General features: G+C 47.5%; 257 protein-coding genes, 8 tRNA genes, 2 pseudogenes and 1 other annotated feature (1 of these 268 cut by a window edge). Of the genes and pseudogenes, 173 read left to right on the forward strand and 94 right to left on the reverse strand.

What is annotated here, in order from left to right; all coding sequences use genetic code 11:
- The 35 genes from rpmC to rpmG all read left to right on the forward strand — a co-directional run.
- Positions 1-11 carry the final stretch of a 50S ribosomal protein L29 gene (rpmC, locus tag H6797_02850; GenBank protein USN95998.1) on the forward strand. Its footprint begins 226 nt before the window's first position, so 11 of the gene's 237 nt are visible here — the last part of the coding sequence; its start codon lies beyond the left edge, outside the window; the stop codon is at positions 9-11.
- A gap of 1 nt (position 12) precedes the next feature.
- Positions 13-339 (forward strand): 30S ribosomal protein S17, encoded by a 327-nt coding sequence (gene rpsQ / locus H6797_02855; GenBank protein ID USN95999.1) that lies wholly within the window; start codon positions 13-15, stop codon positions 337-339.
- Complete coding sequence (gene rplN / locus H6797_02860) at positions 336-704, forward strand: 50S ribosomal protein L14 (GenBank protein ID USN96000.1); 369 nt, start codon at positions 336-338, stop codon at positions 702-704. Before rpsQ ends, rplN begins: the two co-directional genes overlap by 4 nt.
- Position 705: 1 nt before the next feature.
- A complete protein-coding gene (rplX, locus tag H6797_02865) occupies positions 706-1,029 on the forward strand; it encodes a 50S ribosomal protein L24 (GenBank protein USN96001.1) in 324 nt (107 codons plus the stop codon).
- Entirely contained in the window at positions 1,029-1,613 is a 585-nt protein-coding gene (gene rplE, locus H6797_02870; GenBank protein ID USN96002.1) for a 50S ribosomal protein L5, read from the forward strand. The genes rplX and rplE overlap by 1 nt, the downstream gene beginning before the upstream one ends.
- Positions 1,613-1,882: a 30S ribosomal protein S14 gene (gene rpsN, locus H6797_02875; GenBank protein ID USN96003.1), complete on the forward strand. Its 270-nt coding sequence runs from the start codon at positions 1,613-1,615 to the stop codon at positions 1,880-1,882. The genes rplE and rpsN overlap by 1 nt, the downstream gene beginning before the upstream one ends.
- 20 nt (positions 1,883-1,902) lie before the next feature.
- On the forward strand, positions 1,903-2,304 hold the full coding sequence (gene rpsH, locus H6797_02880) for a 30S ribosomal protein S8 (GenBank protein USN96004.1): 402 nt from the start codon (positions 1,903-1,905) through the stop codon (positions 2,302-2,304).
- 15 nt (positions 2,305-2,319) lie between these two features.
- Complete coding sequence (rplF, locus tag H6797_02885; GenBank protein ID USN96005.1) at positions 2,320-2,853, forward strand: 50S ribosomal protein L6; 534 nt, start codon at positions 2,320-2,322, stop codon at positions 2,851-2,853.
- A 2-nt stretch (positions 2,854-2,855) separates the two neighbouring features.
- Positions 2,856-3,209: a 50S ribosomal protein L18 gene (locus H6797_02890; GenBank protein ID USN96006.1), complete on the forward strand. Its 354-nt coding sequence runs from the start codon at positions 2,856-2,858 to the stop codon at positions 3,207-3,209.
- Between the two features lies 1 nt (position 3,210).
- On the forward strand, positions 3,211-3,816 hold the full coding sequence (gene rpsE / locus H6797_02895) for a 30S ribosomal protein S5 (protein USN96007.1): 606 nt from the start codon (positions 3,211-3,213) through the stop codon (positions 3,814-3,816).
- Positions 3,816-4,298, forward strand: coding sequence for a 50S ribosomal protein L15 (gene rplO / locus H6797_02900; protein USN96008.1), 483 nt, complete (start codon positions 3,816-3,818; stop codon positions 4,296-4,298). The genes rpsE and rplO overlap by 1 nt, the downstream gene beginning before the upstream one ends.
- 103 nt (positions 4,299-4,401) lie before the next feature.
- The gene (locus H6797_02905) at positions 4,402-4,662 is read left to right on the forward strand and encodes a hypothetical protein (GenBank protein USN96009.1); all 261 of its coding nucleotides are present in this window, start codon (positions 4,402-4,404) and stop codon (positions 4,660-4,662) included.
- Between the two features lie 228 nt (positions 4,663-4,890).
- Positions 4,891-6,303, forward strand: a complete 1,413-nt coding sequence (gene secY, locus H6797_02910; GenBank protein ID USN96010.1) for a preprotein translocase subunit SecY — start codon at positions 4,891-4,893, stop codon at positions 6,301-6,303.
- Positions 6,304-6,379: 76 nt separating this feature from the next.
- Positions 6,380-7,069, forward strand: a complete 690-nt coding sequence (locus tag H6797_02915; GenBank protein ID USN96011.1) for a class F sortase — start codon at positions 6,380-6,382, stop codon at positions 7,067-7,069.
- 116 nt (positions 7,070-7,185) lie between these two features.
- Positions 7,186-7,644, forward strand: a complete 459-nt coding sequence (locus tag H6797_02920; protein USN96012.1) for a hypothetical protein — start codon at positions 7,186-7,188, stop codon at positions 7,642-7,644.
- 170 nt (positions 7,645-7,814) lie between these two features.
- Positions 7,815-8,063 carry a translation initiation factor IF-1 gene (gene infA / locus H6797_02925; protein USN96013.1) on the forward strand — a complete coding sequence of 83 codons (249 nt, stop codon included), beginning with the start codon at positions 7,815-7,817 and terminating at the stop codon, positions 8,061-8,063.
- A gap of 46 nt (positions 8,064-8,109) precedes the next feature.
- Positions 8,110-8,226 (forward strand): 50S ribosomal protein L36, encoded by a 117-nt coding sequence (gene rpmJ / locus H6797_02930; GenBank protein USN96014.1) that lies wholly within the window; start codon positions 8,110-8,112, stop codon positions 8,224-8,226.
- Positions 8,227-8,228: 2 nt separating this feature from the next.
- On the forward strand, positions 8,229-8,615 hold the full coding sequence (gene rpsM / locus H6797_02935) for a 30S ribosomal protein S13 (protein USN96015.1): 387 nt from the start codon (positions 8,229-8,231) through the stop codon (positions 8,613-8,615).
- A gap of 12 nt (positions 8,616-8,627) precedes the next feature.
- Positions 8,628-9,041 carry a 30S ribosomal protein S11 gene (gene rpsK / locus H6797_02940; protein ID USN96016.1) on the forward strand — a complete coding sequence of 138 codons (414 nt, stop codon included), beginning with the start codon at positions 8,628-8,630 and terminating at the stop codon, positions 9,039-9,041.
- Positions 9,041-9,658, forward strand: coding sequence for a 30S ribosomal protein S4 (gene rpsD / locus H6797_02945; GenBank protein ID USN96017.1), 618 nt, complete (start codon positions 9,041-9,043; stop codon positions 9,656-9,658). Before rpsK ends, rpsD begins: the two co-directional genes overlap by 1 nt.
- Before the next feature lie 14 nt (positions 9,659-9,672).
- Positions 9,673-10,596, forward strand: coding sequence for a DNA-directed RNA polymerase subunit alpha (locus tag H6797_02950; protein ID USN96018.1), 924 nt, complete (start codon positions 9,673-9,675; stop codon positions 10,594-10,596).
- A gap of 3 nt (positions 10,597-10,599) precedes the next feature.
- On the forward strand, positions 10,600-11,049 hold the full coding sequence (gene rplQ / locus H6797_02955) for a 50S ribosomal protein L17 (protein ID USN96019.1): 450 nt from the start codon (positions 10,600-10,602) through the stop codon (positions 11,047-11,049).
- Positions 11,046-11,495 carry a 50S ribosomal protein L13 gene (rplM, locus tag H6797_02960; protein USN96020.1) on the forward strand — a complete coding sequence of 150 codons (450 nt, stop codon included), beginning with the start codon at positions 11,046-11,048 and terminating at the stop codon, positions 11,493-11,495. Before rplQ ends, rplM begins: the two co-directional genes overlap by 4 nt.
- Before the next feature lies 1 nt (position 11,496).
- Positions 11,497-11,904: a 30S ribosomal protein S9 gene (rpsI, locus tag H6797_02965; GenBank protein USN96021.1), complete on the forward strand. Its 408-nt coding sequence runs from the start codon at positions 11,497-11,499 to the stop codon at positions 11,902-11,904.
- Positions 11,905-11,987: 83 nt separating this feature from the next.
- On the forward strand, positions 11,988-12,254 hold the full coding sequence (locus tag H6797_02970) for a chorismate mutase (GenBank protein ID USN96022.1): 267 nt from the start codon (positions 11,988-11,990) through the stop codon (positions 12,252-12,254).
- Between the two features lie 186 nt (positions 12,255-12,440).
- Positions 12,441-12,728 carry a hypothetical protein gene (locus H6797_02975; GenBank protein USN96023.1) on the forward strand — a complete coding sequence of 96 codons (288 nt, stop codon included), beginning with the start codon at positions 12,441-12,443 and terminating at the stop codon, positions 12,726-12,728.
- Positions 12,729-12,775: 47 nt separating this feature from the next.
- On the forward strand, positions 12,776-13,870 hold the full coding sequence (trpS, locus tag H6797_02980) for a tryptophan--tRNA ligase (protein ID USN96024.1): 1,095 nt from the start codon (positions 12,776-12,778) through the stop codon (positions 13,868-13,870).
- A gap of 2 nt (positions 13,871-13,872) precedes the next feature.
- On the forward strand, positions 13,873-14,697 hold the full coding sequence (locus H6797_02985; protein ID USN96025.1) for an RluA family pseudouridine synthase: 825 nt from the start codon (positions 13,873-13,875) through the stop codon (positions 14,695-14,697).
- Positions 14,697-15,545 carry an AAA family ATPase gene (locus H6797_02990; GenBank protein USN96026.1) on the forward strand — a complete coding sequence of 283 codons (849 nt, stop codon included), beginning with the start codon at positions 14,697-14,699 and terminating at the stop codon, positions 15,543-15,545. Before H6797_02985 ends, H6797_02990 begins: the two co-directional genes overlap by 1 nt.
- A gap of 92 nt (positions 15,546-15,637) precedes the next feature.
- Positions 15,638-16,291 (forward strand): tetratricopeptide repeat protein, encoded by a 654-nt coding sequence (locus H6797_02995; protein USN96027.1) that lies wholly within the window; start codon positions 15,638-15,640, stop codon positions 16,289-16,291.
- 214 nt (positions 16,292-16,505) lie between these two features.
- Positions 16,506-16,582: transfer RNA gene (locus tag H6797_03000), tRNA-Thr, on the forward strand.
- 164 nt (positions 16,583-16,746) lie between these two features.
- Positions 16,747-16,831, forward strand: a tRNA-Tyr gene (locus H6797_03005).
- Positions 16,832-17,560: 729 nt separating this feature from the next.
- Positions 17,561-17,636, forward strand: a tRNA-Thr gene (locus H6797_03010).
- Positions 17,637-17,673: 37 nt separating this feature from the next.
- On the forward strand, positions 17,674-18,618 hold the full coding sequence (locus H6797_03015) for an acyl-ACP desaturase (GenBank protein USN96028.1): 945 nt from the start codon (positions 17,674-17,676) through the stop codon (positions 18,616-18,618).
- Between the two features lie 49 nt (positions 18,619-18,667).
- Positions 18,668-18,874, forward strand: a complete 207-nt coding sequence (rpmG, locus tag H6797_03020) for a 50S ribosomal protein L33 (GenBank protein USN96029.1) — start codon at positions 18,668-18,670, stop codon at positions 18,872-18,874.
- Positions 18,875-18,905: 31 nt separating this feature from the next.
- Here rpmG and H6797_03025 read toward each other — a convergent pair whose 3' ends face one another.
- The 3 genes from H6797_03025 to H6797_03035 are packed head-to-tail and all read right to left on the reverse strand — an operon-like array spanning position 18,906 to position 23,362.
- Entirely contained in the window at positions 18,906-20,864 is a 1,959-nt protein-coding gene (locus H6797_03025; protein ID USN96030.1) for a glycoside hydrolase family 15 protein, read from the reverse strand.
- Positions 20,865-20,894: 30 nt separating this feature from the next.
- On the reverse strand, positions 20,895-22,145 hold the full coding sequence (locus tag H6797_03030) for a polysaccharide deacetylase family protein (GenBank protein USN96031.1): 1,251 nt from the start codon (positions 22,143-22,145) through the stop codon (positions 20,895-20,897).
- Positions 22,142-23,362 carry a glycosyltransferase family 4 protein gene (locus H6797_03035; protein ID USN96032.1) on the reverse strand — a complete coding sequence of 407 codons (1,221 nt, stop codon included), beginning with the start codon at positions 23,360-23,362 and terminating at the stop codon, positions 22,142-22,144. Before H6797_03035 ends, H6797_03030 begins: the two co-directional genes overlap by 4 nt.
- Before the next feature lie 156 nt (positions 23,363-23,518).
- Between H6797_03035 and H6797_03040 the strand changes: the two genes are divergently transcribed.
- Positions 23,519-24,472: a mechanosensitive ion channel gene (locus H6797_03040; protein ID USN96033.1), complete on the forward strand. Its 954-nt coding sequence runs from the start codon at positions 23,519-23,521 to the stop codon at positions 24,470-24,472.
- 31 nt (positions 24,473-24,503) lie between these two features.
- A tRNA-Trp gene (locus H6797_03045) sits at positions 24,504-24,578 on the forward strand.
- A 1,107-nt stretch (positions 24,579-25,685) separates the two neighbouring features.
- On the opposite strand, the pseudogene H6797_03050 reads toward H6797_03045, so the two are convergent.
- The 3 genes and pseudogenes from H6797_03050 to H6797_03060 form a co-directional block, all read right to left on the reverse strand.
- Positions 25,686-26,156 (reverse strand): annotated as a pseudogene (locus H6797_03050) (recombinase family protein).
- Positions 26,149-26,382 carry a hypothetical protein gene (locus H6797_03055; protein USN96034.1) on the reverse strand — a complete coding sequence of 78 codons (234 nt, stop codon included), beginning with the start codon at positions 26,380-26,382 and terminating at the stop codon, positions 26,149-26,151. Before H6797_03055 ends, H6797_03050 begins: the two are co-directional and overlap by 8 nt.
- 69 nt (positions 26,383-26,451) lie before the next feature.
- Positions 26,452-26,655, reverse strand: a complete 204-nt coding sequence (locus tag H6797_03060) for a hypothetical protein (protein USN96035.1) — start codon at positions 26,653-26,655, stop codon at positions 26,452-26,454.
- Positions 26,656-26,894: 239 nt separating this feature from the next.
- Between H6797_03060 and H6797_03065 the strand changes: the two genes are divergently transcribed.
- Positions 26,895-27,683, forward strand: coding sequence for a MarR family transcriptional regulator (locus H6797_03065; GenBank protein USN96036.1), 789 nt, complete (start codon positions 26,895-26,897; stop codon positions 27,681-27,683).
- A gap of 414 nt (positions 27,684-28,097) precedes the next feature.
- Here the strand turns inward: H6797_03065 and H6797_03070 are convergent, their stop codons facing one another.
- Positions 28,098-28,403, reverse strand: a complete 306-nt coding sequence (locus H6797_03070) for a hypothetical protein (GenBank protein ID USN96037.1) — start codon at positions 28,401-28,403, stop codon at positions 28,098-28,100.
- Positions 28,404-28,496: 93 nt separating this feature from the next.
- The gene (locus H6797_03075) at positions 28,497-28,757 is read right to left on the reverse strand and encodes a DUF3768 domain-containing protein (GenBank protein USN97102.1); all 261 of its coding nucleotides are present in this window, start codon (positions 28,755-28,757) and stop codon (positions 28,497-28,499) included.
- Between the two features lie 292 nt (positions 28,758-29,049).
- Here H6797_03075 and H6797_03080 point away from each other — a divergent pair, with 292 nt between their 5' ends.
- Positions 29,050-29,718 carry a WYL domain-containing protein gene (locus tag H6797_03080; GenBank protein USN96038.1) on the forward strand — a complete coding sequence of 223 codons (669 nt, stop codon included), beginning with the start codon at positions 29,050-29,052 and terminating at the stop codon, positions 29,716-29,718.
- A 62-nt stretch (positions 29,719-29,780) separates the two neighbouring features.
- Here the strand turns inward: H6797_03080 and H6797_03085 are convergent, their stop codons facing one another.
- A complete protein-coding gene (locus H6797_03085; protein USN96039.1) occupies positions 29,781-30,062 on the reverse strand; it encodes a hypothetical protein in 282 nt (93 codons plus the stop codon).
- A gap of 271 nt (positions 30,063-30,333) precedes the next feature.
- Here H6797_03085 and H6797_03090 point away from each other — a divergent pair, with 271 nt between their 5' ends.
- On the forward strand, positions 30,334-30,525 hold the full coding sequence (locus tag H6797_03090; GenBank protein ID USN96040.1) for a hypothetical protein: 192 nt from the start codon (positions 30,334-30,336) through the stop codon (positions 30,523-30,525).
- Positions 30,526-30,535: 10 nt separating this feature from the next.
- On the opposite strand, the gene H6797_03095 is transcribed toward H6797_03090, so the two are convergent.
- Positions 30,536-30,805, reverse strand: a complete 270-nt coding sequence (locus H6797_03095) for a hypothetical protein (GenBank protein ID USN96041.1) — start codon at positions 30,803-30,805, stop codon at positions 30,536-30,538.
- 131 nt (positions 30,806-30,936) lie between these two features.
- The gene (locus H6797_03100) at positions 30,937-31,692 is read right to left on the reverse strand and encodes a CBS domain-containing protein (protein USN96042.1); all 756 of its coding nucleotides are present in this window, start codon (positions 31,690-31,692) and stop codon (positions 30,937-30,939) included.
- A gap of 144 nt (positions 31,693-31,836) precedes the next feature.
- On the opposite strand from H6797_03100, the gene H6797_03105 reads away from it, so the two are divergent.
- The 8 genes from H6797_03105 to H6797_03140 all read left to right on the forward strand — a co-directional run bounded on the left by H6797_03105 (position 31,837) and on the right by H6797_03140 (position 47,306).
- Positions 31,837-32,460 (forward strand): DUF1819 family protein, encoded by a 624-nt coding sequence (locus H6797_03105; protein ID USN96043.1) that lies wholly within the window; start codon positions 31,837-31,839, stop codon positions 32,458-32,460.
- Complete coding sequence (locus H6797_03110; protein USN96044.1) at positions 32,457-33,029, forward strand: DUF1788 domain-containing protein; 573 nt, start codon at positions 32,457-32,459, stop codon at positions 33,027-33,029. The genes H6797_03105 and H6797_03110 overlap by 4 nt, the downstream gene beginning before the upstream one ends.
- Before the next feature lie 18 nt (positions 33,030-33,047).
- Positions 33,048-36,356, forward strand: coding sequence for a BREX system P-loop protein BrxC (gene brxC / locus H6797_03115; GenBank protein USN96045.1), 3,309 nt, complete (start codon positions 33,048-33,050; stop codon positions 36,354-36,356).
- Between the two features lie 10 nt (positions 36,357-36,366).
- Positions 36,367-39,843: a BREX-1 system adenine-specific DNA-methyltransferase PglX gene (pglX, locus tag H6797_03120; protein ID USN96046.1), complete on the forward strand. Its 3,477-nt coding sequence runs from the start codon at positions 36,367-36,369 to the stop codon at positions 39,841-39,843.
- A complete protein-coding gene (gene pglZ / locus H6797_03125) occupies positions 39,840-42,344 on the forward strand; it encodes a BREX-1 system phosphatase PglZ type A (protein USN96047.1) in 2,505 nt (834 codons plus the stop codon). Before pglX ends, pglZ begins: the two co-directional genes overlap by 4 nt.
- Positions 42,345-42,354: 10 nt before the next feature.
- Positions 42,355-44,385, forward strand: coding sequence for a protease Lon-related BREX system protein BrxL (gene brxL, locus H6797_03130; protein ID USN97103.1), 2,031 nt, complete (start codon positions 42,355-42,357; stop codon positions 44,383-44,385).
- A gap of 9 nt (positions 44,386-44,394) precedes the next feature.
- A complete protein-coding gene (locus tag H6797_03135) occupies positions 44,395-46,731 on the forward strand; it encodes an AAA family ATPase (GenBank protein ID USN96048.1) in 2,337 nt (778 codons plus the stop codon).
- A gap of 224 nt (positions 46,732-46,955) precedes the next feature.
- Entirely contained in the window at positions 46,956-47,306 is a 351-nt protein-coding gene (locus tag H6797_03140) for a helix-turn-helix transcriptional regulator (protein USN96049.1), read from the forward strand.
- Positions 47,307-47,385: 79 nt separating this feature from the next.
- Here the strand turns inward: H6797_03140 and H6797_03145 are convergent, their stop codons facing one another.
- Positions 47,386-47,697, reverse strand: coding sequence for a hypothetical protein (locus H6797_03145; protein ID USN96050.1), 312 nt, complete (start codon positions 47,695-47,697; stop codon positions 47,386-47,388).
- A 250-nt stretch (positions 47,698-47,947) separates the two neighbouring features.
- On the opposite strand from H6797_03145, the gene H6797_03150 reads away from it, so the two are divergent.
- The 8 genes from H6797_03150 to H6797_03185 all read left to right on the forward strand — a co-directional run bounded on the left by H6797_03150 (position 47,948) and on the right by H6797_03185 (position 56,767).
- On the forward strand, positions 47,948-48,292 hold the full coding sequence (locus H6797_03150) for a TrbC/VirB2 family protein (protein USN96051.1): 345 nt from the start codon (positions 47,948-47,950) through the stop codon (positions 48,290-48,292).
- Between the two features lie 9 nt (positions 48,293-48,301).
- Positions 48,302-49,807, forward strand: a complete 1,506-nt coding sequence (locus H6797_03155) for a hypothetical protein (protein USN96052.1) — start codon at positions 48,302-48,304, stop codon at positions 49,805-49,807.
- Entirely contained in the window at positions 49,804-50,316 is a 513-nt protein-coding gene (locus H6797_03160; GenBank protein ID USN96053.1) for a PrgI family protein, read from the forward strand. The genes H6797_03155 and H6797_03160 overlap by 4 nt, the downstream gene beginning before the upstream one ends.
- The gene (locus H6797_03165) at positions 50,288-50,917 is read left to right on the forward strand and encodes a hypothetical protein (protein ID USN96054.1); all 630 of its coding nucleotides are present in this window, start codon (positions 50,288-50,290) and stop codon (positions 50,915-50,917) included. The genes H6797_03160 and H6797_03165 overlap by 29 nt, the downstream gene beginning before the upstream one ends.
- Positions 50,917-52,686, forward strand: coding sequence for an ATP-binding protein (locus H6797_03170; protein USN96055.1), 1,770 nt, complete (start codon positions 50,917-50,919; stop codon positions 52,684-52,686). The genes H6797_03165 and H6797_03170 overlap by 1 nt, the downstream gene beginning before the upstream one ends.
- Positions 52,687-52,754: 68 nt before the next feature.
- Complete coding sequence (locus tag H6797_03175) at positions 52,755-53,282, forward strand: CHAP domain-containing protein (protein USN97104.1); 528 nt, start codon at positions 52,755-52,757, stop codon at positions 53,280-53,282.
- A complete protein-coding gene (locus tag H6797_03180; GenBank protein USN96056.1) occupies positions 53,231-55,852 on the forward strand; it encodes an ATP-binding protein in 2,622 nt (873 codons plus the stop codon). Before H6797_03175 ends, H6797_03180 begins: the two co-directional genes overlap by 52 nt.
- 201 nt (positions 55,853-56,053) lie before the next feature.
- A complete protein-coding gene (locus tag H6797_03185) occupies positions 56,054-56,767 on the forward strand; it encodes a hypothetical protein (protein ID USN96057.1) in 714 nt (237 codons plus the stop codon).
- Positions 56,768-57,247: 480 nt separating this feature from the next.
- Here H6797_03185 and H6797_03190 read toward each other — a convergent pair whose 3' ends face one another.
- Positions 57,248-57,598 carry a four helix bundle protein gene (locus H6797_03190; protein USN97105.1) on the reverse strand — a complete coding sequence of 117 codons (351 nt, stop codon included), beginning with the start codon at positions 57,596-57,598 and terminating at the stop codon, positions 57,248-57,250.
- Between H6797_03190 and H6797_03195 the strand changes: the two genes are divergently transcribed.
- Entirely contained in the window at positions 57,582-58,682 is a 1,101-nt protein-coding gene (locus H6797_03195; protein ID USN96058.1) for a group II intron reverse transcriptase domain-containing protein, read from the forward strand. The genes H6797_03190 and H6797_03195 overlap by 17 nt on opposite strands.
- Positions 58,683-58,708: 26 nt before the next feature.
- Entirely contained in the window at positions 58,709-59,107 is a 399-nt protein-coding gene (locus H6797_03200; protein ID USN96059.1) for a hypothetical protein, read from the forward strand.
- Here H6797_03200 and H6797_03205 read toward each other — a convergent pair.
- The 4 genes from H6797_03205 to H6797_03220 all read right to left on the reverse strand — a co-directional run bounded on the left by H6797_03205 (position 59,100) and on the right by H6797_03220 (position 61,720).
- On the reverse strand, positions 59,100-59,597 hold the full coding sequence (locus tag H6797_03205; protein ID USN96060.1) for a hypothetical protein: 498 nt from the start codon (positions 59,595-59,597) through the stop codon (positions 59,100-59,102). The genes H6797_03200 and H6797_03205 overlap by 8 nt on opposite strands.
- A 13-nt stretch (positions 59,598-59,610) precedes the next feature.
- Entirely contained in the window at positions 59,611-60,057 is a 447-nt protein-coding gene (locus H6797_03210; protein USN96061.1) for a hypothetical protein, read from the reverse strand.
- A 362-nt stretch (positions 60,058-60,419) separates the two neighbouring features.
- Positions 60,420-60,620, reverse strand: a complete 201-nt coding sequence (locus H6797_03215; protein ID USN96062.1) for a hypothetical protein — start codon at positions 60,618-60,620, stop codon at positions 60,420-60,422.
- Between the two features lie 365 nt (positions 60,621-60,985).
- A complete protein-coding gene (locus H6797_03220; protein USN96063.1) occupies positions 60,986-61,720 on the reverse strand; it encodes a hypothetical protein in 735 nt (244 codons plus the stop codon).
- A gap of 46 nt (positions 61,721-61,766) precedes the next feature.
- Between H6797_03220 and H6797_03225 the strand changes: the two genes are divergently transcribed.
- On the forward strand, positions 61,767-62,039 hold the full coding sequence (locus H6797_03225) for a hypothetical protein (protein USN96064.1): 273 nt from the start codon (positions 61,767-61,769) through the stop codon (positions 62,037-62,039).
- Here H6797_03225 and H6797_03230 read toward each other — a convergent pair.
- The 5 genes from H6797_03230 to H6797_03250 form a co-directional block, all read right to left on the reverse strand.
- Positions 62,036-62,689, reverse strand: a complete 654-nt coding sequence (locus H6797_03230) for a hypothetical protein (GenBank protein USN96065.1) — start codon at positions 62,687-62,689, stop codon at positions 62,036-62,038. The genes H6797_03225 and H6797_03230 overlap by 4 nt on opposite strands.
- Positions 62,686-63,402, reverse strand: coding sequence for a ferric reductase-like transmembrane domain-containing protein (locus H6797_03235; GenBank protein USN96066.1), 717 nt, complete (start codon positions 63,400-63,402; stop codon positions 62,686-62,688). Before H6797_03235 ends, H6797_03230 begins: the two co-directional genes overlap by 4 nt.
- A complete protein-coding gene (locus tag H6797_03240; GenBank protein USN96067.1) occupies positions 63,395-64,360 on the reverse strand; it encodes an FAD:protein FMN transferase in 966 nt (321 codons plus the stop codon). Before H6797_03240 ends, H6797_03235 begins: the two co-directional genes overlap by 8 nt.
- Positions 64,354-65,535, reverse strand: coding sequence for a hypothetical protein (locus H6797_03245; GenBank protein ID USN96068.1), 1,182 nt, complete (start codon positions 65,533-65,535; stop codon positions 64,354-64,356). Before H6797_03245 ends, H6797_03240 begins: the two co-directional genes overlap by 7 nt.
- A gap of 69 nt (positions 65,536-65,604) precedes the next feature.
- Entirely contained in the window at positions 65,605-66,102 is a 498-nt protein-coding gene (locus tag H6797_03250; protein ID USN96069.1) for a hypothetical protein, read from the reverse strand.
- Positions 66,103-66,363: 261 nt separating this feature from the next.
- Here H6797_03250 and H6797_03255 point away from each other — a divergent pair, with 261 nt between their 5' ends.
- Positions 66,364-67,005 carry a hypothetical protein gene (locus H6797_03255; protein USN96070.1) on the forward strand — a complete coding sequence of 214 codons (642 nt, stop codon included), beginning with the start codon at positions 66,364-66,366 and terminating at the stop codon, positions 67,003-67,005.
- A gap of 75 nt (positions 67,006-67,080) precedes the next feature.
- On the opposite strand, the gene H6797_03260 is transcribed toward H6797_03255, so the two are convergent.
- Positions 67,081-68,775 carry a PAS domain S-box protein gene (locus H6797_03260; GenBank protein ID USN96071.1) on the reverse strand — a complete coding sequence of 565 codons (1,695 nt, stop codon included), beginning with the start codon at positions 68,773-68,775 and terminating at the stop codon, positions 67,081-67,083.
- A 120-nt stretch (positions 68,776-68,895) separates the two neighbouring features.
- Between H6797_03260 and H6797_03265 the strand changes: the two genes are divergently transcribed.
- Positions 68,896-69,468 (forward strand): hypothetical protein, encoded by a 573-nt coding sequence (locus H6797_03265; GenBank protein USN96072.1) that lies wholly within the window; start codon positions 68,896-68,898, stop codon positions 69,466-69,468.
- Positions 69,469-69,475: 7 nt separating this feature from the next.
- A complete protein-coding gene (locus H6797_03270) occupies positions 69,476-70,165 on the forward strand; it encodes a M48 family metallopeptidase (GenBank protein USN96073.1) in 690 nt (229 codons plus the stop codon).
- A gap of 45 nt (positions 70,166-70,210) precedes the next feature.
- On the opposite strand, the gene H6797_03275 is transcribed toward H6797_03270, so the two are convergent.
- Positions 70,211-71,293, reverse strand: a complete 1,083-nt coding sequence (locus H6797_03275; protein ID USN96074.1) for a glycosyltransferase — start codon at positions 71,291-71,293, stop codon at positions 70,211-70,213.
- A 144-nt stretch (positions 71,294-71,437) separates the two neighbouring features.
- Between H6797_03275 and secE the strand changes: the two genes are divergently transcribed.
- From secE to H6797_03305, 6 genes are all read left to right on the forward strand, one after another.
- A complete protein-coding gene (secE, locus tag H6797_03280; GenBank protein ID USN96075.1) occupies positions 71,438-71,827 on the forward strand; it encodes a preprotein translocase subunit SecE in 390 nt (129 codons plus the stop codon).
- A gap of 14 nt (positions 71,828-71,841) precedes the next feature.
- A complete protein-coding gene (nusG, locus tag H6797_03285; protein ID USN96076.1) occupies positions 71,842-72,384 on the forward strand; it encodes a transcription termination/antitermination protein NusG in 543 nt (180 codons plus the stop codon).
- Positions 72,385-72,621: 237 nt separating this feature from the next.
- The gene (locus H6797_03290; protein USN96077.1) at positions 72,622-72,858 is read left to right on the forward strand and encodes a hypothetical protein; all 237 of its coding nucleotides are present in this window, start codon (positions 72,622-72,624) and stop codon (positions 72,856-72,858) included.
- Between the two features lie 179 nt (positions 72,859-73,037).
- Positions 73,038-73,463, forward strand: a complete 426-nt coding sequence (gene rplK / locus H6797_03295) for a 50S ribosomal protein L11 (GenBank protein ID USN96078.1) — start codon at positions 73,038-73,040, stop codon at positions 73,461-73,463.
- 57 nt (positions 73,464-73,520) lie between these two features.
- Complete coding sequence (locus H6797_03300) at positions 73,521-74,081, forward strand: hypothetical protein (GenBank protein ID USN96079.1); 561 nt, start codon at positions 73,521-73,523, stop codon at positions 74,079-74,081.
- Positions 74,082-74,150: 69 nt separating this feature from the next.
- Complete coding sequence (locus tag H6797_03305; GenBank protein ID USN96080.1) at positions 74,151-74,630, forward strand: hypothetical protein; 480 nt, start codon at positions 74,151-74,153, stop codon at positions 74,628-74,630.
- Between the two features lie 42 nt (positions 74,631-74,672).
- On the opposite strand, the gene H6797_03310 is transcribed toward H6797_03305, so the two are convergent.
- The 4 genes from H6797_03310 to H6797_03325 form a co-directional block, all read right to left on the reverse strand.
- The gene (locus H6797_03310) at positions 74,673-76,331 is read right to left on the reverse strand and encodes an FAD-binding oxidoreductase (GenBank protein USN96081.1); all 1,659 of its coding nucleotides are present in this window, start codon (positions 76,329-76,331) and stop codon (positions 74,673-74,675) included.
- A gap of 167 nt (positions 76,332-76,498) precedes the next feature.
- A complete protein-coding gene (locus tag H6797_03315) occupies positions 76,499-76,726 on the reverse strand; it encodes a hypothetical protein (protein ID USN96082.1) in 228 nt (75 codons plus the stop codon).
- A 237-nt stretch (positions 76,727-76,963) separates the two neighbouring features.
- Complete coding sequence (locus tag H6797_03320) at positions 76,964-77,113, reverse strand: hypothetical protein (GenBank protein ID USN96083.1); 150 nt, start codon at positions 77,111-77,113, stop codon at positions 76,964-76,966.
- 311 nt (positions 77,114-77,424) lie between these two features.
- The gene (locus H6797_03325; GenBank protein ID USN96084.1) at positions 77,425-79,011 is read right to left on the reverse strand and encodes an MFS transporter; all 1,587 of its coding nucleotides are present in this window, start codon (positions 79,009-79,011) and stop codon (positions 77,425-77,427) included.
- 234 nt (positions 79,012-79,245) lie between these two features.
- Between H6797_03325 and rplA the strand changes: the two genes are divergently transcribed.
- The 4 genes from rplA (at position 79,246) to tmk (ending at position 83,061) form a co-directional block, all read left to right on the forward strand.
- The gene (gene rplA, locus H6797_03330) at positions 79,246-80,256 is read left to right on the forward strand and encodes a 50S ribosomal protein L1 (GenBank protein USN96085.1); all 1,011 of its coding nucleotides are present in this window, start codon (positions 79,246-79,248) and stop codon (positions 80,254-80,256) included.
- Between the two features lie 159 nt (positions 80,257-80,415).
- A complete protein-coding gene (locus tag H6797_03335; protein USN96086.1) occupies positions 80,416-81,486 on the forward strand; it encodes a hypothetical protein in 1,071 nt (356 codons plus the stop codon).
- Between the two features lie 93 nt (positions 81,487-81,579).
- The gene (locus tag H6797_03340; GenBank protein USN97106.1) at positions 81,580-82,389 is read left to right on the forward strand and encodes a deoxycytidine triphosphate deaminase; all 810 of its coding nucleotides are present in this window, start codon (positions 81,580-81,582) and stop codon (positions 82,387-82,389) included.
- A 3-nt stretch (positions 82,390-82,392) separates the two neighbouring features.
- Entirely contained in the window at positions 82,393-83,061 is a 669-nt protein-coding gene (tmk, locus tag H6797_03345; GenBank protein USN96087.1) for a dTMP kinase, read from the forward strand.
- A gap of 21 nt (positions 83,062-83,082) precedes the next feature.
- Here tmk and H6797_03350 read toward each other — a convergent pair whose 3' ends face one another.
- Entirely contained in the window at positions 83,083-84,147 is a 1,065-nt protein-coding gene (locus H6797_03350; protein USN96088.1) for a DUF2236 domain-containing protein, read from the reverse strand.
- Between the two features lie 140 nt (positions 84,148-84,287).
- Here H6797_03350 and H6797_03355 point away from each other — a divergent pair, with 140 nt between their 5' ends.
- From H6797_03355 to H6797_03365, 3 genes are read left to right on the forward strand one after another with little or no spacing between them, the layout of a single operon-like run.
- Positions 84,288-86,612, forward strand: a complete 2,325-nt coding sequence (locus H6797_03355; GenBank protein USN96089.1) for a HAMP domain-containing protein — start codon at positions 84,288-84,290, stop codon at positions 86,610-86,612.
- On the forward strand, positions 86,575-86,964 hold the full coding sequence (locus tag H6797_03360) for a response regulator (GenBank protein ID USN96090.1): 390 nt from the start codon (positions 86,575-86,577) through the stop codon (positions 86,962-86,964). The genes H6797_03355 and H6797_03360 overlap by 38 nt, the downstream gene beginning before the upstream one ends.
- Before the next feature lie 37 nt (positions 86,965-87,001).
- A complete protein-coding gene (locus H6797_03365) occupies positions 87,002-88,702 on the forward strand; it encodes a hypothetical protein (GenBank protein USN96091.1) in 1,701 nt (566 codons plus the stop codon).
- Between the two features lie 116 nt (positions 88,703-88,818).
- Here the strand turns inward: H6797_03365 and H6797_03370 are convergent, their stop codons facing one another.
- Positions 88,819-90,012 (reverse strand): DEAD/DEAH box helicase, encoded by a 1,194-nt coding sequence (locus H6797_03370; protein USN96092.1) that lies wholly within the window; start codon positions 90,010-90,012, stop codon positions 88,819-88,821.
- 566 nt (positions 90,013-90,578) lie between these two features.
- Between H6797_03370 and H6797_03375 the strand changes: the two genes are divergently transcribed.
- From H6797_03375 to H6797_03390, 4 genes are all read left to right on the forward strand, one after another.
- The gene (locus H6797_03375) at positions 90,579-91,019 is read left to right on the forward strand and encodes a hypothetical protein (protein USN96093.1); all 441 of its coding nucleotides are present in this window, start codon (positions 90,579-90,581) and stop codon (positions 91,017-91,019) included.
- Positions 91,020-91,090: 71 nt separating this feature from the next.
- Positions 91,091-92,431: a cytochrome ubiquinol oxidase subunit I gene (locus H6797_03380; protein ID USN96094.1), complete on the forward strand. Its 1,341-nt coding sequence runs from the start codon at positions 91,091-91,093 to the stop codon at positions 92,429-92,431.
- On the forward strand, positions 92,432-92,950 hold the full coding sequence (locus tag H6797_03385; protein ID USN96095.1) for a hypothetical protein: 519 nt from the start codon (positions 92,432-92,434) through the stop codon (positions 92,948-92,950).
- Positions 92,951-93,029: 79 nt separating this feature from the next.
- The gene (locus tag H6797_03390) at positions 93,030-94,031 is read left to right on the forward strand and encodes a diiron oxygenase (GenBank protein USN96096.1); all 1,002 of its coding nucleotides are present in this window, start codon (positions 93,030-93,032) and stop codon (positions 94,029-94,031) included.
- Between the two features lie 21 nt (positions 94,032-94,052).
- Here the strand turns inward: H6797_03390 and H6797_03395 are convergent, their stop codons facing one another.
- Positions 94,053-94,613 carry a hypothetical protein gene (locus H6797_03395; protein USN96097.1) on the reverse strand — a complete coding sequence of 187 codons (561 nt, stop codon included), beginning with the start codon at positions 94,611-94,613 and terminating at the stop codon, positions 94,053-94,055.
- A gap of 166 nt (positions 94,614-94,779) precedes the next feature.
- Between H6797_03395 and H6797_03400 the strand changes: the two genes are divergently transcribed.
- From H6797_03400 to H6797_03435, 8 genes are all read left to right on the forward strand, one after another.
- Positions 94,780-94,929 carry a hypothetical protein gene (locus H6797_03400; GenBank protein ID USN96098.1) on the forward strand — a complete coding sequence of 50 codons (150 nt, stop codon included), beginning with the start codon at positions 94,780-94,782 and terminating at the stop codon, positions 94,927-94,929.
- A 109-nt stretch (positions 94,930-95,038) separates the two neighbouring features.
- Positions 95,039-95,479 (forward strand): hypothetical protein, encoded by a 441-nt coding sequence (locus H6797_03405; GenBank protein USN96099.1) that lies wholly within the window; start codon positions 95,039-95,041, stop codon positions 95,477-95,479.
- Between the two features lie 75 nt (positions 95,480-95,554).
- Positions 95,555-96,406 carry a DUF348 domain-containing protein gene (locus tag H6797_03410; GenBank protein USN96100.1) on the forward strand — a complete coding sequence of 284 codons (852 nt, stop codon included), beginning with the start codon at positions 95,555-95,557 and terminating at the stop codon, positions 96,404-96,406.
- Between the two features lie 210 nt (positions 96,407-96,616).
- The gene (locus H6797_03415; GenBank protein USN97116.1) at positions 96,617-96,919 is read left to right on the forward strand and encodes a hypothetical protein; all 303 of its coding nucleotides are present in this window, start codon (positions 96,617-96,619) and stop codon (positions 96,917-96,919) included.
- Between the two features lie 233 nt (positions 96,920-97,152).
- The gene (locus H6797_03420) at positions 97,153-97,530 is read left to right on the forward strand and encodes a hypothetical protein (protein USN96101.1); all 378 of its coding nucleotides are present in this window, start codon (positions 97,153-97,155) and stop codon (positions 97,528-97,530) included.
- 150 nt (positions 97,531-97,680) lie between these two features.
- Positions 97,681-98,373, forward strand: coding sequence for a hypothetical protein (locus H6797_03425; GenBank protein USN96102.1), 693 nt, complete (start codon positions 97,681-97,683; stop codon positions 98,371-98,373).
- 45 nt (positions 98,374-98,418) lie between these two features.
- Complete coding sequence (locus H6797_03430; protein ID USN96103.1) at positions 98,419-98,892, forward strand: hypothetical protein; 474 nt, start codon at positions 98,419-98,421, stop codon at positions 98,890-98,892.
- A 93-nt stretch (positions 98,893-98,985) separates the two neighbouring features.
- Entirely contained in the window at positions 98,986-99,369 is a 384-nt protein-coding gene (locus tag H6797_03435; protein USN96104.1) for a hypothetical protein, read from the forward strand.
- A 112-nt stretch (positions 99,370-99,481) separates the two neighbouring features.
- Here H6797_03435 and H6797_03440 read toward each other — a convergent pair whose 3' ends face one another.
- Positions 99,482-100,081: a hypothetical protein gene (locus H6797_03440; GenBank protein USN96105.1), complete on the reverse strand. Its 600-nt coding sequence runs from the start codon at positions 100,079-100,081 to the stop codon at positions 99,482-99,484.
- A 179-nt stretch (positions 100,082-100,260) separates the two neighbouring features.
- On the opposite strand from H6797_03440, the gene H6797_03445 reads away from it, so the two are divergent.
- From H6797_03445 to H6797_03460, 4 genes are all read left to right on the forward strand, one after another.
- A complete protein-coding gene (locus tag H6797_03445; protein USN96106.1) occupies positions 100,261-100,569 on the forward strand; it encodes a hypothetical protein in 309 nt (102 codons plus the stop codon).
- A 123-nt stretch (positions 100,570-100,692) separates the two neighbouring features.
- Complete coding sequence (locus tag H6797_03450; protein ID USN96107.1) at positions 100,693-101,358, forward strand: polysaccharide deacetylase family protein; 666 nt, start codon at positions 100,693-100,695, stop codon at positions 101,356-101,358.
- A 79-nt stretch (positions 101,359-101,437) separates the two neighbouring features.
- Positions 101,438-101,596 carry a hypothetical protein gene (locus H6797_03455; protein USN96108.1) on the forward strand — a complete coding sequence of 53 codons (159 nt, stop codon included), beginning with the start codon at positions 101,438-101,440 and terminating at the stop codon, positions 101,594-101,596.
- A 78-nt stretch (positions 101,597-101,674) separates the two neighbouring features.
- On the forward strand, positions 101,675-102,517 hold the full coding sequence (locus H6797_03460) for a hypothetical protein (GenBank protein ID USN96109.1): 843 nt from the start codon (positions 101,675-101,677) through the stop codon (positions 102,515-102,517).
- Between the two features lie 64 nt (positions 102,518-102,581).
- Here the strand turns inward: H6797_03460 and H6797_03465 are convergent, their stop codons facing one another.
- On the reverse strand, positions 102,582-102,968 hold the full coding sequence (locus tag H6797_03465; protein USN96110.1) for a PH domain-containing protein: 387 nt from the start codon (positions 102,966-102,968) through the stop codon (positions 102,582-102,584).
- Between the two features lie 271 nt (positions 102,969-103,239).
- Positions 103,240-103,791, reverse strand: coding sequence for a hypothetical protein (locus H6797_03470; protein USN96111.1), 552 nt, complete (start codon positions 103,789-103,791; stop codon positions 103,240-103,242).
- Positions 103,792-103,961: 170 nt separating this feature from the next.
- On the opposite strand from H6797_03470, the gene H6797_03475 reads away from it, so the two are divergent.
- Positions 103,962-104,186 carry a hypothetical protein gene (locus tag H6797_03475; protein ID USN96112.1) on the forward strand — a complete coding sequence of 75 codons (225 nt, stop codon included), beginning with the start codon at positions 103,962-103,964 and terminating at the stop codon, positions 104,184-104,186.
- Between the two features lie 35 nt (positions 104,187-104,221).
- Here H6797_03475 and H6797_03480 read toward each other — a convergent pair whose 3' ends face one another.
- Complete coding sequence (locus tag H6797_03480) at positions 104,222-105,040, reverse strand: peptidoglycan DD-metalloendopeptidase family protein (GenBank protein ID USN96113.1); 819 nt, start codon at positions 105,038-105,040, stop codon at positions 104,222-104,224.
- A gap of 175 nt (positions 105,041-105,215) precedes the next feature.
- Here H6797_03480 and H6797_03485 point away from each other — a divergent pair, with 175 nt between their 5' ends.
- Positions 105,216-105,359: a hypothetical protein gene (locus H6797_03485; protein USN96114.1), complete on the forward strand. Its 144-nt coding sequence runs from the start codon at positions 105,216-105,218 to the stop codon at positions 105,357-105,359.
- A gap of 79 nt (positions 105,360-105,438) precedes the next feature.
- Here the strand turns inward: H6797_03485 and trxA are convergent, their stop codons facing one another.
- The 5 genes from trxA to H6797_03510 all read right to left on the reverse strand — a co-directional run bounded on the left by trxA (position 105,439) and on the right by H6797_03510 (position 108,182).
- Entirely contained in the window at positions 105,439-105,777 is a 339-nt protein-coding gene (gene trxA, locus H6797_03490) for a thioredoxin (protein ID USN96115.1), read from the reverse strand.
- A gap of 284 nt (positions 105,778-106,061) precedes the next feature.
- Positions 106,062-106,676 carry a transposase gene (locus H6797_03495; GenBank protein USN96116.1) on the reverse strand — a complete coding sequence of 205 codons (615 nt, stop codon included), beginning with the start codon at positions 106,674-106,676 and terminating at the stop codon, positions 106,062-106,064.
- A 176-nt stretch (positions 106,677-106,852) separates the two neighbouring features.
- Positions 106,853-107,377, reverse strand: a complete 525-nt coding sequence (locus tag H6797_03500) for a hypothetical protein (protein ID USN96117.1) — start codon at positions 107,375-107,377, stop codon at positions 106,853-106,855.
- A 156-nt stretch (positions 107,378-107,533) separates the two neighbouring features.
- Positions 107,534-107,773: a hypothetical protein gene (locus tag H6797_03505; GenBank protein USN96118.1), complete on the reverse strand. Its 240-nt coding sequence runs from the start codon at positions 107,771-107,773 to the stop codon at positions 107,534-107,536.
- A 217-nt stretch (positions 107,774-107,990) separates the two neighbouring features.
- Complete coding sequence (locus H6797_03510; GenBank protein USN96119.1) at positions 107,991-108,182, reverse strand: hypothetical protein; 192 nt, start codon at positions 108,180-108,182, stop codon at positions 107,991-107,993.
- Positions 108,183-108,200: 18 nt separating this feature from the next.
- Positions 108,201-108,343, forward strand: a sequence feature (ribosomal protein L10 leader region).
- 74 nt (positions 108,344-108,417) lie between these two features.
- On the opposite strand from H6797_03510, the gene H6797_03515 reads away from it, so the two are divergent.
- The 4 genes from H6797_03515 to ilvN all read left to right on the forward strand — a co-directional run bounded on the left by H6797_03515 (position 108,418) and on the right by ilvN (position 111,577).
- Positions 108,418-108,942: a 50S ribosomal protein L10 gene (locus H6797_03515; protein ID USN96120.1), complete on the forward strand. Its 525-nt coding sequence runs from the start codon at positions 108,418-108,420 to the stop codon at positions 108,940-108,942.
- A 45-nt stretch (positions 108,943-108,987) separates the two neighbouring features.
- Complete coding sequence (gene rplL, locus H6797_03520) at positions 108,988-109,365, forward strand: 50S ribosomal protein L7/L12 (protein USN96121.1); 378 nt, start codon at positions 108,988-108,990, stop codon at positions 109,363-109,365.
- 249 nt (positions 109,366-109,614) lie between these two features.
- Positions 109,615-111,318 carry a biosynthetic-type acetolactate synthase large subunit gene (gene ilvB / locus H6797_03525; GenBank protein USN96122.1) on the forward strand — a complete coding sequence of 568 codons (1,704 nt, stop codon included), beginning with the start codon at positions 109,615-109,617 and terminating at the stop codon, positions 111,316-111,318.
- 1 nt (position 111,319) lies between these two features.
- Positions 111,320-111,577 (forward strand): acetolactate synthase small subunit, encoded by a 258-nt coding sequence (gene ilvN / locus H6797_03530; protein USN96123.1) that lies wholly within the window; start codon positions 111,320-111,322, stop codon positions 111,575-111,577.
- Between the two features lie 66 nt (positions 111,578-111,643).
- Here the strand turns inward: ilvN and H6797_03535 are convergent, their stop codons facing one another.
- The gene (locus H6797_03535) at positions 111,644-112,141 is read right to left on the reverse strand and encodes a hypothetical protein (protein ID USN96124.1); all 498 of its coding nucleotides are present in this window, start codon (positions 112,139-112,141) and stop codon (positions 111,644-111,646) included.
- 151 nt (positions 112,142-112,292) lie between these two features.
- On the opposite strand from H6797_03535, the gene H6797_03540 reads away from it, so the two are divergent.
- Positions 112,293-112,922 carry an NAD(P)H-binding protein gene (locus H6797_03540; GenBank protein ID USN96125.1) on the forward strand — a complete coding sequence of 210 codons (630 nt, stop codon included), beginning with the start codon at positions 112,293-112,295 and terminating at the stop codon, positions 112,920-112,922.
- A gap of 28 nt (positions 112,923-112,950) precedes the next feature.
- On the opposite strand, the gene H6797_03545 is transcribed toward H6797_03540, so the two are convergent.
- A complete protein-coding gene (locus H6797_03545; protein ID USN96126.1) occupies positions 112,951-113,412 on the reverse strand; it encodes a DUF805 domain-containing protein in 462 nt (153 codons plus the stop codon).
- A 109-nt stretch (positions 113,413-113,521) separates the two neighbouring features.
- Here H6797_03545 and H6797_03550 point away from each other — a divergent pair, with 109 nt between their 5' ends.
- The 9 genes from H6797_03550 (at position 113,522) to recR (ending at position 124,009) form a co-directional block, all read left to right on the forward strand.
- On the forward strand, positions 113,522-114,070 hold the full coding sequence (locus H6797_03550) for a hypothetical protein (GenBank protein ID USN96127.1): 549 nt from the start codon (positions 113,522-113,524) through the stop codon (positions 114,068-114,070).
- Positions 114,071-114,281: 211 nt separating this feature from the next.
- Positions 114,282-114,788, forward strand: coding sequence for a hypothetical protein (locus tag H6797_03555; protein ID USN96128.1), 507 nt, complete (start codon positions 114,282-114,284; stop codon positions 114,786-114,788).
- A 229-nt stretch (positions 114,789-115,017) separates the two neighbouring features.
- Positions 115,018-115,533, forward strand: a complete 516-nt coding sequence (locus tag H6797_03560) for a hypothetical protein (protein ID USN96129.1) — start codon at positions 115,018-115,020, stop codon at positions 115,531-115,533.
- Between the two features lie 494 nt (positions 115,534-116,027).
- Positions 116,028-117,509 (forward strand): DNA polymerase III subunit gamma/tau, encoded by a 1,482-nt coding sequence (gene dnaX, locus H6797_03565; GenBank protein ID USN96130.1) that lies wholly within the window; start codon positions 116,028-116,030, stop codon positions 117,507-117,509.
- Positions 117,499-118,848 carry a replicative DNA helicase gene (gene dnaB / locus H6797_03570; protein ID USN96131.1) on the forward strand — a complete coding sequence of 450 codons (1,350 nt, stop codon included), beginning with the start codon at positions 117,499-117,501 and terminating at the stop codon, positions 118,846-118,848. The genes dnaX and dnaB overlap by 11 nt, the downstream gene beginning before the upstream one ends.
- A gap of 186 nt (positions 118,849-119,034) precedes the next feature.
- Complete coding sequence (locus H6797_03575) at positions 119,035-121,509, forward strand: hypothetical protein (protein USN96132.1); 2,475 nt, start codon at positions 119,035-119,037, stop codon at positions 121,507-121,509.
- A gap of 89 nt (positions 121,510-121,598) precedes the next feature.
- Entirely contained in the window at positions 121,599-123,044 is a 1,446-nt protein-coding gene (locus H6797_03580) for a glycosyltransferase family 39 protein (GenBank protein ID USN96133.1), read from the forward strand.
- A 44-nt stretch (positions 123,045-123,088) separates the two neighbouring features.
- Positions 123,089-123,391, forward strand: a complete 303-nt coding sequence (locus H6797_03585; GenBank protein USN96134.1) for a YbaB/EbfC family nucleoid-associated protein — start codon at positions 123,089-123,091, stop codon at positions 123,389-123,391.
- 3 nt (positions 123,392-123,394) lie between these two features.
- Positions 123,395-124,009 (forward strand): recombination protein RecR, encoded by a 615-nt coding sequence (gene recR, locus H6797_03590; protein USN96135.1) that lies wholly within the window; start codon positions 123,395-123,397, stop codon positions 124,007-124,009.
- Between the two features lie 53 nt (positions 124,010-124,062).
- Here recR and H6797_03595 read toward each other — a convergent pair whose 3' ends face one another.
- Together H6797_03595 and H6797_03600 are read right to left on the reverse strand one after the other, a co-directional pair.
- Positions 124,063-124,416, reverse strand: a complete 354-nt coding sequence (locus tag H6797_03595; protein ID USN96136.1) for a hypothetical protein — start codon at positions 124,414-124,416, stop codon at positions 124,063-124,065.
- A 135-nt stretch (positions 124,417-124,551) separates the two neighbouring features.
- Positions 124,552-124,848 carry a hypothetical protein gene (locus tag H6797_03600; GenBank protein USN96137.1) on the reverse strand — a complete coding sequence of 99 codons (297 nt, stop codon included), beginning with the start codon at positions 124,846-124,848 and terminating at the stop codon, positions 124,552-124,554.
- A 128-nt stretch (positions 124,849-124,976) separates the two neighbouring features.
- Between H6797_03600 and H6797_03605 the strand changes: the two genes are divergently transcribed.
- From H6797_03605 to H6797_03620, 4 genes are all read left to right on the forward strand, one after another.
- Positions 124,977-125,969: a DHH family phosphoesterase gene (locus tag H6797_03605; protein USN96138.1), complete on the forward strand. Its 993-nt coding sequence runs from the start codon at positions 124,977-124,979 to the stop codon at positions 125,967-125,969.
- On the forward strand, positions 125,950-127,374 hold the full coding sequence (locus H6797_03610; GenBank protein USN96139.1) for a cysteine--tRNA ligase: 1,425 nt from the start codon (positions 125,950-125,952) through the stop codon (positions 127,372-127,374). The genes H6797_03605 and H6797_03610 overlap by 20 nt, the downstream gene beginning before the upstream one ends.
- An 80-nt stretch (positions 127,375-127,454) precedes the next feature.
- Positions 127,455-127,607, forward strand: a complete 153-nt coding sequence (locus H6797_03615; GenBank protein USN96140.1) for a hypothetical protein — start codon at positions 127,455-127,457, stop codon at positions 127,605-127,607.
- 128 nt (positions 127,608-127,735) lie between these two features.
- Positions 127,736-128,050, forward strand: a complete 315-nt coding sequence (locus H6797_03620; protein ID USN96141.1) for a hypothetical protein — start codon at positions 127,736-127,738, stop codon at positions 128,048-128,050.
- 94 nt (positions 128,051-128,144) lie between these two features.
- On the opposite strand, the gene H6797_03625 is transcribed toward H6797_03620, so the two are convergent.
- Positions 128,145-129,275 carry an AI-2E family transporter gene (locus H6797_03625; GenBank protein USN96142.1) on the reverse strand — a complete coding sequence of 377 codons (1,131 nt, stop codon included), beginning with the start codon at positions 129,273-129,275 and terminating at the stop codon, positions 128,145-128,147.
- A gap of 119 nt (positions 129,276-129,394) precedes the next feature.
- Between H6797_03625 and H6797_03630 the strand changes: the two genes are divergently transcribed.
- On the forward strand, positions 129,395-129,775 hold the full coding sequence (locus tag H6797_03630; GenBank protein USN96143.1) for a hypothetical protein: 381 nt from the start codon (positions 129,395-129,397) through the stop codon (positions 129,773-129,775).
- 52 nt (positions 129,776-129,827) lie between these two features.
- On the opposite strand, the gene tgt is transcribed toward H6797_03630, so the two are convergent.
- Positions 129,828-131,033 (reverse strand): tRNA guanosine(34) transglycosylase Tgt, encoded by a 1,206-nt coding sequence (tgt, locus tag H6797_03635; protein USN96144.1) that lies wholly within the window; start codon positions 131,031-131,033, stop codon positions 129,828-129,830.
- Positions 131,034-131,359: 326 nt separating this feature from the next.
- Here tgt and H6797_03640 point away from each other — a divergent pair, with 326 nt between their 5' ends.
- From H6797_03640 to H6797_03655, 4 genes are all read left to right on the forward strand, one after another.
- Positions 131,360-131,605: a hypothetical protein gene (locus tag H6797_03640; protein USN96145.1), complete on the forward strand. Its 246-nt coding sequence runs from the start codon at positions 131,360-131,362 to the stop codon at positions 131,603-131,605.
- A 161-nt stretch (positions 131,606-131,766) separates the two neighbouring features.
- A complete protein-coding gene (locus tag H6797_03645; GenBank protein USN96146.1) occupies positions 131,767-132,093 on the forward strand; it encodes a helix-turn-helix transcriptional regulator in 327 nt (108 codons plus the stop codon).
- 40 nt (positions 132,094-132,133) lie between these two features.
- Positions 132,134-132,805: a response regulator transcription factor gene (locus tag H6797_03650; protein ID USN96147.1), complete on the forward strand. Its 672-nt coding sequence runs from the start codon at positions 132,134-132,136 to the stop codon at positions 132,803-132,805.
- Between the two features lie 134 nt (positions 132,806-132,939).
- Positions 132,940-133,896, forward strand: a complete 957-nt coding sequence (locus H6797_03655; GenBank protein ID USN96148.1) for a HAMP domain-containing histidine kinase — start codon at positions 132,940-132,942, stop codon at positions 133,894-133,896.
- Positions 133,897-133,957: 61 nt separating this feature from the next.
- Here H6797_03655 and H6797_03660 read toward each other — a convergent pair whose 3' ends face one another.
- Entirely contained in the window at positions 133,958-134,155 is a 198-nt protein-coding gene (locus tag H6797_03660; protein ID USN96149.1) for a hypothetical protein, read from the reverse strand.
- A 154-nt stretch (positions 134,156-134,309) separates the two neighbouring features.
- On the opposite strand from H6797_03660, the gene H6797_03665 reads away from it, so the two are divergent.
- From H6797_03665 to H6797_03685, 5 genes are all read left to right on the forward strand, one after another.
- Positions 134,310-134,771: a GreA/GreB family elongation factor gene (locus tag H6797_03665; protein ID USN96150.1), complete on the forward strand. Its 462-nt coding sequence runs from the start codon at positions 134,310-134,312 to the stop codon at positions 134,769-134,771.
- Between the two features lie 121 nt (positions 134,772-134,892).
- The gene (locus tag H6797_03670) at positions 134,893-135,720 is read left to right on the forward strand and encodes a hypothetical protein (protein ID USN96151.1); all 828 of its coding nucleotides are present in this window, start codon (positions 134,893-134,895) and stop codon (positions 135,718-135,720) included.
- Positions 135,721-135,765: 45 nt separating this feature from the next.
- Positions 135,766-136,257, forward strand: a complete 492-nt coding sequence (locus tag H6797_03675) for a prepilin-type N-terminal cleavage/methylation domain-containing protein (protein USN96152.1) — start codon at positions 135,766-135,768, stop codon at positions 136,255-136,257.
- An 86-nt stretch (positions 136,258-136,343) separates the two neighbouring features.
- Positions 136,344-136,418 (forward strand) — tRNA-Gln (locus H6797_03680).
- 222 nt (positions 136,419-136,640) lie between these two features.
- Positions 136,641-136,982 (forward strand): hypothetical protein, encoded by a 342-nt coding sequence (locus H6797_03685; protein USN96153.1) that lies wholly within the window; start codon positions 136,641-136,643, stop codon positions 136,980-136,982.
- A gap of 100 nt (positions 136,983-137,082) precedes the next feature.
- Here the strand turns inward: H6797_03685 and H6797_03690 are convergent, their stop codons facing one another.
- Positions 137,083-138,861 (reverse strand): ABC transporter ATP-binding protein, encoded by a 1,779-nt coding sequence (locus H6797_03690; protein USN96154.1) that lies wholly within the window; start codon positions 138,859-138,861, stop codon positions 137,083-137,085.
- A gap of 285 nt (positions 138,862-139,146) precedes the next feature.
- Here H6797_03690 and H6797_03695 point away from each other — a divergent pair, with 285 nt between their 5' ends.
- From H6797_03695 to H6797_03720, 6 genes are all read left to right on the forward strand, one after another.
- Positions 139,147-141,270 carry a KUP/HAK/KT family potassium transporter gene (locus H6797_03695; GenBank protein ID USN96155.1) on the forward strand — a complete coding sequence of 708 codons (2,124 nt, stop codon included), beginning with the start codon at positions 139,147-139,149 and terminating at the stop codon, positions 141,268-141,270.
- Positions 141,271-141,358: 88 nt separating this feature from the next.
- Positions 141,359-142,063, forward strand: coding sequence for a hypothetical protein (locus H6797_03700; GenBank protein ID USN96156.1), 705 nt, complete (start codon positions 141,359-141,361; stop codon positions 142,061-142,063).
- A gap of 64 nt (positions 142,064-142,127) precedes the next feature.
- Positions 142,128-143,621 carry a hypothetical protein gene (locus tag H6797_03705; GenBank protein ID USN96157.1) on the forward strand — a complete coding sequence of 498 codons (1,494 nt, stop codon included), beginning with the start codon at positions 142,128-142,130 and terminating at the stop codon, positions 143,619-143,621.
- Between the two features lie 328 nt (positions 143,622-143,949).
- Complete coding sequence (locus H6797_03710; GenBank protein ID USN96158.1) at positions 143,950-144,882, forward strand: NADP-dependent oxidoreductase; 933 nt, start codon at positions 143,950-143,952, stop codon at positions 144,880-144,882.
- A 148-nt stretch (positions 144,883-145,030) separates the two neighbouring features.
- Entirely contained in the window at positions 145,031-147,364 is a 2,334-nt protein-coding gene (locus tag H6797_03715) for a glycosyltransferase (protein ID USN96159.1), read from the forward strand.
- 84 nt (positions 147,365-147,448) lie between these two features.
- Positions 147,449-148,381 (forward strand): hypothetical protein, encoded by a 933-nt coding sequence (locus H6797_03720; protein ID USN96160.1) that lies wholly within the window; start codon positions 147,449-147,451, stop codon positions 148,379-148,381.
- Here H6797_03720 and gnd read toward each other — a convergent pair.
- The 6 genes from gnd to H6797_03750 all read right to left on the reverse strand — a co-directional run bounded on the left by gnd (position 148,365) and on the right by H6797_03750 (position 157,490).
- A complete protein-coding gene (gene gnd / locus H6797_03725) occupies positions 148,365-149,273 on the reverse strand; it encodes a decarboxylating 6-phosphogluconate dehydrogenase (protein ID USN96161.1) in 909 nt (302 codons plus the stop codon). The genes H6797_03720 and gnd overlap by 17 nt on opposite strands.
- Positions 149,274-149,286: 13 nt before the next feature.
- Positions 149,287-151,260, reverse strand: coding sequence for an alpha amylase C-terminal domain-containing protein (locus H6797_03730; protein USN96162.1), 1,974 nt, complete (start codon positions 151,258-151,260; stop codon positions 149,287-149,289).
- 82 nt (positions 151,261-151,342) lie between these two features.
- Positions 151,343-152,167, reverse strand: a complete 825-nt coding sequence (locus H6797_03735; protein ID USN96163.1) for a PE-PPE domain-containing protein — start codon at positions 152,165-152,167, stop codon at positions 151,343-151,345.
- 361 nt (positions 152,168-152,528) lie between these two features.
- Positions 152,529-153,638 carry a hypothetical protein gene (locus tag H6797_03740; GenBank protein USN96164.1) on the reverse strand — a complete coding sequence of 370 codons (1,110 nt, stop codon included), beginning with the start codon at positions 153,636-153,638 and terminating at the stop codon, positions 152,529-152,531.
- Between the two features lie 492 nt (positions 153,639-154,130).
- A complete protein-coding gene (locus H6797_03745) occupies positions 154,131-155,210 on the reverse strand; it encodes a PE-PPE domain-containing protein (GenBank protein USN96165.1) in 1,080 nt (359 codons plus the stop codon).
- Between the two features lie 321 nt (positions 155,211-155,531).
- Complete coding sequence (locus H6797_03750) at positions 155,532-157,490, reverse strand: PE-PPE domain-containing protein (protein ID USN96166.1); 1,959 nt, start codon at positions 157,488-157,490, stop codon at positions 155,532-155,534.
- Between the two features lie 85 nt (positions 157,491-157,575).
- On the opposite strand from H6797_03750, the gene H6797_03755 reads away from it, so the two are divergent.
- The 3 genes from H6797_03755 to H6797_03765 all read left to right on the forward strand — a co-directional run bounded on the left by H6797_03755 (position 157,576) and on the right by H6797_03765 (position 159,953).
- Positions 157,576-158,889 carry a class I SAM-dependent RNA methyltransferase gene (locus tag H6797_03755; protein ID USN96167.1) on the forward strand — a complete coding sequence of 438 codons (1,314 nt, stop codon included), beginning with the start codon at positions 157,576-157,578 and terminating at the stop codon, positions 158,887-158,889.
- An 88-nt stretch (positions 158,890-158,977) separates the two neighbouring features.
- Entirely contained in the window at positions 158,978-159,682 is a 705-nt protein-coding gene (locus H6797_03760) for a hypothetical protein (protein ID USN96168.1), read from the forward strand.
- Entirely contained in the window at positions 159,672-159,953 is a 282-nt protein-coding gene (locus H6797_03765) for a hypothetical protein (GenBank protein ID USN96169.1), read from the forward strand. The genes H6797_03760 and H6797_03765 overlap by 11 nt, the downstream gene beginning before the upstream one ends.
- Here the strand turns inward: H6797_03765 and H6797_03770 are convergent.
- Complete coding sequence (locus tag H6797_03770; protein ID USN96170.1) at positions 159,940-160,425, reverse strand: hypothetical protein; 486 nt, start codon at positions 160,423-160,425, stop codon at positions 159,940-159,942. The two genes, H6797_03765 and H6797_03770, sit on opposite strands and share 14 nt — an antisense overlap.
- Before the next feature lie 140 nt (positions 160,426-160,565).
- Here H6797_03770 and H6797_03775 point away from each other — a divergent pair, with 140 nt between their 5' ends.
- Both H6797_03775 and H6797_03780 read left to right on the forward strand, forming a co-directional pair.
- Entirely contained in the window at positions 160,566-161,609 is a 1,044-nt protein-coding gene (locus tag H6797_03775) for a hypothetical protein (GenBank protein USN96171.1), read from the forward strand.
- A 124-nt stretch (positions 161,610-161,733) separates the two neighbouring features.
- Positions 161,734-165,021, forward strand: a complete 3,288-nt coding sequence (locus tag H6797_03780; GenBank protein USN96172.1) for an ATP-dependent helicase — start codon at positions 161,734-161,736, stop codon at positions 165,019-165,021.
- Positions 165,022-165,032: 11 nt separating this feature from the next.
- Here the strand turns inward: H6797_03780 and H6797_03785 are convergent, their stop codons facing one another.
- A complete protein-coding gene (locus H6797_03785) occupies positions 165,033-169,301 on the reverse strand; it encodes a hypothetical protein (GenBank protein ID USN96173.1) in 4,269 nt (1,422 codons plus the stop codon).
- A gap of 225 nt (positions 169,302-169,526) precedes the next feature.
- Here H6797_03785 and H6797_03790 point away from each other — a divergent pair.
- Positions 169,527-169,599 (forward strand) — tRNA-Gly (locus H6797_03790).
- Between the two features lie 129 nt (positions 169,600-169,728).
- Here H6797_03790 and H6797_03795 read toward each other — a convergent pair.
- Positions 169,729-169,875, reverse strand: a complete 147-nt coding sequence (locus tag H6797_03795) for a hypothetical protein (protein ID USN96174.1) — start codon at positions 169,873-169,875, stop codon at positions 169,729-169,731.
- 174 nt (positions 169,876-170,049) lie between these two features.
- Between H6797_03795 and H6797_03800 the strand changes: the two genes are divergently transcribed.
- Complete coding sequence (locus H6797_03800; GenBank protein USN96175.1) at positions 170,050-171,021, forward strand: tRNA-dihydrouridine synthase; 972 nt, start codon at positions 170,050-170,052, stop codon at positions 171,019-171,021.
- Here H6797_03800 and H6797_03805 read toward each other — a convergent pair.
- From H6797_03805 to H6797_03870, 14 genes are all read right to left on the reverse strand, one after another.
- On the reverse strand, positions 171,011-172,114 hold the full coding sequence (locus H6797_03805; protein ID USN96176.1) for a hypothetical protein: 1,104 nt from the start codon (positions 172,112-172,114) through the stop codon (positions 171,011-171,013). The genes H6797_03800 and H6797_03805 overlap by 11 nt on opposite strands.
- Positions 172,115-172,156: 42 nt before the next feature.
- A complete protein-coding gene (locus tag H6797_03810) occupies positions 172,157-172,456 on the reverse strand; it encodes a hypothetical protein (GenBank protein ID USN96177.1) in 300 nt (99 codons plus the stop codon).
- Between the two features lie 157 nt (positions 172,457-172,613).
- Positions 172,614-173,717, reverse strand: coding sequence for a hypothetical protein (locus H6797_03815; protein USN96178.1), 1,104 nt, complete (start codon positions 173,715-173,717; stop codon positions 172,614-172,616).
- 74 nt (positions 173,718-173,791) lie between these two features.
- Positions 173,792-174,214 carry an ATP synthase F1 subunit epsilon gene (gene atpC / locus H6797_03820; protein ID USN96179.1) on the reverse strand — a complete coding sequence of 141 codons (423 nt, stop codon included), beginning with the start codon at positions 174,212-174,214 and terminating at the stop codon, positions 173,792-173,794.
- A 347-nt stretch (positions 174,215-174,561) separates the two neighbouring features.
- Positions 174,562-175,998 carry a F0F1 ATP synthase subunit beta gene (atpD, locus tag H6797_03825; GenBank protein ID USN96180.1) on the reverse strand — a complete coding sequence of 479 codons (1,437 nt, stop codon included), beginning with the start codon at positions 175,996-175,998 and terminating at the stop codon, positions 174,562-174,564.
- On the reverse strand, positions 175,995-176,219 hold the full coding sequence (locus H6797_03830) for a hypothetical protein (GenBank protein ID USN96181.1): 225 nt from the start codon (positions 176,217-176,219) through the stop codon (positions 175,995-175,997). Before H6797_03830 ends, atpD begins: the two co-directional genes overlap by 4 nt.
- Positions 176,216-177,085, reverse strand: coding sequence for an ATP synthase F1 subunit gamma (gene atpG, locus H6797_03835; protein USN96182.1), 870 nt, complete (start codon positions 177,083-177,085; stop codon positions 176,216-176,218). Before atpG ends, H6797_03830 begins: the two co-directional genes overlap by 4 nt.
- Positions 177,085-177,351: a hypothetical protein gene (locus H6797_03840; protein USN96183.1), complete on the reverse strand. Its 267-nt coding sequence runs from the start codon at positions 177,349-177,351 to the stop codon at positions 177,085-177,087. The genes atpG and H6797_03840 overlap by 1 nt, the downstream gene beginning before the upstream one ends.
- A gap of 3 nt (positions 177,352-177,354) precedes the next feature.
- Complete coding sequence (locus H6797_03845) at positions 177,355-178,890, reverse strand: F0F1 ATP synthase subunit alpha (GenBank protein ID USN96184.1); 1,536 nt, start codon at positions 178,888-178,890, stop codon at positions 177,355-177,357.
- A gap of 10 nt (positions 178,891-178,900) precedes the next feature.
- Positions 178,901-179,290 carry a F0F1 ATP synthase subunit delta gene (locus tag H6797_03850; GenBank protein ID USN96185.1) on the reverse strand — a complete coding sequence of 130 codons (390 nt, stop codon included), beginning with the start codon at positions 179,288-179,290 and terminating at the stop codon, positions 178,901-178,903.
- Positions 179,290-179,823: a F0F1 ATP synthase subunit B gene (atpF, locus tag H6797_03855; GenBank protein USN96186.1), complete on the reverse strand. Its 534-nt coding sequence runs from the start codon at positions 179,821-179,823 to the stop codon at positions 179,290-179,292. Before atpF ends, H6797_03850 begins: the two co-directional genes overlap by 1 nt.
- A 19-nt stretch (positions 179,824-179,842) precedes the next feature.
- On the reverse strand, positions 179,843-180,058 hold the full coding sequence (locus H6797_03860) for a H(+)-transporting ATPase (protein ID USN96187.1): 216 nt from the start codon (positions 180,056-180,058) through the stop codon (positions 179,843-179,845).
- A gap of 38 nt (positions 180,059-180,096) precedes the next feature.
- A complete protein-coding gene (locus tag H6797_03865; GenBank protein USN96188.1) occupies positions 180,097-180,915 on the reverse strand; it encodes a F0F1 ATP synthase subunit A in 819 nt (272 codons plus the stop codon).
- Positions 180,908-181,168, reverse strand: a complete 261-nt coding sequence (locus H6797_03870) for an AtpZ/AtpI family protein (protein USN96189.1) — start codon at positions 181,166-181,168, stop codon at positions 180,908-180,910. Before H6797_03870 ends, H6797_03865 begins: the two co-directional genes overlap by 8 nt.
- Before the next feature lie 40 nt (positions 181,169-181,208).
- Here H6797_03870 and H6797_03875 point away from each other — a divergent pair, with 40 nt between their 5' ends.
- The 9 genes from H6797_03875 (at position 181,209) to H6797_03915 (ending at position 189,675) form a co-directional block, all read left to right on the forward strand.
- A complete protein-coding gene (locus H6797_03875; GenBank protein ID USN96190.1) occupies positions 181,209-181,409 on the forward strand; it encodes a hypothetical protein in 201 nt (66 codons plus the stop codon).
- 204 nt (positions 181,410-181,613) lie between these two features.
- A complete protein-coding gene (locus tag H6797_03880) occupies positions 181,614-182,018 on the forward strand; it encodes a hypothetical protein (protein ID USN96191.1) in 405 nt (134 codons plus the stop codon).
- A gap of 425 nt (positions 182,019-182,443) precedes the next feature.
- A complete protein-coding gene (locus tag H6797_03885; GenBank protein ID USN97107.1) occupies positions 182,444-183,679 on the forward strand; it encodes an acyl-CoA dehydrogenase family protein in 1,236 nt (411 codons plus the stop codon).
- Positions 183,680-183,839: 160 nt separating this feature from the next.
- Positions 183,840-184,919, forward strand: a complete 1,080-nt coding sequence (locus tag H6797_03890; protein ID USN96192.1) for a hypothetical protein — start codon at positions 183,840-183,842, stop codon at positions 184,917-184,919.
- Between the two features lie 90 nt (positions 184,920-185,009).
- Positions 185,010-185,285 (forward strand): NrdH-redoxin, encoded by a 276-nt coding sequence (locus tag H6797_03895; protein USN96193.1) that lies wholly within the window; start codon positions 185,010-185,012, stop codon positions 185,283-185,285.
- Positions 185,286-185,363: 78 nt separating this feature from the next.
- A complete protein-coding gene (locus H6797_03900; protein ID USN96194.1) occupies positions 185,364-186,812 on the forward strand; it encodes a proteasome accessory factor PafA2 family protein in 1,449 nt (482 codons plus the stop codon).
- Between the two features lie 120 nt (positions 186,813-186,932).
- Entirely contained in the window at positions 186,933-188,372 is a 1,440-nt protein-coding gene (gene purF, locus H6797_03905; GenBank protein USN96195.1) for an amidophosphoribosyltransferase, read from the forward strand.
- 95 nt (positions 188,373-188,467) lie between these two features.
- The gene (locus H6797_03910; protein ID USN96196.1) at positions 188,468-188,755 is read left to right on the forward strand and encodes a hypothetical protein; all 288 of its coding nucleotides are present in this window, start codon (positions 188,468-188,470) and stop codon (positions 188,753-188,755) included.
- Positions 188,756-188,832: 77 nt separating this feature from the next.
- Positions 188,833-189,675 carry an alpha/beta hydrolase gene (locus H6797_03915; GenBank protein ID USN96197.1) on the forward strand — a complete coding sequence of 281 codons (843 nt, stop codon included), beginning with the start codon at positions 188,833-188,835 and terminating at the stop codon, positions 189,673-189,675.
- Here H6797_03915 and H6797_03920 read toward each other — a convergent pair.
- A complete protein-coding gene (locus H6797_03920; GenBank protein USN96198.1) occupies positions 189,653-190,828 on the reverse strand; it encodes a glycosyltransferase in 1,176 nt (391 codons plus the stop codon). The genes H6797_03915 and H6797_03920 overlap by 23 nt on opposite strands.
- A 69-nt stretch (positions 190,829-190,897) precedes the next feature.
- On the opposite strand from H6797_03920, the gene H6797_03925 reads away from it, so the two are divergent.
- Together H6797_03925 and H6797_03930 are read left to right on the forward strand one after the other, a co-directional pair.
- Positions 190,898-191,197: a hypothetical protein gene (locus tag H6797_03925; protein ID USN96199.1), complete on the forward strand. Its 300-nt coding sequence runs from the start codon at positions 190,898-190,900 to the stop codon at positions 191,195-191,197.
- Positions 191,194-192,270: a glycosyltransferase family 4 protein gene (locus tag H6797_03930; GenBank protein USN96200.1), complete on the forward strand. Its 1,077-nt coding sequence runs from the start codon at positions 191,194-191,196 to the stop codon at positions 192,268-192,270. Before H6797_03925 ends, H6797_03930 begins: the two co-directional genes overlap by 4 nt.
- Positions 192,271-192,316: 46 nt before the next feature.
- Here H6797_03930 and H6797_03935 read toward each other — a convergent pair whose 3' ends face one another.
- Both H6797_03935 and H6797_03940 read right to left on the reverse strand, forming a co-directional pair.
- Positions 192,317-193,252: a hypothetical protein gene (locus H6797_03935; protein ID USN96201.1), complete on the reverse strand. Its 936-nt coding sequence runs from the start codon at positions 193,250-193,252 to the stop codon at positions 192,317-192,319.
- Between the two features lie 130 nt (positions 193,253-193,382).
- On the reverse strand, positions 193,383-194,090 hold the full coding sequence (locus tag H6797_03940; protein USN96202.1) for a UMP kinase: 708 nt from the start codon (positions 194,088-194,090) through the stop codon (positions 193,383-193,385).
- Positions 194,091-194,115: 25 nt separating this feature from the next.
- On the opposite strand from H6797_03940, the gene smpB reads away from it, so the two are divergent.
- The 6 genes from smpB to H6797_03970 all read left to right on the forward strand — a co-directional run bounded on the left by smpB (position 194,116) and on the right by H6797_03970 (position 198,191).
- On the forward strand, positions 194,116-194,592 hold the full coding sequence (smpB, locus tag H6797_03945; protein ID USN96203.1) for an SsrA-binding protein SmpB: 477 nt from the start codon (positions 194,116-194,118) through the stop codon (positions 194,590-194,592).
- Between the two features lie 254 nt (positions 194,593-194,846).
- Positions 194,847-195,644 carry an exodeoxyribonuclease III gene (gene xth / locus H6797_03950; protein USN96204.1) on the forward strand — a complete coding sequence of 266 codons (798 nt, stop codon included), beginning with the start codon at positions 194,847-194,849 and terminating at the stop codon, positions 195,642-195,644.
- Between the two features lie 71 nt (positions 195,645-195,715).
- Positions 195,716-195,925 carry a hypothetical protein gene (locus tag H6797_03955; protein USN96205.1) on the forward strand — a complete coding sequence of 70 codons (210 nt, stop codon included), beginning with the start codon at positions 195,716-195,718 and terminating at the stop codon, positions 195,923-195,925.
- A gap of 204 nt (positions 195,926-196,129) precedes the next feature.
- Positions 196,130-196,516 (forward strand): hypothetical protein, encoded by a 387-nt coding sequence (locus tag H6797_03960; protein USN96206.1) that lies wholly within the window; start codon positions 196,130-196,132, stop codon positions 196,514-196,516.
- Between the two features lie 68 nt (positions 196,517-196,584).
- Positions 196,585-197,379, forward strand: coding sequence for a hypothetical protein (locus tag H6797_03965; GenBank protein ID USN96207.1), 795 nt, complete (start codon positions 196,585-196,587; stop codon positions 197,377-197,379).
- A 23-nt stretch (positions 197,380-197,402) separates the two neighbouring features.
- Entirely contained in the window at positions 197,403-198,191 is a 789-nt protein-coding gene (locus tag H6797_03970) for a hypothetical protein (GenBank protein USN96208.1), read from the forward strand.
- A gap of 57 nt (positions 198,192-198,248) precedes the next feature.
- Here the strand turns inward: H6797_03970 and H6797_03975 are convergent, their stop codons facing one another.
- The 3 genes from H6797_03975 to H6797_03985 form a co-directional block, all read right to left on the reverse strand.
- Positions 198,249-198,542: a hypothetical protein gene (locus tag H6797_03975; protein USN96209.1), complete on the reverse strand. Its 294-nt coding sequence runs from the start codon at positions 198,540-198,542 to the stop codon at positions 198,249-198,251.
- A 174-nt stretch (positions 198,543-198,716) separates the two neighbouring features.
- Positions 198,717-199,097 (reverse strand): hypothetical protein, encoded by a 381-nt coding sequence (locus tag H6797_03980; protein ID USN96210.1) that lies wholly within the window; start codon positions 199,095-199,097, stop codon positions 198,717-198,719.
- Positions 199,098-199,317: 220 nt separating this feature from the next.
- A tRNA-Leu gene (locus H6797_03985) sits at positions 199,318-199,404 on the reverse strand.
- A gap of 135 nt (positions 199,405-199,539) precedes the next feature.
- Here H6797_03985 and H6797_03990 point away from each other — a divergent pair.
- A complete protein-coding gene (locus H6797_03990; protein USN96211.1) occupies positions 199,540-200,619 on the forward strand; it encodes a sortase in 1,080 nt (359 codons plus the stop codon).
- A gap of 7 nt (positions 200,620-200,626) precedes the next feature.
- On the opposite strand, the gene H6797_03995 is transcribed toward H6797_03990, so the two are convergent.
- Positions 200,627-202,084: a PEGA domain-containing protein gene (locus H6797_03995; protein USN96212.1), complete on the reverse strand. Its 1,458-nt coding sequence runs from the start codon at positions 202,082-202,084 to the stop codon at positions 200,627-200,629.
- 111 nt (positions 202,085-202,195) lie between these two features.
- Here H6797_03995 and H6797_04000 point away from each other — a divergent pair, with 111 nt between their 5' ends.
- The 5 genes from H6797_04000 to H6797_04020 all read left to right on the forward strand — a co-directional run bounded on the left by H6797_04000 (position 202,196) and on the right by H6797_04020 (position 207,804).
- Complete coding sequence (locus tag H6797_04000; protein USN96213.1) at positions 202,196-203,164, forward strand: hypothetical protein; 969 nt, start codon at positions 202,196-202,198, stop codon at positions 203,162-203,164.
- A gap of 28 nt (positions 203,165-203,192) precedes the next feature.
- Positions 203,193-204,617, forward strand: coding sequence for a glutamate--tRNA ligase (locus tag H6797_04005; protein ID USN96214.1), 1,425 nt, complete (start codon positions 203,193-203,195; stop codon positions 204,615-204,617).
- Positions 204,618-204,748: 131 nt separating this feature from the next.
- Positions 204,749-205,852, forward strand: a complete 1,104-nt coding sequence (locus H6797_04010) for a DUF3048 domain-containing protein (GenBank protein ID USN96215.1) — start codon at positions 204,749-204,751, stop codon at positions 205,850-205,852.
- Positions 205,834-207,381, forward strand: coding sequence for a HAMP domain-containing histidine kinase (locus H6797_04015; protein ID USN96216.1), 1,548 nt, complete (start codon positions 205,834-205,836; stop codon positions 207,379-207,381). The genes H6797_04010 and H6797_04015 overlap by 19 nt, the downstream gene beginning before the upstream one ends.
- Positions 207,382-207,429: 48 nt before the next feature.
- Entirely contained in the window at positions 207,430-207,804 is a 375-nt protein-coding gene (locus H6797_04020; protein USN96217.1) for a response regulator, read from the forward strand.
- A gap of 34 nt (positions 207,805-207,838) precedes the next feature.
- Here the strand turns inward: H6797_04020 and H6797_04025 are convergent, their stop codons facing one another.
- On the reverse strand, positions 207,839-208,507 hold the full coding sequence (locus H6797_04025; GenBank protein USN96218.1) for a hypothetical protein: 669 nt from the start codon (positions 208,505-208,507) through the stop codon (positions 207,839-207,841).
- 109 nt (positions 208,508-208,616) lie between these two features.
- On the reverse strand, positions 208,617-209,252 hold the full coding sequence (locus H6797_04030) for a hypothetical protein (protein ID USN96219.1): 636 nt from the start codon (positions 209,250-209,252) through the stop codon (positions 208,617-208,619).
- A gap of 364 nt (positions 209,253-209,616) precedes the next feature.
- On the opposite strand from H6797_04030, the gene H6797_04035 reads away from it, so the two are divergent.
- A tRNA-Glu gene (locus tag H6797_04035) sits at positions 209,617-209,691 on the forward strand.
- Here the strand turns inward: H6797_04035 and H6797_04040 are convergent.
- The 3 genes and pseudogenes from H6797_04040 to H6797_04050 all read right to left on the reverse strand — a co-directional run bounded on the left by H6797_04040 (position 209,651) and on the right by H6797_04050 (position 211,958).
- Positions 209,651-210,370: a hypothetical protein gene (locus H6797_04040; GenBank protein USN97108.1), complete on the reverse strand. Its 720-nt coding sequence runs from the start codon at positions 210,368-210,370 to the stop codon at positions 209,651-209,653. The two genes, H6797_04035 and H6797_04040, sit on opposite strands and share 41 nt — an antisense overlap.
- Positions 210,371-210,793: 423 nt before the next feature.
- Positions 210,794-211,264, reverse strand: a pseudogene (locus tag H6797_04045) (recombinase family protein).
- A 544-nt stretch (positions 211,265-211,808) separates the two neighbouring features.
- A complete protein-coding gene (locus H6797_04050; GenBank protein ID USN96220.1) occupies positions 211,809-211,958 on the reverse strand; it encodes a hypothetical protein in 150 nt (49 codons plus the stop codon).
- 32 nt (positions 211,959-211,990) lie between these two features.
- On the opposite strand from H6797_04050, the gene H6797_04055 reads away from it, so the two are divergent.
- Genes H6797_04055 through H6797_04080 form a run of 6 tightly spaced genes read left to right on the forward strand, consistent with a single transcriptional unit; the run spans position 211,991 to position 215,044 of the window.
- A complete protein-coding gene (locus H6797_04055; GenBank protein ID USN96221.1) occupies positions 211,991-212,536 on the forward strand; it encodes a DUF4190 domain-containing protein in 546 nt (181 codons plus the stop codon).
- Between the two features lie 6 nt (positions 212,537-212,542).
- Positions 212,543-213,217, forward strand: a complete 675-nt coding sequence (locus H6797_04060) for a hypothetical protein (GenBank protein USN96222.1) — start codon at positions 212,543-212,545, stop codon at positions 213,215-213,217.
- Positions 213,217-214,035, forward strand: coding sequence for a DUF2569 family protein (locus H6797_04065; GenBank protein USN96223.1), 819 nt, complete (start codon positions 213,217-213,219; stop codon positions 214,033-214,035). The genes H6797_04060 and H6797_04065 overlap by 1 nt, the downstream gene beginning before the upstream one ends.
- Positions 214,032-214,409 (forward strand): KTSC domain-containing protein, encoded by a 378-nt coding sequence (locus H6797_04070; protein ID USN96224.1) that lies wholly within the window; start codon positions 214,032-214,034, stop codon positions 214,407-214,409. Before H6797_04065 ends, H6797_04070 begins: the two co-directional genes overlap by 4 nt.
- On the forward strand, positions 214,409-214,723 hold the full coding sequence (locus H6797_04075) for a hypothetical protein (GenBank protein ID USN96225.1): 315 nt from the start codon (positions 214,409-214,411) through the stop codon (positions 214,721-214,723). The genes H6797_04070 and H6797_04075 overlap by 1 nt, the downstream gene beginning before the upstream one ends.
- A gap of 9 nt (positions 214,724-214,732) precedes the next feature.
- Positions 214,733-215,044: a hypothetical protein gene (locus H6797_04080; GenBank protein USN96226.1), complete on the forward strand. Its 312-nt coding sequence runs from the start codon at positions 214,733-214,735 to the stop codon at positions 215,042-215,044.
- Between the two features lie 631 nt (positions 215,045-215,675).
- Here H6797_04080 and H6797_04085 read toward each other — a convergent pair.
- Together H6797_04085 and H6797_04090 are read right to left on the reverse strand one after the other, a co-directional pair.
- The gene (locus tag H6797_04085) at positions 215,676-216,014 is read right to left on the reverse strand and encodes a hypothetical protein (GenBank protein ID USN96227.1); all 339 of its coding nucleotides are present in this window, start codon (positions 216,012-216,014) and stop codon (positions 215,676-215,678) included.
- Positions 216,015-216,147: 133 nt separating this feature from the next.
- A complete protein-coding gene (locus tag H6797_04090; GenBank protein ID USN96228.1) occupies positions 216,148-216,390 on the reverse strand; it encodes a hypothetical protein in 243 nt (80 codons plus the stop codon).
- A 168-nt stretch (positions 216,391-216,558) separates the two neighbouring features.
- On the opposite strand from H6797_04090, the gene H6797_04095 reads away from it, so the two are divergent.
- From H6797_04095 to H6797_04105, 3 genes are all read left to right on the forward strand, one after another.
- Positions 216,559-216,831 (forward strand): rhodanese-like domain-containing protein, encoded by a 273-nt coding sequence (locus tag H6797_04095; GenBank protein USN96229.1) that lies wholly within the window; start codon positions 216,559-216,561, stop codon positions 216,829-216,831.
- Between the two features lie 187 nt (positions 216,832-217,018).
- Positions 217,019-218,305, forward strand: a complete 1,287-nt coding sequence (locus H6797_04100) for a PE-PPE domain-containing protein (GenBank protein ID USN96230.1) — start codon at positions 217,019-217,021, stop codon at positions 218,303-218,305.
- Between the two features lie 162 nt (positions 218,306-218,467).
- Positions 218,468-218,905: a PAS domain-containing protein gene (locus tag H6797_04105; GenBank protein ID USN96231.1), complete on the forward strand. Its 438-nt coding sequence runs from the start codon at positions 218,468-218,470 to the stop codon at positions 218,903-218,905.
- 68 nt (positions 218,906-218,973) lie between these two features.
- Here H6797_04105 and H6797_04110 read toward each other — a convergent pair whose 3' ends face one another.
- The 8 genes from H6797_04110 to H6797_04145 form a co-directional block, all read right to left on the reverse strand.
- On the reverse strand, positions 218,974-220,323 hold the full coding sequence (locus H6797_04110) for a PE-PPE domain-containing protein (GenBank protein ID USN96232.1): 1,350 nt from the start codon (positions 220,321-220,323) through the stop codon (positions 218,974-218,976).
- A gap of 177 nt (positions 220,324-220,500) precedes the next feature.
- Positions 220,501-220,887 (reverse strand): hypothetical protein, encoded by a 387-nt coding sequence (locus tag H6797_04115; GenBank protein ID USN96233.1) that lies wholly within the window; start codon positions 220,885-220,887, stop codon positions 220,501-220,503.
- A gap of 72 nt (positions 220,888-220,959) precedes the next feature.
- Positions 220,960-221,820, reverse strand: coding sequence for a prenyltransferase (locus tag H6797_04120; GenBank protein USN96234.1), 861 nt, complete (start codon positions 221,818-221,820; stop codon positions 220,960-220,962).
- A complete protein-coding gene (locus tag H6797_04125; GenBank protein ID USN96235.1) occupies positions 221,813-222,103 on the reverse strand; it encodes a lycopene cyclase domain-containing protein in 291 nt (96 codons plus the stop codon). The genes H6797_04120 and H6797_04125 overlap by 8 nt, the downstream gene beginning before the upstream one ends.
- Positions 222,088-222,405 carry a lycopene cyclase domain-containing protein gene (locus H6797_04130; protein USN96236.1) on the reverse strand — a complete coding sequence of 106 codons (318 nt, stop codon included), beginning with the start codon at positions 222,403-222,405 and terminating at the stop codon, positions 222,088-222,090. Before H6797_04130 ends, H6797_04125 begins: the two co-directional genes overlap by 16 nt.
- Positions 222,402-223,928, reverse strand: a complete 1,527-nt coding sequence (gene crtI, locus H6797_04135) for a phytoene desaturase (GenBank protein ID USN96237.1) — start codon at positions 223,926-223,928, stop codon at positions 222,402-222,404. The genes H6797_04130 and crtI overlap by 4 nt, the downstream gene beginning before the upstream one ends.
- Positions 223,925-224,755, reverse strand: coding sequence for a phytoene/squalene synthase family protein (locus tag H6797_04140; protein ID USN96238.1), 831 nt, complete (start codon positions 224,753-224,755; stop codon positions 223,925-223,927). The genes crtI and H6797_04140 overlap by 4 nt, the downstream gene beginning before the upstream one ends.
- Positions 224,755-225,822 carry a polyprenyl synthetase family protein gene (locus H6797_04145; GenBank protein USN96239.1) on the reverse strand — a complete coding sequence of 356 codons (1,068 nt, stop codon included), beginning with the start codon at positions 225,820-225,822 and terminating at the stop codon, positions 224,755-224,757. The genes H6797_04140 and H6797_04145 overlap by 1 nt, the downstream gene beginning before the upstream one ends.
- A gap of 90 nt (positions 225,823-225,912) precedes the next feature.
- Between H6797_04145 and H6797_04150 the strand changes: the two genes are divergently transcribed.
- Positions 225,913-226,566, forward strand: coding sequence for a hypothetical protein (locus tag H6797_04150; protein ID USN96240.1), 654 nt, complete (start codon positions 225,913-225,915; stop codon positions 226,564-226,566).
- A gap of 1 nt (position 226,567) precedes the next feature.
- On the opposite strand, the gene H6797_04155 is transcribed toward H6797_04150, so the two are convergent.
- Positions 226,568-227,416: a hypothetical protein gene (locus H6797_04155; GenBank protein ID USN96241.1), complete on the reverse strand. Its 849-nt coding sequence runs from the start codon at positions 227,414-227,416 to the stop codon at positions 226,568-226,570.
- 80 nt (positions 227,417-227,496) lie between these two features.
- Here H6797_04155 and H6797_04160 point away from each other — a divergent pair, with 80 nt between their 5' ends.
- From H6797_04160 to H6797_04180, 5 genes are all read left to right on the forward strand, one after another.
- Complete coding sequence (locus H6797_04160; protein ID USN96242.1) at positions 227,497-227,985, forward strand: hypothetical protein; 489 nt, start codon at positions 227,497-227,499, stop codon at positions 227,983-227,985.
- Positions 227,986-227,991: 6 nt separating this feature from the next.
- On the forward strand, positions 227,992-228,642 hold the full coding sequence (locus H6797_04165; GenBank protein USN96243.1) for a hypothetical protein: 651 nt from the start codon (positions 227,992-227,994) through the stop codon (positions 228,640-228,642).
- Positions 228,643-228,698: 56 nt separating this feature from the next.
- Entirely contained in the window at positions 228,699-229,295 is a 597-nt protein-coding gene (locus H6797_04170; protein USN96244.1) for a sigma-70 family RNA polymerase sigma factor, read from the forward strand.
- Between the two features lie 20 nt (positions 229,296-229,315).
- Positions 229,316-229,786, forward strand: a complete 471-nt coding sequence (locus H6797_04175) for a hypothetical protein (protein ID USN96245.1) — start codon at positions 229,316-229,318, stop codon at positions 229,784-229,786.
- A 170-nt stretch (positions 229,787-229,956) separates the two neighbouring features.
- Positions 229,957-230,529 (forward strand): isoprenylcysteine carboxylmethyltransferase family protein, encoded by a 573-nt coding sequence (locus tag H6797_04180; GenBank protein ID USN96246.1) that lies wholly within the window; start codon positions 229,957-229,959, stop codon positions 230,527-230,529.
- The last annotated feature ends 157 nt before the right edge of the window (positions 230,530-230,686 follow it).

Raw genomic sequence — 230,686 nt, forward strand, 5'->3', positions numbered from 1 at the left:
GAGATAAGTAAGATGGTAAAGACACTCACAGGTATCGTCACATCTGACGTACGCGACAAAACCATCACCGTCACGGTGACAAGCCGCGAGACGCATCCTTTGTATGGCAAGCAGTTTACTCGTAGCCGTAAATACACGGCTCACGATCAAGAAAACGAAGCCAAGGTCGGCGACAAAGTCACTATTCGTGAAGTTCGTCCAATCAGCAAGACCAAGAGCTTCACGCTTGACAGTGTTGACCAAAAGTCAAAGGGAAGCGTAGAGCTAAAGGAAGACGTCGCACCAGCTGACGTCGTGAAGGCGAAAAAGGCCGACAAGACAGAGGAGGACAAAGGATGATTCAACAGCAGTCCCGTCTCAAAGTAACCGACAACAGCGGTGCCAAGGAAATCTTGTGTATCCGTGTTCTCGGTGGTACTCGTCGCCGTTATGCACGCGTTGGTGACATTATTGTTGCTAGCGTTAAAGAAGCCAACCCGACTGGTCAGGTCAAAAAGAAGTCTGTCATTAAAGCTGTAGTCGTTCGTACACGAGATACTATTCAGCGCAAAGACGGCAGCACTATCTGTTTTGACGACAACGCAGCCGTTGTCATCGGCGACGACAAGTTGCCACGTGCAACTCGTGTATTCGGCCCTGTGCCACGCGAACTTCGCGACCTAGGCTACGCTAAAATCGTCAGCCTGGCACCGGAGGTACTCTAATATGGCACAACGAATCCAAAAAAACGACGTAGTCAAGATCATCAGCGGCGGCGATAAAGGCGTTACCGGCAAGGTAATCGCAGTTTTGCCACAGAAAAATGCCGTGCTTGTTGAAAATCTTGGCGTAAAGCATCGCAAAGTTAAGCCAACACAGCTACAGCCAACTGGTGGTCACAAGGATATTCATGTCCCAATTCCACTACACAAGGTTGCGCTTGTCGTTGACGAAAAGACCGGCAAGACCAGCCGTGTCGGATACAACAAGAACGCCGACGGCGCCAAGGTCCGCCTTGCTCGTCAGGTAAAGAATAAGGAGATCAAGTAATGGCAGATAAAACTACCGCTACTCCGGCTCCTCGCTTGAAAGCCTTGTACAACAATACGTACGTCAAGGAACTACAGGCCGAATTAAATCTAGCTAATGTACACCAAGTACCTAAACTAGAAAAAATCACGGTAAGCGTAGGAACGGGCAAGAACAAAGAAAATAAAGCGCATCTTGCAACAGTCAAGACTACTCTTACCAAAATCACTGGCCAGATGCCAGTTGAGCGCTTGGCAAAGAAGTCAATCGCGACCTTCAAGATTCGTGCCGGCATGGGCGCACCAGTCGGTGTTACTGTTACGCTACGCGGCGCTCGTATGTACGAGTTCCTTGACCGCCTTGTCAACGTATCGCTACCACGTGTCCGTGACTTTCACGGCGTTGGTACTAAGTTCGACAAAAGCGGTAACTACAACCTCGGCCTCACCGATCAGTCTATCTTTACAGAGCTGACTTTCGAAGAAACACAGCTTATACACGGCCTGCAAATTACTTTCGTCATTAAAAACGAAAGTGCTGCACATAGCCGCGCTCTGCTCGAGAAATTCGGTATGCCGTTTGAAAAAGAAGGAGGTCGACGTTAATGGCTAAGAAATCAATGATCGCACGCGACGAAAAACGTAAGAAGATGATTACAAAATTCGCCGAGAAGCGCGCCGAACTTAAAGAACTAGGCGACTTGGACGGTCTACAAAAGTTGCCTCGCAACAGTAGCCCGACTCGCTGGAAGAACCGTGACGTACTAAGTGGTCGTCCACGTGGCTACATGCGCCGATTCGGCCTCAGCCGCATCAACTTCCGCGAAAAAGCATCAAAGGGTGAAATTCCCGGTATAACAAAGAGTAGCTGGTAGAAGGAAAGGAGAAACGATATATGTCACTACAATCTACAGACCCAATCGCCGACCTTCTGACCCGCATTAGAAATGCAGCAATGGTTGGCAAAAGCGAAGTTCGCTTACCACACAGCAAAATCAAACAGGTTGTCGCAGAACAATTAGTAGCTAATAAGTACCTTGCAGACGTCAAGGTAGAAGCTAGTAAACCTCGCGACACATTGGTTGTTACAATCAACAAACCTGGAGAGAACTGCAACATCAACGAAATTACGCGCCTCAGCAAGCCTGGCCGCCGCGTATACGTTAAAGCAGACGAGATCCCTAAGGTTAAATCAGGCCGCGGCCTCGTGCTCGTAAGTACATCTAAAGGCGTTATCACTGGCCGCGAAGCTGTCAAACAGCGTCTTGGTGGTGAATTACTGCTGAAGGTATATTAATAAAGGAGAATAATCATGAGTCGAATCGGAAAACTACCAATTCAGATCCCATCAGGCGTGACAATCACGGTTGACTCAGATGTTATCACTGTCGTAGGAGGCAAAGGCACCCTGACAGTTCCACATCTGAGCGACGTGACGGTTAGTGTCGACGATGGCGTCGCAACTGTTACCCGCAAGGATGACGAACGCATCGCTAAAGCCCAGCATGGTTTGCAGCGTGCACTACTAAACAACGCAGTCGAAGGCGTAACAAAAGGTTTCGAAAAGAAGCTCGAAGTTAACGGTGTCGGTTTTCGCGTTGGCATGAGTGGCACTGCACTAGAAATGCACCTTGGCTTCAGCCACCCTGTTAAATACACACCTCCGCAAGGAGTAAACGTTACTAACGAAAAGATGACTATCATCGTTAGTGGCATCGACAAACAACAAGTTGGTCAGGTCGCTGCGGAAATCCGCGCGCTAAAGAAACCAGAGCCATACAAGGGCAAGGGTATCAAATATGCCGATGAGCAAATTTTGCGTAAGGCAGGAAAGACAGGTAAGTAATCATGAGTAATCTTGCAAAGAAACTACTGAACAAAAGCCTGCGCATGAAGCGTGTCCGCGCCAAAGTAAGCGGCACAGCTGAACGCCCACGCTTGACTGTCACGATCAGCAACAAGCACGTCAGTGCGCAGTTGATCGACGACGTAATCGGCAAAACTCTTGCTGCAAGCACGACTGTCGGCAGCAAGCAGACAGGCAGCCTGAAAGATCAGGCAGCGTTTGTCGGTACGGATATCGCCAAGAAGGCAAAAAAAGCAAAGATTGAAAAAGCAGTGTTCGATCGCAACGGCCGCCAGTACGCTGGTCGTCTAGCTGCGCTCGCAGATGCTGCACGTAACGAAGGATTGGAGATTTAGTATGGCTGAACAAGCAACAGCACAGACTACCCCACGCACTGGCTCCCCGCAACGCGGTGGCGGACAGCGTGGTGGCCGACGCGATGACCGTCGGGCACAGGTTCCACAAGAACCTAAAGAATTTGAAGAGATTGTCATCAACATCGACCGTGTCGCACGTGTCGTAAAAGGTGGTCGTCGATTCCGCTTCAAAGCACTCGTCGTCGTAGGAAACAACAAAGGCAAAGTTGGCGTTGGCGTATCTAAAGGCCAAGACGTTCAGACTGCCATTGCAAAAGCTACTGACGTCGCTAAAAAGAATTTGATTGTCGTACCTATTGCAAACGACACGATTCCTCACGATGTTGAGATGAAACTGTCAGGCGCACACGTGCTCATCAAGCCCGCTGCTCCTGGTACAGGTGTCATCGCCGGCGGTGTTGTCCGTCAAATCATCGGCGTGACTGGTATTCACAACATGCTTTCAAAGTCACTTGGTTCAACCAACAAAGTGAACATCGCTTATGCGACGATTAACGCACTAAAGAGCCTGGTACCGAAAGATCAGTGGCTTAATGCCGAAAAGTCAGCCAAGAAGGCCCCTAAAGCCGAGAAGGAGACTAAATAATGACTAAGTACAACGAACTACAAGTTGCCGCAAAGAAGTCACGCAAGCGCGTTGGCCGCGGTATCGCTGCAGGCCAGGGTAAAACCGCTGGTCGTGGTACCAAGGGTCAAGGCTCTCGTACGGGTAAAAAATTGAGCGCTACCTTCATGGGCGGCCAAACGTCTATGGTTCAGGCCGTGCCAAAGAGTCGTGGCTTCAAGAGCATGCGCACTCCTGCACAGATAGTCTACCTAGACCACCTGAACGCTTTCAAAGGCAAAACCGTCGACAACATGACACTGTTTGAAAATGGCTACATCTCGACACCATTCCACACGGTCAAAGTTATCGCTCGCGGTGAACTGACAGAAAAGGTTAACCTGAAAGTACAGGGTGCCAGCAAGTCAGTACAGGAAGCTATCGTTAAAGCCGGTGGTACATTTGAAAAGGTTCCTACACCTATCAAAAAATCTACCAAAGCAGCTGAAGCAGCAGATAAATAGTAGAAAACACATAAAACAGCGCTCTTTCGGGAGCGTTGTTTTATATTTGATTTTATGATTTAATATTATTTGTCCACATATCCCTTCGACAACATGGAATAACATGGATGTAGCTACAGAAATCCAAGTAGTAAAAGTTGCGCCAATCACGTTCATCGTCACAGTCAACGCTACCAGCGTTCAAAATGTGAGTAGTTGGAAATCCGACTTGATGCGAAGACACTGCGGCGTCGCTGAAGTAACAGTCGCAAGCGGGTTCCACGTTCCGGGCGTTCGAGGTCTCGTCAACGAGATCAAAATCACCATGGACGCCGACGCAGACTATCAACAACTTTGCGCACTTCGCGCAGAACTTAAAGCCTAACAATCAAGGCATCGCCCCGACCATTCACAGTGAGCCACGCTCATGAGAAGAAGCGGGGCTTATTTATTTGTTGGCGCTTAACAACACACGCTACTTACGTAGTGAAGGTTCATTTATTGAAGCCTTGTTTAAAAATATCTCACAAGACTAGCCGAAATTTCGCTCCAGTTCTGCTATAATAGATACAAATATTGTGAGAAATGACTGACATAGGAAGCACTACTGAACATGAACTGGAAAACTATCTTTCGATCACTAAAAAACCGTGACATGCAAAAACGCCTTGGCGTCGTGTTGGCGCTCATAGTCGTATATCGATTCTTAGCGCACATACCCGTACCGCTTGCAGAACCAACCAAACTTAAACAAGTTATTGATTCAGTGGTGAACGCTAGCGACTTTGGCGGATTTTTGAATCTGCTATCTGGTGGCGCACTCGCAAGCTTCTCAATCGTACTAGTGGGAATGAGCCCGTTCATTACGGCAAGCATCATTACTCAGCTTTTGACCAAAGCCATACCAAAGCTAGAAGAGCTACATAAAGACGGCGAATCAGGTCGTCGAAAGATCAACCAGTGGACACGCCTCATTACTGTTCCTTTGGCCATAGTCCAATCAATCGCCTTCATCTATATCTTGCGCCAGACTGTTTTGGCGGGCAACACAACAGTCCTTAATAACACGTCAGCGTTAGAGTGGGTCGTAGCTGTCTTGGCGATGACCGTAGGCGCAGTACTACTGATGTGGCTCGGTGAGCTCATGACAGAGCAAGGTATAGGTAACGGTATTTCTATGGTGATTTTTGCCGGCATCATCAGCCAACTTCCAAATACGATGGCGTCCCTTGGGGCCTCCCTAACGGACACTTCTCATGGCACGCTCAACGTCTTTGGATGGTTTCACATACCCGTCAATCCAACCTCATTTTGGGTGTCAATTGTCATCGGAATCGCCTCGCTCATCGTTCTGTATATACTCGTAAAGATCAACGAAGCGCAGCGTGTCATCACTATTAACTACGCCAAGCGCGTGCAGGGCAACAGCAACTACGGTGGCGTAAAGAGCATTCTACCGATTAAACTCATTGCTGCCGGCGTGATTCCAGTCATCTTTGCCGTCGCGTTCCTTAGCCTTCCAGCCTTCGTCGGCCAAGTTTTAAAAGCTACCGGCAACGCGCAATATCTTGATCTCGCCAACAACCTGATCACATGGTTCCAAGCGCCACAGCCTGGACAGTTTACGGGCGATACATTAAGCGCGCTCATTTACCCAGCCAGCTACTTTGCGCTTGTTATAATCTTTACGTACTTCTATACGGGCATCGTCTTTAATAGCAACGAAATCGCCGAGAACCTGCAAAAGCAAGGTGGCTTCATAGAGGGCGTTCGACCAGGTATCCAGACAGAGAAATACCTGTCACAAACCGTCAACCGACTCATCCTCTTCGGATCAATCGTACTCGGCGTTATCGCTGTCATGCCGTTCATAGCTGAGTACTTGTTTGCACGATTCGGCGTCACAGGTATACAAAACCTCGCCATCGGTGGCACGGGTATCCTCATTGTTGTTTCAGTAGCTCTCGAAAGCTTGCGTCAGATCAATTCACGCGCGCTCATGGTTACTTACGACGACTACAAATAATAATACGTAGTCTGGCGTACTACTTTGTTAAAACCACAGCATTTTATCAGTGATGCTCATGCTATAATTATTGCAAATGGCGAGCGGTCTATACATTGACCAGAAGAGGGATTTTCATGTTGTCAGGTGGCTGATTATTCTTGGTGTTGTTTTGCTGCTTGCGGCCACTGGCTACTACGCATACGAATGGTATACTACGGGCGCCCGACCACCACTCGTGCCGTTGCCGGCTGTCGCATATGCCGATCCGTCAGTCAACGAGACACCCATCACAAAGAAACAAATCAACGACTACAAAGTGCCCGCGACGCATCCGCGCTACATCAGCATACCTGCACTTGGTATAACAAAAGCTCGCGTCGTGATTGTCGGCCTACTTAAAAATAACGAGCTCGACACGCCACTTCACATAGACGACACAGCTTGGTACGACAAGAGTGCCTTTCCTGGCCAAGGATACGGAGTGGTCTTGATAGACGGGCACAATGGCGGCATTAGCCGTGATGGTATTTTCGTACATCTCGACAAGCTAAAGAACGGCGATACCATTACCATAGAGCGCGGCGACGGCAAAAAGTTCACTTATGACGTCGTTGAAAACCGCACAGTATCACTCAAAGAGGCAAATACGACTGGCATGAATCGCCTGCTTGAACCATATAACTCCAACAAAGAAGGCTTAGGTCTCATTACTTGTGCTGGCACCTGGATACCTCGAGATCATGTATTTAACGAACGCATAATGGTTCGCGCGGTAGCCGAATAAGCCTGTGCTTTAGACGGGCGCCCTAAAGTGTTATAGTGTTGTCATCTGCCAGAGGTCGCCAATATCGAATATCGTATTGACGCGAACCCGACAGGCAGCGTACCTGAGAGGAATATATGACGAAATTTGACTTGATCCCAGAGCCGGTGCGGCAACGTAAGTTAGTCAATGCGAACGCTGCGTTTTCGTCCATTGAGTATCCGAGTGCCACAGAAGTAATCGACGTACTTGTCATGAACAGAATCGCTGTTCTCCTTGCCGAATATTCATATTTTATCCGGTCTGGAGATATGACGTTAAGAACGGTGCTACTCAAGTGGGTACGCGACAGTGAAGACAGCGACTTTGTCATACTATTACGGGGAGAAGACATCCACGAGCTGGGCATGCGACTGCACGAGGACGGTAATTGGCCGTCGCGCCAGTCAAGGCTTATAGAGGTTCTAAATGTCGTAAGTAAATCGTTAGACAAACGAGGCCTTTTGGAGGTTCTAAAGAGCATCCACATAAAGCTGTCAGCCACTAGTGGAGCACAGCCCGTAGATGATGTCATCATATTCGAAACAATGCCGTAAACGGCACCCCCGTCACGTGGCGGGGGCTTTCATTTCAGCACCTTGACGAAGCGTAGTGATTTACTTAAAATAAGAAGTACATTTTATGATCGCGGTCAAAACGCGAAAGTCTTTGCTAGAAACCCCTTTACTACTCTTGAATTATTGTGTATAATGAATCGTTGTTAACTATGGCGAGTCAAAAGGAAGTAATTAAACTAGTCGGCAAGGTCGTGGAGGCCCTGCCTAATACTCAGTTTAAGGTCGAACTTGAGAATGGCCATACCGTCCTGGGACACATTTCGGGCAAGATGCGCAAGCATTACATCCGATTGGTGCCAGGCGACAGAGTGGAAGTCGAGTTAACCCCTTATGATCTCACAAAGGGTAGAATCAGCTTCCGCTTGAAAGACGAACCGCGGCCCGTCGAAGCCGCTTAGGTGAGTCACGTTCGAAATTAATTAAATAGGAGTTTTTGTTGTCCTCATGAAAGTTCGCGCGAGTGTAAGAAAAATCAGTCCTGATGATCAGTTTGTACGCCGTAAGGGCAAGCTTTACGTGATCAACAAGAAAAAGCCTAAGAACAAGCAAAGGCAGGGTTAAGCATGGCTCGAATTGCAGGGGTTGTAATCCCAGCAGAAAAGCAGGTGCAGATCAGTCTTCGATACATTTATGGTATCGGACCGAAGCACGCTGCAGCCATCCTTGCGGCGGCTAATATAGAGCCGACCACTCGGGTGAAAAATCTCACCGAGGCTGAAGAACAGCGAATTCGCGAGATAATCGATCGAGATTATACCGTTGAAGGCGACTTGCAGCGTCAGGTAACCAACAATATTAAACGCTTGAAAGACATCGGTGCATACCGTGGTCTTCGTCACAAGTCAGGCTTGCCTGTCAACGGACAGAGGACTCGTACTAACGCTCGTACTCGTAAGGGTCGTGCGGTTGCAGTCGGTGGCGCTCAACCTAAGTCGGCGTCTAAGACGTAGGAAGGAACGGATATGGCAGAAGCTACTACTACCACACCTGCAGCTAAGCCTGCTTCACGCAAGAAGCAGCGCCGTTCAGTTCCTGCAGGCCAACTACACATACAAGCAACATTCAATAACACGATTATCAGTTTCAGTGATAAAAAGGGTAACGTCATCGCTACTAGTAGCGCTGGTGCCTGCGGTTTCCGTGGCAGCAAAAAGGGTACGGCTTACGCCTCTCAGGTTGCAGCAGAAAAAGCAGCAGAAGTTGCTTCATCACAATACGGCTTGAAAAACGTTGATGTTTTCGTAAAAGGCGTCGGCCTTGGTCGCGATGCGGCCATCCGTGCCGTCAGTTCTTACGGCATTCTCGTAGACAGCATTACTGATGTCACTGGCGTTCCCCACGGCGGTGTCCGACCGAAGGGAGCGAGGAGAGCATAATGGCACGAGATCGATCACCAATAGTCAAACAATCGCGCCGAGAGGGCTATGCACTGCACCCTAAGGCACACAAGATCATGGTCAAAAAATCAGGTATTCCTGGTATGCACGCCCATGGTCGTCAAGGCAAACCAAGCCTTTACCAAAAGCAACTGCGCGAAAAGCAAAAAGTGCGCCGTACTTACGGTCTACTTGAAAAGCAATTTGCCAAGCTTATGAACGAAGCAAACCGATCAACCGGCCTTTCAGGTACTGTCCTGCTTGAGTTGCTCGAGCGTCGTCTAGATAACGTTGTCTACCGCGCCGGCTTAGCCACGAGCCGCCGTGCGTCACGTCAGCTTGTTAGCCACGGTCATTTTGAGCTAAACGGCCGCCGTGTCGACATTCCGTCAATTCGCGTCAAAGCTGGAGACGTTATTACCGTCCGTCCTAAAAGCACAAAATCCGGCTATTTTAGCAATATCGACGACGTCGTCAATAACTCACTTCAGGTACCCCTGAGCTGGTTAAAGAGTGATGTCAAAAAATTAAAGATAGAAATCACTGGTGTCCCGAAACGCGAGGAAGCCGAGGTGGATATCAACGAACAACTAATCGTCGAGTACTACTCGCGCTAAGAGGAGATATATACATGTCAAAAGTCATCCACAATCCTTTGCTTGCCGCCGTCAACGAGTCGACCAGCACTAGTGCCGAGTTTGTCATCGAGCCTCTTCACGCTGGTTACGGCAACACACTAGGAAACAGCCTACGTCGCGTCTTGCTTTCAAGCATCCGCGGTGGCGCAATCGTAGCATTCCGCGTTGAAGGCGCAACTCACGAATTCACCACACTTCCAGGCGTAAAAGAAGATGTCGTCGACATCATGCTTAACCTGAAGAATGTACATGTCAAAGTTCACACAGACGAACCTATTGAACTTCGACTTGAAAAGAAAGGTGCCGGCATCGTTACCGCTGGCGACATCAAGACATCAGCAGATGTTGAGATCGTTAACCCAGAACAAATCATCGCTACAATTGACGACCCTAAAAAGTCTGTACTCATGGACATCGTCGTTGAATCTGGCCGTGGTTACCGCACCATCGAAGACAGTAGCGCTAAACGTCTACACAGCGACATGATCGCACTAGACGCCGTATTTAGCCCAGTTCTTCGCGTACGCTACAAGGTCGACAACACACGTGTTGGCCAAGAAACGAACCTTGATAAACTTCTCCTTACCATCGATACCGACGGTACTGTGACGCCTCGCGAGGCCTTCGAAGAAGCAGCTGCTATCCTGGTTAACCAGTACACAGCTTTGGCCGGTTCTACAATCGTAGAAGCAGCTCCTGCACTTGGTCACAACGAAGAGGATGAGTCTAGCGAGCTAAACACACCTATTGAAGAGTTAAATCTGACCGCCCGCACCGCCAATGCATTGGTCAACAATGAAATCCGTACCGTTCACGACCTAGTCACATTGAGCGAGCAGGATCTGCGCGAGCTGAAAGGCTTCGGCAGCAAGGCTCTGGAAGAAGTTAAAGATAAATTGGCGGAGTTGGAGCTTTAGAAGATGCATCGTCATGGATATAAAGGCCGCAAATTCGGCCGCGAACGAGACCAGCGCCGCGCCCTTATAAAGGGCCTGGCAACCAGTCTGGTTGAGCACGGCAAGATCGAAACGACGTTGCCGAAAGCAAAGGAGCTAACTCGTTACATCGAGAAGCTTATTACGAAAGCTAAAAAGGGTGACTTGGCGAACCGTCGTCGTGTCATTGCTGGACTTAGCACACAGGCTGCAGCATTTAAACTAGTTGACGAAATCGCACCACAATTGACGGGTCGCACAAGCGGGCACGTCCGTGTTGAGCGTACACGTTTACGAATCGGCGATGGCGCCCAGATGGCAACCATCGGATTCGTCGATGAGCTAAAAGAAGTTGCAAAACCAGTCGAAAAGGCTGCTCCAGCTAAAAAACCCGCTGCTAAAACCACCAAGAAAGTTGCGGAGGCAAAGGCATGAGCACAATAAAGCAAACTAAGACATTCTCGCAGAAACCAGCTGACGTATCTCGCCGCTGGATCCTGATTGATGCCGCAAGTGCACCACTAGGACGCGTTTCTACTGAAATCTCGAAATACCTGATTGGTAAATACAAACCTACCTACACACCACACGTCGATGGTGGCGACTACGTAGTCGTTATCAACGCCAAAGATGCTGTCGTCACAGGCAACAAAGAGACAGGTAAGGTCTACTATCACCACTCAGGCTTCCCTGGCGGAATCAAAGACGCTACATTGGCCGAAGTTCGAAGTAAATTCCCTGAACGAATCATCGAGCACTCAGTCAAGGGCATGCTACCAAAGAACAAGCTAGCCGCAGAACGCCTAAAGCGACTCAAGATTTATGCCGGTCCTGAGCACAACCACGCTGCTCAAACACCAGAGAAAGTGGAGGTAATGTAATATGCCAACTGAAACTAAAAAGTATTTCTACGGCCTAGGTCGTCGCAAGAGCGCAACTGCGCGTGCGCGTCTGTATAGCAAGGGTAAAGGTACGATCACTATCAACAGTAAGCCTGCAGCTGAGTACTTGGAAGATAACAAGACCCTTCTCGCAGAGCTTACAGACCCGCTAGCCCTCGTTGGCAAGCAAAAAGACTATGACATCACTATTATGGTGTCTGGTGGTGGTAAAGCCGGTCAAATCGACGCTATGAAGCTTGCTATCAGCAAAGCAATCACTGTCGACGCAGCTGATCTGCGCGGTACACTCAAAAAAGCCGAATTTCTACGCCGCGATCCTCGCGAAAAAGAGCGCAAGAAGTACGGTCTACGCTCAGCACGCAAGCGCGAGCAATACTCAAAGCGTTAATCACACGACGTTATGCAAGAGCAGCCCATTCGGGCTGTTTTTGTATGCAGGACTTCATCGTTAAATTATGCTACGATGCATCTATGAGCGAAAAAAATCCAGAAACACATTCCATAGAAAATCTACGAAAAGAAATAGATGACTGCGACGAGGCGATTCTCGCATACGTCAAACGGCGAACAGAAATTAGTCGTGAAATCGGTAAAATTCGTGCCGCAGATGGCGGACCAAGGATTGTTCCTGCTCGCGAAGCACAGATACACGAATACTATTCGTCACTAGGGCCAGAAGGAAGCGAACTTGTCGACATACTTCTACGCCTAGGTAGGGGGCCGTCTTCGGACGCTTGAACACATCTGTAATCTATGTTTAAATAATAATGATATGAGCAAACTAATTATCTCCACACGAGCCTATTGGTTTACCGACAGTCACTCTGGCGGTTTGTTCAATGTTTTGTAACACATAAAAGATATCGATGAGACCGCCAGAAGGCGGTTTTTTAAATAATAAACGCTTAAGCCAAGGAGAGAAATATGACGAATCCCAACATACAATACGAACACTACAGAGACGCCTCTGACATGCGAAAAATCGAGTCAGCACTATCAAATATTATTAACGCAGCGTACGCGGGAGCGATTAACGACAAACAAGCAATCGAAGTAATTCCATCCGCCAACCCAAAACCAGCCGACCCTGAGCATGAAGCAGCACTTGCAATGGCAAAAAAGCGCATAGGTCACCTCACCGGTTCACTGCACAACGAGCTAGACGCTGAGCCCGAAAAGAGTAATGAACACAGCATAGATGAGCTGCAATAATATACTCGCGGGCTATACCTCTTGGTTTAAGGTATAATGATTAAAGTATGACAAAATCGGTTATTTTAACAGGCCTCCGTGCCAACAACAACCTTACTATTGGTAACTACTTCGGCGCTATGTTGCCCATTATTGAAATGGCTAAGAGCCATGCCGGCGAATATCAAATAAACATGTTTATACCAGACCTCCATAGCTTTACGACACCTATCAATCACGACGATTTGCAAAATCAAATCATCCACAACGCACGACTCTTTGCTGCCGCAGGCTTACCGCTTGATAGCAACGACATTCTCATTTACCGTCAAAGCTACGTACCTGCGCATAGTGAACTGACGTGGATTTTGGATTGCTTTACCGGATTTGGCGAAATGAGACGAATGACCCAGTTCAAAGATAAATCGAGCCAGCTATCTCAAGACGCTACACTGTCAGCTAGCGAAGAGCATAGATACAAAACTCAAGGTGAGTATTCAAACAGCACTTCCGTTGGCCTCTTCAACTACCCCGTTCTCATGGCCTGCGACATCCTCCTTTATGGCGCCAAATACGTGCCTGTCGGCGACGATCAGACTCAGCATCTGGAATTTACCCGCGACATAGCAGGGCGCATGAACAATAAGTTCGGCGATCTGTTCGAGGTGCCGTACGAAGTCAGCAAACAGCATGAATTCTTTAACAAAGGCCAAGGGCTTCGCATCATGGACCTTGTAGATCCAACTAAAAAAATGAGTAAGTCTGACGACATCGGCAAGGGTGTCATATTTCTGACAGATGACCCAGAAGCCGCAGCCAAAAAGGTGATGTCTGCAACTACCGACGACAAAGCTAGCGTCAACTACAATCCGGTCGAGCAGCCCGGTATCAGCAACCTATTGCAAATCCTCGCTCTTCTACGTAGCAAGCCGCTCGACGAAGTGGAGTCTGAATTTAAAGGTCAATCTAGTTATGGTGATTTTAAACGAGTCGTTGCTGACGAAGTGTCACAATTCCTGACAGCTTTTCAAACGAAGCTAGCCGATGTAGATGACGGCGCCATAGCCGCTGCATTTGAGCAATCCGAAAAAACTGCAAACGAACAGGCGAATGCAACGCTACTCCGCGTACAGCAAGCGGTCGGACTGCGACCAAGGAACTAATCATGAGACTCGACGCATACCTAGCTCAGTACTGGCCTGAACATTCTCGCGCGACGTGGCAAAAATACGTAAAAGCCGGTTACGTAACCGTAAATGGAGAAGTAGAAAAAAGCACAAAACGACTGCTTGACGAAGACGACAAAGTTGAAACCAGCGTGCCAGATGCACAAACGCACGACGACCAATCACTTCCGATCATATACCAAGACAAGAATGTCATCGTCATCAACAAGCCTACTGGCATCCTTTCTCATAGCAAGGGCGTGTTAAACGATGAGTTCACCGTTGCAGGTTTCTTTAAGCGATTTACAAAATATAATGTCGACACTAATCGACCGGGTATCATCCATCGACTCGACCGTGACACAAGCGGCGTACTGATTGGCGCGCTTAACGATAAAACCGCGAAACTGCTACAACGACAATTCTCTGATCGCAAGGTAAAAAAGACATACATTGCTGTTGTCGATGGCATACCGAAACAATCAGAAGCCCTCATAGACTTACCGATTGGACGAAACCCCAAGCACCCTAGTCAGTTCCGCGTTGATCCAAACGGCAAATCAGCGCAGACCGCTTACCGTATATTGGCTTCGAGCAAGAAGTACAGCCTCGTTGAGCTTCAGCCTCATACTGGTCGCACACATCAATTACGCGTTCACATGGCATACATCGGAACGCCAATTCATGGCGACAAGGTCTACGGCAAACAAGCAGACAGACTTTATCTTCACGCCGCCAAACTAGAAATCACCATACCCGAAGGTGAACGTATGCTATTTGCGGCAGATGTGCCACCTGAATTCGCTTCCATGGAAATGGCGTAATGCTCGATGATTTATTGCTTCATCCGCGGACACGCCAACTCGCCGACAGGCTTGCAATCAATCTGCCACAAGGCTTGATCATTGACGGGCCGGTTGGTAGTGGCGTTGCTTCTGTAGCGAAAGCACTTGCAAAGCACCTAGGCTCACCAGAATTGACATTATCTCCAAAAAAGAAGGTGAGGGGAGAGTTTGTTGTCGATGCCGACGAAGGCAGCGTCATCATAGATGACGTACGACTGCTCTATCAACAAACGCGCACTAAACAGCCAGGGCGACACGTTTATGTAATAGACACCGGTAATAAGTCGATGACGGTTTCAGCGCAAAATGCCTTTTTAAAACTTCTCGAGGAGCCTCGTAACGGCCTGCACTTCATCATAGCCACACACCAGTTCGATCAACTACTACCGACTATCGTATCTCGTTGTCAGCGACTTTCGCTGCTAGCTATCACCGATGAACAAACGGGTGCCCTCATAAATGACTTAGCAATAGAAGACGCCACCAAGCAAACGCGCCTAGCATTCGTTGGGCGCGGTCGCCCAGCGCTCATTAAGCGCCTAGCTGCCGACAGCACCTCGTATGACGCAAGGGTAAAGATCATGAGCGACGCCAAAACAATGCTCGGCAGCGACGTGTACGAGAAACTGAAGATTATTAACACTTATCGCGACAGTCGCTCCGACGCACTGACATTACTTGACGACATGAATCACCAGTTGCAAATCATCATCCGTAGCCAACCTGACCAACGTATAGCCAAAGATATCGACAAACATCTCGACACGCGCAGACGCATAGCTACAGGTGGCAACATTCGTTTGCAGCTTTCAACAGACGTATTATAAGCGCATAAATTGCGGCTGAAACACCGTAATCACTCCGTATTGAGAACTACTTCTCAACACACATGACTCAATTGTGTTATAATTAGAAGTGGATGTTAGGACTTATTGTTGTAGCGATACTAGGTGGGATGATGATTTATTATCGTGGCCTGCCAGCAAACCCAGCACTTGATTTGCCGGCTAAATTATCTGGGCGCTTGGATAAATTGTGGGAAATTGCCCAGCAATCGCTTCGAGACCGTAAGTACCTACGTGCCGAAAAGGCACTTCTGACCATTTTGCGTGTCGATGAGCGCAACGCAACTGCGTATAACCGCCTCGGTATACTGTACGCCAAGCAACAGGAGTACAAAGACGCAATCGAATGCTTTGAAATTGCTCAATCGCTTGAGCCAAGCGCTTCGAGTCTTCACAATGTAGGCCTGATTTACTATGAAACCGGCAATTACGCAAAGGCTGCGCTAGCTTTTGAACAGGCTCTCGAGATTGAAGGAGACCTGTCAACTCGACATATAGCCTACGCCAAGGTACAAGAAAAACTCGGGAACGACAAAAAAATGATTGAATCACTCGAGCGAGCAGTCGAAATAGACCCAATTCCACAGACACTCAACATCTTGGCCGACGCCTACGAGCGCATCGGTGAACAGGATCTTTCATTAAGATTACGTGAAAAAGCAGCACGTATGATCTTACCTCCGGGCAAGGCAAAACGAGTTAGCCAGCCGCGTAAAGTGGTGATGTAACCGCTTCTACATCTTGAACATTTTTCACCCCTGATGTACACTTATATTTGTACTTTAGGAAACTAAAGTAATATTTAATGCCTTTAAGCATTAAAGTACACCTTTCAGCTATGCCGCTTTAGCTCAGTTGCTGTCTGAGCCGAATGGCGAGTAATGTAATGAAGCATTGCTCTAACCAACTGGCATACTGCAAGTACCTCACATCTATATTTATGCCGCTTTAGCTCAGTTGGTTAGAGCAACTGTTTTGTAAACAGTAGGTCCTCGGTTCGAGTCCGAGAAGCGGCTCCACGGCGAAATAATGATTCATCGTTATTTCACATTGGAGTTACATGTTGTTTACCAAATTAACAAACCAAGATTTATCTGTTTGTTAATTTGAGAGGAGGAACAACGAAGAGACGAAGCTTTTGCCACTTGCGGCGAAACGAGGTCTCGAAAGTGAGTTCCGACGAGCTGGAATCGTGTAGTGGCAATCACAGGAGACTGTAAATCTCCCGCCTTTCGGCTTCGTAGGTTCGAGTCCTACTTCCAGCACCAAGTAAACGGCCTACCCGAAGTGGTGGGCCTTTTACTTTGTAGGCGGTGTTTGTCTCGAACCTACGAACCTTTTCGCTCCTGCGAAAAGTCGTAAGGTTCGGCGTAGTGAGTGAAGCGAGGAAAAGCACGAAGTATTTTTCCGAGCGAATGAACGGAGGAGCAATCTTCGATTGCGATGTCCTACCTCCCGCAATGAAAAATGGGCTACGCAGATAAGAATACTTATTCTTTCTGCATAGCCCTTGACGTCAGTAAAATATAAACGCGGCCACGGCCATAACACCCAACGAGCCCGTCGTTACATCCTTGAGGGTTTCGAAATCGACGCGACAAACCACCATCGATACAAGCGTAGCTCCGATTGCCAGCCACATTGCCGCGACGATAATCGCCCTTGTGGATAGCCTCGATACGAACTTTATGTTGTTTGATGTGCCGCTGGAGCAACAAGCGCCAGAATTACATGTTTTACAACTGTTACCGTCACACATAACCACTCCTAACGTAGTGATACGACTTAACAACTATAACATGTATTTATATATTTACAACTATTTAGTATTGGAGGAAGTCTCCCTGTCTGGTACAATTTACCGAGATGCATGCCTCGGTATGTAGTTAGTCCGAGCTCGCGAAGCACGAGAGTAAATCGAGCCTTAGGGCGAAGGACAAAGTTTTCGAATTTATTTCGACAACGAATGGAGGGGCAAGCCCCTCCTGAAAACGCATGCCGCGATAGCTCAGTTGGTAGAGCGCATCCATGGTAAGGATGAGGTCTCGGGTTCAAATCCCGATCGCGGCTCCATACGAAATTAAATTAACGGGTGGTATTGAGGGTTAGTATGACAAAGAACGTAGAATCAACCAACATACTCCGAGAGCTTGAGCCCGTTGTCGAGTCAGAACTTAACAGACACGAAAAAATGGTAAAAAATTGGTATCCGCACGACTACGTTCCATGGAGCGAAGGTAAAAATTTCGCATATCTAGGCGGGGAAGACTGGGAGCCAACACAATCACGACTTGGAAAAGCCGCCAGGGCAGCCATGTACGTAAATCTACTGACTGAAGACAATCTGCCTTCTTATCATCGAGTGATCTCCGCTACTTTCGGACGCGATAGCGCATGGGGTACATGGGTAGACCGCTGGACGGCTGAAGAAAACAAACACGGCATAGCTATGCGTGACTATCTGACAGTAACAAGAGCAATCAATCCCGTAGAGCTGGAGCAGGCACGCATGCAGCAGATGACGTCAGGATATCAGAGTGAAAAATCTCCACTAGACGCTGTTGCCTACGTCACCATGCAGGAGCTCGCCACTCGTATCGCTCATCGCAACACGGGCATAGAGAGCAGAAAAGACGGCGACGAGCTGGCAGAAAAGCTACTTGCTCGTATTGCACTCGACGAAAACCTGCACATGCTGTTTTATCGCAATATCGGTACAGCCGCATTCGAAGTAGAGCCTAACGAGATGATGAAATCTGTCACAGAGGAAATTCTTGGGTTTCAGATGCCTGGCGCTGCAAGCATTCCTGATTTTTGGGCAAATGCCGCCGTTATCGCTGATGCCGAGATCTATGACCTCAACATCCATGCCAATAGTATCGTCAACCCGACTCTAAAACACTGGAAAGTCTGGGACCGCACAGACCTAAGTGGCGAAGGCGCTGAAGCTAGAGACAAACTCGGTAGGTACATGCTAAAACTTGAATCAAAAGCGCAAGAACTAGTAGAGCTTCGCGAGGAGCAAAAAGCTGCCCAGAACACTAGTCAAAACTAAATTTTTGTGCTAGAGTAGATAAAGTTGTAAATATAAATGTGAGTTTTGTATGCCTAAAAAAGCAACCAAGCGAAAATTAGTAGGACTTGTCAGTGACCTCAGTGGGCACCGTACTTACTATACGACCAAAAACACCCAGAATACTACAGAAAAAATCAGCCTGAAGAAGTACGATCCAATCGCACGTAAACACGCTACTTACACTGAGACTAAAAAGAGTCTTGGTCGTAACGAAGTCAAAGCACGCAAGTCTTAATTTCGTTTTCTACACTTTTAAAATCCGGCCCTTATCGGCCGGATTTTGTGTCATTTTTAATGGTATCGAGCAATGTCGATACATATTCTGCGTGACTCCAGTTTAACGGCGCGGGCGCCACTAGTGAGTGGTCTACGGGGCTAACTTGTTCAGACAGTACGCCGGTCTGCATCATAACTCCACCAATCCAATCAAGTATACCCTTAACGCGTTCATCTTGTTCTGTTTCTATAAAATATTGCGCCATCCAAAGCGTTGTAATGAACCACCAATTACCGTGAGTATTGGGGTCAATTCTATGGTACTGATCGTGTTCATATCGCGGATAAGCGTCTAGATTCGGGTCCGAGCGGAGCTCTTGGTCAATCGTTTCAGCCACGGCCTTCAGTTCCGGTGAGTTAACGCCAAATAGTCCAAACATATATGCGCCAAAGAAACTACTCATATCAATCGTACTATCATAGCGCACCTGACCGTCGACTACATTTATACCCTTATAAAATGATTTTCTTTCGGCATTGTATAGGTATTTACGGGCACTAATTTGTATGTCGTCGGCTACGGCCCTCCAAGCCACAGCGCTGCCGTTGTCATCTTTCTTTTCGGCTAGATCTGCTGCGGCGTGCAAGGCGGCATATACAATGGACGTCGTATACGTGTTCGTCTGAAAAACTTCTTCCCATAAATCATAGCTCGGCTTCGGTAATCCGGTCGTTTCGTCTATAAACTCAGCCATCCAGTTAGCCATCGGCTTAATCATAGAGTCATAAAAGTCATGTAGCATACGGTTGTCACCGGTCGCCTGATAAAACTGCGCAAGTGCAAATACAACAACTGCAGTCTCGTCTTCCTGTATGGGCGGAGCTACAACGCCATCATCATGAACATACGAGTGCCAGCTAGACCCCATGCCACCATCGGCTCGGAATTTATGCATCAGGTAACCTGTCGGGTGCATCACGCGCCGACAAAACTCAAAAAACCGATACGGCTCCTCTTTGTAGCCCATTCGTATAAGCGGCCACAGCACAAGCGCGCCATCGCGAGGCCAGCAATACGCATAGCTGTCGCGACCATAATTAAGCATAGATGTGTCGGTACTGGCGATAACGGCTCCACGCTTATCAATCTGCGACTTGATAATCATAACGCTGTGCAAAAATGAATCATGATAGGCGGGGTCGATTTTTGCAGCCGATTCCACGGCTGGCTGCAGCCACTTGTGCCACCACTCTGCAGTTAAGTGAAGTCGTTTAGACAAACCTTCGCCTCGAATCTGTTTATCTATATATAGCGCTTCTCTCATAGACGACCCGGCGGTAATCCAATAATGCACCCGCTCTGAACTTTTGGCGTCGACTTCTAAACGGAATCGGATAATCGAATCGACCCGACCATGCTCAACGTTGCTACCGGACAATTCACCGTCTTCGGCATCGCGATACGTACCCTCGTGGCCTTCTATGCCAAAAAGGCCGACGCTATGTTGATCAAAAGGTTCGTCATTATGTGTACCTGAAATAATGAACGCTCTTCGACCGCGATAATGCAACAAAGCTTCGCTGTCTGGCAGATATTGCGCTGTATCGGTATTGCTTCGCGAGTCGTCGATTGCAAACGCCTGATGCATAAATAAGCGAATTTCTCGTGGATGATCGGCCAGGTTAACAACATGGATGTTTCGCATGAAAGCGCTCATATGAGCATCGACACAGTCATCAATCTCTAGTAGCACCTGTAAAGATTCATTTTTTGCGACCGTATGGCCAATGAGTGCACGTATAGGGTAACGGAACGAAAACGTCCATTCGCCTTCATTATCAAGCCAACTAAGCTTGCCATCGATCCATACACCAACCCTATGACGAGTATGCGGACCCTGTGCGTGATTAGTAAGTCCCACGTACGGATAAAAAAGATCGTGTACTAAACCGAAGTTATTAAGGCCGACGTGCAACTCACCGTTCGAAAGTACTATAGGTCTAAGCATTTATACTCCGAAGTTTCCCACCCGCATCGGTCATATGGCAACGTTCTCCTCAGAAGGTTTGGGTGTATTGAGCCCGCCAAGACTATGGTGCAACATCAATCGTAAACGAACATCTCGGATAGCATTCATGTACGACAAAAAGGCGTCATAAGGGGAGTCGTAAGGGCTAAAGTATTTGTGCACGTCACCATCATGCTGCCATTTAGTGGCCATGTAATAAAAGTGGTCGGAACTTTGCAACAATCGCCAGTCACGTATTAACTCTACATCGTTACTTCTCAAAACGTCATTTTGTAACGCATACGCATATTTAAGCGACTCTTTCTGTAAATCATTGCCTGTCCAGGCCGACAAATCACGCTCACTGTCTGCCCATGTGACAGTCTGTGGCATCGAAAGCTCACCGGCAGGCTCAAGCTCCCTAGCGGCACCGGTTACTGTCTGGAAAGAATTTCCACTTTCAGAAAGCCACTTGGCTACAAATGCCTCGAAAAAGGTAAATATTCCCGTGTCGGCCCACTGATGTTCGCCAAACGTCTCAAAGTCCATAAATAGATTAACAAGCGGCCCTTCGGAATTTGATGCAACCCAACTCGCATATTTATCTACGCTAAGTGGCCATTCGTTCCACGACTGGTCACCAAATCGAAATGCAAGGTCATCGCTCAATTGGTAATTTTTCAGCAACAAGCTGATGTTTTCTGTACCAGCTGGTCGATAAACATAGTTCGGGCTACGCCACTCTAGTACCGGATCCCAACCTTCTGCCAAGACAACTTCATAGCCAGCTTCGTCGGCCCATTCCGCTACTTCGTCGTTGTATGCAAGCTCCGTGTTACGGAATGCCGTTGGAACAACACCAAACACCTCTTTGATCTTCTGACGGTGTTGCTCTACCTGACTCACGAACTCCTGCTTGTTATAGAAAAACGCCAAGCTGTGATAATACGTTTCGGCTACAATCTCTACACGGCCAGTTGCGACAAGCTCATTAAATGCGTCCAATACGTCTGGCGCCCACGCCTCGGCCTGTTCTATAAAGTCACCAGTAATACTAATCGAACATTTAAAATCAGGGTGTCGATCTAGCAGCGTGCGTAGCAACGCCGTCATTGGCCTGTAGGACTTGTCGGCAACCTTGTGAAATATCTTTTCGTTGTTGAGCTTGCTGTCATCTTTAATGTCAAAATAATCATGTCGTTCACCGATATCGAACACACTGTATGGCCTAACCCGATACGGCTGATGTACATGCAGGTACAGTGCGATTGCTTTACTCATACAACTGCACCATCCTTCAAACGACCATAAAGCGATGCGCATTTTTCAGCCACATCATGCCATGATATTCGAGCATACTCTTCTTTAACGTTACGACGAAGCGTCGTAGCAAGGCTAGGAGACAATGCAATATTGACCAGTTGGTCAGCGAGTCGGTCAGTGTCCCAATAGTCATAGCGCAAGATATTTTCAAGAACTTCGCCAACACCAGATTGTTTGCTTATGATAAGCGCACTGTCGTGGTGCGCAGCTTCAAGGGCAGTAAGGCCAAACGGCTCACTAACCGAGCTCATGACGAATACATCAGAGACCGAGTAGATGTCGCGCCACTGCTTGCCCCGTACAAAGCCAGTAAAGTACACTTTGTCGGCAATACCCATGCTTGCCGCCAGACTGATAAGCTCGTCACGTTGTTCGCCGTCGCCAGCAAGCAAAAAAACAAACTTGTCATACTTTTCACAGGCACGTGCAGCGCCACGCAAAAAGTGCGTCAAACCTTTTTGCACCGTGAATCGAGTCAGTAGCGCCACCACCGTATAGCCTTCGTACCGAAGCGCCTCAAAGTAACGGTAGTCGCGCATGTCGTACTCATAGGGCTCAAAGCTATCGACGTCGATTGCGTTGTGAATCACCTCTACGCGTTCGGCTGGTATGCCATATTTCTCAACGATAATAGCCTTCGTAATGTTACTCACTGCAATAATCCGATCCGCCATATCAAGCGCCTGCTGCTCAATCTCGTGTACGATAGGATTTCCGTAGCTTTCGCCAGAACGATCAAACTCGGTAGCGTGTACGTGAACAATGAGGGGAGCGCCAGTCAACTCCTTAGCGCGCACACCCGCCTCCATCGTCAACCAATCATGAGCGTGTATGACATCAGGCTGTACTTTTTTAATAAGACCTTCGACAAACGTAATGTAATGCTTTTGAACAGCGCGCATGGTCGACAGATCACCAGCATCAATCTCAGCCATATCCTTTTCGGTGACAAATTCACTATCGTAACTACCCATGTGCACGCGACTTTCAGGGTCTAAACTAGTTGCACCATGTATGTTCATAAAATCAATATCAGGATGCTCAGCCGAATAGGGGAGCACAAAATCAATCGAAGCACCCTTAATAGCAAGTGCTTTAGACATATGGTAACATGCGACCCCAAGCCCACCACTGTTGTGCGGCGGCAGCTCCCAGCCGAGCATTAGTATTCTCATTCTTTGCCCCTATGATTGGTTCTACCCAACCGGTGCTCCTCGTTTTTATTTATTAGCCTAGCGTTATTATAAATTATACGCTAGCACTTTGACAACAGTTTTTACAGATAAAATATATCAGTTGCGTACTCCTGCAATTTGTTCCATAATAGGAGGATGTTTCAAAATGACTCCATAGGTTCCGCCATCGACGAAGTCGTCAGATTTGTATTACAGCCGAATGATTACCGAGCCGTCTTGATTCTCATCATTTCAGTGCTTTTTGCGTACTGGCTCAGCAAGTTTTTGGCAAAGGGAATCATATTCGTAGCCCAAAAGGTCGCTATAAGAGGCGACACAGAGACTCGTGAAGACAAGTTTGTGATGTATCGCCAAGTAGAAACCTACCTCAGTATTGCCGTGGCTGTCGTGCGAACTCTCGTAGTGGCGGTGGTCGCCTACATCACTTGGCGTATCCTCACGCCGCAAGGTAGTGAAAACCTCGGCGGATCAGGCGCGGCGGCAATCGGTGCTAGTACCATCTTTATCGTTTTCGCAGGTGCTACCGTCGGCCTACTACTACGCGACATCACAGCCGGAGCCACTATGATCATCGAAAAATGGTTCACGATAGGAGACTTTATTAAAGTCGAGCCATTCATGGATGTCAGCGGTGTAGTCGAACGTATGAACCTACGCTCTACTAAGCTACGTAGCCTTAGTGGCGAAGTTATCTGGATTCACAACCAACAGATTCAAGGAGTTCACGTCACCCCGCGCGGAGTACGTACAACCGCCGTCGATATATTTGTTACAGATATCGAAAAGAGTGAATATGCGATTCAACAGGTTGTCAAAGCCATGCCAACTGGCGCCACCATGCTCGCTCGGCCGCTCCGTATGACCAAACCAGAGCAGTGGGGTGAAGGAGTCTGGCGAATCACTGTCATAGGTGAAACCACTCCTGGTCGCGAATGGTTAATGGAAAAGTATTTCGTCAACGCCATTACAAAGCTAGACGAAGAGGCCAAAAAAGTCGACAAGTTACTGGCGCTTGAACCAATCGCATATTACGCCGACCCGGTCGCCGACAAACGCTTCAAACGCGCCGTCCGCGTCAAGAGCACGTAACCCCATATCTGTGGTACAATATTTTGTGTAAAGGGGCATAGTACAACGGCTAGTATAGCGGTCTCCAAAACCGTAGATTGAGGTTCGATTCCTCATGCCCCTGCCATAATGGATAAAGCGCATTTTCGGCGCTTTTTTCGTTATTTTGACCCCCGTTATTTTCACTATTTGTAAAAGTTCTATCATTTGATTTTCGTGTTCCTAATAATTCGCGTGTTTTCGAACTATATTTAGCGATCAGTTCAGCACGATCCTTCAAGCTAACAGATACAGAATCGTTCTTAAACATGATATTTTCGAACAGTTCTATCAAAATCTGGCGTTTCTCATCATCGTCCTTTTCGTCGTAGTATTTAGCTGCTCGTTGCGATAGTTCTAGCATGTATATGCCGCGTCGTTTCCGTTCAGTTACAGTGCTATCAAACGACGCCATGGCAAGCTCTAGGGTTTCAATCTCGTTCATGAATGACTCGTGCTTAGCTTCGTATCGCTCCTGTGTGATGACGCCTGCAAGCTTGTCGTCGTATAGGGCTTCGTCCATAGACTTAATACGCTCTATGCGCGCCTTCGTGTTCTGTTCGACTTCCGCGCGGTTATCTGCGGCCTTCTCGACATCAGATTGCATGCTCTCAACGACCCACTCTAGAATACTCTGAGAAGGGCATAAAAGGCGCTCAAGCTCCTGCTTTACAGCCTCTTGCACTACATCTTCGCGGATATATTTATACTTACGATTCTTGCATCGCTCATCACGACGCTGGCAAGCTCCATAATAACGGCCTTTCTGCAGTTGCCATGAAACCTGACTGCCACAAGTCGCACAGGTAACAACTCCTTTTAAAGATACGTTGTGCCGTACCTGTTTTTTAGGTCGCTTACCGTGCAGCTTATCTTGTACAGCCTCCCACACTTCGCGCCTTACTATTGGTGTTTGAGCACCAGGGTATTCCTGTCCATTAAAACGATTAATCCCTATGTAAAAGGGATTTAGAAGTATTTTATGTACGTGACTCTCTGGTATCGGTCTACCGTTGCGTGTTGTTAGTCCAATCTCTCGCATCTTTGCAGCAACAGATTCAATTGATTGGCCGGGTTTTAGGTATAGCTCAAACATCGCCCTGACTGAGTTCATTGTGGTCGGGTTTGGAACATGTATACGTTTACCGTGATCAGTTACGGTCATATATCCGACAGGAGGTACGGCCGGTAGCCATCCTTGAGCTAGCTTTTCCGCCCAGCCCTTCATAGCCTCTTCTCGTAAGTTGTCAGTGTATTTCTTGGCAACAGCTAAGTGGATATTCCACATAAACTTAACGTCAGACTTCGACTCCTTGTGTAGCTGGATGTTCTCTTTGACGAGATGGAGCATCCGATCAGCGTCTTTACTGAGCCAATCATCAATAGCAACGGCATCCTTCATATTGCGTGTGAGCCTGTCGGTCTTTTCGACAGCCAGATGATAGATAGCGTTCTTATTCATGTAGGTTAGAAGTTCCTTGAATATCCTGCGACTCTGTTCTTTTGATGCTGTCTCGGCTATTTTAAATATCTTATCGACTATAAAGCCCTTATTGGCACAATATCCTGTGAGGAGCTTTACTTGAGAGTCGAGGGAATACCCCTCGTCCTCCTGCGACTTACTCGATACGCGAGCCAATATTACAGCTCTGCTTTTCTTATTCATTATCTTTACCCTCCGTGCGTGCAACACCTAAGATATCCCTGTCACCAGCGAGCACCTTATATACGGTTATTAGACTCTCTCCGACGTTTTTCGCTTCTTTGTGGGTGACTGGTCGATTCTGCTCAGATTCAAGTATCTGGCGTAGCTCCTCGATACGCTCATTGTCGACGGTTATAACACCGGCAATTTTTTGCGTGATACCCTTGAATGACTTCTTACTTACCATATACCCTCCATGAAACGAAAAAGACGCTCCGAGATTGGCTACGTCTTAATAATTCGACTAGGTACGGGTTTATTTATCCCAGGGTCGTCCTGGTTTTGGTCGTTCTTTTAGTTCTTTTTTAACTAAGTCTTTGAGTTGTTTGTCTCCAGTGCTTGCAAGCAATTGAAGCATCAACTCGCTAAGTGTGAGTCCTTTTTGCTTTGCCACAATCTTCGCTCGCTCACGCAGATCGTCGGTTACGCGTATTTGCATGCTGACTATCTTTCTGGACATTTGTCCCTATTCTAACATGTATTACTCTTTAATGATATGCATTCGTATCTAGCCGAATTATTAACGTACAACCTCTATATAAATAGTATTACTATTTAACATAAAAAGCAATACTAATTAAACATATTTATGATGTATTATTTACTAACTGTGCATAGGTAGTAAACAGGTAATATTTAACAGTAGTATACATTTACTTTTTACTCTCTTCTTATATATACTACGTATAGGAGAGAGAAGTGGTTATAAGTAGTGAAGAAAGTAATCAGAAATTAACTGGTCAACAGCAACGTATTCTAAAGTTATTATTCAAGTTCAGATTTGTATCAGCAGGGTTATTAGCTATGGTTATGGGTATTCGTAGAGAGGGTGTCTATCAAGTCTTAGAGCAGCTAGTAGGTAAAGGTCTAGTAACAAAGGTATACAAAGAGCAGTGGCGGATAGATCGCAAACCAGCGTACTATTATTTGAATAAATCTGGTGTGACAATCACTCGTAAGCTTATGGATGTCAAAGAGTCTGTCGTCCATGCCCTATATAAGAATGATGAGATGACAAATGATTTTGTCGAGCATAGCCTGAAGCTTATCCGGTGTTACGCATCTATCATGCAGCACCTCCCCGAAGGCTCAGATATATTCTCCAAGACCGAGATTAACCGTTTCAAACAGTTCCCTAAAAACCGCCCAGACCTGTATATACGCACTCCGGATGGTAAAGAGGCTATTGTGGTCATAGTCGACGACAAGCCCCTCTATATCGTCCGTAAACGTTTAGATGAGATAGTAGCCCATAGCGAAGATGAAGGCTGGCCGTCCGACAATTACCCGACTATATGCTTTATCCTAAAAGATCATTCTGCTAAGTATAGCTTTCTCTATACCACCAGCAAGAAACTAGAGAGCATGGGCCTAGAAGAGAGCGAGCTACCAATTCTCGCCGCCACTCTCGGGTCATTCGACGAGCCCATCTCCTCACCGTGGTCTACACCTCTTAAGCCGAAAGAACACTCTCAGCTGTTTGCATAACTATCAGGACATGCGCTGACGTGACGATTGCCTGTAAGCTTGCGCACGGGTAATGGTCACGGCTCTTTCGCCATATAGTAAGTAGCTAATTGATATTTTATTGCTCGGCGAGTGTGGCAGACGTGTACGTTCTGTCCACCGGACAGTACGTACCGACTGACGCGCTGGACGCGGCAACTACTAAACAATAATCAACCGATGTCGTGCCGTAGGTACGTCTCTGGTATGGTTCATTCTTGCACTTGAGGACTTCACTGCGGAACGCATGTGAATGTCCGAGAGGGTAAGTATGGAACATGCCTGTATGTTATTGGTTGGATAGACATTTAAATAGTCCTTTAGGGCTTTTTAAATGGTCTACCCGCTATATCTTTCCTGGCTCAGGCAGTTTTTCGTCTTGCCTAGGACGGTCAGCTATAACCCCGGATAGCTCACAAGCCTACCTATCGTCTCTTCGTTATATTCATCGACAAGCTCCAGTTCGTAAAGCCGCTCATCGTAGTAATCTCGTAGCTCACTTGCCAGCCGAACCAGCTTCTCATCCATCTCCCAGTCCTCAATGGTGCAGCTGTTGGCAACCGCGCCACGCATCCCGTCGCCTAAGTAATTCTGATAGGCGCTCAAATACTCATCTTCGTAGCCAAAGTCGCTTAAGTCAAGCTCTACGCCTCCACCGCGGTGACTAATTTCTTCTCGAGTAATGTTTTCTTGAATACTCATCTCAAACTCCAATGCTTTAATTTCTACTAAACCAAAAAGGAGCTGTTTATCGTCCAGCTCCACGACGTAACGCACCAAACTAAAACCGAGGAGCTAATACTCCTCGGCTAACATAATAGTGAGAACTCGCTGACAGTCCGGATCGAGCGGATCGCACCACTTACTCAAATTCTCATCGTAGTAATCTATCTTCCAGAAGATTTTCTCTCCGGCTACTTTCAGTGAGCCAAAATCGTGCTCACCGTACGGATCGTTATCTTCGTTAAAGTCCGTATAATCCCTGACACCAACAAATACTTCGTTGGCGGCGGATCCCATCGCCACGATTCCTTTCGTGACGGTACAACCTTGCATGCTACGACGATGCTCGTCGTTTAGCGCAGCTATCTTTGCTGACGTTTCGTTTTGTATTACTTCTGTGGTCATATAACCCTCCTTGCTTAACGAGAGGGCTTTCTCCCTCTCTGTCTGATAGGGCTCGGGATGACACCAAAGCTGTCATAGGTGGAGATTCCCATTAAGATATTCAATTAAAAGAAAACAACTTATATCTTAGGGCTGAATACTACCTTGATAGCTTTGGTTCACCCGTATACTGAGAAGACAGAGGGAGGAAGACTCTTACGGACTAAGGTATAATCAGCACATGGATATTCCACTTTGGGCTTGGGCCTTAGGCTTTTTAGCGATAATAGCTGTAATCGAGCACTTCTCTGAAAAGAAAGATCGGTTAAGCGGTGTTGAAAGTAAAAATACAAACAGCGCCGATGATCTAGACCGAATTAGCGGATCCACGCTCGACTCCGTAGATCCTACTGTCATTCCGCGCAATCCGTGGGATGGCGATATAAATGGTAGAACTGTCGCACAGGGTAGTAGCTGGGATTTACTCAGGAAAGATGTTCTAAGCCGAGATAGCTACAGGTGTACGAACTGCGGCAGCAGGTCAAACTTGACGGTCGACCACAAGGTGCCACTTAGTCTTGGTGGCACAAACATAATGTCAAACCTAGCCACTCTATGTAAAGATTGCCACGAACACAAAGACCAGCGAAAAATATTCGATAAAGCGTTCGATGCAAAAGATGACTACGGCAAAGACCATAGGCTTACTAGAAAAGTAGAAGTGTTATCGAGGGCCATCAACTCTGGGTCAAGGGTGACGATCGTGTATACCGACTACAAGGGTAACAAGACTAGCCGCATTATCTCTCCGCGACGATTAGCAAAAGATAAGGGTCGGATATATTGTATAGCGTATTGCCACCTGCGAAATGATAGACGCACTTTTAGACTGTCGCGCCTTGAAGTGTAGCCACTAAAATCTGTCCATATCATTTAAAAAGGCAGTTTATTGTCATGCCCAGGACGCCTCAGCTAGCGATTAGCCTCGACAATCTCATGCCAGTTCACTCTGCCGAGTGAGGCGGAGAGCAGGTCGCTCGTCAGGCTAGACTCATCTATGTCGACAATCCAGCGCGCGTACTGCTCAAGCTCTTCAGCTTGCTCATCGCTGTCGAAGTTCTTGACGATACTACAGAGTTCTTGGTAATAGCATTCGTCACCAGTCAGCCACAGGTTCACCACCCATGTCTCCCGATTACACCACCCGTTATACTCGGTGGCTACAGTTGATGTCTCTAGAGCTACGTTTACCATTTCTTTTCTCCTTTACTTTACGTAACGGAGTTAGGACACGGAGTCGCATGGCAAAGGTGTCACAGGTGGAGATTCCGCTTGAAAATAGCCATTAAAAGATAAGAATATTTTCAGGAGTGAATACTACCTTGACGACTTTGCTCGACTCGTATAATAGGTCAGTACGTGAAGTAAGGAGTTTCATTTAACCGTCTGTTACAATACAAGCAGAAGATTCGTGTTTGGCTCGACTGCGAGAAAACAGGAGTCTTCTTTTTGCTATACTGTAATTATGGAAATAGCAATCGGAATTGGTATCGGTGTCGTCATAGCAGCTTTACTAGGCAAGAAAAAGCGTGGCAAAACGACGCCGTATGACCCATCAAAAACAAACACACCTCAAGAAACCCCCGAAGAGCGTAAGCGGCGCGAAACTGACGAGCTGATCACAACGGTATTACCAACCATAAATAACGGTAAATAGCCAGATCCCACTAGCTTGCTTCGGGTACGCAGGTGTCCTCACGGCACGGCGCCAGCATAGCGTAGAGACTGAAGTAGAGATAATCACCGTCCAGACTATCGATTCGGATCGATTTGAATCGACGTCGCACACGGCCATCATGGCGCTTGCATTTCTCCCAGCCAGCCGGCTCGCACCTGCAGTAGCCGCGTGCGGCTTGCGCCGGATTTTTATCATCAACTATAAAGCCACGGAACTCTCCGCACACTTCACACTTGGTTATTTCTGTAGATATATTCATATCGTCCCTTTCTATGGGCTGAATGGAGCACCGTGCCGTATGGTCGGTTGCTGGTAGGCCATAGAGTCAGATCTCTCGCTACGCTCTTGATATTAAATTGTTAACGTGTTACCAATCTAGCATAAGCATTGCTACTTGTCAATGCGAGACAGATCCCAAGCGGTCACGATACCCAGTAGAGACTCACTTATCTTGCCGTTATGCGTTACAAATACCGCTGCCACTCGCTTATCATCTTGTATGGCATGGTCAAACAAATCACGCACAGTGTACACGTCCGTATCCTTTGCCACAAAATAGTACAGATCAGTTTCGGAATCATCCGGAGTATCGAGGTATTCCTCTATGTCTACGAGCGTCCGTAACTCCGCCAGTTTCACATCATCATCAGCCGATGCCACGGCCCACCTAAGCATTGATCGCTCGGACAGCACTCCGGCAAGATCCTCGCCGCGATACACCGGCACGGATGTATACCAATTCCTGTCCATGACACCCAACGCCTCATAGGCGTCATCACCTACACTAAACACCACCGGCTTTTCTGTCATAATCTGAGACACTAACTGAGGTTTAGTAATTGATTCGTACAGCTGTTTTATTCCGCGGACAGTATCTTCATGCGGATCGGCAATAGGGTCATCATCATAGTTATGGGAAAGCGCATTCCGTAGCTTGCCATACAGGCGCAAAGTGTCAATATGTTCGTTTACGACGCGATCTTTTCCGTAATCCTGTAATACATCCAGACTACCGGCAAAAGATTGCACCTTCTTGCTTTGTTCGTGCGGAGCGAAGCCTCGCAGCTGTGGTACCTTGCGTGCGCGTCGCAAAATATCATCCTCTAGCTTACTAAAAACTGTCAAAAATTCACTCGCTCTGCTCATACGGTCATTATAGCAATAGATCTGCTGCTGCTCCACTGTAGTGAATAATGAGAATCTACGAACATAATTTCCAAAAACCTTGCGAATATTTGTTGAAAACTCACGAAATATTGACTTTTATCATAAATTTGATACAATTCTCTTATGATTGGCGCTAAAGATGCGAGCAGATACACCGCAGGTCTCACTGGTGAAATTTTTCTCTTTAATGAGTCGCGTACGTTAGCTGGTTTTTTGGCACAAGGCGAGGATCCAGATGCACTTCGTACTCGTAATTTAGCCGAAAACCTCATTATGTATAAAAAAGACAGCAGCCTAAAGCGTGTTTCTCCACCGATATTCCGCCGCCTCGCCACGATGTCACCTGTCGCGCTCGAAATCTTTGTAAGTGCAGACCTGGAGTCATCACGCATCCTTCTTCTTATCGCCATCGCAAAGACAGATCGTCTGGTGCGCGATTTTTTGTTGACTGTCTACGCCGACAAGATAGCGCTCAAAGCCACTAAAATAGATAGATCAGATATCGAGCGCTACTTCGAATCAGTGTACGCCGAAGAGCCTCTTTTGCGGGATAAGTCAGATATCACTAAAATGAAGCTCAAGCAACAGCTTATGAAAAACATGGTCGAGGCCGGTCTCGTCAAAAAACAAGCTGACGGTTTTGTTGTTACGCGACCAAATATTACTACTCGTCTTGCCAATCAGTTGACCGCAGATGGTGACAGTGAGTATCTAAAAGCTTTAGGTGGTGAAGGAGGCGCATTATGAAAAAATCTATTCAAGATCGACTAAGGGACTTGCGTGGCAAAGTCCGCAGTCACGATCTGTCACAAGGCGGCGGGCTTGGTAATGAGGTTAATTACCATATTTTTGACTATGACCCTGAAGACGAGCAGGCTGTCATGCGCGAAGTCGCCAATATAGCCAAGAGCCTGAGCAATGTAAAAGTTTTCAATATCCATGACATTATCATCGAAATCCTCAAAGAAAAAAACTACCTCGAAAAATCGTTTGAACTTGAACAGAAAAAAGGCAGCGACTTCGTCAACAAGGCGATCATGCGCACCCTCAAAACCGATAGCAAAAACGGTCTCATCGTCGAAAAGATCGCTAGAGGCGTCAAAAAAGGCGATATCATTTTTCTTACCGGCATAGGTCAGTCGCACCAAATTATCCGCGCACATACACTGCTGGCCAACCTCCAGAGCGTTATTAACGACACCGAAAATCCCGTTATTTTGTTTTACCCCGGCAGCTACGATAGGCAGGCACTCAGCTTGTTTAACGTATTTCCGGCCGAAAATTATTACCGAGCATTCAAATTAGTTGAGAGATAAAGAAAGGTTCAAGCCCATATGCAATTGAAGGATCTATACAAAAAAGATATCACCCGTGAGATTCAGGGTGTCATTAAAGTTGACGACGAACACTCGATCGCCCAAGAGCTCGACGAATATATCGTCACCGATGAGATTGCCAAGCATCTCGATACATTCTTCGAAAGCTACAGCAAAGGACTCGGCACCTCTCGCACCGAGCAGATGGGCGTCTGGCTGTCTGGTTTCTTTGGATCAGGTAAGTCACACTTTCTCAAGATTGTCAGTCACTTGCTCGACAACCGCGAAGTAAACGGCAAAAAAGCCGTCGACTACTTCGACGACAAAATTCATGACGCCATGCTACTTGGCAATATCAAACGTGCTGGCGAGACGTCTTCTGACATCATCCTCTTCAATATCGACACCAAATCTTCGCTCGAAAACACCACGAGCAAGGATAAGATCCTTGCAGTGATCGAAAAAGTCTTCAACGAAAAGCTCGGCTTCAGCCACATTAATTTCGTTGCCGATATCGAACGCCATCTACAAGAAAAGGGTAAATACGAAGAGTTCAAAGCTAAATTTGACGACTGGTCATCGATTCGTTCAGACTTCGACTTCAACCAGTACGAAATCGCCGAAAAATACGCCGAAGTCATGGGCGTCAGCTCCGATGAAGCCAACAAAATCTTCGACAACCGCCGCGACACCTACCAAGTTTCACCTGAGTCATTTGCTCAGCGGGTGCAGGAATACATCGAAAAACGCGGCAACGACCATCACGTAGTTTTCCTTATCGACGAAGTTGGTCAATATATCGGCAACAATGGCTCACTTCTGCTCAACCTCCAGTCAATCGTCGAAGAGCTCGGCGTACGCACCAACGGCCGCGCATGGGTCATTTGTTCCAGTCAAGAAGCCATCGACGATGTCGTAAAAGGTGTCAAAAAGGACGACTTCTCGAAGATTCTTGGTCGCTTCGACACCAAAATCAAGCTCTCTAGCACCGATATCGACGAAGTTATCCGCCAGCGACTGCTCGCCAAGACAGACGACGCTACGACGTCACTGGTGTCCACTTACAACACTCGTCAGGCAGAGATTGCCAACCTGCTTACTTTCGGTGAAGGTGGCACCTACAAGGCCACCTACCGCAGCGCTCAAGATTTTGCCGCTACCTATCCGTACATCCCGTACCAGTTCAAGCTCCTGCAAGATACCTATATGAGCATCCGTGAGAAAGGCTTTGCGGGTGCACACCTAAGCTCTGGTGCTCGTTCACTTCTCGGCGCTATCCAGGAGACCGCAAAGGCTCATGCAAACAGCGAGATTGGGACACTTGTACCGTTTTCCGCCTTTTTTGAAACCGTTGTTACGGCAATAGATAGCTCGATCATTCAAATATTCGATCAAGTGGACAGGATGATTAAAGAAGGTGTACTTGAGCCGCAAGATAAAGAAATATTGAAGACGCTTTTTATGTTGCGCAGTGCTCAAGAAACGATGCCGACCAATCTCGATAACCTAGCCGTCCTTTCAGTGACAAATTTGTCAGACAATATCCTCGATATCAAAAAGAATCTTGCCGATAGCCTGAAGCGGCTCGAAGACCGCGTGCTCATCCAAAAGCTCGGCGACAACTACCGCTTCCTCACCGACGAAGAACAAGACATCAACCGCGAAATCAAAAGCCAAACCTTTGATCCGAATGACATCTCGACTACGCTTGGCGAAGTGATTCGCGGCACTATCGACTCGAAGTACAAATACACTAATGGCCGTGTTTTCTCGCTCGATCTCTTCATGGACGATAACAAAATTAATGGTGGCTCAAACGAATTAGCCCTCAGGTTCACCTCGGGCGAGCTACAATCTGTCCAGGCTGAATCGATGCGCCAAAGCAACGCAGCATTTATCATCACGCCACTGTCGATCGACCTCCGCAACGACATCGAAACTGCTGTAAAGGTTGAAAAATACATCCGCTCACAAGCTGGTATCAAGAACGACCCAGAGCGCGACAAGATTATCGCCGCTCGCCGCACCGAAATGGAAGGCCTCAAGGAGAAGATCTCCGCTGACTTCGCCGACAATATCCGAAGCGCCGCTGTCGCCATCAACGGTACAGAAGTCGACATCCCAGCCCGTGAAAGTGTCACGACTCGCCGCGATCTCATCCTGGAAGAGCTCGTCAAATCCGTGTACACCAAGATCGAATACATCAAAGCACCGTGTAGCCGCAGCAATATCAAGCGTCTGCTGACACTGCCAAAAATGGAGCTCGAAGTCGCTACCGCCAACACCAAGGCCGAAGACGCCATCAACGAATACATCATCGAGCAGGCTCGCAACCACGTACCGGTCACCCTCGAAAGTATCGTGCGCGATTTCAAATCAGCCCCATTCGGCTTCACCGACGAAGATGTCGCCTACATCGTAGCGTACCTTATGAAAACCGAGCTAATCAGCTTAATCTACAATGGCACGACACTCGCACCAACTGCCGATACCGCAGATATCTTGCTCAAATCAGCCAATGACGGCAAAATCACCATCAAAGTCCGTGAACGCATCGATAACCAACTGCTCGATACTGTCCGTAGCTTGGCGCGCGATTTGTTCGACACCACCGCACTCGGTGATACCGAGGACGCTATGGCAGATAGTCTACGCCACGAAATTGATACCAAGCTCGAAGCTACAACTGCTTATTTGCAGAAGTACAACTACGCTAGCTATCCGGGCAAGTCTGTCGTCGAGAGTGTCAATACGCTTCTTCGTGAGCTCAAACAAATCCGCGACACCAAAGACCTGTTCGATGTGCTTGATGCCAAGCAGAACGACCTGCGCACGGCGTTCGACGCCTACAAGCCAGTTGTCAGCTTCTTTGAACACCAAGTAGCTATCTTTGACCGAGCCATAGCAGCTGTCAAAGATTACGATTTCGTTAGCTCGTCTATCACTGTTAATTCACCAGAAGTCACCCAGATTCGCGACATCTTGGCACAGGATAGCCCGTACGGTGACATCCCGAAGCTTTCGCCATTGACATCTGCCGTGGAGCAGGCTGTCAAAACTGGCCGCGACGAGCTCCAAAAGCGTGCCGACGAAGCCCGCAAGCTCGAAGAGCAGCGCCGCAAAGCCGAAGAAGAGGCGAGGAGGGCCGAAGCCGCAGGCCAGCAGCCAGCCGAACTACCAAAAGTCGCCAAACCTGTCCGTTCGGGCGATCTCATCAACCGCACTTACTCGCTGAAGAGTGAGGCTGATGTCGACGCCATGCTCGGCGAACTTCGCCAGCGACTACTACAAGAACTTGCCGACAATGGCGAGGTAAGGGTTATTTAGTATGAGCTCGATGGACAAAAAACTACTCAAAGACTTTGCTATGAAATCGCGCGAAACGCTGACCGCGCTTGTTGCCGCCAAACTTCAAGCCATGCACGTCACCGAAGATATCGCCTGGGTGCAAAAAGGCGAAGTTTACCAGGCTATCATCGATGGCCGTAATGTCACACTGTACCCGAGTGACAAAGACCGTTACGACAAGCTTCGTGCCGCAGTCAAAGCCGAAGGTATCAAGCAGATCACCGAAAAAGCCGCCTACACCTGGTTCAACCGCATTGTCGCCATCCGCTACATGGAGCTTCGCGAGATGTTACCACAGGGCAAACACAACGAATGGCTCGGTATTCGCGTATTATCAGACGGCAACAACGAACCCGACCCAGAAATCCTAAAGATCAGTAACTTGCGAAGAGCAGATCTCGACCTCCCGCTAAACGCCGATGATATCATCAAACTCCCACGCGACGACCAAAAGTTCCGCGAGGTACTGTTTGCCGTTGTCAAAAAGCTCGGGGCAGTCATGCCAGACGTCTTCAACGGCGACACGACTAGCATTAACTTCCTGCTTCCAGACAACTTGCTCGGCAGCGGCGGTTTTGTCAATGAAATCCTCAAACTCCCCGTAGAGTGCTTCGACAGGGTCGAAGTCATCGGCTGGCTGTACCAATACTACAACCAAGCCGAAAAAGACATCGCCATGAAAAAGAAGTCGGCGGTCGAAAAAGATGAGATCCCCTATGTCACCCAGATTTTCACCCCTGACTGGATCGTCAAATACATGGTCGAAAACTCCCTTGGTCGCTACTGGCTGGAGCATGGCGGCGACCCTAAGCTAGCCGACAACTGGAAATACTTGATCAAGAGCGACCAGCAAGTGACGACGACAAAGACTATGCCGAACATCGAAGACGTCACGTTTATCGACCCCTGCATGGGTAGTGGGCACATCCTCGTCTACGCCTTTGAGGTGTTTTACCAGATTTATCGTTCGCTGGGCTACGCCCCAGAGCAAATTCCAGAAAAGATCCTCTCGCACAACATCTACGGCCTGGATATCGATGACCGCGCTAAACAACTATCAATCCTCTCGGCTATGCTTGTGGCCAGGGAGTACGACAAAGACATATTCAGCAAAGACATTCAGCTGAATATTACTAGTGTCGCCGAAAGCAACGGCATGAGCAGCCTGCCAGACCTACTGAAAGGCGCCAGCAAAGACACCGCCGAATACCTACTCGACGCCTTTCGTGATGCCAAAGAATACGGCAGTATATTGCGAGTCAAATCGCAAAACTACACCGACCTGCAAAGCCAGCTAGAAGAATTATCCCCAATAGAGAAACCACTTTACTACGCCAAAACAAAACAGCTCATCCACCAAGCAGACATTCTAAGTAAAAAGTACACGATTGCGGTGACGAATCCGCCGTATATGAACAAATACGACGCCAAATTAAAAGCCTACATTGGTGCAAATTATCCCGAGACTAAGTCGGATATGTACTCCGTATTTATGGAAGTCCTAAGTGATCATCTCGTTAGCGGCGGACGCATGGCAATGGTCACACCGGATAGCTGGATGTCCTTGACGGGGCAAGCCAAACTTCGCGAGCGTCTAGAAAACGAAGCTCACATATCGAGCATGATTCACCTTGGTAATGGCGCGTTCCCAGATGTCGTCGTGTCTACGACCGCATTTACGCTCGTAAAGGGCGATGCTATTTCGATCGGCGATTACATCCGAGATGTTACCGGCAACGAGAAAACCAAGTATGCCACCGCACTCGCCGCCATCGACGATCCGCACCACCCTCTCCGCTACCGCGCCAGCAACGCCGATTTCGAGGTATTCCCGGGCAAGATTATTGCGTATTGGGCGAGCGAGGCTGTGAGGAAGGCTTTTGTCATTGGCGTCAATCTAAGGGGCAGTGCGTGGGAGCCTAGGCAGGGGGCGGCCACTTCTGATAATAATCGCTTTCTTAGATTATGGTATGAAGTTAATAGCACGAAAACTAATCTGAACGCCGAATCTGCGATCGAAGCAACACAATCTGCAAAAAAGTGGTTCCCGTACAACAAGGGCGGCGAATTTCGTAAGTGGTACGGTAATAATGACTTCTTAATTAACTATGAAAATGACGGCGAAGAATTAAAGGGTTACGCTAAAAGCCTATATAAATCAGCAACTCGCACAATAAAAAGTATTAGTGAATATTTCAAACCAAGTATAACTTGGTCAAAAATCTCGTCCGGTTCGATTGCATTTCGTTACAAACCAGCCGGACATATCTTTGATGTAGCAGGTACAAGTATATTCGCCGACGATGCTCAGGATCTCAAGTATCTTCAAGGCGTGCTTAACAGCAGTGTAATATTAAAAATATCTAGTTATTTATCGCCAACCCTCAACTTCGAAGTTGGTCAAATCGCGACTTATCCAATTATCCAATCGCCGCAATATCGCGATGAAGTCATTCGCCTGGTCGAAGAATGTCGTGAACTCAGTAAAGCCGATTGGGACGCCTTTGAAACTTCATGGGACTTCGAGCGTCATCCACTCTTGCCGACGAGTGGCGAGACCAAGCTAAGTGACATGTACGCCGTCTGGGAATCAACCGCCGAGGATCGCTGGAGTCAGCTAAAAGCCAACGAAGAGCGGCTGAACGAAATCTTCATTGAAGTTTACGGCATGCAGGGTGAACTGACGCCGGAGGTAGAAGACAAATATGTCAGTGTGCGCAAGGCCGACCAGTCGCGCGAAGCTCGCTCGCTGCTGTCGTATTTCGTCGGTGTCATCTTTGGTCGCTATAGCCTCGATAGCCTCGGACTCAACTTCGCCGGTGGCGAGTGGGACGCCAGCGCACAAGGTAAACTAGTCGACGAAGATAACATCGTACCGATCATGGATGGCGAATACTACACTGACGATATAGTGAAGAAACTGCGCGACTTCCTCGTGGCCGTCTACGGCGAAGCAACGCTGCACGCAAACATGGACTGGCTTGCCAATGCCCTGGGGCGCAAATCGCACGAAAACGCCGAAGATACACTGCGCCGCTACTTTGTCGATGATTTCTTTGCCGACCATTTCAAAGTTTACGGCAAACGCCCAATCTACTGGCAACTCAGCAGCGGTAAACAAAACGGCTTCAAAGCATTGTTTTACCTGCACCGCTACCAGCCAAATCTCGTAGCCACCGTCCGTACGCAGTATTTGCTTAACACCCAAAACATCTACACCAAGCGCCTAGCCGAGCTGGAGGCAAAAACGACGCTAAACAACGACGAACTCCGCCTAAAAAACGACCTCGTGGCCAAACTCGCCGAGATCAAAAGCTACGACGCACTGATCGGCGTGGCCGCCAGCGAAGCCATAGAGCTCGACCTCGACGACGGCGTTAAGACAAACTACCCCAAGCTCAGCCACGCCGCTGCAGGCGTAAAGCCTGGCAGTGAAATCCTCGAGACGAAAGGGGTCAAGCTATGAATCAAGAGATCGTAAATGGCCTAGCTAAACTTCTACATAACCCAAGCATTGCCGGGCGGCGAATCGTTACCTGGTACGACGCCGATGGGGCGAATGCTGAATATTTAGACGATATCAAACAGGCACTGCTGGATGACGGCATTGACGTCGAGATTGTTATCTTCGACGACAATCCGCTATTTGTGCGTTACCATGTACTAAATGAGGTGCGTGAGAGCAATGTCATCATCTACCGACCAACCGAACAGCCAGAGAGCGTCGATAATCAGTTGCTCGACATCGAACTGGCCAACGCCAGCGACGTGTTTATACCAGACGAATCAACCCTGACGTTGACGGCGCTAGGGCTTTCCGACCAGTTCCGTGGTGTCGTGAAACGCAATGGGCGATTCTTCAAAAACCAAAAGCGGGCTCGGGATATCAAGAAGTTTCTGCCCGTGAGTGAACCAAATGACTTACAGATGGCGATATTCGCCACACTGTTTGACGCCAATGATGCCCGCCTAGAGCAGGTGTTGGCTGCGATATTCGTGAACTACAGGCAATCACGTGATGATTTTACCAACACACTGAAGTTTGTAGATAGCGAAGCACTCGCTAGCTTGTTGAGTGAGTATTTCGGGTCTCAAGCAGTCGATATCGAAAAGCTCGATAACTTGTGGGAATCGGTGCTCATCAGTTACTTCAAGTCTACGGTGAGCGCAGACATAGACTTCGGTAGGTTCAAGAGCTTTGTGCTGCCAAACCACGGTAACATCCGTATCTTTGTGCGCGATGTGATGCGCCTGTTTCCAGATGAGTTTACGGCGTTTTCCGCTGATGTTAACAAAAAGTTCGGTCTAGTTAGATTACTTGAAGGCCGTGAACTAGCGGAATATATCGACAGCGACGCCTTCGCCGAGATTGACGATATCGTGATTACAGAGATGATCAAACGACTCTCAGACAAAGATGATATAGCTGAGCTGCTCCGTAGCCGCGAAGTCGGGTTTTACTATGTGGCGCGAAAAGCTGACTACCAGATGCTTGCTGCTGCCAACAACTTCCGCACCACAGCACGCCGAATCATGACAGAAGTAAAAAGCGTCGATCGAGACACCGCAATCTCGCGTTACGCCGACGAGTTATACAAAGTCGATACAGCCTACCGTCATTTTAACTATTACTATGACCGTACCGATAAAACCGATGAGTACATGGAGCTGGCAAAGCAAATCGAGTATCTGTACGGCGAAGAATGGATGCTGAAGCTTGCCGAAAAATGGGAAGAATCTTCGGAGGGTGAAAACTGGACGGCAACCAAGCACTCAATACTCAGTGAGTTTTATAGCAAGTACCTAACACCGCACGACGATAAAAAAGACCGCGTATTCGTGATTATATCTGACGGCCTACGCTACGAAGTCGCCAAAGAAATTGCCGAGCAGCAAAAACTAATTGCTACCGGTGGCGATATCTCGACCAGCTTCGCCCTAGCGCTGCTGCCGTCTATCACACCCGTTGGCATGGCGGCATTGCTCCCGCACGACAAACTAGAGTTTGACGGCGAAACAGTGCTGGCAGACGGCATGAAAACCGACGCCAGCAACCGCGACAAGGTGCTAAAAGCCGCCAACCCAGACAACTTGGCTATTAAATACGAAGAAGTCCGCGCCATGAAGAAGTCAGAGTGGAAATCGTTCTTTTCTGGCAAAAAATACGTCTATATTTACCACGACAAAATCGACATCACCGGCGAGCACGACGACATGGCGACATTTGCCGCCGCGAGCGACGCGATTCGTGAAATCACTGATCTCATCACCGACCTACATACGACATTTAGCGGCGTTAATGTACTCGTCACTGCCGATCACGGGTTTTTCTACGAAACCGGCACAGTAGAGTCACGACGCAAAATGCCGAAGATTCCCGAGGCTGGCAAGCAGAAAGCTCGCTATGCGATAACCGCCGCACCAGACAAGTCGGCTATGAGCTACCGACTCAGTGATATGTTCGAAGGCAATACTAAGTACATCAATACGCCACACTCCAAGGTCATCTTTGCCAAGCAGGGTGGCGTCGGCCGATACTACCATGGCGGCGCACTGCCACAAGAAGTCGTCGTACCGATTGTCAACTTCAAATCCTCACGCACCAGTACAGCTAGGGACAGAGTAGGAATTACCTATATCGGCATCTCGCTCAAAATCACCAATACTATTACGCGTCTGCGCTTCCTGCAAAGCGAGCCAGTTAGTACTGACCGGATAGCTGGTCGCTACAAGGCGTGGTTTGAGGACGCTAGCGGTGCAAAAATATCCGACGAAGTAACGATCATAGCCGATTCGACCGAAAAGGATGCCGGAAGCCGCGAATATCAAGAGAAGTTTGTGTTTGCAGCGCGGCAGTACAGCCCGGAAGAGACATACTTCTTGGTGATTGAAGATGAAGATGGCGTAGAAGTTGAGCGAATAGATTTCAAGGTAGATATAGCAATAACCAACGATTTAGGATTATAGGAGGCGCATGATGGACGAGATTGACACAAAACTAAACCAAGTATTTCCGGGAAGAGTTGTCCGTAAAGACCTGACGAAGAAAATCAAGGAAGGTGCCAATGTGCCAGTGTATGTGCTGGAGTATCTGCTAGGTATGTACTGTGCAACAGACGATCCGGTGGCCATCGAAGACGGCATCGCAACAGTAAAGAAGATCCTAGCTGAGAACTTCGTCCGACCAGACGAAGCGCAAAAGGTGAAGAGTAAGATTCGTGAGCTCAAAAACTACACGGTTATCGATAAAATCACCGTCAAGCTCAATGAAAAGAAGGATCGCTACGAGGCGGAGTTTAGTAACCTTGGCATCAAAGATGCTTACATTGATGCTGAGATTGTCAAAAAGTTCGAGAAGCTCTTGGTCGGTGGCATCTGGTGTATAACGAAGATTTCCTATTTTCATGACGAAGAAGAGCGCAATAATCTACCGTTTGTTGTCAATGACATCAAGCCGATTCAGATGCCAAATATGGATCTAGAGGAAGTATTCAACGGCCGTCGTCAGTTTAGTAAAGACGAATGGATCGATGCGCTGATTCGTTCGATGGGCATGGAGCCATCACAGCTCGATACCCGCCAGAAATGGCACTTCCTAGAGCGTGCCGTGCCACTTGTTGAGAATAATTACAACTTGTGCGAGCTTGGCCCGCGCGGTACCGGTAAGTCACATATCTACAAAGAAATTTCACCGAACTCTATCTTGGTATCTGGTGGTCAAACGACTGTCGCTAATTTGTTCTACAATATGTCGAATAAAACCGTTGGCCTCGTTGGGCTGTGGGATGTAGTAGCTTTTGACGAAGTTGCCGGAATTACCTTCAAAGACAAAGACGGCATCCAGATCATGAAAGATTACATGGCGTCTGGATCGTTTGCACGCGGTAAGGAAGAAAAGAACGCAACCGCTTCGATGGTATTCGTTGGCAATATCAACCAATCAGTCGAGGTAATACTAAAGACATCTAACTTGTTCGAGCCGTTCCCCGAAGCTATGAACCGCGATACCGCGTTCTTTGATCGCATGCATTACTATCTGCCGGGCTGGGAGATTCCAAAGATGCGACCAGAGCTTATTACGAATAGCTATGGGTTCATTGTTGATTACTTGGCAGAGTTCTTCCGCGAGATGCGCAAGCGCACACACAGCGATGCTATCGACAAGTACTTTAGGCTGGGCAAGGAGCTAAATCAACGAGACGTGATTGCGGTAAAAAAGACCGTCTCAGGACTTGTAAAATTACTGTATCCGCACGGTGAATTTAGTAAGGACGAGATCGAGGAAGTTATTCGCTACGCTATCGAAGGTCGTCGTCGTGTCAAAGAGCAGCTGAAGCGAATCGGCGGCATGGAATTCTTTGACATTCACTTATCGTACATCGACAACGATAACGACGAGGAGCGAATCGTATCCGTACCCGAGATTAGCGGCGACAAGTTGATTTCTGACACAGCGCTCAAGGCTGGTCATGCATACTTTGTTGGTCGTGGTACATCCGGGCAGATCGGCACCTTCCGTATCGAAACCGAGACTCCTGGCGGTAACGGCAAGATGTCTATCACCGGAATTGGCACTGATAGGCTTACGAAAGAATCGATCAACACAGCTTTTCACTATTTCAAGGCTAACCGCAAAAGCATCAGCGCCAGTATGAACGTCGATAGTAACGACTTCTTGATTCATATCGAAGACCTGCAAGGGGTAGGCCCAAGTAGCGAAATTGCACTCGCAACGTTTGTATCCCTCGTATCATCTTCGCTTAAGAAGCAGGTCAAAGAAGGCATGGTCGTGCTCGGCAACCTTACGATCGGTGGCACAATCAGCAAAGTCGATGACTTAGCTGACACGCTCGAAGTTTGTTTCGACGCCGGTGCTCGCACGATACTGCTACCAATGTCATCTGCTGCGGACATCTCCACCGTACCCGCCGAAACTTTCTCAAAGTTCAACATCAGCTTCTACAATGACCCCGAGGATGCTGTGCGAAAGGCGCTAGAGATCGGATAGGTAGATATTATGCCAATCACGAGAATAAAATCCATCAAGCAGATAGGCCGATTCAAGAACTTTACCGGCGGCGGATCTGTACCACTAGCTAATCTTAATGACGGCAAAAATATAGCTGTTATTTATGGTGACAATACCTACGGCAAATCAACGCTTGCCGATATACTTCGCTCCACTAACCTTAGTAGCGACGTGGAAATTATTCGACGCAAAACAATCCCTAAAGATGACGGCTCAAACCAAAGCTTTGAGCTGTCATATCAGCATTCTGCTGCGAGTAGACAGGAAAGTGTCAAGTATGACCGAACGGCTTGGTCTAATAATGTCCTGGTGGGGAAAATATTAATTTTTGATCAGGAGTTTATCCATCAGAATATCTTTACAGGCATTCACCTCACACGAGACAATAAGGAGAATTTTACAGATTTTATACTAGGGGAAGAAGGAGTTAAAATCGGAGCAGAGATTGAGAGGCGGAACATTGCTTCAAAAAAATTCCCCGATGAGCTAAGACTAGTGAGGCCTGAATATGTCCGAGCCGAAGCTGATAATAAAAAGGTTGAGAGTTTTATTGGCCTTAATGTTACAGACAGTAGAAAAGCCTTAGAAGGTGAAATAGACACACAAAATAAGTTAATCAAGCGACTTAGCCGTGTCTCAGAGTTCACAAACCTGCAACCGCCAAAGTCGCAACCTGAAAGATATTCTACCACTTTCAACGGCTTAAAAGAGCTTATTGCAAAGGTTAAAGCCTCTTCGTACGACGACGTATCTAGAGACGCACTTGACCAGATCCATGAGCGCCTCCAGCAGACTGATAGCCACTGGCTTGAGCAAGGAACCAAACATCTCCTAGGCGATAAATGTCCATACTGCACGCAAGACATACTACCGGTGAAATCACTAATAGATGCATACAAAACTGTGTTCGATAAAAAATACGACGAGTACGTGAGTAGCACCAATAAAGACATTCTTACAATTAAATCCACATTGAGCACACTATCTGCAACACAGCACTCCAAGCGGCTTAGCTTGGAGATTGAAAAGGTCAAGAAATACGCGCCATTCATTGGCGAGATTAAGGACCTTATTGTAACACTGGATACGCAACTTGAATCACTACAGGCATCCGAGTCTAACATGCGTAATTATATAGCTGAGTCGCTAGAGCAATCTGTCGACACTTTCGTGACTTATAAGAAAGAAAACATACATAAGCAATGCGACTACCCTGTAGCTATAGACGGATTAAGCAATATAATAGGCATCGCCGATAATAATAATGATCAGCTACAAAAGACCATTAGTGCATGTGCATCGGTTATCGAAACAAAGCGCGAAGAAGTTAGCAGATGGACTCCGGATGTAGTCACGGAAAACCGCAAAAAAGCCACCGACGCCATTTCCTTATGTGAAGCGAAGATTAATCGACTAGATCAGGATGTACAATGCCGTACGTATGTCGCTAAACAGTTAGAGCAAAAAGAGTTTAAAGAATATACAGCTAAGCTTCAGGAAAAACTTGAAAGTGAACAGTCGCATTATCTAGAAACTCTGTTTACCTCTATAAACGGATGGTTTAGCAAATTAGGCAGCCAAGATTTTAAACTAGATAAAAACCAGTCTAGGCGCGGCAATAAAACAGTGTACGAGCTTCGTGTGTTATTTTGCGATGAATTAGTCGACAACGATGACTTAAGCAAGGTATTTAGTGAGTCAGATCGTAGAAACTTAGCTCTTGCAGTTTATCTGTCTCGAGCCGAGCTATTAACTAAAGAAGATACAATCCTAGTGCTTGATGATCCTGTAGTAAGCTTCGACGATAATCGCATACGCGCCACCTGTGCTGAATTATCGCGGTTAGCCAAAGATTTTGAGCAGATAATCATTCTAACCCACTATAAGACAGTAATCAGGAGACTCCTTAAGAGCCGTGTAGGTGCCGTCTATTTAAAAGTTGAGAAAGACGGTACGGGGTCAAGGTTGGGGGTATTGAATACGAAAGATCTTCACTTGTCGGATCACGAACGAGCATACCTAAGACTGGCATCCTTTGTAAACGGCACCTCTAATGACCCTGGCGGCTTGCGCCAATTTATGGAAAAGCACATAGACCTAGTCTTTCAGCCTAAACTGAGAGAGTTAGGGCTTAGCGATGCGATGCTGAGTGAAAAAATCTCATCTCTTGAAACTGCGGGAGAGATCGACTCTAGCACAAAAAGTAAGCTTGACGGATTCAGGGACACACTCAATCCAGATCACCATAACGATGAAGAGGACGCGACTATTGAAGACATGAGGCTACTCACGAGATCCGTTCTTGAAGAAGTGTATAAGCTTTGACTGTTCGATTTGTCGTCGTGGACGCTACGCACCTAGGATAAAACATTGACCATTCGCCATTTTATATGCTACATTTATTTTTGAAGGGTCTTGTATGATACTTACGACGCTCCGAGGGTATATCCTTCGGCGCGTCTTTTTATATTATCGGCAGTGTATCGGTCTTCAACGAAGTTCAGACCTACCTCTCGTTTGAACGATTTGCCGCAAACGGAAGGTTGCCTATGCCAACACGTACAAGACGACGCTTACGGGAGCATACGGTGGGACTATTGGCGCGCAAATGGACGCTAAAGATTGCAACGGCTCTCAGTAGTGAAACCATGCGTCACTCTGAGATTGCGAGGTGCTTGCCTGGCATCACACAAAAAGTATTGACCGAAACACTCCGCGAAATGGAGCGGACTGGTATTGTTGAACGAGAGGTATACCCAATCGTGCCACCAAAGGTTGAGTATAGACTTACTAGCGTAGGGATTGAGTTGCTAAAATTATCTCAAGAATTTGCCAGTTGGTTCGATACACATCACGAAAACATACATAAGGCCAAGCGAATCTACGACCGACACTCGTAATCATATGAAATTATTTCCACTTCGATTTTTCTAACAGAAATGTCGAAGTTACGTCAAACTTGTTTTGACGGCTTGGTGCTTAAAGTGCCTTGTGCTGCTCGATCGCATCCAATACTTCACGATGACGTAACTTATCACGTTTACTCTTGCGCCTGCCTCGTGTAAATAACCTAAAGATAAAGAAGAATACACCAAACAGTATATACATCACAAAGTACCAGCACAGAACAAAGATCCATGCGCCCATGATGAGCGTTATTGCAATCAAAGCCAAGGCGAACTTGGTGATAGGATTCTCGACGTTAGTAATCTTCCAGATGCGCTGAGCCGATCCACTAAAGGATAGCGGTGCCGATACGACGACTTTTTCAGATGCTAATTTGCGTGTCATACTCCTATTCTACAGCATGGCAATTCTATATATATGTCACGTGTATTTCAAAAAGATTTTTGCATACAATTTCATCTTGCTAGTGTTTTCGACTTCGCTCGACTCGCTATCTTAAAACCATAGGTACTCCAAAGTACCTATGGCACTTTTAGGGTATTTAGTACCCCTAAAGTACCTTATTGTAGTAAGTTTCCACCTCTGATACTTTTATGCTAAGTGGGATAGTAACTAAATTTGAGAGGGAGATATAGTGGGGCTAAAAAAGACACAATACATCGTAGCACTTATTATCGCAGTCGGTCTGCCATTCATTTTGGCTGATCCTGCATTTGCACAAACACCGGGCGGCGTAAGTAACGTCGAAAACTTTATACGGAGCGTAATCACCGTTCTGGCAGGACTTGCCGGTCTGGTTGCGACCGGCTTTTTTGTCGCTGGTGGATTCACCTATATCACGAGTTCGGGTAATCCTGAGCAGCTCGACAAGGCAAAGCGTACACTGACTTGGTCAGCAATCGGACTGGCTATCGTTATCGCTGCTTTTGTCCTAGCTAACATCGTCACGACACTCGCAACACAGGCGTTCGGAGGATAATCAAAAACCATGTGGGGTTTTGAAGATGCCCTATTGATGGGTCTAGGTACGTTTGCGGACACATCGCAGGCAATCGCCTCGATGCGTGAGTATGTCATGCCGGTGGTTCAGATATTATCTGGCCTCGCCGGTCTTGTTTGTACCTTCTTCATTGTTCAAGCTGGCTATTTATATATCACGAGTAGCGGTAAGCCCGACCAGATGGAACACGCCAAAGATGTACTAAAAAAGGCGCTCCTTGGCCTGATTATTGTGCTTGCCGCCATAACACTCACAACTATCTTAACCAACGCCTACGGCACACCGCAAAGCCCTGGTAATGCCACGCTACCTAGCCTTGAAGCAGTACAAGAGGAAGAGCAAAGCAGCGGCTTCCTCGATATGGTCGTTAAAGCTATCACTGGCGTCTTAGCACAGATTATCAACGGAGTGGCGACGCCATTCTTGGATGCGCTCGACTTCTTCACTACCGGTACGCCTGCTATGGCGAGTAATCCGAGTGTCTTTAACTTTTGGCTGGCTATGGTAGGTATAGCTAACATCCTGTTCATACTTGTGCTCGTGCTAATCGGCTTTCATGTCATGAGCGCATCGGCACTTGGTTTTGATGAGGTCGAGCCAAAACATCTCGTGCCACGAGTCGCCATGATCTTCGTCCTGATGAATACCTCAATATTCCTTATTGACGGAATAATTGCGTTATCTAATGCGCTTATCAAGGCGGTAGGTTTAATCTCTGGATCGTCATCTGTCTGGGATACGCTGATGAAAGTAGTTGAGCAGACGTCTGGCCTAGGTATTGCCGCTCTGTTGATCATGGTAGGTTTCGTCATTTGTTCGATCGTGTTGCTGGTCTATTATGTTATGCGTCTTGTTACACTCTACATCGGAGCAGTACTTGCGCCGCTTGTTAGTCTCCTCTGGTTAATTCCCGGATTTCGTGACTTCACAGAAACGGCATTCAAAACCTATCTTACAACTATCTTCGATCTATTTGTTCATGTTGTCATATTGCAGCTATCGGCATCACTGTTTACTGGTATGGCGACAGCCTCGGGTGACAACGCCGTGCCAGACACTCTTATGGCGATGGTGACGGGTATTGCGACTATTTTAATGCTCTTGAAAGCTCAGAGCGTCATGATGCAGTTTAGCTACGTAAGTATGGGCGCACGCAACATGCGTAAGCTAAGCGGGCAGTTTGTAAATGGCGTGAGTTATCTGAGCGGTAAAACAAGAGCGGCCGCAAGCACCATTAGCTCAAAGACCGATACGGCTAAAAAGAGCCGCATGATCCGTAGTGTTGAGTCACGAGCCGTCAGTACAGGCAAGACTCAAACGATTCGCTATCAAAACAAGAAAGGCACGGCAGAGATTGCACATACCGCCACACCGACTAAGCCTAGGTCGTCTACGCGAACCGGCACAACATATGAAGCTCCGACCGTTAAGGTGACTCGTGTACCAGCATCTTCGACCACACCAAGGAATAACAGTAAGGATAAAACGCTATGAAAATGACCGTTGTACCAGCACAGGTGACGACCGTTGAGGATCGTATCATCGGCAATCTTGGATTCTCGCAAATTCTACTACAGATTGTTCCCGTATTTACTGCTGCCGGCATCTTCACACTCCTTCCTCCGTTCATGGGCGGTGCACTATATAAGTACGTACTGATGGGTGTGGTTGCACTATTATTCGGCCTGCTATCAATCCGTATCAAGGGCAAGATTCTGGCCTCATGGCTCGTAACTATACTTCGCTACAATTTGCGACCAAAATATTACCTGTTTAACAAGAATGTCACGACTAGCCGAGAGGAATACTACAGTAAAATCCCAACGCCTGAGATTAAAGAATCGACAGAAAAGAAACCGGTTAAAAAGTCTATTCTCCAACAACTTGATATACCTACCACCGCTAGAATATTAGCTACAATTGAAAACCCAGCCACTAACTTTCGGCTAGAAACTGGTAAGAAAGGAAATCTACATGTTCGCTTTACAGAAATCGAAGACTAAGGCTAGCTCCAGAGGGCAAATTGCCATCAAAGGAGTTCGTGACGGCATATTGATGCTACCAAACAACGAATATCGAGCAATCCTACAGGTGTCATCGCTGAATTTTGAACTACGCAGCGAAGAAGAGCAGGACGCAATTATTGAAACGTATGAAAGCTTTCTTAACTCCGTCGGCTCTAGTCTACAAATACTGGTACGCACTCGTGAGATCGATATGGATAAGTACCTTGATGATCTTAACGAGCGTTATGAGAATGAAACCGTACCGATCTATCAACAGCAGCTACAAAACTACGACGAGTTTATCCGCTCACTCATTACCGACAACAAGATTCTGACTCGTCATTTCTATATCATCGTGCCATATAAATTAAATGGCAAAACAGATTTCGACCTAGTGAGTGAACAGATGAAGATAAAACTCGACATCGTTGCCAAGGGTATAGCTCGACTTGGCATGCACACAGATCAGCTACATAGCCTTGAGGTGCTTGATCTATTCTACAGCTTCTATAGCCCGACACAGGCAAAGCTACAACCACTTACCGAGCAGGCGTTATCTATTATCCATATAGCACTCGTGCAGAGGGGAGAAGTGTAATGAGTAAGATAGCTACTATTATGAGAACCAAGATTCTTGAGCCAGTCACTGCACCCGTCAAAAAAAGAAAAGCGGCAAGATTGGAGCGTCAAAAAGAATTAAATATCACATTTGGTGAGCAAGATACTGTCGATATCTTGTCATACGCAGGACTTGAGGAAAATATCGACTATCTCAATATAGACGGCGTATATATGCGCACACTCTATATATCTGGGTATCCGTTCGTTGCCAATTCCGGCTGGATGGATAGTCTGATTAACTTTAATCACGACACAGATATTAGTTACCACGTCCACGAAGTAAGCGCCTTGTCTGCGCTGCCAAAACTACACCGCAAGATTACCGAGCTTGAGAGTACAAAACGTGCCATGATGCGAGCTGGTAAGATTGTCGGTTCTGAAATTACCGACCCGCTTGAGTCTGCCATGGAGCTGCGAGACAAAATTCAGCGCGGTCAAGAAAAACTATTCCAGATGTCAATTTACATCTGTATCAGAGCCGAAAGCTTAGAGGAACTAAACAAGATCACCAAGCTGCTCGAAGCTACTCTGTCGGCAAGACTGTTTTATTCAAAAGTTGCCCGATATCAACAGCTTGAAGCACTACAGTCTATCTTGCCGCGAGCCGAAGATCAGCTAGCGCAAAAGAGAAACCTTGATAGCTCCAGCGCTGCATTAACATTTCCGTTTATGTCGTCTGAGCTAGTACAGGAGAGTGGTATTCTCTATGGTGTTAATAAGTCGAATAATTCACTGGTGATTCTTGACCGTTTTAGCCTGCATAATGCCAACTCAATTACCTTTGCTCAATCTGGTGCTGGCAAGAGCTATACGACAAAAGTTGAGATACTGCGCCAACTCATGCAGGGTACGCGTGTTATCGTGATCGATCCTGAACGAGAGTATAAGCGACTGACTGAATCGGTAGGCGGTACGTATATTAAGCTATCGGCTAAGAGCAAGCAAAAGATAAACCCATTCGACCTTGCGACCACTTTCTCAAAGGCATCCGACCTGTCGGAACACACGCAGGATCTCATGGAAGTGATCGGGCTGATGGCCGAAGGCCTGACCTCACGCGAAAAAGCTGCTGTCGATAAGACTATTCTAAAGATATATAAGCAAGCTAAAAAGAATCAACCACTCCTTGAAGATTTGTATACCGAGCTACATAAACTAGGACAACTAAAGCTGTGTGAAAAGCTCGAAAAGTACATCTCAGGATCACTAGCCGATGTCTTTAATTCGCAAACTAACATCGAGCTAGATAATAGACTGGTTATCTTTGATATAAAAGATCTACCGGAGAGCCTACGTCAAATTATGATGCTTATTATCTCTAATTTCGTGAAGAATCAGGTGATGGCAAAACCAGAGAAGAGACTACTAATCATTGACGAAGGCTGGCTACTACTCGAACATGAAGAGTCAGCACGTTTCGTGGCCGGCCTTGTTCGTCGAGCGCGTAAATACTATCTTGGCGTATCAATTATCTCCCAGCAAGCTAACGACTTCTTAAAGAGTGATTATGGTCGGGCTATAGCGTCTCAGTCGGCACTGCGAATATTGATGCGACAAGACACCACGACCATCAAGGGTGTGGTCGGTGAGTTTAATCTGAGTGAATACGAACAGAGCTTCCTACTGACCTGTGAACGTGGCGACGCACTGATTATCGCCGACCAAAATCACGTCGCCGTAAAAGTCGTAGCTTCGGATAAAGAGCATCCGCTGATCACGACTAACCCTGCGGAGCTGTACGTGTGAACAATGCAGTGAGTGTTTTTGCGATTGGTTTCAAGGCCAAACGCTTACTGTTGCTAATCATAGTAACGATGTTTACTGTCATGTCACTTCCTGTGATGGCAGTCTTCTCACTCGGTACGCCAACACTGAGCTGGCTAGCCAATGCACCTGATGCTGAGGCAGCCGAAACGATGGGCTTCTACATGGGGCCACCGATGCCAGATAACACCTACGCATGGGGCAACTGTACATGGTGGTCGTACGCAATGCGTAAGTGGGCTGGTAGTCCAATACCGACAACTTGGGGTAATGCAAATACGTGGGACGATTATGCAAAACGTGATGGCTACGTGGTTAATAATACACCTGCAGTAGGAGCAGTATTTCAAACCGATGCCGGTGAGTATGGACACGTCGCTTATGTCATTGGTGTTAACGATACCAACGGAGAATGGAAAATATCAGAAATGAATGCACCAACGATCAATGTTGTGTCAACACGTACCTTTAGCAAGGAAGCAGCCGAAAGCTATAACTTCATTCACAGTAAAATAGGAGATAACGTATGGGTTCCGAATCCTCTCTCGCCGATACCGCCCTACAGTATTGGCCAGTAGCCGCTATCACGCTAGCATCTATTGTATGCGCTGTACTTATATTCCTTGCGGTGCGAACTGTATTAAATCGTCGCCACCTACATGTACGCGAGATGACGTGGCTAGAAATAACACCGCCATCGACAATTGCGAAAACCCCAGAGGCTACTGAGCAGCTCTTTTCGGTCATACATGGCGCACGCGCTGCACGACAGCTAAAAGATAGGCTATATAATCGCTCGCCAGTGATGAGTTTTGAGATTGTTTCAACACGGAGAGACGGTATCCGCTACTTGCTACAAGTCGAGAAGACACGCTCAAAGAATACGCAGAAAGTTATTACATCATATATACCTGATTCAAAAGTTAAAGAAATTGAACGCGAGATTAGTGAAGTAGATAGAATTATTGAGTTCAAAGAGACCGGCCACTACGTATTGCCGCTCACGCTAACTTCTGTATTTGAGCAACATGACCCTTTATCCTATGTAACGGGCGCGATGACAAAGCTAGGCGACGATGAAGAGATTTCACTGCAAATTGTAGCAACACCTGTACGCTTACGCGAAGCCGATATACTCTCTCATAAAATCCTTGGTAATGAGAATATCTTGCAACAAGTAAGCGGTAAGCAACTAACACTACTTGGACGTTTCACGAATATCTTTAGCAAAGCATCATCTGGCATTACAGATCTTGCCGGAGAGGTGTATATGGGTACAACTTTTGGCCACAAGGACTATTACAATTCCAAATCACGCGCCGTCCAACAGCAAGCACGTATCACTACTCATGATAGGCCAGCACGAACTTTGAGCACATTTGAACTTGAATTGATGGAGACAATGCATCAAAAAGTCACACGACCGCTATTTCAAGTAAACCTGCGCGTACTTGTCAAAAGCCCCGATGCAAAACAACATATCATTGCACTCCGATCAGCACTTGACGGCTATAGTGTTCTGCCATATCAGTCTATCAAGGCGAGGCTATCCCTACCGATTATTGATAAACTACGCCAGCGTAACGCGACAAATCGACTGCCATCACTCTTCCGCAAGTCAGCAATGATCCTGGCTTCAACGGAGCTTGCAAGTCTTTACCACTTCCCATCGAGCCAAGTAAGTAAAACTGATAACCTCATTACGTCACTTAGTCGTACGCTACCAGCACCCGTATCACTCAAATCTGGCAAAAAGTTATCAATTCTAATCGGTGATAACTACCATCATGAGACAATCACACCTATCGGTCTTACCGAGGAAGAACGAGAACGGCACATGTATATCATTGGTGGTACGGGCAACGGTAAAACAACAATGCTGTTTTATGAGATATTGCAGGATATACGTGCAGGCAATGGCGTAGCAGTATTAGATCCCCACGGTGATCTTGCCGAGCGTATCTTGCGGTACATACCAGAGGAGCGTATCAATGACGTTATTTACCTCAACCCTGATGACCTAGCATATCCAATCGGTATGAATTTGCTTGAACTATCGCCCGATCTTGAAGGAGATGATCTTCTGCGAGAAAAAGACCTTATTACTGAGGCTACTATTTCAGTATTGCGTAAGATATTTTCCGAGGACGACAGTGGTGGCCATCGTATCGAGTACGTACTTCGTAACACCATACAAACGGCTCTAACGCTTGAAGATCCGACTCTATTTACCATCTTTGAGTTGCTCAATGATGCTAAATATCGTCGCAAGGTAGTAAAAACACTCGAAGATAAAAACCTGAAAGACTTTTGGAACAACGAGCTTGGCAAAGCTGGTGATATGCAGAAAGTTAAAATGGCCGCAGGTATTACCGCTAAAATTGGACGCTTCCTGTTCTCCGCATCTGCTCGCCGTATGATTGAGCAACCAAAATCTACAATCAACTTTGAGGATATCCTAGCAGGTCGCAAGATACTGGTATGCAACTTCTCTAAGGGTCTTCTTGGAGAAGATACCTCGGCACTATTTGGTACGACTGTTCTTGCGAAGCTACAAACTGCGTCCTTACGCCGCGCACGCATCGGACAAGGCGAACGCACTCCATACTATCTGTATGTTGACGAGTTTCAGAACTTCGCTACAACGAGCTTCGTACAGATGCTATCGGAGGCGCGAAAGTATAAATTATTCCTCACTATGGCCGAACAATCTACCTCACAGCAAGATGAGCAACGCCTCGTAGATATAATTCTTGCTAACGTCGGTACAGTGGTATGTTTCCGCTCAGGTAGTCCGTCGGACGAGCGACTTGTCTTGCCGCTATTCATGCCGTTCATTCAGCAAGGCGAGATAGCCAACTTACCAGCTTATTCATACTATGTGCGCATCTCAGCCGTGAATGCTCAAGAACCGATGTCAGGTGTAACAGTGGTCGTTAAAGAAACTGGAGATGAATCTATAGCTCGAAAAGTGATCGAGACATCACGTCAACTTTACGCAAAGAAAGTTGAACTAGAAGAAAAAGAACCTAATGAACCAAAACAAAAAGATACGGCTAAAATATCTCAAAAATCTACAAAACCGAAGAAGAAGCGAGCGAGCAAAAAGCCAGATGACGAGCTATCCACGATGAAGTCGGTGACTTAGATATTACCAAATCAGATCAAGCTATTGCTTATTTTATTATTTCGTGCTATAATAGTCATCGAACCTTAACAGTTTAGCACTCCCTACTGAGAGCGGCGTTTTATATACAAATCTTGCATGTAATACGCCGTTCTCAATCGACAGTTGAGATCACCGCTGCAAGTCGCATCGGAGAAGTCTACGGCAAGGAAGAGGGTCATCATGACCACCATCGAGCAGTTGGCCGGTATCACCGCTCAGCACAACGAGATCGTCAAGCGTGTCGGCAACGGCTCGCTCGACCCCGCCGCCGTCAAGCGGGCACTCCAGGACATCATCGAGGGCAAGCTGCCCACGCTGACCTGGAACCCGCCCACCTGGTGGCGTACCCCCGAGCAGCAGCTCGAGCGTGCTCGCCAGCTCTGGCCGAACGCCGTTCTGCCCGAGCCGCCCAAGGAGTTCACGCCCCGGACGAAGTCCGAGGTGCTGCTGCTCCACGTGCCGGACATGTTCGACTCCCTCTGGGACAAGGTCGTCGCCCCCACGGACTACACCAAGTACCGGTGGGAGGGTGTCAAGTCTGACAAGCGGAACCTGCGTCTCTCGCCGAACAAGCGTGAGTACACGGAGCCCGTCTGGTTGGCTTTCGACCCCGAGCGCGGTAAGGGTGAGCGTCCCGACTCCTTCTGGGGTCAGGCCGACACCGCTGCCAGCGAGGTCTTCTCGGCGCTGATCCAGTTCCCTGAGTGGTCACTCGCGTGGTTCAACGGTGCTTCGGCTCCGAACCTCTCGGGCTACCAGCTCAAGTACGACGGGAACTGGTCGAACGTTCCGTCCCTCCACCGGTGGGACGTCGACCGCCAGCTGCGGCTGTGCGACCGCTGGGCTGCCCACCGGCTTGCCCACTGGTCGTCTCCGTCGGTCAGGGAGTGCTGACACTGGAACCTTGGTTCCTTGGTATCCGGAGGGGTTTGGTTTCTTGGATCTTGATCCTTGAAAACTTTTTACCTCTCCGGATACCTGCACTCACTTTTGAATTTGTCCCTTAACCGTTCCTCTGCTTTAGCAGAGGCGTTTTTAATTTTTGCTAAAATAGGAAGTGAATTGGTTACTGAACGTATGTTCACGGATATGCGTCACTGATTCCGTGTTTTGAAACTGACAGAATTACCTTATTTACGGATCAGGTAAGCGTGCAGGCAGAATATCGAGCACTCCGTGCAATCCGCTTGAGATATGTATCTCGTATAAAATACAGGGTTTGGATGCGTCTGGACCCGGTGGCACCGGATGGTGGATCGCGCTATACCGACTGGTCGAACGTTCCGTACCTCAACCGGTGGGACGACGACCGCCAGCTGAAGCTGAACGACAACTGGGCTGACAACCGGAATGACAACTGGTCGTCTCCGTCGGTCAGGGACTGCTCGTGATGGATTTCAGCCAGCCTCCCAGCATGCGTCCAATTTCACTACAAGTGGAATCGAGCTGCTGGTAGGCCTGGTTAGAAACGCATTTACAGTCTTTACACAAATTGAGGAGCAAGCGGAGGCTATCGAGTCGTACGGATGCTTCGTTTATGTAAGCGGCCTTATCTGACGGTTTAGTACTACTAGCAGCCCGCAGTGATAGCCGCAGGAGTTCAAGTATTTCGCTCTGACACGTCGCGCCGAGACTGTAGCGCTCTGATTTTGGAAATGCAATCAAACATTCATGAAAGGATTCGTATAGGTGGTAGACGCTACTGACAATGGGAACTTTCCGCAGCGCGGAACCTCTCTCTCTCTCTCTCTCTCTCTCTCTCTCTCTCTCTCTCTCTCTCTCTCTCTCTCTCTCTCTCTCTCTCTCTCTCGATAGCCACGCTCAAACCAACCCTCTCAAAGTAATAATTACAGACATTGTATCTATTAAAGCATTGTCAGCCGCATGGCGGAAGTTCTCGCGAGGTAAAAAATCGAGAAAAGATGTGGCCTTGTACCAAAAGTATCTTCAAAAAAATCTCACTGACCTACACGCGCCGCTTTCATCTGGTCTCTACAGACATCAGTCCTACCAACGATTCACCATTCATGACCCAAAACAACGCCAAATACATAAAGCAACGGTGGCCGATAGAATCGTACACCAGGCAGTCGTTACGGCTATCGAGCCGCTCTTCGAGAGGCGATTTATATATGACAGCTACTCCTGTCGTGTCAATAAAGGTGCTCATGCTGGTGTACTGCGCCTGAAAACTTTTCTTGCCGGTACAAGCAAAAATGACACAAAAGGAGCATATGCGCTCAAGTGTGATGTACGAAAATACTTTGCCTCAATCGACCATGAAATATTATTGGGCCTTATTGCTCGCCACATCCAAGATGATGCAACATTGGAACTGATACGAACGATTATTCTGAGCTATGGTCCCGAAACTGGTAAAGGCATACCGCTCGGCAATATTAGCAGCCAGTTGTTTGCGAACATATATCTCCATGAGTTGGATTGGTTCATGAAACAAACCCTTGGCGTTAAGCAATATATTCGCTATTGCGATGATTTCGTGATTGTCTCATCGGACAGAGCATATCTCGAAAGCCTCATCACACCCATCCGCAATTTTCTAAAAACCGAACTACAACTTGATTTGCATCCATCAAAAGTGTCGATTCGATCATGGAGACAAGGTGTAGATTTTCTTGGCTACGTCCTACTGCCACACGCTACCGTGGTTCGCACAAAAACGCAAAAGAGAGTACATTCAAAAGTTAATGCCGCCAACTACTCGTCTTACCTTGGAGTATGTTCCCACGCAAATGCCTACAGACTCTCGCAAACTATACGTAACGTAGTTTGGGCTGACAACTTATAGAAATACGACTCAGGTATAATAAGGACATGAATGTTTATCTGGACATTGACGGTGTATTGCTAGCCAACGAGAGTAACGCGGCTAACTATGCAGATGAGTTTCTACAGGCTGTACTAGCAACATATCCCGATTCTACCTATTGGCTGACTACACACAATTGGAGAGGCGAAAACAGGACTAAAGAAGTGCTCGCACCACACCTCAGACCGGAAACCGTGCCACTACTGGATAAAATTAAGCCGTCCGTCTGGAATGAAATGAAGACGGACGGAATAAACTTCTCTGAGAAGTTTATATGGCTCGATGATGACTTATGGCAGGATGAGCTAAAGGTACTTGAGCGACACAATGCCACCGATAACTTTATCTTAATAGACCTTCAGAAAAACCCAAACCAACTAAAAGATATAGCCGAGATTATTTAGTCTTTTTATGATCTTTTAGGTAGTCGCGCATTACCGCAAAGACCATGAGTCTCTTACGAGCACCAGCACCACGTGGTTTTACGATAATTGCATAGAGCGCTAAAACGCCTAAAGCTATAAGCACGCCTCCAATGTAGTAGTACCAATTTGACCAAAATAGGACTGCCGGTAACAGTGTGATAGGCAAAACACGAACTAAGATTACTCGCACTAACGTGTCGTAATATTTCCTGAATCGCTTATACGCTGAGGGGCGAGCCGACTGGTGTATGCGCAGATAATCTGCGTAGTCTTTCACGGCTATTGTTTCCGTGTACTTCAGATGCTCGTAAACCGATTCTTGCTCAGTATTATCATACAATCCGTAGAAGCTATCTTTTGACCTAAAGAATGCATAGTGAAGTACAACAAGGATCCAATCGATAGCCTGTGAAAAATGTAGGTACGCAAGACCAAACAAAACTCCGGCACTTAACGCTAGATATTCCATACTATCTATCATATCATTTATACCATTTTTCCAGTTTTATGAAGCGTAGCATCTCTTGTACTGACGAAGCATCGTCTATGCGACGCATTAACTCACAGCTATCATTTTGAGATAGTATGTTCAAACTACCTTCGTAGAGGATATCATCGATGATAGCTAGTTTCCTGTGATGGCCGATCGTCATTAGGACAGTAACTCCCATACTCTGCATCATTTCGATAGCCTTGATCACTTGATCTTGATACTGCGGATCATGCTCCTCAATAGGTTTCGTATTCACGATAACCTCAACGCCGCGCTTTTTAAGTTTTGCAAAGACGACAAGCAAGGATATAGAACGACGCTGAGTAATGAACGGACTTTCTATAACTACACGATGTCTTGCACTCCGAAGGTCTTTGTAAAACCTGTCATAAAATGTAGACTGATTGTAGAGTGAAGATGATGATAGCCTAAACATTTTTACCTCCTGAAATAGCGTTTTCGCTAACAGAGTAAAAAGTTCTATCTTCATCCATGTACCCCTGCCAAGAAGAGAAGCCAGCCTAGTGCTGGCTCTTCTTCTTGGCAATCGAGCATGAGGATCGAACCTCAGTCGCGGCTGCTTTAGCAGGCGCAAGATTGAGATACGCGTACTGTCAAATCTTTGATTTGCACAGTACCTAGCGGATGTTCCTCGCTAGCATAGCGAGGACATCCAAGCGTCGGACTCATGCCCCTGCCAAGATTGAGAATTTCACTATTACACTAAAACATAAAAATACTCCGCGCCTGATGACGCGGAGTACTTCTATGTAAAGCACATGCGCGTCCGACGCGGAGTTATACCTGGTCGACTAATTGTCGAGAAACACGTGAGACAAGGCTTGGCATAGGAGGAAAGCATCCCCACTCTCGTGGCAACATGCCACCATTCGCAGCGCGTACCTCATCAGCCCTTTGACGCCAAACCGCATCAGTGCAAGCTTCCTGCACATAACGGCGAGCGTCAGAGCGGATAGTCAGGTCAATGTTGTTGCTCATCAAATTCCTTACTATTGTCGTGTCAGGCACATCCAACTACAAGGTTAGATATGTATATTATAACACATTACATAACTATTTGGAATAGGCCAATTCAAAATTCGTAACAACAATATGCAAGAAAATTACAGCTAGATATTTAAATATAATGCCGTATATGTCAATAGTGTGCTAAAATTGACAAAGTATCAATAAAGATTGGACCTATAAAATGGCTAAACAACGCAACAAGCACGGAGCTTCGCACAAGCGACGCATGAAAAAGAAGAAGCTGGCAGCTCTGAACAAGTAGCCATAGAGCTCATCCATCAGAATAGCTATATAATATCCCGACGATAATGTCGGGATATTTTATTTCATGCAAATCAAGCAATCTCAGAATTTAAACGTAAGGACAGGGGAGGCGCGTTTGCTTTGTTTCGATGCGTATTTCGCCACGTACCAAACCTATAAGCAGCCACTCCTACTGCAAGTGCGCTACCATGCGATATCATATCAATTTTACCGTCATCTCCACCCAAAAATACATAGGCACCAAACGTCATTATTGAAGCAAATGCCGCGGCACCAAGCTTCCATCGTCGACGTTTTGTTTCATCCTCGGCACTTACTGCACGATCAAGCAAAAACTTTGTCCCCCAAGCAGCCGCTATCGACGACGAGCCCACGTCCACAGTATTGCCAATGAGGCCAGTTTGATCAATCAGCGCATCTGTTCCGCAACTAATCATCTGCGCACTAATGGCGGTGGCCGCCAGCTCGCGTAACGGCGTCGTTCGACGGGCAGCTTCGAGAGTAGCGAGAGTAAGCCCGGTCGCTCCGGCAAAATCTAGTTCCTTAATACCAATACCATCCGGTGTTCCAAACGCCGAAGGGATTGCCATTTCTAGTTGTTTTGTCAGCGGGTCGCTGGTGTGTACGGCTAAACTATCGCCATACACCAAATTTACAGCGACTAGTCCTAAAGCTGCGGCAACTGTTACTTTAGCATCCTTCAGATAGTCGATCGCGCGACGATAAATTGTACGATTTTCTTGTGATTGGTCGTCAAGATTATCTGCTTCAGAGGTTGTAAAAACACCATCTTCAAAACTTGCCATATCAATGCATTTTACCATCATTCTCAATCTGCGCTAAAATAGATAGGTGAAGAACAACAAGAGTCTCAACTTTTTCAAAAACAAAAATGGCGAATGGACAATTGCTCAATTTCCAAACTTTCCGATTATAGCGTGGCTGCTGCTGTATATCTCACTCTTTTTCATAGGTGACAGCAACTTGAAAAGTAGCGTCCATTCTCTTAGCAATGCATTTTTATTTACGTGGGCCTATCTAGAGATCGCAATGGGCGACAGTGGTTTTCGTCGACTACTCGGCGGCGTTGTGATACTTTCCGTAATATACGGCTACTTCAACTAGTCATCATTAGGTTCAAATCGGTCTTCATCCGTATGATTCGTTACCGGATGCTTAACAGTAGGGCTAACCGTCGACGATGGTGACGTAGCACTATTTCTGTTCAATATATTCGAGATAGTAGGCACTGCTGGTGCGACAGGAACTCTAGGCACCTTTGGCTTCGATATAACTTCAAAATCCTGATACGGCAGAGCATTGTAATATTCCACATACGCCACTACTCGGTACTTGCCCGGCTTATTAAATAGATGGCGCCACTCTTTAAACGTACCGGACATTGATCCATTTGCCGGCACGGCTATCTGACGACCCTCCAAGGGACAATCGCTCAGAGCGACCGTATCGTGAATCCGTTTCCAGGTGCCACTTTCTAATTTAAATACTTCTAACGGCTCGGACGGACAGTTGTTGGTTACATAAATAGTACTATTGAAACCATTGTGTACAGTAAACGGCACGGTTTCACCTACTAAAAACTTAGAATAGGGAATTGATAATCGCACATCACCAACAGGAACGCTATGAGTGCCTATCTGACTGCCAAATTGATACAGCGCGAACAGTGCTCCTGCCAGCAGAACCGCATAAACAATCGCCCACATAATGCGCCAACGTACCGGGCTATACGCATATAAAAGTTCACCTTTCATATCGTTTTTGCTCTCCAAAGTCTATATAAGATACTTACGGCGATTGCCGCACCCATACCAACCCAAAGTATGCGCAACAAACCGTCGGCTAAGTCTGTACCCAAATACAGCGCATGAACAAATACGAATAGTATAACTACATAGGAGAGTAGGTGTACCCACTTCCAAATAATCGGCTTTTTTTCTACCCAAAGTAACGAAGTGATTATTATGATCATAGTTAAATAAAATGCCAAGGTACCCATAGCTACGTACAAGGAGCCTAAATGCAATCCAAACAACGTCACTACTTTGTAGTCCGATAGCCAAGGTATCAAAATCTGCCAAATATTAAATGGTACGAAATGGTCGAAGAGTAGTCCGAACATATGAATAGATACGGATACTCCAAAAGCAATTCCTAACGCTCTATGCGAAGCCCATGCGGTCAGCGGTTCAAGAAATCGGTATGTATAACCCGTAACCTGACCAATTCCCGATAATATAAGGATAAGCAGAGCAACCGCTGCGACAATACCGCTGGCACGAATTATGTACCACGGCCACGAACTCTTGGCTCGTTCCAGCATACGCTCAGCTAACGTTGGTCCAGGTATAGTCTGGACTTTGATACTATTGTCAGTACTAGCTGCAATTGCCGCAGGCTGGACGTCTGCAAACAATCCAAATAGCACTGCCAGAGCAAAAAATAACGCCAATATGGACTTACGCATGAGCCACCGCCTTTACGTTTTTATTCAACCTTAGACTTCGGCCGAATTTTACGTTTTTTCCATCATAAGTTTGTAGAAGCGCAGCCCTTACATTTCGTGACTTCAAAAAAGGCACTGCTTTTTCGCTACCCAAAATTACCGCGCATGATGCCAGTACGTCCGCATCTATGCCCTTATCGCAATAAACCGACGCCACCCGGACATCAGACATCGATGGCCGTTCCGTGCGCGGGTCAATGATATGATGCCAGTCTTTTGTGTCGGTACTAGTTCCGCGCCGTACGTTCGTATCAGAAGTCGCAACAGCAAACGTATCAAAATTAATCGGCTGGAATATAAAAGGACTGAGATTATCTAATGTGGAACTATCCGCGATACGCACCGTCCATGGCTTTCTATTCTCATCATGACCGCCCGCCACGATATCCCCACCTAATGAAAACCAAAAACCGACAACTTCGTCAGGCAAACATGCCGCGAGCTGATCCGCAAGATACCCCTTGCCGCAACCGCCCATGTCAATCGATGTGCCGTAAGGAATCTTCGCCCATTCATCGCCAACTTCAAAATTATCAACTGACACAACAAGTCTATTTGAATAATCGTCTTGGACATCATTTTCATGCCCAGGCATAAATGATTTCGTGTAACCAGCGCGTTGCAGAGCAGGCAAGATAAACGGATTGTATAAGCCCCCTGTTACTTCAGTCATACTTTTTGCAGCCAGTAGCAGCTCACGAAATGCTGGGCTAATGTGACGCCTACGGCCACCAGTCCGATTAAACAAAGACAGTTCGCTTTCTGGAATAAAGCGGCTAAACTGACGCTCAAACCGAAACGCAATGCCCCAAAGAATCTCCAGCAGTTGCTCAGCTACTGCATCAGGCATATCCGAAACAATCATCAAAGTAACGTCAGAGCCTACAACCCGCTTCGTCTGAAAATGCTGCTTTAACATGTAGTTACCCCGCTTGGTGTCGTCGTGCATATTGGCGTTGGCTGCGGCGCGGTTGCCGTCGGTGTAGTATTTACGACTGGCGTTGACTGTGTAGTTGGCGCCGAGGCTCCCTGAGTACTCGAGCCGGTCTGCGACACGGTACCAGTAGAACTATTCGCTTTGATTTGTGATTCAGCTGCCGCCACTTTTGCCAAAGCTTCGGATACTGCCTTCGATACTGGCAGGTGACTGTCCAATGCCGGTAGTTGATTTACTAGTTTATCCAAATCTTGCTGCCTGCCGTTCGTTAGCGTACTACCTTCGGTGGTATTATTGTCGAGCAGCGAACTAGATGGCATACTTTTCAGCAAGTCGCTTGCCATTACAACAACACTGCCCAAAGATAACCCAACAGCGCTCAAGGCATACATATTGTACGGCCAGCTACGAATTTGCCCCGTTTGTCGGCGAGAGCCCTGACTAAACGCCTCGGTCATAATTTGACTTCGACTAACGTCCTTAGCGCGCAAAGTACTAATTGCGGCATTTATAAATGGAGGCGGCCCGCACAAAAAGAACGTTTTATCACCGTAATGATGACCAGTAACCTCGTCGAGCAACTCAGGAGTGATGCGGCCTGATTTAACCTCTTGTTTTTCGAACTTATCGACTGGACCATGACCAATCACAAACACTACTTTAAGCCGTGGATTTTGATCCTGCATCTTAATTAACTCACTTCTAAAAGGCACGTCGTCTTGTGACGCACAGCTATAGACAAGTACTATGTCGCAGTCTGCATGAATGGTTGAAGCAAATCGTACCATACTCATAAATGGGGTGATTCCTATGCCACCCGCCAGCAAAACAACGTCTTTATCACGTTCGGCATCGAAAACGAAACCACCAAATGGTCCACGTACTTTTACGATGTCGCCTTTTTTTACTTTCGACAATGCTGTCGTAAAACGACCGCGCGTTCGCATACTAAACTGCAAAGTTTCTTGCTGAGTAGGTGAGCTGACGATAGAAAAGCAACGAGCTGGAGTCGGTCTAAAGTTATGCGAAAAACTTATTGCCGCGTACTGCCCAGGCTGAAATGTAAAAGGAAATTTATCCTTACTTTTTAAGGACAATAACAGAGTAGAAGCAGTGATCTGCTCCGCGTCCTCTACGACATACTTATGTATAAACACGACATAATCATTATAGCAGTCAATTTGTCATGACGTGTTGTATACATACTAAAAACTTCCATCAAAATTTTATAAATATGGCTCTGCTGAATAATATTTTTCAACCCAAGTTCGCATAACGCCAATTCGGTGCCCCACTGCAGGGTCTTTCGGATCATTTATGATGTCTTGCGCGCGCAGACTAAGTTCATCGGAAGTATAATTTACTCTTCGTCGATTGTCGGCATAGATTTTACGTCTGTAGGCGGTAATGGCCCTGTAGTCATCGCCGTCAAAAGTAACAAGATGAAAGCCAAGCGCACAACGACCCATTCTGTCTTCGAATGTCACATTCCTATGACCGCTATAGCCGTCTAGTCGGCCTTCGGCATCGGCATGAACGGGCCACTGTAGATCTAGTTGAATTCTTTCCCACATACTATTAAATTCACCGAGTCGTTCAGCTGCCTTCTCACGCATCTCAATCGCCATCTGTTCATAAGACAAATTACAATTACCATAGTCCAAAATAATTCCAGAATTATTGTGATCGGTCGTAGATATAATTTCGGTCGTACCGTAAGTCATAATATTCCCACAGTACCACTTGTGCCTGTAACGTCAAAATAGTTATGCTCTCGATAGGGCAAATTTACTGAAATAGCGACCATTTACATTCATACAATGCATGTAGCAAGGTGTTTCGTCGTATGGACAATTTTATAAGTATTATCATTAATCTTGCCCAACTACATGTAAGTTGTACGAGCTTTGCCTGATGTGGTAGACTGTCAGCAACGCCGGCGTAAATCACGCTGACAATCGCACCTTTGGAGGGAGGTGAGTAAGGTGAGCAGCATCTTTGCATGGTTCAGTGCGAACTGGCCTGTGATTTTGAGTGTACTTGGTGGCGCCGGTGGCATCGCCGGTTTCGTCAAATCATTTCATATCGTCCGTGAATACGAACTTGCAATCGTGACCAAACCTCGTGGCGGCAGCGTCATAAGAGACAAGGAAACGGGGCAAGTCAAGGAATATACGGGCGTCCTGATCCGATTAGCTGGACTATACCGCGTCATTGTCGTCAACATGAAAGACCATGTGGACCTTATCTTACTCGACGGTGTGATGCGCCCGACGGAAAGTGGTCATCGCGAAAAATGGCAGCTATCCGCGACAATCAAATGGCACATCGAAAAGGGCTACGTCTATCAGGCGTCCGAGTGGCATCTCACGGACATCGGCGAATACGCGAGGGGTAAGATTCAGGATGCGATTCTGAATTATCTAGAAAACACCCCAGCCGCCGTAGAGCTAAATTCTGCTGGAGTTTTTACGGCCAGCCGGACAAAGGCCGTCCAGGAAGAGTTACTCACTCACGGCGTCGTATGGACCGAGCTGATGGTCAACAAAAACGCGTTGGCTGACTCCGAGATCCAGGGTCAAGCCATCCGCGAAATCGGCAATCCGTTACGCCCAGACACCGCCTAACCACTCTCAAACCCGTCTTGTGCTTGCCTCACTGGCATGACAAGGCGGGTCTTTTCTTTTCACGCACGCTTCTATCTACGAGATTGGTTCAAATTCCTTTTCAGAGCCATCCGATACTGCGCCAACTTGGTCTATACCGGGAGCATCTACGTCTCTGTTTGTCTTGGTCGCAAGTGTAAAGCTAAACGTCGAACCATTGTTCAGGCGACTATCTACGTTAATCTTTGCATCAAGCTTGTCGATAAGTTTAGCGACCACATACAACCCAAGCCCCGTACCGGTAGTTTCGCGTGTCCTATAATCTTCGCTACGATAGAATTTTTCAAAAATATGTTCTATGTCCGACTTGCTCATACCGATTCCGGTGTCGGTAACAAAAAACCGGATTCGACTATCCGACTCCATCTTTGCACCAAAGGTAACTGACCCATCCTTGGTATACTTTATGGCGTTAGTAATGAAGTTTTGCAATATTTCTTCCAGATACAATCGACTTGTTTCGATAGACGGCAGGTTGGTCTCGGCGTCCAGATTAAGCTGTAGTGATTTCATGTGTGCTTCGTTTTCATACCTACCGTAAAGGTCATGCAGCATCGTGTTAACATTTACCGATTCAACGAAGTCTCCCACTCCGCGCTCGGCGCGTGACAATGTCGAAAGATCGTTGATCATGTTAGCCAAGTACACGACCTGTGCGTGCGCAGCCTCGGCGGCATCATGAATTTTAATTTCAGAAGCTTTACGTTCCTGCATAAGCATAAGATTACTCAAGCTGCCTTCGGCAATAGCAACCGGCGTGCGAAGCTCATGACTAGTAACACTTATAAACTCGTCTTTTTCTTCTTCTAGTGTTTTTTGTTTCGTAATGTCACGCAGTATCAAAACAACTCCGTACTCTTCTTCGTCATTAAAGGTTCCACGAATTCGAGACATCTGCACATTCAAATGCTTTATATCTTCACCTTTACCAGTAGACAGATCGTCTCGCGTACTTGACGTTTTAATCGTTCGCGCCAATTCCGTCACACCTACGGGATGACCGTTCATATCTGTAAGTTCCAAAATCTGATCGATATTACGCCCAATGAGAGATTCGTTAGTATCAAAAAACACCTGAGCGGCTGCATTTTGAGAGGTGACGCGACCGTAGCGATTAAGCGTCATAACTGCGTCGCTAATACTGTTTAGCAGTGTATTCAGGCGGTTCACCTGTAGCTGTTCTGAATGCTGTGACCTCTGTAAATCAACGGCCTTCTTGCGACTATGCGAAATGATATTAACAAATATATACGAAAGCAAAATCGTCATAAGAACGACCATAACGGAGTTACCAGAATACACAAGAACATTCGGCTCAAGGTCGTTAGCAAACAACAATGAATACGCCGCACCCGTAAGCACAAGAGACAAGCTACTCATAACAAACCCCGTCCAGCCAAAGTAAATAGACGCCCATAAAATCAAAATCGACCAAAGCACGGTATATGGACTAAAAATCTCAGAGAACCATAGCAGCAACACTGCCATAGTAAAGTGATACCAAACGATGGTAAGTAATTTAAAATGAGAAGATTTCGTACCCATGTATGTGAGTATGGGTGTCACGAGAAAGGCAGAAAGAAAAAAGAAGTTTCTTACAAGAGGGGTGTAGTGCTGAGGCACGCCATTACCAAATGCGAGTAAAAGCATTATAACCACCGCAATGATGATTAACATGCCCGTTAGCGAAAGGGCCAGCCTCTTTGAGAGTACGCGAGTATCATCAATCATTACATAAGCATCTTAATATAAAACATAAGTTTTATCTAGATGAGACCACTGTCAGGAGTATTTGCTATGTACTAACTTTTTTTTGTTAGAGTGTATTCTCTTTGCTATACTAGCAACAATATGAAGTCACTTCATCTGAGCAGACCATATTTGTTGTTGGCGATTGGCATACCGGGAGCAGGCAAAAGCGCCTTTTCTTCGAAGTTTGCAAAAACATTCAATACGCCGTTTATCGACTACGTCGAACTTGCCGGCATCGTCAAAGACGAGGCGACATTTCACAAAGTCGCTAACTATACGCTAAAGCAATTATTTCTGACAAAACAGACAATCGTCCTAGACGGACGAGGGGAAAAGGTAGCCGACAGGCGACAAATTATAGACATGGCGGTTAAGCACGGCTATATACCACTTTTCATCTGGGTCCAGACCGAGCCCGCGACAGCAGAACAGCGAGTCGCTCGTGGCAAAGGCGCAAAGATGACAGTCAAACAATTTGATGAAGGCATACTACAATTCCAGAACCCAGCAAAAGGCGAACCCGTACTTGTCATAAGTGGCAGACACACGTACGCCTCTCAGGCGCGCGCGGTTCTCAAACGACTAGCCGGGGATCGACCCGTCGAAGAAACTCCAAGAATCGCCACCCCTCCACCTCGACAGACGCCTGTACGCGGACGATTCATACGATAGGAATAACATGGCGACAATACATGACGAGGAATTCGGCGAGATCACTGTCCGCCGAAGTGTGCGCGCGCATTCTATTCGCATAAGCGTCGCTCCGGACGGCACGCTACGCGCATCCCTACCTCCGTATGCGCCACTATTTACGCTAAAACGGCTCGTCAAATCATCTCGCAGCAAGCTTCGCAAAATGTTAATACAACAGACGCCCACTTATAATTTGGCTAACGGCATGGAAGTTGGAAAAAGTCATAAACTCGTCGTAGGCAAGTCCATCCGCACAAGCGTACGGCGCACCGGCCAGTCTATCGTAGTTGCGCTAGCGCCAGGGGACAATTTGCATGATCCGTTAATCGAGCGAAAAGTACGAGACACTATAGCAGCAGCGCTGCGTGTCGAAGCTAAAAATTACCTTCCGCGCAGGTTGGCCTACTTAGCCGAAAAACTAGATTGCAACTATGAGAAGGCTCGTTTTTCGCATGCCAGTAGCCGCTGGGGGAGTTGCAGCAGTAGCGGTACAATTAGCCTCAACATAGCGCTCATGAAACTACCGTTTGAACTTATCGATTACGTTATCATTCATGAACTTTGTCATACCAAACAAATGAATCACTCACCAAAATTTTGGGCGCTTGTCGAAACGGCCGACCCCTCGTATAAGCTTCACCGAAAAATGCTCAAATCTCACTCGCCGTCAGTATAGACTCGATGACCTTTGAAACCCCTATGAAAGCACGCTGTTCTTTGTTTATTTTCTATAAACCTGTATAGGTCGGCCCTTCCAGGTGACCACGCCCAACTTATACTGGTACAAGCTGACGATGAGTAACGCGATTTCCTGAGCTATAGTGAATGGAAGTAGCAATGCGCCGACAAATCGATAACGCACCCATACTCGGCTTAAGTAATAGTAGGCGATTAAATATTGCAGTGCGACCAAAACCCCCGCCCATGGCTGCCACCATACAACTGCATACGGTATAAGCGTGACGCCAAGAAGCACGACCAGCCAAATAACCTGCAACCAAAACGCATCGCACTGCGGATAGAGCAGGCGGATACTTGTCTCGACTTGCGATGACCATTTCTTTTCAAAACGTACGCCCAACCACGAGCTGCTCATTACCAACCGATACGCTTTTTCTGCCGCCAATTTACGAGCAATTGTCGTCTCCATGAGCATAGATTTTTGAAGCGATGTATCATTCTGCAACTCATCTAACATCAATTTCCGCTCTATCAACCACGCGTTAGACACAGCGCGCGGACGAGTCGGCGTAAATCGCACCATCGCCCAATAGTATCGCATTGTAGTAACGAGAGTGCTCGACTCCCAGCGATTATTTCTTAATGGCACAACCGACACCATTTTTGCCTTATAAAACAATAGGTAGCTGACAAGACGCGCCACAGTGTGCCGCTCAATGAGCGTATCGACATCCATAAATAATATATATTTACCACTAGCTTCATCTGCCAACATAGCTTGGGCATAATTTTTGCCTAACCAGTCTTCCGGTAACGGCTTACCTTCGACAAAACGAACGCCGGCATGAGCAAAAGATTTTATAAGCATAGACGTGTCGTCGCGTGAGCCGTCGTCTAACACGATAACTTCAAGTTTTGGATAGTCACTAGCAACTACTCGCTCTAAACACTGCGTCATAGCGTGCGTCTCGTCGCGCGCGGTTATACATATACTAACTGTTGGCAAGTCTTTTTGCACAGGCAGATCTACGGGCATAGTCAACCTTCGAAACGCAACACGCAGTCTGATGAGAATGAATATATCGAGTGCGCCGACAACCCCAAGCAGAAACAGGTCAATCATTACCACTATACTAACATATCCTTATACATGTTGTCCGCCTCTGCCCGCACCCTTTCTCTGGTGCTTGACATTACGGCCGACTACACCTATACTTTGTATTGACAGCCTGCGACAAGCAGGCTATTTAAGTACAGAAAGAACAACGTGGCAAATACGACCAAAAAGTCATCGAAAAGCAAAGTGAAAGACGACGCGAATGTCGTCCGTATCCGTGCGAACGCTTCAAGTAGCGATAAACCGTCTAAAGAAGCAAAGACTACCGTAAAGACTCCAGCGAAAAAGTCTAAAGTCGTCACAAAAGACAAAAAGGCAAGGAAACTTCACACGAAGTTCAAAGCTCCTCGCGTCTTACGTGCTATTGGCGGCTATTTCAAAGGTGCATGGGTTGAACTACGTCAAGTTCGCTGGCCAAACCGCCGCGCCACTTGGGGCCTCACATTGGCAGTTATAGCTTATAGCGCATTTTTCGTCGTCTTCGTACTACTACTAGACGCCGGATTCAAATATTTATTCGATTTAATTCTAAAGAAGTAAGATAAAGGAGCACTATGTCAAACAGGTACGACAGCACCCGCAAATGGTACGCAATTCACACGTATAGCGGTTATGAAGAGAAGGTGGCTGACAGCATTCGTCAGCGTATCAATGCTGTTGACATGGCAGACAAAATTTTTGACGTAATGGTGCCCAAGGAAAAGCAGATCCAAATCAAAAACGGCAAACGAAAAGTTGTCGAAGCAAAGATTTTCCAAGGATATGTACTTGTTGAAATGAAATTAACAGACGAAACTTGGTACATCGTCCGCAACACTCCTGGCGTCACAGGTTTCGTAGGTAGTGGCACCGAGCCAACTCCGGTTTTTGATGCAGAAATTGCCAAAATCAAAAAACGCATGGGAGTTGAAGATCCAAAGCATCATATCGACTACGCTGAAGGCGAAGTCGTCAGTATCACAGACGGACCGTTCAAAGGCTTCGATGGTGCAATCAGCGAAATTGACACACAAAAGGGCAAGATCAAGGTCATGGTTAGCATGTTTGGTCGCGACACCCCTGTAGAGCTTGACGCACTCCAAGTCAAAAAAGTATAGAGACACTGTTACACTACAGAGAGTCCGGCCAGCCGGACTCTTTTTTTGCAGTAATATGGTATAATAATCAAGTCTCAGTCAATCAACCTGGAGGACATCTATGAAGCGCGCGCTCGGTGTAACGCTCGGCGTAACTATCGGAGCTGCAGCATTCGTCGTCGTTGCTACATGGCACATCGTGGCCAATACGGGCAACGACATTGTTGACGACTCGGAACTATGGAGTAGGTGACAAGAGTGTATTCAGTGCAAACCGCAACGGACACGGTTTCGTTTTCTACTACGACCAGGTCAACTCTCGACGGGGTGCCGGTCAAAGTCACAATCAGCATCACCGCCGATGACCAGCTAGAGCACTATTTCGACCGTCAATCGGTCGGAAGGCTCCCATCGGCAACAATTGAGACGCTCCGAATTCTCGGTGTCATCTACGATGGCAGCGAGCCGGAGGTCGAAGTGGACCGCAGCACTTAAGACGTAGGTCACACGACCACCCCATGGGGCGGCTTATGTCGCCCCATTTTCATTGGTAAGCAAAACCCAGCTATCACAAGCGTCATCTTGCTAAATATCGCTACATCTGTTATATTCAGTAAGTTACGCACTAAATATTTACGCTTCAAAATAGTATTTAGTACAAGGAAAATATCACTATGGCCAAGAAAATTATTGGTAATCTAAAACTTCGCATCCCAGCTGGTCGCGCAACCGCAGGTCCTCCTGTTGGTAGCACGCTCGGTCAATGGGGCCTAAACATGATGGATTTCATCAATCCTTTTAATGACGCCACTAAAGGCGACATGGGTAAAGATGTTATCGTTCACATTCAGGTTTTCGAAGATCGCACATTCGCATGGAAGAGCCTCGGTCAGCCTGTAGACGACGCAATCCGCGCCGCTATCGGCATCCAAAAGGGTAGCGCCAAGCCGCATGCCGAAAAAGTCGGTAAGATTACTCGTGCACAGCTCGAAGAAATCGCCAAGGCAAAGATGGACCAGTTGAACGCAATCGACCTCGATGGCGCAGTCAAAACCATCGCCGGAACCGCACGCAGCATGGGCGTCGAAATAGCCGACTAATATTGCAAAATTTGCAAATATAATGTAAAATACTCCTCAAATAAGAGGAGTATTTTCGTGAGCATAGAAAACAACGACCACTTCAAACTCTGGGAATCGTCCTTTGACGCCCTCGAACTACCGGAAATGCCCAAAGATCCACTTGACGCAATCGTTGACTACACAGCCGATCCAGTAGAATGCGCAAAAGAAATCCATAAATACTTGTATAAAAATCCGGAGGACGCACATTCATCGCTCATGCGACGCGGCCTTGCTAAATTAGCTTACAAATACTACGGACAATACCACGGGAAACAACTTGCAGTAGTGGCGGACGAAGCATTTGCTGTACCTGAAACCGACAAAACACATCGAAAGCGTGAAATACTTCAAACGTCACAATATTCAGGCACCATCTTTGCTCGTGGCAACATGGCGACTTTCCGAACAATTGACTTTCGTGATGGAGAAACAGGCGTTGAAAGCACCCTTATAACTTTATGCCTATCTGAGCCATATCTCATTAATGCAAATGGCGATATAAATACCGACCACGAGCTACCCGACTACCTGCTACTCCCCATACAAAAAGTGCAGGAATACAAATTCAAACCAGACGAAATAGCAAATAGCTAGACTGGTTCAATAGGGCAGGTGCTTGCCTATAGTTGCAGCGAGGATTATCATAAAAAAAAGGAGTACGCTATGTCAGAATCAGATTTCAGCCTATGGGAAAAGGAACAGTCAGCTGGAGACAAAGAACTAAAAGTCATTCAGCATACACTCGACTTAGCACAGGAGCTCCAACTAAACCTCGTCAATCAGCCGCCCGACTTCCGTAAAGACATGGGGATCGAGGCACTCAAACTGCTTAACGGCCACCCGAACAATCTAAAACATCGCGACTTTGCGGTACATGTCCAGCACGCATACCTTCACTTGCGCCCAAAAGCACCCGAAGATCCAGCCCACACTCTACACTACGGAGAAATGCGACTCATAGGCAGAATCGGATATTACGTGCTCCAAGGGCTTTCAGACGCTGACTACATTCTATCCCTGCAGCTTTTCGACCCAAAACAACTGGAATGTCGTAACATAGAGGACAAAATATCTGCTCGTCTGCCCGAACCGTTGTCGCTTCCCGTAGCAGCATTCATCGATCCGCCCATTCTTATCAAGTAGCACAGCCAACGGGCCCCGCGCATTTGGATGCACGAGCCGACTCTAGAAGTGATCGCGAATATGCGAGAAGCTATAATCCCACTTGGCGTTCGCCTTTTTGTGCGGATTAAAGATATGTAGCGGGTCGAAGATGTTTTTAGTGTCACGGAAAAGTTGCATTATTTCCTTGCCATACATCTGTTCCAACCAAGGGCCACGCACTAGTCCGTCATTATGTTCGCCGCTGAGTGACCCTTTATATTTCAGTACCAGCGTATTAACTTCCTTCATAGCAGGCAAAATCTTCTTGCGGTCTTTTGGATCCTCAAGTTTCATAAGTGGAATGATATGGAAGTTACCGTCGCCCATGTGCCCAGCGATAGTAGCGAACAACTTATATTTCTTTATAATACGGCGTATCTTAGGCAAAAACTCTGACAAATATTCAGGGTTTACAACCAAATCGTCAATAAATGGAGCCGTGTGCTTGTCGCGCACCTTGCTGCGAAGTAGCTGGAAGCTTCGGCGACGCATAATCCAAAACTTCTCACTCGAACCTTCCGTAGGGTCTTCTTCAAAACCATTGATTTCATATCGTGCCTTTAGGTGCGACAAATCTTTGTGTAGTTGACGCACTTTATGTCGAACTTCTTCTTCAGTGTTGCCATTAAACTCGACCATGAGGATGAGCTTTGGTATACCGTGCAGAAGCTGCAGCCCATCAGGAATCAAACTAAGGAGCAGGTGAATGAATTTAACTGGACCGAGCATTTTCAGGAAACTCGGCATAAACTTTATACTAAGCCAAAGAGTTTGGTCATCAAAGCTCTCAAACGTAGCTGGTTTATGTTCGAGCACCTTTGGTATCAGTTCTCCCAACTCATCAATATCTTTCATAAATAACACCAGCAGGCCTGAGTGCTTTTGACGCGGAACCAACTGCAACGTCGCTTCAGTCACAAACCCAAGCGTACCTTGTGCGCCAATGATAGCTTGCGTTAGGTCAAACACGCCAGTTTCTCGGTCCCATACATTCCACAAATTGTAGCCGGTTGAGTTTTTGCTCACGTTTGGTTTGGCTGCCTTGATCTTGTCGTAGTTTTTTTCGATCAGTTCGTAGAGATCTTTATAAACTTTACCCTCGAAATCTTTTTGCTTCATCTTGGCATCGAGTTCACTCTTATTAAGCGGCTTAACGACTCGCTCTACGCCGTCAGCAAACACAAACTTCATGTGTGGCACATACTTTTCTGTCTTGCCAAATTCCAGCGACTTTTCGCCACCAGAGTTGTTGTTGACCATACCGCCAACCGAGCATAAATCACGGCTAGCAGGGTAGGAAGGCAGAAGAAAATCACCGGTCTTTTTGTCAAAATCGCGGAAGAAAATTCCAGGCTGAGTTGTTGCTTTGTCATGTTTTTGATCGATAAATTTGTTGAGATGCCTTTGAAAGTCAACGATGATCGATTCATTTATGGCAGCGCCAGACATGTCGGTACCGGCACTACGAGCCGTCAGCGACAGGTGAGGATCGTGTGCTTTGCGTTCCGCGACAATTTTGACCGCAGCTTCAACGTCTTTACTTGTTTTAGGAGCAATGACTAGTTTTGGTACAACCTCGAACATACTAGCGTCGTGCGAATATGCGTCGAGCGTGGCAGGGGCGTCATCGACATCACCCTTAAAGCCACTTTGAGCAAGTGCTTGTTTGATTTCTTCCATAAGTCAATCATAGCATAAGCGTCACAATCATAATGCCCAGATATGAAAAAACACCCCCGAAGGGGTGTGGAATAAGTGAAATTGGGCGGATTCCCCGGCGTGCCGAAACGGCACACCGGGGAATCCTATCCTGTCACGGCGGTCTTCGGTGGACGTTTCGTCCGGATTTAATCGGCAGAGTCGAAGGCGATGCCGTTCAAACTCAGACGCTCTGCTAGCTTCGAATTGAATCGAGGCTCCAGCAGGATATTCAGGATAACCATACGCGCAAGCTCGTCCTTCAGACGAATGAAGTCACTCTCGGTCATGCTAGCGGGCTCTTCCTCAATGGTATCGAGGGCGGCACCGATTCTATCGATTGCGGCCGAAATTGGCGTACGTCGTTGGTCGGTCATGAACCGTCCTTTCGTAGTATCTCCACATTTTCACTCATCTAAAAGTTCGTTCGCAGCCAGAACAGATAAAATATCTGATTCCGAACGACGAAACTGCTAGCTACTATAGCATAATCGCCAAGTCTGGTCAATCGGCATAAAAAATCCGCCATAAGGCGGAAAAGTATGACAGTGGAAGCATAAAGCGGGTGGCGTCCCGGTGCGGTCTCATGACTCGCACCGGGACACCCAGCTAGCTCAGACGAAATCGTCGTCGCTGACGTAGGTGATGTCGTTGAGCTTGCTGACCCAGCTGAGGTCGTCAGAATCCAGAACGACAGCCTTCTTGATCGAGAACTTCGTACCCGGAAACAGTTCGAGCTGTTCCGGAGCGTCGCTATTGGGCATGATAGCCCCTTTCTGGTTGAGTTGCTTCCACTGTCAAATGTCGATTTCGCCCGACACTGACAATGAAATGATTTCACGTCCGTCTTTGACGAAACTGCCAGAATTATAGCATAAGTTCATTGAAAAGTCAATTACATCAGGGTATTTAAAAACCACCCCGTAAGGTGGTTATAGACAAGTGAAAGCATGAGTTGAGCGGACAGTCCGGCGCGCAATGCACACCGGACTGTCCTGTCGCAAAACACCCTAGGATGACTACGAATTGACTTCATTTCTTGACCGAAACAAGGAAGTGCCTTTGAGTATAGGCATCAAACCATCGCCTCGACTTTCGCCATTTCGCCTGTCTTTCCATAATCTAGAGTGGTTTTGAACGGCGTTTCCCGGAGGAAAAGCAGTACAATGAACGCCACTACAACAAGAGGTGTGATCCAGAGGAAAATTGGCGTCAACGCATCACTATACGACTCCAGGATGGCGCTTCGAACCGTGCTTGGCAACATTTTGACGACCGCTGGAGTTAGCGAACCTTGTCCACCACTGCCAATTGACGCTCCGGGTAACCTTTCTGCAATTTGATCTTTCAAGTTTGTCACAAACAACGAACCGATAAACGACGCGCCCAGTGCCGAACCGATTGTACGGAAATATATGTTCGTCGAATTTCCCGTACCAGACATCATGAGCGGCACTTCGTTACGCACGATTGCCATCAGAGTCTGCATGGTCATACCCATGCCGGCTCCCATGACGCCAAGATACACACAGATGTGCCAAATCGCTGTCGTTGCCGTAAGGGTAGATAGCAGAACCAAACCAACACCCATGACTGCCATACCCGAAAGCGGCGCCCACTTATAACGCTTCGTGCGAGTGATGATGATATTGACTGTATTTGAGACTACTAGCATGCCACCCACTAGCGGCAGCATGTAAACACCCGACATCGTCGCACTAGTGCCCGTTGCCATCTGAAGATACGTTGGCAAATACGCCAACGTCCCCATCATCACGACACCCAGCACAAGACCCGCTACCGTCACTAACGAAAAGTTACGGTTCTTGAACAAAAAAAGTGGCATGACAGGATCTTCTACCAGCCTGCGTTCAACAATAACGAACAGGATAGCACTTACAACTGCGCTAACAATCAACCAAATGATTGCCGGCGAGCCCCATGCGTACTTCGACCCGCCCCAGGTTGTCGCGAGAACTATTGAAGTCGACGCTAAACTCAGCAGGATGATCCCGTACGTATCGAATTTCGGCCGAACCTTTGGCACTGGCAGCTTTGGCACGAATGCCACAATAGCGGCTAACGCGAGCGCGCCAACCGGCAGATTTAACCAAAATACCCATCGCCAGTTCGTCATAACACCAAAAATATGCGTGTCATGAACCGTAGACAAAAAGCCTCCGATAAGCGGACCGACGACGAACGAAACGCCGAATGTCAGACCAAAAAGCGGCGTATACTTTCTCATTTTGTCTGGTGGAGCAATGTGGCTCATTACCGCCATAGCAAGTACCATCAGACTACCGCCACCGAGACCCTGGACGAACCGCCCAATAATCAGCAGCGTCATGTTCGTTGCTAGCGCACTCATTGTTGACCCGACCAAAAACACCAGGACTGCAGTGATAAACATGCGCTTATGACCAAACAAGTCGCCTAGTTTTCCGCATATGGGCAGCACAACGGCCGAAGCCAACATATATGCCGTTATTACTAGCGACATACTCTCAACGCCATTCAAATCACCGACAATCGTCGGCAATGCGGCTCCAGCTACTGTTTGATCGAGCACGCCAAGAAACATCCCGGCGATAAGACCAAACAAAACTGTGAGAATCGCCCGATGGCTCAAACCCACCGATACATCTTGAGAATTGCTCATTGTCGCAACCTCTCTGCTTTGCTTTCACTTGTCAAAGGGCTTCATCGCCCCGACATATGAAAAAACCAATTTCCACACTCGCCGGGTGACGAAGATGGCATAACTATACTTTTTATTGCATTATAGGTCAATGAGTCTAGACATTTTACCTCTGTTTTGCTATGATTAGTCCATACAAATCAATGTTGGGAGGTAGCAAAACTACCGCTTGCACCACAGAAAGGGTTTACACCTATGGCTAAAAAAGCCGAACTATTAGAAAAGGCTGCCGAGCTCAAACTCGAAGTCACCGAAAAAAACACAATCGCCGAGATCGAAGCTGCCATCAATACAGTAGATGCTCCAGTGGTTGAAAAGGTCGAAGAAGTCGTAGCTGAAGAAGTAGTAGCCGACAAGCCAGCCGCAAAAGCCGGCAAGCGCAGTGAAAAAGCTCAAAAAGAAGTAGCTGAAAAGCTAGAAAAAGAAGCTCGCAAAGAATCTGGCGACACAACACCTCAGTCTGAAGACGCCGAAGCTCACGTTAAAAAGGGCAAAGCACCTATTATCCGCTCACGCCTCGAACGCCGTGGCAAAAATTACCGCAAGGTAGCTGAACTAGTTGAAAAGGGCAAAGTTTACAGTCTTCAGGACGCGCTAGAACTAGCAACCAAAACCAACCCAACCAAATTCGACGCTAGCGTTGAATTGCACGTACGCCTAGGCGTTGACCCTCGTCAGGCCGACCAAAACATTCGTGCGACTGTCAGCCTGCCACACGGTACCGGCAAGACCGTCCGTGTAGCAGTATTTGCACCTGAATCTGAACATGCCGCAGCCAAAAAAGCTGGCGCAGACGTCGTAGGTGACGACGACTTCCTAAAGCAACTAGAAAAGGAAGAACTTAACTTCGACATCCTCGTTTCAACTCCTCAGTACATGCCAAAACTTGGTAAGTACGCACGATTGCTTGGCCCACGCGGTCTTATGCCAAACCCTAAGAGTGGCACCGTGTCAGCAAACGTCGGCAAAGCCGTCGAAGAAGCAAAAGCCGGTCGTGTTGAATACCGCGTCGACAAGCAAGCTATTGTTCACATCGGCATCGGCAAGGTAAGCTTTGGTACTGAAAAGCTAGTACAAAACGCCACTGCCTTTGTAGACAGCCTGAAGTCTCAAAAACCAAGCAGCCTTAAGGGTAGCTACGTTAAATCAACCAGCGTTACTACAACTATGGGTCCTGGCATCAAGGTTGATGCTGGTATCAACTAGTTAATTGTAAAACAATCAAAAATAGCCCGCTATAGGGCTATTTTTGATTGTAGAAATATGTTGTATATACAACTTTGCCTAAGACTAAAATGCTAGGTAGAATAGTGGCAACGGGGTGAGCAAAAATAGACATATTTAGGAGTTTTTTAAGGAGGGAATATGGCATTTGAAACAAAAGTTCTTGCTGATTCAATATCAGACAAGGGAATTCGTCTGACGACCGTCGAGGCGACATATCCTCGTTTGATTCACTCTGAACTCATGACACACCGCGTGTTTAGCCGTAACTCGGCAAGTACGCGCGCAATCCCACTCGCAAATCACCTTGCAAACCTAATTAAAAATCCTTTTATACCTGAAAAGTTCGGCATCAATCAGCCAGGCATGCAATCGTATAAGAATCTTGAAGGCATGAAGCACGACCAAGCCGTAGAAGTATGGCTTGCAGGTCGTGACCGCGCCCTCACTACAACGCTCGAACTCATACTTGGCCGTGATGTTGCGGCTGACTTGCTCGACTACGATCCAACAAAGGAATTCGTGAATGGCACCACGCTGGAAGAAGAATTTCAAGAAATCAAGAATGTATTACCGAAAAGCACAGACGAAATTGATCTAAACGAAACGTCTCTACTCAATGTACACAAGCAGCTTGCCGGGCGAGGCCTAGAAGCTTACATGTGGCACACTGTCATCATTACTGCCACAGAATGGGACAACTTTTATGGTCTTCGTGTCCACCCAGACGCCCAGGGTGAAATAGCCACTTCAGCAAGGCTCACTCAGCAAGCAATCGAAGCATCAGAACCGCAACTTATCGGCCCAGGCGACTGGCATCTGCCATTAGTGGAAGATGATGAATTTACAAATTATCACGATGGCATCAAAGCATCCGCTGCGCGATGTGCAGCTGTCAGCTACAATCGCCACCAAAAAAAGGATTTCGCATCAGAGGCAAAACGATACCAGCAACTTCGTAACGGTGGCCACATGTCTCCGCTCGAACATCAGGCGACGCCATTTAATTGGGCGGACTGGGAGATTGTAAAGACGCAGCAACAAGTCATTGATTCCATGGTAGCCATCAGCGGCCTTCGCTCATACCGAAGCGCGCACATGGCAAAGCATTCCGAAAACGTCCAATTCCTGGGTAATTTCCGAGGCTGGATTCAACACCGCAAGCAAGTGCCGTACGAACAAGATTTTTCACAAATTACCAATAAGGATTAACGAATGCCAGAATACGATAAAATTGCCGGTTTTAACGTAGAATACATACCTACGGAAGGCGACACTGACTTTAACCACACTCCCGTTCGCGTCATGAACGACCGAGTCATTGGCTACGGCACATTTAGCGACGTTGAACTCAAGGTAGCACTAGGGCTGGGTCACATCGTCTGCGATCCTGAACCACGCAAAATCAACGGATCTAGTATAGACGTGACCCTCGGACACTACTTTTATCATGCAGGAACCGCTCGACAGCTCGGCGGCATCTTTAATCCGTTCGACAAAGACGACGTCGATCGTTACTTTGGCGAAGCCAAAAAAGCCTTGCCACTTGCTGAAGTGCGCAAGAAAATTGGCAAGGAAATTTTGCTACTCATCAAGGACGGTCGGCTCAGCCGCGAAGAGGGCAGCGCTCGTTACGACAGATTTGAAGGGCTTGATCAGCTCGATGGCATCCCCGAGGATCACCCGGTAGTCATCCTTCGTCCCGGCGAACGCATACTTGGCCACACTAATGAGTTTATCGGCATTAAACCGCCAGGAACCACCAGCATGCAATCGCGCAGCACAACCGGCCGCTTTGGCGTGGCTGCCTGCTTTTGTGCCGGCTGGGGAGACCCTGGCTACATAAACCGCTGGACCATGGAAATCAACAATCTCAATGAAAACGAATATGTACCCATACCGGTTGGTTATCGCATAGCCCAAATCGTATTCTCTATGACCGGACCGGTCGACATCGAATATTCAAAAGCTACGGGTAAATACCAGGCAACTAGTTACGACGACCTGGCCGAGATCAAACGCCTGTGGACTCCTGAACAGATGCTCCCGCGCGCCTACAAGGACGAAATCGTATTGCCACCCGTACCCGAAGGTATAAATCCGAATTACCTATAGACTATGAAAGCTCCAGAAAAAGTTGGAAAATACGTCGTCATTGAAGGTCATGACGGCACGGGCAAAACGTCACAGGTAAATAAGGTGAGAAAGCTGCTCGCATCACAAGGCATTGCGTCCGTTGAACTTTCTGAGCCAGCCAAAGACCCTGCAGACGGAGAAACTGACGAGGTGTTGATTGCGGATGCTATCCGAACCATTCTGAAAAATGGCTCCCTGACACGTGACGCAACCACAAACTTATTTCTTTTTAGCGCAGCCAGGCATGAGTTATGGCACCAAAAAGCAATTCCCGCTCTTAAACTAGGTAAATGGGTAGTAGCTGCGCGCAATTACTATTCCACGCTCGCATATCAGGGATACGGAGAAGGGCTAGATCTTGAACTTATTCATAATATGACCGCTACCGCTACGGACAATCATTACATGAACCCTGATATCGCCATCATACTCGACCTTGACGACGAGGAAGTACGACTCAAAAGAATTGAAGCTCGAGGCGAGCTTGAAAACCCCGACACTTTCGAGAGCAAAGGAGGTGACTTTCAACAGCGAGTTAAGGATGCCTATATAAATATAGCGAGTACTTATAAAATCCCAATCGTATCCGCTTCCGGAAGCATAACTGAAGTTACCGATGAAATCTGGAGCATCGTAGAGCCTCGAATATAGGCTAGGATAAGCTTTGGATTCTTACGCAGCTACAAACGATCGTATTGATTCTGCGGACTGCTGAGCTTTTTTAAATACAGGGAAGACGATCCTTTTCACAACTTCCTTGCCGGCGGCTATACCTGTATGAGTCACGTGATCGACCATATTCTTATGTTCACCGCCACGATCGCGCTTTACCGCGTCGTATACTGTCAAATACTGAAGCGGGTCAGGCAGCGGACCCTCGAATGTCTTGATGATATTTCGAAGCTCATTTAGCCTTTTCTGGTTGTCTTTCGTGAATGGGATGCCGAATTTAGTCCTGATGTCTGCTGGTAATTCGCCAATCGTTAGCAAACTCATTAATTCAGTAACTGGCATCAAGGCCAACTTAGCAAGAGGCCATGCGGCTTTCGGCACAGACTCTGGTCGCGGTGGAGTACGATCTAGCGCTAAATTAATTGCTCGCTCTGCACTAGGATTCATTTCTAATACGTTGTCGATCATGTATTTACGGTATTCCAAATTTGCCCCGTAGTCCGCCGGCACCATGTTCATAGGCATGCCGTAATAACTGAACCATGTCGCCGATTCAAGCTGTAGTTGTTCACGATCAGCGTCGGTAAAGCTTTCCAAGCTATACTGTTCGGCAAGATTTTGGACACCACGCCGGAACGTCTCATGAGCCCAGTAAAAGGCCTCTGGATCCAACGCGTTAAATTTACGGCCCATATAGTCCTTGCCGTTAATACGCTCGTGAAACTGTCGTACGCGATCGCCGGCAGCATAAGGATCGTCGGCATACACAACGGCCATAATAGGGTCCATCGACACGGCAACGCGGTTATACGGATTCTTCCAAAATTTCTCTGTATGTTCAACCGCCGCTCCAATTTGAGGATGCAGCAATTGCTCTATACCTATGCCGATTTGAGTACCATAGGCAACTTTGCCAAATTTACGTTTTACGATAGAGTCGCCGTCCAATGGGGCGCCGATAAGCTCCTCACCTCTGTCGTTAACGACTGGATCTCCATGGCGGTCCACAATCAGGAATTGTCGTTCTGATTCGCTTGCTTGTATACCGTACCTTGGATGTGCCATATGATTCTCCAATAATTTTCTATATTATCCTACCAGGTTAAATTATTTGCAAGCATAGAACTTAAAATAATCTCCCTTGCCATCCATTACTCTAGTTATATGCTTGTGTTTTAAGGCAAATAGCTTTAGCATAATAAGGTATGACTGGTGGAAAAAACAGTCCCGTTGGGAAGGGTGTCCTGTATAAGGTTAGGCATGCCGTGCGACTGAATATTTCTGCCAAAATTCTCGTCTATTTTCTTTATATCGCGCTCGTACCCCTTATCTCTGTAAGCTATGTACTCGTAAACAACGCCCGAGATCAGCTACTTAACGACGCAACCGTCAAGCAGCAAGTAGTAGCCAACGACCTGTCTCGACGCGTCGATAACTACCTGGCCAACGACATCAACATGCTAGCCTTTGAAGCCAGGCTGTCTTCCACACACACGCTCGACAACGACAGGTTAGACCAAAGTCTGTCTGCGCTGTTCAACCAAAACGCCAGCCTACAACAAGTATCGATCCAAACGGCAGACGGTCGTCAGCGAACATTTACTTCTCAGAGCTCAGGCTTAATAAAAGTAACAGACAGTAAGGTAGACCTAGTAAGCTCCGGCGCCCTGCAATTCATGGTGGGCAAGTCATATCTTATCTCTGTTGGTCGCGACGACAATAACAACCCGCAGATTGCTGTCGGTCTTCCGATTCTCAAAACATACGGCGAACCAAGCAACAGCTTGTTTGCGTCGCCCGTAGGCACTACTGATAATGTCGCCGGAGCAATCATCGGCTATTTCAATGTAAGCGATCTCTGGCAATCAGTAATCTCAACTACCGTTGGAAAGGGTGGTTACGCATACGTCGTCGATGGAAGCGGTAATTTAGTTACGCATCCAGACAAGAAATTCCTTGATACTCACAAAGATTTAGCCGAGACCGAGGCGGTCCATCAGTTCATTAACGGTAACGGGCGTACTACTCAAACCGTCTCTGAAACCGGTAAAGATGTCATTAGCACACCGGGCGGAACCACGACCGGATGGGCGGTCATCGTGGAAGAACCCGTTGAAAGTATCTACTCCGGTATAGATTCGTTCATCAAACTATCTGCCACGACCGGCGTCATAGCCACTATTCTTACGGTCCTTGTAGGCCTCTTCTTTAGTAGGCAGCTTATTCGCCCCCTAAGAGAATTGTCTCTCGGAGCCAAGCGGTTGGGGCGTGGAGACTTTGACCAAAAAATCGAGATCCACACCAAAGACGAATTACAAGAACTGGCAGAAACGTTTAACGCTATGGGTCAGGGTATTAAAAAATTAATTGGTGACCTAAAGACAAACAACCTTAAGCTAAAAATTGAACAAATCAAGCTCAACAACATCATCAGCAGCGTGAACGATGGCATCGTGGCCGTCAACAGTGATGGAGAAATCATCTCTATCAATCCTCCTGCCGCCGCCTTTGTTAATAAAAGTCCGAAGTCGCTCGAAGGTACGCTTATGGACGAACAATTTAATTGGGAACACGACGGCAACCGATTTACACCCGACCTAAAAAATGGCGGCATCTACCGCTATTCTGATCTTGTACTCAACAACGGGGAATCTGTAGTTTACTTAGACGTAATGGTCGCCGTACTCGATCACCAGGAAAGCGACGTTGCAGCCATCATAACCATCCACGACCAAACGGCAAGCCGCGAACTCAGCTTCATGAAATTAGACTTCGTCGCCATTGCTGCGCACGAATTGCGAACGCCACTGACCGTCATCAGAGGATACCTTGATCTACTTAATACCACGGCAGTTAACGAACTAACTATTTATAATCTCGAAAACCTTCACAAAGCTATGGATGGCGCCGACCAACTACGCCAACTAATTAACAAACTACTAAATATCGCTCGTATCGAACGTGGTGATATGGAAATATTTATTGAGAAACTAAACCTGACAAAACTTGTGAAAGAAAACGTAGAACAGCATAAATCGGTCGCAGCCCAGAAGGAACAATCATTAACTTACAATTGCGATACTCAGCGCTCTGTTTACGTGCCTGCCGATACTGCATCTATAGTGGAAGTAGTAAACAACCTCATAGGTAACGCGCTCAAATATTCAGGCAAGGGCGGCAAGGTAGACGTTAACCTGACGATACACGACAAAGAAGTGCGCGTTGAAGTCTCAGACAACGGACCAGGCGTGCCAGAAGAACTTCGCGATAGGCTATTTACGAAGTTTTATCGTGCCGAACGTAGCCTTATCACCGGCACGCGCGGCACTGGGCTAGGGCTTTTCATATCTAAGACAATCATCGAGTTACAGCATGGTACGATCGGCATAGAGCCAGACGAAGGTAAGGGCTCAATATTTTACTTCACTCTCCCAATTTACGACCCCGTCAGAGATGACGACATGATAGCTAAGAAAACATCAGGAGGCATACGTGGCTGGTTTAAAAAACGTCCTAGTAGTCGAGGATGACGCGTCAATCCGAGACCTTTACAGAATGGCCCTCGCCAACAACGAATACGTCGTTGAAGTGGCAGACAGCGCCGATGAGTTTTATGCAAAACTCGAAAATTTTCACCCCGATTATATATTTTTGGACGTCATGCTACCGGGTACATCCGGGCTAGAAGTACTCAAAGAATTACGCACTAACCCGGCTTATGGATGTATGGACACGAAGATCGTCGTGCTGACAAACCTAGCCCAACGAAGCGTCGCCGACAACGCCATGGATAACGGAGCCGATGGATTCATCATCAAAGCAGACGTCTTACCCAAAGACTTGCCGAAAGTGATTGAATCGCTGGATGAAGATGATGAGTAATTAATAGAATGAGTAGAAGGATTTAAAGAGAGAAGACATGCGGAGTAGAATAATATTCTTCAGCATTTTGGCAGTCAGCCTATTAGGGCTCTTCGTGCCAAGTGCTCCAGTTTCCGCAACTACCGTATCTGTCACAGCCACTTGTACAGTAAAGGTAACCTTTACCGCGACTGTACCAAGTAGTGTCGAACACGGCAAATACTTTACGGTAAGTAACATTACCGTCAGTCCAAAAAATAGCTACGGCTTAACCGTGACGTCATCTGTTTTCAACATGTCAGCCACCAATACTTCTTCAAGTTCCTATAGCCAAAACTTTCTCTACACGTCGCCAAGTCCTACAACGGGTCACAGCACTTACACGGCATATTACCCAAACTGGTCAATCAACGCCACTGGTGCCGTAGGCAGCTCGGTTGTTATCAAACTCGTAAGAACCGTTACGACCATACCCGGTTACGGCGGTAGTCCAGTCACATGTAATTTTACGCAAACGCTCGCCACAGTACCAATCGTAGCCCCCGCACCGACACCAACGCCGACGCCGACGCCCGCACCGACACCAACGCCGACGCCGAATCCAACCCAAAACCCAACTCCGAATCCAACCCAGAATCCAACTCCGAATCCAACCCAGAATCCAACTCCAACTCCAACCCCAACATCATCCTCGTCACCATCACCATCAACAGGAAGCGGCACCTCATCGGGCTCCTCTTCCGGGTCCTCATCAAGCTCATCCTCTGGCACAACTTCCAGTTCCGGATCATCCAAAACGACTACTAGTAGCAAAGGCACTTCCGGAAGTACGTCAAAGTCGAAAAACACTTCAGCGTCAAGCCAGCAAATCGATCAAAATGCAACCGTTGTACCACTAAACATCGAGATAAAAGATAGTTCCGGCAATTTAGTAAACGGCGCAGAAGTAACACTAGATGGATCACAAAAAATTACGACCGATTCCAAGGGATTAGGAACGTTTTCTAATGTGCTGACAGGTAGTCACGTGTTACTTGTTTCATACAACGGCCAAACAACAAGCCATGATGTAACCCTAGGCGTAGATCATATCGGCGAGGTCGTAGCAGTTAAGCTTCCGGCAGTAAAACGACCACTCAATCTAGTAGCCGTTACCGTCGCCGTTGTTTCTGCCATCATACTAATAACCGGCGGTACAATATTCATACTGAGACTTAAGCGTATGGCTAATGGCACACTAATCGTTGCTCCATCTACAGCCATACATGGCGTCATTGCTGGCTCAGTAGGCCAGAGCCCTGTAGGGCATACACTCAGGCCCGTACCTGCAATCTCAGTCTTCACACCACAACCAGTACCTGTTAACCCAGCCCCATGGGAACTGCCAAGGGCTTTAGCTGAGTCGCTCAATCAAGCCCAACCGACAACTCCCGTGCAGACCTCTACGGTTCCTCAGCCAGTTCAACAGGCTCAGCCGACTCCAACAACGACAATACCGCAGCCAGCTCAGCCGACTCCAGCAACGACAATACCGCAGACAGCTCCAACAGTTCAACCGACTCAACCAACAACCGCAACGGTGACGCCCAAGCCAAGTCTACCGGTTCAACCGGCTCAACCATTAAATACCGTCGTGACGCCCCTCCAAAGCAATCCCTCACCTGCAGCCAATCAGCCGCAAGTAAGTTCACAACAACCGCTGCAAGCACCTCCTGAAGTCACGCATACTGACAACGAACCTCAAAATGTAGTGATTTAGGAACTATAAATTGTTGGGCGCACTAAATAAAAGCAGAGCATAGACTCTATCTTTGTATATAAAATAAACAGCACCGTCGTTATGACGGTGCGGTTTACTATAACCATAAGATTATATTATTTTAGGATGAACGTCAGTGCTTTACCAGATTTACCAGCACGACCAGTTCGGCCTATGCGGTGCACATAATCGTCATACACTTTCGGTGGATCAAAGTTGATCACGTGCGAGACTCCCTGGATATCGATGCCGCGCGCAGCAACGTCAGTAGCAACAAGTACGTTTACTTCGTTGTTCTTAAAACTCCTCAAGGCTCGCTCACGTTGCGACTGAGACTTATTGCCATGAATCGCTACGGCCGGAAGATCACTGTTCGTCAAATTATCAGCAAGTCGCTGAACTCCGTATTTAGTCTCGCCAAACACGATAACTTTTTCAAACTCAGGCTGTTGCAAAAGTTCAGTCAAAAGCTCAATCTTGTGAGCCTTGTCGCGGGCATGCACGACATCTTGCTCAATGTGATCGTTACTCTGGCCCTTAACAACAGACACTGTTACTGGACTACGCATGAACTCTTCAACGATCATTTTAACGTCTTTGGTCATGGTCGCACTGTAACAGAATGTTTGACGGTCCTTTGAAAGTTCCTCTTCGATAGTTCGAATATCTTTCACAAAGCCCATGTCGCACATACGGTCAGCTTCGTCGAGTACAAATGTTGTCACGTTTTGCAGGCGCAAAACACGGCGATCGATTAGATCTTTAATACGACCTGGTGTACCGATGATAAGATGCGGCCCACGTTTAACCTGCTGAATTTGCCTGCTAATGTTCGCCCCGCCCACTACTAGAGTAGAGAATAGTCGTTGACCAGCTGAAAAACGGCGGAACTCTTGGTCGATCTGCTGAGCCAACTCACGCGTAGGCGCAAGTATAAGCACGCTTACAAGGCTAGGATCAGTCGACAATTTTTCGATGATTGGCAACAAGAATGCAGCCGTCTTACCCGTACCAGTATTCGCAAGACCAATGATGTCCTGGCCGTTTAGGGCAGGCGGAATACACTGATCCTGAATAGGGGAAGGGTTAACAAAACCAAGATGCTCAAGAGTTGCAGTAGTGCGTGAGTTTAAACCGAAATCGGTAAACTTATGCGTTGGCACATACGGCACCTCTTCTGCAATTTCAACTGCCTTGTTAATGTAACGACTATAGGGGATAGCCGATGTTTTAGATTGATATGAATTACGACGCTTATGCGGCGCAAAATTACTGCGGCGATTGCCGCTAAACCGGGAATTATAGTGCATTAGATACCTTTCTTGTACGTTTATGCATGATGAACGACAAGATTATCTAGTAATGCAAGTATTCACCCAGTAGAGATTGTTCAACTACTATAGACATAGTTTAACATAAGTTTATTTGTTTTACAAGCCTAATGACTAGCTTTCTGCAATCCATCCGGCACGCCTCGCTCGTGCGTGTTATACTCCGTGCAGTCAACATAACCAGAAAGAGACACTGTGAATAATATCTGGACAGTAATACTTTTAGTCGTAGTCTGTGTTGTTGTCAGCTACTTCCTGAGCCAAATCTATGTACCGCTAGGATTATTAGGTTACGTCGGCGCACTTGGACTTATAGGCACATACCTTTTCAAAAGAAACCGACGCATACAATAGACTGCAAAGTTCATAGACGCGAACAGCTAGCTACACTTCTCGGAAACCCATCAAAAGCGTAAACCTTATTCTTCTTATATGGCGCCAATCAGTGCCATATAAGTTTTAATTAATATTTTTTATTTTTAGTAAACTTTGTTATATTGTATACACAATAAATGTGAGTGGGCTCTAGTTTAAGGAGGGAATACGTGTTAGTCATCAAAAAACGTTTAGCGCGTCGGAAGCTTATATTATTTGGAGGAATCGCATCCCTTGCGATCATTGCTACCGCCGACACAACCATGCACTTGCAAGCCGCCGACTCATACATTCGACCGCATAGCTCACCATCGCCAGTAAAAATCGAAAACACCAGACCGGTAACACAAAGTGTCGACACTAAACAGAGCAAGAAGCCTCAGGAATCAACTGCTCCCGCTACAAACGATAGCTCCGCTACACAGGTGAGCACCGCGCCAGCCGCACCTATCATCTCTGCACCCGCAAGTAGCACGACGCCCGCACCAGCACCAACCCCCGCATCGACCCCGACGCCAACTCCAGTTTCGACTCCTTCACCATCGCCGACCGTTAATCCTACTTCTACACCGACATCTTATCCATCAACAGACCCAACGTATACGCCTTAGTTGTCGAGTTCCAAACTGGCTCGTAAAAGTATAGACAGCCAGCGGTCAATCGTGTATAAGCATAAGTAGTTATGTTAGATAAAATTCACGCAGCGCGAGTTTTAATGGGCGACAGTCTCGGCTTTCATATTATATTCGTACTGTTCGGATTAACTTTACCCATACTTGTTGTGTGGTTTGAGTGGATGAGTATTCGTCGCAAAGACACTCATCTAAAAAAGGTAGCCCATTTTTGGTCAAAAATCATGGCGCTTCTTGTCATTACCGGCGTTCTGTCAGGCACAGTTATCGCATTACAAATGTCGTTAGTCTGGCCCGGCATCCTCAAATTCGGCGGGGAAGTAATCGGGCTGCCGTTCATGTTCGAGACATACGCTTTTATGATTGAAGCAGTGTTCCTAGGGCTCTACATGTTTACATGGGACAACAAAAAAGTGCCAGAGATGCTACATTGGTTTTTCGGAATCATGGTCGTCATAGGCAGCACCCTGAGCGCATACGCAATCACCAGCATTAACGGCTGGATGAACCTACCAACAGGCTTCGACATCGTTAATGGTAAGTTCCAAAATATCGACGTACTTGGCGCAATGTTTTCACAATCAGCACTCGTGACATTCTTTCATTCGATGCCCGGATACTACGTTGCTGCGGGGCTATTCATAACCGGGCTATACGCATTTCGACTGTTCCGAGCTCGCTCATCGCAACTCAACACGGCAAAGTATAAACTTGACTACGCTATAGTGCAGAAACTGATGATATTTGTACTCATAGCATTTACCGGTTCTGCTATTACTGCGGATCTGACGGGTAAATATCTGGCAGCTCACGAACCAGTAAAGCTTGCCGCAATCGAGCTTGATTACAAAACTGGCACAAATGCACCACTAATCGTTGGCGGCGTCCCAGACGGCAAGGGCGATATCGCTGGACCGCATTTCATCATCCCCAACGCCCTGAGCATACTAGCCTGCAACTCACCAGACTGCACGGTGCAAGGCCTAGACAAAACCGAAGAGAAACTACAGCCACCGTTATTTGTCCATACATTCTTCGACATTAAAATGACTCTCATCACTATACTAGTCATCGTCATTCCACTCTATTTCGTCATCCGACGCTGGCGACCCGAGCTGTTAAAAAACAAACTGCTATTGTTAGGCTTTGTCGTAGTTAGCTGGTTCGGACTAGCAATCGTGGAACTTGGATGGATGATGACAGAAATTGGTCGCCAGCCGTGGGCTGTTCGCGGTTACGTCACGACAGCCGAAGCATTTACTAAAACGCACGACATAACGACGTTCGGCTACTTATTCCCACTGGCGTACGCAGTATTGTTTACTGTCACCATAGCGGGAATTATAAAAATCGTACATGCAGAAAAGGCAAATAAGAAAGGGGTGCTGTAAATGTTGTGGGCATACGTATTAATATATGCGCCGATTATTCTGTTTGTCGTCGCGTTTCTGTATGAAACATGGCTTAGCTTTGTGCGATTAAAATCTCCCAAAAAAGGACGCACCCACTACGTAGATGCCACCTGGGAAGTTACTCATACGTTACTCATCTTTGGAGTCGTGATGTTACTGATGCTTTTTACCAAAAGTATCGATCGTATTTCCGACCTGATTTTTATCCCAACGTTCCTTGCCGCAAGCGCACTTGCCGTCAGGGCGGCTCTCTATATTTATATATTCTACGTCAGAACTTCTAGCAAAATCTCGTGGGTTGACTGGCTGTTTGCGCTAAGTCACGTCGTGTCCGCACTACTACTCGTTGTTGTTGTACTGCAGGCAAGTTGGTTCCTACTAACACAGCATCCGGAAGCGAATCTACAGTTTATACCAGCATTCCTGCCTGGCTTGGCACTGGTGCTAGCAATTTGCGCACTGCCCATATATAGTCTGTATTTCTCAAGGCGCACGTAGTATCAGAAGCTTTACTAAGCCATTGATTTATTTTTAATCAAGGGATAAGATACTCAGTAAGTAAAACGGGAGATCGTTCATGGAAAAGCCACCCAGAAACAATGACAATAACACGCCGAACACTCGAGGCGGGGGCGGCAACGGTAGGGATGATTACGAAAAGAGAATACATAGACTCTCTAAGGCGTCCGCAAAAAAATACAATAATCCCTTTGAGAATGTAGTCGTCGACTGGATAGACTGGGAAAGTCCAGACAACGCCATGGACCCTACTGACGAACGTTGGATACTAGGCCCAGAAGACAACCTAGGCGCTCACCCGTGGTACCAATCTCTACCAAAAGAGAGGCAAATCGAAGTAGGGCTTTACCGTTTTGCACACACGGTTAAGGTTGGTTCTCAGTTCGAAGAGCTATTAGTCTCAGGCATCATGAATTTCAACCTAGGCTTACGAAACGGCAAAGAAGAATTTCGCTACGCTATGCACGAAGCCACTGAAGAGACTCACCACATCCAGATGTTTCAGGAATTCGTGAACCTTAGCGAAGTCGATACTAAAGGCGCACCTGCGTGGTTTCGCAATATCTCGCCTTACTTGATGCCCACTGCAGGTAAACTACCTGTCGTCTTTTGGGCTACTATTCTGGCTGGCGAAGAGCCGATTGATCACATGCAAAAAGCAATCCTCCGACAGCACGAAAACCTTCATCCGCTACTTAAAAAAATCATGCAGGTCCACGTGGCCGAAGAGGCTCGGCACATCAGCTTCGCACATTCATATCTCGAACAGCACATCCCCAAGCTAACCCCCGCTCAACGCAAAGCGCTCTCCGTCGTCTTTCCTATGATTCTACGCATTGGCGCAAATGTTATGATGCGCCCCAGTGAAGAAGCTCTAAATGAAATGGGCATACCCAAAGACGTTGCCGACGAAGTATGGTGGGACTCTGAAAGTAGCAAAAAATATCTACAGGAGCTATTTCCAGACGCTCGGAAACTCGCCGACAATCTAGGACTGCGAGGTCGCCTTGGTCGCGCCGCCTGGAAACTCATGGGCATAGACAGCCCCGACGGCAAATAGCTAAAACTAGTAAAAAATCCGTCAAACTGACGGGTCGTTAATCGCTTGAATGTCCATTAGATCGCGCACTACCCATAGATCGTGCCAGCCATACATGCGTGGGTGAGTAACACTACGATTATATGGCTGATCAAACATGACTGGCTGCCATATGCCACCGCTAATATGAGGATTGTCTTCTATAATGACACGCCCAAGCGCCTTTGATTTGTCAGTTGTAATGATGGCCTCTCTGGCAAAATCGTCGTCAAAGTGTTCGGCCAACCAGTCTCGTTTATCAGTTTCACAGCCTATAGAACCCTCCATAGGTGCCGAACATACATAGACGTTGCCGTTGTATTCGTCGCGCAGTCTATTAATGCTACGAACGGCACCAGTTATAACGTCGAGGTCTCTAAAGAAACCTTTGCTGCGCATAGCATTTAAGATTTTTTCTCTAGGTAGTCCAGAAAACCAATAGTCAACGACGTCTTCATGTGCCATTGAGTGTCCGTGATGATGTTCCATATAGTCAAAAAGCCCGCCCATCGTGTCAGCTATGACACCGTCCATGTCGATCAGAAGCGACTCCCTATTACTCATACACAACCCTCGATTAGCTTTTGCGTCTCGTGTACGCATATTCTACCACATATTTTCAACGACAAGACTTTTTTGGCTTAAACCTCGGAAATATTGATTATTCTAAAAATTATATTATAGTATTAACATAAAGTCATACTCGGTGACTCGTACACAAGGAGTGAAGATGGCTATTCGCGTAGAATGCCAAGACTGCACCTGGTTTGCCAGCAGCAGCCCTACCAATCCCTCAAGTTACGTCAAATTTGCAGCAAACGGGCACAGCAAAGCCTACAACCATACGTATGTCGTTTACGGTAGCGAAGAGGAAGAGTAGACACCACCATTTCAACAGCTTGCGTATAACGCAACAGCTCCGCGACTAAAATGTCGCGGAGTTTTTCATAGATGACTAAACACTATTAAAACTATATAGTTATATCATTGTGATTAAACTCGCATACAAACCACGAAAATACTTATGGACCAAAATAGTGGTCAGCCTAATTGGGGCACTTCTTAGTGTGATTTTGCACGAACTGTTTCACATAGTAATGCACTGGGGCCACATCACGCACGTCGTCTTTTTTCCCGCGCTCGGCACGTTAGTACAGATCGATGCGGCGCTACCTCCAGGCTACGACCTAAACGGGGAAGAAATGGTGGCGTACTTTATCACTTTTCTGGTAATACTATTAACTTTCGCCATAGTCCTGAGGATCCACGACAGTGAAGACAAGCGAAGCCCCAGCCAGATTATCTTTCCCGAAGACAGCGATATGCAAAATTTAAATCCCGAGGAATTATTAGACCTAGCAGAAAAGGCCGACCCGGGACAAGTAGTCTTTACACCCAAGCAGTATAAAGCGAAAGAACCGCATAAATAATTCGGTCTAGCAGGGCGGTTGCATTAACTTTTTGTACCGCTTATGCTTAAGCTAGCCCATTGCGGTTAATCTACTATGAAAAAATCAACTCGTTTGCGTCGCATGAAACGACCGAAGCTACTACACACATACGCACTGTTTATCGTACTCGGCTTTGCGTTGGTAGGGTATTTATATAAAAATACCGACCACGCAGCAGGTACGGGTCGGCTGGTCACGATTCATGACCGTGGCGTAGACAGAGTAATCTTGACTCATGTCGGTTCGGTTCAAGAGGCACTCAACGACGCGGGCATCGACGTAGACCCTCATGACGACGTAGAACCTGCGCTTAACAGCGAACTACTTAGTACGGACTCCGCGGTAATCATCTACCGTGCACGACCAGTACTCATTAACGATGGGGCACTACACGAAAGAGTAGTCACACCAGCGCAATCACCAAACGAAATCCTCGCCGCCGCAAATCTACCTAAAATCAGCGCCAAAGACAAGACGACACTCAAACAAGGAGATTTCGTAACCGAAGGTGCCATCACGGTGCTGACAATTAAACGTGCAGCCCAGCCACGTACCAACGGACCTATCGCCAACAAACCCACTCGATTTGCACTTACTAGATCAAAGGGCGCACAGTTATATACAGACAGTAGCGGCGTGACACATCGTGAAACGTACTACGATTTGCCTATGAATATCGTTATATCGGCCTGCGGTCCCGGCGACTATACTATCAGATCAGACGGCGCCAAGATCGACAAAAACGGCTACGTACTTGTCGCGGCAGACTACGCTATCTACCCAAAATGCACTGTAGTCGAAACAAGCATGGGCCTTGGCAAAGTGTACGACACAGGCGGTTTCGTAGCCCGATACCCACACGGCTTCGACCTAGCAACCGACTGGACTAACTACAACGGAAGATAAGCTGTAATTACATACCCCAAAAGATAAGCCTCGTTTTATTCTGTTAATGATTTAACTGAAAAAATTTATCAATACTCCTACAGTAATGTGTAGTTATCAGCCTGTTTGCCACATTCGGCCGGCAAGTTGAAATCTTAACAAGAAAGGGGGGCTATTAAAGAAGAATCTTTGCTCATGAACTATGCGTTTAAAAACTAAGGAGGATTGAAAATGATTGGGAAATTAACAGGACTCGCCGTTGCAGGCGTTGCAGCCGCTGCTGTCGGACTAACAACCACGGGCAATAGTGCTTCGGCATTAGTAGTTGCCAATCCAGGATACGGCTATAACAACAATTATAGTTCTAGTTCTAGCTATAACTATTCGAGCAGTAGCAACATATCATACACTGCTTCGGTACAAGCAAATCCTTACTACTATGGTGGCTATGGCTACGCCAACACGTGTGGTAACCTATACGGCGGTTACTACGGAGGCTATGGCCTTGGTTGTGGCACCAGACTTTACTACTAGTTAAAACAATAGAGAATAGTTGCGCCCCTCAACACTGCGCAACTTCCTTTCGTAAAAACCCCGCGACTACAGACGTGGGGTTTTACTATGTTCGATAAGACAGGGGGTTTGTCGCAGCTTATGAACTTGCCGTTTTAATGTAAAAGTTATATAGTTTATACATCTTCGGGAATTTCAGAATTCGGAGAAGCACAAGGGGCCGACATGGCCCCCAAATATATGAAGGAGAAACCATGGCAAATGGTACAGCAAGGAGCCTGTTTAGCGGGTCAAATGACGACATGGTCGTCTTGCCGCGAATACTCACGCTCCGACTCGGCAACTTTCTGTTCAATATTGAACGGATAGCCCTTCTACTACTAGCGTACGTCGCTGAATCACTCTGCGCCTCACATGGCCACAACATCCTCGGTTCGGTTGCGTACGTCATATGGCTGGGACTTGTCGCCCTTATCATAGTAGACTTTGTCCGGACGTTTTTGTTGCACCTGCCACCAGTCGCTGGCGGGTTCAATGTCGACAAGGGTCATTTCGTACCAAAATGGTATGCCAGGCTGCTAGCCATAATCGGCCTCGTACTTGTCGCCATATCGGTCGTCGCACTGTTCTAAACCTTCAACACCCCTCTTCGGAGGGGTTTTCATTTGAGGCCATGTGTAAAAAGGGCAGACAAATATATATGACGATAGCAAGCACTACGTATCATTTTTTGCATATTTTACAAATTACAATATAATAACCTTAATAACGGAGTGTTTGAGATGAGCAATTTTGGCGGAATCGTTGGCATACAGGAAGGCCTTGAAGCGGGCCTAGTAATTGGCGGCTCGGCATCTAGCGAAGAAAATCACACAGGAAAAACAATTGGAATCGGACTAGCTGCGACTGGGGCTGGCGTTGCGCTCGGAAATCAGCTTGGCGAAGGGCTAATGGGACCTTTGGACACATACATCGGTAACGGCGGCGTAAGCTTTTTGCCAGCAGTTGCCATAGGCGGCCTTGTGCTATGGCACAACCGTCGAAAGCAACATTCGGTTCAACAAACAAAAACAGGCAATCGCCTAAAGCAAGCCATCAAAGATGTCCCTTACGCTGCGGTAGGTCTTTTCGCCGGATTTGAAGGCGCCGAAGCAGGTATACTCACCGCCACAACCAACACGAACTTATCGGTAGCAGAACTTATCACACTAGGCACCGCTGGCACCGCAATCTTAGCCTTTGGCGGGCTGAAAAAAGTCATAACAAAACGTCGATCACCAGAACAAGCAATTCTTTGGACTCGTGAAGTTGCTCTAGCTCCAGCAATTGCGATTGGTGCTATGGGAGCATCGGAGCTTACAACGACTGCACCAGGCGGCGTTGCCGTGGCGGCAGCTGGTACGGCGCTCCTTGCAACTGCTGCAGTGGATAATACAAAACGCATACGCGACAGCTTCCGTCGCAAAAAGTCATAAAATCGTAATTCGACCACTCGTCGAACAATGAAGTATACTGTCATTATGTCAGAGAAAAACAACAACCCAGAAAACTCTTCATCTAGCGAAACCGAAATCGTACTTCTGAAGTCAGAGCTGGCAGAGCTTTTTCAAGCAAACGCCGACCAAGCAGAACTATGGACTTCCGACGACCTAGAACTACCAACCGAGGTTGTTATAGCCGGAACATACCACGTGGTAGGCAAAAGCGAAGGACGTGACGTCGACGTACAAATCAGGCAAAGAATCGACGAAAACGGAATGGACTACTTGATCGTCATAGGAAGTGCCGGTGACTATGCCTGGCGCCAAATCACAGACAAAGGCGCATGGTGCGCAGACAACGGCGAATTACCGATTACTGCAAAAGATACTGAGATTATACGACTACTCATACGACCCGGAACGACTAACTGGACCGCCGAAGAAGCAAAGCGCTGGGCAACGCTAGGCGGCATGTATGAACAAGCCGACATGCGGGCGCGCCGCAACAAGTAAACACGAGCCGTTAGAGACGCTCGCGTATTTACAAAATATTTATTATATGACATAATTACAACATACCGCACCTTTCACAATTCAGGAGATATCGTGGACGCAGTCAGCCCGTCTTTACCATGGGGAGACCTCATAGTCTTCGCATTTCAAATCGTCGGTTTTATGGCAGGCTCCCTGCTCGTGGCATTTGGCGTATTCTACGGCTCAATCGCACTTGCGGTAGGTACTACCGCTTTTGCATTACGTTTCGGGCTAGAATCTGCGAAAATGGCCCGCAAAGCATTCATCGCCACCTACGTCCTCGTGCCGCCACTCATTGCTTTTTTATGTCTGACAGCACTCGGACTAGCGTTCGTCATGTCTGTTATTTTTGCAGCAATAATATTTGTTGCGTCACTATCCATCGGGGTAGTACTCGCAGACAAGACGCAAAGCATCTTAACAAGCACGAGCTCCAACAAAAGCTCCGGTCATTGACCGGAGCTTTTTCCTTTTTAGCACTATTTGAGGTATAGCGATTTACATAGTTACAATAATCTACATTTTCTATCACAAACTTCTAGGATTATTCTACCTATACTTTTTGAAGTTAAATTGCCCGAATCGCTTCGCGGCCAATATCGCGCATAAATTCCGCATGACGCGACGTGACGAGTTTTAAGTCAACATCAAACATCGTCGTCTCCTGATACCATCGAGCCAGGGGAGTATCACCGACGTTAATCACGCCTGCTTTTTCAAGCATATAATTCGCTAAGCTGAGCGTACCGCCTGTTTCGACATATTGATCAAAAACAACCGCTCGCATGCCCTTGGCTACTTTACTTACTTCTTTGATTTCATTTTTTACCGTTCGCTTACTCGCCGAAAACATACTTGCTCGCTCGTCGAACGACAGTGACAAATCGCTATTTGCACGAATAGCAAATAATTCCGGCGGTCGTTGACCGAGCTCTGAGTATGCACCCCTTATACTGTCGGCAATCGGCACGGCAGAGTTAGCCGTAAAAAACATTGCGTCGGGCTGCAAGGCTAAAAATTGGTGCAGGTAATGAGTAAAACTTTCGGAACCGACAGCCCTATCGGCGGGTTCCGCACCACCATGAAGCATACTCATCCGTACATCCGGATACGTATCGCTGCTCAGCCGCTCAGGAGCGGGGACTCTTTCGAATTCATGGGGTGACATTGATATATATATTATATACTAATCGTACAATATGTCAATGTAATGGACTGGTGCAGTTCAGTTACGGCAAACGGTCTTTCATACAAAATTGCACCCTAAAAAAGCACCAATGTAGCAAAGATTTGTGCGAACAATCAAGGATTTGTCATTTTTAGCAAAGAATACGTTAAAATCGTGTCATGGATATACGCAAAATCACACCGTGCGTTGAATGCCCGCGCAACTGCAAACCAGCACGTTTCGACGAAAGCGATGCAGCAAAGGCAGCGTCATACTTGCTAGTAAAGGCTGTCGAAAAAGCTGGCGGCGACATTTCAAACGACGAAAAGCGCCAGGCAGATGCCGACGAAATTCAGCGTAGTTGCGAAGCGCGATACACTGCTAAAAGAGCACTCGGCGCCATAGGTAGCTGTGGTACTAAAATAGGCGAGAGCAGCTGCGAATCGTGGCAGCTTGATGAATCACAAGCAGAAATCATCACGAAGTAGACACCCTGAATAGCATACATAGAGCAAACTAACTTTGTTTTTTTGTAATTTTTATGTTATTGTACTGCTACCATTTGAATCAAGTTTCAAATGTACCTTAAACACTACACTGGAAGGTGTGAGATGAAAAAGAGACTGAGCCTACTGATGACGTCTATTCTGGCCATGGCAACAGCCATTCTGCCTACAGGAATTGCTCACGCAGACGTCAACTGTCCGATCGCTCTGACATTCGACGACGGCCCAGGCCCGTACACCAATCAAATCGTCGACGCTCTCGCAGCACATGGCGCGGTGGCGACCTTTTTCATGGTCGGCACCATGGCACAATCATGGCCGGGCGCAGCATCGTATGTGGCAAGTCACGGGAACCAAATCGGCAATCACAGCGTCCGACATGACGATTTACTCGGCATGAGTGTCGACGCCGCTGCGGCAGATATCCGACAAGCTCAAGGCATGATTGCTGGTGTCACTGGCGTAACACCTCTTGTCATGCGGCCGCCATATGGCGACACCAGCGACGCAATTGTCGCCGCAGTAGGTATGCCCGAGATCTTGTGGTCGTACGATTCGCTAGACTACGCAACTCACAACACCGAGTCAACGTATAGTAACGTTACTGCAAATGCGCAGTGCGGAGGAATCGTACTGATGCACGACATTCACTCCAGCACGGCTGCGGCGGTGTCTCGAATTCTCGACAACCTCCAGGCACGTGGTTTTTACATGGTGACTGTCCAAAACCTCATCGGCATCCCGCCGGCAGGTAGGTATTTCCACCAGTAGGGCTTCGGCCCCACAGCCCCGCTACGGCGGGGCTATTCTTTTTGGGCAAGGTCACTTTGCTATAATTCCCATATACATCATGCCTGCTTTTACTACATTTGCATTTCCTCACATACATCTCCCGCCAGAAGTTTTTGATTGGTTTTCGTCTCACTTTTGGGTTACGGTGACACTCATCCCCATGCTCATTGCTATCACAGTGGGGTACATCGTGCTAAGTAATCATTTGAAAGATTAATACGAACAAAGCTAGCTAACGCGTGTTCACGGTGGCCCCGCATTTGCTCTGTATCAATTAACCTTCTATACTCTAGATATGCTTAAGCAAAATCAAAAAGGTATAAGCTTGGTTAAGTTAGTCCTCATTTTCGTTGCTATCGTACTAACCGGCATGGCTGGTTTTTTCGTTTACGATCGCTTAAACCATCATAGTGGAGGCAGCATCGATTTATCTGCCGAGCAAGTCTCTTCGTTGCCAGACATTAGTTATTTCAAAGACCATAAATCCGACCAGTTCATAGTCGACATGAATCTGGTTCAAACCGGCTTCCCATTTAAGGGCAAACGGTCAGCCGCGCCGCATACCGGTGCGCACACCCAATTTGGCGACGACTACAAACGATGGCCACAAGGTGGCGCCTCGCCTAACAATTATCCACCTGTATATAGCCCGGTCGACGGCTACGTTTTTAACGTAAAGAGTCATTTTTCGGACTATTCAAAAAATCCCGTTGATCTATATGGCCTGCAGATTGCATTTGCCAAAAGTGACGGTAAGGCATGGTCGATCCTTTATAGTCTAGAACCATTCGTCAAAGAACCGTCACCTGGATTTTACGCGAAATTTATAGATGTCAAAGAGGGCCAGAAAGTACACAAAGGCCAAGTCATAGCCCATATGTACCTGTCAAAAGACAGCGGCGGCGGCCAAAACGAACACATTCACTTTCAGCTAAACAAAGACGGCGACGGTCAGACTTATGCGCCCGCCATATTTACAAAATCAGTTGTCGACAGTTTCCATGATCACTGGGGATCGTTTGGCGTAGACGAGATCCACAACGACCCACACGGCCCAAGATTCCCTGCCTGCATGGGATACAAATTATCTGCGGCAGAAAATCCATTTGGTACCGGCGCCGTTGACTGCTTAAACTAACATATTTCTGACAGACATAGTTCTTGCACTACCGTAACTCCGCCGTTGATTGATTGCAGAGTTTTTATTTCCTTAATATAAACTGCCCCTTGCTGGGGTATGGCAACGCTTCTTTGATTTTATCGGCAATTTTTTTTGGGTCGTCCACATCTGTAAATTCTAGCTCCTGACCAAGTGTCGGTATGTATATCACCACTGTACCCGTATTTAAAATCCTACTCAGCACGCCCTGATGCACCGTCACCGACTGAATGTTGTTATATGGATACGCTCTTTCCTGTTTCTGAAGGATTCCCGTGACGGTCACGACTTCACTCACTTTAATGATGTAGTATTCGCTAGACCACTTAAACCATAGATAAGCGAGTAGAGACAGCTGGCACATCAGTAGCAAAACCTGAACAATTTGCGGCACACCCCGCCAGTCAACGCCATTCGACCTCTCTGCCACTTCCACCAATCCTGTTATAAAAAAATACACCAACTCTAAAAGAATCTCCAAAAGTATGAGTCTCATGATGAATAATTTGATACTTCTTCGAACAGTCTCTTCGGCTATTACCATAATTTTATGTGATCTTTTTCAGAAATAATATTACATCCACTTCTTTGTATTTTATGGCACTGGGCACATTAAGACTGTGAAAAATTAATCTAAGTATTTACTTAAAACAAAGAAGAGCCCGCCAGAAGGAGCGAACTCAACTTCATAGCGGGCTTAGTTACGGCACTCGACAAGCGCCATTACTCATGAGCGGCCTTAGGTCGACCGGCATGTTTGGGTCAGGATCCTTAATGATAGTTTCCTGCCTCTTGCCAGCGGCCGTCAACGCATTCTCGCAAGCCAGCACTTCGGCATTAGTACCCGATGGTTCTAGCCACAAATCTACATGATTTGCGCCATGAGAACATGCACAAAGGTCTTCCATGACAAAGTAGCGCTGAAACCTCGGCACATATATACGAGTACCAGTAGGGTATACATCCGGATGTGCGGTGGCAAATGTCTGCGGATCGTCATACGTACCGGTACCGCCAGCCCGCGCGTGCCTTGGCGCCGGCCCAGAGTAGGAGATTTTGCGAGAACCCGGAGGGTCATTGTCCGGTACGCTATAAAACGTCACCCAGCCAGACATCTCCGAGCCACCTGACGCACGTGCTACAGACGGCGTCCGCACTGCCCGCATAATCCCAAAAACTGCGCCGTATATGACAACGGCGACCAGTACGAATAGTATGGCAAACTTGCGTAGCACTTCTTTTCGTTGCGACATTCATATCCTCTCAATTAGGGTACAGATGAATGCTCACCTATAGTATGAATGAATTTTTCGGCCGATTCACCAAGTTATTTCACAATTACCACTATTCTAAGCTCATTTAGGGATGAGCAACGAAGCCCTGCTAACTTGCTTATTTATATAATTTATGTTAAAATATATTTATGAAAGAAACGAACCCTCGTTTTACAGATCTAAATCTTCGTCACATTCAAGAATCCGGGCGAGCACTTGCCAAATTCCTTATCGTACACCCCGAGATTGATCCGAACTTTGTCGACGACATGACCGACGAACAAGAAGCAGACTGGCAGCAATTCAGTTCAGACCTTGCGATTACGCAAGACATCGAACGCTGCGAGCTAGATATCGAACTACGCGAGAAATAAGGACTCAAAGCGGCCGTTCGTATACGCCCGTTCGACTACCCCTCAACTGGATCGAGCGTGTAGCAGCCAGGCACGACATGTTTTGACTCATCATAAAGCTTGGTGTCGCCCCTGTATTCTTCCCATGCTTTGTAAAACGCCGTCAGATTTTTCCATACAGAATCCTTGATCGAATCATCTAGATAGTTAAACGGACATACGTGAGTAGGCGGGTTGCCTGCATGCAATATGCCGATTTCGTATAGCCCAAAACCAGGGTGATACTGCGAATCATGCGTACTGACCTCGGCAATAACTTGTCCGGCCTTTACTTTGTCGCCGACTTTTACGAGCGGATTGATCACATGTTCGGTTTCGTATAGCCACTGGCTATCTTTGTTTGTGCCAACCTGTATTGAGTAGTCGTTGCTATACAACTTGGGCACGTCGACTACAACACCGTCGACTAGCGAATGAACTTTGGTGCCCAGTGGCAATATAAATGTCGGCTGCGGATTCAAGCGACGCTGAGCCACGCTATTTGCTTCGGCCACTGCGCCATAGTCGAAAAAGATAACGTCTTTGTAGCCCTCGATATGCAGCTTGGTAAACACCATGTCACCAGCCTTACCGGTAGCGGGGTCATACTCGCCCAGATTAATACCGATACTTTTGAGCTTCAGCGGGGGAGTATCAGTACTTTCGGATTTGGCACTATCGCCAATAAGTCCACCGACAAAATTATTTGAGTTGCTGTTTTCGTCGGTAAGCAACGACACAAGCATATACCCGACAACACCAACAAGGGCGACAACCACCAGTCCGATGACTATAGGTACGACACTTCCGCGTTGATTTGAGTAATTCGTATTCATGATAAACACTATAGTTTAAAACATAAGCAAAACAAAATCTGCCTGCAAGAATATCCGACTCTTACCAAAAACAACTTTGCTTGTTTGGCATGCGTATGCTATAAATACCGTACCGTTACTAGCATCAACTGCTAGCGACACGACACCTATCCACCATCAGGAAAAGGATGTACAAATGATAAAATTTCTTGTCGCTGTGCTTTCTCTGCCCAAAACCCTGCTGACCTTGCTCGCTGACAGCATCCGCAACAGCGCGGGAGTCGAAGGAAGAGACGTCTTGCCAATCGACGTACTGGGCGACGAAAAAACCGACAAATAGCTCCGCCCAAGTGGCCGGTTGAGCAAAAAAGCTCCCGGCACTAACCGCGGAGCTTTTTTTATTTGGCTGGGTACTAGATCTATTTGGCTGCCGCAGCGGTCAGTTGTTCCCGTAGCGTCGACTCCGGTACCATGCCGATGATGTTGTCGACTTGTTTGCCGGCCTTGTACACTATCATGTTTGGGATGCTCTGCACTCCATGCTCCCCGGCAAGCGCGTTGTTGTCGGCAGACTCTTCAATGTTAACTTTTACCACATCTGTAGTGTCGTCGAGTTTATCTGCTAGTGAAATCAACGCCGGTGACATCGCACGGCATGGCGGGCACCAAGCAGCCCAAAAATCTACCAGTACGACTTTGTCGCTCTTTAGTACCTTCTCTTCAAATTCCTGTTTGGTCGTTGTGTTATATAAAGCCATATACTTAGTATAGCGTATTTGCGCCGGCTGATTGCGGAGGTTGGTGACTATGCGTAAAATCGGAGTTTTCTTATCTGTTCAGGGTTAGACCCTGAATCCATTCGCGCGAAGTCGAAGGGTGACATCTGCAGACACCGGAAAGTCGGGTGGCGGCGGGCAGTCATGAACCGAGGACTGTTTGAACCCGACAGTAGCGCCTGACGGCGTGAGTTTCGCAGGTTCTGATTGCTTGACGTCGCATGAGCTAAGGGTTAAACCCCAAGAAGTAAGAAATTATTGTATAGTTATCTTCCGTACAATTCCCGTTTGATACTGTCACGCTCGCGTTGCTCGTCTTCATAATCTGACACAAACTCTTCGTAGACAGCACTAGATGAGAATAGTCCAAGAATCGATTTCGCATCAATCCAATCTCGGCAAATACCCATATAATCCTGATAGCTGCTATGCTCCCATGTCCTGTATTTCGAATGATTTAGGTGAATATACCGAGTAATATGCATCAGCTGAATATCATTCTCAATCCATACGGCCTTATAAGTTGATTCAAACAGCGAGCCGCGGCGCTTGTGTCGTTTATTGAAATATGCAGTATAGGCCGTGATGAGACTGGTCATAAAACGCGTGATGGCCGATTCATCGTCATATTGATAAAACAGCATATGGAAATGATTACCCATCAGACAATAAGCGATTAGATGAACGTCCGGGTAGAAGTGCTTAAACAATCTTCCGGTGTCGTCTTTGCCTTGCTCGGGCGACAAGTGGCGGGCGAGTAGATTCTCGAAATAATAACGATCCGCGTCGTCGATGAATATGTTACCCAGATTCCATCCACGGTTATACACGTGATAATACGAGTTCGGAACAAACACCTTCACGACGTTTTTTGTTGGCATAAGTATACTATATACTAATTTACACCTTTTCGGGGTTTAACCCTTAAATCTTCGGGGTTTAACCCTTAAATCCCTTAAATCCAGTAACTTTGATGGCGCAAAATCCCATTTTAAACAAATAACACCTGCAAGGGGTGAACCCTGGAGCACACAACTCGTGATATTTCACGCATATGTTAATTGGGGGAAATAAACCTTACGATCATAATGGGATCAACGGGCCAAGAGGAAAGACTTATCATCATTGCGATGGTTACTATCGCCACGACGCTTAGGAGGATTCCAATGATTCCCATCGCGTCATAAGAGTTAATCGAAGCTGCGATATTTGGGTGCTGATTATTATAGCTATAGCCCCTTTGAGATAAATATACACACGCCGTAACGATACTAATAGCAGCGAAAACGCCCCCCAGCACAGCAAAACTAAATATGAAGCCAAGAATACCCAAGACTAAAGTAGCAACAGAAAGACGCCGCATATTCAATGAAATCGAAGTCTTATCACCATGCGACATACCGCCATTTACCATTCTACGTCTTGACTCAATGTATAGCGCAGCAACTAAACCCATTGTAATCACATTACCCGTATTCGCGCGCGGGTCAAGGACTAGACCCAGCAAGCACAAAAGACCAAGTATAGATAGCCCAACAATGGTTCGTACGTTGAAAATTTTTTGTTTATTTTCTGGTTGCATCTTGCTATCCATCCTAATTTATCAATAAATAATATCAACGATAGTAGCACGTCGGTGTTAACCGGTATACACGCGTAGGTTACTCAGGGTTATAGGGCCAGGCCTGTAGATCGTCTGAAATTTAATAGGGCGAGTCGCTTGGACTCGCCCTTGTCGTCAGGACTTTTTTGCACCCAGACGCTTGGACTTGTTGGTAGCCAGCAGGTACACAATTGGTACGAAACCAAACGTGTTGGTCGCAAGAATGACGATAAACCATCCGACTTCGTGCCGCACACTAGCAGCGCGCCACAGCGCCAAGCCCTTCCAGGTAAGATCCCAGATGACCACAACGAGGATTGCGAACCTCATCCATACGGAAAGACTGTCCAGATTACTTGCCCATGTCGTAAACATTGCCACCACTCCTTTTTATGATACTCATTGGCAAAATTATAATAGCACGTAAAATATCGCTTTACACGGAATAACACGTACGAGTGATGAGCCTTGAGACCGTAAAAACAATCGTTTTATTATTTGGCTTTTAACACTGGTAATAAAATATTATCCATTCGCGCGAAGTCGAAGGGTGACATCTGCAGACACCGGAAAGTCGGGTGGCGGCGGGCAGTCATGAACCGAGGACTGTTTGAACCCGACAGTAGCGCCTGTCGGCGTGAGTTTCGCAGGTTCTGATTGCTTGACGTCGCATGGCTTTACCGCGTGGCGAAGCCGTCACGAGGTTTTTTGCTTCGTTTTTTGCCGGCACAAAAAATGAAGGCGTTTTGGTACTTACGCAAAAAAGTACTAGAGTTATTGACATTTCCCACTCCTTTGCTATACTTCATACAGCATTACACCAAAGACCGTAGCTGTCGCAAGACTTAATTCGCTACCGAGGCGTAAAACTACCACCATTGTTTTATCCACCCGAAAGGTCTTTGATTACAACTGCGAGTATCAAAGACCTTCTTTTATTCTCAAAGTTGCAAGGACCTAACGGTGTAATGAATACCTTAACAACTCGGATCGAAAAATAATTAACCAAGGAGAATCTTATGGCGATTTCAAAATCGAAAAAGAACGAATTGGTTGCTGAAGTTTCAGAATCTCTAGCGACGTCAAAGCTAACAGTTTTCGCAAAGTATGACGGCCTAAGTGTTGCAGACATGCAAGCACTTCGCGGTCAGGCTCGCGAAGCTGGCGTAACGATCAAGGTGGTCAAAAACCGCTTGGTCCGCGTAGCAATGAGCGCAAACGATACGTACAAAAACACCGATACCGCCCTTCTAACTGGTCAATTGCTTTACGCAATGAGCAGCGAAGACGAGATCGCTCCTGCAAAAGTACTCGACGGCTTTGCCAAGACCAACCCGGCCTTGCAGTTCGTCGGTGCATTTGGCATGGAAGGTGAACTCATGGACGCAGCCGAAGTCACTGCTCTTGCTAGCTTGCCTAGCAAAAACGAGCTTGTTGGCCAAGTTGTATCTATGTTGCTATCACCAGTTAACGACGTCACAAACGCGCTTTCTGGCAACCTACACGCCCTATTGGACGGCGTAGAAGCCAAGGCTACTGCTTAACTTCAAGCAACCTACAATTAACTGAATTATAAAGGAGTCATAATCATGGCTGATGTAAAGAAACTTGCTGAAGAACTGACAAAATTGACAGTTCTCGAAGTAAACGAACTAAAAACTGTCCTTAAGGACGAATACGGCATCGAGCCTGCAGCTGCTGCTGTAGCTGTTGCTGCTGGCCCTGCTGCTGCAGCTGGTCCTGCCGAAGACGAAAAGAGCGAATACACTGTGAAACTAGCTGACGCTGGTGCGCAGAAAGTTGCTGTTATCAAGGCTGTTAAAGAAATCACTGGTCTTGGACTTGGTGAAGCTAAAGCTATCGTCGACAACGCTCCTAGCAACGTAGTTGAAAAGGTAAGCAAAGACGACGCTGACAACGCTAAGAAACTTCTTGAAGAAGCTGGCGCTTCTGTCGAACTCGTTTAATCGAGCCGACAGTTCACCAAAATCATTCGATCCGATTGTTATACGAAAACCGCTCCAACTCGGGGCGGTTTTCATTTTAGACAAAGCACGTTACAATGGAGCAAATGAGTAGCGTTTTCAGCATCATTGTGAGCCTCGTCCTCGTGCCATCGCATGGCGCCGGTTGCTCATACCAATAGACAGTTAAACGACAACGAGCACCCGGCCACAAGCCGGGGTTTTTCGTCAGAGAGGGTAGTAACAAATATCATGACAGGCGCGGAAGCACTGATAAAGAGCCTCGAGCGATTGGGCGTCGAGTATATATTTGGCTATTCCGGCGGGGCTGCCATACCCATATTTGACGCAATCGTCACCACCAAAACCAACATCAAGCTCATAGCCACCCGTCACGAACAAGGCGCCGCCCACATGGCCGACGGCTACGCACGCGCCAGCGGCAAACCGGGCGTTGTACTGGTAACCAGCGGCCCCGGAGTTGGCAATATCATCACCGGGCTAATGACCGCGCACATGGACAGCGTGCCGATAATCATCATCAGCGGCCAGCAAATCACGCCGATGCTCGGCCTGGACGCGTTTCAAGAAGCGGATACATTTAACCTGAGTATGCCAGTGGTCAAACACAACTACCTAGTGCTCAAAACCAACGATGTGCCTAGCGTGGTACACGAAGCATTTGAAATCGCATCGACCGGCAGGCCGGGGCCGGTGCTGATAGACATGCCAAAAGACGTCAGCTCCGGAAAATTTACCGGCAAACTAACCGACGCTGCACCACTCGTGCGTAAAGAAGAAACAGCACAGTACAAAAAAGACGCCCAAAAAGTCGCAAAACTTATAGCAAACGCCAAGCGCCCTGTCGTACTGGCTGGTCACGGCGTGTTGATAGCTGGCGCCGAAGACGAGCTGTTAAAGGTAGCGACTCAGTTTGACATGCCTGTCACCACTACGCTTTTAGGCAAGGGCGCAATCGACGAAACGTACGAATTGTCGCTCGGCATGCTCGGTATGCACGGTACCGGTTACGCCAACAAAGCAATTGAAGAGTCGGATCTCATAATAAACATCGGTTCGCGATTTGACGACCGGATAGTGGGCGATGTAGAAAGCTTCACGGCAAACACAACCATAGTGCACGTGGACGTAGACGAAGCCGAGCTAGGCAAAATGGTGATGCCGGACGTTGCCATACTAGCAGACGCAAAAGATTTCTTTAGTGCGCTACTCGCTACCAAGCAGGCGGCTACTCACGACAAGTGGCACAAGCATCTGCAAACATACAAAGAGCAAATGCCACTAAGCTACGACGATAGCGACGGCCTGACCCAGCAGCACGTTATAGACGAAGCCATGAAACAAACGAAAGGCGAGGCGATTGTAACCACGGACGTAGGCCAGCACCAAATGTGGGCTGCGCAGTTTTACCGCGTAAAGCACGCCAACCACTGGATCAGCTCTGGCGGAGCAGGCACTATGGGCTTTGGATTCCCAAGTGCACTTGGCGCACAATTTGCCGAACCAAAAAAGCAGGTGCTGACAATCGTGGGCGATGGCGGATTCCAAATGACACTGTACGAACTAGCAACGGCGGCGCTACATAAACTACCCGTAAAGATATTTGTGATGAACAATCACTACCTAGGCATGGTGCGCCAATGGCAAGAACTTTTTTATGACGAGCGCCTGAGCGGCGTCGACCTAGAAGGCAACCCGGACTTTGTAAAACTAGCCGAAAGCTACGGCGTAAAGGCAATCAACATAGAGCAACCCGACGAAGTGGAGGCCAAGGTAGCCGAAGCACTCGCGTACAACGACGGCCCCGTGCTAATCAACTGCGAAGTTGCCAAGACGCACAACGTCTACCCGATGATCCCAGCAGGCAGCGGCTATTCACATATGTTGCTCGGTCCGCCGACTACCAAACTAGAAGCACCAAAGGGGAGTACGTAAGATGAAAAAAGATAGCGACCACACATACGTATTGACCCTGACCGTCCGCAACAATGCCGGCGTCTTGGTGCGTTGCGCGCAGATATTTAATCGGCGCGGGCACAACATCGAGGCATTGCACGTTGCCGGTTCACCCGACTCGCCAAACTTGTCGCTCATGACAATTACGGCATTTGGCAAACCAGACGTGATCAAACTAATTACACTGCAATTAAAAAAACTTGTAGACGTCGTAGACGTAAAAGAGTCCGAAAACTAACCAGACGTTTTTGGCTAAAAAATATGCCCGATTTTCCGTGGTAGTCACAGAAAATCGGGCACGTAGCTACTTGGCAGTAGCGAGCCTCAGTGCGAGCTGAGCCGCCGAAACGGTACTTGTAAACGCCACGTATACACGGCCGTAGGTCGAATACTGACGCTTTTTGAAAACCGTGCGGCCGTTCTTGACCTCGGCTGCGTTGAAGCCAATCGCTACGGCACTGGTAATCGTAGACGTCGCGTCGACCTGCTCGTTATGCTCGGTAGCAAGTAGCGACTGGCCGTTTTCGGCTCGTCGCGTAAGCTCCATGCCGGCGGCATACAGGCTGACGCCCGCCATAGCAAGGCTGATCACATAACCGAAGTTGTCGCGAAACGTCAACGACTGGCTGTCTTTATACAGCAAGTTTCGTTGCCGAAGCAGCGTATTTGAAATGTGCAACGCACGGAACACACTCGCAACGGCATCGATAGTCAGGCTCAGCCCAGACTTTTCCTGCGTTGATTGCTTCATGTTGTCACGGAACTCTTGCAGCGAGAACTCGCGATAATTAACTCGCCCCATGTAAGAAGCTACCTCTCTATATGTACGTCTCGCGCTGTGCGAAATCTTATATACCATACCATTTTTGTATACATGCTACAACAAACGCCACGTTGGCCTCTCAAGAAAAAACCGCCCAAATTTAAGTAGTAGTTCAGGGTATAATGAACTCATGAAGTCAAAAGACAGGGTCGTTATATTTGGCGCCGCCGGCAAAGTCGGCAGCTTGCTAGTAGAGTACGCTCTGGCAGATGGTTACGCGGTGACGGCGTTCGTGCACCGTCATCATAATTTACCTAGTCATCCGAATTTAATAATTGCTAAGGGTGATGTGTATGACAAGTCCGAAGTACAAAAGGCGCTGCAAGACGCAGACGTAGTACTCAGTGCGCTCAGTAGCTGGGGCACACCGAAAAAAGACGTGCTGTCTGCCGCTATGGCGACCATCGTACCTACTATGAAAGAGCGAGGAATCGACAGGATTATATCGCTCACTGGTTCTGAGGCTAGGGCATCGGGCGACCGCCTAAGCATCATTCATAGGCTTGCGCACATAGGAATCGGCGTCGTAGGCGGCAAAGTACTCCGCGACGGCGAACGCCACATTAAATTGCTAGAACAAAGCGGGCTTGACTGGACCGTCGTACGATCACCAATTATGCGGTCGGGTTCGTCGCGACGATATACGTTGTCCTCAAACCGGCCGTTGCCATGGGGTATCATTAACCGCCAAGCCGTAGCGCGGGCAATGGTCGACCAAATAGACACACCGCACAGGCCCAAGGCCGTATTTATACATTAGTCATTGCTTTTCGAATAAGTATCGACAACTACATAGGGCCCGCGCCGTACGTGCCCGGCTTGGGCGTTCCTTGCGGCGGTTGCTCGTCGCCTGGAAGCAAAGGATTTCTAGAACCTAATAAAACGTCTATAAATTTGCGTGACGATTTAGGAAACCCGTAATCGTTGGGGCCCTGGGTGCCAGGAGCAAACAGCAGAATGAGAAAGGTCACTAAATTGACGACTGGAACGAAGTGTAACAAAGCCAGCCAGCCAGTCTTGTTCATATCATGCCAGCGTCGAATAATCATGCCGAGTGACGCTACTATGTTAAATGCACTCCACACGGCGCCAAAGAGGAAGAAAACAATATTTATCATAGAATGAATCGCGCCAGAATCATGTATAGCGATGATTGAAATCACATATAAAATGATAGCGACCAGCATAGGAACGCCGAGGTATAAATTTCCTAATACGAAACCAGTTCGATTGAGTCTGCCTTTAAACATAACCGCAGTATAGCACAATGGCGCCTAGACGCTGACGCACTTTATGAATGTGGTAATGTTTCTATTTTATGGTATAGCATATTTTTGACAGGGGGAGTACAATCGAATTATGAAATCAATGGAGTTTTCAAGCTTTGCAAACGCAGAAAATGCGTGGACATACGACACGCCGTACGACCTGGCACGTAGACGAGAGATCTTAGAAAATGACGGACGAGACAGCCGTCGATTTCAAGATATGGAAAACTATATAGACTACGTAAATAACAATATGCCCGACGACTACATGGTAGCAACGACCGTCGTTAAGCTAATCGAATACGATCCATATTCGACCCGCGTCAAGCCACCAACTAAACTAGCGTGGCTTTACCGACCCGACGAAAATGGCGTATTCACTCAATATAAATGCGTTTCCAATCTGGCGAGCTTCGTAGGCGACAAACTCGATCTACAAGATGATGACGTATACGTAGTAAATACTCAGTACAACGTCGCAATTCAACCCAAGCCGAACAAAAGTGTCGATATGATAAACATAGTTCAAGGAGTAGGCGACAATAGCGGTCACAAGGCACTGAACAACTTCGAAAAAAAGGTTACCGACGTTCTGGGAAGCTACTCGTTGTCGAGTTATCAGCTTACGCGCAATTACTAGCACGTCCTGCGATGGCATTTTTCATGACAGCGAGGGTATAGTTGACGCCAATGAGCGCGCCCGAGAATTCTGGAAGCAAGAAATACGAAAGAACGTGGACGTACAACACGCCATATACACCATTCGTAGATTGCTTTTTTGTTACATTTATGCCATAATTTAGTTAGCCACAAAAGTGGTCGTAGCTTACACAAATAGGTAGGAGTGATTCTTGTCTAGTAACCAAGACTTCGTCTTGAAAATGCCGCCGAACCCAATGGTTCAGCGTATGTACATCGATCTGCCCGGGTTACAACCGTTTGTCATACCGTCACACACGGTTGCCGGCATCTTGTGGCTCGACAAAGCCATGGGCATAGCAGACGATTGCGACTACGTGCTCGTCAGCCAGTCGCTTGCCGGTTGGCTAATGGTAGAGTGCGACGTGCTCGATCCGGCCATACAGGTTACTCGAATGCTAGCAATGCTCGACGAAGGAATCAACGAGAAATCAACAGAAGATTTCATCGAGCTCATCTCAAACCCGTTCGCGATTCGCTTTTCAGACGACGACTCCGTACCAAGCAATATACGTGGCGAAATCGTCTCGATTGCGGTCATGAAAGAGTCAGACATGGAAAACGAATATGCCGACAGCATCTTTGCTGTCAGCATGCACGCCGACGATTCATTCGTCGGCCCTACGCCAGCGTTCCAGCACGCCATGCAGGAGCCCTAGGCACTACAACACCCGCATACTTTTATAACAGGTATGCGGGTTTTATATTGCAGACAAAAGGCTATTAATTTGCCTAATGAAAAAGTTTATTCCGTCGTTTCTACAACAATTTTTAAGTTTAAACTGTTATGGCTGTGGACAAAAATGAGCGAATAGATTGACAGTGTTTGTATTGCCTGATATATATAGATATGATATCACCACAAAAAACAGACAAGGAACTGCGAGCATGTCTGACCTACCAGAGAAACAAGTAAAGAGACTAACATCCCTCATCCAAGAGGCAGAGACAAACTTGGCAGCAGCCAAGGAACTTTTAATTAGCATTATCGGTGAGGGCGGCGTTGTCCTCACACCTAAATCAAGTCAAGAAGACGTCACCGGCAAGGTAATCGAAGGTGTCTTCGACGGCCAAGTTATGGTCGGCCCTGACGGCAAAAACTACCCAGTACCTGCAAACTATGCCAGCAAGTCCAAACTACTAGAAGGTGACGTTCTAAAGCTAACCATCGCCGACGATGGCAGCTTCATCTATAAGCAAATTGGTCCAATCGAGCGAAAGCAAGTCATCGGCACACTAACGCAGCACGATGGCGCCTACTACGTAGAAGTAAGTGGCCGAGAGTACCGCATACTGCTTGCTAGTGTTACTTTCTTCCGTCTCCACGAAGGCGACCAAGTCACAATTATCGTGCCAGAAGACAGCACAGACGCCACATGGGCTGCTGTTGAAGCACCGCTGTAGAAACCACAATCTTATTGCAGTAAAAAACAGACTTTTTTCAGACCGGTCGTGCTAAAGTATTTCAGTACGATCGCACTTTCGGACATAAGTAAGGATGGGCAGTAACGTGCCTCTGGTAACGCTCCACTCCACTGGAAACAATTGGCGGACTTTCGAGTTTGAAGATTGTGGCAACATCACTACGATTGCAGATCGACTTTGCGAATCTTTGCAAGTTGAGTTTCACGCTGGCACTGTCACGGAACTGTACGTCTGTAAACCATACATTGCCATAAAATTCTCGCGCCTAATACCGAGCTGCTGGTCTGTAAGGGTCTTAGACATCATCCGAGACCACGTCAAAATACAACACAGAGAACGCAAGGATGTACTGTTGCGTATAGCAGACTAGCTACGTCCGTACACTTGATCGTAGACCCCCAACGCCATAAAACGTCGGGGGTCCTCTCTTTTTACAACGGTTTTAAGCAAGAAAACAGCGTACAATATGATGTATGCACATAGAGGGGGAGACAAGCGCACATACTGCGCTGTATCGAAAATACCGCAGTCGGTCACTTGATGAAGTGGTCGGACAAACACAGGTTACTGAGGTTTTGCGTCGTAGCTTAGAGCAAGGAAAGATTGCTCACGCTTACTTGTTAACCGGTCCGCGCGGCGTCGGCAAGACGTCGATTGCACGTATACTGGCACACGAGATCAACAAACTGCCATACGGTGGCGAAGAGACACATCTAGACATCATTGAGATCGACGCAGCCAGCAACAACGGAGTTGATGACGTGCGTGAACTGCGTGATCGTGTACAGATGGCGCCAATCTCTGCCAGCAAAAAAGTCTACATCATCGACGAGGTGCACATGCTGAGCAAGCCTGCATTTAACGCACTGCTTAAGACTCTCGAAGAACCGCCAGCTCATGTCGTATTTATATTGGCAACGACAGACCCACAAAAGATCCCAGCAACGATAATCAGCCGCACGCAGCACTTTGCGTTTCATGCCATCAGCCCAGCTGATTTATCTGCCCAACTTAAAAAAATTGCCAAAAGCGAACGAATTAAAATCTCAGATGACGCAGTGGAAGCAATCGCAACGCGTGGCGATGGTAGTTTCCGTGACAGCATAAGCCTGCTCGACCAACTTTCGAGCTTTGCCGACGCCAAAGAAGGCATCACGCTCGAACTAGTGCAATCGACTCTCGGCCTGGCACCAATCCATGCGGTCGAAAAATTACTCGCAGCTGTCGATGAGCGAAACGTAGCTGAAGTCGTAGGGCAATTGAACGACCTAGAAAAACAAGGAATCCAGCCAGCGGTTCTGGCGGATCAGTTAATCCGAGAGCTCCGCAACAGGCTTGTAGAACAACCGCAATTAGTCGGACTACTCGACGCGCTCATCGCAATCGGCTCGTCACCACAGCCACAACTTAAGATTCTGACAACGCTCGTAGGCGCCTGCAAACCAAAACCGGCCGTAGCCGCCCGTGCTACCAAACCAATGCCGACCGTTATAGAAGCACCGGTTATCATGGTGGAGAAACCTACTAAGAAGCCCGAGCCTGTCGTGAAAAAACAAGTTGAGGAACCAGCCGAAGAACCCGTGACAAAAGCACCCGTAACACCAAAGCCAAGAAAGGCAAATGCCGAACCATTCGACTGGAGCAAACTAGTGGGATATGTCAAAGAACACTACGTAGCAGTGTATAGTGTGCTCGGTAAATGCGACTACGTTCTCGAGGGCGACGTGCTGACAATTTATGCTGTACGCAAGTTCAACAAAACAAAGCTGGACCAGCCGAAATACCTAACACAACTACAAGATGCGCTGAGTCAATGCGGCCAATCCGACCTGGAAGTCGTAACACTGCCTATAGCAAAACCACCTGCCGATGAAAAACTCGCCAAAATTACTGCTATGATGGGTGGAGGACGAGAGGTTAAGTTGGAAGACGAGGAGAAGCAAGATGGCGAATAAGGCAATCGACCCGAAAATTCCGCCGCAAAATATCGATGCGGAGATGAGCTTGCTTGGTGCCGTCTTGATAGACGAAGATGTTTTAGCCGACGTAACAGAAGTACTAAAAGCCCGCGATTTCTACGACAAACGCCACGAAACAATCTATAACGCTATGGTGGTGCTGTTTGAACACCACAAGCCAGTCGACCTACTCACGCTGACTGACCAGCTCAAAAAGAAAAAGAAGCTTGAAGAAATCGGTGGTACTGCTTACCTGAGTGAACTCACAAACTACGTGCCGACTGCCGCGCATGCCGTAACCTACGGCGAAATGGTTGCGCAAGCTGCCGTGCGTCGACGCCTCATCAAAGCCAGTGCAGATATATCTGAACTTGGATACGACGAAGATTTTAATGTACAAGAGCTGCTTGAAAAAGCAGAATCCGAACTTTTTTCTGTCAGCGACGAAAATCTCAAGCAAGATCTTGTCAGCGTGGAATCAATCCTCCTTGAAAGCTTTGACCGCCTAGAAGAACTACACCGAAACAAGGGACAACTCCGTGGCATGAAAACCGGCTACCGCGACCTAGACAACATGACGGCCGGCCTACAACGTAGCGACTTGATCATCCTAGCAGCCCGTCCTGCCATGGGTAAAACGACGCTCGTGACAAACTTAGCCTACAATGTGGCAACCATTAATAAACAAGCGGTGCTGTTCTTTAGCCTCGAGATGAGTAAAGAGCAGTTAATTGACCGTATGCTCTCGGACGTCAGTGGCGTAGACAGCTGGAACATTCGCACAGGCAACCTGAGTGATGAAGATTTTGCCAAGCTCAGCGAAGCGTCAGGTGAGCTTGCCGAAGCGCCGCTGTTTTTAGACGACACGCCCGGTTTGTCTGTGCTAGAAATGCGCACCAAGGCGCGTCGCGCTGCGCATAATGCGCCACTCGGCCTAGTGGTCGTCGACTACTTGCAGCTCATGCAGTCTAGCTCTTCTCGCAGTGATGGCAACCGTGTGCAAGAAGTGAGTGAAATCAGTCGCGGCCTAAAGTTGCTAGCACGCGAGCTAAACGTACCTGTCATTGCTTTGAGTCAGTTGTCACGTAGCGTTGAGTCGCGCAACCCGCAGATTCCACAACTAGCCGACCTGCGTGAATCAGGATCAATTGAGCAAGACGCCGACATCGTAACATTCATCTACCGTCCTGGTTATTACAACCCAGACGATCCCGACCTGGCGCACATCACAGAACTGCACATTGCTAAGCATCGTAACGGCCCAACCGGCAAGGTTGAACTGTACTTCCACCCAGAGCGACTACGGTTTATGTCACTCGACAAACGCAACAACTAGTATAGATAGACCTTTAAAATTCAACGATACCCCACATATAGCGGAGCATTGTTTATTTTACATAAACAATACGCTAGCGCTAGCGTTAAGCACAGTGTAGTATGAGGGCAGGTACTAAATTGTGCTTAAAAAATTATCAAAATCCGATGCAAGTGGGGGTATCGTTTACGAAAAACGGGGGACGTGATGGAACAAGTCAGGGGTAATGACGGTAGGTTTGTTAAGGCAGAGCCATCACAAGGTTTGGAAGAAAACGAAAAGGGCCAGGAGCCCGCTACACTTGATCCAAAAGCACTAAAAGCATTTGGTTATTTGACGAACAAAGATGATTTTAGCGGCATGTCTTATGATGAAATCATGGCCGAAGATGCCGGCATCGACGACATCCAATCCATCGATCGCAAACTTGGGCGCCAAAAATCTGAACACACGCTATTTCTCGCCGACCTTCTGGTAGGTAGCCGGTTTAGCGACAATACCTTTTTTAACGAAGTAGTTGAAAAAGTTGGGTCACTTCCAAAGGACCAAAAACCTGATCAAATCGTAATGACAGGTCTCTATATGGGCGACTTTGGCGGTCGCAAAAAGAATTCTCGCTGGATGCTCAAGAACGGACTTCGCACCCTAGATGAGCAGTTCCATCATGGTAAGGCAAAGCTTGATCAGCTAAAAGAAATCGGTGTGCCGATTGTTTATGGCATGAGCGACAACGACACCGATATCGTCGAAGAGATGACCTTCGAGGCATTTGATCAAATGCACCAGCTCGCGAAAAAACACGCTCGCGAAAACCAAGAGGGCGACAACGTCAAACGACAGATGTCTCGACTTGAAAAGGCAAAAGCAAATCCAAACTGGCCTGAATACTATCGCTTCACACAAGAAGTTGCGTTTCCATACTGCGTCCGAAGTGGGCGAGCACTTCGCACAACCGAACAAGTAGGTCAGGCTGTCAGTGAACTTGCCAGCGAATTAGAGCAAAAACTGAGTAGCGGCGAACTTCGTGAAGACGAACATACACGCGTGAGCGATCAGTTGGCTCGACTAAGGCAAGACATAGCTCGTGGCGAATACGAATTGCCAGAACGAGAAATACTTTATGACGCCTACAAACGCCAGGCACAAGGACAACGCCTAACTGCTAAGCACCGTACGATCCTCGACATGAGCGCACTAAAAGACAGCGACGCACTACAAGTGGTCGAAGATTTCGAGATGCGCACCAAAACCCGCGGCTCTCAATACACCGACCTAGTACGACACAGGTTCCAGACGAGCAAACTACCTGTATCAAACTACTTCGGTGCACCAACGAAAATTCGCAAGCAACTTGCTGCCGACGGCCAGGATACATACGACAATATCATCATCACCGGCCAGCGAGAGGCGGCTGGCGTGTTTGGCATTAACAACGAAGCTATTCACTCAATCGGAGGCCTACAGGACGCTCGAAAGGCAGTAAATTCAAAGGGCTACATCCTTACATCGCCAGCAAATCAAGCTGGGCGTGAAATTCTCGGTAGGCGCCGCTTCCACCCGGCAAGCGCGACTTCCATCGAACGACGAGACGACGGCACTCATTTCGTTAACATATGGAACAAGCACCTTATGGAAGTTTCTGAAAGCCTTTCCGAACCAGTTACTGTCATGCTGCAGTGCGACTGGCAAGCAGGCAACATTGCTTCTCGCCCTGACTTACAGCTAAAGCAGCTCGATATGATAAACCGACGACTTGGGCAGGGTGTCGTGTATGTCGCCCTCGGAGGAGACACCGTAGAAGGCCGCAATTACTCCGACTTCAACCGAGAAAGTGGCCGAACAGGTCTTGGTGCAATGGACCAACAATTTGAGTTTGTGCGTCTCATGGTTGAGCAATCACTGAGCCAGCTATCTAGGGAGCAGATGGAAAACCTCATTATCAAAGCTACTATTGGCAACCACGAATACAACAGCGGTACACTCAAATGGAACGGCTACTCGTTCTTTGAACCTATCATCGACCCATACAAGCAAGCCTATGCCGCACGTGGATTCAACCTAGATCAGATTCGTAATCGCGTACAGATTCAAGACACGCTTATCACATCTCGTGGCGAGCCATTCAAGACATACGAAACAGTATTTCGCATAGGTGAAATCGGTGTAAGCCTGAGTCACTTCTTTGGCGCGGGCCGCGGTACCGGTGGCCAGCCGCCTGCATTTACAGGGCTAAATCAAACCAACGGCCTTGGTGAAGTTCGCAAAGATATCGATATTGGAATTTTCGGCCACTATCACCACGCATCATATGTACAAGGCGGCAACAAACTGTACGTCGGCGCAGGCTCACTCAACGGCCTAACTGGTTTTGAGTACGACAGAGGCCTTCGCTCCGCTAGCTCCATCGTAGCGCTTCACCTGGGGCCAGGCCAACCTCCGCGAATCGAGATAATCAGCGAAGAGGCGATTAATAACTATAAAATCCCAGATGGTCCATTTAGCGACAAAGAGCTCCGCGTGAATGATGGTTTCCGTGACGACAAGGGATTTGACATAGGTAAACACACGCCGTACCTAGACGACAGATTTCCAAAGAGTGCGCTTCAGAAAAAGGTACTTCAACTAGGCAAGCAAGCAGCTTACAGCATCGACCGTACCGGTACTCTTTCTAAAGACTTTTAGTCTACGCCCTCGACAAAGTGCGTATTAAATCTAGCACCTAAAAAAGTGCTTGTGATTAGTACGCGCTATGTCTGTTATAATTAATCCACATGGCAAAACTGAAGCTGACTAACTTTCTCACATACCGCTACCGGTATCAGATCGGCTACATACTAATCGTCGTCACGTTTCTAGCGTTATTAGTCGTGGCCGGATTGTTTGTGCCTGGTGGATTTAGCAGCTCGGAAACCAAAGATTTCGTGCAGACTTCTGCTATGGATTTGCAAAACGCTAAAACACTAGCCATACCAAACATGCCGTTTTTTGCCGCTCAACGATTAAGCATCGATTTGTTTGGCTCCAGCACTTTTGCCTTCAAACTACCGGCACTTATATGTGCGTTTTTCACCGGCATTGGTGCCGTACTGTTGTTGCGTCGGTGGTTCCGGCCAAATATAGCCGTACTCGCTACCGTCATCATGATTACGACGGGGCAGTTCCTGTACGTCGCACAGTCCGGCTCGGCGAATATCACGTACATCATGTGGTCAGTGTGGCTTCTACTGATCGCCACTATGATTACGACGTCTGAGCGACACAAAACTTTTTGGAAGGCAGCCTTTTTCATAGCCATGCCGCTCAGTTTATATACACCTATGAGTATCTACTTGGTACTAGCAATCATGAGCGCTGGTTTACTTCACCCACACGTACGTTACGTACTCAAAAAAATGTCATGGCAACAGTTATTTACGTTTCTCTCAATTAGCACCGTCATCGCATTACCGCTTGGATACTTGGTTTTTACAAACCCCGAACTCATACTCGAATTAGTTGGCGCACCGGCAAGCTGGCCGCCAAACGTGCTTGAAAACCTCAAAATTATATTCCAGCAGTATTTCAACTTTATTCATCCGCAAAGTGGCAACCTAATGACGCCGGTCCTCGATCTTGGCTCGATGGCATTAATCGTACTCGGCATATGGCAATTATTTAAGATTCGTTATACGGCCAGAAGCTACACGCTAACAGCATGGATAATCGTTCTCATACCAATTCTTATCATCAATCCGACGCTCACTACCGTCATGTTTGTGCCGCTTCTTCTTCTCCTGGCAAACGGTTTGAGCTACTTGCTTCGTGCCTGGTACGAAATATTCCCACATAACCCCTATGCGCGCTTCGTGGGCGTTGTGCCTCTTACGATTTTAGTTGGAGGTTTAGTTACCTCTGGTTTATATCGTTACATAGACGGATACCGCTATGATCCAGAAACCGCCAACACGTTCAACCATGACTTAACGCTATACAACAGTCGTGTGCTAACCAAAAACGTTACAACGATAGTCGTCACTGCAGAACAGCAACCGTTCTTTGACGCCGTAGCCCGCTACAATCCACATAAAAACATCGTAGTTCTTACCAAAGTACCAAATAACACCACCGAGTTCGCTGCCACTCGTGCGGCACATACTAGTATTAAAAGCGTACCGACGCGCATCATTACTACCGACGACAGCCGAAATAGCGATCGGTTCTACATCTACAAAAAGTAGGAATTTTGCGGTATAATAGCCTCAACTGTAAAGGGAGATAAATTATGGCTTTTGACCAAATGAAGATGCTCAATGATTTGCGTAAAGCGCAAAAAGAACTGAAGAAGCAAAAGGTTGTTGTTGTTGCCGGCGGCGAAGACGACGATCCAGCTGTCGAGATAACTATCAACGGTGAACTGAAGGTTGAAAAAGTAAAAATCAACCCTGACTACGTTGACCTTAATGACATCGAAGAACTAGAAAACAACGTTGAAATCGCCATCCGCGATGGCATGCAAAAAGCTCAGGAAATCGCAGCAGCTAAGATGCAGCCGCTGATGGGAAGCCTAGGCAACCTCGGACTCTAGCCTATGAGCAGCTTGCTGCCCAAGGCCTTGACTGACGTCATAGAAGAACTCGGCCGCCTGCCGGGTGTTGGAGCGCGTACCGCGGAACGCTACGCGTACTATTTGCTTCGTGCCAAACCGACCGTCACCGACAAACTAGCAACTAGTTTAGAAAAGCTTCATAGTGGCGTGAAGTCATGCCCTGTCACATTTGCGCTCATCGATTCATCGCAGGATGTATCGCCACTCTATAGCGACAAGTCGCGCGACCGTACAACAATTGCAGTCGTCGAAGAACCACTCGACATTGTGGCGCTAGAGCGCACAGGGCAGTACCATGGCACCTACCACGTACTAGGCGGAGCAATTAGCCCGATCGACGGCATCGGCCCAGAACAACTACATATACCCGAGTTGATGGAACGTATCGTCAGTGACGAGGTACAGGAGATTATCATTGCCACCAACGCCAGTGTAGAGGGAGAATCAACCGCGCTATTTCTGCAACGACAGGTGCAAGAAGCTGGCATAGACGTGAAAATGTCTCGCTTAGCCCGCGGTATACCCGTAGGTATCGATTTGGAATACGCCGACCAGATCACACTCGGTCATGCACTCGAAGGTAGGCGAATACTTTAGAAATTAAAAACGGGAAGCGTGTAAACGCTTCCCGGGATGACATCGCCTAGATGTCACCGCAAGGTGCGAGGGTCTCTTTGTCGTATGTAGTAGATGAGCGCGCCCAATGCTACCACGAACGGTACGACCCATAGCGTGCTCGGCCACGTCGCATGGACGCCAGCGGCCACAAGGATACTTGTCGGTGCCAGCAGAATGGCCCACCACACGCAGTTGAACACGAAAACTGTAACCGTGTCGACTACTAGCATGGGCAAACGAACGAGAAACATAGAACGATAATTCTCGTTGAAAAAAAGAATTGCGCCCATTGCTGCAAGAACGAAAGCGATCACCAGCCCTACGATGACACTAGTAATCAGAGTATCGGCAGATATACCGAGCGCATATGTCCAGAAATCAAGCATAGTCCCATCCATTCGCTACAAGGAACTATCGATGGCGGATGCCACTGATGTCCGGATTATGGCACTGTAGCCACGAAAGGTCAAACAAAAAGGGCGGGGCGCGTTGTTAAACGCGCACCGCCCAGCCAGAGGCTATTACGAGTAGCCGAGAAAGTTACCCTCGGAATCGACAACCTCGTGCATACCGTGGTTACGGTAGTCCATTTGCTTGGTCGCTGCGGCCCTTTTGAGACGATTCTTCTCTCGAAGGGCGGCCATAGGCTTCATGACGACAGTTGCACCGCCGATTATGCCTGCAATGACAGTCCCGTCAAAGACGGCCCATCCGGCATCTGCCAGAGACAGCGAACCAGTGGAGGCGAATATACCTGCCATTATGAGCGCCGCGACAATCAGGATTGACCTGACGCTTACGAACATGATTTTTACCATATCTCCTCCTGAGATCAGGGCGTGCGAGTCAAAACGGATGTCATGACTATTGTATGCTACTATAATATTTTTATCGTAAAATGTCAATGAGCGTGTTATCTTGGCGCACCTCTGATACAATAGTCCTAATGTACGAACAAGCCACAAAACTAATAAACGACGCCCATAAAATCATCGTCATACAAGCCGAAAACCCAGACGGTGACAGTATAGGTAGCTCCGTCGCGCTCGAAGAAATTCTAGGCGATCTTGGCAAAGATGTCGTGCTTTATTGCCCGGTCGACATACCGAAGTACTTACGCTACATCAAAGGCTGGGATCGCGTTACTGCAAACTTCGACACAAATGCCGACTTGGCTATCATCGTAGATACGGCAGCCGACGTGCTCATCACCAAAGTACTAGAAACTCCCGGTGTACGACATTTTCTAGAAACACACCCGGTACTCGTCATCGATCATCATACGACTGAATCAAACTTATCGTTTGAGCACGCCATGCTGTCACAAGAGGCCGTCGCAACTAGCGAAGTTATCTATGGGCTAGCTAGTAGTAATAGCTGGCAAATCAATGCCCAAGCTGCCGAAAACATGATGATTGCCATTATGAGCGACAGTTTAGGCCTGACAACACAAAGCGTTACTGCCGCTACCTATGAAGTCTGTAGCAAACTCGCCGCACTCGGCGCGAAAAACTCCAACATAGAAGAACGGCGTCGTGAGTTTATGAAAAAGGCACCGGAAATCCTTGCCTACAAAGGCGAATTAATCGGTCGAATTGAATATTTCCTCGACGGCAAACTAGCTCTCGTGCATATACCATGGGGAGATATACAGAAATACAGCGACCAGTACAACCCAAGCGTGCTGGTGCTCGACGAAATGCGCCTCGTGGAGGGTGTCGAAGTAGGTGTGGCCATTAAAACATACCCCGACGGTAAACTAACGGGTAAACTACGGTCTAACATGCCTATATCAGAGACCATTGCCGGCTACTTCGGAGGCGGAGGCCACCAGTACGCAGCCGGGTTCCGCGTATATGAAGACTATGACAAAATAATAAAGGAACTAGTAGAAGCGACAGACAAGGCACTGAAAGATCATGACAATCAGACTGCATAATACGCTGACAAAAAACATAGACGAGCTACGTCCGCTTAGTGATAATCGCGTCACGATGTATAGTTGTGGCCCTACAGTCTACGACCACGTTCATATCGGCAATCTCAGCGCATTTATCACGGCTGACATCTTGCGGCGTGTCGTCGCATCTAACGGCATAGACGTCAAACATGTCATGAACTTCACCGATGTCGACGACAAAACAATTCGTCGCAGCCATGAAAAATATCCCGATTTCGACGCGATGGATGCACTGCGTAAACTGACTGCCGAATACAGCAAATTATTCCTACTAGACATGCAGGCTATTGGCAATAACATCGAAGCGCTAACGTTCATAAGAGCAGCAGACGACGAAACCATCGAAGGTATGCGCCAGCTTATCTCAGAGCTCCATGACAAAGGTTTTGCCTATATCGCAGATGATGGCGTGTATTTCAGCATCGATGCATACAAAAAATCCGGCAAAAAGTACGGACAACTTGTTGATATCACCGACGAAAGCACCGGCAGCGAACGTATCCAAAACGACGAATACGACAAAGAGTCGGCGCATGATTTCGCACTATGGAAAAAGCAAAAGGATGGTGAACCTGCCTGGGAATTTACACTCGACGGCACCGATCTTTTAGGACGGCCAGGGTGGCATATCGAATGCTCAGTCATGAGCCGTATGGAGCTGGGTCAACCATTCGACATCCACACCGGCGGCATTGACTTGGCGTTCCCGCACCACGAAAACGAAATCGCTCAAAGTACAGCCGGCCATGACGACCCGAACTATGCACAAGTTTTTGTTCACAACGAACATATATTAGTTGACGGTAAAAAGATGGCAAAAAGTGCCAACAACTTCTATACACTGAGCGACCTGAAAGAAAAAGGTGTTGATCCGCTCGCATTTCGTCTACTAGTGTTGCAGTCTCATTACAGAAAACCAACGAATTTCAGCTTAGAAAATGCCCAGGCTGCGCATAATCGTCTGCGACACTGGCGCACTGTCTCGGCACTGCGTCACCAGACTCACGAAATGCATAGCAACGGAGACAACCCGTCACTTGCAGTCATTGGTAAAATTCGTGAAGCATTAAACGATGACCTAAACACGCCTGAAGCGTTGCGAATCATTGACGAAGCTTTCTCGTACCTGGAAGCTCATAAACTAGAAAGTATCAGTCATAATTCGTTAGTACAGCTACTTGAAGCTATCGACGATATGCTTGGCCTACAACTACTTGAAACTACGGCTGATATTACGAATGAACAAAAACAGCTCATCATGGAACGCCAACGCGCTCGTGAAGCTAAAGACTGGGAAAGATCAGACCAAATTCGTGATGAACTTGCAAAGCAGGGGATAGTAATTCGCGACAGTGCTAGTGGCGCAATATGGGAATACGCATAAGCGTAAGCATTGACATTATATAAAAAAGGTGGTATATTGTATTCATCGTTATCCTACTACCGAAAGCAAAGGAGCTTAAGGTGACGACGCAACTACGCACATTCCTGGTGCAACTTATGGTGAAAATCCACATTCTCGAACCGCGTGAACCGCACTCGAAGAAAAAGACACTCATGGATTTTTACAAAGAAAATGATATGTGGACGGGATTTTCGCGAGTCGCACCCCACTAACCACATCGAACTTAAGTCCCGGTCACTACGACCGGGACTGTTCTTGTTTGGATATATTGCTTTTTTATTATTCTTATGTTATAATTATATAAAGTTCGTACATCGACAATTCAACCGAGAGAGGAACGATGGGCTACAACGACCCCTGCAGGCGTAAGGCAATCGCCGCAAGCATCGGCGAATACGAGGAAACCCCCGAAGAACTCAGCTGGAGCAGTAACAAGGTACAGCAAGCCTTCGAATCATACCAAGCTATAGAAGAGCGCGAAGCCTATGACGAGGCACGACGCATCTACGTCGGCCTGCGCCAGAGAGGTGAAACTCCCAGTGCGTGGTGGCGCAATCAGAATCAAAGCAGCTACTTCAGCCAGCAGGTTCATGACGCGCTATGCGACATCTGGGAAAGCAACCACATGGGTCCGACCTCCGAGTTGATGCGCTGATACGCGCCCACCTCGTAGAAAGTTGACACTCTCTGTGTCTTCGTCTCGGTGAAGTACGAACAAGCCCCGGTTTTACGACCGGGGCTGTTCATTTCTATGTGTTATCTTGGATCTTTTTGACAAGTAAGCCAGAATGCTTCTCACTCTCAGTGCGGTGTTTTTTGGCACGTTCCACATAAGCCTCTAGCAGCACTTTTATACATCCGGCAATCGGTATAGAGATGATACCGCCTGCAATACCAAACAAGTACAACCCGACCGTTACCGAGCCTAAAATGGCAAGCGCAGATAATTCGACTGTCTTTGATTGAATAGCTGGTGATATAAAGTTGTTTTCAATTTGCTGATAAATGACAAAATAGATTGCAAATACGAGTGATGCCGTAAGGTCGTTAAAAGCAAGTAATAAACAAATGAGTATACCGCCAATAGTCGCGCCAAACATAGGAATTAGCGAAAGAAGAAACGCGATAGCCGCAGTTGGTAGTGCCAAGTTGACCGGAACGTGAAAAATGAAGCTCATGACAAATACGGTTAATCCCGCAAAAAATGCGCCAATACCCGAAACCGCCAACTGACCGGTAACGTAGCCAGTTACGACATTATACATGCGAACTGCTAGCTTGCGATGAGCCTTCATACGATCTTGGTCGTTATATACACCCCACACGAGCTTTAGCCAATTTGGAGCTTCGACCAACATAAGGAACGACAATACGAGAACGAGGAACAAGCTGGTAAGGAAGCCGAACAACGAACCGACGCTATTGATAAGGTTAGAACCGATATGGGCAGCCCAGTCTGTAGCATTGTTGCGGATTGAATCGAGAGCTTGATTTACTTGAGTTTGCAGACCATAGTGCTCAACGATTTTATGAAGACCATGCCATTGAGTCTGAATCTGGTCTACTACTGACGGAAGCGATTCGACAACGCGTGCTGTTTGCTCAATGATTGGCGGTACGACAAATGATAGGAAAACACCGATCAGGCCAACGACGATAACATAGGCGATAGCTGTCCCGCCAACACGGCTTTTGCCTGGTAATTTGTTTGCCAGTGCAGTAACCGGCCGATTAAGTGCCAGTGCCAAAAAGAAAGCCGTACCAAGAATAATAAGCGCCTGACGAGCGATAATGATAGCTTCAACTACTAGCAAAAATGCAGCGATAACCAGCCAAAAACGGACAAATGTTTTAGTTTCGATCTCGATGCGTACTTTCATCGTTTTAAGTATATCTGATATAGAGTATTTTGAACAGATACAAACCTTATGCTTGAAAGGGGACACGACTTCTGCGATACTGGCGGCAATTGTCGTTTCTCGATCAGAAAGGTGAGACGATGAACGAACCTATTCGCATATTGTACTTAGATTCGATAGAAGCGGGTGATTACGTCACTATACACACAGGCGACGACAAGAAGTACGTTTTTATCAAAAATGACTCTCGACTCGAACTGCAGCTTGATGAATCGGATGTCCCGGACGAACTACATAATTGCATACGGTCAAACCGTAACGTGCAAGAGTTGTCATGCAGCCAAGACATCGAAATGAGCGACATGGTCGTCTACCTACTTCCAAGTAGCTCTCATGTAAGCGTAATTAAGGGCCTGGCATTATATCCGAAAGCATCATGCGCGGATTGGAATGATTTCCATAGTCGAAATTTTAATGCACCAAGAAGAGTAACTAAAATCGAGCACAGCAAACGCCAATAGCCTGTCGACGCGTCGAGCACCTTGAATGGAGCTCCGCATCGGCGGGCTCCTTTCATTTTTTCGAGTAGTAGTTACTCAGAAATTCGTTTTTGAAATCATAAAATGAATCATCGGCAATGCTAGCGCGGATGTCGTCAACCAAGCGCACGATGAAGCGTTCGTTGTGAATGGTAGCAAGGGTTTTTCCAAGTAATTCGCCGGTTTTAAACAAATGATGTAAATAAGCAGACGTGTAGTTTTGGCAGCTGTAACAATCGCAGTCTGCGTCAAACAGTGTAAAGTCACGAGCATACTGTGCGCGAGTGACGTTTACTCGACCGTGCCGTGTATATAATGCGCCGTTACGAGCAACACGAGCAGGCGACACACAGTCAAATGTGTCGGCGCCATTTTCGATGCATGCAAAAATATCGTCCGGCTCGCTAATGCCAAGCATGTGGCGCGGCTTGCCATCTGGTAACTCTTCGTTCATCCAGCGCACAATATCGCCGATATTTTCTTTACGCAACGCACCGCCTAGTCCGTAACCGTCGAAGTCCATGCCGCCCAAAAATTTAGCGCTACGGCGACGGAGGTTTTCGTAGTCGGCCCCCTGAATAACGCCAAACAGCGCTTGTGGCGGTCGATGTGAACGCTCATCGTTCAATCGTTTATGCTCATTTAAACTTCGCACAGCCCATGGGTGAGTGCGTTTGTCGAGTGATTCGATTTGATAATAATAATCGTGGTGCAACGTAGTGAGTTCGTCGAATGCAAACGTAATGTCGGCGCCTATTCCATGCTGGATCTGCATGGAAAGCTCTGGCGTGAATTTTTGCATTGAACCATCGAGGTGCGACTTAAATCGTACGCCGTCATCGTCGACCCATGCAAGTTTTTCTTTCTTTGATTTTGGTTCATCGACAGTTTCGCCAGACATGTCGATAACTTTTTTGAATCCCACTCCAAGACTCATAACCTGAAATCCGCCACTGTCGCTAAACGTCGGCTTGCTCCAATTCATGAATTTTTGCACACCGCCAGCTTCGTCGATGACACTATGACCAGGACGCAAAAACAGATGATATGCGTTGACTAACAGTGCCTGCGCGCCAGTTCCAGCTAGCTGCTCTGGCGTCAGGCCTTTCATGGCAGCCTGTGTACCCACGGGTATAAAAGCCGGCGTCTCTATCGTGCCGTGCGGCGTGGTGATCGTACCGGTCCGAGCCAAGGCGCCGTCCAGTCGATGATGAATCTCAAATTCGAGTGCTTTTGTCATTGCAGCTATTTTAACACAGTTAACAGAGGTAATAAATCTATTGTAAAAAGCACAAGCGGTATTGACCGCATGGAATTTAAAGGCGCATAATAACATGCAGTCATGCGGGTACTGGGAAACCTTTCCACTCGCAGACGTAGATGAACAATTACGTCGACATACACACTGGCTGCGAGAGTAGTACTTATACTGCTTGCCAAGCGTCCCTGCCGACGTCGTAACGCTATAGCGGCGATTATGCAGATCAAGCGGTAGATCTGTCAGCCAATATAGTTCCCCACCTAAATCCGCACGTTTTACAAACTATCCGAAGGGGGAATAAGGAAATGACAAAACTATTTAACATACCGGTTACCATACTAAGTATGGGCTTCGGTCGCGATCTACGCGCTATCCCGCGCCGCATGGAATTTGAAGGCAGAGCAGTTGACTTCGTCGACAACGGCTTATGCACGACAGTTCGCCGTGGTAATCAAATCGCCCAGATACTGGCACTAAGTGACGGTTTGCAGACCTTCCACCTGCGAAGCGACAATCATGGTGGCAGCTGGACATTGGTTGGTATAAACTAAATGGTCCTCGATACCTTCCCGAAACAGACATACAATCGTCTGCAAAGGGGAGGTTTTGAGTTTAAAAATAAGATAATTTTCACTCACTATTAGTATTAAATAGTTTACTCAAATTACGTTAGCGTTTGCCAAATAACACTATCTAATGTATAGTAAACTTTATGAAAACGGCGAGTGAAACAATCGGATGTATCGACAGCGCAACAAGTGTCTTAGGCAACAAATGGACACCTAAATTATTGCGTTATTTTCTGAATGAAGAAGCTGTCCGATTCTGCCAAATACAGGAGTTAGTGGGTGGTATAAACCCCCGCACACTGTGTGCCCGGCTAGACGAACTTGAAGCTTCTGAAATCATAGTAAAAGAAACTGCCGGCGAAGGAAGCCGCTGCGTTTATCGACTCACAAAAAAAGGTCGCGATCTTATGCCAGTGCTACAGTCCATGCAGGCCTGGAGTAAGAAATATCCGTCGCTTCAGATTGACTGAAATTAAGCTGACTGTCAGTAAAGGGGTATATAATAATAGTATGAGGATATTAGTTGTTGAAGATGAGCATAAGATCGCACGCGCAGTGGCGCGAGCTCTCGAACAAGAGAACTATGCGGTCGACGTAGCATATGATGGTGACGAAGGTTATGCCATGGCTACAACCGAGCCGTATGACTTGGCGATTATTGATCGTATGATTCCCGGCGAATACAATGGACTCGACATAGTAAAGGCCATGCGCGAAGAAAAAATTCATACGCCCGTATTACTTTTGACGGCCCTAGGCACAACCGCTGACAAAACAAAGGGCTTAGATAGTGGTGCCGATGATTATCTAGTTAAGCCATTCGCACTTGCCGAACTGTTAGCTCGCGTACGCGCACTTTTACGTCGCCCCGCCGAACAAAAAGGTACCGTACTAAAAGCAGATGACCTAGAGCTCGACACTACGACATTTCGCGTCACACGAGGCGGCAAAGAAATACACCTGACGAGCAAAGAATTTGCTCTACTCGAATTTTTGCTACGTAACCAAGGCCGCCCGTCAAACAAAGAGACAATCGTAGCTCATGTGTGGGATTACGATGCTGACATACTGCTAAATACTGTCGAAGTTTACATCAAATACTTACGTGCCAAAGTTGACGAGCCTTTTGATAAGCAATTAATTAAAACTGTTCGTGGATTTGGCTACAAAATCGACGCGTAGAATTTATTAAGAATTCTATCAGCTCTCTATAGTAGTCTAGGTATATGAAAACAATCACAGAATTTAAGCAGGGTCTATAAGACATGTTTCATTCGGCTGTATTACGCCTAACTGGCTGGTTTATGCTCTTGTTAATGAGCATCAGCCTATTGTTTAGTCTTGCCATATACCAAGGCGCAACAGATGAGATTGGTAACCGACTGTCACAGTTTCAAGACAGCCTAGAATCACCCGATCCGAATATTTTCTTGCCGCCAAATCATCGGCTATATTCTGCATTTCGCGACAATCAGCAAGACAAAGCTAGTCGAAATATCTTGGTGATGCTTCTGTATGTCAATCTTTTAATCTTTTTTTGCGGTGGAGCATTAAGCTATGTACTGGCTCGTCGCACACTTCGCAACATCGAAGAGTCGCACGACGCACAATCGCGTTTTACCAGCGACGCTAGTCATGAACTACGCACACCACTAGCCGCCATGAAAACCGAACTTGAGGTTGCTTTGCGCGACACGAAGTTGACCAAGGATGATATGCGTGAGTTACTGACTAGCAACTTAGAGGAAGTTAACAAATTAACTTCACTATCAAAAACTCTGCTACAACTGTCGAGGCTCGATCATGCAAACCTTGAACTCGAAAACGTTAATCTAGGAAACGTCGCCACGGAAGTTGCGCAACGCTACGATAAAAACGCCAAGCGCATTAATCTAAAACTTCCGAATGAGCCCGTGATCATAAGGGCGAATACCGCAACAATAGAGGAACTCTTAACCATCCTAGTAGACAATGCCTTAAAATACAGCCCGCAAGATTCACGAATCAAAGCAACGCTTGCATATGACGCAAGATCAGCAAGCTTTTCTATAACTAATAAAGGCGACGGCATACCGAGCGACAAATTACCTCACATATTCGAACGCTTCTATAGGGCTAACGAGTCGCACAGTGGCGGCGGTTCCGGCCTAGGTCTATCGCTTGCCAAGGAAATAGTTGAGATATACAAAGGCGAGCTATCGGTCAGTAGCAAGCCAAAATCAAACACTACGTTCACGGTTACTCTGCCACTTTCACGTAAACACCAAGCTTAATATCAGTAAACATATATATAGTCGATTTGTAAGGTTATTAATACAGGAGCAATAGTATATGTTAAGCACCATTACGCTCGGCATCCGTAACGCTCGCAAGTAAACCTTCGCCCGTTCCAGCAAACGAACCGATAGGCAATTTTGGCAGCGAAATTTGCAAAACGATATTTAAATTACTACACGATTTTTCACGAAGTTTCGACTCGACAATTATCGTCGTAATCCACAATTTAGAGATAGCAGGCAAGACGAATCGCACCTATCAACTTCGAGACGGAAAACTAGTCGAACATAAAAAATAGTATTTGTAAAATATCTCACTGTTTTTTAAGCGCACTACGGCATACTGGGGACATAACCGACGCCAAAGTCGGACAAAAAAATTCGAAATGAATAATTAATGAGGAGGCATCATGGACACGAATAAGACTACATACCTCAGCAAAAAAGGTATGAAAGATCTAAAAAAAGCAGTCGAGCAACTCGAACGGGATCGTCGACAAACGATCTTGGAACTGCACGAACAAGACAAGACAGATGGTCACGAGGAGCGGCTTGCCCGTATAGAAAAACTAGCAAAACTAGACTCAATTGAACAAGACCTTATCGAAAAGCAGACGCTTCTCGCTACGGCAAAACCATACCCACACCGCAAAGACAGCCATGTCGACATCGGCTCAGTCGTCGAGCTTATCAATGCCAGCGGTAGACGATTTATTTACACGATCGTTGACAGCATTGAAGCAGACCCTAGCGATGGTCGCATCAGCGCCGCAAGTCCGCTTGGCCAAAGCCTGATGGGTAAATCAATCACCGACACCGTAAACTGGGGTGACGCAAAAAAGAACAAGCTTCAACTAGTTCGCATATCTTAATCGTAACGTAAAATCTATCCCCAGAAACAACCCCTTATCATAGGGGTTGTTTCATATTTCTACGCCGGCTATTGCCAATACGCTTATGCAGGACTATAGTGAAACCACCTAGGGGGATCGCATGAGTGAGTACAACAAGCGTGTAGAACCGAATATATACGAAACTATAGCCCCGGAAATGCGTTTTATTAATATCGCTACTATTATCCTGGAGAAAATCGGCGAGTCACCACCCGAAAGCGGCGGATCGGTCAAATTCGCCAGGTGGCCGAACAGTCTAACGGGCGACCATTACAAACTCCAAGCGGCTGCCCAAATTGGCATGTGGGGCGAGTCAAGAATTCTATTTATGCTGGATCATTTCTCTCCTGAACTGCCTTCAAACGTACCAAAGAATCGTTATTACGCACACACAGATGGCGAGAGTATGGGTTCGATAAAAATTACCGACGGAAAAAACAAAGAAAAGGTACTGAACGACACCGAAAGGCGAGAAGCCATACGGTTTATCCTTAACGCTTTGACGGACGCCGCACCGGAAGATGCCGCCAAGATTTTAAAAAATACTTTTGAAAATCGATTCGAAGGACTCGCGGGAGACTACGTGCTCAGCGAGCTAGCCCTACAAAAGCCAACGCCTCAAATTGACGAGGCATTGATAAACACGGCATATACAAACCACGAAAACCATATCGACGAAGTTAAAAAAGATGAATTAAAAAAGGCAAAGAAGCGCAAAAGAAGCGTTCTGGACTCGCACACTAAATTGCCCCAGCCAGCATACTACGAATCTGTAGAAGAAGCCGCCGCCGAGAGCCGGCGTGGCCCGACCAACAAGAACGCGTACGCACCTGTAGATGTACTTGCTGCTACAAAGCGCGCCGTTCAGGAAATGAAAGGGAAGTGGCAGCACACTATTTCATCAAACCCAGATTATCCTACAGCTTAATCAGAGGAATAACCATTCTGCGCCACTTTTGTTATACTTATGTTAATGGGTATAAGTTATCGTCAAAAAGGCTTTACAATCGTTGAACTGCTTATTGTCATCGTAGTCATCGGTATACTTGCTGCGATAGTAGTGGTCGCATATAACGGCGTTACGACCCACGCGGCGGACGCCAAAAGGTCAGATGAACTTACAAGCCTGGTAAAAGTACTTGAAATTTATCATGCAGAACACGGGGCGTACCCACTATGCGGCGCAACTGGGCCAGATACCACACACGCTCTGACGTCAGGCACAGTTAGCTCGTGTTTGGCGGACGATTTAGTACCTACATATATAAGTACAATGCCTGCCGATCCAGTTGATTCCGGCTCAAATATATATTATTACGCTGCCGGCTACCAAAAGACAGGAACTACGACCTTCGTTGGTAATAACACGGACAACTTTATACTTGGCAACAAACAAGCCACGTCGACAGGCCCGTATTATAGCGGCTGGGGGAAGAGTGACCTGACGCTACTCCTAGGCTCATAGGAACCGTATTTTTACTAAAAATTAGCAAATCCTATATAAATTATTCGTCGGAACCCCCGTTATAGGGTATAATAGTACGGCACCGATGGGGTGTCGCCAAGTGGTAAGGCACCAGTTTTTGGTACTGGCATTCGGGGGTTCGAATCCCTCCACCCCAGCCATGAAAAAAGTCCAAGGTCTTTAGGCCTCGGACTTTTTTCTATGGTGGGCCGTCAGGACTCGAACCCCCGCTTTTGCCCTGGCAAAAGACGGAGGGTTCGGCGCAGTGAACGAAGCGAAAGGAAAGCTCGAAGTATTTTCCGTCTTTTATCTCACTGTCTGCCGAAGGCATAGCACATATTATAGAAACTACCTGGATTGTCTATCTATAAGGAGACCGGGAGATGCATAAACAATTTGCGTCAATAGCTGCCGCAATCGGCATTATGGGTATCGGTCTGTCGTTGATATCACCGACATTAGCACATGCCGATGACGTGTTCGCAATATGTCCCGACGGGCATTCGGGCATCGCAACTACAGTTACGTCATGTCCTTTCGCAATGAACGTAAGACGAGCATACCTTACTCAATATGGTCCAATCGTCGTCGCGTATAGTCCAGTCACGGGCTTGACATACAACATGCAGTGTCAGTCTGGATTTATTGCAACCCTTAACAACGGTCTGACGCGAGACTCTGTCCGCTGCGTCGGTGGAAACAACGCCGTCGTCATTTTATTTTGAGATGACTGCATCGGACCACTCCGTGCTTCGTTCCCATTGGAGCAAGCACGGAGTTTTCAAATCCGTATACAATAAATTACTCGGGATACACGCATTGAATCTATCGTGAAAGATCGAATTTCTTCAGCTTCTTTTCACTCTTCGTATCGTTTCCTTGCTGAAGTTTGAGCAGCTCTGCATATATACCACCACTACTTGCTAAATCTTGTGGCGATCCTGTTTCCTTTACAGCACCACCCTGCAGGGTAACTATCTTGTCGACATTTTGTATGGTCGAAAGTCGGTGCGCGATGATCAGTGTCGAACGACCTTTCATAAGTCTCTTTAGACCCTCTTGTACCATCTGCTCGCTTTTGCTGTCGAGGCTACTGGTAGCTTCGTCTAGTATCAAAATCGGTGCATCTTTAAGAAAAGCTCTGGCTATAGCAATTCGTTGCTTTTGGCCGCCACTTAACTTTAGGCCGCGTTCTCCGATTTCGGTATCGTAGCCCTTTTCCAGTTTACTTATAAACTCATCGGCGTTGGCTGATTTTGCCGCGTCGATAACATCTTGGTCGCTAGCCTGTGGGTTGGAGTAGGCTATGTTTTCACGAATTGTTCCGCTGAACAGCGCCGCGTCCTGAAATACAACTCCGATAGCTTTGCGAAGGCTGGATTGGCTGACCTGATTTATATTTTGCCCATCGATCAGTATTGAGCCGCCTTGCGGTTCGTACAGGCGCAACAGTAGGCTAGTAATCGTCGTTTTGCCTTCGCCACTTTCGCCAACTAAGGCCACTTTGGTATCAGGTTCTATACTGAAATTGAGGCCAGACAATACCGGCGACTTGTCATAGGAAAAACTAACATCGTCAAATTCGATTAATGCTTGTTTTACAGTAAGCTTCGTGGCGTCGGGCTTGTCGGTGATTTCCGCTTCTAAATCCATAACCTCGAAATAATCTTTGGTATTTGATACTGCGCGCTGAGATTGATCAACCAAAAAACTAATGGAGAAAATAGGCACTCGAATGAGCATCGCATATTGAATCAATAGGACCATCGTGCCGATTGTATAGTGACCATTCGCCGTTTCGACAAAAATATACACAAAGACGCCAAGAAAAATAATGTTAAGCACCAGTCGTCTGTATATGTCTTGTCGATGCCAAAACAGACTTTGAGGACTCGTTGTTTTTACAATCTTGTCAAAACGTTTGCGAAAAAAGGCTATTTCGGCAAGTTCTCGAACAAAGCTTTTCACCACTCGTACTTGACCGATAGCTTCATTAAACCTACCGCTAGCTATGTCGTTTTGTTCGTTAATTTCAGTCTGGTAATTTTGCCACTTCTTGCTTGATTTTGCGGTAAACAATATAAAAATCGGGTAGAGCGTAAACAACATTAACGCTACTGGCCACGAATAGTAGGCGACGACGATGAGTGAAAAAACTGTGCCAAAAATAAACTGTAAAAAGTTGTTGCTCATCATCTGCATGAAGTTACTTATTTGACTGATGCCGCGACTCATGCGATTTATAATCTTCCCAGTTAATTCCGTGTCGAAATAACTTTGTGGCAATTCAAGCAAGTGTTCGTAGTAGCGTATACTGAAGTACCTTTGAAGCTTTGCCGACATCATGTCGCCAAGGTAACCACTAACATTGCTTAGTAGCGTCTGCGCTACGTCTGTCACGAATATAAGGATTGCGAAAATCGCCACCAACTCCACGTTAGTGTGACCATGGCCAAGACCGCGGGTGATTTCGTCGATGGCTCCCTTCGTAAACAAAGGCTGAAGCTGGCTTATGATAGCTAGAACAATTGTGAACAATGATATGCCGACATAATATCGCCATAGCGAACGGCTAAATCGAATAATGCGTACAATTTCTTTCATTATATTAACTATATCGCACTTGAGTCTAAATAAATCCCGGGGACCTACAAAATGAACATATTATTAGTAGATAAGCATAAAATATGACGTAAACTGCGAAGATATGAGGGCTTGACCTTCTTATTTTTTTCGACCATACTGCATATGCTAGACAATCCCTAGACTTCAGTGTAGAATCGCGTTTCGGAAAGCTGAATAATTTAATCAGCATTAAGTCTTATGAAAGGCCGCGTAATCGGTATGAAAGACACTCGATCCCCCAGGGGGCAATCTAAAAATAAAAAAGTGCAAAAAAAGTCGAAGCTACCGTTACACCTAACTCTCGTTATCGGTGCCATAGGTGTTGTATATGGCGACATCGGTACGTCACCACTCTATGCAGTAAATACGGTATTTTTTGGCATGGGAAACACTGCCGCAACTCACAACAATATCCTCGGCGTGATCAGCTTGATGTTCTGGCTACTAACGACGGTCGTTGCATATAAATACATCTTTTTCGTCCTACGCGCCAACTACCAAGGAGAAGGCGGCGTTTTTGCGCTTCATGAACTTATAGCCAAAATTAGAAAAAAGGGCACTCCTATACTGCTCCTGTTACTCGTTTTTGCCGCAGCGCTGCTACTCGGCGACGGGGTAATTACACCTGCGATTTCGGTGCTCTCGGCTGTAGAAGGTTTAAATATAGCTACAGACGTGTTCGAACCATTTATCATACCAATTACACTGGCAATCCTAGCCAGTCTTTTTATGATCCAGCGAAAAGGGACCGCCAAAGTAGGCATGCTTTTTGGTCCGATAGTTGTTTTATGGTTTGTAATCATCGGCAGCCTAGGCCTGACTCAAATCATAAAAACGCCCGACATACTATGGGCCCTCAATCCTTTACATGCAGTCATGTTTGCTGAGCGCGTCGGCCTGTTTCCGTTCCTAGAAGCCATGGGCGCGGTAATGCTAGTCGTCACCGGCGCAGAAGCCTTGTATGCCGACCTAGGGCACTTTGGCAAACGTCCCATACGACAAGGCTGGTTTTACTTGGCGTATTGGGCACTAGTGCTGAATTATCTTGGGCAGGGAGCTTATCTACTTAGCGGACAGACGGTATACAACAATAACATTTTCTTTAGCATGGTACCTCATGTTGCATTATCGGCAGCACAATCTGCTCAATTGCCGTACTGGTTGGCAGAGCTCATCTTACATGCGCCGCTCTACGGTATGGTGGCACTGGCTACGGCAGCTACGATTATCGCCAGTCAGGCTTTGATTACAGGAGCCTTTTCGTTAGCTTCGCAGGCAATAGCATTGGAACGAGCACCTCGCTTAAACATCATTCATACAAGCCCGCACCATGCTGGTCAGATATACATACCCGTGATCAACTGGTTGCTGCTTTTCGGCTGCGTCACCATGGTGCTCATTTTTAAGAGTAGTGGAAATCTTGCCTCAGCATATGGACTGACCGTTGCCGGCGTAATGGTTTGCACGACTTTAGCCATGTTTCAAGTTGCTCGATTTCACTGGAACTGGCGCAGATATAAAGCTTTGTTAGTATTTGGTAGTTTTCTTTTGATCGACATCACTATCTTCAGCGCCAGCACACTCAAATTCCTCACTGGCGGCTATGTCCCAGTTATTATCGCTGTCTCCCTCTTTACGCTCATTACTTTCTGGCACTGGGGACGTACATTTATGCACGGTGCACATACCGGCTACATTTCTTATGCCTCACAGAAAGACATACGCTGGCTGGCAGACGTCAAAAAACGCCTGGCTGTCGGACGCGAACTGACCGATCGTCCGCGCCGTTTAGTCGAAATAGATCGGTCAATTGTGTTTCTGGTCTCCAAACCCGTGAACTCTCTCGACAGCACCGTTCCTGTCCTCTTACGTATATTCATGAAGAGGAACGGAGGACTACCACGTCATATTGTCTTGCTAAACATAAAGCAAGAAAAGCAACCATTTATCAATCAAAACAAGCGAATAAGGGTGACAGACTTCGGAGAGAATATCTATGGGGTCGAGGCATTATTCGGGTTTATGCAAAATCCTGACGGGATTAGTATATTAAGAGATCTAAAAAAGAATCACTTGATGGGCCCTGAACTACACCGCTGCATCGTCGAGGCTTCCGAAGAAGAGATTTTCATAGGACCGAATGCCCGATTCGTAGACAAGACACGCATTCATATATACAAAATGTTCGAAGCTATCACTCAACCGGCGTATCACTATTTCAAATTCGACACCAAACCAGGACTTTCAAAAACTGTCATACCAATACTACTAGGTAAAAACGGGTGGAGAATTGATATTCCCGAGTACGCGCTCGAAGAAGACGAAGAACGGATCGATCCTGACACTAGAGAAGAAACAGACCTGCGGTACGGCCGCTTTGCCGGATAAACCACTAACTTGTCTGTGCACAAATAAGATCTGCGGTTGCCAATAGTAAAACGGGGTCGTATACTGCGGGTACAAGGTATTCACAAGAATGAATGGCGAAGTACCATATCAGGCGCACGAATACGGTAACGGCGATAACGAAGAAGTTGTTGCACTCGTAGCTGGTTTTAATGGGCCGTTGACCGATCTGGAGCAGGCCGCAATTGATATAGTACACACCGGCCGCGACGCAGTCGTCTACACATATGACAAACGTATACTTCTAGCCGGTCAAAGTAATCTTCTTCCAGAATTTATTGAAACTCTACACGAAGATTTCACCACGCGCACAGCGGAATATTCACGGCATCGCTACGGCGGCGTAAGCCTAGGCGGCGCGATTGCTATAGGCATGCAAAAAAAGGACGAACATCCGGAGCATGGACTTTACGCGGCCACCGGAATCAATGCTGCCGAGCTAGTTATGAGGCACCACTTGTTTCGCGCCTTAATCATGGCAACGCACTGTATTGATATTCGAAAAATGTTCGAAAAAAACGGTCATACGTTAGGTGATTTAAAGGAGCGATGGCAACACATCCAAATGCCGCCCGAGACGTCGTTCACCGTCGTGCTTGGCGGCATGGACTATATAGTACAGCAGCGAAAAATGATTCGTGAATTGAAATCGTGGCAAGAGAAAAATGATAAAGTACGAATTATCCGCAAGCCCTGGCTCGGTCACAACGGCACTATCAAATGGTTCAACAACAACGCCGCCACCTTGCTCGAACCCAAACTAACAGATTCATAAATCGATACATTTAAAATACCGGACTAGACTAATCACTGGCGTGTGGGTACAATGCAACTAACTCATGTCCGTGGAAAAATACCCAAGACCGACATTTACCGAAGATGACCTGCCGCTCAACGACCAGCAGCTCAGCGAGCGTGAAACCTGGATGATGGAAGTCGGCAACTGGCGCGAAGACCATTCGATTCCTTCTGTTGGTGAACATTACCGCTACATGTGGAAATGGGATTCACTCAAAGCAGCAGTGATCAACGCGAGACGTAACGATCCTAGTAGGGCCGCGACAGAACTTATAACACTGGAGCGTTATCGCGACACCTTGACTGGATTTATGCCGAATAAAATTTTTGCTACTGCAAAACATAAAACATGGCGCGATTATCCTGAAGCGTGGAATTTTAACAACAACAAGATCGGTACAAGCTACTCTCAGCCGCCAATTGAAGCATGGGCCGCCATAGAAACATACAAAAGTTTTGTCAGGGTGGATCAAAAAGACAATGGGCTGAAGTTTCTGCAGTCAATTTATGGCTATATTGACGAAAACAATCATACCGGCCTTCAAGGCGAACATGCGTATTTTATCGACCATAGACAAAACAGCTCAAATGATAGACTTATCGGAATCGTCCACCCGAACGAAACCGGTCGTGATAGCGACGAGGCAAACAAGCCGTGGCTGACACGAAATAAAAACCTAGGCAAAAGCGCACTACACGAATGGCTACATATGCAAAAACTTGGCTGGGACCTAGGCAGACTAGGCCGTGATCCTCGAAAACATAGAGTAGACTGGATACCCAAACAAGTACGGCAAAAGTATTGGGTTAATGACGTAATGTTTAATGCTATGCACGCGAATAATATGCGCTACCTTGCAGACATTGCAGACATACTCTCTGTACATCAGCCCACGAAATGGAGCAGAGAACAATATGCTTTAGACAGCGAGAAGTATCGCCTCATCGCAAATGAAGTCGAACATGAAATATTAAATCGTATGTGGGACGACAGAAAAGAGTTTTTTTACAATTTGGATGAAAACGGAAATCAAATACATGTTCCATCAATCACGGGTCTTTTTCCTTTATTGTTAGAAAATATTTCCGACGACCACATTGCTGCTTTGCTCGATAAACTTGAAGATTCAGAATGGTTCGCGTCGCCATACCCCATTCCAACTCATGCTGTGTGCAGCGAATTTTATGACCCGGATCCTGAGAAATTTAAGGGGACATTCACGCCTCAGTGGAGCGGGCCAGTATGGCTGGACACAAACCACCTCATTGTCGAAGAAGGGCTCGTGCCAAGGATTGAAATTCTCGCCGACCCTGGTCGTACTCACGCCAGCCATTTGCTTGCAAAACGTGCGCTTGAAACTGCGGGTATTATCAAAAACAAAACGAAAGAATTACTTGCGAATAATCTAAAATCTATGGAATATTATTCGTCGGTCACAGGAAAGGGCCAAAGGGTAACAGACTTCATGTGGTCAAACATAGGTCTTCATTTTGAAAAATATGATGCCATAAACGAAGAGCCTGAGGAAACATAGTGAAATCAATTAACTACAGTATAAACGTGTCCGTTTTGTTATACTGATTAGATAATCACAAGGAACTAACGTGCGCTTTATATTTTACGGAATCATCATCACGATCGTATCGACACTCATACTGCATCATGTTTTTGGCGTAGGCAAGCCAAAAGACGATCAAGACGACAGCAAAGACTAGAAGTAAGTTTAACTATAAACTACATAAATGTGACGCACGACACTATCTATTTTTTCGTGCTAGAATTTACAGTCACGTATATTTGCTTTGCTATAAAATGTATAGTAATATGAAAATATACATATAATTCTTAGTTCGGAGGGAAACATGAAGGCAGCGCAAATTAATGACTATGGCGACTCGTCATCAATCCAGATAAATGAAGCTGAAAAACCCACGGTTACAGACGACAAAGTGCTTGTTGAAGTTGGTGCTGCTGGCCTGAATCCATTTGATCTAGCCGTTTTAGCCGGCTTCGCAAAGTCTATGGCGCCACTTGTTTTTCCTGCAACGCTTGGCCAAGATTTCGCCGGCACCATCGTTGAAGTAGGTGCTAATGTTAGTAACTTCGCAATAGGAGATCGTGTATACGGTACAGCCAACGCCATGTTCGGAGGAAGCGGTGCATTCGCCGAATTTACCCTAGCCGACGTGTCAAATATCGCTCACACACCCGACGAACTTAGCGATGTCGAAGCAGCGTCACTTCCGACGGCAGGAATCAGCGCGCTACAAGCAATCGACACGATGAATGTGCAAAACGGCAACAATGTATTTATAAATGGCGGTTCAGGTGGCGTCGGATCAATCGCAATAGAAATTGCAAAATCCCGTGGAGCCCACGTAGCAACGACAGTCTCAGGTGTTAATATTGATTACACAAAGTCACTTGGCGCCGATGAAGTAATAGATTATAAAACTGTGCTGTATTCAGATGTTATCCATGATTACGACTCACTTTTAAATAACGTGCGCAGCAACGATAATGACAAGCTTTTGAGAACATTGAAAAAAGGCGGAGTCGCCGTTTCACTCGTCGGACCATTTGACGAGGACTTGGCAAAAAAACTCGGCGTAGCTACATCAGCTCAAATGACACACATAAACAACGAGTCATTGACTAAGCTGGCGCAGCTGATAGATCAAGGCGTTGTCCATGCAACAATCGACAGAACTTTGTCGCTCAATCAAATCAAAGATGCCTACGACGCACTCGCAAACGAATCGATCAGAGGAAAAATCGTTATTTCCATACGATAATTTCGTATGTTGAATATTTCACCGTAATACCTCCTTAGAATTGCTACGCTACAAAGTAGAGGTGTACCTTTGATGTGTCATAAAAATCATCAGGGTACATAGTACTTTTCCAAACTACAGCACGACAACACGCAATCAGAAAGGTATCTTGATGCGCTTCCGGAAAAACACGGAAACGACCATATCGGGACCAGTATTCTACGATGCCAAAGGCAAACGCTGGCATCGTGTCATGGAAAGCTTGCTTATCATGACCATTGTCATAGCAGCAGCGACATACTGGGCTGCGCCCCAGGCATTAGCGCCCCTTTGGAAGGAGTCGCTACATCAGGGCAACGGATTTCCGCGACAGCTCGCACATTCGTCAGAGCTAAAAAATATTCCCATACTCGGAACAGGCGACGGTGAAGTCTTGACTCGTATCGTTCGAGTCGAAAAGGATGGCGATACAGTCAACCTCATCGACCCCTTTACTGGCAACGTTTTGCGAACGGCACAACCTGGAGAAGATGAAGAAATCGGCAATAGTAAATACGCCCTTGACCACTTCGGGCAACCCGCAGACCATCAACTAATGCTGACGTTCGACGACGGACCCAGCGCCCGTTACACACCGGAAATACTGGATGTACTCGCCAAAGAGCACGTGCCAGCAACATTCTTTATGGTTGGAGCCAACATTGCAAAGAATCTGGACGTATTCAAGCGTGTCATCCGAGAAGGTCATATGGCGGGCAACCACACACTGTTTCATATTGATTTCGACAAGCACTCGGATATCCGAAATCGTGAGGAGCTAATTGCTACCGATCGCATAATGCGAGCGGGCGCAAACTACTCGTCACGGCTATTTCGTATGCCTTATGGAGATCCGGATAAAAATGCATTAGCAATGCTCCAGTCTCAACAACTAGGCTACATTCATGTCGACTTCGATCTTGATACGAAGGACTGGTCATATCCGCCTGGAGCAGACATTCCTGTTCCGCCGCTAGACGGCAAAGGGCATGTCGTTCTAATGCATGATGGCGGCGGAGACCGATCGTCGACTGCCATTTTGCTTGAAAAATTCATCCAGGAAGCGAAGCGACAAGGTTACACCTTTAGCACGATTGCGCCGCTATTGCCCGAGGGATATGTCCCTACTCACGGAGTAGCGCCGACTACTGCCGACCAAACAACACTACGAACGGTTCAGGTGTTTTGGGTCATTCCTAACAAAATGCTCGGATGGCTATTTTGGTTCGGAGTAGGGTCGCTGTCTATCATGTCAGTGCTTTATCTGACACTAGCGCTCGCCAACAACCGTCGTCAGCACAAACGTAATTGGGTTAAAACACTCGACCATCATATGCCACATGTTAGTGTCGTCATGGCAGCATACAACGAAGAGAAGGTGATACGAAAAACCCTTAATACGCTACGCGCTAGCAACTACCCGCAGTCCAAGCTTGAGGTAGTTGTCGTCAATGACGGCTCAAAGGACGGCACTCAAAAAGTGCTCGATGATTATGCGAGAAAATGGCCACAGCTTAAAGTGGTTCATCAGCCAAACGCTGGCAAGTCGTTTGCCATAAATAATGGCATATCACATGCGAGGCCAGAGTCGAAAATCATCGTGACTCTCGATGCAGATACGTTGTTTGAACCGCAAACAATCCGTCTGTTGGTGCGACACTTCGTCAAGAAAAGTCACCGTCAGGATTCTAAGCCAGTTGGCGCGGTCGCAGGCCACGTGAAAGTCGGTAATCGTCGTAATATCATTACAGCATGGCAAAGCCTGGAATACATTTCAGGAATTTGCGTGACACGATTAGCGGAAGGAGCTATGGGTGCAATTGCTATAGTCCCCGGCGCATGTTCCGCCTGGAGCCGTCGCGCGTTAGAGCAAATCGGTGGGTTGTCAGAAGATACGTTAGCCGAAGATGCTGATGCAACTCTTCAACTACATCAGCTTGGGTACAGCGTGCTCCAAGAAAACACTGCCGTTGCTTACACTGAAGCGCCGGAATCAATCCGCACTCTGGCGAAGCAACGGTTGCGTTGGACTTACGGCAACGTCCAAGTACTTTGGAAGCATCGTTCGATGTTGATGCGACCAAAGTATGGGATGCTCGGGATGATTGCGCTACCATATGCGCTATTGTCTTTGATCGTTCCACTAATCTTCCTACCGTCGACGGTCATCGCAGCTGTCATCGGCTTGGCAAACGGTAACTGGCATAGCGTCGTGCTGTTCGCGGTATTTGTAATGACACTCCATATGGTCATATCGATTGTTGCGATAGTAGTAGCTCGAGAGCGAGCATGGCATCTACTAATCGTACCGATCTATCGACTTATCTATGAGCCACTAAGAGCATACCTTTTGTACGCATCCTTATTACGGATACTACGAGGTACAGCTGCCAAGTGGAACAAGCTGGAGCGTCTTAACAGTGCCGCACTACAATCCCGCAGTAAGCTACCAGTAGCATCATAACCTGCGGGCGGGGCTTGCATGGCTAAAACCATGTAAGCCCCTTTTTCTATGCAAATAAAACGACAAGGGTGTATTATAGCCTCAATGACCGAGGCGTTATCAATTTCCGTAGACATAGACTCTAAAGAAAACAACAGGTCATTCGATGTGCTCGAGACTTTATGTAATCCTGAGTTTGTTCAAGCATGGATTGACGCTGAAAAACATCTCAACGCCTTGTCGGCAAACAAGTCGGAACGACTAGATCAGCACCTTGACGAATACAAATTAAAACTAAATCAGCTGCTCGAAGCCGATGAACTTATCTACCATCCGGCCGTCGCAACAGGTGCAGCGTATGCCATCGGCAAGAGCGGCTTAGACAAGTTTTATTTACACGACAAGATTACCCTCGACAACGTAGCATTACGGTACGGCGGTATCGATTTTGCCCCCATCCAGAACAGAAATGAAATTAAATATTGTGCCGCTTTTCAATTACTGCCGCTCAGTCAGTCAAATGATACGCACCATTATTGCGCGCCAATCGAAGACATTACCAAGCTTGAATTGCCAGACCATCAAGTCCCAGATTTCAACCCGAATCAAATACAGAATGTTCTCAGAAATATATTGAATGACAGCAAACATTTTCGAGAAGATGAATCATTCAAGGCGAAAACACGAATGGAAAGAATGGTAGAAATCGAGGAAATGGCAATGAGATATACTGATGAACTGTCCTCCTTTATAAATCAGTACGTGCCTCTCTTGATAGATACAGACCGCTACGCCACATACAGCCCGGCTCTATCAAAAAAAGCCGACAATCGTACGCAACAAAATAAAGACCCACGAAGTCGTCATATTATTTCAGGGTGTTTAGTAGAAGTTACCTTCAGAACGCTTCAAGCGCTCAACCCGAATGTAGCACCTCTACTCGTCATCAATAACACTGAAAATGGAACCACGTACGAAATGCCGCTCGATGCAACACTCGAGCATTTCATACCGCTGCATACTACTGTTTACCGTTAATGTCGTGGCCGCCGAATTTGGCACGCATGGCAGCAAGAAGCTTTGTCGCAAAGTTAATCTCACCGTTTTGCGATTCTAGGCGAACGTCAAATGACGCTTGAATTGCCGGCATTGGAATGTCCAGCTCCTTAGCCGTTTCTAGTGTCCAGCGAGCTTCGCCAGACTCGGCAACAACGCCGCTAATTCCATCTAATTCGGGGTTTTCATGTAAGGCCTGACGTGTCAGGTCATTGAGCCAACTAGTAACAACGCTCGACTGCTGCCAGACATCTCCAGCTGCTGCCAAATCTAAGTTAGGGTAGGGACCTTCGCGAAGTACACGATAGCCCTCTGCCAGAGACTGCATCATACCATATTCAATTGCGTTATGGACCATTTTGACAAAGTGACCAGTACCGTTTTCGCCAAAATGCGCATGACCGCCACGTGGCTTGGCAAGTGTATCGAGCGCAGGTACGACAGTTTCGTAGGCATCCTGGTCGCCGCCAACCATCATCGAGAAACCATTTTCAAGGCCCCACACGCCGCCACTGGTGCCGATGTCGAGTAGTTGACTGCCCGCAGCCGAAACTCGCTCAGCACGTGCCTTGTCGCCACGATAATCGCTATTGCCGCCGTCGATGATGACGCTGCCTTTGGGCAAAATTTGCAGCCATTCATCAATCTTGCTATCGATAACGTCTGCCGGAAGCATAATCCAAAGTACTACTGGCTCGCCGTCGAACGCATCGATGACGTCTTGATCCGCGTAGGCTGGCAACGCGCCGTACTCTTTCGCTTCATCAACTTTTTCAGCGCTTCTATTGTGCGCCACGACGGTGTGTCCGTCATCATATAGTTTTCGAGCGATTTGACCGCCCATTCGTCCGAGTCCCGAGATTGCAATTTTCATATAAACTATTGTATCACTTGCGACGTAATATTAACGCGGTACGCGTAGGAAGGTACAGCTTTATTCGATCGTCGGCAACATATGTCATCAAGACATCTAATCTATCAAAACCTCCAAACGCCGGATTATCAGTTGAGAGTACGACTTCATACTCGCCGCTAGGCACCCTTATGCCGTAATCAGTGAATGATTTTGTTGGGTGGAAATTATAGACGAATAATAAATCACCACGCATAAATGCAAGAACGTGATCGCCGTCATTTGTCAGCACATACTCCGCATCGCCTTGCACTTCCTGAATAACCCGGAGCATAGATTTGTCAAAATCAGCGAGATAATGATATTTCAATTTTTGATCGTCTGCCAAGCTCCATTGTCGTCGCGCGTATTTATACGACCAGTCGTTGCCCTCGCGCGGGAAATCAATCCATTCAGGATGGCCGAACTCATTCCCCATAAAATTCAAATACCCGCCATGATGCATACTTGCAGTTAATAGCCGAATCATTTTGTGGAGCGCCAAAGCTCGATCGATGTTTATATTTTCATCATCAACCATCATATGGTCATATATATCTTTATCAGCTAAGCGAAACACCAGCGTCTTGTCGCCAACAAGTGCCTGATCGTGACTTTCCGTATAATTAATCGTTTTCTCCTCGGGTCGGTGCTGATTGAGTTCATGAAACAATTCAGACACATGCCACTGCTCGTCCTTTTTTTCTTTGACATATTTGATCCACAAATCCGGAACACCCATGCTCAAGCGATAATCGAAGCCAAAGCCTCCATCCTTAATTGGCGCAGCGAGACCCGGCATGCCACTCATGTCTTCGGCAATCGTCAACGCGCCAGGTTTCACTTTATGAATCAGTTCGTTTGCCAGTGTTAGATACGCCGCGGCATCCGCATCGGTATCCTGAAAATACATATCATAACTATCAAACGCCCGCTCTAAGCCATGATGCGTATACAACATACTCGTCACACCGTCAAAGCGATAGCCATCAACATGAAATTCGTCCAACCAATACCGACAGTTGCTCAACAGAAAATGCACCACTTCAGACTTGCCATAATCAAACACGCGAGAATCCCATTGACTATGATGGCCTCGATCGCCCTCATGAAAGAACTGTGTCAACGTTCCATCATAGCGGCTAATGCCTTCATTTTCGTTCTTAACGGCATGCGAGTGAACGATATCCATGATGACGCGAAGCCCGGCCCGATGAGCCGCATCAACCAATGCTCGAAAATCATCTGGCGTACCGAAACGTGAACTTGGCGCAAAAAAGCTCGAGACATGATAACCGAAACTACCATAGTAGGGATGTTCGGCAACCGCCATTAACTGAATGGTGTCGTAACCAGCGGCTTTAATTCGCGGGATGATTGTTTTTGTAAATTCCTTATAGGTGCTGACGGTTTCTTTTTCGCTACTCATACCCACATGCGCTTCATATATACGCGGTAAGCCAACTGACGGCACGAAGTTTACATCATGCCATTGATACGGTTTTGTCGGCTCCCATACTACTGCGTCAAATAATTTCGTAGCAGGATCTTGCACGACATACGTCGCCCACGCCGGTATACGATACCCATTTCCGCCATTCCAATGCATATGTAGTTTGTAATGGTCGAGATGGTTCAGGGCAATCGCGGGCAATCGCAGCTCCCACTCTCCGTGCTCTTTTTTCTCAAACGCATAAGCAGGGTCGTCTCTCCATTTTGAAAAATCACCATGTAAATATAGTTGCGTTGCGGCAGGAGCCCATTCTCGCAGCACCCAGCCATTGTTTGTACGATGCAGTCCGAAGTACTGATACCCAAAAGCAAAACCGCTGACGGATCTCCCATCAAGAATCCGCTTGGCGTAGCTAGCGGCGTACTTCAATCGGGCCTGCAATTTGCTACGGTACGGAGCAAGCCATGGGTCGACCGTCGAAAGACGCTCGTCGGCAGGAAAATAAGGTGAAGTCATTAGCTTTATGATACCACGCAAGACGCTCGACAAAAGCAATGCCCGTGGCACGCGGCCACGGGCAAATACTCTATCCGCTTATTTAGCGATACTCTGGTGGAATTGGTACCAGTGTTGCACCCTGAGGTACTGGAATTGTACCGTCATACACTAGGTAGGTGACACCGTTCTCTGTAAATGCCTCGTCTGGCACTTCGCTAGGACTGATGACGCGGTGATTTTGGATGTTAAGACCATCGTTGATGATCTTGCCGATATCACCGGCAGCGTTAGATGCCCATACATCATTCGCATCAAGCTTTTCAACCGTACCAGGGACCGGTGGAGTCTCTTGTATACCAAGAGAATCTGTGATGGGTTTAAACGATTGCGCTATAGGGCTTGCCAAAATTCCTGCAGAGCCGTTACCGTCACCAGAATTCATGACGTTGACGTAAATACCTTGGTTAGCCAAGTCAGCCGCTGCTCCGTTGGTTACAAAGGCGCCTTCAGAAAAGCCGTAAAGTGTGATGTCGGCACCTGAATGTGCATAGACACTAGCCTCAACCGCACTGATTCCCATAGCAACAGACTGATTCGTTGGAACATTACCGACAATTGGACCCATCTGCGCAGGGTAGTTCACGTCAATAACCTCTTCACCCTGATACAATGTTCCGTTGTTCCATAGTTCATGCTCAAGTCCCTGACTAGTACCGTCTCCAGCACCGCCGACGATAATTGCAACATCGTAACCACTAGCTTGTGCAACACCTTCACTCATGAACAGACCTGCGCCAACTGCGGTAAGACCAACAGCGAGAGCTCCCACGCACTTCTTTAATGTGAGCCTCTTTTCGTTATCACTCTTCTCAGCAAAATTGCTAAGATTATTCGTTTCGCCAGCTGATATGATCTGCCTTGGCATAATACAAACCCCTATTCCGCCCCCCCAGTTATTCGTTGTGAAGTGAGCATATTATACTATTGCATCAATGTCAATATTATAATTATTACATTTTCTCAAAGGGGCAAATTATGGTAGTTACGGTGTTAAATTTATGCGACAATATCACATTTTCGATACAGCTAATACTGCTTTTAACGGATTGATATTGGGAGGATGCACTTTTGACAACAGTCTATATTAATGTAATTAGTATAAGCTTTATAAACCACCACTTCACCGTTACTTGCTCAATACAAATAAAAAACAATAACCCATCACATAGCCGGCAATGGGTTATTGTCACGATACGACGCTAAGTTACAGATCAACTTGCGATGGATCAGTGGTGCGCAAACGTCGTAGGCTTTGCCACGAGCTGCACATTCGGAGTCACTGTTCCATGACCCGTATTAATCACATGCTTAGTTATTGTTGAGGCCGCAGATGAAACTTGGCTTGTGGCGTTCTGGACTGCTTGACCAGACGAAGCAACGCTATTCGTAACGGCGGTCGTCACGTCATTTACGACTGATTTCACTGCCGACTCTACATTACTCTTAGACTCGTGGCGACTCTTGATTACGTTTAGCTTCTTCGTAGGATCTGGCTGCGGAGCAATGGTATTAAAGAATGCATCACCAATAAATGTCGGATCAGCACCTGCCTCACGAATTGCACGGCTAATACCGTTAGTGTCGCTACCAAAGACATTGTAGGTTACGCCATCAACCACGACAGTCTGATGCGGCTCGCCAGGAAATGGCATGCGATGGTCCTGAGGAATTCTGGCCATCTTGGTAATTTGGTCGCCAAGATTAAACGGATCAACGTTACCAGTTGCATACCAGTCACCCTTGTCAAGATTCACAACAGTACCAGGAACTGGGTGAATCTGATTCGGACCAGGAATACCGATTAAGCCGGTAATAGGGCTGATAACACCTGCGAGTGGATGGTCTAGTAGACCAATTGGCGTCGTTGCATCGCCGGCAGTTTCAGGGTGGAAGTTAGCTGGTAGTTGACCGCCGTTTTCGGCAGCAAGACGCATACTAGCTTGATCAACACCAACAGCACCCTCAGAGAATCCATACGCACGAACACTCGGGTCTCCTTGATGTCGATGGTAGAAATCAACGATCTGGTTTGCTTGATCGTTGACCGAGTCAATCATTCGCTCGTTACCACAAACAGGAGCCAGAGCGCCAGACCACTGAACCTGGTAATTGTCAGCGCCATAGTCATACGTACCAGCTTGCTTAGCATGATCAACTGGGAACTGACTAGCACCGTCACATGCACCACCAACATACACGGTAGGGTCGGCGTTCGCTACGGCGGTGCTATTAAAAATAAACCCTACAAGCGCAGCGCTAGCCAAACCGACTTTTACTGAACGTTTCAAGACGTCACTGTTCATATTTTTTTCTAAAGCGGGCCTATACTCGGCCATAAAATACCCCCATTCTGCCCACCAGTGCTACATAATTGTTGCGCCAGAATATAGTATTTCGCATGGCATGTCAAAATTAAAAATCTCATATAAATCATGGCGGATTAGGTGTGAAACAGATTAAAATATGCGATATGTTTTTTAAACAACAATACTATAAACTAGCTGTCAAACATGCGAAATATAACAGGTGCGCCAGAATTCTTTGTAGAGGAAAGACATGGTCGATACCCCAAAGAATAAATAGTAAATTACAGACACGAACCAAGCAGTTGTATTGCGCACAACCGCCTATAGAATCTATGTGACCTACGACACAAAATGGCAACACCCGCAACAAGTAGTCGCGGGTGTTGCCATGGTTAGCAGCAGCTTAATGCTGCAAACTAGGAATTTGGTTCCGACTGACTGCAGAATCTACAGCCCCTCTAGTCGGCTGGCGCTTGTGTCATATCCGGAGACAACGTTATCCGTGGTATTGTCGTCAACGAATTAACAAGGAGCGGTACCAGGTGTCCAGTACTGTGAGCCGTCCTCTGCGAAACATGGCTGCTCACCGAAGAATTCCGGAGCTGAAAGATGAACTGGAGCCGCAGCAGGAGCTGGTGGGTTCAGCACATCACGAGGAGCAGGACCGACAATGTTCAAATCAGGAACAACTGGACCACTTTGAGGAAGTGGAGCAGGTGGGTTCAATACGTTCGCCGGGTCGTCCTGTGGAGCAATCGTGTTAAAGAATGGAGTTCCGATAGGACCTGGATTTGAACCGACTTCTTGAATAGCCTGATTGATTGCGCTATTGCGATCGTCGCCGTAAATCTGGTAGTTAACACCGTCACGCTGAACATTTACGCTTGGTTCGTTACCGATGTTTGGAATTCGATGGTCTTGACCGACACGCGCAAACTTAGTGATGTCTTCACCTAAGTTAAGCGGAGCAACGTTCATGGTCGCATATGGGTCACCCGCATCCATAACCTCTGTCATGCCAGCTACTGGATGTAGTTCATCAGTAGTTGGGATACCAAGCATACCGTTGGTAATTGGCTGAATAGCCTTAGCAATTGGATGATTCTGGATTCCTACAGGGTTCCAACCATCACCAATGGCAGTTACGTGAACGTTACCAGGCAATTGTCCACCATGGTCTGCCGCAAGCTTCATAGCGGCCCAGTCGACGACACCCGCACCAAGTGAAAATCCTTCAACGTTCACTTGATCCCAGCTGTTTTGATAATATGCGTCAACAACTTTTTGACCACCGTCTGCGATTGATGCGCCGGTCTGAGTACCAAAGCCGTCGTCGCAAATTGGCGCCATTGAGGCAGGGTAGTTAATTTGAATATTATTTGCGCCAAAGTTGTAACGGCCGTCCTGAATAGCACGATCAACTGGAAGTTGGCTAGTTTTGTCGCATGCTCCGCCTACGTAAATGTTCGTATCGGCGTTTGCAGAACCAATACCGTTAAGGATGGCTCCTGTCATAGCCGCACCAGCTAAACCAAGTACAACAACTCGGTTAAGCGTGTTCTTGTTAGTAATTTTTTCTAAAGCAGGCCCGTATTTGGCCATAAAATACCCCTATTCTGCCCACCAGTACTACATAATTGTTGCGCCAGAATATAGTAATTTGCAAAATATGTCAAAATGAAAAATCTAACATTGCTATTGAGGTGCACCACCTTACAAACTAAGTAGCGCCTGAAAATAAACCGCAGCTTTCATCAATCACTTTGCTAGATGTGACCGATGTAAAAAATGCAAAGTGTTATTTATACAACACTTATATAACATACGTGCGGACAGCGCAAAATATAGTTCTAATGTTTCACTTTTGATTGCAGATATAAAAAATCCGCGCCATATGCGCGGACATCTTATTCAGGTAGACTATCACCCCTGACGAAGATTGCCAAGGAATTGCCGAACAGCTTGTCGAATAGGTCCGTTACCATTGCCAAAATTCGGCAATAGCGGAGCTACTGGAGCTGGCGCGGGAACAGGTGCGGGTGCGGGAGCTGGAGCAGGATTGCTAATATTGTTGATAAAATTATTCACGATATTACGCAAAGGCGCTGGCGCTGGAGCGGGAACAGGAGCGGGTGCGGGAGCTGGCGCAGGAGTAGCTGGGGGCGTATAAGTATTCACTGGGGCGGGAGCTGGCGCAGGAGGTACATATGGATGCACCGGCGGCGTATACGTATGATGTACTGGCGGCTGAAGATTGAGATTGATACCGTTATTCCTCGCGGCGCCATTGATAAAATCAACAACCGGATGATTGGTTTCGCTCGGTAACGCCCTAGAAATATCATTAAACATCTTGTTAACATCATTAGTTACTGCATGAACAGCAGCAGGAATCTTAGTCGGATCTTGCATAGCCTGCGCAATCAATGTTCCATCAGTATTCCCAAGATTCAGGCCATCCTGAATAACATCCGTCACCGGCTGCGGTACTGCAGCCATAATTCGCTCAGGTACAGGGCTACCGCCTAGCGACTGACTAATTCCATGCGCCAAATCAGCCTGAGCTTTGGCTGCATTTGGCGGTGGAGGTAGCGGGCCGCTGCCTGGCGTATTGCTGTTGATCGGTATTACGTCATTAAAGAAGTCATTGTAACCACTCATCACTGGAACACCCGCACCTTGCTGGATGAGCTGCGTAAACGGATGAACACCATAATCCCACTCATTATGAATGACGCCATTTGAATCAGTCCATGTGACATGCGGCGCATTCGGATCCTCGACGACATGCCCGTAACCAAGGTCTATCGCCTGCGCGAAATTACCAAGCGGAGTCTGATTGCCACCGTTGCCCCATACGTCGTTTTGTGACGTATTGACAATTGTTCCGGGAGGAAGTGGCACCTCATCTGGCGAAATACCATCCAACTTCAGAAATGGCCTCACCGCTTGAGCAGAATCACTATTCCAAAAACCTTGACTGGAAACGGGAGAGCCATTCAGTACGAGGTGGACATTTGCCGGCATAGCTCCGCCGTTATTTGCCGCTACCATTTGTGCCGTCTTAGCGGCGGCGATGGTTCCTTCAGAAAAGCCTTCTATAGTAATTTGTGCATTTGAATCATAAGACAATTGCTGTTCGATTTGCGAATATGCAGATTGAGCGCCGATGTCTGTCGAGACATCCAGTGTCGGACCAGGACTGACTGGTGCGATCGATGCGGGGTATTGAATACCGACATAGTTTGGGTCACCCGCATGCCCACCGAGTACGCCGGCCGCGGTCGGGTCACCGAAACCACCAAAGACATAGTTGGTCGTATTAACAGTCAGTCTAACATCGTAATGACGATAAGGTCTCATCGGATCGGTGTGCCATACATCGATACCGCGCATACGCATGTACATCAAACCAGCGTCAACAGCGAGAAGACCGCCAATAACAGAGGCGCCCATAACTCGATCCTGATTGCGACGAGCCTTTTTATATAATCGCTCAAAACGGCTGTCATCATCGCTTGCAGCGTATTTTTCTTGTCGCGCATCACGCTTTGCTATACGTCGCCTCTGGCGCCTAGATGTTTTTTCTTGGACACCCCAAAAAGCGAGAGCTGCCGTCTGACCCATTGCAGCACGTAAGCGACCCATGCGAGATGTCGGCTGTTCTTCATCCGATTCTTCGTCAACAACTAATTCGATCTCTGTAAACGCATAATTCCGGTCACCCTCAAACACCGGTGCCGCAAAGCTCTCTTCAAGCCCAGCTATCTCTAACGAACGCTCATCATTAATCAAAGTTTCGTAGGTTGCGAAATCAAAGTCCAAATTAAGCTCATTTGGATTACAGTTATCAGTAGTGGAGCTCGTTTCTATGCTCAACATAATATTTATGTTAATTTACCACACTTTTTCAAAAATGTCAATTATGTTATAGGCCGACAACGTGCTACTAGGGTATAATGACCTAATGGCAAAAAAATCACTACCAGAGGTGACAGTAACTCTTGATCGTATAATCGGTGGCGGTCAGACTATTGGCACGCTTTCAGATGGCAAAAAATGCCTTGTGTGGGGCGGATTGCCCGACGAAGAAGTAACCGTACAACTAACTAAGAAAAAATCTAGTTATGTCGAAGGGTATGTAACCAATGTCATTACTCCTTCGCATGAACGAACTGAACCGCGTGACCCCGGTAGCTTCCTGAGCACAAGTCCATGGCAAATTATGAATTTTAGCGCAGAAAAACATTACAAAGCCGCGCTCATAGAAGAAGCATTTGAACTGCACGACATCGTACTGCCAGTGCCTATAGACGTATGGAGCGACGGCCGAGAATACGAATATCGTAACAAAGTGGAATTTAGTTTTTGGTATGATACTGAAAAAGAAGAATTAGATCTGGCATTTTTCCGCCGTGGTACTCATGGCAAAATCACAGTACAGGGAACCAGCCTAGCAACTTCGGACATAAACAACGCGGCAAACTATGCACTACAGGCGCTTCGTGACTTAAAAGTCGACGGCCGCTCACTTAAAACACTCCTCATACGCTGCAACAGGGCAGGAAAAGTGGCTTGGCAACTCTACGTCAAAGACGAAGAATTTGACGCCAATGCAGTCCTGGAAAAAGCAATCGCCCCAGAGGTAATTTGCGCGGAGGTCATCTTTTCAAATCCTAAAAGTCCGGCCAGCGTCATCACTAAACGCCTTGCGTCCAGCAGTAACGACACTTTGACAGACACCATATTAGATGTGCCGTTTCGCTATGCCACGGAAGGCTTTTTCCAGATCAATTTACCCGTATACGAACAAGCCCTGAGCGACATGAAAGAATGGGTAGTAGCTGACAAACCGGTCGTCGACTTATATAGCGGCGTCGGCACAATTGGCCTGACGATTGGAGGCAGCGACGTGACTCTCGTAGAACTAAACGAACACGCCGTTCGAGAGATGGAACGAAACGTCGCAGAACTACATAGAGTAACGGAGGTAAAGCCGATACTCGCCGCTAGCGAAAACGCCCTTGATTATATAACTGGAGATGCCACGATCATCGTCGACCCGCCACGTGCCGGCCTACACGAAAAAGTGGTCGAGAAGTTACTTGTAGCCGCTCCAGAGCGCATAATTTACCTCAGCTGCAATCCCGTTACCCAGGCGCGTGATGTAGCGCTGCTATCAGAAAAATACGGCATTCGCCATCATCGTGGTTATAACTTCTTCCCGCGCACACCCCATATCGAACACCTTGTCGTTTTAGACGTCATACAAAAAATGTAACTCTTATTCGATTTTTACAGTCGACTAATTGCATATACAGCAGTAGCGGGGTATTGTAATAGTACACATAGCATAAGGATTATTACGTATGAAACAAGCTATAAAAAGATTTTTCATTGTCGGAGCCGCAACAACTATTATGATGGCGCCAGCTATCGCAAGTGCCGACGACAACATAACGACAAGTGACGACAGCACGACAACAAGTAGCGAAAGCGAACCGACATCGAGCCCTACAAGCGAACCGCAAAGTCGCGCGGAAAGACAGTATAGAGAGAAAATCGATGCTCGGCTTGAACAGCTCAGACAGAACCGAAAAGCAAAATCAACCGAATCGGAGTCGGACCTTCATTCCAAACTAGATACCGCAAAGAAAAAGATTTGTGAAAATCGAGCAAGTAAGATCGACGAACTTATGTCTACCATGAAGACGCGTCGCCAAAACGTCTACGACCGCATAAATAAGATAGTAACTGCCGTCGAGAACTTCTATGTATCAAAAGGCCTTTCCGTTAGTTCTTACAGCGATCTAGTTGCAGCCGTCAACGCAGCTCAATCAGCAACTCAGACAGCAATGGCAGCGGAACAAGCCGTACCAAACCTCGACTGTAGCGGAGATCACCCTCGCGCAGACGTAGCCAGCTTCAAAGAAAAACGCCAAGAAAGCATCGACGCCATGAAAGCCTATCGTGACGCCGTTAAGGACCTAATCAAGGCTGTCAAATCAGCTGCAGAAGCGGCAAATCCAACACCGACAGCAACACCTCAGGAGGGCTCAAGCAATGCACAATAAAAACGGATTCTCCATCATTGAAGCAGTTGTTCTAATGGCAGTTGTCGTTATAGTCGGGACACTTGGTTACATGGCCTACAACAACTTTGTCGCCAATAAAGACAGCGGGGCTGCGTCGACCACGGACACCGCCTCAAAAAGCATATCCACATCACCTGTTGTGATCAAGTCAAATTCAGATCTCAACAGTATAGCGAACGAACTTGATTCGATGTCACTCGAAGACAGCAGTAGCAGTAGTCAATTCGATACGGCTGCTAGCTCGTTTTAATCCGCCGATAAGCAAACTTGGCACTAACACGCCAATTACCGTGAGCGTCAGTATCGAATTGGCGAATTTCACCAGTAGGTATTTCGCTAATTTGCACTAATGCTGGATTATATGGAGCCAAAGTACGATAGTACGTCAAATCACTTGTGGAGATGTTCGCACGTCCTGGAAAAACGGCCTTGAAATGAGCACGGCCAATGTCGTCGAAGTAATGCGGACGACCTTTAGGTGGCACGAAAAGTTCTGGTTTAAGACCCATGCGATTGATAAGCTTCTTGACGTCACCAAGCGTCAAGCTTGATTGTGCAGATATATATACATAGAGCTGCTTTTTCCTAGTTAGGTAAACCGAAGCAACGGCAGTGTGACTAACGGGCACCTGACGAACTATAGTAGAGTCGATATCTACATTGAGTCCAAATAGTTTTTTGGTGTTTTCTTCAAGCGCCAAATCGTCGTAAATCGCTTCCATACGTAGGCTAGTATACCATATAGAGGTCACGCATGTAGACTTTTTTTATTATTTGTGGTATAGTATTTATTAAAGATATATTCTTTACAATTATAAGCAGTAGCATTATACTCCAAGCACACTTTATAGGAGGCAACGAAATGGCAAATCCTTTAGAAAATTACGCAGCGCATACTAACAGTAATGAGCTAGCGTTATCTAGCCGTTTCGAGAACTACGCTTTAGATAATCCAAAATCAATAAAGCAAGACACTTACCAGGATAATACTTACCGGACCGAGCGTTATACAATGCACGACGGTACAAATTATCTCGTCACTCACTCAGAACTAGGACGGCGCGCGGTACGAGACAGTAGCGATATAATGTCGCTTGAAACATCAGCCTGGTTTACAAAATTCGGTGGTTTCAATGAACGACGCCAACGTGCGCTCGCCGAACATTTCGGAATACCTTCGGTGTTTATAGGCGTTCAACAAAACGCTGAAAAAATAGGTGACATAAAACAACACGCTCGCAACATGCTAGCCATCCATGCGCATGTCGCCATTCGTTTGGGTAACGACCCTGAAAACGTCATCTTAAATGGCGTGTCGCGCGGGGCGATGAGTGCCGACACGGCCCAAGCTATAGCTCATGAGCACGACACGAAAGTTATATTCAACGACAGTCTTGTTCCATGTATGCCGCACGGGGTGTCGATTCCAAAATTCCTTGGCGGAATAAAAGACACGATGCCAAGTGAATTTACTGCCGTACGTTCCCTCAGACTCCCTGCTTCTATACTTTTGCACTATCGAAATACGGTTGACGCGTCTTTGTTTGGCTTGTTTCAGCAACTAAAAGAGACGCCGACTCTCATGGCAGGGCAGTTAGGGCGTGCCGTTCGTTCAAACCCAGACAAGGAATCATTCTTCGGCTATCAAACAGTCTACGAGGGCGATACCCTCAGCCAAGGTGAACGCTTCATGAAGCTATACAAAGATCATCCTTACACAAAAGTTGACCTTATCCCCAAGGGTGGACATCTTAGCTGCATTTCCAGCGAAGCTTATTTTGCCTGGAAGGACCGCATGGAAACAATTACGAATATCTTACACGAGGATCCTTCACGTCGATTGCTTGCCGCCAGGTCGCTATACGAACTAGCCGTCGCCGAAAATCCAGTCTTTGAAAAAGAATAAAGTCTTCATTACATAGTTGCCCGAACACTCGCACGTTATTTATTACTACAGTTAAAATCCGACATTAGTCTAAAATTCGTGTAAGCTCACGTTTATACTGCTTCGTTGGGTTATAATTGCTGTAATGGATTTTGCTGGGCGCTACAAACAGTTAAACGAAGAGCAACGCCGAGCCGTTGACACGATTGACGGACCGGTCATGGTGATAGCAGGACCGGGCACGGGTAAAACCGAATTGCTCGCTATGCGCGCAGCCAACATACTCAAACAAACCGACGAGCTGCCTGAAAATATACTATGCCTGACATTCACTGACGCCGGCGTCATCGCCATGAAAAAACGCCTCCGTGAAATCATCGGGCGCGATGCTTACAAGGTGCCGGTCATGACCTTTCACTCCTTTGGCACCGACATCATGAACCAATACCCTGAGTATTTCTATAGCGGCGCATCATTTCGACCGGCCGACGAATTAACTCAGCTACAAATAATCACTGACATCCTCGACAAGCTGCCTTATGACAACCCTCTGAAGGCCAAAATGAACGGTGAGTATACTTCGATAAAAAGTATCATTTCAGCCATTGGCGACATCAAAGGCGCCGGTCTGACAGATGAACAATTCCGTCTATTACTCAATGCGACGGAATCAACTGTCGACAAAGTTGAGCCGCTACTCGTCGACGCCATCGGCGACGGTATGCGCAGCAAAACAGCGATAACAAGATTTGAAACGTTACTAGAAAAGCTTCGAGGTATCGACGAGCCAAAGCCATTAGAAAACTTTTCGACACTCATAAAATTGTTAACGAACACCCTTGAAGATGCTCTCGGTGAAGCTAAGACACTAAACAAAACCAAGCCTCTGACCGGCTGGAAAGACCAGCTCGTTGAAAAAGATGCTGCAAAAAACATCGTTATGAAAGCTCGCAAACAACTACGAAAATTGCGCGCCCTCAACGTCGTGTATTTCGAATACTTAGACCAAATGCAGACCGCCGAATTCTATGATTTCAACGATATGATTTTGCAGGTCGTCAAAGCAATCGAGACTCAAAATGATTTACGCTATGACTTGCAGGAAAAATACCAATACATCATGGTTGATGAGTTTCAAGACACCAACATGGCACAAATGCGTATACTGCATAACCTCACCAACAATCCTGTCGTAGAGGATTCGCCTAATATACTTGTTGTTGGTGATGACGACCAAGCGATCTATGGCTTCCAAGGCGCCGAAGTGAGCAACATCCTCAATTTTCGTCATACATATCCACAAACGATCAATATCACGCTGACCAACAACTATCGCTCTGTCCAACCCGTGCTCGACAGCGCCCGAGACGTTATTACGCAGGGCAGTAACCGCCTTGAAACTCACTTGCCCGAGCTCGACAAAACACTAACAGCGCAAACAAAAACCACAAAGCCGAATCTCGAACTTGTTTCGTTTTCGACACCTCACCACGAACGTCAATGGGTTGCGTTGTCCATAAAGTCGCTTATAGATAATGGAGTGCAACCTAGTGAAATTGCTGTCATTGCTCGCAAGCACGCCGACCTTGTATCGCTCATAGGATACTTTACCGAACACGACGTACCGCTCAGTTATGACCGCAAAGACAACGTACTCGACGATGAAGCCGTCACGATACTAGAACGCATAGGGGAGACAGTGCATGCCATCGGCAATGGCAACTACGGCAAAGCAAATGCACTCTTGCCTGAGCTTATTAGCCATCCATTATGGGACGTTAATCCGACTGCCGTTTGGGAAATCAGCTTAGCGGCACATCGCGAGCGCAAACATTGGCTTGAAGTCATGCAACAACATGACGCGACTCGGCAGCTTGCTGCTTGGCTTATAGCGTGTTCGGCGCAAGCACAGCATCAACCATTAGAACGTATGCTCGACATCCTCATTGGCAACACGTCGATTGACGGTTCATACACATCGCCGTTCAAAGACTACTTTTTTGGCAGTGGTGCGCGCGAAGGCGACATGTCTACATACAGTGCTCATCTCAAGAATCTCTCGGCAATTCGCAAAGCATTGCACGATCATGCATTTGAGGTTGTATCTCCGCAGCTCGATAACTTTTTGGACTTCATGGACGCATGCCGCAACAGCGAAACACGGATTACAAGCACCCGCCATATTGGTGAGGACGGCGCCAGCGTGCAGCTACTCAGCGCTCATGGATCAAAAGGACTTGAGTTTAACCATGTATTTATCATAAATGCGACCGACGCAGTATGGGGCGAGAAGGCAAGCGGTAAATCGTCAGTAATCGCTTTTCCTCCGCATCTGCGGCTGCGCCGCAACAATAATGATTACGACGAACGTCTGCGACTCTTTTATGTTGCCATGACGAGGGCTCGACACGGTTTGCATATTGCGTATGCCAACGAAAACGATGCAACCAAAGCGATGCTCCCGGCGGCATTCTTACTCGGAAGCCCAATCCCAGCACGAGAAGAGTCGGCAGACACATCAGAACAAGCCGAACTCGATACAGCCGAACACTCATGGTATGCGCCAATTGTTAATATGCCGCAAATAACCATGCACGATTATTTGGCGCCGATCTTAAAAGATTACAAACTGAGCGCCACCCATGTGAACCGATTTATCGATGTTACGACTGGCGGCCCGCAACGATTCCTTATAGACACGCTTTTGCATTTTCCATCTGCATCGAGCCCCTTGGCAAGCTATGGCACTGCTATTCACGACACACTTCAGCGCGCACATGATCATATGCGTTCAACCGGCTCGCTACAACCAGAAGAAGATATTTTGCATGAATTCGAAAAGAATCTTGATAAACAAGAACTCACAGATAACGAACGGCGCGACTTTTTGCAAAGGGGCAGTGACGCACTGAGCGCCTTTCTTAAAACGCATCACGATAATTTTACGAAAGATCAGTTCGCGGAGCTGAACTTTGCTCATCAGGATGTAATGGTCGGTGATGCCCGCCTCACTGGAAAACTCGATGTCGTTACATTCAATAAAGACACGCTCACAGCCAGTGTCACCGATTACAAAACCGGAGGCACACTAACGTCGTGGGAAAAAGGACTTGATTATCAAAAAATTAAAGCTCACAAATACCGCCAACAACTTTTGTTTTACAAACTACTCATTGAAAACTCACGAGATTGGCGCAACTACACGATGCACGAAGGTATATTGCAATTCGTTGAGCCAAACTCTGCAGGGCAAATTGTCGACTTACAGCTTCAAGATATCGACAAAGAAGAGGTAGAGCGTTTTTCGCGTCTTATAAGCATAATCTGGAATCATATCCAAGAGTTGTCATTCCCCGACACAACGCAATACGACCAAACAATAGCAGGTATCCGCAAATTCGAAGACGATTTGCTTGCTCAAAACAAAAATTAAGAAAAACGCCACTACCATGTAGTCAGCGATGCGCGGACCCATGTGTTTGTTGCAACGCAGATATATACGTATGATGAATCCCACGCGACGGTACCCGTAGTACCTGCACTTGATGCAGACGCAGGCGCACCACCAGAACCAATCACGGGCGCTGTCAGTGTTGGACTTGTAAGGGTTTTATTCGTCAGTGTTTGAGTGCCAGTAGTAGTTACAACTGGCGCCCCACCAGCCGTCACGCTAGAAGTCTGTGCATTGACAGAAGCTCCAGTAGGAACAGTTCCTTGGAAAGCGACTCCAGGCGTATACGCCAAAGTACCTACATGGGTGTATCTAGATATTTCCGAAACAACAATTGCTGAACCATTATTATATGCTTTTATCCAGAGCTCGAAAGCCGCACCAGAACCATCTGAAATAATCTTGAAACTGTCCGCCCCCAAAGCCGTTCCGGCAGCCTTGGAAAGCAACTCAATAGAAGCTGAACTCGTGTTGGAAGTAATCCCAGCCTCAAGCGCTACAATCGCTGAAGTGTTGTGGGCAAAAGAAACAAAACTAAGACAAAGACTTATCCGATCCAAAGTGGTGTTGCCGGGGGTATACGTAAGAACTTTCGTCCATTGCCCCGAAACTGTAGACAGAGAAGTCCAAACCTTTCTTGCCGCATCTGGTGTTGCACTGGCAGGAATGTCGGTAATAGTGTTGTTTGCACCAGACAACGTCTTATTAGTAAGGGCTTGTGTACCGGAAACAGTGGCGACTTCAACACCATTTGCCTGCACAACCCCCGTACCCTTGGTTTTTATATTGAATCCTATATGAGTGTCAGACCCGTACGACTCCAAATAGGGCGCAACGCCCGTTGCGCTATTGTAAATAGTAGTAGCATTTACGGCGCCACTGTTTGCAGTAACATCGAGAACTCCTGTACCATTAGTCGCAAGAATTCTATTCACCTTCGGACTTGTTAATGTCTTGTTCGTAAGCGTCTGAGCTGACGAAACATCTACCGCATCGACGCCATTTATCTGAACAGTACCCGAACCTTGCGATGCCAAACTCAAATTTACATTCGTATCACTGCCGATAGCCCTTAGGGTCACTGGCGCACCGCCGGTGGCGCGGTTTGATATCTGCAAATAATTAACGGCACTAGCGACTGCGTTAAAAGCCATCATCACATTGGCATTGGCATCACGAATGTACCCGTCGGATATGATAGGTCCCGATATGCTCGGACTTGTCAGCGTCTTGTTCGTAAGCGTCTGAGCACCGGTGGTTGTAGCTACCGGAACGCCATTTTGATTAAGTGTACCGGTACCCTTGGGAACCATATTGATACTGATGTTGCTATCACCTCCAGTTGCAGTAAACGCAACCGGCGCAGAATTTGAACCGTATACAGCACCACCGCCACGAGGAAGATATCCGTCGGCACGACCCGGACTATTATATGCATATGAGAACAGTGAGCTAATCCGAACCTGAGCATCCCATGGTCGCCCAAGTGTATAACGAATCTTCGTGTAGGTCGTGCCGTCACCAGTGTAATAATATCTATGAACCGGATCAGAATTGTTCGTAACCGAATAAACTGTTGACCAGCCGCCCTTGTATATTTCAATCTGTACATCCTTAGTGCCCCAACCATGCGGGAACACGATACCAACATTACAACCATAGCGCTGCAAGATAGACGGGGCTATATCAACAGTGATGATGTAAGTGTCTGTTGACACTGCTGGATTGTCCAGACAAAATGAAGTATCCGCTCTGAACCAGTTGTCCGCCACTGTACCACCACCGACATTGTAAAAGCCCGTGCCGCTACCATAAGTATTGAATGGCAAGCCGTTCTTTTGTACATCTATCGCACCACCGCGCAAAAGATTGTAGGTAAGATCAGAGCTATAGTTTGGTTCAAATGTATACCAACCGTTTTCGGGATTAGTGTTAAGCGATACGCTTTTTAGAACATTTGCGGAATTGTATACGGTAACCTCAGCACGATTTGCAAGGTCTGTAGTCAGGCTCGTAACCGATGATTGAGCGATATTAGATAGAGTGTTTGATGAACCACTGATTGTCTTATTCGTCAGCGTCTGCGTGCCTGTAGTAGTAACGACGGGTACATAATTGACCCTGACCTCACCCGTACCCTTTGAGTTGAGCTCCAGATGAATATTTGCATCGTTGCCCAGTGCCTGAATTAGTGGCCCGCCACCAGCCACCTGCCCAAGAATCCTGACATAGTTAACTGAAGACGCATAAGCTGAAACCTGAAGGGAAGGCCTGTTGAAGGGGCTAAGATATACACTCTCCCACTGATCAGAAAAAGAAACGTGTTTATTTCCGGCAGGGTCATAAATCGCGTCTATCTTCGGGTTTGTCAGGGTCTTGTTGGTGAGGGATTGCGTACCGGTCGTAGTGACAACATCAACACCGTTAGCCTGAACTGTGCCGGTACCTTTGGTTGTGAGGTTGAGGTTGATATTAGTGTCGGTGCCGCTAGCCATCAGATATGGTGCGTTACCGGTGGTGTGAGCTACTGCATAAAGATAATTGACAGTGCTATCCGCTTGGAATCCGGCCCTGAACGCCACCGAAGTGGGGCTACGCAACTGGAAACCTCCGACTCCCTTAGAGTTAAGGTTAATACCGATATCAGTGTCGCTACCGCTGGCCCACACCCCAATGGACTGACCGGCAACGCTATTTGCCACAGTAAAGTAGTTGGCCGCGCTAGCAAGAGAACCAATTTCTATCGCATTATTGCCAAAAGCATCTTTGACCATGTTGATCTTCGGATTTGTCAGGGTCTTGTTGGTGAGCGTCTGCGTACCAGAAGTAGTTACGACTTCTACGCCGCCAGTATAGAGCTTCCCTGTACCCTTGGGGTTGAGGCTGATACCGATATTCGTGTCAGTACCCTGTGCGTATAGACCAACATTCGTACCAGTAATACTAGCGACGGCCTGCACATAGTTCACCGCAGACGCAGGTGCGTAAAGGGCCAGCGTGCTTAGTCCTTGAGTCGCGTCTTTGATGATATCGACTTTCGGAGTGGTGAGAGTTTTATTTGTCAGGGTCTGCGTGCCGGTAGTGGTGACTACTGATGCTCCGCCCACTGTCACATCAGTGGGCGTAATAGCAAAACGCTCAGTACCGGCTACATAAAATTTGTGACTATTACCACCAGCGGGAACCTGATATTCTTGCACGCCAGCAGAAATACCAATACCATATCCCGTATAAAACTTAAGTTTAAGGTTTCCCGAGGTGCCGACCGTGTTTGACCCAACGCTCCCACCAAGATCAAGGTAAACAGGGGTCGTACTACCTGTGAGTGCGGTACTGCCGAGGGATACATTCCCGGCGTTATCCACCACGAACTTGGATGCGCCGCCCACCTGAGCGTCGATTAGCCTTTTGGTTCCGGAGCCAGTTGCTGTTTCAGTTGGGTTAATGAGGAGTGCTGTATAGCCGGCGGTAGACGATTGATTAATTGTCGGAGATAAACTTAACGAATTCTGTGTCGATGACGACCCCATCAAAGAGCCGTTTACTAAAAGTTGATTTGCACCTGCTATACCAGATGGCGCCGCTAAGGTTGCTTTGTTTCCAGTGGCAGCAGACAGTGCGAACGTCACGCCAGAAGATGATGCAAGCACTATGTCTCGACCGGCTCCCGTACCACCTTGATCTGTTTCAAGCCAGAACGCATTACCACCCCAGCGCGCTCTTGCTCGTTCGTAGTTCGTTGTTTGGTCGGCGGTGTTATAAAAGACAAGCGTGCCAGACTGCTGTATTTCATTTGTGCCGGTGATTTGTGCTGAGGCTAGCGTCTTATTCGTCAGCGTCGCCGTCGCAGCGTTCTTCGTGGCATCACTGGTGTTGTCGACCTGATCAAGACCGACATCGGTCTTAGTGAGGGAGACAGCACCTGTTTTGGAAGCAACGGATGTGACAGGAGCAACTTCATTGAGTTTGGTTTGGACTGCAGTGGCAAGTTTGGTTTCTTCGATGGTGCCATCGGCAATGAGCGCATTGGTGATAGAACCGTCGGCTATGACAGTATCGTCAATGGTATTTGGAGCAAGGGTTTCAACAGTGATTGCCGCAGGAGCAATAGCAGCAGTTGTAACGGCATTAGGAGCAATGGCGTCGCTGGTGACACTGTCGGTTTTCAGTGTGCCGTCAGAGGCGTGAACCTGAGAGAGAAAGGTGTTGAGTATTGTTCCCCAATTACCACTGTCTCCTCCAGGAGTTGGAAGACGTGCCATAGTTTGTTTAGCCTATACTACCCTCGCTGAATATGCTTATTGTTTATGGGGTTAAGTATAGATAAGAAATAGGGAAGTGTCAAGGCGCAGCCACCATTGACAAGACTCCTATAATCGAATAAAATATTTATTCGTATACAGGGTTGACGAAAGTTCTATACTGAGTCAACTTTTTGTTTTGTACCTTCCAAGTAATAGATACGGATTGTACTTAACTCGGTCAACCGGGGTGTAGTTTAATGTAGGTAAAACCTTTCGCACCACGAAAGAGTTGCAGGTTCGAATCCTGTCACCCCGACTAATCGCCGTTCATTCGTTCGGCGAATCGTTTACGATTACCGAATCGAGAACGGGCATGCAATGTCAAACCTGTAAAGGCTCTGGCGTTTGCCAAGGCTGTCGCGGCAAAGGCTGCAACAACTGTTATTCAAAACGAAACGTCATGGGTGGCTGGGGAGGCACCTATGGCAATGGCGATTGTGCCGTATGTCGAGGCAAAGGCCATAAATAACTTGCGGCGCACACTACAATGCCGCATGGGGTAGTGGACAACCACAAATAACAACAAACTCATTGTTGGGATGATAAAGACCGTCCGTGGGAAAAACTCGCTGCAGCACAGCACGTCCACGCGGTGGAGGATGTATTATTAAAATACATCCTCCACCACCCAATATCTATTACTTCCGCCTGCTTCGATTGAAGCAGGCGATTTTCATTCTCTGTATAATAAGATACGTCTAATCAAATGAAATCATTTTGGCACGAACTACCACGCCCATTTTTTGTTCTGGCTCCCATGGAGGCAGTAACTGACGTTGTGTTTCGCCATGTAGTCGCAGCAGCCACACCGCCAGACGTGTGGTTTACCGAATTTACCAATGCTACAGGCTGGGCGCACGCAGGTGACAAAGCCATAGGCGGAAGGCTAATAAAAACAGATGATGAACACCCAATCGTCGCGCAACTCTGGGGGAGTGACCCTGAGAGCATGGAGAAGCTTGCTCATCACTGTGCCAAGCTCGGCTACGATGGCATCGATATCAACATGGGGTGCCCCGACCAAAGTGCGGTCAAAAGTGGTGGCGGTGCAGGTATGATACAAAATCCCGAAAATGCGGCGGCTATTATTGCCGCTGCCAAAACCAGCGGCCTACCTGTTAGTGTAAAAACACGTCTTGGCTATAGTCGAGTGGACGAATGGTCCGGCTGGCTGACGCACCTGCTACAGCAAGACCTCGTCAACCTTACCATCCACCTGCGCACGAAAAAGGAAATGAGCAAAGTACCGGCGCATTTCGAGCTAGTGCCAGACATCAAAAAACTTCGCGACGACATAGCGCCGCACACGCTCCTTACTATCAACGGAGACATCGAAAACCGCCAACACGGCATGCAGCTTGTTCAGGAATACGGCGTCGATGGCATCATGATTGGTCGTGGCGTGTTCCACGATCCCTTTGCGTTTTCGCAATCCAACGAATCAAATAGCAACACTGCTGAGTCAACGCAAAAACGAATTGAGCTTTTGCGTCTTCAGCTCGACCTCTACGACCAATATAGCGAACAAACAGGACGACCGTTCGACACGCTCAAAAGATTCTTCAAAATATATATCCGAGACTTTACTGGCGCAGCAGAACTTCGCGATCGTCTTATGCACACTACAAACACCAGCGAGGTACGTGAAGCCCTCGATACATACCTAGCTAAAGATTAATCAGGCTCGAAAGACTCGAGAGGCTACCCTGAGCTCCGCCTGCCATACCGCTGGCTAAATTCAACTGAGACAAGACACCGCTAAAGGAACTCGTTAGACCCGAAATGGCGCTACCGCCACCACCACCGAGTAAACTCGTAAGATTTGTTAGGTCACCAAGGCTAGAGAGATTTCCTATACCTCCTAATAAACCAGACATCATGCTAGTAAACTGTGAAATTAATGATACTAGCAGCGTCACGACCGATCCGACTACCGAACCGATGGTACCCATGATAGATTTAATATTGTCGAGCCGCTTCTGAGCAGCATCAGCAACATCCTGACTTGTGACTTTGAAATCACCACAAGTTACGCTTGATCCGGATTGTGCAATCGTGGCATCAATAGACGTATCGCCCGATTTTAGTCCTTTTGCGCAATCTTTTAGCTGTGTCACTCGCGTTTGAAGATTATTGTAAGCCGTTTTAAGGTTGTCTACTACGCCGTTTACGGTGTCGACCGCTTGGGTGACTGCTCCCTGCACATTCACTAGCGTATCGACGACCATTTGCTGATATAAATTATTCGCAAGCTCCTTTAATTTACTCAGCGTGGGGCTATTTTTAACCTTATCAACCATTGACTGCAGTCCGTCAACAATTTTTTGTAAATACTGCTTCACCTTATCTTTAAAAGCGCTACTAATAGATATGTCACCATGAATACCCGTGTCATCAACGGTAAAGGTATAGCTACTACCATTTGGTCCTGTCTTCGTCTTTTCAATACCGTCCTTCGAGACACTGCCAGACGCCGTACTGCCATTTTCGCGAGTCTTCGTATATGATGTACCTTCGCTATTTATCTCGGCTGAGGCTGTTCCCTTTAAGGAAGATTTTTCGTAAGTTACACCGTCTTTTCCGACATGCACATCCACGGTTAAACTTTGAATGGTCTTCTTATAGTTATCGATGCGTCGATTAATTTCCGAAAGTACTTTATCCTTAAGATCTTGCAACGCAGCCGCATTAGCAGACTGTGCCTGCGAGTAGGTTGTCATAGGACCATAGGCTGCAAGCAACATGCTCAACATCGCGAACATAGCAATCATATATGTTTTTTTTGAGGAAGTAATAAAAGATACGAGATTCATCTAGCTATCCAACTTTATTTGATTTTTTTCATCATCGAGCGCCGCCTTCGCAGCATCTTCGGCTGTCTTCGCTTGTTTCAAACTAGCGTTTACATCATCGAGATTCTTTTTTACGTCACTACTCGTCACAGCTTTTGTATCTGTCGACGAAGTAGCAGTCGTATCCTTACTTGACGATTGAGGGGCCGTGCCCATTTGCGCAAGAAACATCACAAAAATACCAATCAGTACGAGAAACGCTCCTATCGATGCAAGTACGATCCAAAGGAGCTTATTTGATTTTTTATCTATTTGTTCCATGCGTAATATCTCCCGTTCCCACAATCAACAGTTCGACAATGTCATGTATTGTCGATACAGCCTAGGATAATTGCGAAATTCCGCCATTTTTTTTACTTTTTATTTTTCTCTATTATATCGCATATAGTATCACAAGCGTGATACCTCGCGCAACTCACTAAACCGAGGCTGGTGTACTCACAAAATCAATCGGCAATGTTGCATCCGTCAACGTTAGGTATGTTCCAACTTGGAACGCTACACCGGCGTGAAGGGCAATATCACGACGACTTTGAACTTCCATATCATCTCTCTCGCGGCTAGAATCTCTTTCAGAAAAACATGCAACAGCATTTGCAAGTGTTTGGACACGCCAATAGTCGCACACAAAAACTTGTGGCAATTCATCTGGTGAGACTTCGGGAAAGCGCTCCATCAACAATCGACGGAGCTTTGTTTGTGAAAACGTATAGCCGTCTTCGTAGTTAACGATGAGTCGCTTTTCATTGTGATTTGCGCCGAGATTTTTAATAACAGCTGCCTTTTTGCGATCGGCATTATTTTTCTCGGTTTTAAGAATTGCATCTTGTGCCGCCTCTAAACGCGTCACGCCATTACTATCGATAAGATAATTTGCGTCTCCTGTAGTTTCAGCCCACCTAGCAAGCACCCTGTCAGTGACATCCGAATCGTAAACATCTTTTGAATAACTCATGAGTAACGCTACGCCACCGGCTGGCGATTCAGCTTCGTAAGCTTTACCTGATATGATAACGTCTTCCTTGTCATTGGCACCGCAGTCGGTAAGGCCGTCGCCAAATTTACCGTGTGAACCGATATGTCCACCACAATAGATGTGCTGTTTTGCCAGCTGATCTGCCAAATAGGCGATATCCTGCTCAGGAGATGTGCCACGATCACCAAGTGCTTGTAGCATCGCAAGGGCAGTAATGTACCCGCCACCAGCAACCTTTGCGCGTTCATGATCGCCATTATCTTCTACGCTTACCGTAGCAAAATCGTCGCCTTCAGGATACGCAATCTCGCAAACACACCGACCATCTACACAACCGTCATCCTCATGTGTGCAGCGAACCATGCATTCACCACTATTAATAATTTCAATTAGAGCCAAGGCCATCTCTGGTCGTTCCTGCTCGAAGTCTTTATAGCTGATTGTCGCGTCCTGCTTACCGCCGCCCGGGCCCGGGACCGTCTCAATCACCTCGACATTCGTTATTTCATCGCTATCAATCGTTGCTAAAACCATGTGTTCACTCACGTAATTATCCTTGTTTCATATTAAAACCAAGGATAGATTGTACTCCTATTAGGCGGCAATGCAAGGATAGAACTTTACCGATGGTGCCTGCGACGCAAATCGGCGACTTTCAGACGAACTGCATGTCGATCGATGAGCTGCTTAGCCTTATTAAGTTCAACCTGATCTTTGGCGCTTTCGCGCATCTTCATGGCACGATCTAGCGCTGCCTTGCTTTCGGCTTCAATAATATCTTCACCGCTATCGGCTTCATCTACAAGGACGCGTAATCCCTGAGGATTGACTTCAATTACGCCTCCGCTTATTGCGAAGTATTCAAGTTTGCTGTCCGGATCACCTTTGGCATAGCGAACAGCAATCGCGCCTGGCACAGCTATGCTGACGAGTGGCTCGTGTCCGGGGAACACACCAATCTCTCCTGCAGCAGTCGGCAACACGACTTCGTAGGCTTCCTGGTCGACTTTAGTACCCAGAAGTGTAATCAGTTGAAATTTCATTAGTTTTATTCTATCAAATTATCGCTAAAAAATCACCTGCAATACCCATTGACATAGCAAACCATAAGCATATAATCGCATACTGCAGTCGTGAGTCGAGCTGCTAACGAGGAGGGGATACGTTTGAATTTTTAGCAGCTTACAGGCACGTACGAGCTAACTACGAGATGTGGCGAGAAGATCGGAGTCCTCTTATAGAATATGAAGTACTAACAGCGCTCGAATGGCTTGAAAAATACGGCAATCATTCACGCGATGAGAACAAGGACGAAGAAGATATAAATAAGGATGACAATCAATAAAAAACGCCACCTCACTACGAGACGGCGTTTCTTAGTTCGACGAATTTATTTCTTCTTTTCGTCCTTTTTTGACTCCTTTTTTGGAGCATCTTTTTCACTGAGTGGACCAGGCGCCATGTAGAACCAACTTTCTGGCTTGTCGTCGTATTTACCAGCGAGGATATCTGCTGCGTCCTTGATCGTGTCTTCGAGCTTGGCATACACACCCTTGTTACCAGTGAACTGCTCGGCAACGTGGAACGGCTGCGCAAAGAAGCGCTGCAAACGACGAGCACGGTTAACGGTCGCTTTTTGCTCATCAGAGAGTTCTTCCATACCAAGGATTGCAATGATATCTTGCAAGTCTTTGTATTCCTGCATCGTGCGCTGGACTTCACGGGCTACGCGGTAGTGTTCTTCACCAACAATTTCAGGATCAAGCGAGTTCGACGTACTATCGAGCACATCCACGGCTGGATAAATACCGATTTCAGTTAAAGCACGGTTCATCACGATGGTCGCGTCGAGATGGGCAAATGTAGTCGCTGGTGCTGGGTCCGTCAAGTCGTCGGCCGGCACGTACACAGCCTGTACGGAGGTAATCGAGCCCTTTTTCGTACTCGTGATACGTTCTTGTAGCATACCCATTTCTTGTTGCAAGTTCGGCTGATAGCCCACAGCTGAAGGTAGGCGGCCGAGTAGGGCAGACACCTCAGAACCTGCCTGTGTGTAACGGAAGATGTTGTCGATAAAGAGCAGCACGTCCTGACCTTCGTCACGAAACGCTTCTGCCATGGCAAGACCACTAAGCGCAACACGAAGACGCGCTCCAGGTGGCTCGTTCATCTGACCAAAGACAAGTGCAGTTTGCGGCAACACGCCCGCATCTTTCATCTCGTAATACAGGTCGTTACCCTCACGAGTACGCTCACCGACACCAGCAAACACAGAGTTGCCACTGTGGAACTTGGCGATGTTAAAGATTAGCTCCTGAATCAGAACTGTCTTACCCACGCCGGCACCGGCAAATAGACCAGCCTTACCACCCTTGGTAAGTGGCGCCACGAGGTCAATGACCTTAATGCCAGTTTCTAGAATTTCGGCTTTGTTTGACTGTTCCGTCAGTGCTGGCGGATCCTTGTGAATCGGTGCAGTCTTGGCGTTTTTCGGAGCTGGCTGGCCATCAATTGGCTCGCCAACAACGTTAAACATACGGCCTTGCGTCGCGTCGCCAACTGGCACGCTAATCGGAGCGCCAGTGTCTACAACCACCTGACCGCGCTTCAAACCGTCTGTACTAGAAAGGGCGATAGCACGCACCGTGTGTTCGTCGAGGTGCTGTGCGACTTCAAGTGTAATCGTGTGACCCTGATGTTCTACATGCAGTGCATGGTAAATTGCTGGTGGCTGAGTGTCATCACTGAATTCAACGTCAACAACCACGCCGACAACGGCGATAATCTTGCCGTCTTTGAGTTTCGTATTTTCCGCTGTCTTCGTCATAAATTCTTCTCCTTATTCACATTATCTGGTTTGAGTAGTAGTTCTGGTCTTTGTATGCAAATGATTTTTTGAAATAGTTGCGCTCGTTGCCACCGGTCTTGAATCATGTAGTTGAGAATCGGCCTTTCGCTGTCTATTACCGGCATTCGCGTTTCCGCTTCGGACTGCGGCGAGGCTAACGAACGCGCTGCGCCATCTGCCCCTAACTCAAAACTTCTCATTTCATCGCCTCCACACCGCCGCTAATCTCGGCAAGCTCTTGGGTAATTGCGCTCTGGCGAGCTTTGTTCATTTCAAGCGTCAGGTCATCAATTAGATCGTTTGCGTTGTCGGTAGCATTTTTCATGGCTAGCATACGCATGATGTACTCGCTGGCGCGGGCGGTCAAAAGTGCATGGTACACCTGTGCTTCAATCAAGCGATAGGTGATAGCAGCCAAGACTTCTTCAGTACTTGGTTCGAACTCGGCGGTTCGTACGGCTTCACTGACTTCTGTTTTTTCAAAACCTGCAGGCAAAATTCGCTGCGTGGTCGCTTGTTGCTGGACAGTACTGATAAACTCGGTAAATACCACGTCAACGGCGTCAACGTCTCCCTTTTTGAATGCCTCGACGGCAGTGTCGACGATTGTACGTAATTGATTGCCAGCCGGATCGTCAGGCAAGTCCTGGTAGGCGGCAATGACCGGCGTATCTTTAAGTCGTGCAGCGAACCTGTTAGCACGACGACCGACGGCGATTGTCTGATTCTTTACGCCCGCGGCATCGTCTTCGATGAGATGACGATGATATAGCTTCAACACGTTCGAATCATACGCTCCTGCCAAACCTTTGTCAGTTGCTATTACTATAAGTAAGCGACTTTTGATTTTGTCGGCCTTGCGAAACAGGGGATCACGATCGGTCTCGCCCTGACTAGCCAGATAGGTAAGAAGTTCGTTGGCAGCTTGTGTATATGGACCAGACGCCTTTTCATTTTCTTGTGCTTTTCGCATCTTGCTAGCGGCGACCAGCTGCATAGCCTTAGTAATCTGCTTCGTTGATTTGACTGAGCGAATTCGGGTCTTTAGTGCTCTTGTTGACGACATTACTTCGCCTCCCAATCGGGCCCAAGCATGTCATGGCCCGAATCATTCAGTTTAGCCGGCCGCACGTTAACGTAGCCATAGTTACGGTTCATTCGAACGGCAACCGCCGCATCATCAATGGCGTGCGTTGCGAAGCTTCGTGATTTCTTACGACTAAGAATAGATCGGAGCGATTTTATCACCTCTTTGCAATCTTCCACTATCGAATCCGAAGGCGCATTAAACACCTCAGGAATCATAGTCATTTTTGCTCCTTCGAAAGGCATCGATTACTCCTCAAATCCTTTCGCTACAGCCTTGGCAACCTTTTCGAGCAACTTGGCAGTGTCGGTATCATCGGCGATTTTTTCCTCACCCTTGTTGAGTTCTTGCATGTCCTTTTTGTGATCAGTCCATAGGCGAGTTAGCAAAGCAGTCTTAGCCTCTTGGATTTTAGCAACAGGAACTTTGTCGAACGAACCGCTGTTAACGGCATAGATACTAGCAACCTGCTCCCAGACACCCATCGGTGTGTACTGATGCTGTTTGAGTAGCTCGGTCAAGCGCTGGCCGCGTTCAATTTGCGACTTAGTTGCTTCGTCTAGGTCACTACCAAACTGCGCAAAGCTTGCGAGTTCGCGATACTGACTTAGGCCAAGCTTCAAGTGTGAACCGACGGATTTCACGGATTTTGTTTGCGCGTCACCACCGACACGGCTCACTGACAAACCAGCACTAATAGCCGGACGGATACCTTGGTTAAACAGATCAGTTTCCATAAAGATCTGACCGTCAGTGATGGAAATAACGTTAGTCGGAATATACGCAGAGATGTCGCCAGCTTGCGTTTCAATGATTGGCAGAGCAGTCAATGAACCAGCACCGAGGTCGTCAGACAACTTAGCTGAACGCTCGAGAAGGCGAGAGTGCAGGTAGAACACGTCCCCAGGGAAGGCTTCGCGGCCTGGTGGACGGCGAAGTAGAAGTGACATCTGGCGATAGGCGACAGCATGCTTCGTAAGATCGTCGTAAATAATCAGCGCGTGCTTCTTGTTGTCGCGGAAGTATTCACCCATGGCAGTTGCGGCATATGGAGCAAGGTAAAGCAGAGAAGCGGGGTCAGACGGACCGGTCGCAACTACTATAGTTTGGTCCATAACGCCTTCGGCCTTCAAACGTTCAACCAAGCGTGCGGTTTTACTGAGCTTCTGACCGATAGCGACATAAATATTCACGACGCCAGTCTTTTGACGGCCTTGGTTGATCATAGTGTCAATCGCAATAGCAGTCTTACCGGTCTGGCGGTCGCCAATGATCAACTCACGCTGACCGCGACCAATAGGGAACATCGCGTCAATCGACATAACACCAGTCATCATAGGCTCATGCACGTGCTTACGGCCAAGTACGCCGATTGCTTCGCGCTCAACCAAGCCGCGTTGCTTCGTTTTGATTTCTGGACCGCCATCAAGCGGGCGTCCGAGTGGGTCAACCACTCGTCCAAGGAGCTCTTCGCCCACAGGCACGTCAAGCACCGTACCCTTAAGCTTCACTTTACTACCAGCAGATACCGTTTCGTCACCGCCCAGCAATACGGCGCCGATTTCATCTTCATTCAAGTTCAGGGCAAACGCCTCAACAATTCCTTTGTCTGTCTCGATCTCGAGCACCTCGCTATAACCGGCTGCACGCAGGCCGTACACCCATGCCACGCCGTCACCAACGCGGGTAACGATCCCGACGCTTTCCAAATCACCCGACACTTCGAGTGCCGTGATAGCGTCGCGGAGTTCTTTGCTGAGGTCTGTAACTGATAGTTCTGCCATAATTTCTTCCTTATATCTTGCTTGCTGTTAATTGGTTGAGTCGATGACGGAGTGTCATGTCTAGCCGCTGGTCTGGAGTCTCTATGCGCACACCACCGAGCAAAGTCGGGTCGACCGACGATCTAAGGTGGATTTGCTTAGCGTTTGTTGCGTGTTTCAAAAAGCTAGAGACAGCAGCTTCGGTGTCCGCGGTCAGTTCGCGGCTACTCGCAATGTCTGCTAGTAATACACCGCGATCCGAAAGGGCAGCCTCGATATCTCGTACAAACAGTACTGTTTCGCGCGTTCGTTTGGCTTCTACCAAATACGCGGCAAGCTCCTTTGTGACACTCCGGCCAGCCAGTAGCTCATCGGCAAAATACGCAGCAACTTTACGCCGCGACAACCGGACTCCTGCCATTAAGAATTCTCCTTGACCGCTTCGGCAATAATCTTCTTGTCTACGTCGGCGTTCACTGCCTTGCCCACAACCTTTTCAGTAGCCAGAGCGACCAGTTCGATAGTGTCATTGTGTAATACCTTACGCGCAGCGATAACGTCTTTTTCCAGCTGATCATGTGCATCTGTAACGATTTTTTCAGCACGTTTCTTCGCCTTGTCTTCAGAATCGGCAATCATGGCCGTCGCTTCGTCTTTAGCAGTTATCACGATATCTTTAGCTTCTTCGCGTGCTTCTTTAAGCAACTTGGCAACTTCCTTTTGTGCTTCGGCTGCCTTTTCTTCGGCGGCGGCAGCAGCTTTGGCGCCGGCGTTAATTGCTTCCTGACGGTCATCAACGGTTTTCATCAGTACAGGAAAAACCCACTTATTAAGCACGAATACCAGTATGAGAAACGCGACCATCTGGAACAACAACATCTGTCCATTAATACCCAGAGAGGTAAAGATATCTCCCGAGTTTGAAGCTGCAAATTGTTGGAACGGTTGTGTCATATATTTCCTTGGGTATTAATTAGCCGACAGATTTCGCAATGAAGGCCACGACGATACCGATGATAGCTAGAGAGTCGGCAAAGACAATCGCAGTAATCATCAGCGTACGGATCTGACCTAGTTGTTCAGGGTTACGACCAAAGGCACCAAGTGCACCACCACCGATAACGCCGATACCGATTGCGGCGCCCAGAGCTGGCAATGCATACGCAAGCACAAATGCTAATTCATTCATTTATTTTTTCTCCTTTTAAAATTACCTATATTATATCATCATTCCGTCGACACGGCCGTGTGTTTATGAGTGCCGTTTGGAGAATGATCGATAGAAGTGAGCGGTTCTTCGTGCGAACCATGACTTTCAACAGCCAGTGACGTAAAGATAACGGTAAGTATAAAGAATACATACGCCTGCACGAAACCGATGAACAATTCGAAGCCCATAAATAAAGGCAACGCCAAAACAGAGAAGTAGCTCGTGAGTACACCGATGATAACGAGGAGAATCTCGCCCGCAAAACAGTTACCGAACATTCGGACGCTTAGCGCGGCATAACGTGAGAATTCTCCGATAAATTCCAATGCGCCTTCAAATGATCCGATGGGATCTTTCAGTGGGTTGCGGAAATACCGACCCATGTTTCCGATAGGTCCATGGGCGCGGATGGCATGGTACTGCACGGTTATTAGCACGATTATCGCTACCGCGAAGGTGAAGTTCAAGTCGGCAGCCAACGACCGCAGCACCGGCACGTCGTTATATTTGACAGAGTCTAGCCCTGGCAAGACACTCATCCAGTACGAAAACAACATGATGAAAAAGATACTGAGCGCGAGCGGCGCAACTTTACGAGCAAGCCGTGGGTCCGGTATGACACTTTCCACCTGACCGAGCATTCCCTCGAAAGCCCACTGCACTAGTCCGACAAAGCGGTTATAACGACCTCGTTTTAGCATATAAACGACGTAGGCGAACACGGCTAGCATCACCGTAACACCAGCGGCTCCAGTTAGTTCAGAATTAGTTACAGGAAAACCAGCTACTTTAAATAGCTCCTGAGCACCGACACTAATTTCTATTCCGCTAGACATCTTTTGCCGCCTTTACATATTGTTGTCTTATCAAAAACGCCGTCACAACGATACCGATTGTTAGGCCACCGATGCCATACCATGGCTCAGTCTTAAATTGGCCGTCGAGCCAGAGACCTATTCCTGTACCGCCAAGTGTCGGTAGAAACATCCTCCAGGTCGTATCCGCAGCTGTCGCAAACAATAAAATGACCGTCGATTTCTCAGGCGGTGTAGGCTTGTCGTCGCTTTTTTTAGCCGCGGCAGCGCTCATTACGGTATATACTGTAACAGAGAAAGTACCCCATATCAAGATGCCTCGACGACATAAACCAATCAAACATACGCCCTACAGTTTACCCGATAACGAAAGGGGCAAGACACGCTATCCTAGCGAACTGGCAGCCAAAAAAGCAGCAGAATTAATCATGCTTCAGAACCCTCATCTTGAACTACGAGTCTATCAAGCATCAAACGGCGGTTGGTATTTAACCAGACAAAACACCGACAGATAATTGACACCACATAAAACATATCGTAATATGACGTCACTTCACGTAGGTGGTGTAACTGAGGTACCTTGACAAGCAGACAAGCACAAGGTGAGGTGCAGAGGCGCGGACAACGGCGCCACTCCATCTCATCTTGTGTTGGTAAGAATACACAAGCAGGGTTAGCCCTGAGGACAATCGCCTGTGAGAAACCGGAAGGAAACTGCGATGACAATCGCAATCCAAAAGGGCCGGGCGATAGTCTTGGCCTTACTGATGGCAATAGCAATGCTATTTGCAACAGGGGTTTCGACCTCGGTACTGCCACGAGCTCATGCCGACAACTGGACGCGCATTGAAAACTACGCGTGGCAAGGAGGCAACTTCGCATGCGATGCCGTGCGAGTCATCGGACCGTATTGGGGTGCCGCGTCCTACGCCAACTGGAACCTGTGGCGCATCAATGATAATAAATCTTGGACACGACAAGATCTCTCTATCGTGCTTGCGCTTGGTGCCGCCCAGAAGTGTCCTGAATACTTCTGGATTTTCGCGTACCAGATACCTCCGGAAATCGCACAGCGCATCGCACCGCCACCCCCGCCCGCACCCGCACCACCAGCTCTACCGTAGAAAACTCTTTTAAATAGAGCACGGAAGTGGCAAGCAGGCGGGTGTATTCATACCCGTCTGTTTGTCGCTTTCATTTCACAGCCCCTTCGGGGGCTTATTTTTTTGAAGCAGTAATTGACATAATGCTAATGATTATGTTGTAGTTGTAGTTATTTATAAAATATGTCAAAATACCACCAACTTCAGTCACTGAAGTACCTTGACAAGCAGACAAGCACAAGGTGAGGTGCAGAGGCGCGGACAACGGCGCCACTCCATCTCATCTTGTGTTGGTAAGAATACACAAGCAGGGTTAGCCCTGAGGACAATCGCCTGTGAGAAACCGGAAGGAAAACGATGAAAATCGCAATCCCAAGGTGCCGGGCGATAGTCTCGGTACGCACCATCGTCACCTACGACACGAATCGAACTGGAGGCTACGTATCATGACCGAATCGAAACCGACATTCTCGCTGGAACTACCCGAAGACGTAGCCGATCTACGTGACTGGATCCATGAGTTCGCGGCGAATAAAGTTCGCCCGGCAGGGCATGAGTGGGACGAGCGTGAGGAAACGCCTTGGCCTATCATCAAAGAAGCGGCCAAAGTCGGAATCTATACGCCAGAGTTCTTTGCTCAAATGGCGTTCGACAAAAGCGGCCTCTTGATGCCCGTTGCGCACGAAGAGCTGTTCTGGGGTGACGCCGGTATCGCGCTGTCGATTCTTGGCACCGGATTGGCCGCCGCCGCACTCTCAACGAATGCAATTGCGGGCGGCAGACCCGATCAGCTCCAGTGGTTAGCACCGATGTTTGGTACTCCCGAGGACCCCAAAGTCGCCGCATTCTGTTCTTCGGAACCGGGTGCGGGATCTGATGTTGGCGCCGTACGTACTCGTGCGCGCTACGATCAAGCAACAGACGAATGGGTGCTTAACGGTACCAAAACGTGGGCGACCAATGGCGGTATCGCCAATATCCACATTGTCGTTGCATCGGTTTATCCCGAGCTCGGCAGCCGTGGACAAGTGTCGTTCATCGTGCCACCGAACACCCCGGGATTGTCTCAGGGGCAAAAGTTCAAGAAGCACGGCATCCGTGCATCGCACACTGCCGAGGTCGTACTTGACAACGTACGACTTTCCAGCGACCTTCTCATCGGTGGTATGGAAAGTTTCGAAAAGCGAATTGCCAAAGTGCGCGCAGGCGGCAGTGCTGGCGGGCAAGCGGCAATGGCGACGTTCGAAAAGACACGTCCGTCGGTTGGCGCAATGGCCGTTGGCGTAGCGAGAGCAGCGTACGAGTACGCTCTCGAGTACGCCGGTCAGCGCGAGCAGTTCGGTCATAAGATCGGTGATTTTCAGGCCGTCGGGTTCAAACTCGCCGACATGAAAACGCAGATCGATGCCGCTCGACTGCTGGTCTGGCGTGCGGCTTGGATGGGCGCGAACAATAAGCCCTTCAACAGTGCCGAAGGCTCCATGGCCAAACTGTTTGCCAGTGAGACCTCCGTCCGAGTCACCGAAGAGGCTATTCAAATCCTCGGTGGTAACGGCTACACGCGGGACTACCCGGTGGAACGCTGGCATCGCGATTCCAAGATCTTTACGATCTTCGAAGGCACCAGCGAAATCCAACGGCTAGTCATCGCACGAAGGCTCACCGGCCTGCCGCTCCGCTAGCGTCACTTTCAACAACTGAATAACAATTTCATCGTGGAAGTGACAAGCAGACGGCGTATTCACACCCGTCTGTTTGTCACTTTCATAGCCCCTTCGGGGGCTTATTTTTTTAAATAATCATTGACATAAATCCAATAAAGTAATTATATACATTACTACCATGGGAAAACGAATGGCCGATTGCCTTGCTCTCTCTAACCGCATAGAGGAGTATTCAATCGGTGCCGACCTCATACACATTCCACCATCTCGCGACTACACCATTGGCGGCATTCACGCACTCCGCAGCCATATATACAAACTTCTTGAATTAGGTGATAACGATGATCTGTCTGTGTCCAGAAGCGTAAATCACTTTTTCAACCGTACCGACTACAAGGTTGCACGAGACGATCTAAATGAAAATCTCGACACACCGATCCAGCCAGATATCGTCGAATGGATAAGTACGGCATCCGACCATGACATAGAGCAATTCTGTATATGGAGTCTTTGCCGGACCATCTATCTTACTGGTTCACTTTCGCGCGATAAATCAAAATTCACGGACCACGCTATGGACAAAACAGAAAAACTTATCTCTATCGGCCTGTTCCCGCCGTTTGCTCATTCCATTATGCGCAATGCAACCAATCGCTACGACCTACGAGGGCTCGACTCATTTCATAGTGTAGGTTTACATAGGATTGCTTATTGCGGCGACGACGAAATTGGTGTTAGCAATCTATATGTTAATCGGAAAAATATGTCTATTCCGTCAAAGGAAATGAAAAGAACTATGTTTCATGAATACATTCATGGTGGTGGAAATGATCGTGGCTTCTTTAATGGCATTACAGGCAGTCATTGCATGCGCATCCTCGAAGAAGCGTTTGTCGAACATGCTACCGTAGTCGCTCATACGACACTCATCAGACAACCCAGTGTTATTCACCCTAAAAAACGCCTAAAACTATTCGAAGAAACCAGTGGCACATACGTGCCCGAACGAACCTTCCTCGCGACCACGTGCGATTATACCGGTATCTCCATCGAACACCTTAGCGAGGCATACTTCAGCCCTCGTGGAGACAGGCGTGGAGAATGGCTGCGCCATGGCATCGAGCGTAAAATTGGTAAATTCTTTGGTAGTCGTGAAAGTTTTTATAACTTTATTAATGCATATGAAAATATCAAACACACCGATCGCAACAGTTTCGTCTATGGCACGATTAACGAATTAACGAAGTGCGTCACATAGCTTATGTTTTTGCTATAATTGCCTTATATGCGTTTGCGAGGTGGGCGTAAGTTTGATATACTAAGTATAGTAAGTAAAGGGGTAACTCATATGAGCGACGACAAGCCACAAATAACCATCTACAGCACCAGCTGGTGCGCGTTTTGTCATACAGAGGCACAATGGCTTGACCACCTTGGCATCCCATACGTCAAAAAAGACATCGAACAAGATAAAGAAGCCTATGAAGAACTCATGAGCAAAAGCAAAGGTAGCTACTCGGGCGTACCCGTGACAGATGTTGCCGGCACTATGATTCTCGGTTTTGACCGACCAAAATTGCTTGAAGCTATCAAAGCAAACAATCTCAACCCATCAGCAGCCTAATCGCCTGCAAACATGAAAACGCCCACAACTGGGCGTTTTTTCATAGTAAGAGGTAATTCGTTATATAATCATGAACCAATGAACGAACAACGGGAACATGATTACGCTTTTGACGACTATCGTAACGACTTGCCGCCACGCGCCATGGGCAGTGAAACCGAATATACCAACGATTGCAACGTCGAAAAGTTGCTTAATCGCAGTCATTACGGCGGGCTTAATCGTAAACTGACGCATTTTATACACCCGCGCTACTTTATCTCACCTGGTCGACACACAGCTCCCAGCGCCGTCACAAGTAACGGTGGCGAAGTATACTTAGACGTCACCGTACTCGAATACGCCACACCGGAATGCACGTCGTCAGAAGAACTTGTACTCCACGAGCGTAGTGGTGAGCAAATCATATGTGACACCATTGCAAGAATCGGCCTGTCAAATAGACTCCAGCCAAAAGTATACAAACGCAGTGGCTACGTAGAGGTCTGGGCAAAAAACCATTCCGTGCCCATCCTCGATGAAACAAGCATCGGTCACCACGAAAGCTATACGAGCCTCAACGTCTTTTCGGCTATGCCGCTCGCAAATAGGGAAAACGAGATGTGCCGCAATACTGAAGCTCGTCAGTTCGCCGACTACCTTGCCTTACGAAAACTTATAGACGGCGTAGGCATGGTAGCGGGCGACCATTTCTCAATCACTCAAAAACCACGCGCTATCGATTACAATTCTTTTACCCGCGATACCGGTAGAGTAGGGAAAAAGCCTTTTCAGCAAAAAATGTCCCGACTCGAAGTTCGAAGCGGCGAAGGAAATAAATCCGACTGGGCCGTCGAGTTTAAGGCAGGACTGACGTCTCTCGTGCTACGACTCATCGAGCACAGAAGTTATCCGAAACAGCTGAAGCTATACGATCCAAATACTGCCGTCTTGAGAATCGCGCGCGACCCTATGGCCGACGTCTTACTCGAATCAGGCGCATACATGAAGGCGGTCGACGTGCTAAAAGGCATCGTCGACGCCGCCTACGAACTTGGACAAAAATTTGAAAACCTTCCCGCATACGAGCAAAAAGCCTACAATGATTTCATCCAATTCTATGACGATTTGCACAAAGTCAATCTGAAAGAAAACGACGTTTCCGCGCTTTCCGATCGCATAGACTGGGCGGCGCGTTATGAATTCCTTATGCGACGCGGCGCGTCTTATGACACCATCACGACCGATGATCTACAGCAAGTCCAATACGATTTACTCTGGGATCGAATCGGTGAAAAAGACATCGCTCGCAAATGGTTTTCTCGATTCGGCCACACGGCCCTTTCGGTAGAAATTCCTGCACCGCCTCAAACACGCGCCGAAACACGTGTCCAAATCGCTAAAGAACTTTACGCAGCCGGCACCTTACGCAACGTCGATTGGAATAACATTTCGACCAATGATGGTCACAGATACATTTCGCGTCATCCTTTAAGCAAAACTATGGAACGAATCGAAGACGATCAACCAACTGCTTATTATTCCTAACCCGCAATCTCGATACATTGCAAGTATTTCGTATATCGTTCACACAGATTAGTAAAAATCAGCAACCTCAGTACCAAGAAGGCTTAACTCATTCGCCATAATCTAGTATGCTATGTCTATATGAATCGAGACATGAGTGACCGCCCGCACGAAAAGTGTGCGGTCGTTGGGGTATCGACAGCTGAAAAAAACAGCGACGCCGCCCGTATTGCTTATCAAGGCTTGTTTGCTTTGCAACACCGCGGAGTCGAAGGCTCGGGCATTGTAGCGACGGGCGGTCGTGTACTCAAAGAAAAACGAGGACCAGGAATGGTGAGAGACGTTTACAGCGAAGCCGACATGAATCATTTAAACGGCTCTATCGCTGTTGGGCATAATCGTTACTCAACACACGGCGACAAATATTCACATCTGCAGCCCGTCATAAGCGAAGCGATAGGCGCTGCATTCGCACACAACGGGACAATACCCGATACCGATGCCTTGAAAAAATACCTCACAGAACGCCGCTATCATACAGAGCAATACAATGATTCGGAATTATTTGGTCAAGCACTCTTTAGTAAATTACACGGCGGACGTGATTTTCCCGGCGCCATTCTCGAAGTTAGTCAACTGGCAATTGGCGCATATGCCTGCGTTGCGACGCACGGTGGCACACTAGTAGGATTTCGAGATCCGCACGGTATTCGACCGTTAGAACTTGGGCAATTCGAAGGCGGACTTATGCTGGCTTCAGAAACATGTGCCTTCGATACTGTCGGTGCCGAGCACGTGCGTTCAATCGAACCAGGAGAATTAGTAATGATTCGAGGCGACCAGATGCAATCAACGCAATTCGCCGAGCCAGACCTAAAACTAGACGCGTTCGAACTGGTGTATTTCGCACGTCACGACAGCGTTATGGCAGGGCAACGGGTTAATGAAATCCGACGGCGTTTCGGCGAAGAGCTCGCCATTCTTCATCCTCCTTGGCAGAGCGATCACGATTCCATACTAGTCACGCCCGTGCCGGACACGTCAGTGCCAGCGGCAGAAGCCTACGCCCAAAGCCTTGGACTACGCCACGAAACTGCCATTATAAAAAACAGGTTCATCGGACGGACGTTCATGCGGCCGACTCACGCATCGCGTCATGACGACCTCAGGCTGAAACACACGATGATTCCAGAGCGCATTGAAGGCCGAGACCTTTACATGATCGACGATTCAATCGTGCGAGGCAACACGCTACCGAGACTAGTAAAACTTGCACGCCACCTAGGAGCTCGGTCAGTGTCTGTACTTATTGCATCGCCTCCAATCCGTTACCCAGATTTCTACGGCGTTGACACTCCAAACCAAGACGAACTCATGGCCGCAAAACTGACAGTTGATCAGATGCGTAACGAAATCAATGCGGATTATCTAGGATTCTTATCTGTTTCAGCTCTCGTAAACGCAACTCGCATGCCTCGCGACGAACTGAACCTATCTGCCTTTACGGGCGAGTATCCGGCTAGTATCGGCAAGCAGGCACGTACCGTCGGCCAGCCAATTAGTCTCGAATACGTAGAGTAGTAAACGTATCTGTTCTACGCTGCGCATATGGACAAAAATGAACGCTTATGCTATAATATTACCAAAGCTCAACGGACCCGAACGGAGAATGAGCGATGGAACATTTGTTATCAACCCTGACGTCGCCATCGGTCGACATCGGATTCACTCTACAACTGTGGATCCTGCTGCCGATCATGGCTGGTATCATCGCGCTTGCATGGAGATACCGGCACAACCAGATCGAAGACAAGATTTGCAACTCGTACAAGCGTGGGTATAGGGAAGGTCTGTCTGCCGGATACACGTCCGGCAAAGAGGCAGGGCTCAACACCTTCGTATACCAAGACATGGTCGACAAGGGACTGGCTGAAATCAGTTTATACCTGAATAACCAGCCATGAAAATCACCCTCGCACGTATCCCAATCGGGACAACGGCGGGGGTGAACTCATTTTTAAGGTCTTGTATAATGGTTCCAATGACAAAACATGAAATAAAACTGCCCTCAGGCGACATAGTTGCATATTGGGAGCATCACGCCGACAAAAAGCCGACAATCATACTGGTACACGGTTTCACAGGTTCACACGAAGGATTCCAATACCTCGTGCCGCTTTTGACCGACTTTCATCTGATTATTCCTGATCTCCCTGGTTTTGGCGTCAGTCCACTGCCACATGATCGCCTCACTCTGCACGGGCTAGGGGAATTGCTTGTTGATTTCGTCGAAACAATCAACTTACCCGAAAAACCGCACCTGCTTGGCCACTCTATGGGGTCGCTCGTTGTTTCCGAGGCCGCCCGACAACATTCGTCCGCATTTGCCAAAAAACTCATCTTGATCAGCCCCGTGCCAGCACCGATTGGCTGGGTAGATGAGCGCCGACCGGGTGCAATTTTTGGTCAGCTCTACTACAAAGCCAGCCACCGTTTACCGATTGTTGGCAAACATATCGCGACCAGCTCAAAGCTCACGCGGTTCAGTACGAGACTCATCATGACCGCTAAAGACGCGGACTTGCGTCGCGTTATCCATGGCCATCATTTAAACAATCTGAACTTCATCAGCAGTATCAGTTGGTACAGTCGCCTTCACAGTGAAATTAACCGTACCGGCATCAGCCGATACAAAGCTGCGCTACGTCAGTTTAACGTCCTTCTCGTCGGCGGTGACCGCGACAACGTGACCCCACTTCGCTTGCAGCGCCAAGCAGCAAAAAAAATAGGCGCCAAGCTCGTCTCCATACCTGGAGTAGGGCACCTAGCTCATTACGAAAAGCCAACCGAGTTGGCGCAAGCTATTGTTCGTTTTCTGAGATGACTGTTTCGTACAATTCGACAAATTGCGGTATGACCGTCTTTACGTCATGACGCGTCGCCATCTTGCGGCTATTTTTGCCCAAGCGGTTTCTTTCTTTCGTATTGTCTAGCAGCTCGCTGAGAGCTTTTGCCATGGCTTCATAGTCGTCGACCGGCACCAAAAAGCCCGTCTCGCCAGTAATACACAGTTCACCAAGCGCCCCTGCGTCAACCGCAACTGCCGGTTTACCGCACGCCATTGCCTCAAGCATGGCCAAGCACTGCAATTCAGTTGGTGAAGGCACGGCAAACATGTCGCCAACATGGTGAAGCTCAACCAATTCTTCGTCGGAAACCAATCCTGTAAACGTCACGACATCACTGAGGTTAAGCTTTTCGACCAATTCTTTGAGACTTTCAGATGCATTACCACCACCTACGAACAGGCCGTGAAACGTATGACCGGAGCGATGTAGTAAATCAAGCGAATGCATCAATATGTGTAGATGCTTTTCCTCGTCAATTCGCCCAATCCAGCTAATAATCGGCTTATCCGTAGGTAAATGAAACTTTTTGTAAATTTCAGGGCTTGGTTCTTCTGGGTGAAACCGCTGCAAATCAATGCCATTGCTAATTGCCACCGCTGGAGCTTCTGTTCGATCCATATTGAACAGAGCAATCGCCGACTCAGTCGGCATAATTATACGCTTAGCGCCTCGATATAGTAGCTGGCCGTATTCACTAATTACATAGCTAAGAGGCCTCGACATGGTAGAGAGTCCCTTGACGTTCTTTATGATATTGTCGGGCATGACGTGGTTGGTCGCAACTACTGGGATACCACGATGAACCGCCGCACGTAGCATACTAAGGCCAACTGTCAGCTGTGTCTGTACATGTACGACATCCGGCTGAAATTCATCAAGGATTCGACGCATTTCACGATCATACGTAACTGACACACGTAAATTCTTGCGAAAGGGCAGGGCAAACGAACGAATACGAGTAATCTCATAATTTTTGTCTATTTCTTTGTAACCGCGACCTGTTTGCGAAGGGGCGACAACCATAACGTTGTGACCAGCTGCAGCCAAACCTTGAGCCAGAGTTCGTACCGCAGTGGCAACACCGCTCCTCATCGGCCAATGTTGGTCGTTGGCAATTAAAATACGCATTTACTAGCCATCGTACCACAAAACGTCCTATTTTCTCCAGCGCATTAAGCTATGGTAAAATTGAGACCAATGGGTTACAACCATCCCTTCGGTAAAGCCGTCCTATATGCAATCGTCTTATTCGCTGTTGCCCACTTGGCACTCAGCCTTTTTTACGGCATCGTCCACAGCGATCCGGAAATCGCCAATATGTTCCACGTACTTGGCATTGATTTATTCTGGCCACAGCTAGGCCTAGGGAGATTAAACGCCGTACTTGGCGTCGTCATGATCGTGGCAGTCTGGCTATTCGTCGGCCTTATGTTAGTGATTGCTAACAATATAAAGGTAACTAAAAAGGTGGTAAAAGAGGAAAAGAAGAAGAAATGAGGCTCTTTTTCGACGCTCGGTTCATACGAACCGATTTTCATGATGGCATCAGCCGTTATACCACGGAGCTCGGAAACGCACTCGCACGACACACGGCCGTCACGTTTATTATTTCCGATCATGCTCAGCTAAAATTTTTGCCCGAAAACGCTGAATACATCGAACTACACCCCGTTACTTCATGGCGCGAACCACTCTCAAGCTTGTGGCTCAATAAACACAAACCCGACGTTGTCGTGTCGCCACTGCAGACAATCGGTACTGTTGGTCGCCGATTCAAGATGGTACTCACGCTGCACGACCTTATTTACTACAAACATCGCACTCCGCCGCCGCAATACAATATCAGTCTGCGCCTTCTGTGGCGTCTATACCATCTGTCGTATGTACCGCAGCGATTCACGCTCAATGGCGCCGATATCGTCGCCACGGTGAGCGATACGAGCAAAAAAGAAATCCTCGAAGCCCACCTGACCAAACGCCCTATCATAGTAGTGCCAAATGCCGCGCGCGACCTGGCAGAATTATTAAGCCAGCCCGTCACGCAAGGGGAAAAAGCGCCACGCAATCTCGTATACATGGGGTCGTTCATACCGTACAAAAACGCCGAGACGCTCATCAAATCCCTCGCGTTCCTCACACCGAAGCGCACGTTGCATCTACTCAGTCGCATATCACCAGCCCGCAAGGCACAACTAACGAAATTGATTCCCGACGGTGCCAACGCGGTCTTTCATGGCGGCGTCAGCGACGAAGACTATGCCAAATTACTAGCCGACGACGCAATCATGGTCAGTGCCTCCAAGGCCGAAGGCTACGGCCTGCCGCTTGCCGAAGCCCTGAAGCTCGGCGTACCGGCGGTTGTCAGCGACATGGAGATATTTCGAGAGGTGGCTGGCGACGGCGCATTGTACGCCGACCCGGACAGTCCGCAAGATTTCGCCGCCAAAATTGCTTCGCTCAACAGCCAAAAACACCGCGAACAAATCGTCGCGGCGGGGCAGAAACACATTGCCAAATACAGCTGGGATGATTCAGCAAAGACACTGCTAGACGCAGTTGAAAAACTTTGAAAAAGTAAATGCCCCCGATCGAAATCGGGGGCATTCACACCTTTAACTACTTTGATTCCCTGAAACACCACGAAAGGTTCTTACCAACCTTGCTACGCCACAGCTTTGGCATCTGGGCGTACGCGTCGTGCGGTGACTTAACCTCGACGGCGTTAAATGGCACCCTGGCTTTAGAAGCAGCATTGCGCCATTTCCGAGCCTCTTTAGGTTGCTGAACAGTCACGTTATCCAACGTACAGCAGTAATACTGAACGTACGAGAAATTTCGCAACTTCTCAGGCGTGACCTTGGTGGCACTCATGTGGGCTGTCTGACGAAACAACGTCGTAAAGACGGCATATCCCGCCATGTCTTTTCGCGCCTTGTCTTGGATGGCTTTTTTATTCAGGCCATCTTCGATCTCGTCGTCCTTCGGCAGCGCGCCTTCGTTCATCCGCTTGGCAATCGGCATAAGCACCAGATTCAGTAACGTAATGCCGACAAAACCCAACGGAATCAACCAGCGACCATACCGAACGACTGGCCCCAGTATCTTTCCGGGACCTTTGAGGTTGCTAGAGCCGGCAATGCCGTCGAACACAATCAGACCCGGTTTGATGTCGGGTGCGATTTCGTGTAGGCGTTCGCCGACGTCCAACGACACTGAGCCGCCCAAAGATGATGCGACGAGCACGATGTCTCCCGCGTCATACTGCCGTCTATCCTCAACGATGCGTTGAGCGAGTACGTGCTTATTCATACTGGGGGAGTAGAACCACTTGCCCCAGTTAACATAGATCAGACGACCCCATTGCGACAAAATCGGACGAAGCGGACTGATCTGATTTTTGGCCTCAGCCAAAACGCCGGGGATGACATATAAACGGCGTTCACCGTCCTTCAGTAGACCGTCCGGCTGGATATTCAGTCCACCCCATGCGATTATCCGCGCAACGATATCGAGCCCCCAAAGGACCACGACCGTAACCCACAACCACGACACAGGTCACCCCTTTCAGGTGAGTAGTTTTTAAGATGCGAGTTAAGCAAAGATAAGTATTCGCTTAATAAGTTATTTATAGCATAAATTTAGATATTTTTCAAGCTAGCTCGTTAATCGAGAATGGTTTGCTCTATGCGCTAATCGTCGTGCCGATAGATTCGCCAGCAACTGCGCGAGCAATATTACCCTCGGTCAAAAGTTCGAAGACGACAATTGATTGTCCATGGTCTTCAGCAAGCGCGATGGCAGAGTTATCCATCACCTTGATATCAGGTTTTTCAACAGCCTCACGAAGAGTAAGATGATCGTATTTTTTAGCGTCGGGGTTTTTATGTGGATCACTGTCATAAACACCGTCGACTTTCGTCGCCTTGAGTATTACGTCGCATTCTAGCTCCAGTGCCATAATTACAGCTGCAGTGTCTGTCGTCACAAATGGACGGCCAGAACCACCACCGATAACCACCACGCGGCCCTTCTCGAGATGGCTCAGCGCTCGTCGGTGAGTGAACTGATCAGCCACTTGGTCTGTCTTAATATTCGTAAGCGTTCGAGCTGGTAGTCCTTCGGCGTTAAAAATATCTTGCAACGCAACAGCATTAATAAGCGTCGCCAACATACCCATATTGTGCGCAGTTGGGCTCTGAAGCCCGTTGCCTTCAACTTGTGCACCGCGCACATAGTTGCCGCCACCAATCATCAGTACTATCTGCGTACCGTTGCCGTGCGCTTTTTTTATTTCATCAGCAATCCAAACAACTCGTTCGGCATCGAACCCAGCGTCGTGCTGCCCCTGCAGCTGCTCGCCAGAAAGTTTGAGTAAGACTCGTTTATACATCCTTACCAGTATATAATAAAATCATATGTCTGCCAAAAAGCCAGTCAAGAAGAAACCAAGTGCCATAGTTAACCGTCGAGCACGGTTTGATTATGCGTTGGGAGACGAACTGACGGCGGGACTTTCACTGACCGGTCCCGAAGTCCGTGCTGCCCGTGACGGGCACGTGCAGCTCAAAGGCTCCTACGTACAACTGCGTAATGGCGAGCTCTGGTTGCAAGGCGCCAGCTTTAGCTTGCAACTTAACGAACGAGGCAAACCAGGCGCGCGCGCCATCGACACCGAACCACGCAAGCTTCTCGTGCACCGCAAACAAATTGAAGCCCTCGAAGCAAGCAAGGCTCAGGGCAACACCATCGTGCCACTTAGGCTCCAAACCGGAGGCCGCTTCATAAAACTCGTCATCGCAGTGGGCAAGGGCAAGAAAAATTACGACAAGCGTGAAACACTCAAACGCCGCGACCAAGAACGCGAAGCGCATCGAGCAATCAAGTCAGCTTAAAGCTTATTTAAAAAAAGCCATTTATATGGTATAACTATGTATGTCCTGTTGTTGCATAGGAGGCACCATGACTTACGTGATTTGCGGTATCTTTTTAGGGATGACCGGCTTACTCGTACACCTCGTGAACGTCCATAATCAACACATCAAGAAGTGACACCGGTCACACATCACCCCCGTATCGCTTATGGCGTGCGGGGGCTTTACTTAGTTACGAAAGTGACCGTCTCAATATCAAATGCTACACTAAATACATGAAAATCTACTCTTGGAACGTCAACGGCATTCGTGCCGTGGTAAACAAAGGCGCCTTTGCTGAATTTATCGCCAAGCATCAACCGGACATCCTTTGTCTACAAGAAACCAAAGCCAAACAAGGCCAGGCCGAAATTGATCTGCCCGACTACGAAGAATACTGGAACAGCGCCGATAAACCTGGCTACAGTGGCACTGCGATATTCAGCAAAATCAAACCGCTATCTGTCGTATACGGCTTCGCCGACGATATCGCCGCCAAATACAATCTGGCCAGCGATGGCTATGGCGACCCGACCAAAGAGGGCAGGGTAATCAGCGCCGAGTTCGACGATTTTTGGATAGTGACCGTTTATACGCCCAACAGCAAGGGCGACTTGTCGCGACTTGAGCTGCGACACGATAAGTGGGACCCAGCATTCCTGGAACACGTCAAAGAACTAGAAAAATCCAAACCGGTACTATTTTGTGGCGACCTGAACGTTGCCTACGCCGAAGATGACCTGGCAAACCCTAAGCAAAACGTTGGCAAGCACGGCTTTACCGACGAAGAGCGCGCTGGCTTCCAAAAGTTCCTGGACGCTGGTTTCGTAGACACCTTTCGCAAATTCACTCCAACTGGCAACGGCCACTACACCTGGTGGACACACTGGGCCAACGCTCGCGCCCGCAATGTCGGCTGGCGTATCGACTACTGGCTAGTGAGCAAAAGCATTGCCGACCGCGTACAATCTGCCGCTATCCATGCCGACCAAATGGGCTCCGACCATTGTCCGGTAAGCATTGAGATTTCGTAATTTTAATGTTATAAATACATACATTCGAACTTCGAAGAACCTTATAGGGTAGTAGCAGAACGGAAAGCAACATGTATGAGCAAGCGCTTGAAGGCAAAGCTGTCGTAGAAGAACAGCGTGGCCAATGGGCAGTGTATGTGATTGTGAAGTTTCAAGACGAAACCCACATCGGCTATATCAACACGTTCATCCACCGTCACGTAGCAGAATTCGCCGCAAAGGTAATCACTACCGCGATGAACCGGACCGATCTGAGAGAAAGAGGCCCAATAGACTACTAAGCCTTTAATGTCGGGTTAGCACAGCACTCGTCACTCATAACTGACTCGGCGCTACACGCCATCAGTTCACTGAGTGACGATTTTTTATGCATCATCGCATCTGGCTTGCGTTGAAGTCATCTATATATATGTTATAGTTTTCGAACTAACCAACTTGTTAACTATTGTTGGCGCACCTACGAATTGGAAAGAGTATCAAACAAAATGTCGAAAATACGTACATTTTTCCGCGTGAATTTTATCGCAAGGGTAGAGCAGCGCCACGTCAAAACAATGTACACGCTGTCAGGAATAGCAGTATTTTTATTGTTCCTGCCTCTCGCATTGGCAATGTACGGCTTTTTCTCTGGCATCTTACTGCACACGTGGTTTCTTTGGACGCTCATGTCAGCGCTGGCAATAACAGCCCTTGCTTCATTTTCAGTCGAATGGCTGATCAAGCCACCGCGCGACGAGAGCCGCCCAATTATCGAGACAAAATCTCTGTTACCCGATAAAAATGCATCGATAATCGTACCGCCCGTAGCTATAGGTGGCAGCATCACCATGTGGCCGAATGCCTGGGCTCGCAAACTAGAAGATTCCAATTAACAATATGCCACCCGGCATCACTGGGTGGCATTTTCATTTGTTATACTATGTGGAACACAGGAGGAACTATGGACTTACAGCAACGACTGGATCAGCTAACGACCGACCGAAACAATTACGAATGCAAGGACAAAGAACGCAACAGGGGCAAACATGTCATTGCGCTACTCGGAGCTTCTGCCGTAGGTAAATCAACCATCATCGGAGCCTGCAAAGAACGAGCGTTTGACTGGGGAATCGAATCGATTGCAGAGGCCGGCACGACTGGCACACGAGCCCCACGCCCTGGCGATCCGTCAAATTACAACATGGGCGTCCCGCGCGAAGAAGCTATAGACATGATCGAGCAGGGCGAGCCCGCCAATTGGTCGCTCATGCCCACGGGTGAAATTTACCTCACATTACCAAGTGATTTTCCGGCCCAATACAACTTCATGGCTTGCTTGCCTGACAGCATACCCATGCTTAAACGAGCCGGTTTTGACAAAATACACTCCATATACGTCGTTACAGAAGTGGACGCATGGGTTGATCAGCTTGCAAGCAGGCTTTACACTGCCGACACCATAAGCCTACCCGAAGAAGAGCGTCAATACCGTCCAGATGCTCTCGGGCGAGTAGAGGAGGCTATATCGTCTCTCGAGTACGCCATGTCCACCTGCTCAATTCTGAAAATATCAAACACCCCTGGCGAAGAGGCTCTAACAAAAACAGCAGATGCAATTTTAGCAACAGCCAAAGGTCTATCCGTTGTCTATGCCATCAATACTTCACAGTTGGACATGTTCGAAAAAAACGCACGTGAAATGTACAGTCGCGCAATCGACATCGCTTATAAAATCCGAGTCGCGACGCAAAAGTAGTGCCTCTGCATTACAATAGTCGTATGCAACAGTTTACGTACTGGAAACAACAGACACCCGGTAAGGCACTTTTTCCTGATATCGAGTGGAACAAACCCGAGCAACGTACACATGCAGGCAAACTTGGTATCATCGGCGGCAACAAACTCGGCTTCGTGGCCGTAGGCGACGCCTACGGAATCGCCACCAGTGCCGGAGTGGGGCAGGTGCGCGTGTTACTTCCTGACATGCTCAAAAAATCCGTTCCGCCGCTCATCACCGACGTCATTTATGGCGCCAGCAATCCATCCGGCAGCCTTGCGCGCGAGGCAAGTACGGAAATGCACGTTCTCGGTGCCTGGGCCGACAGTGTACTGCTCATTGGCGACGCTGGTCGCAACTCCGAGACGGCCATAGTCTATGAAGACTTCATCCGCAACTATAGTGGCATGCTCACCATTACCCGCGACGCCGTCGACCTGCTTCTCAACGCGCCCGAAGCGCTCGTCGAACGCGACCGCACACTACTCGTCGTATCATTCGCTCAACTGCAAAAACTCTTTACTAAAGTGTATTATCCTAAAGTTCTGACATTTAGCATGCAGCTGCAGCAGCTCGTCGAAACTCTGCATAAATTCACCATCACATACCCCATCACGGTCGCTACATTTCATCAGGAACACGTAGTTGTTGCTAGCGCCGGACAAGTAACGACGACGCCATGGGAAAACCCTATGAGCATCTGGAAGGGAGCTGTCGCTACAAATGCAGCCGCTTACTGGCTCTGGAATCCGAAAAAACCTCTTGAAGCGGTAACCGCCAGTCTCGTATAAATAAAATCACCCCCGACCCGCAATTGCGGGCCAGGGGATGTAAGGCAGGACAGTTCATCAAGCGGCGGCGCGCTGCTCGATCAAATAAACGAGCCAGTCACGCTCACTGTCAGCGATACCGCCAACCAACGGAAGCCTCGCTTCAACTTTTTCCAACTTCTGGGCTGGAGTCAGTAGCAGTGATTCGGTCATGATGCGAGCAACAGTTGACGCTTTGTCGGCCTGGCGTTGACACCAGTATTGCTGTGCACATTCATGTGCATAGCCCGTTGCGTGACGACGGCTGAACCAGCCCGGCTGCGCATTCTTGCTGGCTGGGCGCTCAACCCTAATCGATTTGTCCTTAGCCACAAGGTACTCCTTTGTCGAAGGTATCAGCTCAACATGAGCCTTGACAGAAAACAGCCGTATCCGGCTGCCTGATATTACTATGGCATAAATAGTATTATAAGTCAATCAATTTATCCGGATATAAAAAGCCCCAGGCACCAAGGTACCGGGGGCTGTTGCACCGCTTTTCTCAAATCAGGTCTTCTTTGAAAGTTCGAGCTCTAGCAACTCCGCAAAATTGCAGACCAAGCCGATCACATCTTTGTTGTCACATGACTGACACAATCGAACATCAGAAGTACGAGCGAGACTAACGACTTCTACATCATAGTAGAGTCTGTAAAGTCCAAACCATTCGTAGCCCTCAGTGGTGATCAAAAGATTGAGCTTTTCTTTTAAACCTCGTCGTCCAATCCTGTACAGGTCACCGTTCTCGTATCGACGCTCCTGGTAGTAATTATCCATACCGTCGTCGCCATATTGCTTGAGAATCTGCGTGACTGCATCCATTATTCGTTTGCCAGAGACTCCCGAATTTACACGAACCTTCTTCAAGGCAATAGGGAAATCGCACATATCATGTCCTTACTTGTCGAGCGGCACTCCACAGAGCAAACTACTCTGCTGGTGGTGGAATTTTACAATAAAAGTTTAACTACGTCAAAACAAAAAGACTTCCATGAAGTCCTTTCTCGTGACACTATCGATTGAATTTGTATGAACGCCTGTTAAGAATTCAGATCATCTTGGTCGCACGACAGCTGCAAGGCAACTGACTGACGTAAAATCCCATTCCTGGTACCGCGGGCCGGACTTGAACCGGCACGTCCTTGCGAACACCAGATTTTGAGTCTAGCGCGTCTACCAATTCCGCCACCGCGGCACAAGGCATGGGATTTTCATGACTGTAGAAAATTGTTTACCAATTCCGCCACCGCGTCATGTGCTAAGCAAAAGAGTTATATCTTCTACTAGTTCGGTGTATATTGTATACTAATCTCTGTAGGGAAGCTAGTCAATGCAACCAGAAAATGACAATTCAGAATTCAAGCAAGCGCAACGCGATGCCGCCGCAAATGTGGTTCGCGATCAGTTAGATGCACTCTATGATAACCAACCAAAAGTAATGGCCGCACCCAAACAAGACGAATCAGGCCAAACGAAAGAGCAAGCATACCAGCGTGCAAATGGTTGGCAGCAATACCATACCGAATGGCAAAACTACTATCGAAAGTACTATGAACATTATTATGTCGGCAAGCTTCACCAAGCGATCAATGAACACGAAGACGCCAAAAGAACACCTGATGAAAAACAACAGGCAGAAATCGAAGAACTACGCGCCAAGATAGTCGAAGGCGCCAAAAAGAATGTCAAAAAAGCACGAAAAAGTCGCCACTTCATTCCGCTCGTTAGCGCAGTTGTGGTCGTATTAGTCGTCGCATTTTTACAATACAACGAAATCATCTTTGCAAACGTCCAGGCGTACATAAGCCCGGGCAACATCGACCCACAAAACATCGTCGTCGACCCGAATGCCAGCACACACGTACCACCAGCTCCGAAGCTTATCATCCCCAAAATCAACGTCGACGTGCCTGTCGTTTATAACGTGCCCAGCGATTACAACGACCTGATGTCCGCCATGAAAAAAGGCGTGGCGCATTTTTCTATACCAGGAGCAAATAGCGTACCAGGGCAGCTTGGTAACACCGTCTACTCAGGCCATAGCAGCAACGATCTGTTCGACCCCGGCGATTACAAATTCATCTTTGCCCAACTAGAGAAACTAAAAAAGGGCGACACGATTTTCGTCAATTACAATTCAACACGATACACGTATACAGTTACCAAGATGCAAGTCGTGGAACCAACCGACGTCCAGGCGCTGCTCGGCCACAACGACAAACCATATCTGACACTCATTACGTGCACGCCGCTTGGTACAGCACTCCACCGCCTACTTGTTACAGCCGAGCAGATTTCGCCCGATCCTTCCAAGGCTAAAGCTGAAAATACATCAGGGAATTCACAGTCCAACACAGCGATGCCGGGTCAGGCACCGACAGTCTTAGAGCGACTCTTCGGCGCACGCTAACGAAACCTTATGGCAATATAAGCCGTGCTCGTTGAAATACGTAGCCTTTGTCAGTCTTGGCTATGTCGTAGACGTATTTATCATTCACACTCAAGCTGACAGCAAGTCCCTCGGCAGCAGGCATAATATCCTGCTGATTTGCGCCGTCAAATTCATAAAAACGCAGCGTCCCGCCATAATCCGACCAAAGCATGAAATCATCCAACCACTGAAGCGGGCGTTGTGATTTAGCCGAATACTTCCATGTTGTCTCGTCGTATTTTTGCAGCTCTAAATCATACGTCGCATAACCGTTTAGTAGTGTTGCTACGATGAATCTGTCGCTACCACGAACCTCTAAGTTCCATGTACCATCCGGCAAAGTATGCTCGCCATACTGCTTTAGAGAACCTTTGTTGTTTGGTGTCGGCAACGTACCGGTCAGTACCGTCATATCGTTTCCGTGCACGATTCCCACATAGGATTGGCCAAAATATTGAGACAAAGCGGCAAAAAGCGGCTTTTTATCAGCAGGGTAGGTGGCGATTGTTTGCGGCTGAGGTATGTCAATTGCCGCGTAGCCAACCGACATCTGAGACTTAGCGTCTACTTTGGTTGAGTAGGCGATCGTTTTGTCGTCATACGTCGTAAAGTCTCTAACATTCGTCACGAGCGGACGTGACAATGTTTGCTCGTCGAGATTAATTCGCTGTACTATATCGCCATTTTGCACGAACAACAGTGAGTGGTTGCCGCCAGCAAACTCAATCCTTGATGGTGATATTGCGTAAGTAGTATTAAGATCGATAGATTGATCAGGCGAGTTGCGATTTAACAAAAGCCATTCCATTTTGTTGTTGTCGTACGTATGGCGAATGAGTACTACTTGATTATCACCGCTCCAGCTATCCAGGGCGAATGATTGCTTTTTGCCAGCCGATGGGGCCGTATAACTTCCTACCGGTAGCGTTAACGTACTGTATTTCGGAGTGTCGTTTTGGATATCAACCAACGTAAAAGCCGGTTGGTCGGCAGCTTGATGAAGCAACATATAGTGGCGATCCGGAGAGGCTAAGGCGCTAGTCAGCACAGCATATGTCTGCAGCGACTCTGGAGTAATGGTTTGAGGGATTAAGCGTGCATACGATAGCCAAGCAACTTGCCCAGGTTTAACCATTATTGATTTTTGCCACACTCTATAACCATTGTCACTAAACGTAACGAAATGATTTCCACTATCTACTGTCGTCTTAGTATTCGTTAGTGATCCGAGCTTCATTTCGTCCAGCGTTACCTGGGCGCCGGTCGGTATGCTATAAAACTGAAGCAGGCCGCCTTGTTCCAGCTTGCCATCTTTTTGATTGAACTGGTAGCCAAGGACGACCAGCATCAAAAGCGATACGATTACCGTGACAGAAAGCGTCATAAAGGTGTAAACGGCTGTACGCATCCATGTTTTGCGCTCTGAAGAAACGAGTCGTGACATATGCAATTAGTATAGCAAAACGACACCCTTAATGCGATTATGATAATAACTCTTGCAAAATTATTAATAGACGCCTAACATAAGTATTACATATATACATAAGGGGATACGATGACGAAAGCCGCCACAGTCAGCATCGATGGTCAGGAATACGACGCCAAGACTGGCTTGCCTGTATCTGCTGAGTCAAAAACTTCGCCTCATCACTCATCGGTCCGCTCATCTCATGTCGTTGGCGCAAAGACACCGGCGAAAAAGCTACATAGTACAACACGACGTTCTATGACGTTGCGTCGCCAGGCGCTCAAAAGGCCAGTCCCCGCCAAGCACGCCATTACTGGTCATAAACCCGTAAAACACATGGATATCGCTCGTCCACAACAACATGCGAAAATACATCGCTTCGCACCGCACCCAGTTGGCGCGCTAAAGCCAAAACCGAAGTCTATGGACATCGGCCCTGTCGTACACCCGCATGTTGCCAAAGCGCACGCCGCATCCGCTGCCAAAGCGCAGCCACTTGCTCGCAGTCTGACAGCTAGTGAGATCAAGAACGAAGCCATTAAAAACGCCATCGCGAACACTCACAAGCGCCCTTCGCTTAAAAGCAAGTTACGCCCACGCCAACGCGTCATGGCCGTACTAAGCGCAACGCTCGCAATCGTTCTACTCGCAGGGTACGTTACATACCTAAATATGCCGTCACTGTCCGTCCGTGTCGCTGCAGTCCAAGCGGGAATCGATGCAAATTATCCTGAGTACCGTCCAGATGGCTACAGCCTCAACGGACCGGTTACGTATTCAAGTGGCGAAGTTAGTATGAACTTCAAGGCGAACGGTAGTTCACTTGCGTTTAAAGTCAACCAAAGCAAGAGTAGTTGGGACTCCAACGCAGTACTCGACAACTACATTACACCTCGAGCGGGCAGCAACTACGTACCGTATACCGAACGTGGTCTGACAATCTACACCTATGGAACTAACGCCGCATGGGTCAACGGTGGCATCCTGTACACCATCGAAGGCAATGCGCCTCTCAGTAGCAGCCAGATTCGTCACATCGCTACAAGTCTGCTCTAGCAGTTCGCAATCTGTTATACTACTGTAAATGACAAGAACAAGGTTTGCCCCAAGTCCTACAGGCTATTTACACGTCGGCGGTATCCGTACCGCGCTCTTTGCGTGGTTAGTTGCACGTCATGCTGGCGGTCAATTTATCTTGCGACTTGAAGATACCGACAAAAACCGCGAAGTCGAAGGTTCGGCGGAGCACCTCATCGAAAGTCTAAAAGCACTCGGTTTGAACTATGATGAAGGCCCAGACACAGGTGGTCCACACGGACCGTATCGTCAGAGCGAACGCCTTGATATCTATAAAGAATGGGCTCAAAAACTCATAGACGCGGGCAGAGCATATGCCGACCCTTATACAGCCGAGGAAGTGCAACAATTCCGCGAACAAGCTCAAGCCGAGAAACGTCCGTTTCTGTACCGCAATCATCGACCAGAAAACCCACCAGCATGGGACGGCTCGGCGCCACTTCGGTTCAAGTCAGACCCGAAGGGCTATCAATGGGACGACCTCGTGATGGGAAAACGCGCCGCGGGACCCGAAGTAATAGACGATTTTATACTGATTAAATCTGACGGCTACCCAACGTACAACTTCGCACATATCATCGACGATGCCCTGATGGAAATCACGCACGTTATCCGCGGCCAGGAATTCATTTCCAGCATGCCGAATTACCTGAACCTGTACGAAGCACTTGGTTTGGACCGTCCATACTTCGCCACTATGCCACATATCATGAACGAACAGGGCAATAAAAAACTTTCTAAACGAGACGGAGCCAAGGACGTACTCGATTACATCCGAGATGGCTACTTGCCAGAGACTTTGTTTAGTTTCATCGCAACACTGGGCTGGAACGACGGTACCGAACAAGAAGTTTTCACCCGAGACGAGCTCATCACCAAATTCAGCTTAGACCGCGTGCAACACAGTGGTGCGCGATTCGACGAAAAGCGCCTGCTTTGGATGAACGGTCAATTTATCCGTCAACTATCACTTGATGATTTGTGGAACCGTGTTACTGAATTCTGGTCACCTGAGGCAAGCGGTGCGGACGAAGCATACAAGCGTCGCGTACTCGCCCTGGCGCAGGACCGCCTGAAAACTTTGTGCGACCTGCCGACATTAACCAGCTATTTCTTTACCGAACCAACACCCGACTGGACTATGATCGAAGGCAATAAACAACTTGCCAAGTTTGAACGACAACGACTCGTAGAACTGTTAGGGCAGGCTAAAGTAGCGCTAGAATCGTCTGACTTTTCCGCCGACGCACTACAACAAACGCTTAATAATCTACTCGAACAAACTGGCGAAAAACCTGGCACGTTGTTTAGCCTTATTCGCTTTGCCATCACCTGGGCGCCATTTAGCCCAGCGCTACCTGAAACTATGGAAGTTTTGGGAAGAGACAAGACTCTTAGCCGCTTGCAAGCTGCTATTAATAACGCAAACTAACAATTTGTTCTTTCTCTGCCGATACGAGAAAGAACGACTTTTGGTACTTTGGGGCACCAAAGTACATTAAGCTTGGTTCTTGGAATCGCAAGAACAAAAGATGGCTCTATCTGTTACAATAAGCATAAGCTATGCATGCATTACATAGGTCAATTATGGATCGTATCCATAAATGGATGGGCAAGCACCACGCAGCAACCATAGCAATTGCTGTTTGTGGCCTATTGCTCGCAACCGCAATGGCGGTCTTTGCAGTGCTGTATCAATCTCCCAAGCAAGTCGCCGCTCCAAACGCCAATCCTACACCTACACCCACGGCTACGCCCGCACCTATCTATTACTCGCCGCTGACCGGTGAAAAGGTGCCAGACCAAGCGTCGACACAACAAGTAGTTACCGGCGTTATGATCGAAAACAGCCTTAACGCGCGACCACAGTCCGGCCTCCAGCAAGCAGGCGTTGTCTTTGAAGCCATCGCCGAAGGCGGCATTACGCGCTTCTTGGCTTTGTACCAGCAAGAAAAGCCGCAGATGATCGGACCCGTTCGCAGTTTACGCCTATATGACATCGACTGGTTTGCGCCGTTTCAAGCATCCATTGCACACGTTGGCGGCAGCTTATATGCGCTTCGCGAGGTCAGAAACGGCAGCTACCGCGACATCGACCAATTCTTCAACAGCGCATACTACTGGCGCTCAACCGACCGCTGGGCACCACACAACGTCTACACTAGTTTCGCCAAACTAGATCAACTCAACAGCAGGCGAGGGTACTCCACGTCCACCTTTACGGCCTGGCCACGCCAAGACGGTAAACCTGCTAGTAAAATCGACGCAAACAGTGTAGACGTTACCATCAGCGGGCCGCTCTACAACAGCCACTACGCTTACGACAAGACGACTAATTCATACGTCCGTTACCAAAACGGAGCACCGCACCTAGACCGCGAAAAGGGCAAAATCAAGCCGGCAGTCGTCATTGTCATGGACGTACAGGAACAAACGGTGCTGCAAGACGGATATCGCGAACAAATCACGACAAAAGGCATTGGCAAAGCGCATATATTTCAAAATGGCACCGAAACTGAAGCATATTGGCACAAAAAAGACCGTGGTAGCCAAATTCGATTCACCGATGCGTCAGGCAAGGACATTCCGCTCAATCGCGGACAAACGTGGATTTCTGCAGTACCAGCAAATGAAGGGGGAGGAGTGACATGGAAACTCACGAAGTAAAACCCGACCCTATAAATAAACCTCTTATGCGTGACTATTGGCCAAAGTATCGCAACCGAGCATATATTATCATCACAGCCGCTCAATCGAGCGCCATATTGGTGATTATGCTGACCTTACAGCTGACAGGTGCCATGCATCTTAATTTTTATTGGTTCTTTGCAGCTGCGCTCCTGTCGTCAATTCTCATGAACTCAGCAACACTATTATTGGCTATCGTGCTCGGGGCACCGTTCCGCGACCTCGTCTATGCAATTGTGCTTGCGGCAGGCGAACCCTCCGCCGAGACGCCGCCCAATCCTAACAAGTACGAGTACGACAACGACGGCTTCAGAGAAATCCTTCAAACCGTCTACGAGATGGCGTCACAAGAGGACGCACCCGTTAAACCTGTCGAAACCGTCGACACTTTCATCAAGGACGGCCTAGACAGCACTTCAACCGGCATCGTCATTTTAAACAGCGACCGTGAGGTTGTGTATCACAACCGTCACGCGCCTGTGCGTGTCGACACGAAAGAGCGCGACGTTCTTGATTTAATCTTTCCTGACCACGACTCGCTAACCGACTGGTTAGACAATGAAACTAAAAACAAACTTACGGCAGAACGCACCTGGACCCGTGTGTCCGACAAGTTACCCGGCGAAAAAGGCCGACGTATTTTCGACTTAGTCGTAAGCTATCACAAGGACAACGCCGCCGAAACGGTGCTCACAATGTTCGAACGAACCAAAGAGTATATGCCCGAAGAAGATGACCTCGACTTTATATCGTTCGCTGCACACGAGTTGCGCGGGCCAATCACGGTCATACGTGGCTACCTAGACGTCATAAATGAAGAGCTAGGCCCCAAAATGGAAGACGATCAAGAAGAACTAATGCAGCGCCTCATTGTCGCCTCTAACCGGCTAACAAGCTACATAAACAACATTCTGAATGCCTCGCGCTATGACCGACGCCACCTTAAGCTACATCTAACCGAAGAATCCGTTCGTCATATCTACGATTTGATTTCCGACGACATGCAAATGCGCGCCTCGGCGCAAAACCGCATACTAGTCACGGATCTTCCGGAATCATTGCCCACGGTCGCGGCTGACGCTAACGCAATTGGTGAAGTTCTCGGCAATTTGATCGACAACGCCATCAAATACAGCAACGAAGGAAGCCTCGTCCACGTCACCGCTCATGCCATACCAGGATTCATAGAAATATCCGTCATCGACCGTGGCATCGGTATGCCGTCAAACGTCATACAAAACCTCTTTCATAAATTCTATCGCTCGCATCGTAGTCGCGAGACCGTCGCAGGTACAGGAATCGGTCTGTATATCTGCCGTGCAATCGTGTCTTCACACGGCGGCACCATTACGGCACGTAGCGTCGAGAACGAAGGTGCCACCTTTACCTTTACGCTGCCGATTTACGACACCGTTGCAGATAAAATTAAGTCCGAAGCAAACAACAACAAAATATTAATCGATAAAGGCGGTGGCTGGATTAAAAATCACTCTATGTACAGAAACTAGCTGCTAACTCTATAGATAAAATATGCAATTTATATTAGGATAATGACAATGGCAATTAAGAAAATTCTCGTAATCGAAGATGACCGATTCATCGGTGAGATGTACGTCCGCAGTCTCAAAAAGGCTGGCTATGAAGTTGACTGGATGGTCGGTGGTAATGATGGCCTGATAGCCGCGCGGAACAAACCATATGACCTCATCTTACTTGACGTCATGCTCCCAGAGCGTCGCGGCAATGAAATCCTAGAATCTCTCAGGGGCAAAGAGAACCTGATTCCAGATACCAAGATTATCGTCCTCACTAACTTCGAACAAGACGAAGAATCACGTACCGCTATGGAGCAGAATGCCGACGGTTATCTCATTAAAGCCGAAATCACTCCGCGCAAGCTTCTCGATGTTATCGCAAATCTAGAAAAATAACCCCTCTTTTCAAGTGCGCTTATAGCGCTCCTTACTAAGAGGGGGGTCCCCAGTGAATGTCGACGTGGTTACGTTCGGACAAACTGGCTTTCTGGAGGACGTACTGGCCGTACCGAGAATGCTGTGCGCAAAATGACCGCAACGGCAGTAAAGCATCACTATGCACGTGCTCTTTAGACATGGCGCATAGATATTTCGCCTTGGCGCCACAAGCAGCACAACAGTCATCAAAAAACACGTCCGCCACACGCTGGTCTGAAGCCCTATAACCCCACTTGTCCCAGCCCTTGCCAGCGTCAAGCGTGCCTTCTATGACATCGCCATGCATGCCGACTCGCAGCAGAACCATGCTTCTGAGCCAACCGTACCTCGGCATAGTCCCAATGCTCTGCATGTTTCTAATGTCAGATTCATGATACATACCGATGTACCGCATCGCCAAGTCATCATTGTCCCATGCGTTAAAACCACATCGACAGAGATTTCCAGGCACTTTATGTTTAGGCCGATGACCGAAACATACAGCCTTGTCATTCACGCCATATATTCCAGCATTTACGATCAGTGGCTTAAATCTCAAAGTTCTGAGATCCGGCGCCACCGAGGCATATGCACCCTTCCAGCCTATGACCCAATTCGTCGAAACGCCATCCACGACATGGATTTTACTTCCGTCCGCAGCGCGCGAATATGCATCACCCAACGTTACTCCTAAGGTTCAATCCACCTGGACGTTATTACTATGATTTGCCTGCGGAAACTTGTCAACGCCAAAGAAAATCCCTCCTTTTGAGAACGCTTTATAGCATTCTCTACTCAGAGGGTAGTTCCCGGTATATTCCGATGTCGTTATGCCGCGACAATGCCGGGAGTTGCAGGATGTAGTGCCCATATGCGGCGTGCTTCGCACAGAATGTCGCGAGTGGATATAGTTCCTCGTCGTTTATTCTCGTTTTTGCCGTAGCGCAAACATATCGAGCCTTTGCGTTACAAGCGGCACACTTACCATCAAAGAATACGTCTGAAACCAGCTGCCTTGAAGCCCTGAAGCCCCATTTTTCCCAGCCAGTTCCAGCATCGAGCGTACCCTCGACCACCTCGTCGTACATGCCAACCCGCAATAATGCAAGGCTTAGCCGAAAAACACTTCGCGGGTAGTAGCGAAAGGCATAGCCAACGCGCATTGCTTGATGAAATTTCATATAACTCACGGCTGTGTCGTATTCATTCCATGAGTTAAACCCACACTTGCATGAATCATGCGGTGCCGTGTGTATGTCTCCAAACATACGACACGATGCGAGTGCGTCAACGCCGTACGCAGAGCTACTTATTGCAGCAGGACTAAACCTTAGCGTACGTAAATCAGAAGCCAAGGCTACGTTGGCAGTTTTCCAGCCGATTATCCAATCAGTGGAAACGCCTCCAACGACATGCAATTCACTCATTATGCGGGAGTCTTTTCAGGCTCTTTGGCGGGTGTAGCAGGGGCGGGAGCGGGCGATGGTGTCGGTACGTGCTTCGGTATGGGCTTATTCGGCTGCACATGACGTCTGCGTATCGGGTTTTCAATCCCCATTGTTTCTCCTAAGGTGCAATCCGTGACGGATAGTGGGCCGAATTATAGCCTAGTCCCATCCTTGTTTCAACTCACTGCATCTGGACAACCTCTGTTAATTTTGGTAAAGTAGGCTGGACGCAATCCGAATTATGCGGCCTTATATGAATCCTTCGGACCATATAAGACCTAGCATTCCTCGGAAGAGCGCAAAAATGAGCAAGCTAATTTTTGCCGCTCATCGCTCGAAATGCGGCCTTATCGTCTAACGGTTAGGACATCAGGTTCTCATCCTGGCAATCCGGGTTCGATTCCCGGTAAGGTCACCAAATCGGAACTAAAACGGAAACGGTCGCCCTGTCGGGCGGCTTTTTCGGTGGCGGCGCGGAGCGCCTGCCAGCGGTTTTTCAGGGGGGGGATAAGAAATTGGTCGTCATTTATGACGACTTCTTTTTGTCGCATTTGTAGGTTCGACCCGAAGATTTCGAGTAAGAGCGACTTTTTCGCTAGTAAGTCATCACTTTTTGCAATTTTACAGATAGAAACGGCAGTTTCTATCCATTGTTTCATCGGTTCGACCCACGTCGAAACGCCAAGTGCCGTTTGCTCGATTTGCTCCTGCAAAAGTTTCTTTTCGCCCAGTATTTCGGCTCGCTTGGCTTGGTATAGTTCGCGCTCCACGTCGCCGTCTAGGTAACTATCAAGCAGACGCTGCAACTTTTCGGACAGCTGCGCGATACTAGCTTGCAAGGCTTTAGTTACGGTCGCATATTGGGTCTGCTCTTTGGCTTCGTCCTCACGTATCAGGTCGCGCAGCTTGTCCGCCCACGCGGTGGGCATAGCGTAGCTCTGTAGTAATACAGACACTTGCTTGTCCAGCTCCTCGGCTCTGATGTGCGGCTCTCGGCAAGCTACTGTTTTGCTCTTGCGAGTACAGCGGTAGTAGGTATAGACATGTACATTACCGTTTTTCTGCCGCTTTATGCGTGTTTCTGCGGTAAACATCATACCGCACGAGCAATACACCGAGCCGCACAGTGGCTGGGGGTTGTTGGCTTTTCTGGTTGGTTTGCCGCGCTGGTGTAAGACAGCTTGCACCTTGTCGAATAGCCGTTTTGAGATAATACCCGTATGCTTGCCCTCATGGACTTCGCCAAGATACAGAAAATGTCCATAGTAAAACGGATTTGATAGCATACGCGTTACGCGAGTGCGCGAGTGGGGTTTGCCTCCTGTGGTCTTTTTGCCACGTATCATGCCTTGTTTTGTTTGTATGCCATTGGCATACAGAAAGTCGGCGATTTCGTCTAATCGTTTATCACCGCGAGCATACAGCTCGAACGCCCCCTGCACGATCGGCGCAGTCTTGCGGTCAATCTTTATGGTTTTTGTTCGCAGGTCGTTATAGTAACCGAGCGGTGCGCCTCGTGGGTAGCGTCCGTCGCGTACCATTTGCCGCAAGCCTCGTTTGGTATTGAGCGATAGGTTATCGACATACTGTTTAGAGGCGTTAAACTCATTGGCAAGCATATATTTGCCTTGTGGCGTGTTCTCGAACCAAAAGTGCGGAAACTTTAAGTCAATCAGCACATACTCATCGAGCATGTAAATAATCTTGCCGCTATCTATACTATTACGAGAAAGTCGGTCAGGCATCCACGCTAAAATCCCGTTAGCCTCGCCAGCCTCTATGCGTTCTAGCATTTTGTTAAACTTCGGACGCCCTGGCTTTTTCGCTGTTTGTTTTTCTATAACCGTCTCGATAATATGTACGTCCATACGATCAGCAAACTCTTTGAGTTCGGTAATCTGCGCCGCAATGGACAATACCTGTTTATCTTCTACGTCCGTACTCTTGCGGACATACAAAAAATATATAAGTTTTTGCGCGATAGGTAACATACAACCCTCCCAACTTAAAAGGCTACTCCGCTTGGAAAACAATTCAGCATACGCCAAATAGTTGCGAAGTAGCCGTTTAAGCCTACAAAAATAGCATATGCCTTGAATTGTTTTCCATTTATCAGTATACCACGCTACGGACGCGGAGCGTGTCGGCTATGCCGACTAACAAAAAGAACCATGCCGTAGGCATGGCAATTTCTTACCTCCCCCCAGAAAAACCGCTGGCAGGCGCTCCGCGCCGCCACCGAAAAAGCCGCCCGACAGGGCGACCGTTTCCGTTTTAGTTCCGATTTGGTGCGATTTTACGCCGAAGTCCGAACCGATTTCCGAGAAAATCCCTAAGCTCAGCCCCGACGCCTGCGGGCGCACGCGCCCGCTCGCCCCACCAGAAAAACCCTTTGCCTATTTTTTTATTTTTCCCCGCCGAATTTCTTTTTTGAAACTGAAAAGGGTGTTTTCTGGTGGTGGCGATTATCTGCATCTATTGCCTAGCAAAAATACGGTGTAAATAGTACAATCATGACAAGCATTTATGCTAGACCTAAACCAAACGCAAGTTTGGCATGGTCGTCAAATCAACAAAGAGAAACAGCTCGTCATGAGTACTTCTCTTTGTTGTCATTGCTGGAAACGGCAGTGGGTAGCTCTCGGGCTGCCGCTCGTGGCGGGCTTTTTGGTTCGCTACATCCATTCAACAAAGTATAGCAATAGGAGACCAGCGACATGACAGAAAATAGTAAAATGGAACAATCGGAGAGTCAGGGGCTTGCGATAGCATCGTTAGTTCTTGGTATTCTGGCAATTATTACTTGCCTAGTGCCGTATATCAGCATAGCTCTTGGAGTTATAGCGATTATTCTTGGTGTAATTTCTGTCAAAACGAAGGGTCGCAAGAAGGCAATTTCAGGAATTGTTACGGGAAGTGTCGGAGTGGTTTTAGCTATTATCGTGTCCGTCATGACTTTCGTAGCACTTCCAGCTCTACAAAAAAATCAACGTGACACAGCACGCAAAAATGATGTAAGCATAGCGTCTAGTGCGGTTGCTACATATTCGTCAAATAATCGTGGACAAATGCCAGATAGTGCTGTTGATTTAAGCCAATATATTACCGACCTAACTCTTATATCAGTTGAAAGCGAAGGCACGCCGACAACCGACACGGCTATTTACAAAAAAGGTGCGAACTGCGATGGAACAGCCTCAGGTCGTGCATATGCAATAACAGTGCTCCTAGAAAACGGCTCAGAGTACTGTCAGGGGTCATAGAATACGATGGAACGATTTTTCACCGGACTTATTACAACACTCAGCATACCTATTCTTCTGCTAAACGTTTTAGGCGGTATCATCGGGGGTATTTGGCTCATGGTTGCCGGTGAGTGGTCATTATTCATAGGCGGCTTACTCTACATGATGTTTGGTGCAATGATTATCGGTCTATTTCTTATGCCTAGCTTACTTTTTGCCGCACCAGCGGCAGCATTTGCTGAAAAGCGCAAATACGTGCTGTTTTTCATCTTTGGCTTGCTTGGGATTGCATACACCTATGGACTTATTGCGGTATCTACATACTACGTTGCGGATATTGCCTTGAGTTCTCAATCTGCGCCACTTTGGGCAAGTCTACTGTGGCTTTATGCGGTAGTTCTTGCGCCGTGGCAATATATGGCTTCAAAAGAACAAGATAACACCTCAACAGGTATGACAACATTCTTTCTTGCGCTTGGTGTTCTCGCATTGATGGTTTGCATTGGCATATTTGGCATGACACTTGGTCAGGCATTTCCTGTGCTTGTTGTAATCCTTGTAATATCTCTGGTTATGCAATTGCTTTTCACTTACGCGCTTACTCGTGCCGAGAAACAAGCGACTCGACACGAAGATGGAGATGTCATAGATATTGAACAGACAGACGACAATAAACGAACTTGGGGAGATTTAGAATAATGCAACTTCCACACTCAAAAACTCGTCAAACGTATATAGATCAAATTAAAGTCGTCGAGGCGAACCTCAAAGACGCGACATCTGGCGAGAAAGACAAGGCGTTACTTGCTCAAGTGCAAAAACGACTCGATTCTCTGGCTGAAAAATATCAATTTAGCGAAGAAATTGGCACAGCAAGATACAAGCTCTACGAATTGCAGGCGTTAGTTCATTATTTTAACGGTCATGACGATGACGCACTAGATTTTATCAATCAAGCCATAGATACGCGCGGCGAAACATATGCAAAAGCAGAAAAAATCAAACAGCGATTATCACTTGGCGACTCTCATGTTACAAAAACTGTAAATCCCGATAAAATTACGAAAGAACAGCGACGCGAACAAAAAATTGGGCTTGAAGGTTGGTTGGCGCTTTTTACCGTCGGCATTATCTTAGCCGTAGTTCTTCACTTAGTGGCTGTAGGTTTTGGATTTTATAATTTAGGCAACCTAGGTAATACAGCTGATGACTTTGCAGCCAGCTTACTTGGTCCTTACTATACTTTCTTAATGCTTGCTTCGTTTGCGATGGCTTCTCTATCTGCTTGGCTACTATACTTACTGTTTAAGTGGAAGCGATTAGCTCGCTGGGTCGGTATTATTCTACTCTCGCTATCAATACTGATATACTTCATCGATTATATGTGGTATGCAAATCTAATGTCCCAGATATCTGGACTTGACCCCCAAAGGGGTGACGCTAGCGTAGGTTGGGCTATTGTATGGATAATATATCTCTGCGTTTCAAAGCGAGTCAAAAGGACGCTCACGAAATGACGCAGCACAAAGAAAACTATTCATGGATTTATATCGGGCTTGCAATACTTATTGGCGGCACGATTCTGTATTTCCTCTTTTTCTCACCTAGTTCTGGCTACGTCAAAATCAAATATCGTGATGACAAAGTAAATATTTCAGCAAGTAACTTTGAACCTCTCAATAAATCAGACTCAACTGTTAAAGGTGCATGGTACGACGGTAACAATGAATATATGGTTATAAAGTTGAATGGCACATATTATCACTATTGCGGTATGCCAAGCAGCGCATGGCGCAACTTTTCATCTTCAAGCTCGCTTTATTCTGCCTACCAAGACGACATCAAAGGCAATTTTGATTGTCGTGTAAATCCTGTACCGAGTTATGACTGATGAAAAATAATATTTCGATCAACAAGTTTTTACTCATCGGCTTGATTGCCGCCGCGTTAGCTGGTGGCAGCTACGCAGGCTTTTACTACACTAGCCAACATTACGAGGCAAAGGAAAGCGCAAGGCTCGCACAGGAAGAAGAAACCGACCGCAAGAACTTGATTTGCGAAGCTCGAGTGCAACGCGGTAAAACAGGCGACGTTAAAAGTGACTATTTCATTTTTGAGCGGAGCGAAAAAGAGGACGATTGCAAAAGGTTTATAGAGTATAAGAATATACCCGATGATACCGAGGGATTTTGGCTAGGGTTTTAAGGAGATAAAATGAATTTACCGAAAGACAGCGCACATAAAACAAAACATCACGAACCAAAGCGACAGACTTGGGTCGCTGTTCTGGCGATTATCGCTATTGTCATTAGCGTGGCTAGTGCTGGTTTTTCGGCGTTAGTATATTTCAATACACCGCTTCAAATCAATAACTATGTACAATCACACAAAGACGAATTAAAGGGTGCAGACGGTCAAGATGGGCGTGATGGTATGGATGGTCGCAATGGCTCAAACAGCTACTCTCCGACTCACTGTAGTAGCTATGATTATGGCTACGGTTATTCGTCAACTAATTGTTATTAGACGAGGGGTTTATGTGTCGCTTAAGCGACACATGGCGGCTTCGCCGCCTGAGCGAAGCCTCGACGCCTCTGCCATTTATGGCAGTCGAACCACCAGAAAACACCCTTTTCAGTTTCAAAAAAGAAATTCGGCGGGGAAAAATAAAAAAATAGGCAAAGGGTTTTTCTGGTGGGGCGAGCGGGCGCGTGCGCCCGCAGGCGTCGGGGCTGAGCTTAGGGATTTTCTCGGAAATCGGTTCGGACTTCGGCGTAAAATCGCACCAAGAAAAGCACCCGTCATAAGACGGGTTTTTTTCTTGGTGACCTTACGCGCGGAATTGAACCCGGATGCGAGATGCTCTCAGCATCGCGCGAATCCGGGTTCGGCGTAGTGAACGAAACGAAAGAAAGCGCCGAAGGCATTTTCTTGAGCGAGTGAGCGAAGGAGCGGAGATTTCTATAAGAAATCGGAGCGATGTCCCGGTAAGTTATATCATCCTTTCATCGCCCTCATAAATCCACAAATTAAAAAGCCGGAGCCGTAGTTTGCTTTTGCAAAACCACGACACCGGCCGGCTAACAGAACACGCATACCGATGAGCCCTAAAGCCATCCAGTACCCGTACAAAGGTGTGTACACACGATCCAATCGTTCACTGCTCTGTGTGACGCCGTTTACGTTTGTCAGTGACACTGAATACCACAGCCGCTACGCTCAACACTGCAAGTGTAACTAGAACCGGGTAAGCAACCTGTGCAGGCAGAATATCTTCATACCGCCAAGCAACATCGTGCCCATTCAACAACAGGTATATAACTGCCGGTACTGCGGAGGCAACGAATAGGGTAGCTCCGAAACTTTTCGTCAGCAATTCTGACTCATCGCGCCAAAGTACCGTTAAAACAGCTAGCGGAACCACTACTACCGCATACAGCAGGAGGATCGGCGGAATTGTGCCCATCGACAAAATATTATGAATTACAGCATCCATGTCGTCTCCTTTGACGAGTGTTCTGTGGATGTGAGGTACAACACCCCACCGTGTGCCCCTATTTGTACAGCAAAAAGCAATAATTTGCAATAAAAAAGCCGAGACTGCAATCCGATTCTACGAATTACAGTGCTCAGCTTTGCTTGCGTTTGTTCTTAATACCACGTCGCCACGCGGCAAGCCACCTGATGACCACTACCGTCACAAGCGATACTACATACCATGAAGCGCGCACCAACACGGGCGCATTCACGATGTATGTCACCACCATGACAATGAGCGGCAATGAAAATGACCACCAAACGCGACCATATCGTTGCTTCGACAGCACGAGTAACAATAGCGTCATTACAGCCAGTGACAGCAGCACCGACACGTTTCACCCCTTTAAGGTATCGCTCTGTTGGACATCAACAGCTACTAATAGTTTCATATAAAATTGCAACTTTGTCAATGCCCAGAATGACCGACCAGCGGCAAAGTCTTTTGCATTTTTTTCAGAAGTTTACTATACTTAGTATATTAATTACGCACAGGAGGAACTATGAATCCAATAATCGTCGATGTTCGCGAACCAAGCGAATACGCCCGCGGGCACGTAGCTGGCGCACTCAATATACCGCCAGCCAAAATCATGGCCGGAGCCAGTGATCTGGCCGGAGTTGAAAAGAATGCCGAAATCGTACTGTACTGCATGTCCGGCAGTCGCTCTAACGCCTCTATGCACGTGCTACGTTCACAAGGTTTCACAAATCTCAAAAATGGCATTAACGCTCAACAAGTCGCTACAAAATACGATCTCGAAATCGTCCGTTAGATCAATAGTCAGCGGTTAAATCAGGGTGCTCACATCATGCGAGCACCCTGATATTATTTATGAGACTTTTACAACTCTTTATAAAAATTGTATAATATAAATATATTCAATCTCGGTAATCCAACCGCGTGTGAATAGTCTGTGTTTTTAAACACACGTCACAATTCAATCGAGAGACAGGAATGCTATGAAACGTTTGTTTTGTGCATTATTAGTAGGACTACTGAGTATTCTCGCCGCAGTCTTCGGTGCCTTTTCGGCGAATGCCGTGATAGCAATACCGCAGATCAGTGCGGACGTCGTCGCCTATATGGGACCGACATTCGACCCGACCGGTCGTATAGCATACGAAAAGGCGAAACCCTACTTCGGTCAAATCAATGACGGTAGAGAAGTGCAATTTATCGAGTATCCAGCTGGCCTGTGGCCAGCAACAGGACCCGGTACTGACACTCTCGACGAATCAGTAAAAAGTGGTACGTCGAGTGCTATTGCCTTGATCAACGCCGATGTGCAGGACGGGCATAAAGTTGCGCTACTGACTGGCTCGCAGGGTGCTGTTGTATTCACTGAAGTAAAGAAATACTACGACAGCCTGCCACCGGACCAGTCGCTACCGGCAGACACGTTCATGATGATACTAATTGCCAACCCTGATCGCCCCAACGGCGGCATGTTGTCTCGTTTCCCGGGACTACATATTCCAGGCTTGAACATCACGTTCAACGGACCGACGCCAAACGATCAATTTGTAACCTACGATGTAGGAAATGCCTACGACGGCTTTTCGAACTTTCCGCGGTATCCGCTCGATTTGCTCTCAACAGTAAACGCCATTATGGGTATCACGTACGAGCATGGCACACCGCCAAATGTATTCGATCCAAACGTAGACGTATCAACATCCGTAGTGGGCAATACGACGTATTACCTCATCATGCCAGAGCACCTGCCGTTACTTCGTCCGTTGTACGACGCAGGGTGGGGTGGAGTTGCGAACGTCATTGAACCGCTTCTGAGAGTATGGGTAGACGCAGGTTACGACAACAATGATCCGCGGTCAAACCCAGGGCTTCCGGAATCGGCACGACTTTTCATACCGCTACGCAACATCGTCACGGCTTTGAAAAAGTCGCCTGATGCAATCATGGAAGGACTCAACACGATTCCCGCCAGTATTCATCAGTTCCTCTCGCATCCCGTCGCCAACACGAGCGACACGGTGAAGGGAACAGTGCGAGAAGTTAAGAGTCTGACAGCAATCGGAACGCAAAAGATTCGCTCAACAACAGGCTTGACTGTGCCCAGCCAACCTAACGTTACGGGCAAACCAACTTCCGTCAAATCTGTCAGTTCGTTCAAACCGGGAGATGGCGTGAAAAAAGCCGTTTCAGCAAGCCATAGAACGAATCGCCCACAGCCAACCAATCGTCGACATTCTTCCGTCGGCAAAGCTAGGGCTGGCAGAAGCTAAGTCCATCTAAACTTTCGATTGAAGCAACCCCGCTCAATGCGTCCAAGCCATGGATGTAGTGAAGCGGGGTTCTTTATTTTGCTATATCATAGATTGTTATTTTTTTCACAGTTATGGTAAAGTACTCCAATTTACTATAGTCAGGTTGTACAATATAGGTATATGCTCTTCTATGAAAACGTCGACGAACTGACACTACTCAACGACGCAATCGGTGCGAGCGATATGGCATGGTGGGTCATGGAATTTCCAAGCGGAGTTGTCTTTTTTCACCCAAACAAAGTTAAAATGCTCGGCTTCAGCGAGCAAGACGCAGATAGATTTGCACACTATTCATCATTTACGGACCGCATACACAAAGATGATTACGACAAAACGATGCAGGCCATGCGTAATCACTTGCAAGGCAAGTCAGGTCGATACGAAGCGTCATATCGCATCAAAGCAAAAGACGGCACTTATCGCCGTTTTTTTGACCGCGGAAAAATCGTCGCTCGCGACAAAGAAGGCAACGTAGCACTCGCCGGAATTGCCATAGAAGTATTAGACGAAACCTTGCCTATAGCAACTCGGCAAAAAAGTAGTAAGTCGGCCAAATGAAAGAGCCCCGCCCGTACAGTCACCCATGAGGGCGATACTGTACGAACGGGGCTTTTGATTAAATCGGATCAGGAACCGCTACGTGACGCGCGTCGTGACGACGAATGCTTGACTGAAGACGAAGCACTCGCACCAGAAACTTGCGTGTTACGGTGAGCCACCGCATTGCTTCGGTTCAGAGCATGCTTCAAACCATCACCCGGCTTCCATTGACTGCCTGCCGACCGCTTATTGTCGTTCGACACGAGAGCAACGTTTCTATCAACACTTGTCATCCTCGGCCTACGTGGCTTCAGTTGCGTGCTAGTAGAAGGCGTGTTATCGGGCTGACTATTACTAGTCGGCCGATCGCTTACCGTGCTACCACTATTCGTCGTTGAACTCGGTAAAGCTGTCGACGGATGCAACTCGGTTTGCAAGGTATTCACACCCTGCTTGACCGAATCCGCAAACTGCGGCAACGTCTGGAAAAAGCGCTGAATCGACGATCCCGGCTGGAATGTCGTCGGCGTACCTTGATTTGTTCGGTCGTAACCGAGCTCCACGAAGTACTTCAGTACTGGTTCCATCGCATCAATTAACGGTGTCTGAGTACGACCCATTAACGCTGCAATATTGCGAAGCGGTTGAAGCAGAGGCAACGACTTTGCCGGCTCCATGATATACGTCGTGTTGCCGCTAGTCTCAACCCAATTCTCTGGGCTGTTAACGTCAACGTTCAGGTAATCACCATGAATTGCACCTGCATCTGCGATTATGTTCAACATCGCAAATACATTTAGCGGGTCTACAGGAAAGTCCGCAAACAAGTCATACTGACGCACAACGTCCGTCACCTTGTACTGGCTTTCGGGCGTCGCACCGCTAAATGGCACACCGATCACTGGGATGTAAATCCCGGGGACTCTGGCTAACAACCCACCGTTTGGCCGATTAGGATTCCCAATCAAGACAAACGACACATCATTCGCAGCAGGGGCACTCGGATCTTTACCATTTGCATGATCGTTCAGCCACAGATTAACAACTGTTGCTCCTTGAGAATAACCAAACCCGACAACGCCCAAATCGACGCTCGCGTCGATGAGACAGTTCAGATTTGCATTACCGATAGCAGTTGATACTGCAAACAGCGGATCACCACTGCCGGTAAACGCTCCCATGGATCGAGGATACTGGTCTGTGACCCAACCATCTACTGCTTGGGCGTGAACCCATCCCTGCAACTCCTGTTGCAATACTGCAGTCGATTTTGCATCAATTTCAGCGGGAACATCACCAGGTCTAGTACCCGGCACCATGACAACAACAGCTGTCAGCACGATGGCCGATACGGCTTTAAGTGCAGCCATACTGCACCATATTGCTAGCGTCACCAGAGCTCCCATGAGCCCCGAACGCATTCGCGATAGCGTCATACTCCACCTTCCGATTTGTCATACCCGTCGCTACAACGGGTGGGGGAACATTCAAACGTATACTTTCGTACAAAGCTCGAATTAATATTATTATAGCATAAAAATGATAAAAAGTAAATCAAGTGATATGAAAGGCCCCGCATTTACGAGGCCTTTTTGGGGCTAGTAAATACGGGGCTACATGAAATAACGAGCGCGCTCGGCAGTTCGTGCATCCACGAAACTATCGAGTCGTCGTTTCTCGTCGGAAAAATCGAGATCCAAGGCAGCGTCCTGCAGTCGCTCAAAAAGCCGATCAGCCCAAGCACTCCATTTGTTATCGAGTGCTTCAAACTTCTCAACATCCGGCGCGTACAGGAAGTTCGCCTCCTCGATGATCAAGTCTTCCGCTTGCTGGCGCTGCTCATCAAAGTTAACGCCATATGCCTGCTCGTGACGCTTGAAGTACTCCATGAGTTCGATAAGCGGCTCAATCAAGCCGAGTAGGTGAGCGGCCATCGTTCTCGGATGTACGTTTACACCGGTGTTCGTCAATGTCACGCGGGGCTCTGCGGTGTTATCCACCACTGATTTCTCCTTCTGTAAGGTGCTCTCTTTCGACTTATTTATTATAACATATTTTGTGAAAAAATAAATCTACAGTAGCCTAGCATTGACGATAAGAACCATCGTTACCACGAAACCCGTAATGAGATTGAGCCAGATAAACCGTCGCCATGCCTTATTTACCATTCCTGACGTTTTGTCCGTAACGTGCAAATAAGGCGCAACATTCGCTGCATATAAAAGCCCTGTCGCTCCTACAATCGCTGGCAACAAGCCTAACGTCATCATTATGGCACTGCTTGCAAGGTATAAACCAAACACTATACGCGTCGTAGCTCGTGCGCCAAAAACCGTAGCAACCGAGGCCAATTTACCTTCGCGATCAGGTATGATGTCTTGCACTGCACCAAGCGCATGGCTAGCCACGCCCCATAAAAAGAAAGCTACGACAAAGGGTATGTACTCGGGTTTAAAGCCCGTCAGTACCATGGCATACACCATAGGACCGACAAAATGAATGCTACTCGTTACCGAATCAAGCACAGGTATTTCTTTGAAACGAAGTCCGGCCATCGAGTAAGCAAGTACAAAAAAGACCAGCGCCACAAGAACCGCATTTGAAACTACCGTGCCCGTCGCAAACAGCCACACGACAAAAGGCAACGTACTCAACGTCGAGGACCACAGAATCGTCGGATGAAACGCTTTTTGCTCACGTGCGCCTTCTATGCCTCCTTTGCGCGGATTGCGCATGTCAGACTCATAGTCAAACACATCGTTTACGCCATACATCAACAAATTGTAAGGGATCAAGAAAAAGAGCGTCGCCACCCAAAACGTTATGTCGAGAGTACCGCCAGTTACCACATACGCCGCTGCAAATGGGTAGGCCGTATTCGGCCACGAAATCGGACGTGAAATTACAAACAATTTTTTAAGTGCATCAAACATGTTTTTCTCCTAATTTATGCCAAATCGTCGGTACTATAATTGCCGCCAAAAGTGCATACATAAAATCCTCTATCGGTGCGACGCCAATCCGCAACCCAAGTATCTTGTGCGGATCATAGTCAACAATCGACAAGCCCACAATCGCGTTGTCAAATACCGCCGTCAACACCAGCAACACAACCATAGTGGCAACAACGGCACGAGACAATTTGCTCAAACGTACTCGCGCAATGGTAAGCACCAGAGCCATAACAACCAAGTTCAAAACTACATATGTGGCCATTTTTTTCGTACCCCCTGGTAAACAACAAGCGCACTATAGCAAAGCAACGTCAGGAAAAACAATTCTTCGACAGGAAATTCAGGAAGCAAACGGAGCGGAAGTGTCAGCTGACTGCCACCATGGAAAAATATACCGAGTGCTATTCCCAAAAGATCCCACACGACAAATATCGCTACGGCTATCGCGAGTGTCTGCAGCGTCCGTTTTCGATCATGCCAATACGCCAATTCGTAGCGCCAATCAATCACTGCCATGCCACAAATGCCGACCAGCAAAAATACCAAATAGCTGAATTGAATCATGATCTATCTTTCACTATTTTTTTGATACTTTTTATCGGGCCACCGCGCTTGTCGCCAGCTAGTCGTTTGTATACCAACTCAGCGCCAATCAAGCACATCGGCAAACCAATACCGGGAGTTGTCGAACCTCCCACATAGTAGAGGCCTTTGACCTTTTTGCTGACATTTGGCGTGCGAAACATCGCGCTCTGGCGCAGCAAGTGCGAAGGTCCCAGGGCCGTCCCTTGCCATGCGTTGTACTTGGTCACAAAATCATTCGGACCGAAAAGTTCCTTTACCACCACGCGCTCACGAAGATTTTCGACACCCATTTTTTGCTCAATCATTTCAAGATACTTGTCGGCAGCCGTCTTCAACTCTTTGTCGGTCAACGACAGTCCGGCTGGTAGTGGCACAAGCACAAATACGTTTTCGGAACCTTTCGGCGCGACAGTCGTGTCGCTCGCACTTGGTTTGCACACGTATACAGACGCCGGCCAAGGAAGTTTCTTGGTTTCAAATATACTGTCAAAATTGTCTTTCCAATCTTCAACGAAAAACAAGTTGTGGTGCTCCATTTGTGGCAGTTCACCTTTGACCCCCAAGTACATCAGCAAGGCGCTAGGCCCGGCCTCACGCTTGTCCCAATACGACGCAGGGTAGGAGCGGTCAGGCTTGTCGAGCAATTTTGTTTCCGTAAAATGCAAGTCCGCGTTTGATATGACAATATCCGCGCTCACGCGAGTTCCATCTTGTAGCGTCACGCCAGTCGTGCGCCCATGCTTGGTATCGATATGCTGTACCGGCGTCTTGTAGTGGTATTTCACGCCAAGTTCATGGCCCAGTTTCACCATGCTTTCAATGATCGTATACAATCCGCCTTTCGGGTAATACACGCCCTCGCGAAAATCGAGCGCACTCATGAGACTGTAAATTGCAGGTGCGGCAAACGGCGACGAACCAAGAAACACCATAGGGTATTCTAAAATCTGTCGTAGCCGCTGGTCGGTCACGTATCTACTCACGTATTTGTCTATCGACGTAAATGCCAGCTTGGTCATCAGATGGCCGCGCTTCACCACATCAAACTTGGCAAAATCACGCGGCGACGAAAAGTTCGTATACAAAAAGTGCTTGAGCGATAGCCTATAAATATCATCACCACGCGACACATAGCGACGCAGCTTTTCGCCGGCTCCTGGCTCTATAGCCTCAAATGTTAGGGCGTCTCGCTCTTCGTCGCTCGTCACCATGACTGGCGATTCGTTTTCAAAAAACACTTTATATGCCGGCGACAGTCGTACAAGGTCGAGCTCATTCGCAACTGATTTGCCAAACAATTCAAAATAATGCTCAAAAACTTCCGGCATCAAATACCACGACGGGCCAGTGTCAAAACGAAAGCCATCTATTTCCATCATGCCCGCACGTCCGCCAGCTTGGTCGTTCTTTTCATACACGGTCACATCGTAGCCGGCCTTGGCCAGCATATTCGCCGTTGCCAAGCCGCCAATACCCGCTCCGACTATCACAACTTTTGTCATCGTTTTACACCCTCGCGTAGCAACGTACGTACCATCAATGTCAGCTTGCGGCGAGAAGGCAATCGTATGCGAGTAGTCTTGATCACGTCCGCCGGAGTATTCTCAAGCTTCTTGAGCAACTCCGCATAATACACATAGCTCATCATCGTTGCTCGACGACTCGTCACAGGCAACTGCTGCAGGGCAGGGAGGGCTTTGGCAAAGTCTTGTTTGATATCGTCGACAATCGCTTGCTTTGCTGTGTCGTCAAATTCTTCGTAGCTAACACCCGGAAAATACAGTCGCCCCAGCTCTTTATAATCAGCCGCCATGTCACGCAAAAAATTAACCTTTTGATACGCCGAGCCTAGCGCCGCCGCGCCATCGCGAAGCGCATCGTACCGCTCCTTGTCGCCGTCTAAAAAAACTTTCAAGCACATCAGCCCGACCACTTCGGCAGAACCATGTATGTACTTTTGATAGTTTTCTGGCACGTATGTTTGCGGGTGTAAGTCCATGCGCATACTCGCAAAAAACGGACCAATCAACGACTTGTCGATATTATACAGCGCTGCAGTTCGGGCAAAGGCATGTACCACAGGATTAGTACTATAGCCAGACTGTATCGACGCATATGTCGTTGCTTCTAGGTCGTCTAGCAGTGTCGCGGCGTCCGCTCCTTTGTAAGTATCGACGATTTCATCGGCGATTCGCACCAGCCCGTAAATCGCATATATATGCTTTTGCATAGCCTGCGGAAACAACCTGCTACTCATACCAAAAGATGTCGAATACCTCAGTGTCAGGTGCTTACTGTTTTCGTACGCAACGTCGTCGTACAACTCCATCAGTGCGAACGCTCCGTCACTTTTGCCACAAGTTTTTCAAATTCATTTACATATTCGGCGCTTATCTGCATATCAGCAATGGCCTTGCGCGCAGTCTCGGCATATTCGTTTGCAAGATCAATCGTCGCTTGTTTGGCACCAGTAGATTCAAGCAAATTATATACAGCCGCAACACCCGCGTCGGTTGCGTCACGGTTGCCAAACCACTGCTCAAATTCTTTCTTTTCATCATCGCTCATGGCCGCTAGTGCTCGCTCGACCATGTAGGTCATTTTGCCTTCGCGTATGTCGCTCAACGTCGACTTACCAGTCTTTGCTTCATCGCCAAATACTCCCAGTAAATCATCAACCAGCTGAAACGCAACACCAAGTGAAAGAGCATATTCGTAGAGCGCCTCTCTCTGTTTTTCGTTAATACCAGCAAGTGTCGCACCGGCAAGTAGTGGCGCAACAAACGAATAGCCGGCAGTTTTGTAACGCGCGACCTTGAGCGCGTCTCCTTCGCGATAGGGCATAAAGCTCAGCTCGGTATCGAGCAATTCGCCACCAGCAACCTCAAAAATACTATGAGCCAAAAAACCTTGCGCTATGATCTTGTCTTTGTCGCTCAGCATACTCGAAGCGATCATCTGATGTGCGCCCGATATCATCAGGTCGCCACCCAGCAGCGCCGCACTATGCGAAAAGTGCACCAAATCATCAGGAGTTTTTGCATACTCCGCATATACATTTTTGTAGACACCTGCGACATTCGCCGTGCCGTAGCGCGTATAATCGCGATCGATAATATCGTCGTGTACAAGTAGGCTAAAATGCAATAGCTCTTGTGCCGCGGCAATGGGAATCATTTTTTCTACGTCCTTGCCGCCAAATGCCTCGTAGGCAAGCATCGTCATGCGCGGTCGAAGGCGTTTACCACCCGAGCGAATCAGTTTATACAGGGTTTCCCACAAGCGTTTGTACGACGGGTCTATACGCGCAGCGTAATCAATAGAACGTTCAAAAAAGCCATATAAAGTCTGGTTTACAGAGTTAACGGTACTAGTCCGGTGCTGGGTTTGTGCCATTTCTATACATTATATAGTATTTTCTCAGTTCAATCTGTATGCTTTCTTAAATTTTTTGCATCGCTAGGGGAAATGTTGTTAAATGAACCTATGAAACGAGGTGAATTCAGTGACAAAGAACAGCTTGTCCTAGCCGGGCTCGACTTTGACCGTTACAGCGATCCTGTGGCTAAAAGTATCGGCGACTGGCACGAGGCATTCGATCGCTGGAACCATCAATTACATTTAGTACACTACGGGGAAGGAGGGCGTACGCAGGCCGAAGCCGACGTTAAACTAGCACACCTCCAAGATGGCTACACCCAGGCATTTGAGCATGCGGCTCGGCAGGTAGCGGCCGACAGCCCCATAGAAGAAAGTGCCGTCGACACTTTGCATAATCTCTTTCGCGCCGAAGAACAGCGCCGATTGACGCACGTGAGCCAGTGGTACACGACCGAAAAGCTACAGCCGTCATCGGACGAATATTTTCACGACATAGTCATGCCATTTGCCGACCCAGAAGGCAAAACAATCATACACAGCAACGACGAATTTGTGCTCAGCCAAGAAGCCGCCCTAGAACTTTATCGCGCTCGACTAGAAGACCATTCACGCGCCATACTGCTACAAAAATACCGCAACCTAGCCGAAAGCGGACGCAACATCCGCAGCGTAAATCGTAAATTTTACACGGCGCTCGGAGCCGTTGGTCTTGGCTCGTTTTGGGCTGCATTTCGCGCCTTTAGACCAAAGCGAAAATAGTTTAAAAGTCGTTTTCTAACTGTCGCATGCGCTCCACCAGCATACCGCGCACTTTATATAAGTCGTCCAGCGTCAGGTCATATATTCCGCTAGGTGCGCCGTCGTGCCTGCAATCAATTGCAGCATAGTATCGTCCGCGCGCATATAATTCTAACTCGTCCAGCTCGGCTTCGCTCAACATTTTTTCAGACATAATCCGAACTTCGGCCAATTTCATATCTAACTCATATTCCGGTATGTTCCCGTGCAATATGCGTACCAAATTACTCACTTGGCCTGGATGAATTTTGCGCAGCAATTCATCTTCATCGTCATCATCTTGCTCGACCGCAACGCTCACGCCGCCCCACATTTTGTTATCAATACCAAGCGCCACATTGTACGCCTTCGCCAGGCCGTCTTCGATATCCATCACGCTAGCAACCATAGCCATGCCGGCTTTACCTAGCTGCAGCACCGTAAATGAAACCCCGCGGCTGCTACCATTTTCAGACCTGTATTGTGACATAGCAAACCAGCCGTCGCACGCAGGCACATCACCAATCATAGCCAGTTCAATCATCATTTCTTCAGCCGTTTTCACTGATTTCAATTGTGGGTACAGCCGCTCCAGAGAATCCGAATACAATGCATGGATCTGGTTGTATGCAAACTGTCGATCGCTTTCATCTTGTGAGTCCGAAAACATCTGAAGCTGCTCCCAAGTTGCGCGCCAGATGTCCGATCTTTGGTCGTCTTCTTCGCCTTCGTCTATCAGCAAATCCTGCACAATCTCAATGACTTCAACGGCAAGTGACGCCCGTTCATTGTTTTGCGACGATTCCGGTTGCGAAGATTCGTGGTTTGTCATGGGTTTATATATACCACACATTTATGGCAACAAATACCGACAGGCGTTGTAATGTTTAAACAAAACTGTATAATTTGCGCATGGAATCGGAGCCAAAAACTCCCGACAACTTTACCGACTACGAGCAGTTCGCAGTAGAGATCTTTGACGGCGTAGACGAACTATTTGCACAGCGTAACATACCATCTATCTATGAAAAAATTTCCGACCGCCACTCCGTCGTCGAGCTTACAGTCGAGGAGCTAGAGCAAGTCGGCCCACTACTCGAAAGCTACGCGATAGACGCACCAAATTCAGTCAATATCACCATCAACGGCCACAATCCGTTTTACAAAGGCGCGCACGAACCAGGCTCACTCGTAATCACCACGAACCACTGGGACACTTTCGGCAATGATGTCAAAAGCAAGTACACAATTTGGATCGATCGCAACTACACCCAAGCAATCGAAGCCATCATTGACGTCAAAATTGGTAACCAGATATTCGCAAACAACGAGCGCATCGGCAGTATTGAGCAGCGCGCCTTGCGCGGACTCATCAACTATCTTAAACAAACAACGAAGTAGCAACACATGCAGTCAAACAACAAACTACGCGTCGGAATCTATCGAGACATCGAAACCCCGGAAACAAACATCGGGGGAGCGGTCGTAGCAATCGACAATCTACGCGAAAAATACAAAAATATTGAAATTGCCGAAACCAACAAATTCGTCAGGCTGACGCCATCAGGCGAAAAATCAGTCCCGACAAACACCGTCAATTGGCTTGAAACGCTCAACCACATAAACATCGTCATGACAGATAGGCGCATCGTCGACAAACCTGGCGACACGCCACCCGAAAATTTCGGCGTTATAGGCACGACGTTATATCGGCGCCTTCGTAGACCTTTCGTCATAGTAGACGCACGCTTCGCGTGGGACAGCGCCGACAGAGTCGTCACTCACGAAGTCGCACATGTACTTCGCATCAAAGACAGCGGTACATATTTCGACAAAGTAGATCACTGCAACCACCCCGCGTGCATCATGCAGCCCATTACCAGACCTCATCTTGTCGATTTTTGCGGCGAATGCAGCGAACAGCTCGACGAACGCTTTTATAAACTTTCCAAAAAAAGGATTCGCAACGCTAGTATGCTCGGTCGGGCGCTACAAAATCTGTCAGACAATTTAGTTCAAACAACTCGTCCCTTCCCATACCCAAACACCATCGAGTAGGGCACTCTAGGCCTCGACTATTTACAATTAACATATTTTATTGTAGTATAGCGCAAATGAATCAGTTCGACACGGATCCATCCATAAACATGGCGCCCACGACCGATACGGAGACTACCAAACCGGCGGATATTTCGTTTGAAGAATTGTATGCGAACTACTACACAAAGTTAACTCTGTTGGCAAAAAGTTTTAGAGTACGAGACCCAGAGGCCACAGCGCAAGAAGCATTCATAAAGGCATATGAACATTATGACTCATATGTTGACATGGGTTACTCTCGTTATACTTGGCTATGCCGCATATTGCGCAACACGGCAAACAGCGAACTACGTAAATCTAAACTCAGACCACTAGACAAAGTATCTAGAGACGCCGATATACTCGAACATTACAACCTACCTGACGCCCATGCGTTAGAAGATTTCAAAGATATCGAGCTAGACGAAATCATGGACCGAGTCTACCAAGTTATTTCCCCTAAATCCCCAAACTGGTATGAAATTTTCACTAAACGCGTTTTAGACAACGACAAATGTAGAGAGATCAGTGAAGATCTCGAAATCCCCATGGGCACAGTCCAGGCAAGTCTTTTTCGCGCTTGTAAATTACTCGCAGAAGACGAAGAAATCCGTGCCGCGCTTGGCAAATAGTAGACTTCAAGAAAGATCATATGTCAGAATTTGTCGACAAATCACCAAGTAACAACATACAGCCGTACGACAAGTTTCAAGGCGACAAAGAAGCCTCGGCCGAACTACTGAGCGCCATTCGAATTTATTTCCGCCAAGAACTCGACCAGTCGGGCTTCACTAAGCATTTTATCGACGCCCTTAACGACGTCGTCATCACCGACTCGCAAGCCCAGCTCTACATAGCCCAAACGTTTCGGGCAGGCAACGACATCCGCGTCATCAACGCAGTATTGCGTGAGCAAAAAACCGACGACGGCTTTACGCTGCACGTACGAAAAGTAGGCGAAGAAATGAACGGCATGCGTATAGCCGCGCGCTGTTTTAACGACGAAGACCTCGACCTAGCCATAAGCCAGCTCGAAAATCTACAGCAGCTAAAAGACAGCAAAATGATATCACTTGACCAAACCCTGTCATGGCCAGCTGACGCCACTCCACTAATCAAATAAGCCTCAGTCACTCATCCGCCTAGGGCATACGCACACCCTGCAGAAAACACTCCAAACCACCGCTCACTTCAACCGCGTGCAGAGCGCTAAAGCACTCTATACGCTAGCGCTTGCAAATTCTTACTCATTAGTGCATTATATTGCAGGGTACGCATCTCTTGGAGGAGAATATGCACGAGCAAACAGTTGACCATCCGTTCATGTATACGCTTGTCGCAGGAATCTGGATCGTTTTTTGGCTATCTTGGATCGTACTAATGTTCAGCGCCAAACGTTCCACGCACAAAGTATCAAAAAACATGATGATACGCATCGTCATAATTGCCACGGCGCTCATCGTCATGCGCCTGGGCCACTTCGATTCCGGAGCAACTCTGACACACAACATGGCAGTACGTGTCGTCGGAACGACCATGGTCATACTCGGACTCGGGTTCGCCGTATGGGCAAGGGTGCACATCGGCCGTAACTGGAGTATGCCGAAGGCAACCGTGGAAGATCGCGACCTTGTTACGTCGGGTCCCTACCATTACGTTCGCCACCCGATTTATTCCGGCCTGCTACTAGCTTTAGTCGGCACGGTCATGTCAATCGGCTGGTACATCGCTATCATCCTCGTAGTGTTCGGCAGTTACTTCGTCAGTAGTGCACTGACCGAAGAACACATGCTGGCGCGCGAATTCCCCAAGGCCTATCCGGCCTATCGAGCCAAAACCAAGATGCTCATACCGTTCATCTGGTAGAGCTAATCGCCCCGGGTCATCACCGACCCGGGGTTTTTCCATGCCTACTATTAATCAATACTGAGTTCCTCAAGATAATAAAACAAAACACTCCATCGTCTTTGCGTGTCATTTTACACTTCGGCATATTCCCGACAAGTTTTCAAAAAGGTGTTAT

Source organism: Candidatus Nomurabacteria bacterium, assembly GCA_023898645.1.
Classification (GTDB): domain Bacteria; phylum Patescibacteriota; class Saccharimonadia; order Saccharimonadales; family Saccharimonadaceae; genus UBA2112.

Excerpts from the sequence above, each read along its gene's own strand:
- rpsQ (USN95999.1), top strand. The coding sequence starts at position 13 with ATGGTAAAGACACTCACAGGTATCGTCACATCTGACGTACGCGACAAA.
- rplN (USN96000.1), top strand. The coding sequence starts at position 336 with ATGATTCAACAGCAGTCCCGTCTCAAAGTAACCGACAACAGCGGTGCC.
- rplX (USN96001.1), top strand. The coding sequence starts at position 706 with ATGGCACAACGAATCCAAAAAAACGACGTAGTCAAGATCATCAGCGGC.
- rplE (USN96002.1), top strand. The coding sequence starts at position 1,029 with ATGGCAGATAAAACTACCGCTACTCCGGCTCCTCGCTTGAAAGCCTTG.
- rpsN (USN96003.1), top strand. The coding sequence starts at position 1,613 with ATGGCTAAGAAATCAATGATCGCACGCGACGAAAAACGTAAGAAGATG.
- rpsH (USN96004.1), top strand. The coding sequence starts at position 1,903 with ATGTCACTACAATCTACAGACCCAATCGCCGACCTTCTGACCCGCATT.
- rplF (USN96005.1), top strand. The coding sequence starts at position 2,320 with ATGAGTCGAATCGGAAAACTACCAATTCAGATCCCATCAGGCGTGACA.
- H6797_02890 (USN96006.1), top strand. The coding sequence starts at position 2,856 with ATGAGTAATCTTGCAAAGAAACTACTGAACAAAAGCCTGCGCATGAAG.
- rpsE (USN96007.1), top strand. The coding sequence starts at position 3,211 with ATGGCTGAACAAGCAACAGCACAGACTACCCCACGCACTGGCTCCCCG.
- rplO (USN96008.1), top strand. The coding sequence starts at position 3,816 with ATGACTAAGTACAACGAACTACAAGTTGCCGCAAAGAAGTCACGCAAG.
- H6797_02905 (USN96009.1), top strand. The coding sequence starts at position 4,402 with ATGGATGTAGCTACAGAAATCCAAGTAGTAAAAGTTGCGCCAATCACG.
- secY (USN96010.1), top strand. The coding sequence starts at position 4,891 with ATGAACTGGAAAACTATCTTTCGATCACTAAAAAACCGTGACATGCAA.
- H6797_02915 (USN96011.1), top strand. The coding sequence starts at position 6,380 with ATGGCGAGCGGTCTATACATTGACCAGAAGAGGGATTTTCATGTTGTC.
- H6797_02920 (USN96012.1), top strand. The coding sequence starts at position 7,186 with ATGACGAAATTTGACTTGATCCCAGAGCCGGTGCGGCAACGTAAGTTA.
- infA (USN96013.1), top strand. The coding sequence starts at position 7,815 with ATGGCGAGTCAAAAGGAAGTAATTAAACTAGTCGGCAAGGTCGTGGAG.
- rpmJ (USN96014.1), top strand. The coding sequence starts at position 8,110 with ATGAAAGTTCGCGCGAGTGTAAGAAAAATCAGTCCTGATGATCAGTTT.
- rpsM (USN96015.1), top strand. The coding sequence starts at position 8,229 with ATGGCTCGAATTGCAGGGGTTGTAATCCCAGCAGAAAAGCAGGTGCAG.
- rpsK (USN96016.1), top strand. The coding sequence starts at position 8,628 with ATGGCAGAAGCTACTACTACCACACCTGCAGCTAAGCCTGCTTCACGC.
- rpsD (USN96017.1), top strand. The coding sequence starts at position 9,041 with ATGGCACGAGATCGATCACCAATAGTCAAACAATCGCGCCGAGAGGGC.
- H6797_02950 (USN96018.1), top strand. The coding sequence starts at position 9,673 with ATGTCAAAAGTCATCCACAATCCTTTGCTTGCCGCCGTCAACGAGTCG.
- rplQ (USN96019.1), top strand. The coding sequence starts at position 10,600 with ATGCATCGTCATGGATATAAAGGCCGCAAATTCGGCCGCGAACGAGAC.
- rplM (USN96020.1), top strand. The coding sequence starts at position 11,046 with ATGAGCACAATAAAGCAAACTAAGACATTCTCGCAGAAACCAGCTGAC.
- rpsI (USN96021.1), top strand. The coding sequence starts at position 11,497 with ATGCCAACTGAAACTAAAAAGTATTTCTACGGCCTAGGTCGTCGCAAG.
- H6797_02970 (USN96022.1), top strand. The coding sequence starts at position 11,988 with ATGAGCGAAAAAAATCCAGAAACACATTCCATAGAAAATCTACGAAAA.
- H6797_02975 (USN96023.1), top strand. The coding sequence starts at position 12,441 with ATGACGAATCCCAACATACAATACGAACACTACAGAGACGCCTCTGAC.
- trpS (USN96024.1), top strand. The coding sequence starts at position 12,776 with ATGACAAAATCGGTTATTTTAACAGGCCTCCGTGCCAACAACAACCTT.
- H6797_02985 (USN96025.1), top strand. The coding sequence starts at position 13,873 with ATGAGACTCGACGCATACCTAGCTCAGTACTGGCCTGAACATTCTCGC.
- H6797_02990 (USN96026.1), top strand. The coding sequence starts at position 14,697 with ATGCTCGATGATTTATTGCTTCATCCGCGGACACGCCAACTCGCCGAC.
- H6797_02995 (USN96027.1), top strand. The coding sequence starts at position 15,638 with ATGTTAGGACTTATTGTTGTAGCGATACTAGGTGGGATGATGATTTAT.
- H6797_03015 (USN96028.1), top strand. The coding sequence starts at position 17,674 with ATGACAAAGAACGTAGAATCAACCAACATACTCCGAGAGCTTGAGCCC.
- rpmG (USN96029.1), top strand. The coding sequence starts at position 18,668 with ATGCCTAAAAAAGCAACCAAGCGAAAATTAGTAGGACTTGTCAGTGAC.
- H6797_03025 (USN96030.1), bottom strand. The coding sequence starts at position 20,864 with ATGCTTAGACCTATAGTACTTTCGAACGGTGAGTTGCACGTCGGCCTT.
- H6797_03030 (USN96031.1), bottom strand. The coding sequence starts at position 22,145 with ATGAGTAAAGCAATCGCACTGTACCTGCATGTACATCAGCCGTATCGG.
- H6797_03035 (USN96032.1), bottom strand. The coding sequence starts at position 23,362 with ATGAGAATACTAATGCTCGGCTGGGAGCTGCCGCCGCACAACAGTGGT.
- H6797_03040 (USN96033.1), top strand. The coding sequence starts at position 23,519 with ATGTTTCAAAATGACTCCATAGGTTCCGCCATCGACGAAGTCGTCAGA.
- H6797_03055 (USN96034.1), bottom strand. The coding sequence starts at position 26,382 with ATGGTAAGTAAGAAGTCATTCAAGGGTATCACGCAAAAAATTGCCGGT.
- H6797_03060 (USN96035.1), bottom strand. The coding sequence starts at position 26,655 with ATGTCCAGAAAGATAGTCAGCATGCAAATACGCGTAACCGACGATCTG.
- H6797_03070 (USN96037.1), bottom strand. The coding sequence starts at position 28,403 with ATGAGTATTCAAGAAAACATTACTCGAGAAGAAATTAGTCACCGCGGT.
- H6797_03075 (USN97102.1), bottom strand. The coding sequence starts at position 28,757 with ATGCAAGGTTGTACCGTCACGAAAGGAATCGTGGCGATGGGATCCGCC.
- H6797_03080 (USN96038.1), top strand. The coding sequence starts at position 29,050 with ATGGATATTCCACTTTGGGCTTGGGCCTTAGGCTTTTTAGCGATAATA.
- H6797_03085 (USN96039.1), bottom strand. The coding sequence starts at position 30,062 with ATGGTAAACGTAGCTCTAGAGACATCAACTGTAGCCACCGAGTATAAC.
- H6797_03090 (USN96040.1), top strand. The coding sequence starts at position 30,334 with ATGGAAATAGCAATCGGAATTGGTATCGGTGTCGTCATAGCAGCTTTA.
- H6797_03095 (USN96041.1), bottom strand. The coding sequence starts at position 30,805 with ATGAATATATCTACAGAAATAACCAAGTGTGAAGTGTGCGGAGAGTTC.
- H6797_03100 (USN96042.1), bottom strand. The coding sequence starts at position 31,692 with ATGAGCAGAGCGAGTGAATTTTTGACAGTTTTTAGTAAGCTAGAGGAT.
- H6797_03105 (USN96043.1), top strand. The coding sequence starts at position 31,837 with ATGATTGGCGCTAAAGATGCGAGCAGATACACCGCAGGTCTCACTGGT.
- H6797_03110 (USN96044.1), top strand. The coding sequence starts at position 32,457 with ATGAAAAAATCTATTCAAGATCGACTAAGGGACTTGCGTGGCAAAGTC.
- brxC (USN96045.1), top strand. The coding sequence starts at position 33,048 with ATGCAATTGAAGGATCTATACAAAAAAGATATCACCCGTGAGATTCAG.
- pglX (USN96046.1), top strand. The coding sequence starts at position 36,367 with ATGGACAAAAAACTACTCAAAGACTTTGCTATGAAATCGCGCGAAACG.
- pglZ (USN96047.1), top strand. The coding sequence starts at position 39,840 with ATGAATCAAGAGATCGTAAATGGCCTAGCTAAACTTCTACATAACCCA.
- brxL (USN97103.1), top strand. The coding sequence starts at position 42,355 with ATGGACGAGATTGACACAAAACTAAACCAAGTATTTCCGGGAAGAGTT.
- H6797_03135 (USN96048.1), top strand. The coding sequence starts at position 44,395 with ATGCCAATCACGAGAATAAAATCCATCAAGCAGATAGGCCGATTCAAG.
- H6797_03140 (USN96049.1), top strand. The coding sequence starts at position 46,956 with ATGCCAACACGTACAAGACGACGCTTACGGGAGCATACGGTGGGACTA.
- H6797_03145 (USN96050.1), bottom strand. The coding sequence starts at position 47,697 with ATGACACGCAAATTAGCATCTGAAAAAGTCGTCGTATCGGCACCGCTA.
- H6797_03155 (USN96052.1), top strand. The coding sequence starts at position 48,302 with ATGTGGGGTTTTGAAGATGCCCTATTGATGGGTCTAGGTACGTTTGCG.
- H6797_03160 (USN96053.1), top strand. The coding sequence starts at position 49,804 with ATGAAAATGACCGTTGTACCAGCACAGGTGACGACCGTTGAGGATCGT.
- H6797_03165 (USN96054.1), top strand. The coding sequence starts at position 50,288 with ATGTTCGCTTTACAGAAATCGAAGACTAAGGCTAGCTCCAGAGGGCAA.
- H6797_03170 (USN96055.1), top strand. The coding sequence starts at position 50,917 with ATGAGTAAGATAGCTACTATTATGAGAACCAAGATTCTTGAGCCAGTC.
- H6797_03175 (USN97104.1), top strand. The coding sequence starts at position 52,755 with ATGTTTACTGTCATGTCACTTCCTGTGATGGCAGTCTTCTCACTCGGT.
- H6797_03180 (USN96056.1), top strand. The coding sequence starts at position 53,231 with ATGGGTTCCGAATCCTCTCTCGCCGATACCGCCCTACAGTATTGGCCA.
- H6797_03185 (USN96057.1), top strand. The coding sequence starts at position 56,054 with ATGACCACCATCGAGCAGTTGGCCGGTATCACCGCTCAGCACAACGAG.
- H6797_03195 (USN96058.1), top strand. The coding sequence starts at position 57,582 with ATGGGAACTTTCCGCAGCGCGGAACCTCTCTCTCTCTCTCTCTCTCTC.
- H6797_03200 (USN96059.1), top strand. The coding sequence starts at position 58,709 with ATGAATGTTTATCTGGACATTGACGGTGTATTGCTAGCCAACGAGAGT.
- H6797_03205 (USN96060.1), bottom strand. The coding sequence starts at position 59,597 with ATGGAATATCTAGCGTTAAGTGCCGGAGTTTTGTTTGGTCTTGCGTAC.
- H6797_03210 (USN96061.1), bottom strand. The coding sequence starts at position 60,057 with ATGTTTAGGCTATCATCATCTTCACTCTACAATCAGTCTACATTTTAT.
- H6797_03215 (USN96062.1), bottom strand. The coding sequence starts at position 60,620 with ATGAGCAACAACATTGACCTGACTATCCGCTCTGACGCTCGCCGTTAT.
- H6797_03220 (USN96063.1), bottom strand. The coding sequence starts at position 61,720 with ATGGCAAGTTTTGAAGATGGTGTTTTTACAACCTCTGAAGCAGATAAT.
- H6797_03230 (USN96065.1), bottom strand. The coding sequence starts at position 62,689 with ATGAAAGGTGAACTTTTATATGCGTATAGCCCGGTACGTTGGCGCATT.
- H6797_03235 (USN96066.1), bottom strand. The coding sequence starts at position 63,402 with ATGCGTAAGTCCATATTGGCGTTATTTTTTGCTCTGGCAGTGCTATTT.
- H6797_03240 (USN96067.1), bottom strand. The coding sequence starts at position 64,360 with ATGTTAAAGCAGCATTTTCAGACGAAGCGGGTTGTAGGCTCTGACGTT.
- H6797_03250 (USN96069.1), bottom strand. The coding sequence starts at position 66,102 with ATGACTTACGGTACGACCGAAATTATATCTACGACCGATCACAATAAT.
- H6797_03260 (USN96071.1), bottom strand. The coding sequence starts at position 68,775 with ATGATTGATGATACTCGCGTACTCTCAAAGAGGCTGGCCCTTTCGCTA.
- H6797_03265 (USN96072.1), top strand. The coding sequence starts at position 68,896 with ATGAAGTCACTTCATCTGAGCAGACCATATTTGTTGTTGGCGATTGGC.
- H6797_03270 (USN96073.1), top strand. The coding sequence starts at position 69,476 with ATGGCGACAATACATGACGAGGAATTCGGCGAGATCACTGTCCGCCGA.
- H6797_03275 (USN96074.1), bottom strand. The coding sequence starts at position 71,293 with ATGATTGACCTGTTTCTGCTTGGGGTTGTCGGCGCACTCGATATATTC.
- nusG (USN96076.1), top strand. The coding sequence starts at position 71,842 with ATGTCAAACAGGTACGACAGCACCCGCAAATGGTACGCAATTCACACG.
- rplK (USN96078.1), top strand. The coding sequence starts at position 73,038 with ATGGCCAAGAAAATTATTGGTAATCTAAAACTTCGCATCCCAGCTGGT.
- H6797_03305 (USN96080.1), top strand. The coding sequence starts at position 74,151 with ATGTCAGAATCAGATTTCAGCCTATGGGAAAAGGAACAGTCAGCTGGA.
- H6797_03310 (USN96081.1), bottom strand. The coding sequence starts at position 76,331 with ATGGAAGAAATCAAACAAGCACTTGCTCAAAGTGGCTTTAAGGGTGAT.
- H6797_03315 (USN96082.1), bottom strand. The coding sequence starts at position 76,726 with ATGACCGACCAACGACGTACGCCAATTTCGGCCGCAATCGATAGAATC.
- H6797_03320 (USN96083.1), bottom strand. The coding sequence starts at position 77,113 with ATGCCCAATAGCGACGCTCCGGAACAGCTCGAACTGTTTCCGGGTACG.
- H6797_03325 (USN96084.1), bottom strand. The coding sequence starts at position 79,011 with ATGAGCAATTCTCAAGATGTATCGGTGGGTTTGAGCCATCGGGCGATT.
- rplA (USN96085.1), top strand. The coding sequence starts at position 79,246 with ATGGCTAAAAAAGCCGAACTATTAGAAAAGGCTGCCGAGCTCAAACTC.
- H6797_03335 (USN96086.1), top strand. The coding sequence starts at position 80,416 with ATGGCATTTGAAACAAAAGTTCTTGCTGATTCAATATCAGACAAGGGA.
- H6797_03340 (USN97106.1), top strand. The coding sequence starts at position 81,580 with ATGAACGACCGAGTCATTGGCTACGGCACATTTAGCGACGTTGAACTC.
- tmk (USN96087.1), top strand. The coding sequence starts at position 82,393 with ATGAAAGCTCCAGAAAAAGTTGGAAAATACGTCGTCATTGAAGGTCAT.
- H6797_03350 (USN96088.1), bottom strand. The coding sequence starts at position 84,147 with ATGGCACATCCAAGGTACGGTATACAAGCAAGCGAATCAGAACGACAA.
- H6797_03355 (USN96089.1), top strand. The coding sequence starts at position 84,288 with ATGACTGGTGGAAAAAACAGTCCCGTTGGGAAGGGTGTCCTGTATAAG.
- H6797_03365 (USN96091.1), top strand. The coding sequence starts at position 87,002 with ATGCGGAGTAGAATAATATTCTTCAGCATTTTGGCAGTCAGCCTATTA.
- H6797_03370 (USN96092.1), bottom strand. The coding sequence starts at position 90,012 with ATGCACTATAATTCCCGGTTTAGCGGCAATCGCCGCAGTAATTTTGCG.
- H6797_03380 (USN96094.1), top strand. The coding sequence starts at position 91,091 with ATGTTAGATAAAATTCACGCAGCGCGAGTTTTAATGGGCGACAGTCTC.
- H6797_03385 (USN96095.1), top strand. The coding sequence starts at position 92,432 with ATGTTGTGGGCATACGTATTAATATATGCGCCGATTATTCTGTTTGTC.
- H6797_03390 (USN96096.1), top strand. The coding sequence starts at position 93,030 with ATGGAAAAGCCACCCAGAAACAATGACAATAACACGCCGAACACTCGA.
- H6797_03395 (USN96097.1), bottom strand. The coding sequence starts at position 94,613 with ATGAGTAATAGGGAGTCGCTTCTGATCGACATGGACGGTGTCATAGCT.
- H6797_03400 (USN96098.1), top strand. The coding sequence starts at position 94,780 with ATGGCTATTCGCGTAGAATGCCAAGACTGCACCTGGTTTGCCAGCAGC.
- H6797_03410 (USN96100.1), top strand. The coding sequence starts at position 95,555 with ATGAAAAAATCAACTCGTTTGCGTCGCATGAAACGACCGAAGCTACTA.
- H6797_03415 (USN97116.1), top strand. The coding sequence starts at position 96,617 with ATGATTGGGAAATTAACAGGACTCGCCGTTGCAGGCGTTGCAGCCGCT.
- H6797_03420 (USN96101.1), top strand. The coding sequence starts at position 97,153 with ATGGCAAATGGTACAGCAAGGAGCCTGTTTAGCGGGTCAAATGACGAC.
- H6797_03425 (USN96102.1), top strand. The coding sequence starts at position 97,681 with ATGAGCAATTTTGGCGGAATCGTTGGCATACAGGAAGGCCTTGAAGCG.
- H6797_03430 (USN96103.1), top strand. The coding sequence starts at position 98,419 with ATGTCAGAGAAAAACAACAACCCAGAAAACTCTTCATCTAGCGAAACC.
- H6797_03440 (USN96105.1), bottom strand. The coding sequence starts at position 100,081 with ATGTCACCCCATGAATTCGAAAGAGTCCCCGCTCCTGAGCGGCTGAGC.
- H6797_03445 (USN96106.1), top strand. The coding sequence starts at position 100,261 with ATGGATATACGCAAAATCACACCGTGCGTTGAATGCCCGCGCAACTGC.
- H6797_03450 (USN96107.1), top strand. The coding sequence starts at position 100,693 with ATGAAAAAGAGACTGAGCCTACTGATGACGTCTATTCTGGCCATGGCA.
- H6797_03455 (USN96108.1), top strand. The coding sequence starts at position 101,438 with ATGCCTGCTTTTACTACATTTGCATTTCCTCACATACATCTCCCGCCA.
- H6797_03460 (USN96109.1), top strand. The coding sequence starts at position 101,675 with ATGCTTAAGCAAAATCAAAAAGGTATAAGCTTGGTTAAGTTAGTCCTC.
- H6797_03470 (USN96111.1), bottom strand. The coding sequence starts at position 103,791 with ATGTCGCAACGAAAAGAAGTGCTACGCAAGTTTGCCATACTATTCGTA.
- H6797_03475 (USN96112.1), top strand. The coding sequence starts at position 103,962 with ATGAAAGAAACGAACCCTCGTTTTACAGATCTAAATCTTCGTCACATT.
- H6797_03480 (USN96113.1), bottom strand. The coding sequence starts at position 105,040 with ATGAATACGAATTACTCAAATCAACGCGGAAGTGTCGTACCTATAGTC.
- H6797_03485 (USN96114.1), top strand. The coding sequence starts at position 105,216 with ATGATAAAATTTCTTGTCGCTGTGCTTTCTCTGCCCAAAACCCTGCTG.
- trxA (USN96115.1), bottom strand. The coding sequence starts at position 105,777 with ATGGCTTTATATAACACAACGACCAAACAGGAATTTGAAGAGAAGGTA.
- H6797_03495 (USN96116.1), bottom strand. The coding sequence starts at position 106,676 with ATGCCAACAAAAAACGTCGTGAAGGTGTTTGTTCCGAACTCGTATTAT.
- H6797_03500 (USN96117.1), bottom strand. The coding sequence starts at position 107,377 with ATGCAACCAGAAAATAAACAAAAAATTTTCAACGTACGAACCATTGTT.
- H6797_03505 (USN96118.1), bottom strand. The coding sequence starts at position 107,773 with ATGTTTACGACATGGGCAAGTAATCTGGACAGTCTTTCCGTATGGATG.
- H6797_03510 (USN96119.1), bottom strand. The coding sequence starts at position 108,182 with ATGTCAATAACTCTAGTACTTTTTTGCGTAAGTACCAAAACGCCTTCA.
- H6797_03515 (USN96120.1), top strand. The coding sequence starts at position 108,418 with ATGGCGATTTCAAAATCGAAAAAGAACGAATTGGTTGCTGAAGTTTCA.
- rplL (USN96121.1), top strand. The coding sequence starts at position 108,988 with ATGGCTGATGTAAAGAAACTTGCTGAAGAACTGACAAAATTGACAGTT.
- ilvB (USN96122.1), top strand. The coding sequence starts at position 109,615 with ATGACAGGCGCGGAAGCACTGATAAAGAGCCTCGAGCGATTGGGCGTC.
- ilvN (USN96123.1), top strand. The coding sequence starts at position 111,320 with ATGAAAAAAGATAGCGACCACACATACGTATTGACCCTGACCGTCCGC.
- H6797_03535 (USN96124.1), bottom strand. The coding sequence starts at position 112,141 with ATGGGGCGAGTTAATTATCGCGAGTTCTCGCTGCAAGAGTTCCGTGAC.
- H6797_03540 (USN96125.1), top strand. The coding sequence starts at position 112,293 with ATGAAGTCAAAAGACAGGGTCGTTATATTTGGCGCCGCCGGCAAAGTC.
- H6797_03545 (USN96126.1), bottom strand. The coding sequence starts at position 113,412 with ATGTTTAAAGGCAGACTCAATCGAACTGGTTTCGTATTAGGAAATTTA.
- H6797_03550 (USN96127.1), top strand. The coding sequence starts at position 113,522 with ATGAAATCAATGGAGTTTTCAAGCTTTGCAAACGCAGAAAATGCGTGG.
- H6797_03560 (USN96129.1), top strand. The coding sequence starts at position 115,018 with ATGTCTGACCTACCAGAGAAACAAGTAAAGAGACTAACATCCCTCATC.
- dnaX (USN96130.1), top strand. The coding sequence starts at position 116,028 with ATGCACATAGAGGGGGAGACAAGCGCACATACTGCGCTGTATCGAAAA.
- dnaB (USN96131.1), top strand. The coding sequence starts at position 117,499 with ATGGCGAATAAGGCAATCGACCCGAAAATTCCGCCGCAAAATATCGAT.
- H6797_03575 (USN96132.1), top strand. The coding sequence starts at position 119,035 with ATGGAACAAGTCAGGGGTAATGACGGTAGGTTTGTTAAGGCAGAGCCA.
- H6797_03580 (USN96133.1), top strand. The coding sequence starts at position 121,599 with ATGGCAAAACTGAAGCTGACTAACTTTCTCACATACCGCTACCGGTAT.
- H6797_03585 (USN96134.1), top strand. The coding sequence starts at position 123,089 with ATGGCTTTTGACCAAATGAAGATGCTCAATGATTTGCGTAAAGCGCAA.
- recR (USN96135.1), top strand. The coding sequence starts at position 123,395 with ATGAGCAGCTTGCTGCCCAAGGCCTTGACTGACGTCATAGAAGAACTC.
- H6797_03595 (USN96136.1), bottom strand. The coding sequence starts at position 124,416 with ATGCTTGATTTCTGGACATATGCGCTCGGTATATCTGCCGATACTCTG.
- H6797_03600 (USN96137.1), bottom strand. The coding sequence starts at position 124,848 with ATGGTAAAAATCATGTTCGTAAGCGTCAGGTCAATCCTGATTGTCGCG.
- H6797_03605 (USN96138.1), top strand. The coding sequence starts at position 124,977 with ATGTACGAACAAGCCACAAAACTAATAAACGACGCCCATAAAATCATC.
- H6797_03610 (USN96139.1), top strand. The coding sequence starts at position 125,950 with ATGACAATCAGACTGCATAATACGCTGACAAAAAACATAGACGAGCTA.
- H6797_03620 (USN96141.1), top strand. The coding sequence starts at position 127,736 with ATGGGCTACAACGACCCCTGCAGGCGTAAGGCAATCGCCGCAAGCATC.
- H6797_03625 (USN96142.1), bottom strand. The coding sequence starts at position 129,275 with ATGAAAGTACGCATCGAGATCGAAACTAAAACATTTGTCCGTTTTTGG.
- H6797_03630 (USN96143.1), top strand. The coding sequence starts at position 129,395 with ATGAACGAACCTATTCGCATATTGTACTTAGATTCGATAGAAGCGGGT.
- tgt (USN96144.1), bottom strand. The coding sequence starts at position 131,033 with ATGACAAAAGCACTCGAATTTGAGATTCATCATCGACTGGACGGCGCC.
- H6797_03640 (USN96145.1), top strand. The coding sequence starts at position 131,360 with ATGACAAAACTATTTAACATACCGGTTACCATACTAAGTATGGGCTTC.
- H6797_03645 (USN96146.1), top strand. The coding sequence starts at position 131,767 with ATGAAAACGGCGAGTGAAACAATCGGATGTATCGACAGCGCAACAAGT.
- H6797_03650 (USN96147.1), top strand. The coding sequence starts at position 132,134 with ATGAGGATATTAGTTGTTGAAGATGAGCATAAGATCGCACGCGCAGTG.
- H6797_03655 (USN96148.1), top strand. The coding sequence starts at position 132,940 with ATGAGCATCAGCCTATTGTTTAGTCTTGCCATATACCAAGGCGCAACA.
- H6797_03665 (USN96150.1), top strand. The coding sequence starts at position 134,310 with ATGGACACGAATAAGACTACATACCTCAGCAAAAAAGGTATGAAAGAT.
- H6797_03670 (USN96151.1), top strand. The coding sequence starts at position 134,893 with ATGAGTGAGTACAACAAGCGTGTAGAACCGAATATATACGAAACTATA.
- H6797_03675 (USN96152.1), top strand. The coding sequence starts at position 135,766 with ATGGGTATAAGTTATCGTCAAAAAGGCTTTACAATCGTTGAACTGCTT.
- H6797_03685 (USN96153.1), top strand. The coding sequence starts at position 136,641 with ATGCATAAACAATTTGCGTCAATAGCTGCCGCAATCGGCATTATGGGT.
- H6797_03690 (USN96154.1), bottom strand. The coding sequence starts at position 138,861 with ATGAAAGAAATTGTACGCATTATTCGATTTAGCCGTTCGCTATGGCGA.
- H6797_03700 (USN96156.1), top strand. The coding sequence starts at position 141,359 with ATGAATGGCGAAGTACCATATCAGGCGCACGAATACGGTAACGGCGAT.
- H6797_03705 (USN96157.1), top strand. The coding sequence starts at position 142,128 with ATGTCCGTGGAAAAATACCCAAGACCGACATTTACCGAAGATGACCTG.
- H6797_03710 (USN96158.1), top strand. The coding sequence starts at position 143,950 with ATGAAGGCAGCGCAAATTAATGACTATGGCGACTCGTCATCAATCCAG.
- H6797_03720 (USN96160.1), top strand. The coding sequence starts at position 147,449 with ATGACCGAGGCGTTATCAATTTCCGTAGACATAGACTCTAAAGAAAAC.
- gnd (USN96161.1), bottom strand. The coding sequence starts at position 149,273 with ATGAAAATTGCAATCTCGGGACTCGGACGAATGGGCGGTCAAATCGCT.
- H6797_03730 (USN96162.1), bottom strand. The coding sequence starts at position 151,260 with ATGACTTCACCTTATTTTCCTGCCGACGAGCGTCTTTCGACGGTCGAC.
- H6797_03735 (USN96163.1), bottom strand. The coding sequence starts at position 152,167 with ATGCCAAGGCAGATCATATCAGCTGGCGAAACGAATAATCTTAGCAAT.
- H6797_03740 (USN96164.1), bottom strand. The coding sequence starts at position 153,638 with ATGGCCGAGTATAGGCCCGCTTTAGAAAAAAATATGAACAGTGACGTC.
- H6797_03745 (USN96165.1), bottom strand. The coding sequence starts at position 155,210 with ATGGCCAAATACGGGCCTGCTTTAGAAAAAATTACTAACAAGAACACG.
- H6797_03750 (USN96166.1), bottom strand. The coding sequence starts at position 157,490 with ATGTTGAGCATAGAAACGAGCTCCACTACTGATAACTGTAATCCAAAT.
- H6797_03755 (USN96167.1), top strand. The coding sequence starts at position 157,576 with ATGGCAAAAAAATCACTACCAGAGGTGACAGTAACTCTTGATCGTATA.
- H6797_03760 (USN96168.1), top strand. The coding sequence starts at position 158,978 with ATGAAACAAGCTATAAAAAGATTTTTCATTGTCGGAGCCGCAACAACT.
- H6797_03765 (USN96169.1), top strand. The coding sequence starts at position 159,672 with ATGCACAATAAAAACGGATTCTCCATCATTGAAGCAGTTGTTCTAATG.
- H6797_03770 (USN96170.1), bottom strand. The coding sequence starts at position 160,425 with ATGGAAGCGATTTACGACGATTTGGCGCTTGAAGAAAACACCAAAAAA.
- H6797_03775 (USN96171.1), top strand. The coding sequence starts at position 160,566 with ATGGCAAATCCTTTAGAAAATTACGCAGCGCATACTAACAGTAATGAG.
- H6797_03780 (USN96172.1), top strand. The coding sequence starts at position 161,734 with ATGGATTTTGCTGGGCGCTACAAACAGTTAAACGAAGAGCAACGCCGA.
- H6797_03785 (USN96173.1), bottom strand. The coding sequence starts at position 169,301 with ATGGCACGTCTTCCAACTCCTGGAGGAGACAGTGGTAATTGGGGAACA.
- H6797_03795 (USN96174.1), bottom strand. The coding sequence starts at position 169,875 with ATGAGTTTGTTGTTATTTGTGGTTGTCCACTACCCCATGCGGCATTGT.
- H6797_03800 (USN96175.1), top strand. The coding sequence starts at position 170,050 with ATGAAATCATTTTGGCACGAACTACCACGCCCATTTTTTGTTCTGGCT.
- H6797_03805 (USN96176.1), bottom strand. The coding sequence starts at position 172,114 with ATGATTGCTATGTTCGCGATGTTGAGCATGTTGCTTGCAGCCTATGGT.
- H6797_03810 (USN96177.1), bottom strand. The coding sequence starts at position 172,456 with ATGGAACAAATAGATAAAAAATCAAATAAGCTCCTTTGGATCGTACTT.
- atpC (USN96179.1), bottom strand. The coding sequence starts at position 174,214 with ATGAAATTTCAACTGATTACACTTCTGGGTACTAAAGTCGACCAGGAA.
- atpD (USN96180.1), bottom strand. The coding sequence starts at position 175,998 with ATGACGAAGACAGCGGAAAATACGAAACTCAAAGACGGCAAGATTATC.
- H6797_03830 (USN96181.1), bottom strand. The coding sequence starts at position 176,219 with ATGAGAAGTTTTGAGTTAGGGGCAGATGGCGCAGCGCGTTCGTTAGCC.
- atpG (USN96182.1), bottom strand. The coding sequence starts at position 177,085 with ATGTCGTCAACAAGAGCACTAAAGACCCGAATTCGCTCAGTCAAATCA.
- H6797_03840 (USN96183.1), bottom strand. The coding sequence starts at position 177,351 with ATGCCTTTCGAAGGAGCAAAAATGACTATGATTCCTGAGGTGTTTAAT.
- H6797_03845 (USN96184.1), bottom strand. The coding sequence starts at position 178,890 with ATGGCAGAACTATCAGTTACAGACCTCAGCAAAGAACTCCGCGACGCT.
- H6797_03850 (USN96185.1), bottom strand. The coding sequence starts at position 179,290 with ATGGCAGGAGTCCGGTTGTCGCGGCGTAAAGTTGCTGCGTATTTTGCC.
- atpF (USN96186.1), bottom strand. The coding sequence starts at position 179,823 with ATGACACAACCGTTCCAACAATTTGCAGCTTCAAACTCGGGAGATATC.
- H6797_03860 (USN96187.1), bottom strand. The coding sequence starts at position 180,058 with ATGAATGAATTAGCATTTGTGCTTGCGTATGCATTGCCAGCTCTGGGC.
- H6797_03865 (USN96188.1), bottom strand. The coding sequence starts at position 180,915 with ATGTCTAGCGGAATAGAAATTAGTGTCGGTGCTCAGGAGCTATTTAAA.
- H6797_03870 (USN96189.1), bottom strand. The coding sequence starts at position 181,168 with ATGAGCGCTGCCGCGGCTAAAAAAAGCGACGACAAGCCTACACCGCCT.
- H6797_03875 (USN96190.1), top strand. The coding sequence starts at position 181,209 with ATGCCTCGACGACATAAACCAATCAAACATACGCCCTACAGTTTACCC.
- H6797_03880 (USN96191.1), top strand. The coding sequence starts at position 181,614 with ATGACAATCGCAATCCAAAAGGGCCGGGCGATAGTCTTGGCCTTACTG.
- H6797_03885 (USN97107.1), top strand. The coding sequence starts at position 182,444 with ATGACCGAATCGAAACCGACATTCTCGCTGGAACTACCCGAAGACGTA.
- H6797_03890 (USN96192.1), top strand. The coding sequence starts at position 183,840 with ATGGGAAAACGAATGGCCGATTGCCTTGCTCTCTCTAACCGCATAGAG.
- H6797_03895 (USN96193.1), top strand. The coding sequence starts at position 185,010 with ATGAGCGACGACAAGCCACAAATAACCATCTACAGCACCAGCTGGTGC.
- H6797_03900 (USN96194.1), top strand. The coding sequence starts at position 185,364 with ATGAACGAACAACGGGAACATGATTACGCTTTTGACGACTATCGTAAC.
- purF (USN96195.1), top strand. The coding sequence starts at position 186,933 with ATGAATCGAGACATGAGTGACCGCCCGCACGAAAAGTGTGCGGTCGTT.
- H6797_03910 (USN96196.1), top strand. The coding sequence starts at position 188,468 with ATGGAACATTTGTTATCAACCCTGACGTCGCCATCGGTCGACATCGGA.
- H6797_03915 (USN96197.1), top strand. The coding sequence starts at position 188,833 with ATGACAAAACATGAAATAAAACTGCCCTCAGGCGACATAGTTGCATAT.
- H6797_03920 (USN96198.1), bottom strand. The coding sequence starts at position 190,828 with ATGCGTATTTTAATTGCCAACGACCAACATTGGCCGATGAGGAGCGGT.
- H6797_03925 (USN96199.1), top strand. The coding sequence starts at position 190,898 with ATGGGTTACAACCATCCCTTCGGTAAAGCCGTCCTATATGCAATCGTC.
- H6797_03930 (USN96200.1), top strand. The coding sequence starts at position 191,194 with ATGAGGCTCTTTTTCGACGCTCGGTTCATACGAACCGATTTTCATGAT.
- H6797_03940 (USN96202.1), bottom strand. The coding sequence starts at position 194,090 with ATGTATAAACGAGTCTTACTCAAACTTTCTGGCGAGCAGCTGCAGGGG.
- smpB (USN96203.1), top strand. The coding sequence starts at position 194,116 with ATGTCTGCCAAAAAGCCAGTCAAGAAGAAACCAAGTGCCATAGTTAAC.
- xth (USN96204.1), top strand. The coding sequence starts at position 194,847 with ATGAAAATCTACTCTTGGAACGTCAACGGCATTCGTGCCGTGGTAAAC.
- H6797_03955 (USN96205.1), top strand. The coding sequence starts at position 195,716 with ATGTATGAGCAAGCGCTTGAAGGCAAAGCTGTCGTAGAAGAACAGCGT.
- H6797_03960 (USN96206.1), top strand. The coding sequence starts at position 196,130 with ATGTCGAAAATACGTACATTTTTCCGCGTGAATTTTATCGCAAGGGTA.
- H6797_03965 (USN96207.1), top strand. The coding sequence starts at position 196,585 with ATGGACTTACAGCAACGACTGGATCAGCTAACGACCGACCGAAACAAT.
- H6797_03970 (USN96208.1), top strand. The coding sequence starts at position 197,403 with ATGCAACAGTTTACGTACTGGAAACAACAGACACCCGGTAAGGCACTT.
- H6797_03980 (USN96210.1), bottom strand. The coding sequence starts at position 199,097 with ATGTGCGATTTCCCTATTGCCTTGAAGAAGGTTCGTGTAAATTCGGGA.
- H6797_03990 (USN96211.1), top strand. The coding sequence starts at position 199,540 with ATGCAACCAGAAAATGACAATTCAGAATTCAAGCAAGCGCAACGCGAT.
- H6797_03995 (USN96212.1), bottom strand. The coding sequence starts at position 202,084 with ATGTCACGACTCGTTTCTTCAGAGCGCAAAACATGGATGCGTACAGCC.
- H6797_04000 (USN96213.1), top strand. The coding sequence starts at position 202,196 with ATGACGAAAGCCGCCACAGTCAGCATCGATGGTCAGGAATACGACGCC.
- H6797_04005 (USN96214.1), top strand. The coding sequence starts at position 203,193 with ATGACAAGAACAAGGTTTGCCCCAAGTCCTACAGGCTATTTACACGTC.
- H6797_04010 (USN96215.1), top strand. The coding sequence starts at position 204,749 with ATGCATGCATTACATAGGTCAATTATGGATCGTATCCATAAATGGATG.
- H6797_04015 (USN96216.1), top strand. The coding sequence starts at position 205,834 with ATGGAAACTCACGAAGTAAAACCCGACCCTATAAATAAACCTCTTATG.
- H6797_04020 (USN96217.1), top strand. The coding sequence starts at position 207,430 with ATGGCAATTAAGAAAATTCTCGTAATCGAAGATGACCGATTCATCGGT.
- H6797_04030 (USN96219.1), bottom strand. The coding sequence starts at position 209,252 with ATGAGTGAATTGCATGTCGTTGGAGGCGTTTCCACTGATTGGATAATC.
- H6797_04040 (USN97108.1), bottom strand. The coding sequence starts at position 210,370 with ATGATGTTTACCGCAGAAACACGCATAAAGCGGCAGAAAAACGGTAAT.
- H6797_04050 (USN96220.1), bottom strand. The coding sequence starts at position 211,958 with ATGGATGTAGCGAACCAAAAAGCCCGCCACGAGCGGCAGCCCGAGAGC.
- H6797_04055 (USN96221.1), top strand. The coding sequence starts at position 211,991 with ATGACAGAAAATAGTAAAATGGAACAATCGGAGAGTCAGGGGCTTGCG.
- H6797_04060 (USN96222.1), top strand. The coding sequence starts at position 212,543 with ATGGAACGATTTTTCACCGGACTTATTACAACACTCAGCATACCTATT.
- H6797_04065 (USN96223.1), top strand. The coding sequence starts at position 213,217 with ATGCAACTTCCACACTCAAAAACTCGTCAAACGTATATAGATCAAATT.
- H6797_04070 (USN96224.1), top strand. The coding sequence starts at position 214,032 with ATGACGCAGCACAAAGAAAACTATTCATGGATTTATATCGGGCTTGCA.
- H6797_04075 (USN96225.1), top strand. The coding sequence starts at position 214,409 with ATGAAAAATAATATTTCGATCAACAAGTTTTTACTCATCGGCTTGATT.
- H6797_04080 (USN96226.1), top strand. The coding sequence starts at position 214,733 with ATGAATTTACCGAAAGACAGCGCACATAAAACAAAACATCACGAACCA.
- H6797_04085 (USN96227.1), bottom strand. The coding sequence starts at position 216,014 with ATGGATGCTGTAATTCATAATATTTTGTCGATGGGCACAATTCCGCCG.
- H6797_04095 (USN96229.1), top strand. The coding sequence starts at position 216,559 with ATGAATCCAATAATCGTCGATGTTCGCGAACCAAGCGAATACGCCCGC.
- H6797_04100 (USN96230.1), top strand. The coding sequence starts at position 217,019 with ATGAAACGTTTGTTTTGTGCATTATTAGTAGGACTACTGAGTATTCTC.
- H6797_04105 (USN96231.1), top strand. The coding sequence starts at position 218,468 with ATGCTCTTCTATGAAAACGTCGACGAACTGACACTACTCAACGACGCA.
- H6797_04110 (USN96232.1), bottom strand. The coding sequence starts at position 220,323 with ATGACGCTATCGCGAATGCGTTCGGGGCTCATGGGAGCTCTGGTGACG.
- H6797_04120 (USN96234.1), bottom strand. The coding sequence starts at position 221,820 with ATGTTTGATGCACTTAAAAAATTGTTTGTAATTTCACGTCCGATTTCG.
- H6797_04125 (USN96235.1), bottom strand. The coding sequence starts at position 222,103 with ATGGCCACATATGTAGTTTTGAACTTGGTTGTTATGGCTCTGGTGCTT.
- H6797_04130 (USN96236.1), bottom strand. The coding sequence starts at position 222,405 with ATGATTCAATTCAGCTATTTGGTATTTTTGCTGGTCGGCATTTGTGGC.
- crtI (USN96237.1), bottom strand. The coding sequence starts at position 223,928 with ATGACAAAAGTTGTGATAGTCGGAGCGGGTATTGGCGGCTTGGCAACG.
- H6797_04140 (USN96238.1), bottom strand. The coding sequence starts at position 224,755 with ATGGAGTTGTACGACGACGTTGCGTACGAAAACAGTAAGCACCTGACA.
- H6797_04145 (USN96239.1), bottom strand. The coding sequence starts at position 225,822 with ATGGCACAAACCCAGCACCGGACTAGTACCGTTAACTCTGTAAACCAG.
- H6797_04150 (USN96240.1), top strand. The coding sequence starts at position 225,913 with ATGAAACGAGGTGAATTCAGTGACAAAGAACAGCTTGTCCTAGCCGGG.
- H6797_04155 (USN96241.1), bottom strand. The coding sequence starts at position 227,416 with ATGACAAACCACGAATCTTCGCAACCGGAATCGTCGCAAAACAATGAA.
- H6797_04160 (USN96242.1), top strand. The coding sequence starts at position 227,497 with ATGGAATCGGAGCCAAAAACTCCCGACAACTTTACCGACTACGAGCAG.
- H6797_04165 (USN96243.1), top strand. The coding sequence starts at position 227,992 with ATGCAGTCAAACAACAAACTACGCGTCGGAATCTATCGAGACATCGAA.
- H6797_04170 (USN96244.1), top strand. The coding sequence starts at position 228,699 with ATGAATCAGTTCGACACGGATCCATCCATAAACATGGCGCCCACGACC.
- H6797_04175 (USN96245.1), top strand. The coding sequence starts at position 229,316 with ATGTCAGAATTTGTCGACAAATCACCAAGTAACAACATACAGCCGTAC.
- H6797_04180 (USN96246.1), top strand. The coding sequence starts at position 229,957 with ATGCACGAGCAAACAGTTGACCATCCGTTCATGTATACGCTTGTCGCA.